The sequence below is a fragment of the Caballeronia sp. LZ016 genome, from assembly GCF_031450805.1.
Classification (GTDB): Bacteria; Pseudomonadota; Gammaproteobacteria; order Burkholderiales; family Burkholderiaceae; genus Caballeronia.
Map to the genome: position 1 here is coordinate 2684330 of NZ_JARTVY010000001.1, position 162956 is coordinate 2847285.

A 162956-nucleotide genomic window follows, 5' to 3' on the forward strand; every position below is an offset into this window, starting at 1 on the left:
CGACGGCTTCCTCGAACCACTTCCAGATGCGCGTCCATTGCAGGAATTCCGAGCGCTCGTCGACGAATTGCCGATGCGCCTGATCCGCCTGCTCCTGCGCTTCCACTGGCCGGTCGCGCGGGTCCTGCACCGACAACGCGGATGCGATCACGAGCACTTCGCTCAGCGCGTGATGATCGCGGGCGGCGAGAATCATGCGGCCGACGCGCGGATCGAGCGGCAGGCGCGCGAGTTCGCGGCCGAGACTCGTCAGCGCGTTGTCGTCATCGACGGCGCCGAGTTCGTTCAGCAGTTGATAGCCGTCCGCGATTGCGCGGCCCGGCGGCGGCTCGATGAACGGGAAGGTTTCGATCGCCGTCAGATGCAGCGATTTCATGCGCAGGATCACTGCCGCGAGCGACGAGCGCAGGATTCCCGGATCGGTGAAGCGCGGCCGCGACTGAAAATCCGCCTCGTCGTAGAGACGGATGCACACGCCGTCCGCGACGCGTCCGCAGCGTCCCGCGCGCTGATTCGCCGCCGCCTGCGACACCGGCTCGATCTGCAACTGTTCGACCTTGTTGCGATACGAATAGCGCTTCACGCGCGCCATGCCGGTATCGACGACATAGCGGATGCCCGGCACCGTCAGCGACGTCTCGGCGACGTTGGTCGCGAGCACGATGCGCCGCGCGTTGGACGGCCTGAACACGCGCTCCTGCTCCTGCGCCGAAAGGCGCGCGAAGAGCGGGAGAATTTCCGTGTGCGGCGGATGATGCTTGCGCAGCGCCTCGGCGGCGTCGCGGATTTCGCGCTCGCCCGGCAGGAACACGAGGACATCGCCGGGGCCGACGCGGCAGAGTTCATCGACGGCATCGACGATGCCTTCCATCAGATCGCGGTCGGTCTTGCGGTCGTTACGTTTGGGCGCGTTGCCTTGCGCGTTGCGGATCGCTTCGCTTTCCTCTTCGATCGGCCGATACCGCACTTCCACCGGATACAGCCGCCCGCTCACTTCGATCACCGGCGCCGGTCGTTCGTCGCTGCCGAAATGGCGCGCGAAGCGTTCGGCGTCGATCGTGGCCGAGGTGACGATGAGCTTCAGATCGGGGCGCTTCGGCAGGATCTCTTTCAGATAGCCGAGCAGAAAGTCGATGTTGAGGCTGCGTTCGTGCGCCTCGTCGATGATGATCGTGTCGTACGCGTTGAGGAGCGGGTCGGTCTGCGTCTCGGCGAGCAGGATGCCGTCGGTCATCAGCTTGACCGATGCGCCCGGCGCCAGATTGTCCGTGAAACGCACCTTGTAGCCGACGACTTCGCCGAACGGCGTGCCGAGTTCTTCCGCGATGCGCCGGCCTGTCGCCGAAGCCGCGATACGGCGCGGTTGCGTATGACCGATGAGCCCGCTGCCGCCCGCGCCGCGACCGCGCCCGAGCGCGAGGCAGATCTTCGGCAATTGCGTGGTCTTGCCCGAGCCGGTTTCGCCGCTGACGATCACGACCTGATTCGATGCGATCGCGCGGGCGATCTCCTCGCGCCGGCCGGAAACGGGCAGCGCTTCGGGGAAGGTGATCGGCGGAATGGGGTTGGGCGTGACGATGCGCGCCTCGCGGGGGCGGCGCGGTTCGCTCGCGTCGCGCGCTTCGGGGGCGGCGCGGTTGGACGCGCGGGGCGCTTGTCGCGGTGCGCGGCCTTCTTGCGCTTCCGGCGATGGCGTCCTTTCGTCAGCGCGCGGGCGGCGGTCGCCAGGATTCGCCGCACGCGCGACGTCTGCGCGGTCGCTGCGTCGTGCTTCGTCGGGCGTGCGCTCGATGCTGGCTGGCTCCCGCCGCGCTTCCGGCGATGGCGTTCGCTTGTTGCCTGCTGGTCGTTGCGCGGCGGCGTCGGCGCGTTGTGCGCGCGCGTCGCGATTCGAAGCGTCTTGCGGCTGAACCTTCTGCTCGCGGTTGCTGTGATCCTTGCGACCCGCGACGATCTCCGCGCGCCGCGCTTCGTTCGCCTGCTTCTGCCCGCCGCGCGCCACGCGGTCGGCCTCGCGCGGCGAGTCGTCGGTACGATGTTCGCGCCTGGTGCGCTTATCGTTCGAATCGGGGTTTTCCGCGGCTTTCGTGCCGCTCGCGGGCACAGACGGAGCATCCGCGTCCGGCTCGAGCGCGCCATGCGCGCGTTCCGACGATTCCGCCGCACGCGAACGCAGCGCCGAAGCATCTTCGGCTCGACCGGAAAACGGCCGGCGCGGCGTCTGTTCGCGCTCGCGCTTCGCGCCGGACTGACGCGCATCCGGCGACTTCGCGGGCGCCTCATGGGTCTCGCTCGCCCCGGCGAACCGCCGCGCCGCCAGTTCCTTCTTGCTGAGGCCTTCTTCCCCGCCCGGCTTCGCCTCGCGCAAGAGATTCTCCCGCAGCTTCTTCAACTGCTCCTGGGTATCGAGGGCTTTATCGGCGGATTGCGGCTTGCCCGGCTGCGCGGGGCGTTTGAAAACATTCGGCATAGCGTCGCATTATAATCCCGGCATGAATTCCCAAACCGACCTCACCCTCGCGTCGCAGCCGGCCGTAGCGGAAGCCGACGCGCCCAATCCGCTCGCCCAGTTCGTCGACTGGATGCGCTCCGTCGCGCCGTATATTCACGCGTTCCGCAACAAAACGTTCGTCGTCGCGTTCGGCGGAGAACTGGTGCAGGAAGGACGGCTCAACGCGCTGGTGCAGGACGTCGGCCTCCTGCATGCAATGGGCATCCATGTCGTGCTCGTTCACGGCTCGCGTCCGCAGCTCGACGAACAACTGAGCCTGCACGGCGTCGAATCGTCGTTCTCGCATGGGCTTCGCATAACGGATGCCCGCGCGCTGGAATCCGCGAAGGAAGCAGCCGGCGAAGTACGCCTCGACATCGAAGCCGCGATCAGCCAGGGCTTGCCGAATACGCCGATGGCGCACGCGCACATCAGCGTGGTGTCGGGCAACTTCGTGACGGCGCGGCCGGTCGGCATTCTGGACGGCGTCGATTTCCAGCACACGGGCGTCGTGCGCAAGATCGACGGCGAATCCATTCGTCAGTCGCTCGCGAGCAGCAAGATCGTGCTGCTCTCGTCGCTCGGCTTCTCGCCGACGGGCGAGGCGTTCAATCTGTCGATGGAAGACGTCGCGTCCGCCGCGGCAATCGCGTTGCGCGCCGACAAGATCATCTTCGTCACCGAGATTCCCGGCCTCGCCGATCAGCAAGGCGAGCTCGTGCGCGAAATGTCGCTCGACGACGCCTATCGCCTGCATGAATCGGGCGAACTGCAGGGCGACACCGCCTTCTACCTGAAGCATGCAATTCGCGCCTGCCGCGGCGGCGTGGCGCGGGCGCACATCATTCCGTACGCGCTCGATGGCAGCGTCCTGCTCGAACTCTTCCTGCACGACGGCGTCGGCACGATGATCTCCTACGAGAATCTCGAAAGCCTGCGCGAAGCCACGCCCGACGACGTCGGCGGCATTCTCACGCTGATCGAGCCGCTGGAAGCGGACGGCACGCTCGTGCGGCGCGGCCGACACCAGATCGAGCGCGATATCGACCATTTTTCGGTCATCGAGCACGACGGCGTGCTCTTCGGCTGCGCGGCGCTCTATCCGTACACGCAGGAGCGCATCGGCGAGATGGCGTGCCTGACCGTCGCGCCGGAAGCGCAAGGCTCGGGCGACGGCGAGCGCCTGTTGAAGCGCATCGAGCAGCGCGCCCGTGCGCGCGGCCTCACGCGCATCTTCGTGCTCACGACGCGCACGGAGCACTGGTTTCTCAAGCGCGGCTTCGTGAAGGTCACGGTGGACGATCTGCCCGAAGACCGCCGCCGCCTCTACAACTGGCAGCGTAAATCGCTCGTCCTCATGAAACAGCTCTGAGGACGCGTCACAAAGCGCGTCCCGCACCCCAAATACAGGAAGGAGAAAGAACACGATGGCCCGAATGGTTCAATGCGCCAAGCTCGGCAAGGAAGCCGAGGGACTGGATTTTCCGCCGCTGCCGGGCGAGCTCGGCAAGCGCATCTATGAAACGGTCTCGAAGGAAGCGTGGCAAGGCTGGCTCAAGCAGCAGACGATGCTCATCAACGAGAATCGCCTGAATATGGCCGACCCGCGCGCGCGCCAGTATCTGATCAAACAGACGGAGAAGTACTTCTTCGGCGAAGGCGCCGACACCGCTTCCGGCTACGTGCCGCCGCAAAGCTGAACCAACTCCCCGCTCGACCGAAAAAACCGACTCGCCGTGGTCGGTTTTTTGTTGTCCGCTGACTCTGAAATAGGCGCTCAAAACATGAGACGCGACTAGGCGCAATCCTAGGCTGGACAAGGGATGCGGCCATCCGCGAGCGCGCCGTGTCGCGGGTCGGTTTGCACATCGTCTGTCATCGTGTTATTATCTCGCTCGTTATCAACAGCAATTCACCATCATTCACGCGCAGCAGCCGGCCATATCGCATGATTCGGTACGAATCGGCCAATGCGTGGTAGTGACAGTTTTTATACAAAGAGGCTTGTCGGTTTTAGCGCTTCACGCGCACGCCGGCCTTTTTCGTTCCGAGCCTTGTAATTCGCCGACGTAGCGGTTCCACCCGCGGCAGCTTCCCGAGTTCGCCGTCCGCACGTCAAATTCGTTTGTTTCATCCCGAGTGCAATTTCGCGACTTTCGCCGCGAGGCATCGGCACCGTGTTTTCCATTCGAGCCTCAGCTTCGGTCCATCGCGTCCGGCGCTGCGGAAAGCCCCTGGCTTTCGTTCCGACGATCCGAATGCGCTGCGGCGCCGTCACGAAACTGCACTATCCGGCAATACGCGCTGCTTTCCGGCGCGCCCGACGCTTTTCGCGAGCCGTTTTCGCGCGCGCACCGGGCACTTGAACACGGAGCTTTTCAACGTATGACCGCCCTACACGACGGCCTTTGGCGCACTCACAAGACGTCCGACGCAACCAGCGACCTCACGCTCGACGACATCACCATCGTCGATCAATCCCTTCTCAAGCGCGCTGTCGGCGCAATGGCCATCGGCAATGCGATGGAATGGTTCGACTTCGGCGTGTATAGCTACATCGCCGTGACGCTCGGCAAGGTTTTCTTCCCGTCGAGCAGCCCGACCGCGCAGTTGCTCGCGACCTTCGGCACCTTCGCGGCCGCCTTTCTCGTGCGTCCGCTCGGCGGCATGGTGTTCGGCCCGCTCGGCGACCGCATCGGCCGCAAGCGCGTGCTCGCGATGACCATGATCATGATGGCCATCGGCACCTTCTGTATCGGCCTGATTCCGAGCTACGACAGCATCGGCGTGATGGCGCCCGTGCTGCTGCTCGTCGCGCGCCTCGTGCAAGGCTTCTCGACCGGCGGCGAGTACGGCGGCGCGGCGACGTTCATCGCCGAATTCTCGCCGGACAAGAAGCGCGGCTTCATGTCGAGCTTCCTCGAATGCGGCACGCTCGTCGGCTATGTGCTCGGCGCGGGCGTGGTGGCGGTGATGACCGCTGTCATGTCGCAGGAAACGCTGCTTGGCTGGGGCTGGCGCATTCCGTTCATGATCGCGGGTCCGCTCGGTCTGATCGGTCTTTATATCCGGATGAAGCTCGAAGAGACGCCGGCGTTCCAGCGCGAAGCGGACAAGATGGAAGCCGCCGCGCACCAGTCGACGAAGACGCAGTTCCGCGAAACGCTCGTGCAGCAATGGAAGCCGCTTCTGCAATGCGTCGGCCTCGTGCTGATCTTCAACGTGACGGACTACATGGCGCTGTCGTATCTGCCGAGCTATCTGTCGGCGACGCTCAAGTTCAACGAGACGCATGGCCTCTTCATCGTGCTGGTCGTGATGGTGCTGATGGTGCCGCTCACGCTGCTCGCGGGACGTCTCTCGGATACGATCGGCCGCAAGCCGGTGATGCTGGCGGGCTGCGTCGGCTTGCTGGTGCTGTCGATTCCGGCGCTTTCGCTGATCCGCGTCGGCTCGGTGGCTTCGGTGTTCGCGGGAATGATGATTCTTGGCGCGCTGCTGTCGACGTTTACGGGCGTGATGCCCTCGTCGCTGCCGGCGCTGTTCCCGACGAAGATTCGTTACGGCGCGCTCGCGATCGGCTTCAACGTGTCGGTGTCGCTGTTCGGCGGCACGACGCCGCTCGTGACGGCATGGCTCGTCGACAAGACCGGCATGCTGATGATGCCCGCGTACTATCTGATGGGCGCATCGGTGATCGGCATCGTGTCGGTGCTTGCGCTCCACGAGACGGCGAAGAAGCCGCTGAAGGGCTCGCCGCCCGCAGTGGCGTCGCATTCGGAAGCGCATGCGATCCTGCGCGGTCATCGCGAGGCAGCCGAGATGGACGACTCGATGTTCGATAACGCCGCTCGCGCATAAGCGATCGCGTTCATCCGAATGACGAAGGGCCGGCGTGTCACGCGCCGGCCCTTTTGCTATCTACGCGATGAGCGTGACGATGCGTGCGTCGATGGCTTCTGTGTCTGCGTCGATTTCCAGCAACGCGACAGTCACCGGCAACCTGAAGCGTCGCGGCCCCGCACTGCCGGGGTTGACGACCAGCACGCCGCCGCGGCGCGCAACGACCGGCTTGTGTGAATGCCCGGTCACGACGACATCGACTCCATGCAGTTCTTCGGGCACGTCGGCGATATCGTGGACGACGTGGATCGTCGCGCCGCCCAGTTCGATGCGCGCATGTTCGGGCAACGTCGCGACGGTCTCGCCGGTATCGTTATTGCCACGCACGACGGTGAGCGGCGCGAGAGCCGCGAGCGTATCGAGGACTTCGCGCCTGCAGATATCGCCCGCATGGATGATGTGCTCGCAGTCGCGCAATGCGTCGAGCGCTTCGGGACGCACGAGGTTGTGGGTGTCGGAGATGAGGCCGATGCGCATCGCGCGCTTACTGTTCTTCGGTGAGCAGCATGCGTTCGATGCGCCGATCCGGCACGAGCCAGACGGCCGCGACGAGCGCATAGATCGCGGCGGCGAGCCACGGCTGCCAGAACGATGCCGCGATGGCGGCGAGATACAGCAGCACGGAAACCTTGCCCTTGCGATCGGCGCCGAGCGCGCGTTCGAGCGGCGAATTCTCGCCGTGCATCGAAATGAGCGCGCGCGTCAGGATGTAGTACGCAACGGCCGTCATGAAGAGCACGAAGCCGTAGCAGGCAGTGGGGACGGCGGTGAGATGGTTCTCGCCCATCCAGTTCGTCGTGAACGGAAAGAGCGACAGCCAGAAAAGCAGATGCAGGTTGGCCCACAGCACGGTGCCGTTGACGCGCTTGATCGCGTGCAGCAGATGGTGATGGTTGCTCCAGTAGATGCCGACGTAAATGAAGCTGAGCACGTAGGCGGCGGACACCGGAAGGAGCGGCACGAGCGCGCCGAAGTCTTCGCCGTGCGGGACTTTGAGTTCCAGCACCATGATCGTGATGATGATGGCGATGACGCCATCGCTGAACGCTTCGAGCCGGGTCTTGCCCATTGCATGTCCTCTCGTGTTGGCTTCGATCGAGCGAAGGCGGAACAGTCGGCGATTATGCGGGAGGCGCGTGAGGTTGTCGAATGGCTTTCAATAAGCCCGCGCGGGCGATACAGCGGGCAATACAGCGGGCGTTCGCGGCGTTTTGGCACGGCCGGATGCGATGGTAGAATCGCGTCCGCTCTGCCGGGGTGATGAAATTGGTAAACATAGCGGACTTAAAATCCGCCGCCGCAAGGCTTGCCGGTTCGAGTCCGGTCCCCGGCACCAGCGCACGTCCCTGCACTCGTGACACGCGTGGCTACACGCCATGCCCCAACACCCGCGCCACATAATGCCGGCCCCACGCCTCGCCATGCGCCATCGCCTGCGCGACGGTTTCGAAGGGTCCGTGATCGCCCGTCATTTCCCCTGAATCGTCCGCGAGCGTCGAGCCGTGTACCGGTCGGCCATCGGCGCGCGTGATCCGCACCCGGATCACGTAACCTTCGACGCACGCCTCAGTCTCGCCATCACCCGGACGCGGCTTCGGGACCGCGCTCATGGCGAGCATGTAATCGCCCACTTCGATGTCCTTTTGCATGCCCGCCTCTGCATCGTCGAGAATCGCTTCCGCCGATTGTGCTACCGCGCCCGAGCGTCGAACAAGTGCGTGGCGCGTGTTATAAAGCTTCGCCGCCAATTCCTATCTCGCTCCGATGCCCGCCCCGCATCGGGCATCGACCGGTTCCATCGATGAACACTCGCTCCCGCCTGCTTCTGCTTCTCTCGGTTCCAATCGCGCTTCTGGCCGGCTGCACGTCCTACTATCGCAACATCGATGCGTGCAAGGACCGCATGCGCGCCGATTATCCGGACGCCGCAAGCGCGCCGCTGAAGCTCACCGGCTCGAGCGCGGCCATGCATGGCTCACGCGTCGTCGTGCACGGCACGATCGACACGCCGCCGAAGCCGCCCGCCACGAAAACCGCCGACACCCCCGCCGCCGCTGAATGCACGTTCAGCGACAACACGCTGACCACGTTCCAGTGGCTCGCCCCGGCGAAGCTCGCACCCAAGCCCCCGGCCGACGACGACCAGTAAGCACGCCCGCACGGTCAGCAAAGCGCTTCGGTCTCCAGTATGATCGGCGGCTTGCCGCACGCCGCCCTCCTGCCCGTCCGACGGAACGAACCATGTCCGCGTCATCGCATCAGCCGCAACACTCCTCTCACCACCCTACGCCCGAGCGCCATCCGCACTACTCGCGCGCGACGCTCTGGCTGCTCGCGACGATCGCGGGCGTATCGGTGGCCAACATCTACTTCAATCAGCCGCTGCTCGGCGATTTCCGGGCGTCGTTTCCGGGAAGCACCTACCTGATCGGCGCGGTGCCGGCCGCGACGCAACTCGGCTATGCGTTCGGCATGCTGATGCTCGCGCCGCTCGGTGACCGCTTCGACCGGCGCATGCTGATCCTCATGCAGCTCGCGGCGCTGGGCGTTGCGCTCATCGTGGCGAGCGCCGCGCCGACGCTCGCGGTGCTGGTCGCGGCGAGTCTCGCGATAGGCGTCGTATCGACGATTGCGCAGCAGGCGGTGCCCTTCTCCGCCGAGCTTGCGCCCGCCGCCGAGCGAGGCCACGCGGTCGGCACCGTGATGAGCGGGCTGCTTCTCGGCATCCTGCTCGCGCGCACGGTATCCGGTTTCGTCGCGGAGTATTTCGGCTGGCGCGCGGTGTTCGCGGCGTCGGTGGCGGCGACGATCGCGCTCGCGGCAGTCGTGATGATGCGGCTGCCCAAAAGCTGTCCGACCTCGACGCTCTCCTACGGCAAGCTGCTCGCGTCGATGTGGCATCTGACCGCCGAGAGCGCCGCGCTGCGCGAGGCCGCGCTGACGGGCGGCGCGCTTTTCGCCGGCTTCAGCGCGTTCTGGTCGCTGCTGACCTTGTTGCTCGCGGGAGAGCCGTTTCATATGGGACCGCAGGCGGCGGGACTGTTCGGCATCGTCGGTGCGGCGGGTGCATTAGCCGCGCCGCTTGCGGGCAAGTCGGCGGACAAGCGCGGGCCGCGGGCGGTCATCACGCTGTCGATCGTGCTCGTCGCGGTGTCGTTCGTCGTGTTCGCGCGGTCGGCGAGGAGCATCGCGGGGCTTGTCATCGGCGTGATCGTGCTCGATGTCGGCGTGCAGGCCGCGCAGATTTCCAACCAGTCGCGCATCTACGCGCTGAAGCCCGAGGCGCGCAGCCGCGTCAACACGGTTTATATGGTGGCGTACTTCATCGGCGGCGCGGCGGGATCGGCGCTGGCGTCGCTCGCCTGGCAGGCGATGGGATGGACCGGCGTGTGCGTCGTCGGGCTTGCGGCGACCGGGCTGGCGGGGTTCAGCCACTGGCGCGGGCGCGAGGGACGGCTGGATGCGCGCAGTGGAGCGGGACGGGTCAGCGAAGAATGATGCCTCGCGGTTCGGAAACGAGCCGCGCGTTAAAGGGCGCTCAAACCCTCTCCCTTCCCCATTCCTCCAGCGCATCGAGCACGCGATCGAACTCGAGCGATTTATCGAAGAAATGCCGCACGCCGTACTGCAGGCACCTTTCGCGATAAGCCGGCAGCGCATGATTCGTCAGCACGACCACGAACGCATCGTTCGCGAGTCGCGATGCGTTCGCTTCCTTGAGCCACGCAAGCACGTCGATGCCCGAGCCGCGCTTCAGTTGCAGATCGACGATCACCACATCGAAGGCCTGCGACGACAGCAACGCGATGGCCTCCTGCGGCGCATCGGCGAAAGCGGTCACGCGCCACGGGCCGAGCGCTTCGATCGCCTCCGTGAGACTGCGGCGGATCAGCGGCGAATCCTCGATCAGCAGCACCGCGAGCGGCCCGCCGCGCGGTCTGTGCTGCTCTGCCGAATCGTCGATGATGATGTGGCCCACGGCGGGCATCCTCCGCTTTACTGCATCCTCGTCGCAAACGAAACGCTGCGTTATTCGATCAATCCGTTCTTGATCGCGTAATACGTGAGATCGGCGTTGTTGGACAGCCGCATCTTCTCCAGCACGCGCGCCCGATACGTGCTCACCGTCTTCACCGACAGATGCAGCTCCTGCGCGATCTCCGTCGGAATGCGGCCGCCCGCGAGCTTGCAAAAGATCTGGAACTCGCGCTCCGACAGCGTCTCGTGCGGCCGGTCCGCCGCGGGCTTGTCGAGCTTGTCGGCGAGCGCATCGGCGATGAACTCCGACAAGTAACGATGCCCGCGCGCCACCGTGCGAATCGCCCGGACGATCTCGTCGGGCGCGGCGTCCTTGTTCAGATAGCCGTTCGCGCCCGCCTTCAGCAGGTTGATCGCGTACTGGCTCTCGGGAAAGCCCGACAGCATCAGCACGCCCTGCTGCGGCCGGATCTGCTTGATGACGCGCAACGTATCGACGCCGTTCTTGTCGGGCATCGCGATGTCGAGCAGCACCACATCGAAGGCCTGCTCGCGCACGAGCGCGATCGTTTCGTCGCCGGTCGATGCCTCGGCCGCCACTTCCATGTCGGGTTCGTCGGCGACGAACTGCCTGAACCCGCTGCGCACGATCGCATGATCGTCGGCTATCAAGACTCGAATCATTCAGGCCGTCCGCGCTGCTGTAATGAGTGAACGGTCATTTTACGCATGCATCGCAGAAGCGCGATGCGCGGTCTCGCTCGTGCCCGCATCGCGCCGACGCATCAGCCGTTACGGCCTTCGAGCAGATCGGCCATGTCGTCGGCGTGCTCCTCTTCGACCGCCAGAATCTCTTCGAAGATGCGGCGCGTGGTGACATCCTTGTCGCCGAGATAACGGATGATCTCGCGATAGGTATCGATCGCAATCCGCTCCGCAATGAGGTTCTCGCGGATCATGTCGATGAGGTCCGCGCCTTCCTTGTACTCCGAGTGCGCGCGCGACTTGAGGCTGTCCGGCGCGAAGTTCGGCTCGCCGCCCAACTGGACGATGCGTTCCGCGAGCATGTCGGCGTGTTCCTGCTCCTCGGTCGCGTGCTCGGCGAATTCCTGTGCGACGGCTTCCGAGTGAATGCCCTTCGCCATGAAATAGTGGCGCTTGTAGCGCAGCGTGCAGACCCATTCGGTCGCGAGCGCGTCGTTGAGCAGCTTCAGCACGGTCTCGCGATCGGCGCTATACGTCGACGTGACCGGGCCCTCGTCCATGTGCTGGCGCGCGTCGTTCCGGATCTTTTCGACATCGAGGACGAAGGCGTCCGAGGATTGGCCCGGCGCGGCGGTTACAGCAGACGAATTGGACATTTGATTGGCTCCTGTGGGATGGTAGTGGACGGTAGCGGTTACACAGGCCGCGCCTGCGGCTCATAGCGCGCCGCTATCCGATGAACGTCTTCGATGCACGCACCGTGCCCGCTCACAGAACTGTCGGAATGAAACCGCTCCATCGGAGCGGCGCGGCCGTCATGTCTTGAATACGCCGAGCAACAGCGTAACGACGAATACGACCAAAAAAATATAGAACAGGATCTTCGCGATTTCCGCCGCGCCCGCCGCGATGCCTGTAAATCCGAACACCGCGGCAATGATCGCGATCACGAAGAAAACGGCGGCGTAGTGCAGCATGAAACCTCCTCTTCGAGCGTGCCTGTCATCGCATGAGGCGGCGCTATGGCGTGACGCCACGGGCCGCCGTGAGCGAATCCAGGCCTGCTAATCGATCGCTTTCTTGGTGATGACGAAGCCCAGCACCAGAAACACGACGCACAGGATCAGGAACAGCACGAACAGAAATTTGGCGATGGTCGCCGCGCCCGCCGCGACGCCCGTGAAGCCGAGAAGACCGGCGATCACGGCGACGATCGCAAAGAACAGTGCCCACTTCAGCATGATCTTTCCCCGTAGGAATGGATGGTGAGCCCATCCTAACGATGCGCTGCGGCGCGCGCATTCGGGCTGGCTCCTTTTTTGCTGTGAGAATCCACCGACATCAGCTTTCAATTGGCTCGCGCGGACGGACCATCCGCCGCCCCGCGATGCCTGAAACCACTCTATGAGCCACGCTCCCCGCGCCGTGCTGCCGCGCATCTCCCACGACGAAGCGCCGACACCGCCGCTTCCCGGCCTTGCCCGCATCAACGACTGGATGCGCCGCTACAGCTGGCTCGTCGCGATGACGGTGGCGATCGTCATCACAGTCGGCGGCCTCGTGATACTGGAGTCGGGGCGCATGCGAATCGCGGCCGAATATGAGACGGCGCTGGATGCCAAGAGCGCAACCGCCGACCTCTCCGCGCTCGCCGCCGATATCGCGACGCTGTCCGCGCAAGGACGCGCGTTCGCACTGCAACCGGAACCGGCCTACAAGGCGCAATTCGAGCAAACGACGGCGCACGTGCGCCGCGCCCTCGCGACGCTCGATGCCTACTATCGACGCATCGGCGACGACACCGCGCTTGCCAGCTTCGCGCAGATCAGCGCTGCGGCGAACGAGGAGATCGAGCGAGGCGCCGCGCGGCTCGCGGCGCCCTCGCAGCCGGAAGCCCTGCCCGCATCCGACGACGCCACGCTCGGCGCGGCTCTCTCCCTGCTGCGTCTCAACGAGGAACAACGCGCCCAGCACGCACTCGATGCGAGCCGCGCCGATCAGCGCATCTCCACGCTTTGCGTCGGCGCGTTATGCGCGCTGAACATCGTGTTGTTCCTGCTGCTCTTTCGCAATCTCGGCATTCAGCTGGACAAGCAGGATCGCGTGCAGCGCGAGCTCATCACGCAGCAGGAAGAGCTGGATCAACTCGTCTTCGAGCGCACGCGGCAACTCGAAGCGCTCGCATGGCACCTGCAGTCCGTGAGCGAGAACGAGAAGACGGAACTGGCCCGCGAACTGCATGACGAGCTGGGTTCCATTCTCACCGCGAGCAAGATGGACGTCGCGTGGGTGCGCGGCAAGCTCCGCGAAACGGAACCGGCGATGGCCGAGAAACTCACGCGCGCCATCGGCAATCTCGATCAGGGCATCGCGCTCAAGCGGCGCATCATCGAAGACATGCGGCCGACCGTGCTCGCGAACTTCGGCCTTGTGACGGCGCTGCGTGCGCTCGTCGATGAAGCCGCGCAGCGCAACAACTGGACGGTGTCGTTCGACTTGCCCGATGAAGACCCGAAGCTCGGCGAAGCCATCGAGATTGCGCTCTTCCGGGTCGCGCAGGAAACGCTGACGAACGCGGCGAAGTATGCGCGCGCGAGCAACATCAGCGTGGCGCTGACGATGGATCAGGCGACCGTGTCGCTGCATATCGCCGATGACGGCGTCGGCATCCGGCCGCAGGATTTGAAGCGGACGCACACGCACGGACTCGTCGGCATGCGGCAACGCGTGTCGGCACGCGGCGGGCGCTTCGAGATCGAGCGGGCGAAGCCGCATGGCACGAGCATTCACGTGTCGATGCCGCGCGAACGCGTCCATGACGACGCCGCGTTACCGCCGGCGCGTTCCGCCGCGTAGGACGATGCCGACGAGAAGTACGGACGCCGCTGACGAGAAAAACGCATGTGTGCCTACAGCGGAGGCCGACCTGCATTTTTTATGATTGTTACCACCGGTGAGGCCCACGCAACGATCAGCGGCCAATCCAGACACGATCAACCACGCCATTTCACATCAAGGGGAATGAATATGACTCGAATCATCGCCATGCTGCTGATCGCCGGCACGGCCGCGCTCGCGGGCTGCAACACCATCTCGGGCGCGGGCCAGGATATTTCGAAGGGCGGCCAAGCTATCCACAACTCGGCCGAAGAGCATAAGTAAGCCGGTCGCGGTTACGAGCTTGTTCGGCCAGTAGCTTCTAAGTTCCCGCCGCCTTGCGCGGCGGGCATTGATTTTTTGCGCCGTTGGGCTCCAAACCAAGGCTGTCTAATTCGCTTCGACGACACGCCTTGAGGCGACCGAGCGAAGCCTGTGACACTGGTTGGTCACGGCACGACAACGGAGGTCAGGAACGACCGGCACGCTTCATAAAACTGCATGCCCAGCTTGTATTCCTTCGAGCTATCGGCTCCCCGAAGCATCGAGCCTATTTCAGTCAGATCGATTTGGTGATCGCCGGCAAAAAGCAAACGCCGTATCGCGTTGGCGAGCAGCAATTCTTTTTCATTACCGACAGAAGAAGCGAGCTTCTCATAAGGGATGGTCGAAGCGTTTAGAAATGGCGGAGTGGCTAAGAATGGAATGGTCACGTTTGCGACCAGTCTCCCACTCGCTATCCAATCCCGATAAAGAATGTCCACTGCCGTTCTGACGTCGCAGCTCTCCGCGAAGAGCTGACGCAACACTTGCTTCCCCTTCGGAGTCACAATGTAGCTGGCGGCGCAATATGCGTACACGCCGCGGGCATCGATGATACTCACGCTCCGAAATTGATGCCTGAGGTCAGCTGAAATATCGGTCCGCACCCGATCTCTCATCTGAGTTTCGCTTAACGAAAGTAGAAACGGGGCCTGCGGGCTGAACGAGACACAGTCCAGGAACAGAACGTCGCAGTTCGGGTGGTTCTGAACGAATGCGTCCAGGGTTAACTGATTGACAAGTTCCGGAAAGTGACGACTAAGCTCGACTTCATCCTCCAGTACGAGTAAGGCTGAAGCATCGCCGGACGTCGAAATGGCTTCGAAATGAGATTGCCTACACGCCCATACACTGTTCTCGGCGATGTTGGTGAACGGTCCTCTGGCACTAAAACCAGAGATTACCCATCGCTTAATTTTTGAAAGAATCGCTGAATTTTTCCGCGATCTTAAGCAGGGGCTTTCCTTATCTTCAACCCGCGTCCGGCGGGAGTCGTCCCCTTCCGGAGTCAAACCAGAACGACAAGCTCACGCTGATCAGAATGACGACGGTGGCAACGACCGTCCATTGCGTGATCACCTCGCCGAGCAGCACCGCCCCCAGCAGCACCGCGACGATCGGGTTCACATAGAGGCAACTCGTCGCGATGATCGTGCTCGTATGGCGGATCAGGAAGTTGTAAGCGACGTACGCGGCCATCGATCCGATCACGACGAGATACAGAAACGACACGCCCGCGCCGGGTCCCACATGCGTGACACGCTCGCCCGCCAGGAACGCGATGCCCGTCGCGATCAGACCGCCGAGGCCGATCTGCAGCGCAGTCGACATCAGCAGATCGGACGGCTGCCGCAGCCGCCCAGCGAGATGTGCGCCGCCCGCCCAGAAGATTGCGGCGCAGAGGATCGCGAGCGTGCCGTGCGTCGAACCGGGCGAAGGGTCGCCATGATTCAGCACGACGATGCCGACGAGCCCCAGCGCCACTGCGAACCACTCCCCTTTCGCCACGCCCCGGCCGGCGAGCGCGGTGAAGATCGTCGCAAAGAGCGGCACGGTCGCCACCATCACCGCCGCCGTGCCGGTGCCGACCGTGCGCATGCCGTAAGCCATCATCCCGCTCGACAGACCCTCGAGCAAGGTGCCGACGATCGCCGCGTTGCGCACTTCCTGCGCGTTCGGCAGCACCGCCTTGCGATGCATGCCGATGGCGAACAGCCCGATGCCCGCGAACAGATTGCGCAGCCCGCCGAGCATCAGCGGCGGAAACGATTCGAGCGCCAGATGTATCCCGAGATAGGTCGATCCCCAGACGAGATACACGACAGCGAGCGCGAGCACGACTTGTCCCCTGAAGGAGCGAGGCGCGCGAAACGGAAAGCGATCGGGAAACGAGAACGGCAGACGCGGCGTGGAAGTGGACATGCTCACTCCGCGAAAGCCGCGTTGCGCGTGGCGCATGCGGAAACGGCCGAAGAACGCGAAGTGCGACGCCCGCACGACGGTGCAGGACGATGAAGACACAGCGGCATGACGAAGCGAACGAAGTGCGGTCGAGAGGCGAACGAGGACAGGCAAACGGCGAGCGGCGGCGGTCGCGAAACCGCGCTTCGGGTAACTACCTAAAACGCGGCGCCCGCCATTATGCAGGAACGGCACCGCGCGAAGCGGGCTATTTCGGGATGGTTGTCAACGCACCACGGTGCGGTGTATCGTGGCGGCTGCTAACGCGGGGGTCCTGCGCTGCACATCGCGATTTCGAATTGGCGTCACCGGTCGAATCGCCCGTGCCACGTGGGTGAGAAATACCCTTTGAACCTGATCTGGATAATGCCAGCGCAGGGAAGCGTTCGGGCACTGCGGCTTTGACAAGACCTTCCGCCGCATCTTCAGCGCCCGCACCTTTCCATCTCGTTCCTCCCTGTTTAGCTCCTGAGTCAGCCGGGCTTCCTCATGCTCGCGCTGAAATTTTCGTCCCTGCAGGAGACATACAGCACATGAATGCCAATCCGAAGTTTCTGTCCGAAAACGCCGTCGTCGATGCGGCCGCCATCGCGCCGCTGCCCAACTCGCGCAAGGTCTACGTGAGCGGCTCGACGCCGGACATCCGCGTGCCGATGCGCGAAATCACGCAGTCGGACACGCCCGACGGCTTCGGCGGCGAGAAGAATCCGCCGGTGTACGTGTACGACACGTCGGGTCCGTACACCGATCCCGACGCGCGCATCGACATCCGCTCGGGCCTGCCCGCGCTGCGCGCCGGCTGGATCGACAAGCGCGGCGACACGGAGGAGCTCGCAGGCTTGTCGAGCGAATTCGGCCGCGAGCGCGCCGCCGATCCGAAGACCGCCGAGCTGCGCTTTCCCGGCCTGCATCGCAAGCCGCGCCGCGCACGCGACGGCAATAACGTCACGCAGATGCACTACGCACGCGCCGGCATCGTCACGCCGGAGATGGAGTTCATCGCGATCCGCGAGAACCAGCGCCGCGCCGAGTATCTCGAGAGCCTGAAGGCGAGCGGCCCGAACGGCGAGAAGCTCGCGCAGATGATGGGCCGCCAGCATCCCGGCCAGGCGTTCGGCGCGGCGGCGTTCGGCAAGGACGCGCTGAAGGCGATCACGCCCGAGTTCGTGCGCGAGGAAGTCGCGCGCGGCCGCGCGATCATCCCGGCGAACATCAATCACCCGGAGAGCGAGCCGATGATCATCGGCCGCAACTTCCTCGTGAAGATCAACGCGAACATCGGCAATTCGGCGGTGACGTCATCGATCGGCGAGGAAGTCGACAAGATGACGTGGGCCATCCGCTGGGGCGGCGACACGGTGATGGACCTGTCGACCGGCAAGCATATCCACGAGACGCGCGAGTGGATCATCCGCAATTCGCCGGTGCCGATCGGCACCGTGCCGATCTACCAGGCGCTGGAGAAGGTCAACGGCAAAGCCGAAGACCTCACGTGGGACATCTTCCGCGACACGCTGATCGAGCAGGCCGAGCAAGGCGTCGATTACTTCACGATCCACGCCGGCGTGCGGCTGCAGTACGTGCCGCTGACGGCGAACCGCATGACGGGCATCGTGTCGCGCGGCGGATCGATCATGGCGAAGTGGTGCCTCGCGCATCACAAGGAGAGCTTCATCTACGAGCACTTCGAAGACATCTGCGAAATCATGAAGCAATACGATGTCTCGTTCTCGCTCGGCGATGGCCTGCGTCCCGGCTCGATCTACGACGCCAACGACGAAGCCCAGCTCGGCGAACTGAAGACGCTCGGCGAGCTGACGCAGATCGCGTGGAAGCATGACGTGCAGGTGATGATCGAAGGTCCGGGCCATGTGCCGATGCAGCTCATCAAGGAGAACATGGACCTGCAGCTGCAATGGTGCGACGAGGCGCCCTTCTATACGCTCGGACCCTTGACGACGGACATCGCACCGGGCTACGACCACATCACGTCGGGCATCGGCGCTGCGATGATCGGCTGGTTCGGCACCGCGATGCTCTGCTATGTCACGCCGAAGGAGCACCTCGGCCTGCCGAACAAGGACGACGTGAAGGAAGGCATCATCACCTACAAGCTCGCGGCGCACGCGGCCGATCTGGCCAAGGGTCATCCGGGCGCCCAGGTGCGGGACAACGCGCTATCGAAGGCGCGCTTCGAATTCCGCTGGGAAGACCAGTTCAATCTGGGCCTCGATCCGGACAAGGCGCGCGAATTCCACGATGAAACGCTGCCCAAGGATTCGGCCAAGGTCGCGCATTTCTGCTCGATGTGCGGGCCGCATTTCTGCTCGATGAAGATCACGCAGGACGTGCGCGACTTCGCGGCGAAGCAAGGCGTCAGCGAAACCGATGCGCTTACGCACGGCATGCAGACGAAGGCGATCGAGTTCGTGAAGAAGGGCGCGGAGATTTATCAGCCGACTTGAGGCACTCATCTGGCGGCCCGTCGCATGTCCATTGCGGCGGGCCGTTTTGTCCCCTTTCATGCACCGCGCCACTATTGCCACTAATAGTTGCACGGATGCGATTGGGGCGTATCGATAGCGGTCAGCGAGCGCATTCGTTCCACGCACAAGAGCCAACGCACGGAAGGTCCCGGACAGCCCGCCCTCTCCTATGTCTCAAGAATCAAAAGCAGCCTTAAAGGCTTACATGACTAAGCGATTTCCGCTGCGCCAACGATTCCTTTCATGGCATACCACTTGTTATAACCCGTTCAGGCGAGGCTCCTGCTCGGTTGCGGACAACTATTGCACCGTAACAAGCATCATTATTTACCATAGGACCGCAAAAGAACGCTCGATTTTATTTCCGTTACTTGCGACAAGTCAGGCGCATGATAATAGTTCCGCGGCACGACAGCTTCTCTGTCTTCCGGAGTCCATCTAACATGCTAGCCCTGTCGATATCCTTCCAATTCCTTACCTCCGTTCGTAGATGGAAGCTACTAATACTGAAGAATAGAGGAATTGGCTACCATCTTGTCCAAGCGGCTCAATCGACCCTCCGAATTCAAGACCAGACTGCTTGTCTTGGTAGAAACGCCCCGGCTCACCATCTCCAGAGACGCAGGGTAAAAGGTTCCGCTCTTCGGCCAAATCATCCTTAGGTGCGCGGAAATACACTTTGACCATGTAATAATCCAGGCCCTCGATTCTGTAAATAGCGAGGGGATACTCGGACGCCTTGCATCCAGGCAGGAGCAACAGCAAGATGGTGAAGAAAAGACATCTAAGTCGCCTCATGCATCCTCTCTCTGATGAAACGTCCCATAATGGCCCATGCACTGTCGCCTTCTTTGAGACGCGTTTTAAGCGCTCTAAGGGTATCCGCGTGATTCACTGCAACGGTTTCGTTGATATCTGGAAAGCGTTGAACCGCAGTCCCATACGTTGGATCGGGGCCTCTGTCAGAGCTTGGTGTACGCATCACGTCCCATTGTCCGCTAGTTGCTTCCACGGCGACAGCGTCGAGTTTAATAACTGCAGTTCTTGAGGCTCCCCATTACCTCGCCTTTGAGCAGTAACTCTGCAAAATTAAGTGCTCATAGTCAGTTATCTCCGTCGACTTACTCAACCATGCGGACCTCCAGGCACCTTTCCTGCTCATCACCCTATGAACCGGCGAGCCTATGCGGCGCCGTTCCGTGCGAGCCGCAGCCGTTTCATCTCATCATCGTATTGGAGAGTCGACATGAAAAACATCAAACAAATCGGCGCCGCTGCAATGGTCGTAGCACTTCTGGCCGGCGTGACCGGCTGCGACAGCATGACCACCCGTCAGCGCGATACCGCGATCGGCGCGGGCGTCGGCGCAGCGGGCGGGGCGGTGATCGGCGGCAGCGCGCTTTCGACGCTCGGCGGCGCGGCGGTCGGCGGGATCATCGGCAATCAGGTCGGCAAGTAACGAGCCTTATACGAGCGGCGCGACGGGTCCTGACCGCGCCGCTGTTTCAGACCTGTTACAAGACGCGGTTCCAGCGATACTTTTTCACGTGCGCTCAGGCGCGTATCGCAAAACGATCGAGTAAGCTCCTCTGAAAGGACCCGCCTGAGTCAAGAGTCCGGCAAGCCGCACGCAAGGAGCAGCACCATGAGTCCCGCCCGCATCATCAACAGACACAAGGCCACCGTCGCCGCGATCGCTGCCGGAGCGTTCGTCAGCGGATGCTATTACCCGCCCTATCCGGATTATCCCGGCGCCTATTACTCGACCGTGCCCACGGCGTATGCGCAACGCGAATTCGCGTTGCCCGCACAGGGCGCGTCCGGCGCATCGGCGGCGACGGTGCCCGGAGCGACATACTCGACCGCGCAGGTGCCGATGACGGAGTACTACGCGGTGCCCGCTTACCCGTCGTATCCGTATTACGCGCCTTATCCTGCTTATGCGGCGTACCCCGCCTATTACGGCTATCGTTATCCGGCGATATCCATCGGGTTCGGATACTGGGGCGGCGGATGCTGCTGGGGCGGCGGGCACGGGTGGCACGGCGGCGGGCATGGCGGCGGTGGCTGGCATGGCGGCGACAGCGGGTGGCACGGCGGCCGCGGCGGCTACGGCGGCGGTCACGGCGGCGGCCGACACTGAATCGCAGCGGCCCCCGCTTTTCGCGAACGTTACAGAAACGGCCGCTTTCGCGCCGCTTATGGCTTGCGGCGTAACAGACCTGCAACATTTTCCGATAATTTCGCTCGCGCGCGCCTTCCTGGCGTTTCAATGCGAGCGCTCTCGTCCTTTTCCGACAAGCCTTCCGCCCGATTCGCCAGACAATTGGCACGGTTCTGGCTATTCAGGTCCCTCATTCGCGCAACGCGACGGTAAGACGCCGTCGCGAAACCATCGCTCTCGGGGACCTGACATGATGGCTTTTGTGTTCTTTCTGCTGTGGATGCTCGCTTCTCTCGCGCTCCTCACCGTATGGGTGTTCCGCCAGGCGCCTCTTGCGAGCCACGACGATACGGCTCCCGCCGCGGCCGTCGAAGGCTGAAGGCGTCTCTCGCTGAACGACAAAACGCGTAACGGCCGATAAGAACATTTCCCGCTTGACGGAGGCCATCGGTCACCTATTCTTAGGCTGCGCGTTACGCGGTCGCTTAAAGCCGCCGAAGCATCGAAGAAATCCCACGCGCCTCGCGGCTCGCCGCCGCCTGCCGACAAGGAGACCTCGATGTTCCATCAACTGCTTACGCCCGTCGCCAATTCGCTCGCGTTGTCGTTCATCGTCGCGGCGCTGCCGATCGCCGTCGTGCTCGTGCTGCTCGGCTGGGCGCGCCGCCCCGCCTGGCAGGCGTCGATGGCCGGGCTGATCGTCGCGCTCGTCATCGCGGTGGCCGCGTGGCACTTTCCGGTCAGGCTCGCGCTCAACTCGATCGCCGCCGGCGCGGTCTTCGCCCTATGGCCGGTGATGTGGATCGTGTTCGCCGCGATCCTGCTCTACAACGTCGCGCAACGCTCCGGGCGCTTCGAAGCCTTCCGCCTCTGGATGGTCGAAAACCTGCCGAACGACAGGCGCATCGTGCTGGTCGTCATCGGATTCTCGTTCGGCGCGCTGCTCGAAGGCATCTCGGGCTTCGGCACGCCGATCGCCATCACCAGTTCGCTCTTGATCCTGCTCGGCTTCCCCACGCTCGAAGCGCTCACCTTCACGCTGATCTTCAATACCGCGCCGGTGGCCTTCGGCGCCCTCGGCGTGCCGATCACCGTGCTCGGCGCGGTCACGCACCTTCCCACGGACGCCCTCGCCAAGATGGTCGGCCGCCAGTTGCCGTTCTTCGCGTTCTTCCTGCCGTTCTACGTGATCGGCATCTACGCCGGCTTTCGCAACATGCTGCGCGTGTGGCCCGTGCTGCTCGTATCGGGCGCGAGCTTCGCGCTCACGCAATACGTCACGTCGAACTACATCAGCTATGCGCTGACCGACGTGCTCTCCTCGCTCGTCTCGCTGATTCTGACGATCGCGTTCCTGCGCGTCTGGAAGCCCGCCGCCGATGAGCGTTTCGCCGTGAATGTCGGTCGTCTCGGCGAGACGCGCGCGGCGATTTCCGGCGGACAAGGCTGGTTGCCGTGGATCGTCGTGTCGCTGGTGGTGATCGTGTGGACGGTCGCCAAGATCTTCCTCATCGGCGATGTGAAGGTCGCCTGGCCCGGTCTAGACAAGGCCGTCTACATCACGCTGTACAACCAGCCATACGGCGCGATCTGGGACTTCCAGCCGCTCGCGACGGGCACTGCGATCCTGGTCGCGTCGATCATCACGGCGGCGCTCGTGCGGTTGCCCGCACGCGAATACGGCGCGGCGATCGTCGACACATGGGTGCAGACGCGCATCGCGATTCTCACGGTGGCGACGATCGTCGGCCTCGCCTATCTGATGAACTACTCGGGCATGAACTACACGCTCGGCCTAGGCGTCGCGTCGGTCGGACCGTTCTTTCCGCTCGTGTCCGCGTTTCTCGGCTGGGTGGCGGTCTTCCTCTCCGGCAGCGATACGTCGGGCAACGCGCTCTTCGGCAACCTCCAGGTGGTGGCGGCGCATCAGCTCAATCTCAATCCCGTGCTGATGGCCGCGACGAATTCCTCCGGCGGCGTGATGGGCAAGATGATCTCGCCACAAAATATCTCGACCGGCGTCGCGACGACCGACCTCAAGGGCAAGGAAGGGCTCGTGTTCGCGCGCACCTTCAAGCATTCGATTCTGCTGACGGTAATCCTCGGCGTGCTCGTCTGGCTGCAGCAAAACGTGCTGACGTGGATGATCCCGCCGCACTGATCCCGCATCTTGCGGCCTCATCGAAGGCGCGTTCTTCGGCGCGCGGCGCGGTGCTAACATGCGCGGACTTTTAATACGTAGTCTCGAAGTCCATCGTCATGTCCATCGCCAACTTGTTGCAATTGATCGTGCTCGCCGCGTTGTGGGGCGCATCCTTTCTGTTCATCCGCGTGGGCGTCGCCGAGTTCGGCGTCGCGCCGCTCATGGCCGTGCGCGTCGGCATCGGTGCGCTGTTTCTCATCGCGATGCTGCTTGCGCGCCGCAACGTGACCGCCACCCTCGGCGCGATGCGCCGGCGCGCGCTGCCGCTTTTCGTGGTCGGCATTCTCAATTCGGCCGCGCCGTTCTGCCTGTTCGCGTTCGCGGAATTGACGCTGTCGGCAGGCGCGACGTCCGTCATCAACGCGACGACGCCGCTCTGGGGCGCGCTCGTCGCCTACGTGTGGCTGAAGGACCGGCTGACCACCATGCGCAGCATCGGCATGGCCATCGGCTTCGCGGGCGTGCTGCTGCTCGTGTGGAACCAGATCGCGACGGACGGCACGGCCTCCGCCGGACTGCCCGTGCGCGGCATGCTGGCGGCCGCTGCGGCGCTCGCCGCATCGGCGCTGTATGGCGTGGCGGGCAATTTCGCGAAGAAGTATCTGATGGACGTCGACGCGACCACCAACGCCGCTGGCAGCATGATCGGTGCGACCGTCACGCTCGCGCCGATCGCCCTGCTGACATGGCCCGCGACGCCGGTCTCCGCGCACGCGTGGTCGGCGGTGATTGCGCTGGGCGTGTGCTGCACGGGCATCGCCTATTTTCTGTACTTCCGGCTCGTGGCCGCAGCGGGGCCTGCTCGCGCCATGACGGTCACGTTCGTCATTCCGCTGTTCGGCATTCTCTGGGGCGCGCTGTTCCTGAACGAGCACGTATCGCTCGTGATGCTGGAAGGGTGCGCTGTCGTGCTGGTCGGCACGGCGCTCGCGACGGGAATCGTCAAGCACGTGCCGTTTTTCGGGCGGCGCGGCATCGCTCGGTGATTGCGTCCTCCCATGACGGAACCGTGAAGCCGACGCGCTTTCCCACGCGGCAGCAATAGCGCGGTGAGTGAACAGCGACGCGCCGCTCGCCGCCTGATCGCCGCCTGATCGCCGCGTGATCGCCGCCTGATCGCCGCCTAATCGCCGCCTAATAGCCGCCCTATTCGCCGCGCACCGCGCCCCGCCCCGCCTTCACCGCTCCCCGCCTGACCTTCCCTTCGACGCGGCGCACCTGCGACGCCCGCGTCGGCTTGGTCGCGATGCGCTTGCGCCGGGTGACGCTCACGCTTCGGATCATCTCGTCGAGACGCGCGAGCGCCGCCGCGCGATTCATGTCCTGCGTGCGATGCTCCTGCGCCTTGATGACGATCACGCCTTCGCGCGTGACGCGGCTGTCGGACAGCGCGAGCAGCCGCGCCTTGATGTGCTCCGGCAGCGACGACGCGCGGATGTCGAAGCGCAAGTGAATCGCGCTCGATACCTTGTTGACGTTCTGACCGCCCGCGCCTTGCGCGCGCACGGCGGTCAGTTCGACTTCGCCTGGCGGCACCACGAGGCTATCGCTCATGGATGAAACTCCTTCGTTCAGGATCGATGGTGCATGTGCATCAGCCGCATCATTCGCGCGGCGAGACCGGAATCGCGGCGCGTCGGCGCATCGACGGCCTGCGCGAAGATCGCCGCCGATCCGATGACTTCGATACGGCGCTTCGCCCGCGTGATCGCCGTATAAACCAGTTCGCGCGACAACACGCGCACGAAGCTGCCCGGCAACACGAGCGCCGCGTGCTCGAACTCGGAGCCTTGCGATTTGTGAACGGTCAACGCGAACGCCGTATCGTGCGGCGGCAGCGCAGCCGGCGATACATGACGCAGCGAGCCGTCCGCCATGCGGAACGCGACGCGCAGCGCGCCGTTCGGCCCCGGCAGCGCAATGCCGATATCGCCGTTGAAAAGCCCCAGCGCATAGTCGTTGCGCGTGACGATCACCGGGCGCCCGGCGAACCACTGCGCTCCGATTGCAAGCGCGATGCCCGCCTGCTCGCGCACCTTCGACGCGATGCGCGCGTTCACTTCATCGACGCCGCGTGGCCCTTTGCGCGTGGCGCAGAGCACACGGAAGCGATTGAGCGCATCGAAAAGCCCGGCTTCGTCGGATGGCGGATGCTCGCCCTGCAGCATCGATGAGAGCGCGGCGGCATAAGGCGCGAATCCCTTCGCCAGATGCGCCAGCGTGCGGTCGGACAGCGTGGCGTGACCGTCGTCGAGGAGCACGGCGGCGGAGGCTTCCGGTGCGGCCGGCTGCGTTGCGTCGAGCGCATCGAGCGCGGCTTGCGCGTCGCCGTCGCGGATCGCGATGGACAAGCGGCCGATCGCTGAATCGAGTCCGAAGCGATAGTTGCGCGCGAGCCACACGACGCTGTCGGTGAGCGGCGCGTCGGCGGGCGTTTCGTTCGCTTCACTGGCGCCCGTTTCGAGCGTGGCGAAGAGGTCGGCATAGCCTTCGTCGTCGGCGTGCGGTGCATTGGCGAGCCGCGCGGGGGTAGACGCGTTCGCGGGCGCATCGGCACCTTCGTGGCGAGGGCGTGACGCGTCAAGGGACGGCGCGCCGGCCGGTTCCCTCTCGCGGGCGGCGGCGTTCGAGAACAGGTCGCCCTGCTCCGCACCGCTTTCGACGGGCGCGTCGATGAACGGCTCGCGCTCGCCATCGTCATCGCCCGGGAAGAAGTCGCCGTAGTCATCGTCGCGAGTTTCGATGCGAGCGCCCGGCCGCTCGAGGGCCGCTGCGTTCCTGCGCCCTTCCGCGCCGGAAGCAGGCAACGCCGCCCGCAACCGCGCCAGCGCCACGCCGAGCGCTCCTGCGATCCGCCTCGCGCCCGCCTCGCTGAACGTGGGTTGCGCGCTCAGTTCCGCGAACACCGCGCCCGCCTCGACGGCCGATAGCTGATCCTTGTCGCCCAGCATCACGAGCCGGCTCGACGGCGCAACCGCTTCGAGCAAATGCGCCGCGAGCGCGACGTCGATCATCGACGCCTCGTCGACCACGATCACGTCATACGGCAACGGGTTGTCGCGATGATGCCGGAAACCGCCGTCCGGCAGCACGCCGAGCAGCCGCTGCAACGTGAACGATGTGCGCGGCAGGCGCGCCGCCAGCTCGGGCGGCAGCTTGTCCGCGCGCTCGATCAACGCTTCCTGCATGCGCTGCGCGGCCTTGCCCGTCGGTGCGGCGAGCGCGATGCGCAAGGTCGGGTCGGCGTCGAGCAGACACGCGAGCACGCCGACGACCGTCGTCGTCTTGCCCGTTCCCGGACCGCCGCTCACGATGGTCAGCCGCCCCGCCAGCGCGACGAGCGCGGCGACGCGCTGCCAGTCGATATCGTCGTCATCGGCCGGGGCTTGCCCGAAGTACCGGGCGATCCGCCCGGCCTGCTGCGCGAGTTCCCGCTGCGACACGTCGATGCGCGCCCCGCGCGCCCGTTCGACCAGCGCGACCGCGAGCCGCCGCTCGTAATCGAAGTAGCGCGCGAGATAGAGCCGGCCGTCTTCATCGATGACGAGCGGCCGCAGAGCCGCGGCATCGATGCGCGCCTGCGTGCGCGCCAACGTCGCGACGCCGCTTGCAAGCAGCGCATCGCGTGCTTCGCGCACGCTCTCGCCATGACGCCGCGCGAGCGCGGCAAGCGGCATGCAGACGTGCCCGAGCGCCGTCGCCCGGCTGATGGCGAGCGCCGCGCGTTCGGCCCACGCGACGGCCCGCGCGTCCGCGCCCGACCATCGCGACAGTTCGCCGATGCGCCGCGCGAAACCCTCGGCGAGCGCGGCGCTTTCGTCGGCGAAAGCGGATGCGGCGGACGGCGCCCCGTTCATGGTTTCGACCGTGCTCATGCCGTCACCCCCGACATCGCCCGATCCAGCGCCTCGACCAGTTCCAGCGGCGGCCGCCCGCGATGCACGCCGCTCGCGGCATCGCCGTCGCGCCAGTCGGGACGCACGCCGCGCACGAACAGATACAGATAGCCGCCCACATGCGTCTCGTAGTCGTAATCGGCGAGCCGCGCGCGCAGGTAACGATGCAGCGCGACCACGTATACGAGCGCCTGCAGGTGATACGCGTGATGCGCCATCGCGCTGGCGAGCGACGCGGCGCCGTAGTCCTCGGCGGCATCGCCCAGATGGTTCGACTTCCAGTCGATGATCCAGTAACGCCCGCCGTGCAGCACGATCATGTCGATGAACCCCTTGATGAAGCCCCGCAGCGCGCCCGTCTCCAGCGCGACATCCGGATAACCATGCGCGGCCAGGAGCCGGCGCAGCGCCGGGAAATCCAGCGACGGCGCGGGGAACAGAAACTCCAGCTCGTTCATGCGCCGCCCGTTGGCGACGCCCGACAGCCGCATGCCCGGCGCGATCTCGCTTGCGAGCGTGTCGGCGATGAGCCGCAGCATCATCGGCCGAAGACGCTGCGCGAGCGGCGCGGGCGCGGGGACCGGATACTCGCGCAGCGCATCGTCCACGGCTCCGGGCCACGTCGACGGCTGTGTGAAATCCGCAAGCTCGTACATGCGATGCAGACATTCGCCCGCCGCCGCGCCGCGCGGGAACGCGAGGATGTCGTCGTCGGCGAGCGCGGCTTCGTCGCGGGAAGGCGGCGCTGGCAGGGGCGTCGCGCCGGCATCGGCGAGTTCGTCGTGATCGGGGCGCGCTTCGACCGGCTGCGACTGATTCGCCTCATCCCGCGCGCCCGCCGCCACCAGCGAACTGAAGCTCGCCATGCGCCAGCGGTCGCGCAAGAGTCGCCGGTTGGTGCGCGCGGTGATTTCGTGGGCGCCGGGCTTGTCGGCCGCAAGCGGATCGCGGCTATCGATGACCGGCAGCGGCGTCACGCCGATCGCGCCGTCCGATTGCGCTTCGAGCGCGCGCCACGCCGCGACGATGCCCGCTTCGTCGGGCGGTTCGTCGCAGAACGCGTCGAAGTTCTGACCCGAGCCCGCGGCGAGCCAGTTCAGCACGCTCCTGCGCGATTCCTTCGTCGACTTGTTCGAGACGTTCGAAATGTAGACGCCCGCGACCACGTAGCAGCGATACACCGCCCGCGTCAGCGCGACATAAACGAGCCGCGCCCGCTCGGCCGCCTGCTCCCGCGCGATGGCCGCGCCGATCGCTTTCGCTTCGTCGTCGTCGATTCCGTAGTGCAGCACCGCTTCGCCGGCATCGTCGTGATACTCGCGGGCATCGGGCAAGCCGGATTTCGACGCGTCGCGCGCGCCGCCGTCGTTCAGGAACGGACAGAACACGACCGCGTATTCCAGGCCCTTCGACTTGTGGATCGTCACGATCTGCACGAGATTGCGGTCCGATTCGAGGCGCAATTGCGCATCTTCCCCGCCGCCCCGCTGCGCGCGCTGCGCGGCGAGCCAGCGCAAGGTCGGCGCGATGCCCGGCTGCTCCGCCGAGCGCGCCTGCAGCAGTTCCGCGAGATGGTTGACGTTCGTGAGCCTGCGCTCGGCGTCCGCGCGCGCGACGAGCCGCGCCGCAATCGAGAGTTCGCGCGCGAGCGTGCGCCACATCACGGCGAAGCCGCGCTCGTGCCAGATCGTGCGATAGCGCGAGAAGCGCTCGACCCAGCTCGTCGAATCGCTCGCGCCGCTTTCTTCCGCCGATGCCGCATGTTCCAGACGCCACAGCGCGGCGGCGTCCAGCCCGAACCAGTCGGTCGCGAGCGCGGCGCGCAGACGTCGCAGGTCGCCGGGCGTGTCGATGGCGGCGAGCACGCGCTCGATCTGCTCGGCGTCGAGCGAGCCGAACACCGACGCCTGCGCGAGTTCAACGCTGCCGATGCCCCACGCCGCCAGCACGCGCTTGACGAGACTGCCCTGCCGGTGCGTCTGCACGAGCACGGCGATATCGCCCGCACTGAGCGCCTCGTCGCCGATGCGCACTTCGCCGCGCGCCGCGCCCTTCAAGAGCCGCGCGATTTCGGCGGCGCACGCTTCAGCCGCTTCACGCTGCGCGTTGGCCTTCGACAACGCGGCATCGCCGTGCGGCAGCATCCACACGCAGAAATCCGCGATATCGGAATAAGCGGCGGCGGGCGTCGCATCGACAAAGGGGCCGCGCGATCGCGTGCCCGCGCGCACCGGCTGATAGTCGAGGCCATCGAGAATGAACGCCGACGGATTCGCGCCGAACACGCGATTGCACGCCTCGATGATGCGCGGGGTCGACCGCTGGTTCACCGCGAGCGTGTAACGCGCGCTCGCGCCGTCGCGCGCGGCGAGATACGTGTGCAAATCAGCGGCGCGGAAGCTGTAGATGGCCTGCTTCGGATCGCCGACCAGAAACAGCGGCCCATGCGGCGCGAACACGCGGTTGAAGATCGCGTACTGCAAAGGATCGGTGTCCTGGAATTCGTCGATGAGCGCCGCCGGATAACGCTCGCGCAACGCCTGCGCGAGCCACGCATGTCTGACGAGCGCGTGGTGGAGGTTCGAGAGCAGGTCGTCGAACGACACGACGCGCCGCGCACGCTTTCTCGCCGACAGTTCGGCGGGCGCGTAGTCGAGCCATTCACGCACGATGTCGAGCCACATCGCGCGCTGCGCGGCTTCCGCTGCGGCGGCGGACGCCGCGAGCGTCTCCGCATGCTCGAAGAACGGATGCGCGGGCGGCGCGTGCTTGACCTTCGTGCCCTTCGCCAGCGCCGATGCGGTGATCTTCAGCGCGTCTTTCGGCGGCTCGGCGTGACAGTCGGCATCGGCGAAATATTCTCCCCAGGCGTCGAGCGCGGCCTCGATCATCGAACGCTTGTGCGAGGTCTGCTTCAGCATCGCCTCGGCGTCGAAAAGCAGTTTCGCGATTGCGCCCCGCTCCGCGTTCCACACGGCGCAGGCTTCGTCGAAGAGCGCGCGGGCATCGACGGCTTCGGCTGCAAGCTCGGCTTCGCTCTTGCCCCAGCGCAACGTCGCAAGCGGCTTCTTCAGACGCCGCGCCAACTGCGCATCGAGCGATGCCGGCCCCGCGCCCTTCGCAACGAGCCACGACGCGAACGACGGCGTGCGCGCCGCCGCAGGCTCCACACGCTCGCGCCAGAAATCGGCGGCAAGCTCAAAGCGCAGCGCGCTGTCGTCGGCTTCCATGTCGAACGCGAAGGGCATGGCGGCGGCGAACGGCGCTTCCTGCAGCGCGCGCTGACAGAACGCGTGGATCGTGTGAATCGCGGCCTGATCGAAGGTATGCAGCGCGATGCGGATGCGCTGCAGCGCTTCGCTCGGATCGATGCCCGCGAGCGTGGTTTCGAAAAGCTGCTCGATGAATGGATCGCCGGCGGCATCGCCGTTCTCGATCGCATGGGCGACGCCCGCGAGCCGCGTGCGGATGCGCTCGTGCAGCTCGGCGGTCGCGGCCTTCGTGAATGTGACGACGAGAATGCGTTCGACGCTCAACTGCTTCTCGAGCAGCAGGCGGACGTACAGCGCGCAGATGTTCCACGTCTTGCCGGTGCCGGCCGATGCTTCGATCTGGTTGACGCCGTCGAGCGGGCACGAAAAAACGTCGAGTTCCTGGATTGCCGTGGTCATCATGCGTCGCGTTGCAGGTGTTGCCGAAGCGGCTCGAAAACGATGCGCGCGAGCGCGGCGAAGCGGTCGTCGAGCGCGAGCGATTCACCGCGAAGCGCGATGCGATAAGCGGGATCGTCTGATTCCGCGCGCACGCGATCGGATTCCCACGCGGCGTGCGCCTTCGCATCGCCTTCGCTCATCCTGAGCCACGCGCTCTTCGGGAAGAAACGCAGCGGCATGCGCCGTCCCGCGCGATACAGCGCCGCGAGCGCACCGAGATGCGCGAGCGGATCGGCGACGGACGTCAGCTCGAAATCCGACGACTGCGCGCCGCGTCCGTGCCAGATGGTGCGGCGCGGGCCGTCCGGCAGCGCCGCGCAATACGCGAGATGCGCGAGCCACGCAGATAGGTAATCGCGGGCGCGCGGCTGGTCGTAGCGATAGATCACCTGGCCTTGCGGCGTCAGGCGGTTGAGCGTGCCGGAAAGCGTGAGCGGCCGTTCGTCGATGAGCGCGTCGTCGTGCGCGCCGAAGAGCGCGACGCCTTCCGTATCCGGCCAGCGCGGCGCAATGTCGAGCGAAAACGGCAAGCGCGCTGCACCGTCGGCCACCGAGACGCGGATGCGGTCCGCGAGCTGCGCGAGCGCGTGCATCTCGCGCGTCTGCCAGACGGCGCCCGTCGCGCCGCCGGGCATCTCGGGGCTCGTGCGCGCCACATGACGCGCTCGCTCGCGGGCGTCGTGCGCGACGTGATCTTCCGCTTCGAGCAGCGACGGCAGCACGCGTGCGGCAAGCGCATCGCGGCCCGCGAAGCCGAGTTCGAACGGCTCGGTGACATCGAGCTCGGCCTCGGCATCGACGAGCGCGATGCCCAGCCGATCCCGCAGCAGCGCCCGCGCCGGATGCCGCCAGAAGCGCACGAAATCGTCGAAAGCGACGGTATCCGCGTCCTCGTCCTCAGCCGGCAGCGGCGACGCGAAAAACGGCGCGCTTGCCTGCGCACGCCCCGCAGCCAGCGCACGCGCCAGTTCGGCGCGTTCCGGCTCGTAGGTGAAAAGACGCCCTTGCGGCTCGAAATACTCCGGCGCAAACGGCTGTAGCGGATGCTCGTGAACGAACAACGCCCGCGCCTTCGCCAGTTCATCCGGCGCAGCGTGCTTGCCCGCGACGGCTTCGGCGAGATGATCGAGCAGTTCGTCGATGAGCGCGGCGGGCGGCAGTACGGCGTTGTCGCGAATGCTGCGCCCGGTGTAGGCGATCATCAGCCGGTCGCGGGCCGCGAGCATCAGGTCGAGAAAGAGATTGCGCTCGTCGTCGCGGCGCTGGCGGTCGCCCAGCTTGCCGAAGCTCGCCATGAGATCGAATTCGTCGGCGCGCGTGAGGCTCGGCAACATGCCGTCGTCCATGCCGAGCAGACACACCACGCGATACGGCAGCCCGCGCAGGCTCGTCAGCGACGAGAACGTGACGCCGCCCCACGGCACGCCGCCGCGCGCGGGATCGTCGAGCGTGTCGGTGAGCGCGGTGCGGATCACGGCCGCCGATACCTCCGTGCCGCGCGCGCCTTCGTCCATTGCGACGATCAGCGCGTCGATCGCGTGGCGCACGTCGCCGATGGTGTCGTTGAACGCGACGCCTGCATCGAAGGAACGCGCGAGCGTATCGAGCAGCAAGTCGCCCCATGCGCGCGCGGTCTTCGGCGTTGCGATCTGCGCGGCGAAAGCGTCGATATCGTCGATGAAGCGCGTGAGGCGTCCGAGCAATTCGGCCTCGGACCCCTGCGCGCCCTCGACCGGCAGCCACTCCGCGACCGGCGCGCCGCCGCCCGGCAGCGCGTAGCCGAGATAGAGACGCGTGAGCGCATCGGCGAAGGTGTGACGCGCGGCGGGCACGTGCTCGCCCGCGGCTTCGGCCGGACGCAAACCGCGGCGCGCGCCCGCCGCCGCGAGCCATTCCTGCGCCGTTTCGAGCGATGGCGCATCGATGCCGTAGCGCGTCGCGATTGCGTCGACGCGCAGCCATTCGATCAGCTCCGGCGCGCCGACGCCGCGTTCGGCGAGCGCGAGCCAGTCGAGCATCGCGCGCGCGACCGGGTTCGCCTGCGACGGCGGCAAGCCGGTGATGCGATACGGAATGCGCCTGCGCTCGTTGCTCGCGCCGGCGGGCGCGGTGCCGAACACGCCGTCGATCAGCGGGCCGGCCACCGCGAGATCGGGAAACGCGACGAGCACATCCGACGGCTCGAGTCCTTCTATCGAGTCGAACCAGTCGAGCAGGCGGTCGTGCAGCACTTCCAGCTGACGCGAGAGGCTATGGCATACATGCACTTCCACGCCCGTCTCGACAATGTCTTCTGCTTGCGGCCCGGCGTTCTCTTCGTCGAGCGTGAGGATGCCGTTCTGCACGCGCGCGAGCCACGTCGGCGCGGTGTTTTCTTGGAAGAGTTCGCGCTCGCTCGATGCCGCGCTCTCGGTCAGCTCGTGCAGCATGTGAAGCTGCGCCTGCGTCTGACGGCCCCACTCCGCCAGCAGCGGATGCCCGACCTCCTGAAAATCGGCCTCGCCCTTCAGTTCGAGCTGCTCGACGCGCGCCTGGCTCACGATGTCGAACCAGAATTCGCGGCACGGATTGAGCGCATAGATGCGCACGTCGATCCACCTCGACAGCTCGCGCAGCAACGCGATATGCAGCGGCGGCATCGTCGGCAGCGCGAAAACGCTGATGCGGCTCGGCCATTCGGCGCGCATCGCGGTATCGAGATCGAAGCGCGGCGCTTCGGCCAGAAAGCGATACGCCGGCGGCGTCGGGTCGTGACCGGCGTCGGGCGCCGTCAGGTCTGCCAGCAACGCGCGCCAGAGCGCGGACTGCCATCGTTCGTCCTGACGCTGAATCTCGCTTGCGCCTGCGAGCCGCGGACCGCGAAGGTCCGTCTGCCTGCCATTGCCCGCGAGAATCGAGCCGCCCGCCTGCCAGTGCGTGAGCCATTCCGGGCGATACGTCAGATAGTGGTCGAATACCGTCGCGATGCGGCGCGCGAGTTCGTAGCGCATGGAATCGTCGGCGGCATCGAGATAGGTCGACAGGCGCGGCGCTTCGCTGAACGACGGCTCGTCGAACAGGCGATAGCAGCGCCACGCGAGCCGGTCCGGCGAGAACGGCGAACGCGCGGGCACCGGCAGCACGCGGCCGATCTGCGCCCACAGCCACTGCGCGAGATAGCAGAAATCGACGTTCGCGCAAATGCCGAAACGCTCCGCCATGTCCAGTTCGAGCCGGCGGCGCAGGGCTGCGCTCGGCACGATGACCGACTCGCGCGCGAAGGGATCGCCCTCGCGCATCGCGAATGCGTCGAGGTCCTCGAAAAGCGCGGCGGCGAGCGTTTCGTGACGGTTCGAATAGAAGAGTTCAAGCATGAAGGGCGGGATTGGATGCGCTGCCGGACGGACGAGCAAGGCGTAAAACGCAAAGCTTTGTCAAATCAAGCGTCAGCATAACAAAGCGACTTCGCGCCGAGAACCTGGCCGTTCGGCCAAGGTCCGAAGCCTCGTCGAGTTGCGTTAGACTCGACGTCGCCCTTGCCCGCCTTTGCCGTTTGCCCTTTGCCCGCTTACTCGCGCGTCCATACAGGAAGTCGATGCGTTACTCGTTCGAAATCAGAAAGTTCGTCTACAGCCAGTACTTCTTCGGCGGCTTGCGCAGCGCGCTCGGCATTTCGCTTCCGGCCGTGCTGATGCTCACGGTGTTTCACAACCGCGAGCTCGGCTTCACGATCGCCACGGGTGCGCTGGGCGCGTGCGTCGTCGACATGCCGGGGCCGCTCAAGCACAAGCACAACGAGATGCTCGCGTGCACGTTCATCGGCTTTTTCTCGGCGCTCGCCACCGGCATTGCGACGGCCCATCCGGTGACGCTCTGGCTGACCGTCGTGCCGCTCACGTTCGTGCTCTCGCTGATCGTCGTCTACGGCAACCGCTGGCCGCAGATCAGCTTCGCGACGCTCTTCATGATGATCGTCACGCTGGAAGAGCATTTCACGCCGATGCAGGCGCTCATCAACGCGTCGTGGATACTGCTCGGCGGCCTCTGGTACACGTACTGGGCGACGCTCGTCTCGCATCTGCTCGTGTATCGCATCGAGCGGCAGGCGCTCGCGCAGAGCATCTTCAGCTGCGCGGAGTATCTGCAGGCGCGCGCCGAGTTCTATGACGTCGACGCCGACCTCGACGAGTGCTATCGAAAGCTCATCGAAAAGCAGATCGCGGCGGTGGAGCAGCAGGAAGGCGCGCGGGAAATCGTGTTGCGCAATCTGCCGAAGGTCCAGACGCGCAGGCTCGATGCGCGGCGCGCCCGGCTCTTCAATCTCTTCATCAACATCGTGGACCTGCACGAGTTCTTCGTCGGCGCGCATACGGACTATCCGCTCGTGCGCAGGACGTTCGCCGGATCGGACGTGCTCGTGTTCTATCGCGACCTGATGCGCAAGGCCGGCGAGGACCTGGAGGAAATCGGCCTGGCGGTGCTGCAGAACCGGCCCGCGTCGAAGCACGTCAGCATGAAGGCCGAGTTGCGCGCGATCGAATACGAGCTCGAACTGATGCGCAAGCACGCGCTGCCCGAGAAGAATCCCGAGGCGTATGCGGCGGCGGCGGCCGTGTTCCGGCGCCTGTGGAGCGCCACGCGCCTGATCGACAAGATGCGCCGCCGCACGCACGACGACGCGAGCCTCAGCGAAACCGAACTGCAGATCGATCACGCGCTGTCGCGTTTCATATCGAGCCGCCGCGTGCCGTTCAGGCAGATTTTCTCGAATCTGACGATGTCTTCGCCGAGTTTTCGCCATGCGCTGCGCGTGACCATTGCGGTGGGCATCGGCTTCTGGCTCGGGCGGCTGCTGCCGCTGACGAACGCATACTGGATCGTCATGACCACCGTCATCATCCTGAAGCCGGGCTATTCGCTGACCAAGCAGCGCAATACGCAGCGGATCATCGGCACGGCGATCGGCTGCGCGGTGACCATCGCGCTGATACTCGTCGTCAAGGACCCGCATGTGCTGCTCGTCGCGATGTTCGCGTCGATGGTCATGAGCTACAGCCTGCTCCTCTTCAATTACGCGGGCAGCGTGGTCTTCACGTCGTCCTATGTGCTGCTGATGTTCCATCTGCTCGCGCCGGGCAGCTTGCGGCTGATCGGCGAGCGCGCCATCGACACGGTCGTCGGCTGCGCGATCGCCATTGCCGCCAGTCATCTGTTCCCGTACTGGGAGTATCGGCTGATGGGCAAGCTCGTGAAGGACCTGCTCGGCGCGACACGCAATTATCTGGAAGCGAGCTGGTCGTGGAAGACGAAGGCGGCAAGCGCTGCATCGCGTGCGCCCTCATCCGTGCCGAGCGCCGCTTTCGCCGATGCCAACGCGAGCGCCGCGCACGCGTTCGCGCCAGCCGTGGAAGCGAAAGCCGACGCCGTCAGCGACGCGCCCGCCATCAAGGCCGCGAGCGCGACGGCGGAGCGGCTGTCGTCGGTCAACATCGGGGAGAGCACGGCTGCCACCGCGAGCAAGGGCGGCTCGGCTGCGGCGACCGTCGCGGCGACGGCGCTGGACCGCGACTTCCGCTACCGGCTTGCGCGCAAGAACGTGCACGTCGCGTTCGCGAATTTGGCCCAGGCGTTTCAGCGCATGATGCTGGAGCCGAAGCCGCAGCAAAAGTACGTCGCCGAGCTGAACGATCTGCTCGTGCAAAGCCATGTGCTCGCATCGCAGATCACGGCGGCCGCGCCGCTGCTGCAAGCGATCGACAATGCCGATCCGAAGCCCTTCGAGCCGGTGCAGCGTGCGTTCGGCATCGTGCGGGACAACCTGTCGGACGCGCAGGCCGTGATATCCGACGATGACGGCGCGCCGCCCCCCGATGCGATCAAGGAATTGCGCCGCGATCTCGATACGATGGTCGCGAGCGCCGAACGCGCGCAGTCGCTACCCGCCGATGCCATTCAGGATCTCAAGCTGCTTGCGCATCAGTGCAAGCAGATGCTCACGGCGTCGACGCTGATTCGCAAGGACGCGGCGCAAATCCATCTGCCGTCCTGAGCGCAGTGTTATTGCGATGCGCCCGTCGCGGGAAGCGCGGACCGCGCATCGCTTGCGGCGGCGGGCGGTGCGGTCTGCTCGTCGAATTCGCGCTTTTCGCGGATCGCGTTGAAGAGCAGCGTGAAGATAACGAGCAGCAACACCACGACGATGAACACGCTGATCCCCAAAGTCGGATTCTTCTTTTTCTGCGGCGCGTTCGGGCGCTGATTGCGTGGGTCGTCGGTCATGGGGCGCGGCGGCTCGTTCAGAGTTTTCGAGATGAAACCGACATCGTACCCGGCTTCGATTTCAGTTGGGTTGCGAGCGCCGTTTCACTACGCGAACGACACTCGCGAAATTCTGTGCTGCACCATCCCGCTTGAACGAACCTCGCCCTGTTGACCATACTCGAGCGGATTCCATGCGCGTCCGATCCCTCAAGCGCCAGGGGCTCGAAGGGATACCTCGTGACCGGACGTGTTCGGCCGCCCTCCCCGGGCGGCTTTTCTTTCGCCGCGCGCTCAGGCGTCCGCTGCGGGCCGCACCGGCAGCGCCGTCGAGTACTTGATCTGCTCCATCGCGAAGCTCGAACTCACGTCGTAAAGCGGCACCGCGCGGATGAGCTGCTTGTAGACGCGGTCGTAATCGTCGATATCGGATACCACCACGCGCAGCAGATAATCCGTCTCGCCGCTCATCCGATACACCTCGACCACTTCCGGTATGTCGCGCACGGCGCGCGTGAATTCGTCCGCCCAGCTTTGCGTGTGCTGATTCGTCCGCACCGCGACGAACACGGTCGTGCCGACGCCCAGCTTCTTCGGATCGCACAGCGCCACCTGTGCGCGGATCACGCCGGTCTCCTTCAGGCGCTGCACGCGCTTCCAGCAAGGCGTCTGCGAAAGATTGACACGCTGGGCCAGCTCCGCGACGGGCATCGTCACGTCGCTCTGAAGCAATTCAAGCAACTTGCGGTCGATGAGGTCCATTCCCATACTGCATCCCCGATAGATTAATTTTCTCTTTTTCGAAGCATCGGCGGAATTATATGAAAACAAATTCCAGATGCAAGCCGATATAAATGGAGGCTCGAATCCTGATCCCAGATTTCCCATGAAGCTGCCAACTTCCGATCGCCCGGCGCTGCAAAACGGCGACATGCGCGCCGCACTGCACGCCTGGCGCCACGCCAATCCGGCGTTGCAACGGCTCTGCAGTGACATCGATGCCGCGTTCGAAGCCGGCGACGCATCGTTCGGGGCGCGAGTGCGCGCGGCGCTGGCGCAGGCGATCGCCGATCCCGGCCTGCTCGACGCGCAGCAGCGCATTGGCGACGCGCGCGGCTATCGCCGTCATCTGCTCGCCGCCGATCCGCTCGACCGCTACGCGATCGCCGCGCTCGTCTGGGAGCCGGGGCAAGCGAGTCCGGTGCATGGCCACCGGACGTGGTGCGGCTATGCGGTCATCGACGGCACGCTTGCCGAAACGCTCTATCGCTGGGATGCCGATACGCATTGCGCGCTGGAAACGCGCCGTCATCCGCGTGCGCCGGGCGCGGTATCGTTCGTCGATGCGGGACGCGGCGCGATCCATCGACTCGGCAATCCCGCCGATGCCGGCACGCGCGCCGTGTCGATTCACGTCTATGGCGTCGCCGGCGAGCATATCGCCACGCACGTCAACGATCTGCTCGCCGCCTGACCTTCGGCGCTCAGCCCTTGCCGGGTTCCGGCGCCGTCGGTATCTGCGGCGGAATCTGCACCGAATGATCGGTGGCGGGCGGCGCGGGCCGCGGTTCGTGCGATACGTCGAGCGCCGCTGCCCGCACGCCTTCGGCGGCATCGTCCGCTGCTTCCTCGTCGATCCAGATGCGTCTCGGCTGCGTGTCGCGTTCGCCTGAAGCGGCAGCATCACGCGACATCTGCACGTGCATTTGCGGCACCGGAATCTGCATGCCGGCTTCGTCCATCTTGCGCTTGATGCGCAGATTGAACGCCCGCGCGACGCTCCATTGCTGCAGCGGCCGCGTCTTGATCTGGCCTTTCACGACCATCCAGTTCGGATCGAAACGATCCAGTCCCCACACTTCGACCGGCCCGAGCATTTCGCGCCGGTAGCGCAGATCGTCCATCAGCTCCGCGCCGACTTCGCGGATCATTTCGGTGACGGCGTCGACATCGGCGGAGAACGGCAGGCGCACTTCGAACACCGCATAGGCGAAATCGCGCGACAGGTTCTTCACCGTCTTGATCTGCGAAAACGGAATGGCGTGAATCGCGCCCTGCCCGTCGCGCAGGCGCACGGTGCGGATCGTCAGACTCTCCACGATGCCCGCGTGCCCGCCTTCGACTTCGATCGAATCGCCGACGGAAATGGTGTCCTCGATGATGATGAAAAGCCCCGTGATCAGATCGGCGACGAGCGATTGCGCGCCGAAACCGACCGCGAGACCGATCACGCCTGCGCCAGCGAGCAGCGGCGTCACGTTGAGGCCGAGGTTCGCCGCCGTGACGATCGCCGCGATCATCAGCAGCACGACGAAGACGACGTTGCGCAGGAGCGGCAGCATCGTGCGCGCGCGCATGCTCGGGCCGCGCCCGCCGCGCCGCGAGGATTCGGGCTTGAGCGTTTCCTGAATGCCGGTATCGATCAGAATCCACACGAGCCACACCACGAAGAACGTCAGCACGATCATGCCGACGGCGTGCGTGATGCCGCGCGCCGCGACGCTGCGCTCGGCCATGTCCGCGAGCGAGAAGCCCCAGAAGCGCGACGACACTTCGAGGAACGCGAGCCACACGCCGACGACGATGAGCGTGCCGAAGAACTTGACGAGCCGTCGCACGTACGCCGACTGGCGGCGCGGCCGGCGCGACTTCGGCCGCGTGATGCGGATCACGATAGCCGACAGGAAGAACGCGACGACCAGCAGGCCCGCGGTCGCGATCGCCATCTGCAGCACGTTCTCGGATGTGCCGATGCCCGCGAGCGTCGCCACCACCGACGCGGACGCGAGCAGCAAGAGCGGCAGCTGCCACAGCGAGGCGACCACATCGAACGTTTCGGTCGCGGCCTTGCGCGTGTGCCGCTGCTCGTACGTGCGGCTGCGGATCAGATGCGCGACCGGCCGCTGAAAGGCGAGCGCGAAGCAGGCGGTGAGCGCGGCGGCGGCCATGTTCGCGAAGGTCGAAATCAGCGCGGAGAGATTGGTGCCGAGCTGCTGCGCGACGTCGTAGTTCGCGGCGGCGTCTCCAAGCGCGCCGAGCGTGCCGATCAGAAACAGGAGCCGCCGCGCGTGGATGATGAGCACGTTGACCGCGACGCGCCGGTGCGCGGAGCCGAACAGCGAGAACATGATGAGACAGATAGCCGAGAACACCGCGCCGGCGACCATCGCGTAGGCGGTGACCATCGCGAGCGTGCGGCCGAGCGATTGCGGCATCAGATGCGCGAAGGTCAGCGCCGCGAGAAACGCGATCAGATACGGCGCGACCCGGCGCATCGCGAAAAGCAGCAGTTCGCGCGTCGTCGGATTCGAATGCAGCGACACTTCGACGCCGTAGCGGCTCGACACGCGCCGCTGCGCATACACGAGCACGAAGGCGCACGCGCCCCAGCCGGCGAGCGTCGCGAAGAAGTTGAACAACGTGCGGCCGAACGGCTCCCGGCTCTGGCTGGAGACGATCGTGAACAGTTCGTTGCCCGCCGCGTTGAAGCGTCCGCCCCAGTAGGCGAGCGGCGTCTTGCCGCGCTTCACGTCGGCTTCGATGCTCGTGACCGCCGATGCGATCGCGCCGAGCAAGCCCGCGTTCTGCGCGATGCTCGCCACCACCGAGGGCGTCGGCGCACTCGCCGGGGCGCTGGCGGCGGCACCGGCGGCGGGAGGCGCGGTATCGGCGGACGATGCGGGGGATGCGGCGGCGGCGGCGTGCTTCGCATCGCGAAGGCGCTTGAGTTGCGCGACGAGCGCGGTGCGTTGGCGGTCGTTGTCGAGCGTCGCGATGACGGTGTCGAGCGAGTGCAGCATGTCGGCATCCGACACGACCGGCGCCGATGCACCGACCGCCTGCGTCGACGACGACGGCGCGGGCGGCGCGATGAGTTCCTGAAAAGTGGGCAGATCGAGCGCGGGAGCGGCGTGCGCGGGGGTGATCGTCAGCAGGACCAGCACGGCAAGAACAAGCGACGACAACACGCGCGCCACGGCGAAAGCCGGCATCCGGGATCTCGCGACGAACGCCAGCGCGCCGCCATGCGCGAGCTTGCGTGACTTCATAACGGTCTCGATTTCCGAAAGCTCGCCAGTTTACCGGCTGACCCCGGCGCGGCGCGCATCGCGGACGTAACGGAATGTTAGCCCGGGCCTACTTGTCCATGTCCGTGCGCGTACCGGACGAATCGGCGGAGGGACTCGCCCCCGATGCGCCGCCATCCTTCGCCGACCACTCCTGCAGCTTGCGTCCTGCCGACTGCAGACCCGCGCCCGTCGCGCTGGCGGCATCGGCGATGGCGGCGTTGGTGGCGCTCGCCGCACCCTGAAGGTTGGCCCGTGCCGATGCCGCGACGCCGCTCGCCGACAGGTCGGGCATCGCGCCCGCCTTGTCCATGCCCTGTTGCGCGGACTGCTTTGCGGCATCCACTTTCTGGCCGACGTAGCTCGCCGCCTGATCGAACTTCTGGTTGGTCTGGCTCGCGAGGTTATTGAGCGCACTCGCGGCCTGGCCCGCGGTGGCGTCGTGCTTCTCGCACGCGGCCAGCACGCCGAGCGCCATAAGCGCCATCGCGACGCGAGCGAAAGGGGTCGTCTGCATGGTCTTGCTCCTACGTGAAAACGCGCGCTCATCATACGCTGTCCGGATTGCCGCGAACCGCGAAGCTTGCATGACGAGGGAACTCGCTTGACGCGCGCCGTCGGCGGAATCTGATGAGCAGTAGAGTCTTCCCTCTACATTTAGGAGACTTCTGGTTTTGGTCGGCGATGCATCGGCATATATTCCGCTGCAGTCCACGCCCTCCCCATCATCGTCAACACCATGCTTTATATGAACGTCTCCATCGCCCTCGTCGCCGGGCTGATGCTTTTCGAACCATTCACCCGCGCACCCGTCTCCCGTTTCACCACCCATCGCATGCGGCGCATCCTCGCGAAGCGCTCCTACTATCAGGCCGGCGGCGCCTTGTTCGCCGCGCTGCTCGTCGCCACGAGCCAGCCCTCGCCGGAACGCATCCATCCCCTGGTGCCGCTCGGCGTCGCCGTGCTGCTGCTCGTCGCGAGCGTTTATTGGCTGGTTCGCGGCAAGCTGCTACTCCGCCAGCGCCGCGTGTTCACCGAACTGCACTAAGCGCGCATTTGCCGGGGCGATCAGTCGCTACCGGCGAACCGTCACGCGCTATACGCCGGCGCATTTACAGGCCTCCCGCTTTCACCGGCGCAACGGTAAGCGCCTCATGCGCTTTGAGCGTATATTCAGGGCCAGCTCAACTCCAAGTCGAGTCCGGCATTCAAAAACCGCGGGCGAAAAAAAAAAGGCGCTACGTTGCCGTAGCGCCTTAAAAGTTCTAGCCATTCCGAGGGCCGTGCTAGAACCTGAGAGCCGGTAATCGAAGCCCGAGGCGGTAAGCGACTGTGCACGTCACCCCGGTTTCGAAATCGGATTCCATTTTTTACGGGATCACTGCTCAAGTCAAGCAAAATTTCGGCGTCCGGGCATCTGCCCGACAGCGGTGTTGCGGGGACGTATCATCGAAAAGTAACGTGATCGATACCACTTATCATCGGTACTTGCATGGCTTGCAAGTTTGAAGCCGCGCAACAGCTGACTTTCGCGAAACCTCGCGTTCGAAACGATGTTTCATTATGCAAATGCACACGATGAGCAGCCGGTCGTCGAGCCGGGAAAAAGCAAAAGAAAAGGATGGCGATGAGGTCACTGCGCTCGCCCGTGGCCTCGATGTGCTGCGCCGGATCGCCGCCGCCGACGCGCCCGTCAGCAATCGCGAGCTGACCGACTGGACCGGCATCCCGAAACCGACGGTCTCGCGCATCACCGCGACGCTCGTAGGCGCCGGCTTGCTCCTTCGCTTGCCCGACAGCGAGCGTTTCGTGCTGACGGCGTCGGTGCTCGAACTCAGCAACGGCTTCCTGCGCAACTTCGACATTCGCGCAAGGGCGCGGCCCTTTCTCATCGCGCTCGCGGAGCGCACCGGCCTGAGCGTGCATCTCGCCGTGCGCGATCGGCTGGAGATGGTGGTCATCGACGCAATCCGCCCGCGTTCCGCCGTGCTCGTTTCACGGCTCGATGTCGGCGGCAGGATGGACCTGAGCCGCACGGCGATCGGGCGGGCGTATCTGTCGGTGCTCGACGATCACGACCGGCAGGCGCTGATCGGCAGCCTGCAGACCGCATCGGGCGATGACTGGCCGGCCATCGCGGGCGGCCTGCAACGCGGTCTCGACGATGCGCGCCGTCACGGCTTCGCGATATCGCTCGGCGAATGGCATCTGGGCCTCAACGCGGTGGCCGCGGGTTTCGTCGGGCCGTCGGAGGAGCGGTACTCGGTCAACTGCGGGGGAGCGGCGCATCAGTGTCCGCATGAAACGCTCGTCGAAAGCGTCGCGCCCGCACTGCTCGAATGCGTCGAATACATCGCGCGCGAAATCGGCGGCACGCCGGGCGCGAGAGCGTCCACTCGCGAGACCAAGTAGACTTACGCGCCTGACGACGATGGCCCCTGCCGTCGCACGCCGTCTCGCGGCCGCGCTTCGGCCCATTCAGGGCCGCGTGTTACACCCGTAATCAACAGAAAGAATGCCCGGTGGACGGGCATGGGCGCGAGACGTAGCATCATGCTTCGCGCGCACCGGGGCCGCGCCGGGACCCTTGGCCGAAGCCCTGCTTACATCGGCTTTTCCTGAACGGACGGGCGTGGCGCCCGCCGCCGACCTTCCCGGACCCCGCCCCGACCGCATCGCGAGATGCCGCCCATCCGCGCCCCGTACGACAGACTTGGAAAGACCCAGCCACCAAACGATGGACGACCAAAAGACCACTCCCGCGCAATCACGCCAGAAGCCCACGCGCCCCGCCGATCCCGCCCCGCCCGTCACTGCTGCGCCGCCGCGCCGTCGCCGGCTCGTGCCGCTCGTCGTCGCGGTGCTGATCGTCGCGGGTGCGGTGGCGTGGTGGCATCCGTGGAATCGCGGCGGCACGTCCGGCCAGCCGCAGGAGGCGCGTCAGGGCGCACGGCGCGGCGCGAACCCGATGAACCAGCCGCAGCCGGTGCATGTCGCGACCGTCTCGCAAGGCGAGATGCCCGTGGTCATCAACTCGCTCGGCACGGTCACGCCGCTCGCGAACGTCACGGTCAAGACCCAGTTGAACGGCACGCTGATGAACGTCGCGTTCACCGAAGGTCAGATGGTCAGGAAGGGCGACCTTCTCGCGCAGATCGACCCCCGCCCGTACGAGATTTCATTGCGCAACGCCGAAGGCACGCTCGCCCGCGATCAGGCGTTGCTGCAGACCGCGCGCCTCGATTTGCAGCGCTATCAGACGCTGCTTTCGCAGGACTCCATCGCGAAGCAGCAGGTGGACACGCAGGCATCGCTCGTCAAGCAGTACGAAGGCGCGGTGAAGTCCGATCAGGCCAACGTCGATACCTACAAGCTCGATCTGACTTACGCGCGCATCACCGCGCCGGTATCGGGGCGCGTGGGTCTGCGGCAGGTCGATCCGGGCAATTACGTCACGACGGGCGATACCAACGGCGTGGTCGTCATCACGCAGTTGCAGCCGATCAGCGTGATCTTCACGACCTCCGAAGACAATCTCGCCGCGATCCTGAAGCCGCTGCACGCAGGCACGAAGATGTCGGTGACGGCCTATGACCGCGCGAACACCACCGCGCTCGAAGCCGGCTATCTGGAGACCGTCGACAATCAGATCGACACGACGACGGGCACGGTCAAGCTGCGCGCTACGTTCCAGAACAAGGAAGGCATGCTGTTCCCGAACCAGTTCGTGAACACGAAGCTCCTCGTCGATGTGATCAGGAACGCGACCATCGTGCCGACTTCGGCGGTGCTCAACGGTTCGTCGGGCGCGTTCGTGTACGTCGTGAAGGCGGACAACACCGTGACCGTTCGCAACGTGAAGACCGGCCCCGTCGATGGCGAGCGCACCAGCGTCAAGTCCGGGCTGCAAGTGGGCGAGCGCGTGGTGATCGACGGTTCGGACCGCCTGAAGGAAGGCGCGAAAATCACGATTCCAGCGGAGCGGGCAGCGGGGGCGTCGGGCGCCTCGGGCGCCTCGGGCGCTTCCGCCGCCGCGCCGGCGTCGGCGGCGTCCGGCACGCGTCATCATCGGCGTCAGCAGCAGCCGCAGTAACGGTCAGGCCAACGCATGAATCCCTCCCGCATTTTTATCCTGCGTCCGGTCGGCACGGCGCTCCTGATGGCGGCGATCATGCTGGTCGGCCTCGTCGCGCTGCGCTTTCTGCCGCTTTCCGCGCTGCCCGCCGTCGACTACCCGACCATCCAGGTCCAGACGTTCTATCCGGGCGCGTCGCCCGACGTGATGACGTCGAGCGTTACCGCGCCGCTCGAGAAGCAGTTCGGGCAGATGGCGAGTCTCAACCAGATGTCGTCGCAGAGTTCGGCGGGGGCATCGGTCATCACGCTGCAGTTCAGCCTCGACCTGCCGCTCGATATCGCCGAGCAGGAAGTGCAGGCCGCAATCAACGCGGCGGGCAATCTGCTGCCGTCCGACCTGCCCGCGCCGCCGATCTACGCGAAGGTGAATCCCGCCGACGCGCCGATCATGACGCTCGCGATCAGCTCGGACACGCTGCCGCTCACGCAAGTGCAGGATCTCGCCGATACCCGCCTCGCGCAGAAAATCTCGCAAGTGGCGGGCGTCGGGCTCGTGTCGATCAGCGGCGGCAATCGCCCGGCGGTGCGCATCCAGGCGAACACGCGCGCGCTCGCGTCGTATGGCCTGAACATCGACGACCTGCGCACGACCATTTCGAATCTCAACGTCAACACGCCGAAGGGCAACTTCGACGGCCCGACGCGCGCCTACACCATCAACGCGAACGATCAGCTGACCGATGCGAACGCGTACAAGAGCGCGGTCGTCGCGTATCGCAACGGCCGGCCGGTGATGCTGACCGACGTCGCGACCATCGTGCAGGGTCCGGAAAACACGAAGCTCGGCGCGTGGGTCGATGCCACGCCCGCGATCATTCTCAACGTGCAGCGCCAGCCGGGCGCAAACGTCATCCAGGTGGTGGACGGCATCAAGAAGCTGCTGCCGAATCTGCAGCAATCGCTGCCGGCCGCGCTCGACGTGCGCGTCGTAACCGACCGCACCACGACCATCCGCGCGTCGGTGCGCGATGTGCAGTTCGAGCTCGCGCTGTCCGTCGTGCTGGTCGTGATGGTCATCTATCTCTTCCTCGCCAACGTCTACGCGACCATCATTCCGAGTCTGTCGGTGCCGCTGTCGCTCGTCGGCACGCTCGCCGTCATGTACCTCTGCGGCTTTTCGCTCGACAACCTCTCGCTGATGGCGCTGACCATCGCGACCGGCTTCGTCGTCGACGACGCCATCGTGATGATCGAGAACATCGCGCGTTACGTCGAAGAAGGCGATCCGCCGCTCGAAGCCGCGCTGAAGGGCAGCCGGCAGATCGGCTTCACCATCATCTCGCTCACGGTTTCCCTGATCGCCGTGCTGATTCCGCTGCTCTTCATGGGCGATGTCGTCGGCCGGCTGTTCCACGAATTCGCGATCACGCTCGCCGTGACCATCGTGATTTCGGCGATCGTCTCGCTCACGCTCGTCCCGATGATGTGCGCGAAGCTCCTGCGCCACACGCCGCCGCGCGACAGCAAGCGTTTCGAGGCGCGCGCGCACCGGTTCATCGAATACGTGATCGGCCGTTATGCGGTCGCGCTCGAATGGGTGCTGGAACGTCAGCGCGCGACGCTGGTTGTGGCCGTGCTCACGCTCGTGCTGACCGGCGTGCTCTACGTGTTCATTCCGAAGGGCTTCTTCCCGACGCAGGACACGGGCGTCATCCAGGCGATCACGCAAGCGCCGCAGGCCGCTTCGTATCAGGCGGTCGCGGAGCAGCAGCAGGCGCTCGCGAAAAAGATTCTTGAGAACGCGGATGTCGAAAGTCTCACGTCGTTCGTCGGCGTCGATGGCACGAACATCACGCTCAACAGCGGGCGCATGCTCATCAACCTCAAGCCGCGCGACGACCGCAGCAATACGTCGAGCGAAATCATCCGCACCATTCAGAGCGAAGTCGCGGATATCCCCGGCATCAAGCTGTACATGCAGCCGGTGCAAGACCTGACGATCGACTCCACCGTCAGCCCGACGCAATATCAGTTCATGCTGACGGACCCGAACGCGACCGAGTTCGCGGAGTGGGTGCCGAAGCTCGTCGAGAAGCTGCAACATACGTCGATCCTGACGGATGTCGCCACGGACCTGCAGCAGAACGGCCAGTCCGTGTACGTTGAAATCGACCGGGCGACGGCCGCGCGCTTCGGCATCACGCCGGCAACCGTCGACAACGCGCTCTACGACGCCTTCGGCCAGCGCATCATCTCGACCATCTTCACGCAATCGAACCAGTACCGCGTGATTCTCGAAGCCGAACCGAGCGACGCGCACTACAGCGAAACGCTCAACGGCATCTATCTGCCCTCTTCCACCGCGACGAACGGACAAGTGCCGCTCTCGAGCATCGCGAAGTTCCATGAGCGCGCAGCGCCCTTGCTCGTCACGCATCTCGGCCAGTTCCCGGCGACGACCGTATCGTTCAACCTCGCGAAGGGCGCATCGCTCGGCGCGGCGGTGAAGGCGATCGAGCAGGCGAAGAACGAAATCGGCCTGCCCGCTTCGTTCCAGATTCGCTATCAGGGCGCGGCGCTCGCGTTCCAGGCGTCGCTGTCGAACGAACTGTTCCTGATCCTCGCGGCCATCCTCACGATGTATATCGTGCTCGGCGTGCTGTACGAGAGTTTCATCCATCCGATCACCATTCTTTCGACGCTGCCGTCGGCCGGCGTCGGCGCGCTCCTCTCGCTGATGATCACCGGGCACGATCTGGACATCATCGGGATCATCGGCATCGTGCTCTTGATCGGCATCGTGAAGAAAAACGCGATCATGATGATCGACTTCGCGCTCGAAGCGGAGCGCGATCAGGGCAAGGCGCCGCGCGAGGCGATCTTCCAGGCGTGCCTGCTGCGCTTCCGCCCCATTCTCATGACGACGATGGCCGCGCTCCTCGGCGCGCTGCCGCTGATGCTCGGCTGGGGCGCGGGTTCGGAGCTCAGGCATCCGCTGGGCATTGCAATCGTCGGCGGCCTGATCGTGTCCCAGTTGCTCACGCTCTTCACGACGCCGGTGATCTATCTCGCGTTCGATTCGCTCGGCCAGCGCCTGCGCGCACGCTTCGGACGCGGCCTGCCCGACGCCCGGCCCGCGAGCGACGTGGAGTAAGCCATGAACCTGTCGCGCCTCTTCATCGACCGGCCCGTCGCGACGACGCTGCTCGCCATCGGCATCGCGCTCGCCGGCATGTTCGCATTCGTGAAGCTGCCGGTCGCGCCCTTGCCGCAAGTCGACTTCCCGACCATCTCCGTGCAGGCGTCGCTGCCCGGCGCGAGCCCGGAGACGGTGGCGACGAGCGTCGCGAGTCCGCTCGAGCGGCATCTCGGCAGCATCGCCGATGTGAGCGAAATGACGTCGATGAGCTCCGTCGGCAGCACGCGCATCACGCTGCAATTCGGCCTCAACCGCGACATCGACGGCGCCGCGCGCGACGTGCAGGCCGCGATCAACGCGGCGCGCGCCGACCTGCCGACTTCCTTGCGCAGCAATCCGACGTACCACAAGGTCAATCCCGCGGATGCGCCGATTCTCGTGCTCGCGCTTTCATCGCCGACACGCACGGCAGGCTCCCTCTACGACTCCGCCGCGACCGTGCTGCAGCAGACGCTATCGACGGTGCCGGGCGTCGGCGAAGTGGACGTGAGCGGCTCGGCCAATCCGGCCGTGCGTGTGGAACTGGAGCCGGGCGCGCTGTTTCACTATGGCATCGGGCTGGAGGACGTGCGCGCGGCGCTCGCGTCGGCGAACGCGAACAGCCCCAAAGGCGCGATCGAGTTCAAGGGCACGCGCGTTCAGCTCTACACCAACGATCAGGCGAGCAAGGCGTCGCAGTACAAAGACCTCGTGGTGGCGTATCGCAACGGGTCGGCGGTCAGGCTGTCGGACGTGGGCGAAGTCGTCGATTCGGTCGAAGACCTGCGCAACCTCGGCCTCATCAACAACAAGCGCGCGGTGCTCGTCATTCTGTATCGCCAGCCGGGCGCGAACATCATCGAGACGATCGACCGCGTGAAGTCCATGCTGCCGCAGTTGCAGGCCGCCCTTCCCGCCGATGTCCAGATCACGCCCACGGCCGACCGTTCGACCACCATCCGCGCATCGCTGCACGACACCGAACTGACGCTCGTGATCGCGGTGGCGCTCGTCGTGATGGTCGTGTTCCTCTTCCTGCGCAACTGGCGCGCGACGCTGATACCGAGCGTCGCCGTGCCGATATCCATCATCGGCACCTTCGCAGCGATGTACCTGCTCGGCTTCTCGCTCGACAATCTCTCGCTGATGGCGCTGACCATCGCGACGGGCTTCGTGGTCGACGACGCCATCGTCGTGCTGGAAAACATCGCGCGTCACGTGGAGAACGGCGTGCCGCGCAGGCGGGCGGCGATCATCGGCGCGCGCGAAGTCGGCTTCACCGTGCTGTCGATCAGCGTGTCGCTCGTCGCGGTGTTCCTGCCGATTCTGCTGATGGGCGGCATCGTCGGCCGGCTGTTTCGCGAATTCGCGCTCACGCTGTCGCTGGCGATTGCCGTATCGCTCGTCGTGTCGCTGACGGTCACGCCGATGATGTGCTCGCGCCTCTTGCAGGAAGCGCATGAAAAGCGCGAGGAAGGACGGATCGCGCGCTGGCTCGAACGGCAATTCGACCGGCTGCAGCGCGGCTATGCGCGCACGCTCGGCTGGGCGCTCGGGCATCCGCTGCTCATTCTGGTCGTGCTGCTCCTGACCATCGCGCTGAACGTCTATCTGTATGTGATCGTGCCGAAGGGCTTCTTCCCGCAGCAGGACACGGGGCGCATCGTCGGCGGCATTCAGGCGGACCAGAGCACGTCGTTTCAGGCGATGAAGACGAAGTTCTCGGAAATGATGCGCATCGTGGAAGCGGACCCGGCCGTCGATAGCGTCGCCGGTTTCACGGGCGGCCGTTCCACGAATTCGGGCTTCATGTTCATCTCGCTCAAGCCGAAAAACGAGCGCAAGGTCTCGGCCGATCAGGTGATCAGCCGGCTGCGCAAGCCGCTCGCCGATGTCGCCGGCGCGCGCACCTTCCTGCAGGCGGTGCAGGACATTCGCGTGGGCGGGCGGCAGTCGAACGCGCAGTATCAGTTCACGCTGCTTTCCGACACCACGTCCGACCTCTATACGTGGGGACCGAAGCTGACCGAGGCGCTGCAGCATCGCCCCGAACTCACGGACGTCAACTCGGACCAGCAGCAAGGCGGCCTCGAAGCGATGGTCACGTTCGACCGCGCGACCGCCGCGCGCCTGAACATCAAGCCCGCGCAGATCGACAATACGCTCTACGACGCGTTCGGCCAGCGGCAGGTATCCACGATCTACAACGCGTTGTCGCAGTATCACGTGGTGATGGAAGTCGCGCCGAAGTACTGGCAAGACCCGGAAATGCTGAAGCAGATCTACATCAGCACGTCGGGCGGCACGGCGAGCGGCGCGGCCTCGACGAATTCGACAACGACCTCGAGCACGACGAGCACGGCGTCCAGTTCGGCAACCGGTTCGACCGGCGCGGGCGGGGCATCCACGAGCACGTCGGACACGACCGCCGCGCTCGCGCTCGAATCCGTGCGCAATTCGGCCACCAACGCAATTGCGGCGAGCGGCAAGTCGGGTTCGTCGTCGGGGGCGGCGGTATCGACATCGAAGGAAACGATGGTGCCGCTATCGGCCATCGCCAAGTTCGGGCCGGGGAACACGCCGCTGTCGGTGAATCACCAGAGCCAGTTCGTCGCGTCGACCATTTCGTTCAATCTTCCGCCGGGCAAGTCGCTGTCGGAGGCGACCGCCGCCATCTACGAGACGATGGCGCAGATCGGCGTGCCGCAGACCATCCACGGCAATTTCCAGGGCACCGCGCAGGCGTTCCAGCAATCGATGAACGACCAGCCGCTGCTCATTCTCGCGGCGCTCGCGGCGGTGTATATCGTCCTCGGCATTCTGTACGAGAGCTATATCCATCCGATCACCATTCTCTCGACGCTGCCGTCCGCGGGCGTCGGCGCGCTGCTCGCGCTGCTGCTCTTCAAGACGGAGTTCAGCATCATCGCGCTGATCGCGGTCATCTTGCTCATTGGCATCGTCAAGAAGAACGCGATCATGATGGTCGACTTCGCGATCGAGGCGACGCGCAACGGCGCGAAGACATCGCGCGATGCGATCGAGGAAGCGTGCCTCCTGCGCTTTCGCCCGATCATGATGACGACCGCCGCCGCGCTGCTCGGCGCGCTGCCGCTCGCGTTCGGCACCGGCGAAGGCTCGGAGATGCGCGCGCCGCTCGGCATTGCAATCGTCGGCGGGCTGATCGTCAGTCAGATGCTGACGCTCTATACGACGCCGGTCGTGTATCTGTACATGGACCGCATCCGGCTGCGCTCGGAAGCGCGGCGCGCGCGGCGCAAGGGCGGCGCGCAGGCGGCCGGAGCCGCCGAGTAGCAACGCGACGTGGCGCGCGCCCCGAAAATCGCGTACGTTGTTCAGGATGGCAAGCCGCAACGGAGCGACCACGAATGAAAGCGATGAAAGTTCTGCTGATCGGCGCGCACGGCCGCACGGGCCGTCCTGTCGCGCGGCGGCTGCATGAGCAGCGCATCCCTTTTTGCGCGCTGTTGCGCAAGTCGGCGCAAAAGAGCGAGTTCGCGGCGCTCGGCGCGCAGATCGTGCTGGGCGACCTGACCCACGACTTCTCCCACGCGCTGGACGACATCACTCACGTCATTTATGCCGCCGGATCGGCGGAAACGGAAGGCGTGCACGAGGAACGCGCGATCGATCGCGACGCTGTCATGCGCACCGCCGATTACGCGAAGCGCCGCCGCGTGCGGCAACTCATCGTGGTGAGCGCGTTGTCGGCGTTCGATCCCGACAGTAACCCGCTCTCGCTTCGCCACTATTCGCGCATGAAACGCGAAGCCGATGACTACGTCGCGCAGCGCGGCGTGCCCTATGTCATTTTGCGGCCCGGCCCGCTGTCGGATGCGCCGGCGCGCGGCGCAATTGCACTGGCCGGCGAGCGGACGCGCAGCATGCCCGCCGTATCGCGCGAAGATGTCGCCGAACTGGCGGTGCGATGCATGTTGCGTGGCGTGAAGAATCTGACGATCGGCTTCGTCGGCGGGAACGAGCCGCTCGATGACGCGCTCGATGCGCTCATCGCGCGAGACCCGCTGGCTCCGATGCTCGCGCGTCAGAACCAGCGCGTCTAGTTCGCGCGACGCACGTGCTCAAGGCAGCAGAACGGTCGACCCCGTCGTTCTGCGCGCTTCCAGGTCTTCGTGCGCGCGCGCCGCTTCCGCGATCGGATAACGCTGCCGCACATTCGTCTTGACCTTCCCCGACGACACGACATCGAACAATTCGGCCGCCATCGTGTCGAGGTCGCTGCGCTTCGCGATATAGCTGAAAAGCGTCGGGCGCGTGAAGTACAGGGAGCCGCGTCCCGCGAGTTCCGACGAATCGATCGGCGGCAGCGGCCCCGACGAATTGCCGAAGCTCACGAAGAGGCCGAGCGGCGCGAGGCAATCGAGCGACGCAATGTAGGTGTCCTTGCCGATCGAATCGTAGACGACCGGCACGCCCGCGCCGTTCGTGATCTCGCGCACGCGCTGAGTGAAGTTGTCGCGCGTATAGACGATCGGATGATCGCAGCCGTGCGCCTTCGCAATCTCCGCCTTCTCGTCCGAGCCGACCGTGCCGATCACCGTCGCGCCGAGCGCCTTCGCCCACTGGCACGCGAGCATGCCCACACCGCCCGCCGCCGCGTGGATGAGCACCGTGTCGCCCGCCTTGACCTGATACGTGCGGCGCAGCAGATACTGCGCGGTCAGACCCTGCAGCATGATCGATGCGGCATCCTCATAGCCGATCGCATCCGGCAGCTTCACGACGTAGTCGGCCGCCATGACACGCTCTTCGGCATAAGCACCCGGCGGACGCGACGCATACGCGACGCGATCGCCCGGCTTGAATTGCGTGACGCCCTCGCCCACCGCCGTCACTTCGCCCGCGCCTTCCATGCCGAGTCCGCCTGGCAGCGGCATCGGATAAAGGCCGGTGCGAAAATACACGTCGATGAAGTTGAGCCCCACCGCGTGATGCTTCACGCGGATTTCGCCCTTGCCCGGCTCGCCCACGTCCACATCGACCCACTTCATCACTTCCGGGCCGCCTGTCTTGTCGAATCGGATTGCCTTGGTCATCGCTCGATCGTCTCCGTGGTTTCGTGATGCTTCAGCGCGCCTGCAGAAGGCGTGCGCGCAGTTCGTCCAGAATCATGCGCGCCGTCGCGACGTTGGTCGCACACGGCACGTTCTGCACGTCGCAGGCGCGCACGAGCGCGTTGATGTCCGGCTCGTGCGGCTGCGGCGTCATCGGGTCGCGCAGGAAGATCACCACGTCGACGCGGCCCTCCGCCAGTTCTCCGCCGATCTGCAAGTCGCCGCCGTGCGGGCCGGACAGCTTGCGCTCGACCTCGAGCCCGTGCGCCGCCGCGATGCGCGCGCCCGTCGTTCCGGTCGCGACGAGCCGGCACTGCGCGAGCGTCTCGGCATACTGGCCCGCGAGCGCCACGATGTCGTCCTTTCTCATGTCGTGCGCGATCAGCGCGACGCGCGTGCTCATGCTCAGTACGTCCCCGGATAAGCGCCGCCATCGATCAGGACGTTCTGCCCGATGATGTAGCCCGCATGCACGCTGCACAGGAACGCGCACGTTCTGCCGAACTCGTCGGCGTGGCCGAAGCGCCCCGCCGGCAGCGCCTGCGCCCGCTGTGCGCGCGCCTCTTCGACGGTGATGTTCTGCGCCTTCGCCTGCGCCTCGAACGTGACGGCGACGCGGTCGGTGTCGAAGGTGCCCGGCAGCAGGTTGTTGATGGTGACGCCGGTGGACGCGACCTTGCGCGCCACGCCCGCGACGAAGCCGGTCAGCCCCGAGCGCGCGCCGTTCGAGAGACCGAGCACATCGATCGGCGCCTTCACCGACGAACTCGTGATGTTTACGATGCGCCCGAAACCGCGATCGATCATGCCGTCGATGGTCCGCCTGATCAGCTCGATCGGCGTCAGCATGTTTGCTTCGAGCGCCTTGATCCACATTTCATGCGTGAAGTTGCGGAAGTCGCCCGGCGGCGGGCCGCCCGCGTTGTTCACGAGGATGTCCGGCTGCGGGCAGGCGGCGAGCGCCGCGGCATGACCGGCGGGCGTGGTGATGTCGCACGCGACGGCCTGCACATCCACGCCGTACTTCGAACGGATGCTCTCGGCAGTGGCTTCGAGCGTTTCGGCCGTGCGCGCCGTGATCACCAGATTCACGCCCTCGGCGGCGAGCGCTTCCGCGCAGCCGCGCCCGAGTCCCTTGCTTGCTGCGCATACGAGCGCGGTGCGCCCCGCGATTCCCAGATCCATCGTCCATCCTCCATGTCGTCGTTGCGTGTTCGAATAATTGGCTCGAAGCGAAGCGCGATGCGAATCTGTTGCGCGCTTCGAAACGTCTCACGCGCATTCTAGAAGAATCGGGGCGGCAACGTCGGCGGTCGCGATGCACAGAGCCGCGGACAGCCAGCGGACGATTATTCCTAAACGATGCCGGCCTTTTCGGTAAACTGTCGCCACTGCCTTGTCCGGCGCTCGCTCCGTGCGCGCCGCGCTCATCGCCTGAGGCAGGACCATCACCCGAGCAGGACGCGCACCGCGCGAGACCCATGAAACAAGACAGCCGCTTCCCGAATCTCTTCATCCTCAATCACCCGCTGATCCAGCACAAGCTCACGCACATGCGCGACAAGGACACGTCGACGCGCACGTTCCGCGAACTGCTGCGGGAAATCACGCTGCTGATGGGCTATGAGATCACGCGCAACCTGCAACTGACGACGAAGCGCGTCGCCACGCCGCTCGTCGAAATCGACGCGCCGGTCATCGCCGGCAAGAAGCTCGCGATCGTGCCGGTGCTGCGCGCGGGCATCGGCATGTCGGACGGCCTGCTCGACCTGATTCCGTCGGCGCGCGTCGGGCATATCGGCGTGTATCGCGCGGACGATCATCGTCCGGTCGAGTATCTCGTGCGCCTGCCGCCCGATCTGGAAGAGCGCGTGTTCATCCTGTGCGATCCGATGGTCGCGACCGGTTACTCGGCCGTACACGCCGTCGACGTGATGAAGCGCCGCAACGTGCAGGACGAGAACATCATCTTCGTGGCGCTCGTGGCCGCGCCGGAGGGCGTGAAGGTGTTCCAGGACGCGCATCCGGACGTCAAGCTCTACGTGGCGTCGCTGGACTCGCATCTGAACGAGCATGCGTATATCATCCCCGGCCTCGGCGATGCCGGCGACCGCCTGTTCGGCACGCGCAACTGACGCGCTTTCGCGCTTCGCTGCTCCGCCCGCGCCGCCGCACGCCCGTGCGGCGGTTTCGTTTTCATCGTCCGTTCGGCCAGGCGGGTGCTGCCGCCGCTTGGGGCCATGATAAAATTTCGGTCTGTTCCTAATCGGTCGATCGGGCGCTGCGTCCCCGGTAGCGCGTGCGAAAGACGCTTCAAGCGAAACGCGCTTGACCGACGGAATCCAGCTTGCCGCTCGACCACGCAACCACGCGCGAACCCAGGCGGCGCGGACATTTTCAGCACGCATCACAGCACATTTGGCGCTCGGTTTCTCGCCGCGCGCGACGGAGAAAGGTAATGGCGGGTCATTCGAAATGGGCCAACATCAAGCATAAGAAGGCCGCGGCCGACGCGAAGAAAGGCAAGGTCTGGACGCGCCTCATCAAGGAAATCCAGGTCGCGGCGCGCATGGGTGGCGGCGACATCGATTCGAACCCGCGCCTGCGGCTCGCCGTCGACAAGGCCTACGACGCCAACATGCCGAAGGACAACGTCAACCGCGCGATCCAGCGCGGCGTCGGCGGCGTCGATGGTGCGAACTACGAAGAAATCCGCTACGAGGGCTATGGCATCGGCGGCGCGGCGATCATCGTCGACACCATGACGGACAACCGCACCCGCACCGTCGCGGAAGTGCGCCACGCGTTCTCGAAGTTCGGCGGCAACATGGGCACGGACGGCTCGGTGTCGTTCATGTTCGATCACGTCGGCCAGTTCCTGTTCGCGCCCGGCACGTCCGAAGACACGCTCATGGACGCGGCGCTCGAAGCCGGCGCGGACGACGTCGTGACGAACGAGGACGGCAGCATCGAAGTGATCTGCCCGGCGAACGACTTCCAGAAGGTGAAGGACGCGCTCGAAGCCGCGGGCTTCAAGGCCGAACTCGCCGAAGTGACGATGAAACCGCAGACGGAAGTCGAATTCAGCGGCGACGACGCGGTGAAGATGCAAAAGCTGCTCGACGCGCTGGAAAATCTCGACGACGTGCAGGAAGTCTATACAAACGCCGCGATCAACGACGCGTGACGTCGGGCTGCGGCCGTTGCGGCGATTGCGGCGATTGCGGCGATTGTGGGAACGCGTTTCGCTTGAGTTCGACGGTTGGGAAGGCGCGTGACGCAGCCGATGTCCGCGCGAGCCGCCTTCGTTTTGCCGTGTCTTAGCCAGCGCTCGCGCTCGATGCGCGCCGTCCGGTGCGCCGCCACTGCTTTAACACCAGTTTTTCGGGGATTCAAATGAAGTTACTCGTCGTCGGTTCCGGCGGTCGCGAACATGCGCTGGCATGGAAGCTCGCGCAGTCGCCGCGCGTGCAGATCGTCTATGTGGCGCCCGGCAACGGCGGCACCGCGCAAGACGAGCGCCTGCGCAACATCGACATCACCGATCCGGCGGCGCTCGCCGATTTCGTCGAGAACGAGCACGTGTCGCTGACGGTCGTCGGACCGGAAGCGCCGCTCGCGGCGGGCATCGTCAATCTGTTCCGCTCGCGCGGTCTCAGGATTTTCGGGCCGACGAAAGAAGCCGCGCAGCTGGAAAGCTCGAAGGACTTCGCCAAGGCGTTCATGAAACGCCACAACATCCCGACCGCCGAATACGAAACGTTCACCGACGCGGCCGCCGCGCACGCCTACATCGACGCGAAAGGCACGCCGATCGTCGTGAAGGCGGACGGTCTCGCCGCCGGCAAGGGCGTCGTCGTCGCGATGAACGCGGAGGAAGCCCACGCCGCCGTCGATTCCATGCTCGCCGACAACCAGTTCGGCGATGCCGGCGCGCGCGTCGTGATCGAGGAATTCCTGACCGGCGAGGAAGCGAGCTTCATCGTGATGGTGGACGGCAAGCATGTGCTGCCGCTCGCCTCCAGCCAGGATCACAAGCGCCTGCTCGACGGCGACCGCGGCCCGAACACGGGCGGCATGGGCGCGTATTCGCCCGCGCCGATCGTCACGCCGCAACTGCACGCCCGCGTGATGCGCGAAATCATCCTGCCGACGGTGCGCGGCATGGAGAACGAAGGCATCCGCTATACCGGTTTTCTGTACGCCGGCCTGATGATCGACGCGAACGGCAATCCGAAGACGCTCGAATTCAACTGCCGCATGGGCGACCCCGAAACGCAGCCGATCATGGCGCGTCTCAAGGGCGATTTCTCGAAGGTCGTGGAAATGGCCATCGACGGCAAGCTCGACGGCGCCGAACTCGACTGGGATCGCCGCACGGCGCTGGGCGTGGTTCTCGCCGCGTACAACTATCCGGAAACGCCGCGCAAGGGCGACCGGATCAACGGCATTCCGGCCGAAACCGACAATTCGGTGACCTTTCACGCGGGCACGACGCTCGCTGACGGCAAGTTGACGACGTCCGGCGGACGCGTGCTGTGCGTCGTGGGCCTGGCGGATTCCGTGCGCGGCGCGCAATCCGTGGTCTACGATACAGTCAACCAGATCTCGTTCGATGGCATGCAGTATCGCCGCGACATCGGCTATCGCGCGGTCAACCGCAAGCAGGCCGACCGTCACGGCTGACACGCGAACGCAGCGCCACGCGACACCGTGCTGCCGGACCTCGTGTCCGGCAGTCTGTTTCAAGCGCATCTCTTACCTGAGCGCCACCGGCTGGCGCAGTGCATCGATCGATGAGTGAACCGAACCGCAGCGCGGACAATCAGGCACGACTGGACGCATCGCCCGACATCGTGGCTGTGCGCGACTACCTGACGAGCCTTCAGGCTTCCATTGCCGATGCGCTCGGCGCGTTCGACGGCACGCCCTTCGCCACCGACGCCTGGACTCGCGAGCCCGGTGCGCATCTGCGCGGCGGCGGCGTGACGCGCATTCTCGAAGGCGGCGGATTTTTCGAGCGCGGCGGCATCGGTTTCTCGGACGTTCAGGGCGGCGCGCTCCCGCCGTCCGCGAGCGCGGCGCGTCCGCAGCTTGGCGGGCGCGGCTTCGAGGCGATGGGGGTATCGCTCGTGCTGCATCCGCGCAATCCGCACTGCCCGACCGTGCACATGAACGTGCGGATGCTGATCGCGCTCAAGGACGGTGAAACACCCGTTTTCTGGTTCGGCGGCGGGATGGATCTCACGCCCGTTTATGGGTACGAGGAAGACGCGGTGCATTTTCACCGCGTGTGCCGCGATGCCCTGAGTCCGTTCGGCGCGGACCTGTACCCGCGTTTCAAGACCTGGTGCGACGAGTATTTTTATTTGAAGCACCGAAACGAACCGCGCGGCATCGGCGGAATCTTCTTCGATGACTTCTCCGAGCCGGGTTTCGGGCGTTCGTTCGCGATGCTGCAAAGCGTCGGCGATGCGTTTCTGAAGGCGTATATGCCGATCATCGAACGCCGGCGTGATACGCCCTGGACCGAGCGCGAACGCGAATTTCAGGCGTACCGGCGAGGCCGCTACGTCGAATTCAATCTCGTTTTCGACCGCGGCACGCATTTCGGGCTGCAAAGCGGCGGACGCACGGAGTCCATTCTCATGTCGATGCCGCCCGTCGCCAACTGGCGCTACGACTGGCAACCGGAACCCGGCACGCCGGAAGCGCGGCTTTACCGCGACTTCCTGGTGCGCAGGGAATGGCTGTGACCGGGCCTTCCAGTTACGCCGGCGCGAACGCTCTCTGCGCGAAGCGCATCGGCTTGCTCGGCGGCACTTTCGATCCCATCCACGCAGGCCATCTCGCACTCGCCCGGCGCTTCGCCGGCTTGCTGCAGCTGACGGAACTGGTGCTGCTGCCGGCGGGCCAGCCGTGGCAGAAGGAAGGCGTGTCGGCGCCGCGTCATCGGCTGGCCATGACGCGTGCGGCGGCGGCATCGCTCGATCTCAACGGCGTGACGATCACCGTCGCCACCGATGAAATCGAGCGCGAAGGCGCCACGTACACGGTCGATACGCTCGCCCACTGGCGCGAGCGCGAAGGCGGAGCGGCCTCGATGGCGCTTCTGATCGGCGCCGATCAGCTCGTCAAGCTCGATTCGTGGCACGACTGGAAGCGCCTCTTCGATTTCGCGCACGTGTGCGTCGAAACGCGGCCCGGCTTCGATACCGGCACATTGCCGCCTGCCGTCGCGGCCGAAGTGGCCGAGCGCCGGGCGCCAGCCGACGTGCTGCAGAGAACCACGCACGGTCATGTGCTGATCGACGAGACGCTGCTTCTGGATGTATCCGCAACGGCGATTCGCCACGCAGCGAGCACGACGGCAGGCGCGGGCGCCCATGACGCGCGCGCCCAGGTCCCATCGGCCGTATGGGACTATATTGTTCAACATCACCTGTATCAACGGTAACTATGGAACTTCAAAAGCTTCAACGCGCGATCATCGACGGTCTCGAAGACGTCAAGGCGCAAGACATCAAGGTGTTCAACACGAGCCATCTGACGTCGCTGTTCGACCGCGTGGTCGTGGCGAGCGGGACGTCGAACCGGCAGACCAAGGCGCTCGCCAACAGCGTGCGCGAGAAGGTCCGGTCAGCGGGTGGCGACATCATCAGCACGGAAGGCGAAGACATCGGCGAATGGGTGCTGGTCGATTGCGGCGACGCGGTCGTGCACATCCTTCAGCCGGCGCTGCGCCAGTACTACAACCTCGAGGAAGTCTGGGGCGACAAGCCCGTGCGCGTGAAGCTGCAGAAGCCGAGCATGTTCGGCGGCGCGCGCGTCACCGCGGACGAAGACGAGGATGAAGACGAAGACGACGCGCCGGCAGTCAAACGCCCCGCACGCAAGACTGCGCGCAAGCAGGCGTAAATCGCGTCTTCATGAAGCTGGTCATCCTTGCCGTCGGACACAAGATGCCCGACTGGATCACGAATGGCTTCGAGGAATACGCGAAGCGCATGCCGCCCGAGTTGCGCATCGAGCTGAAGGAGATCAAGCCCGAGCAACGATCGTCGGGGCGCAACGCAGAGAGCGTGATGGCTGCGGAGAAGCAGCGTATCGAAGCCGCCTTGCCGAAGAACGCGCGCGTCGTCGCACTCGATGAACGCGGCCGCGACTGGACCACGATGCAACTGGCGGGCGCCCTGCCGGGCTGGCAGCAGGACGGGCGCGATGTCGCCTTCGTGATCGGCGGCGCGGATGGGCTCGCGCCCGAAGTGAAGGCCCGCGCCGAAATCATGCTGCGCGTGTCGAGTTTGACGCTGCCGCACGGCATGGTGCGCGTGCTGCTCGCCGAGCAGCTTTACCGGGCGTGGAGCATCACGCAGAATCATCCTTATCACCGCGCGTGAGTCTTTCTCATCGTTCGCCCTGGTTGGACGTCGAAAGCCGCGCGCTTCGAACTTCAACTATCCGATGTCCGCTCATCCCTACGTTTATCTCGCCTCACAAAGTCCGCGTCGACAGGAGTTGCTCAGGCAACTCGGCGTGCGCTATGAACTGCTGCTGCCGCGCGCCGACGAAGACGCCGAAGCGCTCGAAGCCGAACTGCCCGGCGAATCCGCCGATGCGTATGTCATGCGCGTATGTGCGCTCAAGGCACATGCCGCGCGTGATCGCCTGCTCGCGGGCAGTCACGCCGTCGCACCGATCCTCGTCGCCGATACGACCGTGACCATCGACGGTCATATTCTCGGCAAGCCCCTGCACGAAGAAGACGCTATCGCGATGCTCAAACGCCTCGCCGGGCGCGAGCACGAAGTGCTGACCGCCATCGCCGTCGTGGATGCGCAAGGCGCGCTGCTCGAGCCGGTGTTGTCGCGTTCGGCCGTGCGCTTCGCGCCTGTGGACCGTGCTGCGCTGCAACGCTATGCGGCCACGGGCGAGCCGCTCGGCAAGGCCGGCGCGTATGGCATACAGGGCCGCGCTGCGGAGTTCATCGAGCGAATCGACGGGTCCTATTCGGGTATCATGGGTCTGCCCCTTTTCGAAACGGCAGCACTCTTGCGCGTGGCGCGCGTCGAATTCTAAACAGGCCATGAACGAAGAAATCCTGATCAACGTCACACCGCAGGAAACCCGCGTCGCACTGGTTCAGCAAGGCGCTGTTCAGGAGCTTCATGTCGAGCGTACGCTGTCGCGCGGACGCGTCGGCAATGTGTATCTCGGCAAGGTCGTGCGTGTGCTGCCGGGCATGCAATCGGCGTTCATCGATATCGGCCTGGAGCGCGCGGCGTTTCTTCATGTCGCCGATATCTGGCATCCGCGCATTGCGGGGGAGCCGCATGGATCGGGCGCGCATGTGCCGATCGAGAAGATCGTGTTCGAAGGACAGGCGCTGATGGTGCAGGTCGTGAAGGACCCGATCGGCACCAAGGGCGCGCGGCTTTCGACGCAAGTGAGCATTGCGGGACGCACCCTGGTGTATCTGCCGCAGGAGCCGCATATCGGCATCTCGCAGAAGATCGAAAGCGAAGCGGATCGCGAGGCGGTGCGTGCGCGGCTGACCGCCGTGCTGCCGGCCGACGAGAAAGGCGGCTATATCGTGCGTACGATTGCGGAAGACGCGACGAGCGAGGAGCTTGCCGCCGATGTCGCGTACTTGCGCAAGACGTGGGCGACCATCGTGACGCAGGCGCAGCGCGTGCCGCCGACGACGCTGCTCTATCAGGATTTGAATCTCGCGCAACGCGTGCTGCGCGATTTCGTCAACGACGAGACCACGCGCATCCAGGTGGATTCACGCGAGACGTATCAGATGCTCGCGGATTTCGCGGCGGAGTTCACGCCGGCGGTGGCGTCGCGGCTGCATCACTACACTGGCGAGCGGCCGCTTTTCGATTTGTACAACATCGAGGCGGAGATATTGCGGGCGCTGTCGCGGCGCGTCGATCTCAAGTCGGGCGGCTATCTGATGATCGACCAGACCGAAGCGATGACGACCATCGACGTGAACACCGGCGGCTACGTCGGCGCGCGCAATTTCGACGATACGATCTTCAAGACCAACCTCGAAGCGGCGCATACGATCGCGCGGCAACTGCGGTTGAGGAATCTCGGCGGGATCATCATCATCGATTTCATCGACATGGAGAATGTCGAGCATCGCGATCAGGTTCTGGGGGAGCTGAAGAAGGCGTTGTCGCGGGATCGGACGCGCGTGACCGTCAATGGCTTTTCACAGCTCGGGCTCGTGGAGATGACGCGCAAGCGCACGCGGGAATCGCTTGCGCATGTGTTGTGCGAGCCGTGTCCGACTTGTCAGGGCAAGGGGCAAGTGAAGACGCCGCGGACCGTTTGCTACGACGTGCTGCGCGAGATCATGCGCGAATCGCGGCAGTTCAATCCGCGCGAATTTCGCGTGGTGGCTTCGCAGCAGGTCATCGATCTTTTTCTCGAAGAAGAGTCTCAGCATCTGGCGATGCTGATGGACTTCATCGGGAAGCCGGTTTCGCTGCAGGTGGAGTCGAATTTGAGTCAGGAGCAGTATGACATTGTGTTGATGTGAGGGAGGCCTCGCATCGCCCGTCTACACTGCCCGGCTGTGCCCGCCTGACTTCGGCGCGGCGCTGATCAGTATCCCGATCAGGAACACGAACAGGTTGCCCTCGGTGAAATTCAGCAGCAACGAGTTCGCGAGACAGCCCAGCGCGAACGCAAAGAGATAGCCCTGCGCGATGCCCCGCGCAGGCTCGGCGAGGCGCTGACACGCTTTTCCCACGGCGACCAGGAACCAGACAAAGAGCGCAACGCCGATGAGCCCGAGTTGCACGCCCATCAGGAAGAACTCGTTGTGCGGATTGCCCGCCATCGCCGCGCGCCCGCCCGTCTGCGTGCTCGCGAGCCGCTCGAACTGCGTGCGCACGCTCCCGACGCCGAAACCGGCGATCGGCCGCTCCGCCATCAGCGCGATGCTGCGCCGGTAGAACTCGATACGCACGCCCATCGACGTGTTCTTGTTCTGCGTTTCGAACTGGGTGATTTCCTGGGCGGTATCGGCGAGGCGCGAATCCTTCCCGTACATGACGAATGCTCCGACGCACATGCATACGATGATCGCGCCGACGGCCGCGATCCAGCGGGCGCGCTGGTCGTACCGGCGAAACTGTGCCGCGTGCATGACGAGATAGATGGCGATGTACGCAATCGCGACCACCTGCCCCGTGCGTCCCTGCAGCACGAACAGCACGTTGACCATTGCCAGCACTGCGACCACATAGAGCGCCCTGCTCGCGCCCGCGTGTTTCGCCGCCTTCGCGAGCGATGACGCGAGGCAGACGAGGAACGCCATCATCAGGCCGCCGGAAATGTGATCCTTGAAGACCCACGGCCTCGTCACCGCGTCGGTGCCATGCACCGGTCCCACGGCGGTCCAGCCGAAATAGTTCGTGTAGGTCAGGACCATCGTCAACACGAGCGACGCGAAAAGCCCCCACACGGCAAGGCTTGCCCATGCGGCGGATTCATCGTCGGAAAAGACCAGAAAAAGCAGCGGTATGAAGAGCAGCTTTCGATACTTCATCAGAAAGTCGACCGCCTCGTTCATTCCCGGCGACGTGTACGCGAGACTCAATGCGAGCGCCAGGAACAATACGAGCGCCGCCAGCGCCGCCGGCGACCGCAGGCGCAGCGTACGCGCACGCCGCCATACTTCGGGCGATATCAGCGCCAGGATGGCGAACACGGCAGAGCCGAGATTCACGCCGGCCGTCGAAATCGGCACAAGACAAAGCGTCAGGATGGCGAACCATCTTGCCAGCAGCAATTGATAGGACTCGGTACCCGACCGGCCCAGCTTTTTGATCTGTGTGACTTGCATTATGTGTTTCCGCTGCCCCGTTGCTTCATTGCGCGCCACGCAGATAGAAATCGGCACGGCTTCGCAGCGCGTCGTCCGAATAGATCGACTCGACCGTGCGGCGGGCTCGCTCTCCGATCGATTCGCGCAGCGCCCGATCCTTCAGCAACGTGCTGACGAGACCGCGCGCCTCCTTCGTCGTATCGAACAGGAAGCCGTTCTCGCCATGGCGAATCCATTCGGCGTAGCCGCCGCGCCGGTGACAAACGACCGGCAGGCCGCACGCCATCGCTTCGAGCACGACCCGTCCGAATGTCTCCACGTGCGCGCCCGTCCGATAATAAAAGACATCGAGGCTCTGGAGGAAAGTCACGGCGGGCATCGCGCCTTCGGGCAGCATCTGAACGAGCGGAGAATCGGCGAGCGCGCCCTCGGCGGCATCGCGCAGAGCGGTCGCGCCTTGCAGGCGTATCGCGGCGCCCTCGTCGGCCCATGCCTGATAGAGCGCGATGTCTTCGAGATCGTGCTTGTCGAGCGTATCGCGGCTCAGGCGTCCGATGACCGGGCGTGCGTCGTCCCGATGCCGTTGCGCGGCGGGCGAGAACTGCACGATATCGATGGGAGAGGGCTGCACTTCCCCGTCGACGCCCAGCAGTCTCCTTTGAAACTCCGAAATGAACACGTATTCGGTGCGCGGCCAGCGCAGCATCGGAGGATGCGTCGAGGTTAGCGAGAGGATCTTCGGATGGAACGTGTTGTACACGTAGATCAGACGCTGCGGCGCGCGGCACAGATACGGCCACAGCTTGTTGCGCCAGTGCGAGCCGATGAACACGTACGTCCCGCCGTTCGGACGATGCCCCGCCCCGAGCCCGATCCGCCGAATGCCGTGGCGACGCGCAAGGTCGGGCGAACAACGCGACGACGGCGACCACAGCGTGAGATCGCTGCGATCGCGTAACAGACGGGCGAGATGCAGGGCTTCCTGCTCGCTGCCGCCGTTCTCATTCATGAAACCGTTGATGAGGTGAATGGTCGGCTCGGGCACTGCGTTAGGCATTTGGCTTAGTGACCAATGGAGAGAGTCTTGTCGCGACGCATGCCGTCACCGATGCGAAGCGGATGCGACACGCCGATAAACCGCCTCGGTCGCGCAACTCGACGACCCGGCGCCTTACCACTGCGTAGAAATCCGTAACCAGTATCTTCAAAAACGCTCAATTACGGAACCAATGGCCGCAAGGGCCTGTTCGACGGACGGCGGATTGTCTTTATCGCCGATCGAGACGCACAAGCCGGGAATATCTACACCGAAGTGCGGCCGCGACGTCGCGCTGAAAATCATCACCGTCGGACGCCGCAATTCGCTCGCGAGATGCACGAGACCCGTGTCCGTTCCGACGACCAGCGCGGCCAGCGCGATATGCTGAGCCATCGCTTCGAGCGTCAGACGGGGCAGCACGCGCGCGCCCGCCACGCTCTGCGCGATCGCTTCGGCGTCGCGCCGCTCGGCGTCGGAGCCCCACGGAAGGAGCGGCGTCACGCCCCGCGCGACGAGCGCCTGCGCGACCGCAATCCACCTGTCGAGCGGCCACTTCTTCTCCGCCTTCGACGTCGCGTGAAAGAGCAACGCGTACGGCATGTCCTTCGTCACTGGAAGCGGCGCGGCGGGCTTCGGAATTGCGAATACGCTGGGCGGGGCCGCTTCGATCGCATAACCGAGCGTGTCGGCCAGTGTCTGGCGCATGCCTCGCCATGCGTTCGCGTCATGGCGAGGCGCGAACCGGTGCGTGTACGCGAACGCCGCGCCACGCTCGCCGAGGTTCACGTTCGAGTAACCGAACCGGCGCTTCGAGCGGGCCAGAAACGAGATGATCGCGCTCTTGTACACGCCGTGCAGGTCGAACACGGCGTCGTAACGCTCGCGCCGCAAATCGGCAATCGACGCCCAGATGGCCTTCAGATCCTGCAGGTTCCGCGCCTTCTTGAAGCGACGCAGCGGCGCGCACAACACCCGGGCGACGCCCGCATTCCAGCGCGGTATGTCGGCGAAATTCTCGTCGGTCGCCCAGTCGACCTTCAGCCCCGGAAACGCGCGATGCAGATCACCGACCACCGCCTGTGCCTGGATCACATCGCCCAACGAACTGACCTTCACTATCAGAACCCGCTTCATTCTGCGATCGCTTGCATGTTGGAAACTGCTCGTTCGACAAAGGCGAGTTGTGGAATGGAACGCAGCAGAACGGCTTCACGCCGCCTGTTGCTGATACTGGATGCGATGCAGATGCGCGTACAGACCACCGAGCCGCAGCAGCTCCGCATGACTGCCCTGCTCCGCGATCCTGCCCGCTTCCAGCACGAGAATGCGGTCGGCGCGCTCGATCGTCGACAGCCGGTGCGCGATCACGAGCGTCGTGCGGCCTTTCATCAGCGTTTCCAGTGCGGACTGCACGTGCCGCTCCGACTCTGAATCGAGCGCGGACGTCGCTTCGTCGAGAATCAGAATCGGCGCGTCCTTGTAGATGGCGCGCGCAATGGCCAGCCGTTGCCGCTGTCCACCCGACAGCCGCATACCGTTGCCGCCGATTAGCGTGTCCATGCCGTCGGGCAGCGACGCGATCACGTCCGCCAGATTCGCTGCAGCCAGCGCGGCGAGCACCCGGTCGCGGTCCGGAACGGTGCCGTATGCGACGTTCGCGGCGATCGTGTCGTTGAAAAGGACGACGTCCTGACTGACCATCGCAATCTGCGCGCGCAGATCGTGCAGCGCGTATTCGGTGATGGGTACGCCGTCGACGAGCACCTGGCCGCCCGCCGGATCGAAGAAGCGCGGCAGCAGGTTGACGAGCGTGGTTTTGCCGCTCCCCGACGGTCCCGCCAGCGCGACCATTTCACCGGGCGCGACCTTGAACGAGACGTCGTCGAGCGTGGCGCGGTCCTGCGTGCCGTAATTAAACGACACGTGCCGGAATTCGATGCTGCCCTCGGCGCGCGCAAGCGGCCGCCCGCCGCCCGCAGGCTCCGGCGGTTCATCGATGAGCCCGAAGATCAGCTCGGCCGCCGTCACGCCGCGCTGAAGCGGCTGGTTCACGTCGATCAGATGTTTCAGCGGCGAAATGACGAGCAGCATCGACGTGACGAACGCGACGAAGCCGCCGACCGTGGTCTGGTCGCTCGCCGATTGCAACACCGCGATGGTAATGACGATGGCGAGCGCAATGGAAGCGAGGAACTGCGTGAGCGGCTGTGCGAGACCGCCGGACACCTGCATGCGCATCGCGTAGCCGCGCAAGCGCCCGCTCATTTCCGAGAAGCGCCCCATCTCGTACGGTTCGCCGTTGTGCACCTTCACGACCTTATAACCGCCCACCGTCTCTTCGACGATATACGACAGCTCGTTCGTCAGCATCTGATGTTCGCGATTCAGCCGACGCAAGCGCCGGTTGATCTTCGACACGAGCCAGCCGATGGCGGGCAAAATCACCGCGACGATCAGCGTGAGACGCCAGTTCAGGATGAATAGATAGCCAAGCAGGAAGACGACAGTGAGCGAATCCCGCACGAGCGTCACCACGACGCCGGACAACACCTGAAGGATCTGATTGACTTCGAAGACGATCGCGTTGATGACCGTGCTTGCCGTCTCGCGCTGGAAGAAGCCCGCGCTCGTGTGGATCATGCGATCGAACATCTGCAGACGCAACTGCAGCAGAATCTTGTTCGACACATACGAAAGGAAGTAGCCGGAAGCATACTGCGCGGCGCCGCGTACCAGCGCGAGGCCGATCACCGCAACCGGCACGACCCACCGCGCCTTGTCGCTGCCCTTGGTGCCGAAGCCGTGATCGAGCAAGGGCTTCAGCAGCATCGGGATGCCGGCCTCGCTCGCGGCGACGAAGCCCATCGCGAGAAGACCGAGGAGCACGAAGCCCATGAGCGGCCGCAGATACGGCCAGAGCCGCCGCATGACGGCGGTGGACGATGAATTCTCGCCCTCGCCGATGGTCTTCCTAAGTGTCTGCTTCTCGCTCAAATGATCCTCTGCCGTTGCGTTGTCCCGGCTCGCGAATGCGTCAGCCGGACGAAGAACCGCGCCGGGCGACATAAGCCCCGCGCCACAACAATCCGCCATTGTAAACCGTCGGCCACCCGCGACTCATCAAGCCTCGAAGCGTAAATCGCAACCGATGGTCTTAAAATACGCGCCACGGTCAACTCCGCTTCACCTCATGACGCACGCAAGCCTCGGCATCGCCATCATCACGCACAACGCGGCCGCACGGCTCGCGCAATGCCTCGACTCGGTTTCCTTCGCCGACGACATCGTCGTGATCGACGGCGGCAGCACCGATGCGACGGTGGACATCGCGAAGGCACACGGCGCGCGCGTGCTGGTCCGGCGCGAATGGCCGGGTTTCGGGCCGCAGAAGAACCGCGCACTCGACGCGCTCTCTACAGACTGGGTGCTTTCGATCGACGCAGATGAAATCGTGACGCCGGAACTGGCGACGGCCATCCGGGCCGCGATGGCGAATCCCCGCGCCGACGTGTATGCGGTCGATCGCCTGTCGAGCTTCTGCGGCCAGTGGATCAGGCATAGCGGCTGGTACCCCGACTGGATTCCGCGCCTCTTCAGACGCGGTTGCGCGCGCTTCTCGGATGATCTCGTGCACGAGCGCCTCGTCGTGCAGAGCGGCACGCCCGCCGCGCGGCTCGAAGGCAAGCTGATGCACTACTCTTATGAAGACTTCGAAACGGTCTTGCGCAAGCTCAACGCGTACTCGACGGCCGGGGCGCTGCAGCGCCATGCCGCCGGCAAGCGGGGAAGCCTCGGCACGGCGATCACGCGAGGACTCTGGGCCTTCCTGAGGACCTACGTGCTGCGGCGCGGTTTCCTCGACGGGCGATCGGGCTTCATGATCGCCGTCTTCAACGCTCAGACCGTGTATTACCGCTTCCTCAAGCTCGCGCACCTGAACGAAGCGGCCGATCAATAAACAATCTCGATCTCACTCCCCGCGAACTCCCCGCGCAACGCGGTAATCAGTTCGTCGGTGGGTTTCACGCGCCATGCATCCCCGAGCCGCACTTCGCCTTCCGCGTGCTCACTGCGATACATGATGCTCACATTGAGCCCGTTCGGAATCGGCGCCGGCTGACGCGCGCGCCCGTTCTCGCGCGACGGCGCCGCAACGGGAGCCGCAGGCGCCTCCGCCCCCGCCGTATGCGCTTCCAGCACGCGCTTCAGACGCAGCGCATCGGCGTTGCCGTTCATCTCGACTTTCACCGACTGCGCGTACCGGCTGCGCGCGCGTTCGAGGTCCATCGCCGTATCGACGGTAAAGCGAATGCCGCCCGTGAACGCATCGTTGCGCGCCTGCCCCTGCACCACGAGCAACTCATCTTCCTTGAACAGCGCCTTGTTCGCTTCGAACTGCTCGTTGAACACGGTCACTTCGCACTGGCCGGTGCCGTCGTCGAGATTGACGATCAGCATCTTCCCGCGCTGGGTCATCTGCGTGCGCAACGACGAAATTACGCCCGCCACGAGTTTGTCGCGCCCTTCCTTCAGCTCGCCGATCTTCTGCCGCACGAAGCGCCGCACTTCGCTCTTGTAGGCATCGAAAAGATGGCCTGACAGGTAGAAGCCGAGCGCCGTCTTCTCTTCCTGCAGACGCTTCTTGTCCGACCACGCGGGTTCATCGACGTATTCGTGCTTCGCGAGCGGCGCGTCGCCCATGTCGAACAGGCCGGCCTGCATTGCATTGGCGGCGGCTTGCTCCGCGGCTTCCATCGCCATCGGCACCGAGGCGAGCAGTTGCGCGCGATTCGCGTGGACGGTGTCGAACGCGCCGGCGCGAATCAGGGCCTCCACCGTGCGACGATTCACGACGCGACGGTCGATGCGCTCGCAGAAATCGAACAAATCGACGAACGGGCCGTCCTCGCGCGCGCGCAGAATTTCCTCGATCGCGTTCTGACCGCTGCCCTTCACCGCGCCGAGACCGTAGCGGATGGTCCTCGAACGCTTGCCGTCGGCTTCCGCGACCGGCTCGAAGCGGTACGCCGAACGGTTGATGTCCGGCGGCAGCACGCTCATGCCGTTCGTGATGCAATCCTCGAAGAGGATCTTCACCTTGTCGGTGTCGTCCATGGCGAGCGACATGTTGGCCGCCATGAATTCCGCCGGATGATGCGCCTTGAGCCACGCCGTGTAGTACGCGAGCAGCGCATACGCCGCCGCGTGCGACTTGTTGAAGCCGTAGCCCGCGAACTTCTCCATCAGGTCGAAGATTTCGTCGGACTTCTCGCGCGACAGGCCGTTCTTCGCCGCACCCTCGGCAAACAGCTCGCGATGCTGCGCCATCTCTTCCGGCTTCTTCTTGCCCATCGCGCGACGCAGCAGGTCCGCGCCGCCGAGCGAGTACCCGCCGATGATCTGCGCCATCTGCATCACCTGCTCCTGGTAGACCATGATGCCGTAGGTCTCTTTCAGAACAGGTTCGACGCGCGGGTCCGGATACTCGACGATCTCGCGCCCGTGCTTGCGCGCGCAGAAGCTCGGTATCAGGTCCATCGGACCGGGACGATACAGCGCCACCAGCGCGATGATGTCCTCGAAGCGGTCCGGCTGCGCGTCCTTCAGCATGCCCTGCATGCCGCGGCTTTCCAGCTGGAACACAGCGACGGTGTTCGCTTTCTTCAGGATCGTGAACGAAGCGGGATCGTCCAGCGGCACCTGCGCGAGGCTCCAGTCCTTCTTCGACGGGTCGAGCCGGCGAATATAACGCTCCGCCCAATCCAGAATGGTGAGCGTGGTGAGGCCGAGAAAGTCGAACTTGACGAGGCCGACGGCTTCCACATCGTCCTTGTCGTACTGGCTGACGACGCCGCCGTCCTCGCCCTGCGTATAGAGCGGGCAAAAATCCGTGAGCTTGCCGGGCGCGATCAGCACGCCGCCTGCGTGCATGCCGACGTTACGCGTCAGCCCTTCCACGCGCTGCGCCAGTTCCAGCAACTGATGCACTTCGTCTTCGGAATCGAAGCGCTCCTGCAGCGTCGGCTCTTCCTTCATCGCATCCGCGATGGTGACGTGCTTGCCCGGCTTGAACGGAATCAGCTTGGCGACGCCGTCGGTGAACATGTAGCCGAGGTCGAGCACGCGGCCGATGTCGCGCACCGCCGCCTTTGCCGCCATCGTGCCGAAGGTCGCGATCTGCGAGACGGCGTCCGCGCCGTACTTTCCCTTCACGTACTGGATGACGCGGTCGCGGCCTTCCTGACAAAAGTCGATGTCGAAGTCGGGCATCGACACGCGCTCCGGGTTCAGGAACCGCTCGAACAGCAGGTTATAGCGCAGCGGGTCCAGATCCGTGATGCCGAGCGCGTAGGCCACGAGCGAACCCGCGCCCGAGCCGCGGCCCGGTCCAACGGGCACGCCATTGTTCTTCGCCCACATGATGAAGTCGGCCACGATCAGGAAGTAGCCCGGAAAGCCCATCTTGATGATCGTGCCGCACTCGAAATCGAGCCGCTGGTAGTACGTCTCGCGCTGCGCTTCGCGCTCGGCTTCATCGGGATAAAGCTGCGCGAGCCGCACCTCGAGCCCTTCCTTCGACAACTGCACGAGGTAGTCGTCGAGCGACATGCCATCGGGCGTCGGGAAAAGCGGCAGCTTCGGCTTGCCGAGCTCGAGCGTGAGATTGCAGCGCTTCGCGATTTCGACGGTGTTCGCCAGCGCCGACGGAATATCCGCGAACAGCGCGCACATCTCGTCCTGCGTGCGGAAATACTGGTCCGTCGTAAAGCGCTTCTGACGGCGCGGATTCGCGAGGATATCGCCTTCGGAGATACAGACGCGCGCTTCGTGCGCGGTGTAGTCGTCCGGGGTCATGAACTGCAGCGGATGCGTCGCGACCACGGGCAAGCGGAGCTTCGCCGCCAAGGCGACGGCTTCCTGAATATAGGGCTGTTCGCCCGGCTGGCCGGCGCGCTGCAATTCGATGTAAAACGCGTTCGGAAACAGTTTCGCCCAGCGTTCGGCGTGTCGCTCCGCGCTCGCCTCGTTGCCCGCCGCGAGCGCCAGGCCGATGTCGCCGCCCTGCGCGCCCGAAAGCGCGAGCAGACCTTCGGCGAGCCCTTCTTCGAGCCATTCGAACATCACTTCCGCGCGCCCGCGATACTGATTCGTCAGCCAGGCGCGGCTCAGCAATTCGCACAAATTCAGATAGCCGGTCTTGTCGCGCACGAGCAAGAGCAGGCGCGAAGGCTTGTCGCGATCGGCGGGATTCGTGATCCAGACATCGCAGCCGGCAATCGGCTTGATGCCCTTGCCGCGCGCTTCCTTGTAGAAGCGCACGAGACCGAAAGCGTTGGCGAGATCGGTAAGCGCGAGCGCACCCTGGCCGTCCTTCGACGCGGCCTTGACGACGTCGTCCAGCCGCACGATGCCGTCGGCAATCGAGAATTCGGAGTGGACGCGGAGATGAACGAAGCGGGGATCTGACATGGCCGACATTGTACATCCGGGCTATCGCGAAAACCCTCGCGCAAGCCACGTTAGCCGAACGGACGAGGGAGCCGGCGCGGTCGAAATTGCGCATGCTCAAGGCTTCGTGCGAAGCGGCGCACGGCGCGCCGAAGCGACCGCGCGGTTTGCGGGATAATACGGCTTTTGCGCGGCTCTACACTGCCGCGTCTGTCTCGTTTTCACGCGTTTCGTCGTCTTTCATCATGAACATTCTGAATCTCTCCGCCTACAAATTCGTCAGCATCGAGGACGGCGCCGCGTGGCGGCCGCTCGTCACCGAGCGCTGCAACGCGCTCGGTCTGAAGGGCACCATCCTGCTGGCGCCGGAGGGCATCAACCTGTTCATTTCAGGGCCGATCGCGCAGGTGCGCGAGTTCATCGACTACATCCGGACGGATGCGCTCTTCGGCGGCCGCTTCGCCGATCTGCAGTTCAAGGAGAGCCTGTCGGACACGCAGCCGTTCCGGCGCATGCTGGTCAGGCTCAAGCGCGAAATCATCACGATGAAGAAGCCCGCGATCAAGCCCGAACTCGGCCGCGCGCCCGCCGTCGATGCGCCCACGCTCAAGGCGTGGCTCGACCGCGGCCACGACGACGCGGGCCGCCCGGTCGTCATGCTCGACACGCGCAATGCGTTCGAAGTCGATGTCGGCACCTTCGACAACGCGCTCGACTACCGCATCAGCAAGTTCAGCGAATTCCCCGAAGTGATCGAGCAGAATCGGGCCGACCTGGAAGGCAAGACGGTCGTCTCCTTCTGCACCGGCGGAATTCGCTGCGAAAAGGCTGCGATACACATGAAGGAAGTGGGCATCGAGCACGTGTATCAGCTCGAAGGCGGCATTCTGAAATACTTCGAGGAAGTGGGCGGCGCGCATTACAACGGCGACTGCTTCGTGTTCGATTACCGCACGGCGCTCAACCCGAAACTCGAACCGACGGAGACGGCGCAATGTTTCGCGTGCCGCGCGGTCGTGAGCGCGGAAGACCAGCAATCGCCGTTTTACAAGCCGGGCGAAGCCTGCCCGGCGTGCCATCCCGAAGCGAAGGCGGCTTAAGCGCCCGTACATGACTTATCGCGGCCGCTTCGCGCCCTCGCCGACCGGCCCGCTGCACGCGGGATCGCTCGTGAGTGCGCTCGCGAGTTATCTCGATGCACGCGCCCACGGCGGAAGGTGGATCGTGCGGATCGAGGATGTCGACGCACCGCGAACCGTGCCCGGCGCCGCCGCCGATATCCTCGCGACGCTCGGCGCTTTCGGCATGCATTCCGACGAGCCGCCCGTGTGGCAGAGCCAGCGTGATACGGCCTACGCCCACGCGTTCGACGCATTGCAGGCGGCCGGTCACGTTTATCCCTGCGGCTGTACGCGTCGCGAGATCGCCGATTCCCTCGTGCATGCTCATGCGCGCCATGCGACGCTGGCCTATCCGGGAACGTGCCGTGCCGGTTTGCACGGCCGCCCCGCGCGCGCGTGGCGCTTGCGCGTTCCGGACGGAGACGCCGCGTGCATTGCCTTCGCGGATCGCTGGCAAGGGCCGCAAGCGCAGAATCTGGCGACGGAAGTCGGCGATTTCGCGCTGAAGCGCGCGGACGGCTTGTGGGCGTATCAACTTGCCGTCGTCGTCGACGATGCGGAGGCGGGCATCACGCACATCGTGCGCGGCGCGGACCTGCTCGATTCGACCGCGCGCCAGATCTATCTTCAGCGATGCCTCGGCGTGCCGACGCCGTCGTACCTGCATGTGCCGGTGCTCAACAACGAGGCCGGCGAAAAGCTCAGCAAGCAGACCGGCGCGACGCCGCTGAATCGCGACGCCCCGCTCGATGCGCTCTTGCAGGCGGCGTGCCATCTGGGCATCGACGCGTCGTCGGCCTCTTCCCTCGATGCTTTCTACGCCGCCGCGACAGATCAATGGGCGCGCCGCTTCGGGCGGTAAAAGAAAAACGGCAGCCGTAAAAGGCTGCCGTTTTCGCTTCGATCAGGACGTCTTTCGCGGCATCCCGAGACCCCCGAGCAACGCCGCGAGCGACTGCTTCGACGCGCTCTTGCGCTCGGGTTCGGGCGATTCTTCCTGCCGCTTCATCGCCGACGGCGACGGCTCATACGGCTTCAGGAAGAATTCGTCGATGGGCTGCTGACGCCCGCGCGGCCGGTCGTACGAACCGGATCCGGACGAAGTGCGCCGGCGCGATCCCGCCTCCTCCCGCCCGCCATGACGATGCTCCGTGCGCTCGCCGCGCGGCGGACGCTCGTCGCGCCGTGCGCCCTCGCGCCGCACCGGTGCGGTCACATGAAGCGTCTGCACCTCGAGCGGACGCTTGATGAGCTTTTCGATGTCCGCGAGTTGCTTGCGCTCGTTGGCGCTGCACAGCGACAGCGCATCGCCCGATGCGCCCGCGCGCCCCGTGCGGCCGATGCGGTGCACGTAGTCCTCGGCGTTGAACGGCAGATCGAAGTTGATCACCGCCGGCAGTTCGGCGATATCGAGGCCGCGCGCCGCGACATCGGTGGCGACGAGCGCCTCGACCTCACCGCGCTTGAAGGCGTCGAGCGCCTGCATCCGTTCGCTTTGCGAGCGGTCGCCGTGGATGGCGGTCGCCACGATGCCGTCGCGCTCCAGCACGCGCGCAAGCCGGCTCGCGCCGATCTTGCTGTTGCAGAACACGATGACCTGCTTCAGTTCCCGCTCGCGGATGATCTGGGCCACCGCGCCGGATTTATCACTCTCGTGCACCTCGTAGACGATCTGGCGCACGTTGGCGTTGGTCGAATTGCTGCGCGCGACTTCGATCGTCTGCGGGTTGCGCAGATACGTCGAAGCGAGCTTCTTGATTTCCGGCGAAAAGGTCGCCGAGAAGAGCAGCGTCTGACGTTCCTTCGGCAGCAAATTCAGGATGCGCTGCAGGTCGGGCAGAAAGCCCATGTCGAGCATGCGGTCGGCTTCGTCGAGCACGAGCATCTGGACCTGGCCGAGATTCAGCGTCTTTTGCTGTACGTGGTCGAGCAGGCGGCCCGGCGTCGCGATCAGGATTTCGACGCCGCGCCGCAACGCCTCCGACTGCGGGTTCATGTCGACGCCGCCGAAAACGACCGTGCTGCGCAGCGGCGTGTGCTTCGAGTACGTCTGCACGTTGGCGGCCACCTGATCGGCGAGCTCGCGGGTCGGCGTCAGCATCAGCGCGCGGACCGGATGGCGAGCCGGCGAAGCGCTCGTGTTCGCCATCGGCAAGAGGCGCTGGATGATGGGCAGCGAGAAGCTCGCGGTCTTGCCGGTGCCGGTCTGAGCCGCGCCCATCACGTCTCGGCCCGCGAGGACGACGGGGATGGCTTTAGCCTGGATCGGCGTGGGCGTGGTATAGCCGGACTCGCTCACCGCCCTGAGAATGTCGGCGGACAGGCCGAACTGGTCGAACGTGAGCGCGGCCGCGGCTTCTTCGGTGGGCGTGTTTGTGGCGACGGAATCAGACATGGTGACTATCTTGGCTTTCGCTAAAGGTCCGCTCGATGCGGCGCGCGTAACGGATGGCTCGGGTGCTTCGGATGATTCGAATGGTCCAGCCGGTCACGCGTGAATGTTTCGATGACGCGGAAAAGGTCCGCGACGTAATGGGCAAGAGATTAGGCGCCCGGTGTGCGCTTGTCGCAATCGGCAGGCCGCCGGTGCGTCGCGCGTCGCGCCTTCGCTGCCGCGCGACGAATCCTTCGATGGAACACCGCTTCGACCACCGCTTACACCACCCTCTCGCGACGACGGATGGATGCCCGCCATAGCGGTCTTCGGGCGCTCTTTGCCCGCCCGGCGCTGCACGCGATCCACCCGCCATCGCTGCGGCCCGGTCATTGCCGGAAAACCGTGCATTGTAGCACCGCCCCGGGGAGCGCTCCGCCGCGGGGCGTTCCGCCTATCTTGGCCGCGCGTGGCAATCCGCGAGCAGCGGAGGCGAGTCTTTCGGGGCGGTTTCGTCGTAGAGATTCGCTTGCGGACCCTTGGTCCACCAGACGAACCGGTCGGCGACGTACCTTGCCCCTGAACCCGCCATGACGCTCACGAACAACAGCTTGCGACCATCGACGGTCAGCGCGGCGAAGCTCTGCCGGTTGCGCGTGTTCGTGTACTGCACGGACACGGTCTTGCCGTCCTTGCAGTCATAGCGCGTGGCTTGCGTCGATTCCGCCTGGATCTGCGGGACCGTCAGCGGCATCGCGAACGCGGATTGCATGGCCATGGCGGCCATCGTGAATGCGAGAAACGTTTTCATGCTAATCATGGATCGATGACTTCCGCGCAAACGTCGGTCGGCGCAGCTGCGACATGGCCGACCACCGGCACGATCTTCAGCCCCGCCGATACGATCCTGCACGGCGCGGCCGCGAGTCCGCAGCCCGACAGTCCCACGCACGCCGCGACGAGCGCGGCCAGCCCCAAGCGTTTCACCCTGGCCTCCTGTCGACGGACGATGCCGTCACTTCGTTGAAACCGGCCGCACCTTCGATGCCGCCAGTTTCGCCCGCTCACGCGCCTCGCCGATGTCGACGCCGGTCGCGACCGCCACGCCCATGCGGCGCTTCGCGAAGCTCTCGGGCTTGCCGAAGAGGCGCAAGTCCGCGCCCGGCACCGCCAGCGCGTCGCGCACGCCCTCGAACGCGATGCCCGCTTCGTCGATGCCGCCATAGATCACCGCCGACGCGCCGGGCGCGCTCAGCGACGTATCGACGGGCAAGCCGAGAATGGCGCGCGCATGCAATTCGAACTCGGAAAAGCGCTGCGTCGCGAGCGTGACGAGGCCGGTATCGTGCGGGCGCGGGCTGACTTCGGAGAACCAGACGTCGTCCCCGCGCACGAAAAGTTCGACGCCGAAAAGCCCGCGGCCGCCAAGCGCCGTCGTGACCTTCGCGGCGACGTCGCGCGCCTTCGCAAGCGCGGCGGGACTCATGGGCTGCGGCTGCCACGATTCGACGTAATCGCCCGCTACCTGCACGTGCCCGATCGGCTCGCAGAAGAAGGTCTGCGTCTCGCCGCTCGCGGGATCGGCGGCGCGCACGGTGAGTTGCGTGATCTCGTACTCGAAGTCGATGAAACCCTCGACGATGACCCGCCCGTGGTTCACACGTCCGCCCGCCATCGCATGATTCCAGGCCGGTTCGATGTCCGCCTCGCTCCGAAGCACGGACTGTCCCTTGCCCGACGACGACATCACCGGCTTCACGACGCACGGATAGCCGATTGTCGCGATCGCCGCCTTCATTTCGTCGAGCGATTGCGCGAACGCATACGGCGAAGTCGGCAGGCCGAGCGTTTCGGCGGCAAGACGGCGAATGCCTTCGCGGTTCATCGTGAGCTGCGTGGCGCGCGCCGTCGGGATGACGGCCGCGGCGCCCGAGGCTTCGATTTCAGCGAGCGCGTCGGTAGCAATCGCCTCGATCTCCGGCACGATCAGATGCGGCCGCTCCTTGTCGACGAGCGCGCGCAAGGCGGCGGGATCGGTCATGTCGATCACGTGCGCGCGATGCGCGACCTGATGACCCGGTGCATTCGGGTATCGGTCTACCGCGATCACTTCGACGCCCAGGCGCTGCAGCGCGATGATCACTTCCTTGCCCAGCTCGCCGGCGCCGAGCAGCATCACACGCGTGGCGCGGGAAGAAAGCGGCGTGCCGATCGACGATGCAAAATCTCTTGCTACGTTCTGTCCGGCCTGGTCCGTCTGCATGCGTGCTCCAATGGAATCGGGTTGTGCGTCGGTATTCGAAGGCGTGCGCGAGCCCATCGAGAACCGGTTGGCGGCGATGTTAACACGCACCGTCCGCGCGCTCCCTTCTGCCGTCCGGCATATTGACAAGCCGTATTGACTCGCGCCCGTAGCCGGAATTCCCGGGTGCGTCGCCGAGAATCGGGCCATTGATCGTTTTCTTGCACGTCGACGCTGGACAAACCACAGGACGCGTGCGGTACCCTTACGCTTTCGCCAGCCTCAGGATCATCGATGTCCTCGCATTTGCCCCGCGCACCGCTTTCGCTCTCCTCATGGTCGTCGACGAAACTCCTGTCGCGCTGCACCGGCGCGGCGCTCGTCGTGGCGAGCCTCCTCGGCGGATGCGCCATGCCGAATCATCCCGACGCGAGCGCGCCGCCCACCGATCCCTACAATCCCGCCGCAACCCAGTTGCTCGACGACACGCAATGGGAACTCACCGCCTGGACCGACGCGAACGGCCAGCCGCGCACGCTTCCTAACGCCGGGCCAGGCGGGCAGCCGATCACGCTTTCCTTCTCGACCGAAAGCGGCCGCCGGCGCGCGAGCGGGTTCTCCGGCTGCAATCGCTACACCGGCGCGTACGATCTGAAAGACGGCAAGCTGAGCTTCGGCCCGCTTGCCGCCACGCGCATGGCCTGCCCGTCGCAGGCTATCGGCGCGCTGGAGCAGCCTTATCTCGACGGCCTCGCGCACGTCGCGAAGAGCGGCGTCCAGATGAACCCGCCGCCATCGCTGCAGTTGACGTTCGAGAACGGCCAGGTGCTCACCTTCGCACGACGCGCCCCATGAGCGCGGCCTGCCCCAATGCTGTTGCGCGCTCACGCCATCGCGCGTCGCGTTTAGTCGCGACCCGTTAAACTGCTCGATCGATACGCCTGGCCCGCTCGCACGACGCGTGCTGCCGGGCAGCAGTTCCATCCGTCTCACCCAACCTTGGTTCATCCTTAGCATGCACACGGTAGTTCTCGGCTGGTTCGGTGCATCAGTCGTCTGGTTCCTTGCGCTTCTCTGGCGCGTCGTCAAATCGGTGATGCCGGGCGGTGCGGGCCTGCGTGGTCCCGGCACGATCCGGCTGTGGCTCGGCTTCTTCTGCGTGCTGCTGTCGAGCGCGACGCTCGAGGGGGCGCTCGCCGGCGCGATGGAAGCGCAGGAGAACGTCAATCGCGGCGGGCGGGCGCTTGCAAGCGGGCTGGCTGGCATCGCGCAGCCTGCGGGGGCTATCGCCGTGGCCGCGCTGGTGCTTCTCGTCAGTCTTCCGTGGCTCGTCGACTTCAGCTGGCGTTCGGTGCTCCGCTGGGTCGAAGAGGCGTTCGGCTTCGGCCTGCCGCAGAGCTGGACCACGCCGTCCGAGGAACCCGAGCGCGAGACGCGTCCGCGCGATCAGGCGGGCGCGAAGTCGAAGTCGAAGTCGAAGCTCGGGAAGATGCGCTGGCGGGAACGCCGCACGCGCGAACCGGCGGGCGGGAGATACGCCGTGCGGGGTATCGGCGGAGAACATTTCGATGCGATGAGCCTGCGCACGGCGCACGACGAGTCGACGCTCGGCATGTCGTCGGGGAACCGCAGCGGGCGTTATCAGCGGCCGACCGTGTGGCGTCCGCCTTCGACCGGCAAGCGCACGACGAGGCGCGCGGAAATTGCTGCGGGGAACATCGCCGCGACGGCGGAAGCGTACTCGAAGCGCCCTGCGTTCGAACGCGCGGGCGCGGCGGCGCCGGCGGCCTTCGTCGAACCGGTCGCGCCGGACGGATGGCTCAATTCGCTGTCGACGTCGGCGGCCGCGCTCGGGTCGTCGAAGTCGGCTGACAAGGCGACGGCGCGTGGCGCCGTGGGACCTTCGCTCTCGGCTGCATCGGCTCGTTCGGCTGCTTCGGCCGCTTCGGTTGCTCCGGCTGCTGCGGTCGATCGAACGTCATTCGCGCCTGCTCGCGCGCCGTTGCCGTCGAAAGCCTCGCTGTCGACGAGCACGAGCGCCGTGGCTCCGCCGCGGACCGCCGCCGCGCCCTCGCCGTCGCCGATGTCGCGCGGCATTGCGAAGCGCGCGTCGCCGGCCGACGTGACGCGAAGCACCGCTGCCCGCGACGTGCGTGTGCAGCCTTTCGCCGCGCCGGCTTTTTCTCGCGCTCCGGCGCCGTCGAAGCCGCCGCCGCCGCCCGAAGCGATTCAGGCGACCTTGCGTTCCATCGAAGAAAACGCGGCGCTCTGGACATCGCTTGCCGGGGCGAGTCTCGCTCGCGATCATGAAGCGCAAACGCTGCCCGAGAACGGAACGGCTGCAGGCGGCTTTCCTGCATCCGCCCTGCCCTCTTCGCTTCGTCGAGACGACGCGGAGCAAGATGCGTCGGCCGCTGCGCCTCAGTCGATCGCGACCGTTGTCCCGGAAGCGGTTCGCGCGCCGGCGGTTGACCGTTTGTCGGAGCCTTCGGTGCAGGTGCTCGCGGGTTCGGTCTCGGATAACGATCATTCCTGGATTGCGGCTCCGAGCGCCGCCAACGACGACGGACGAGCGTTGAATATCGACGCATCGCCGGTGCAGGATTCGCGGCAAGCGTCGAACTCGGCAGCGGATGCCGTTTCCAATGCCACCGCGGCGAGTGCAGTCCAGGCGCGGCCGTTCGAGGCGGCCACGAGTGCGACAGAGCCGTCGTCTGACGACGATGCAACACCCACCGCTGACGAAGCATCGATGACCGCGCGCATCGAAGCGGATGCAGCAGCATCCACGTCCGCGCCCGACGCCGCCGAAATGGAAGCGCAACCGGCAGCGACCGAAGTCCCGCACGGCCCGGCCTCGCAGCGGCCCTCGGATGCTTCCGCGCCTGCGCTTTCCCACCTGCCATCGGCAGCGGGTACGAACGAGCACGATTCGATGCTCGACCCGGCCGAACTTCAGCAGCAGCCGGCGACGACCGCGCAGGCTGCGCGACCGCCCGCGTTCGAATCGCCGATCAGCGCGGCGCAGCGGCCAACTGAAATCGACGCGCCCGTCGCGCGAGCAATCCCGGTCGCAAGAGCCGCCGATGACGAGCCGATGCAACCCGAAGCGCCCGGCACGGCACGAGATTCCATCGCCCCGCCGCTTTCGGCCGCCGCACCTTTCGCGCCGGTTGCCATCGCGGTATCCGCGAACGACCACCCGCGCGAACCCGCATGGCCGCCAGCGCTCCCGCCCGCGTCGCCGCTGCTGCGGGCCGAACCGTCGGCATTCGAACCTGCGGACTATTCCCACGACGCCGCCGCCCCGGTTCTCCCGCCTCCGTTCCCCGAGTCGCTGCCGGATCGGACGCCGACGCCGCCCTGGTCCGACGACACTCCGTTCGTCCCGCCAGCGGCTGCGACTTCGACGGCACGCGCCGAGTCGCCGCAAGCGCCGCAGCAGTCAGCCCGCGAAACGCCCCCCATCGCCATCGAACGCCCCGCGCCTGCCGCCGAACCGCGTCAGCCCGTGCGCGGCTTCGCCGGCGCCGCGTTCGAGTTTCACGCGCCGCAAGCATCGGCAGTGGAATTGCCGACGCTCGACCTGCTCGAACCCGCGTCCGACGAAGTCGAGCCCGTCTCCGAGGAGCGCCTCGCCGATACGGGCCAGCTGATCGAGCAGCGCCTGCAGGAGTTCAAGGTGCCGGTGACGGTCGTCGGCGCGTCGGCGGGCCCGGTCATCACGCGCTTCGAAGTCGAACCGGCGCTCGGCGTGCGCGGCAGCCAGATCGTCGGCCTGATGAAAGACCTGTCGCGCGGGCTCGGCCTCACGTCCATCCGCGTCGTCGAAACCATTCCCGGCAAGACCTGCATGGGCCTCGAGTTGCCGAACGGGAAACGCCAGATGATCCGCCTGTCGGAGATTCTCGAGCAGGACGTGTATCGCTCGTCGAAGTCCAATCTGACGATTGCGATGGGCAAGGACATCGTCGGCAATCCGGTCGTCACCGATCTCGCGAAAGCGCCGCACATGCTGGTCGCCGGCACGACGGGTTCGGGCAAGTCGGTCGCGATCAACGCGATGATCCTCTCGCTGCTCTACAAGGCGAAGCCCGAGGACGTGCGCCTCATCATGATCGATCCGAAGATGCTGGAGCTCTCCGTCTACGAGGGCATTCCGCATCTGCTCGCGCCCGTCGTCACCGACATGAAGCTCGCCTCCAACGCGCTCAACTGGTGCGTCAGCGAGATGGAAAAGCGCTACCGGCTGATGTCGGCGGTCGGCGTGCGCAATCTGCAGGGCTTCAATCAGAAGGTGCGCAATACGGAGGCCGCGGGCAAGAAGCTCACGAATCCGTTCTCGCTGACGCCCGATGCGCCCGAGCCGCTGTCGACGCTGCCGCTGATCGTCGTCGTCATCGACGAGCTCGCCGATCTGATGATGGTCGCCGGCAAGCAGATCGAGCAGTTGATCGCGCGGCTCGCGCAGAAGGCGCGCGCGGCGGGCATCCACCTGATTCTCGCGACGCAGCGTCCTTCGGTGGATGTCATCACCGGCCTCATCAAGGCGAACATTCCGACGCGCGTGGCCTTTCAGGTGTCGTCGAAAATCGATTCGCGCACGATCCTCGACCAGATGGGCGCCGAATCGCTGCTCGGCGCGGGCGACATGTTGTTCCTGCCGCCCGGCACCGGCTATCCGCAGCGCGTGCACGGCGCGTTCGTCGCGGACGACGAAGTGCATCGCGTGGTCGAGTATCTGAAGCAGTTCGGCGAGCCGGAATACGAGGAAGGCATCCTGTCCGGGCCGACGGCGGAAGGCGGGTCGCAGGACCTGTTCGGCGAATCGCCGGACGCCGAAGCCGATCCGCTCTACGACGAAGCCGTCGCGTTCGTCGTGCGCACGCGGCGCGCATCGATTTCGTCGGTGCAGCGTCAGTTGCGCATCGGTTATAACCGCGCCGCGCGGCTCGTGGAACAGATGGAAGCCGCCGGACTGGTCTCGCCGATGGGCACGAACGGCAATCGCGAAGTGCTCGCGCCGCCCGGCCCCGGCGAGTGAGCGTCAGGCCGTCGTCACCATAGGCGGAGCTTGCGCAACAGCAGGATCGTGATGGCGGCGCACCCCGCCATCACACCGATCACGATCCAGAACGAATGGGGATCGTGCGTGCCGGGCAAGCCGGCCACGTTCATGCCGAAGATGCCCGTCACGAGCGTGGCGGGCAGCAGCAACGCCGACATGATCGCGAGCCACAGCAGCTTGCGGTTGATGTCCTCGGAAAGCTGCGCCGCGATCTCATCCTGCAGCAGCTTCGCGCGTTCATAGAGCCCTTCGAGTCCGCCGCCCAGTCCGTTGAGCACCTGAATGGCTTGCACGAGCGCTTCCATCGAACGCGGTTCGGCCCATTCGAGGCGGCGCGTGACCAGCTGCGTGAGGGCGTTGCGCTCCGGGTCGATAAAGCGCTTCACCTCCACCAGACGCCGCCGCACGTCGCCCAGCTGCGCGCGCCAGTTCGCGTGACTGTTTTCCAGCACGCCCTCTTCGACGTCGTCGAGACGATCGCCGATTTCGTCGATGCGGTCCACGAAAGTCTCGTTCAGCGCGCGAATCAGCCCGGCGAACAGATCGACGGTATCGCGGAACGTCGCGCCTTCGAGGACCGCGTGACGCAGCCGGTCGGTCGATTGCAGCGGACGGGCACGCACGGTGATCATCCGATGGCGATCGACGTAGAAGCGCAGCGCGCCGGTCGCGCGATTGTCCTCGCGCGCGCCGGGCGTCGCCGCTTGCGGCGCGGCGGCGACCAGTTCGAGATCCGCGACCACGCCGTACATGAAGTTCGCGCCCATATGCACGCGCGGCCGCCGGTCCTCGCCGTTCAGGAATTCGCGCGCCACGTCGGGCATCGCGGTGACGCCTTCGAGCCAGCTCTCGACGGTATCGTCGTTGGCTGAGAGATGCAGCCACGTGAGACCGTCGCCGGCGACGGCACGACGCGCTTCGTCCCACGAAAGCCGGATCGCATCGCCGCCCGCGAAGTCGAACGCGCTGATGAAGCCGGGCGGAGCCGGATCGTTTCGGCCGGTGCTCGTGCTCGTGCTCGCGCGGGTGCGCAGGGTCCCGTCGGGGTTGCGGATGGTATCCAATCTTGCTTCTGCCTTTCAATGCGATTGACGATGGCGGCACCAGATCGCGCGCCGCTGCGGCATCGTACTAAAACTCGTAGCGGCCGAAGAAGAACGCGACATCGCCATCATTGAGTCCGGGAATGCGCGGAATGAACGTTCCCATGAACGATGTCCGCCGATAGCGCAGCGACGCCACCGGAAACGCGAGCGGCAGTGGCAGGTAGTGCGCGACATCGCTGCGCGCGGTGAAGCCCGCGAAGAAACCGCCGCCGACCTGCAATCCACCGAGCACGGGGTTGGTGTACCACTGACGCGCGTAGCCGACGATCGGCTCGAAGTTGTGGTGCGAGTCGGAGAACGCCATCGCGAAGAGCAGGTCTTCGTTGCCGTTCGCATCGACCCAATGCTTGCCCGCGCCGCCGCCCCATGACCACGGATTGAGCTCGTTGCGATTCGTGTAGCCGTCGATATGCCAGCCATAACCCGTCACGTACAGATCCCAGGTGCCGTCGCGCGCGACGCGCATCACGCGCTCGCATGCCGACGACAACCAGTCGCGCTTGTAGTCGCACTGAGCTTCGCCGGCATGCGCCGCGCATGACAGACTCAGCAAGGAAACCGTGACCGCCTTGACCGCTGTTTTTGTCATCGTGAGTGGGCTGCCTGGCTAGTCGAAATCCGGCGCTGCTGAATCCGGTACGGCGCTTCGCGTCACGACGGCGAGACGAACTTGAAATCCACCGGAGAGCCGATCGACAGCCGCTTCGGGTCCGACGCGAGTTCGCCCGTCGCCGGATCGCGCCGGAAAAAGAACGCGTTGTCGCTCTCCTGATTGCCGACGACGAGCCAGCGCCCGCCCGGCTCGATCGCGAATTCGCGCGGCGTCTTGCCGAGCGTCGGGTAACGCTTCAGCAGCTTCAGACGCCCGTTCGCCGGATTGACCGCGAACGCGACGAGCTCGTTGGCGTCACCCCGGTTCGTCGCGTAGAGGAAGCGCCCGTCTGGCGACAGATGCAGCGCGCCGCCGCCGACCTTGCCCTTGAAACCCGGCGCGGTCATCGGCAGCGATTGCGTTTCCGTCAGTTTGCCGTCGGCGTAATCGAAGACGAGGACCGACGCGTTCATCTCGGTCGTCAGATAGGCGTGCTTGCCGCTCGCATCGAAGATCAAATGGCGCGGACCGGCGCCGGCCTTCACCGGCGTGTAGCGCGAACCGGTCGGCCCGAACAGGCCACGGCTGCCATCAGGGGTGTAGCGATAACCGTAGACCTTGTCGACGCCGAGGTCCTGCGCGAAGAGATATTTGCCATCGGGCGAGAACACGGTCGAATGGACGTGCGAGTTGTCCTGCCGGCCCTTCACCGGCCCGCTGCCTTCGTGATGCACCGTCAGCACGGACGCGCCGACGTGCCCGTCCGAGGCCAGCGGAAAGACGGCGAAGCTGCCGCCGGGATTGGCCGCAACCGAATAGTTCGCGGTGAGGAGATACTTGCCGTCGGGCGAGATCGCGAGATAGCACGGATCGTTGCCATCCGCCGACACGCGATTGAGGAAGCTCAGCTGCCCGCTCGCGCGATCGAAACGGAACGCGCTGACGCCGCCGCGCTGCGACGCGGGACCGTTGTCGCCGGGAAGCTCGTTGACCGCATAGACATAGTTGTTGTCGCGGCTGACGACGAGGTACGAGGGATTCACCGTCTGCGCCGATGCGATGCGCGTCAGTTCGCCGTTGCCCGCATCGAACCGATAGACGTAAATGCCTTCGCTCTTGCCTGAGCCGGTGTACGTGCCGATAAGCAGGTCATAGACTTCGCTCGTCGCCGCATTCGACGCGCCACTGCCCGCCGAGGCCGGCGCGGGTGCACCGGGCGTCTGTGCGAAGGCGTGCGCGGCGGCGAGCGAGAGCATCAACGCGACGCCTTTGCACCAGCGCAGCTTCGGCGCGGGCTGGCGCGCAGCTTGCAAAGACGCGTTCGTCGCGGCGCGGGAATGGATCGGTTGCATGGAACCTCCTCGTCGTCTATTTGCTGCTTGTTATCAAGGGCGGGTGCCGGCCGGAAAGCTCGGCGCAACGGGCACGGCGGGCGCTTGGGGCCTGCGGGCGCTGTCCGGCAGCAAGTTGCGGACCGCACGCGCCGACCGCGAGCGACACACCGAGAGACCGAGAGACCGCACCACTCGAACGAACAAAAAGGAGCTGACGCGATGAACATCCACCTGAGCCTCGGGCCGCTCGTTTCGCTGATCGCCGGCATTCTCATCCTCGTGATGCCGCGGCTGCTCAATTTCATCGTGGCGATCTATCTGATCGTCATCGGGCTGATCGGCTTGTTCGGTTCGGGTTCGGCCCATCTATAGCACACGTTGCCTTGTGACGCCGATTCACGCCGACGGTTCCGCGCGCACGTCTTTCCTTCGGACTGAAAGCGAAAACGCACGCGTGCGGAATCGACCCGCACGCGTGCGTTGTTCTGAGGAGCCGCCTGTCTCCGACAGCGGCCAGACGTTCAATCAGCCGTTCGCGAGCTGATCGAGCCGCAAGCGGCCTTGCAGCGACAACGCGCCGACCGCCACGCCGCTTGCGCCGAAGCTATAGCGGTTGAAGCATCCTCGCTCGGTGAGAAAAATCGCGGTGGTGTCCATCGCGTTGCGGGACAGGCCGAGCCGTTTGTGATCGAGCGCAAGCAGGGCGTCGCTGTCGCGCACGCCGCTTGCGGCGGAAAGAATGGCGATGCAGTCAGCTTTCGACGGATTGAGCATGGGTGTCTGTTCCTCGAAACGCGTGCAACGATGAAGAGAAGGCGCTACGCGCCTTACATGAACTTTCATTCAAACATCAGGCGATTTTTTTATCAACGGCGGCATCGGCGCAGCGCTAGTGTTTATCCGCCAACGGGGCGCGGCACGCGGTCGCAGCCGGTGTCGCGGCGGCGCGCGCCCGCGCCGCGTTTTCTGCTCGCCACGAACGATTGCGGCAGAATGCGGCCACATGCACACGCGCTTCTCGCCGCGCCAGTGGATTCGCGCGGCGTGCCCATCAACCCGGCGCATCGCGCGCCGCTCGAGAGAAGACGTTCGCTTATGCCAGCACTCATCGAAGACTACGCCATGGTCGGCGACGGCCACACCGCTGCTCTCATCGCCCGCGACGGCTCCGTCGACTGGCTCTGCTGGCCCCGCTTCGACTCGGGCGCTTGCTTCGCCGCCCTTCTGGGCACCTCCGATCACGGTCGATGGCTGCTCGCCCCTTCGATGCCCGACGGCGAATCCCCCGTCACGCGCCGCCGTTACCGCGACGACACGCTGATTCTCGAAACGGACTTCGAGACGCCGCAGGGCGCCGTCACGGTGGTCGATTTCATGCCGTCGCGCAACGGCCATTCGGAACTCGTGCGGATCGTCATCGGCAAGCGCGGCACCGTGCGCATGAAGATGGAACTGGTGCTTCGTTTCGATTATGGATCGGTCGTGCCGTGGGTCTGCCGGCTGCCGGACGACAGCGGCATCCGCGCCATCGCCGGACCGGACCTCGCGGTGCTGCGCACGCCGGTCGATCTCGTCGGCGAGAACATGCGCACGACCGCCTGCTTCGATGTCAGCGCCGGCGAGCGCGTGCCGTTCTCGCTCTGCTATTCGCAGTCGCACTTGCGTGTGCCGCCCGCGCACGATCCGCACACGCAGCTCGCGCGCACCGAAAACCACTGGCGCGAATGGTCCGCGCAGAGCGAACTCAAGGGCCGCTGGGCCGGCGCGATCCGCCGCTCGCTCATCACGCTCAAGGCGCTCGCGTATGAGCCGACCGGCGGCATCGTCGCCGCGCCGACGACCTCGCTGCCCGAGCAGCTCAGCGGCACGCGCAACTGGGACTATCGCTATTGCTGGCTGCGCGACGCGACCATCACCCTGCTCGCGCTGATGCGCGGCGGCTACTACGACGAAGCCCGCGCCTGGCGCGCATGGCTCGGACGTGCGATGGCCGGCTCGCCCTCGCAGGTGCAGATCATGTACGGCATCGCGGGCGAGCGGCGGCTGCCGGAATGGGAGATACCGTGGCTGCCGGGTTATGAAGGCGCGCAGCCAGTGCGCATCGGCAATGGCGCGGTCGAGCAGTTGCAACTGGACGTCTACGGCGAAGTGATGAACGCGCTGCATCTCGCGCGCGTCGGCGGCCTGCAGAGCGACGACACCGCATGGTCGATCCAGTGCACGATGCTTCAGCATCTCGACACCGTCTGGAACGAACCGGACGAAGGCATCTGGGAAGTGCGCGGCGGACGCCAGCACTTCACGTTTTCAAAGGTCATGGCATGGGTCGCGTACGACCGCGCGATCCGCTCGGCGCAGAAGTTTCACTTGCGCGGCCCCGTCGACCACTGGCGCGAGATGCGCGACCGGATTCACGCCGACGTGTGCGAGAAAAGCTGGAACGCGCAGATGAACTCGTTCGTGCAGACTTATCACGGCAATGCGCTCGACGCCAGCCTCCTGCTCATCCCGTTGCTGGGCTTTTTGCCGCCCGATGATCCGCGTGTGACCGGCACCGTACATGCGATCGAGACCGACCTGACGCACGATGGCCTCGTGAAGCGCTATCACACCACCGAGGTGGCGGATGGTCTTCCGCCGGGGGAAGGCACGTTTCTGGCTTGTAGCTTCTGGCTGGTCGACAACCTGGCGCTGCAGGGAAGGCTCGAGGAAGCGTACGCGATGTTCGAACGCCTCGTCGGCCTCGCCAACGATGTGGGCCTGCTGGCGGAGGAATACGACACGGTGGCCAAACGCATGGTTGGCAACTTTCCGCAGGCGTTCACGCATGTCGCCCTCGTGCACACCGGGATGAATCTGATGCGTCACGAGGAGGAAATGGCGAAGGCGACCGGGTGGCCATCGACTTCGGAGCGTGCGGAAACGGAGCTTGCCGTCGATACCGCCGCGAAGCGCTAGCTATCACTCAAGCGCCCGTGTTCATTGGTAAAGTCCGCGTTTGCCGTTAAGATTGATGCACTGCACAATAAAGTGTTGTCCAGAAGCTAGCAATATCGACCGAATGTTGTCCTGCCCGGTGAATGAGCGGAAAATCTTTCGTTCGTCGAGTTCCCGCCTGCCGGGCGGTACGGCGACAGCACCTTTGCACCTGGCAGCGCGGTCCAGCCGCCGCGCCGCGAGGATTTTTGATTGCCGTCGAATCCGGATCGAGCAACAGCCGGTTCGACGGGCAGACCGGTACGTACCGAAGTCATTGGGGCCAACATGCTCTACCAAATCCACGAATTTCAGCGGGCCATGCTGTCTCCCCTCACCGCATGGGCCCAGGCCGCGTCGAAGTCGTTCGTGAATCCGGCCAGCCCCCTCGCCTACGTCCCCGGCTCCACGCGCTTCGCCGCGGGTTACGAACTGCTCTACCGGCTCGGCAAGGACTACGAGAAACCGGAGTTCGACATCCATCAGATCGTCAAGGACGGCCACAACATTCCGATCGTCGAGCAGACGGTCGTCGAAAAGCCGTTTTGCCGCCTGTTGCGCTTCAAGCGCTTCGCCGATGACAGCGCCACCGTCACCAAGCTGAAGAACGAGCCGATCGTGCTGGTGTGCGCGCCGCTGTCCGGCCATCACTCGACGCTGCTGCGCGACACCGTGCGCACACTGTTGCAGGACCACAAGGTCTACATCACCGACTGGCTCGACGCACGCATGGTGCCGATCGAAAACGGCGCGTTCCATCTGGACGATTACGTCGAATATATCCAGGAGTTCATCCGTCACATCGGCGCCAAGGATCTGCACGTCATCTCGGTGTGTCAGCCGACCGTGCCGGTGCTGGCCGCCATCTCGCTGATGGCGAGCCGCGGCGAGGCCACGCCCCGCACGATGACGATGATGGGCGGCCCGATCGATGCGCGCCGCAGCCCGACATCGGTCAACTCGCTCGCGAGCGAGCACTCCTATGAATGGTTCGAGAACAACGTCATCTACACGGTGCCGGCGAACTATCCGGGCGTGGGCCGCAAGGTGTATCCCGGCTTCCTGCAGCATGCGGGCTTCGTCGCGATGAATCCGGAGCGCCATCTGACCGCGCACTGGGACTTCTATCAGAACCTGCTGCGCGGCGACGATGACGACGCCGAGCAGCATCGACGGTTCTACGACGAATACAACGCCGTGCTCGACATGGCCGCCGAGTATTACCTGGAGACGATCCGCATCGTGTTCCAGGAATTCCGTCTGGCCGAAGGCACTTGGGAAGTCAACGGCGAACCCGTGCGCCCGCAGGACATCAGGAATACGGCGCTCTTCACGATCGAGGGCGAACTCGACGACATCTCCGGCAGCGGCCAGACGCGCGCCGCGCACGACCTGTGCACCGGCATTCCGCAAAAGCATCAGCGACATTTCACCGCTGAAAAAGCCGGCCACTACGGCATCTTCTCGGGCCGGCGCTGGCGCACGATGGTGTATCCGCAACTGCGCGAGTTCATTCTCGAACACGACAAATCGCCGAAAACAGAAGCGGTTCCTGCGTGATCACGCTTTAGGTACCGATTCCATTTCCACAAACAAAAACGTCGCGCCTTTTGCAAGGCGCGACGTTTTTTTGTGCCGGCCGACGCGGCGGATTCAGCGGCGCGTCAAATAGGCGAGCAGCAATTCCGTATTCATCTTCACCATCTGTTCGCGCTGCGCGGGCTCGCTGAAATCCAGCCCAAAGCTCGCCTCCAGCGTGAATCGATTCGACACGATGTAATACCCGAGCCCCGACAGCGTGATATAGAACTTCAGAGGATCGACATCGGTACGGAACAGCCCCGCCTTTTGTCCGCGATCGAGAATGTTCGTGAGCGTTTCGACGAGAGGGGAAATCAGCTCGCGTGTCCGATTCGATGCTTTGATATATCTCGCTTCGTGCAGGTTTTCATTGTTGACCAAGCGCAGCAGTTCGGGATGATCGCGATAGTAATCCCAAACAAAATGCGCGAGCCGCGTCATCGCCTCGATGGGGGCGACGCCTTCGAGATCGAGCGATCGCTCCGCCTCGACGAGCGCGCTGAACGCATGTTCGAGCACGGCCGTGAACAGCTGTTCCTTGCTACCGAAGTAGTAATACAGCATGCGCTCGTTGGTCTCCGCCCGCCGGGCGATTTGATCCACACGCGCGCCAAACAGGCCGCCGGCTGCGAACTCCTCCGCAGCGGCAAGCAGGATACGGCGGCGGGTTCCTTCAGGATCTCTTTTGATTTTCGGCTGATTCATGATTGCATGAGTCGGGAGCCGCGTTGTCCGGATATGCGTCACGCGGCCCGCATTGGGTACATGACGTGAACGGGCGCGCCAAGTTATTGGGGAACACCGTCCTGCGGTCAAACGATAAAGCGGTTCGATTATGCGCACATCGCAACGGCATTGGCAATTGGGATAAAGGGCCACCTGCGCAGACAGTTGCGGACTTCGGCGATAATGCTGTCTGAAGCATTAAACCGCGCGTGCCGTGCCGCCGGACATGCCCTGCAAAAAGGCCGCCGTCGCCCCGATGTGTTTCGCCTCGAGTCCTCTGCTTTATTCGCCATCGCGCAATTCTACGTGACCGCCATCCATTCCAAGACGCTCGCAGAGCGCATCGAAGACCTGCTGCCGCAGACGCAATGCACCAAGTGCGGCTATCCGGCCTGCCGGCCATACGCCGATGCCATCGCCGCCGGCGACGCGGGCTACAACCAGTGCCCGCCGGGCGGCGAAGAAGGCGTCGCGCGCCTCGCCGCCTTGCTCGGCCTGCCAGTCATCCCGCTCGATACCACGCACGGCGTCGAGCGCGCGCGGCCGCTTGCCGTCATCGACGAGAACATCTGCATCGGCTGCACGCTGTGCATGCAGGCCTGTCCCGTGGATGCCATCGCGGGCGCCGCCAAGCAGATGCACACCGTCATCGCGGAACTGTGCACGGGCTGCGATCTGTGCGTGCCGCCCTGCCCCGTCGATTGCATCGCGATGATCCCCGTCACCGGCGATGCGACCGGCTGGGACGCGTGGACGCAGGAACAGGCCGATGCGGCGCGCACACGTCACGACCGGCGCATCGCGCGCATCGAGCGGGAGCGCGTGGAGGCGGAAGCGCGGGCGTCGGCGAAGCAGGCCTCGCGCTCGGCGCAGACTGCCGCCGAAGCGGCGCCCGCTGCGTCGCCCAGCGCTTCATCGAGCGATGACGCCGAAGCCAGGAAGCGCGCGATCATCCAGGCCGCGATGGAACGCGCGCGCAAAAAGAAAGCGGAACTGGCGAAGCTCGGCGACGGGCCGAAGAACACCGAGCAGGTGAGCGCGGCCGTGCAGGCGCAGATCGACGCGGCGGAGGAACGCCGCCGCCGCCTCGGCCTTTCCGATGATCCGGGCAACAGCGACCCCGTCGAACCGCGATGAACGCCAACAAGCGACGCGCCATCTTCGAGACGCTGCAAAGCCTCGATCCGCATCCCAAGACCGAGCTCGAATACACGACTCCGTTCGAACTGCTGATCGCCGTGATGCTGTCGGCGCAAGCCACCGATGTGTCCGTCAACAAGGCGATGCGCAAGATGTTTCCGGCGGCGAACACGCCCGATGCCATCCTCGCGCTCGGCGAAGCAGGCGTGACGGAATACATCCGCACCATCGGGCTTTATCGCACGAAGGCGAAGAACGTGATCGCCGCGTGCCGCATGCTCGTCGATCAGTACGGCGGCGAGGTGCCCGACAACCGCGAGGCGCTCGAAGGGCTGCCCGGCGTCGGAAGAAAGACAGCGAATGTCGTGCTGAACATCGCGTTCGGGCAACCGACGATCGCCGTCGATACGCATATCTTTCGCGTCGCGAATCGCACCGGGCTTGCGCCCGGCAAGGACGTGCGCGCGGTCGAAACGGCGCTCGAAAAGAACGTGCCGAAAGAGTTCATTCAGGACGCACATCACTGGCTGATCCTGCATGGCCGATACATCTGCAAGGCGCGCGTGCCGGAGTGCTGGCACTGCGCGATCGAGCCGCTTTGCGAGTATCGGCCGAAGACGCCCGCCCCGGTCGAATAAGCCTGGTCCCGCTACAATATCGGCATGGATGCCGCCATGGAATCAATACCTTATGTTCAACCCTAGCCGCGACGAAGTTCGCCAGTTCTTCACCGAAACGTGGCGGAAGGAGCGCGCCGGCGAAATCCTCACGCCGCTCGAAAGCATGGCTGCGGACTGGATGCGCGAGCATCCCGAGTATCAGACCGAACTCGCCGATCCCGACGCCCGCGAAGCGGACTACTCGCCGGACCGCGGCCGCACGAATCCGTTCCTGCATCTGTCGATGCATCTCGCGATCAGCGAACAGTTGTCGATCGATCAGCCGCCGGGCATCCGCCGCGCGCACGACAAGCTGGTCGCGCGGCTCGGCTCCACGCACGATGCCCAGCACGCCATCATGGAATGTCTCGGACAGGTGATCTGGGAGGCACAACGGAGCAACACGCCGCCGGATACCGATGCGTATCTCGCGCTCATCGAGCGCCGTGCTTCGAGGGACTAAGCGTCGCCTGAAACGAAAACACCCCGCTCGATGCGGGGTGTTGTCGTTTTTGCGTGCTGCCTGACGGCGCTTATTTCTTCAGCACGAGGCTGCCGTCGAGCGATTCAATATAAGCGGCGAGATCCTTCAGATCGCTCTGCGACAGGTTCTGCACCTGCGCCGCCATGATGGCGTTGTTGCGACCGAAGTTCGGATTGCCGTTGCCCATCTGATACTGGCGCAATGCCCAGTAGATGTAGCTTGCATGCTGGCCCGCGAGCTTCGGATATTCGCCGCTCACCGGCTTGTTCAGATTCGGCCCGTGGCAGGCCGCGCAGTTGTGGCTGTCTGAGAGCACCTTGCCGTTGCCGGCGTCGGCCGCGTGCGCCGTGTTCAACGCGGCCATGCCGATGAACGCCGCCGCCGCGCATGCTGCCTTGAAGCTGGATTGAAGTGCCTGAGAGGGCTTCATGAATTCTCCTGTCGGCCGGGTTCGCTTGAACGCATGACCCTGCCCGATGCAATGTAGTCGCTGCCCGCGCTGCCGGATGCCGCCGAACGGCGTATCCCTGCAACGAGGATCACTTGTCGGGGTTGTTCTTCGATTCGGGCGTTTGCGCGGCGTAGTACGCGGCGATGTCCGCGATGTCTTGGTCCGACAGCGTCACCGCGATGGCGCGCATCGTGTCGAAATGGCGGTCGCCCTTCTTGTACGCGTGCAGCGCATTGGCGATGTACTGCGCGTTCTGGCCGCCCAGCATCGGCACTTCGTAGGTTTCGGGGTATGCCGTGCGATAGCCGGGAATGCCGTGGCAGCCGATGCACATCGCCACCTTGCCCTGCGCGGCCTTTGCGTTGCCCACGACGTCCGCCGACGCCTGGGTCGCGAAGCCGGCGAGACCGGACAGCGCTGCAATCACGGCACATTTGCCGACGAAATTGTTCATAGCTTCTAACCTAGCATGAGGGGAAATCCGGCGCTCCGAAGGCGCGGCCCGCGCCGAGCGCACTGCCTTCTACGCTGCTTCTTGAGCGGCCGATCGTGTGTCCGACTCTGTCCGACCGTGACCGATGGCCGCGGGCTGGCCGCGCAGGCCAAAAAAATCGGGCTAATTGTACCGCGCGACCTCCGCACCGTCCATTATCCGAGACCGCCCGAGAGCCGCCATGGCAATGGGAAACGGCTGAAAGATGAGCGACCGCCCTGCGACAATTCGCCTCTTCACACGCTCGGCTATGTCTATCGGTCCTAAGCGTCAGCAAGCGGCGTGCATCGTTCGGAACGAGGCTGCAACGATAGCCGTGAGGCGTCCGTCGGAAAAGGGCTTCTGACTTATACTGGGATTTTTTTCCTCACCGGATCTTCGTCATGCGCTTCGAAGGCTCATCGCAGTACGTCGCAACCGACGACCTCAAACTCGCGGTGAACGCCGCGATGACGCTCAAGCGCCCTCTGCTCATCAAGGGCGAACCCGGCACCGGCAAGACCATGCTCGCCGAGGAAGTGGCCGGCGCGGTCGGCATGCCGCTTCTGCAGTGGCACATCAAGTCGACGACCAAAGCCCAGCAAGGCCTGTACGAATACGACGCCGTCTCGCGTCTGCGCGATTCCCAGCTCGGCGACGAACGCGTGAAGGACATCCGCAATTACATCGTCAAGGGCGTGCTGTGGCAGGCGTTCGAGTCGGAAGCGCAGTCGGTCTTGCTGATCGATGAAATCGACAAGGCCGACATCGAATTCCCGAACGACTTGCTGCGCGAACTCGACCGCATGGAGTTTTATGTCTATGAGACGCGCGAGCTCGTGAAGGCGAAGCATCGGCCGCTCGTCATCATCACGTCGAACAACGAGAAGGAGTTGCCCGACGCGTTCCTGCGACGCTGCTTCTTCCACTACATCAAGTTCCCCGACGCCGCGACGATGAAGACGATCGTCGACGTGCATTTTCCCGGCATCAAGCAGGACCTGCTCGCCGCCGCGATGCAGAGTTTCTTCGAACTGCGCAACGTGTCGGGCCTGAAGAAGAAGCCGTCCACGTCCGAGTTGCTCGACTGGCTCAAGCTGTTGCTCGCCGAAGACATCCCGCCAGAAGCGCTGCGTTCGACGGATCAGAAGCAGATCGTTCCGCCGCTGCACGGCGCGCTGCTCAAGAACGAGCAGGACGTCGCGCTCTTCGAGCGGCTGCTCTTCATGAACCGCAATAACCGCTGACCGATCATCGATAACACAAAGGAACCGCGAAGCATGAGCCGCTGGATCGAACCCGTCACGCTCGAAGGCGAGCACGTCAAACTGGTGCCGCTGACCGTCGAGCACGAAGCGGCGCTGGCAAGCGCCGCCGCCGATGGCGAATTGTGGAAGCTCTGGTACACGAGCGTGCCCTCGCCCGACACGGCGCGCGCCTACATCGACGCGGCCATCGAGATGCGCGAGCGGCTCGGCGCGCATCCCTTCGCGGTCATCGATGCGAAGACCGGCGACGTCGTCGGCTCGACGCGTTACTTCAATGTCGAAGCGGCGCATCGCCGGCTGGAAATCGGGCATACGTGGTACGCGAAGCGTGTGCAGCGCACGGCGCTCAACACCGAAGCGAAGCTGCTGCTGCTCGGTCATGCGTTCGAGCAACTGAAGGCCATCGCGGTCGAGTTCCGCACGCATTTCATGAATCATCAGTCGCGCACGGCGATCGCGCGGCTCGGCGCGAAGCAGGACGGCATTCTGCGCAATCACCAGATCGGCAAGGACGGCGCGTATCGCGATACCGTCGTGTTCTCGATCATCGAGTCGGAATGGCCGGCGGTGCGTGCGCATCTGAAGCATCGACTCGACCGCTGATTCACACCACGAAGGGAAGCGCGCCATGCTGATCGACTTCTTCTATTCGTTGCGCGACGCGAAGCTGCCCGTGTCGGTAAAGGAGTACCTGACGCTGCTCGAAGCGTTGAAGGCGCAGGTGATCTCCCCTTCGCTCGACGAGTTCTACTTCCTCGCGCGCATGACGCTCGTGAAGGACGAGAAGTACTTCGACAAGTTCGATCGCGCGTTCGGCGCGTACTTTCACGGCGTGACGCAGTTGCCCGACGAAGCGTTCGACATTCCGCTCGACTGGCTGAAGAAGCGGCTCGAACGCGAATTCACGGCGGAAGAGAAGAAGCGCATCGAGGCGCTCGGCGGCATCGACAAGCTGATGGAGCGCCTCAAGGAACTGATGGACGAGCAGAAGGAGCGTCACGAAGGCGGCAACAAGTGGATCGGCACCGGCGGTACGTCGCCGTTCGGGCATGGCGGCTACAACCCGGAGGGCATCCGCATCGGCGGGGAATCGGCGGGCAATCGCACGGCGGTGAAAGTGTGGGACGAGCGGGCGTATCGCGATTACGACGATCAGGTCGAAATCGGCACACGCAATGTCAAGGTGGCGCTGCGTCGCTTGCGGCGCTTCGCGCGCGAAGGCGCTGCCAAAGAGCTGGATCTGCCCGACACCATCCGCAGTACGGCTGCGAACGCGGGCTGGCTCGATCTCAGGATGGTGCCCGAGCGTCACAACAACGTGAAAGTGCTGATGCTGCTGGACGTCGGCGGCTCGATGGACGATCACATCAAGCGTGTCGAAGAGCTGTTTTCCGCCGCGAAAGCCGAGTTCAAGCACCTCGAGTTCTATTACTTCCACAACTGCGTCTACGACTATCTATGGAAGAACAACCGGCGCCGCCACACCGAGCGCACGCCGACTTTCGACGTGCTGCACAAGTTCACGCCGGACTACAAGCTGATCTTCGTCGGCGATGCGACCATGAGCCCGTACGAAGTCCTGCAGCCGGGCGGCTCCGTCGAATACAACAATGCGGAAGCGGGCGCGGTGTGGCTGCGCCGCTTCGCGGACCAGTTCCCGCATCATGCGTGGCTCAATCCGGAGCCCGAGCGGCTGTGGGAATACCGCCAGTCGATATCGGCCATCCGTCACATACTCGGCAACCGCATGTACGCCCTCACGATGGCCGGCCTCGAAAGCGCGATGCGCGCGCTGTCCAAGTAATCAACCACCACGACCCTGCATGAAAGCAATGCCCTCCGGCGCGCCGGACGCGACCGCCGCGCGCACCCCGCTTCGCCCTTTCTCCGATACGTCCGTCTCAGCCATCGTCGCCGGCTTCGTCGCGACGATGACCGGCTACACCAGTTCGCTCGTGCTGATGTTCCAGGCGGGCGAAGCCGCGCATCTCACCAACGCGCAGATTTCTTCGTGGATCTGGTCGTTGTCGATCGGCATGGCGCTTTGCACGATCGGACTCTCGCTGCGGTTTCGCGCGCCGATCGTCGTCGCGTGGTCGACGCCCGGCGCGGCGCTGCTCGTCTCGTCGCTGCCGAACGTGCCGTACGCGGATGCGATCGGCGCGTTCATCGTGTGCGCGGCGCTGCTGACCGCCGTCGGCCTGACCGGCTGGTTCGATGCGCTGATGAAGCGCGTTCCCGCCGGGATCGCCGCGGCGCTGCTGGCGGGCATCCTGTTCGAGATCGGCATCGAGATTTTTCGCGCGGCCGAGCACCAGACCGCGCTCGTGCTGGCGATGTTCTTCGCGTATCTCGCGGCCAAGCGCGCCGCCCCGCGCTACGCGATCCCGGCGACGCTGCTCGCGGGCGTGGCCGTCGCGGGCGCGCTCGGCTTGCTCGATTTTTCGCACTTTCACGTGGCGCTCGCGCATCCCGTCTTCACGATGCCCACGTTCTCGCTCGCGGCCATCGTCAGTATCGGCGTGCCGCTTTTCGTCGTCGCGATGGCCTCGCAGAACGTGCCCGGCATCGCCGTGCTGCGCGCGGACGGCTACACGACGCCTTCGGCGCCGCTCGTGTCGAGCACCGGCATCGCGTCGCTGCTGCTCGCGCCGTTCGGCTCGCATGGAGTGAATCTCGCGGCGATCACGGCAGCCATCTGCACGGGCCGCGAAGCCCACGACGATCCCGGCAAGCGCTATACGGCCGCCGTCTGGTGCGGCGTCTTCTATCTGGTCGCGGGCACCTTCGGCGCGACCATCGCCGCGCTGTTCGCGGCCTTTCCGAAGGCGCTCGTCGTCGCCGTCGCCGCGCTCGCGCTGTTCGGCTCGATCATGAGCGGTCTCGCCAACGCGATGCACGACCCCCGCCAGCGCGAACCGGCGCTCGTCACTTTCATGGTGACGGCGTCCGGACTCACGCTGCTGTCCATCGGTTCGGCGTTCTGGGGGCTGGTCGCGGGCGTCGTCACCCATGTCGTGCTGAACGCCCGGCGACGCTGACGCAGCCTACAATGCGAAAGCCGGCCCGGCTCCCGTCGGCCGGTTCACGCAACCGCTTCTGGCATTTCATCATGGCTTTGATCGACAAACTGCTGGCGCGCACCGCGCCGTCCGGCGCCCCGAAACGCAAGACGATCGTGCGCGTTCTTCTCGACGACGCCGGGCACGTTCAGGACGTCGTCCTGAAACTGAGCTGCGGCGATGCCGCGAAGGACGAGCACGCGCTCGAAGAAGTCCGCAAGATGCGTTTTGCGCGCGGGACGCTGGGCTCGGGCACGGTGCGCCGCTGGCATGAGCTCGCGTACGCGGTCGATTGACCGAGTGGCCGACCGGCGCGGCGCGCAACCGGGAACGCGCAGCCGCGCGCCCGGTCGAATCAGCGCACCGAGCGCAGTTCCCCTGCCCGGGACTAGAATAATGGAATCGCATCAAGGGCGAGCCGCGCGTTGCAGCACCCCGCGCGGCATCGCGATCCAGGACCAACCGCGGGCTACCGCACTCTGACAAGGCGCACTGCGCCGACGAATCGACATGACATCCGCTCTCGAGCAGCTCAAGCAATACACGACGGTCGTCGCCGATACGGGCGACTTCCAGCAATTCATCCAGTTCAAGCCGCAGGACGCGACGACCAATCCGTCGCTGATCCTGAAGGCCGTTCAGAAGGACGACTACAAGCCGCTGCTCGAGAAGACCGTGAAAGAGCACGCGGGCAAGCCGATGGGGCAGATCATCGATCACCTGCTCGTCGCGTTCGGCACCGAAATTCTGAAGATCGTGCCGGGGCGCGTATCCACGGAAGTGGACGCACGTCTTTCGTTCGACACGAAGGGTTCGATCGACAAGGGCCGCGAAATCATCAAGCTGTACGAGAACGCGGGCATCAGCCGCGAGCGCGTGCTCATCAAGCTGGCGTCGACGTGGGAAGGCATCCGCGCGGCTGAAGTGCTGCAGAAGGAAGGCATCCGCTGCAACATGACGCTGCTGTTCTCGCTCGCTCAGGCCGCCGCCTGCGCGGAAGCGGGCGCGCAACTCATTTCGCCGTTCGTCGGCCGCATCTACGACTGGTACAAGAAATCCGCGGGCGCGGAATGGGACGAAGTGAAGAACGGCGGCGCCAACGACCCGGGCGTGCAGTCGGTGCGCCGCATCTACACGTACTACAAGAAGTTCGGCTACAAGACAGAAGTGATGGGCGCGAGCTTCCGCACCGTCAGCCAGATCACCGAACTGGCCGGCTGCGACCTGCTGACCATCAGCCCCGACCTGTTGAAGAAGCTCGCCGACAGCGACGAGAAGGTCGAGCGCAAGCTCTCGGCGGATGCAGTCGCGGGCGAGAACATCGAGAAGGTCGGCGTCGACGAGCCGACTTTCCGCTTCCTCGTCAACGAAGATGCGATGGCAACCGAGAAGCTCGCGGAAGGCATCCGCGCCTTTGCCGCCGATGCGATCAAGCTCGAGAAGCTGATCACGGCGCTGCAGTGATGACCGAGGGCGGGCGCGCCCCGCGCCCGCTCTTTCCTCACAGCGCGAAAACGGTGTCTTTCGGTGGCTTATGACCTAAATTGACGTTTCCGGGGTTTTTGCGGCAGGCGCTTGCAATAGACTTTCGGGTTTGGCGGGACTTCCGCCAGCTTCCGAAAAGTCAGTCATGCAACTGGATACCTATGTTTTCTTCAGCGGTGATTGCGCGGACGCACTCGCCCTCTATCAAGCTGCGTTCGGCGCTCAGATCGATACGCTGATCCGCTTCCGCGACACCCCGGACGCCGCGAACGTGCCGGCTGAATGGCATGACAAGGTAATGCACGCGGTGTTTAGCGTTGGCTCCAGCCAGGTGATGGTCTCGGACGGGCAGTTCGGACAGCCGCCGAAGGAGTATCACGGCTTCACGTTCTCCATCGCCGCCAATGATGTCGAATCGGGCGAGCGCTCGTTCAACATGCTGAGCGAAGGCGGCACGATCATCACGCCGTGGCAGTCCACGTTTTTCACGGCCGGCTTCGGCATGCTGAAGGACCGTTTCGGCGTGCCTTGGCTCATCAACGTGGTGAGCGCTGTGGAAATTCCCAAAACCACTGAAGAAGCGCCGGCCGCGGGCGAGCAGCCGTAAGCGTGAAAGTCGGCGGGAAGGCGCGTCAGCCGTTATACGGGCGCGCGCCTTCAATATTCCACTGACGCTCGATTTCACTTAACCGCAGCCGCAATCGATCCACCTGCTCGTCGAAACGCATCGCGAGCCAATGCATGCCGTGCTGCGTCGATTCCCCTTCCCCACTCTCTTCTTTCGCGCTCTCATCGGCGCGCACGTAAAGCAGGCCGACGCGCCCGAAGCGAAGCGCCCGTGCCATCTGCAGCAGCTTGTGCCGCGTTCGCTGCTCACGCGGCGAGCCACCGAGCGCCAGCCCGGTCGTGTCGTTTCCATCGTTCGCAGTGCGCGACGTTTCCGGCATCGACGTTGCGAGCATTTCGAGCGCCGCGAGTATCGAACGATGCAGCCGCTGTATTTCCTCCAGCCGCGCGAGCGGCACGCGGGTTTCCTTCGCGACGGAATCCATCAATGCCCGCGCCTGCACGAGCCGCTGGCTCATCACGAGAAACCGGCGCGTGGTTTCCTCCGCGATCAGCGGCTTGCCATCCAGTAGCGCGCCGTAGAGACGCGCGCATTCACGCAGATTGTCGGCCAGTCGATAGCGCCACGAGTACGTCGCGTATTGCGGCAGGACGAAGGAAAACGCGAGCGCAATCGCAATGCCGATCAGCACGTTCGCCGTGCGCCACAGGCCGACATCGAACGGGGAATCGCCGTGGCCGGCGACGATGACCATCGTGATGGCGGTGAGCAGCGCCACATAGCCCGCCTTGCCGATCGCGTAATAGGCGCAAGCGCCCGCAATCGCCGACATCAGCAGGAAGAACAGCGTGAGCGAGCCGAACAGAATATGCACGAGGATCAGCGCGAGTCCGATCGCCGCCCCGAGCGCGGTGCCGATTGCCCGTTCGGCCGCCTTCTTGCGGATATTGCCGTAATGCTGCAGTCCGCCGATCACGACGATCAGCGATACGGACGCCCACACGCCGTGCGGCACGTCGATGCCGGTCGTGACGAGAAACGACGTCGCCATGCCGAGCGCGACGCGCACCGCATGAATCGTCTTTGCGTGCCGGTAACGGAAGAATGGCGACGTGAGTCCGTGCCAGAGCCGCTTCGCGCGGCCTTTGCGCAATGACGCCGATGTCGATGAAGCCATGATTCGCCCGCGTCGATGAGTGCGTGTCCGATGGATCGCGTGAAGCAAAACGCCCGCAACGGCCGATGACCATTACGGGCGCAGGGTCCGCTCGTCTAAGAAACGTGCATGCGCTGCCCCGCGAAGGGCTGCTCGCAAGGAACGCGACGAAGCGAATACTCGACGTATCGCAAGGGCATGACGCGGCGAGCGGCCCTTTACGGCGCAACCCCTGGTTTGACGATACGTTCAAGGGAACGCGCGAAATCGGCTGGATTGCGGCGTCGCGCGCCGCTCGTTCGGGGCGGTCGAACGACGCGCCGCACTCCTCGCACCCTCAGCCGGTTTCGCGCGTTTTCATGCGCGTTTCATGGGTGAGCAGACCCTAGCGTAGCAGACGCAATGCCGCGCCATGCTTCAGTGCACCCGATCAGTTCTCCACGACGTCCAGATAATCCTCCGGCCGCGTGCGGTCTTCGGACCGCTTGAGACCGAGCGCCCGCACGAGCAGGCTGACCGCGACCGACACGATGAGGTTGATGATGAGCGCCCACACGGCCGCGTAGCCCGGCACCGCGTAGCCGAACAGATGCACCGTGAAGATCGAGCCCTTGAGCTGCAGCGACACCGCCATCCAAGTGCCGGCGCCGATGCCCACTGCCCAGCCGATCAGCAGCCCGCGATGGTCCAGCACGCGCGTGTAGAGGCCGAGCACGAGCGCGGGCAGCGTCTGGATGATCCAGATGCCGCCGAGCAGTTGCAGCTGGATTGCGTAGGTGAGCGGCAGCGCGAGAATGAACACGACCGCGCCGACCTTCACGATCAACGACACTAGCTTGGCGACGTTGGTTTCCTGCTCGGGCGTCATCGAACGATTGACGAACTCGCGATGCACGTTGCGCGTGTAGAGATTCGCCGCCGCGATCGACATGATCGCCGCCGGCACCAGCGCGCCGATGCCGATAGCCGCGAACGCCACGCCCACGAACCACGACGGAAAGTAGTGGAGGAAGAGCGCCGGCACCGCGAAGTTCGCACCATACGCCTTGAAGTACGACGCGTATTCCGGCATGTCCTTCACGCCCGAAGCGAGCGCCATGTACCCGAGCAGCGCGAGCAGGCCGAGCACCAGCGAATACGCGGGCAACAGCGACATGTTGCGGCGGATCGTGTTGCCCGAATTCGACGAAAGGATCGCCGTCACCGAATGCGGATACAGGAACAGCGCGAGCGCCGACCCGACCGCGAGCGTCGCGTAGGCGCTGTAGCCGTTAAGGCTCGCCGCGTCCGGCGCTTTGAGCAGCAGCTTCGCGGGCGGAACGGCAGCGAAGATGTGACCGAAGCCGCCGAGCTGCGCCGGAATCACGATCATCGCGCCGATGATGGTGATGTAGATCAGCACGTCCTTGACCACGGCGATCATCGCGGGCGCGCGCAGCCCCGACGTGTACGTGTACGCGGCGAGAATCGCAAACGCGATGATGAGCGGCAGATCGCCGACGAAGCCCTGGGTGCTGAAGCCGAGCGCCCCGATCACGACTTCGATGCCGACGAGCTGCAGCGCGATGTAAGGCATCGTCGCGACGATGCCCGTCAGCGCGACGGCCAGCGCCAGCATGCGGCTGTTGTATCGCGCGTGCACGAAGTCGGCGGCGGTCACATAGCCATGACGCTTCGCGATGCTCCACAGCTTCGGAAACACGACGAACGCGAACGGATAGATGAGGATGGTGTACGGCAGCGCGAAGAAACCGGTCGCGCCCGCGCCGAACACGAGCGCCGGCACCGCGACGAACGTATAGGCCGTGTACAGATCGCCGCCGAGCAGGAACCACGTGACAATCGTGCCGAAGCGCCGGCCGCCGAGGCCCCATTCGTCGAGCTGGGCGAGGTCGCCCTTGCGCCAGTGAGCGGCGATGAAGCCGAGTATCGTCACGCCGACGAAGAACAGAACGAAGACGAAGGTAGCAGTGGCGTTCATCATCGCGCACCTCCCTGGGGCGCACGGCCCGAAGGCAGCGCCTTGGTCTTCTTGTACACGACGGCCGTGATGACCGCGCTGATCAGCACCCACAGGAGCTGATACCAGTAGAAGAACGGGAAGCCCCAGAGCACGGGCTCGATCTTGTTGTAGAACGGCACCCAGACGACGCCGATCCACGGAAGGATCAGCAGCCAGAGCCAGTGCTTGTTACGCGGTTGTCCTGTGCGGCTTGGATCGGAAGCCATGACCGTTCTCCCCTGGCGGGCCAGAGCGGGCGTGACCCGTTACTCCGGTCCCATGCAAGTTGTTTGATTCGTTTTGAGCATGCGCTTGTCGAGCCGTGGCCGGCGAGACCAGCGGCGAGCGGGCAGTCACGCCGCAGAAAGCGCTCCGAAATAACAGGAGGAGTATAGGGACCGCCAAAACACGGTCAAGCAGGGGGAATCCCGACCATTCTCCCGACGTGAAAGGCCTTTGTAACGGGATGCGCGCCCTGCCCGTCCGCGATGGACGCAGCCGCGTTCAGATGGAGAACGAGCCCTTCGCCGGAACGCCGGCGCTTTCAATGAGGCCTTTGACCCACTTGCGCGCGGGCAGGCCGAGTTGCGCTTCGAGCAGCTTCGCGCGTTCCTGCAACGCGGAGAACGGCACATCGAGCGCGGGACCGGCGAACGCGAGCGCGACGCGATTGCCGTCGTGCACTTCCGGCAATGCGATCACGCGATGATCGAACGCCTCGTTCAGATGACGCATGTTGCGCACGAAGCTCGGATGATCGCCGAACAGGTTGATGGTCACCACGCCCGCTTCCGGCGTGAGACACGCCCGGCATGCGCGATAGAACGAGACGCTGTCGAGCACCGGACCGCGCGCGGTGGCATCGTAGATGTCGATCTGCAATGCGCCGATGGTGCCGTGATTCGCGCGGTCGTTGACGAACTCCCAGGCATCGCGTTCGGTGACGGTGAGGCGTGCGTCGTCGTAAGGCAGTTCGAACATCGCGCGCGCCGCGATGACGACGGCCGGGTTCAGTTCGACCGCTTCCACTTTCGCGCGCTTCAGGAACCGATAGCAGAACTTCGTGAGCGCCGCCGCGCCGAGCCCCAGTTGCACGATGCGTTCGGGTGTCTCGATGAAGAGCAGCCACGCCATCATCTGCTGCGCGTATTCGAGTTCGATGTGATCGGGCTTTCTGAGGCGCATCGCGCCCTGGACCCATTCGGTGCCGAAGTGCAGGAAGCGCACGCCGCCTTCTTCGGAGAACGTCACGGGCGCGAAGCGCGGCTTGCGCGGCGCGTCGATGCGCGGTGCGTTGGCGAGGTCGTCGTCATCTTGCTTGTTACGGCGGGCTTGCTTGCCGCTTTCTTTCTTGCGGCCGAACGCGCGGGCTTCAGCCGACGCGCGCTTGATCAGATTCGTCATGGGTGAGGATGTCGCGCCAGATGCGCAATTTTTGGTCGAACGAGAGGATAGCATTGGCCGGACTCGACGACGGCAGGACGAGCGTCGCGTACCCGGCTGCGGCGATCACGGGCGCGAACTTACCCGATGTCTTGCCGTTGAAGCACACCTTGCGCAGCATCGGAAAGCGCTCGCGGAACGCGGCGAAGTCGTTCGGCGATGCGTTGCGGATCGCGCTGTCGAGGCTGCCCTCGCGGTCGCAAGCGGCGAGCACGTCCCACAGGCCGATTCCATGTTTCATCAGGCGTACTAGTCTTTCTTCGTACGCGAGTTCATGCAGCGGTTCGTCGATGACCGCGCCGACGAGCCGCCAGAACTGGTTGCGCGGATGCGCGTAATACTGCGTCGCCGCGAGCGATGCGACGCCGGGAAAGCTGCCGAGAATGAGTGTGTGCGTCGCGTGGCCGCCGATCGGCGGAAAGCCGGTGAGTCTCATGTGGCCTCGCCGCGCACGGCGTGCTTCGCATGCGAAGCGAGATGGTCATAAGCGCGCGCATGTTCGCGATAATGCCGCTCGCCATGCGATGCGGCGAGCTTGCGCCAAAGCGCATCGAGCATGCATTCGGTGACCATCAGCGGTGCGCCGTAACGCACGAAGACGGATCGGCGCGCGACGAGCGCGTGACCTGCCTGCGCTTGCCGGACCGCCAGCCGATAGAGCGGATGCCGCGCCGTCAGCACGCGGCTCGCGAGCATCGAGCGGGACACGCTGGTGTCGCTATAGAGCAGTTCGGCGAGCGGGCGCGTGCGCAGCCGCCGCATCGATTGCCAGATGCCATTGCCATGCGACAACGCGACGATGCTGTGCGCGGCGACGAACGGCACGCCATCGACTTTGAGCACGACTTCGCGGGTCCAGACCGGCGTGCGCGGCGTGACGCCGAGTGCGCGCCATTCGTCCTGCCAGGGGATATCCACTGCTTCCCGCGTTACTTCCACGGTGACTTGGCCGAGGGTGCGCAAGTGGGCGGTGAGCGAGCCGGGGCGGGTGAGCCAGTCTTTTTGGTGCGCGCTCAGCGACGCGTGGGGCGTGACGCGCCAGTGGATGTCGACAAGCGAAAAAGGAATGGGCATGGCGATGATTATAAAAGTCCACGCGCTTCGGACGATTCGTATGGAATCGACAGCTACCTCGCCTGACACTCGCTGATGCATCACGGCGAATGCGCGTGGTTCATGGATGGCCTTCGCGGCTTGGGAGCAACAAAGAAAGGGACCGGACATGCCTGTCAATTGCACTTTCCTGCTCAACCGGAGACCCACTTCCACGCTTTCCTGTCCGGGATTCGGGGACGTGGAAGCATACTCCGGAACTAACGGAGGCCGCGACAATCCTGACGCCGTCAAATTGGTGAACATGGGACCAATACCGCCCGGCACTTACTATCTCGTCGATCGGCAGTCCGGAGGAACGATGGGCTGGGTACGCGACTGGTGGAGCCAGCACGGATATGGGGCAACGGACGAAACGGGGTGGTTCATGCTGTGGAACGTCCGCCCGGGCGACTACACCATGATCGACGGTGTGAGGCGCGGCGCATTTCGTCTACACCCGGAAGGACCGGCTCGCCTGAGCGAGGGTTGCATAACGGTGCCGGACCTGCCCGGCTTCGAACGATTGCAGCGCTACATCCGCAGTGGACCGCCGCGCATTCCCGTGCCGGGAACTACGCTCAAAGCTTACGGAACGGTGGAAGTCAAATGACGAGAGTTCTCCAGTTCACGGCGCTCGTCGTCGCACTGCTCGTCGTGACGTACTTCGGTGGTTTCTTCCTGGCCCATTGGATCAACGACGTGCTGATTGCGCCTGGTGCGTTCGCATGGCTAGTAGACGCGGTTTATTGGCTCCGCGATCACTTCATGCCTTCCCTTCGAGAAGCGGATGATATCGAGGCCCTGTATCTCCTTGGTTTGCTTCTGGTGTGCTGGCTCGGCGTCTTTGTTGTCGCGCTTGCGTTGTTGCTTTCTGCTCGTCGACGCTTCGCCCGCGCAAGGCGCTTTCCCGACGGCTCCTGAGGATATGCTGCAATGACTTCCGATATTTTCATTCAGATTCAGGGAATCGACGGCGAATCCCAAGACGCGGATTTTCCGAAAGCCATTGATGTGCTGCACTGGGAATTCGCCATCGAACAAAAGACACGCATGCACTCGGGTTCGGGCAACGGCAGAAACAAGGCCTTCGTCTCCGACCTGATTTTCCGGCATGAACTCGATCGCGCCTCGCCCAACCTTGCTGCGTACTGCTTTCAGGGAAAACATATCCCCGAAGCGAAACTTACGATGCGCAAGGCCGGCGGCGCGCCTTTTCATTACTATCGGCTCACGATGTCCGACGTCATCATCACCAGGGTATGGCCGTCGGTCGATGGTCCGAATCCGATTGAAACGGTCATGCTGTGCTTCTCGCGAGTGAAACAGGAATACCTTGTGCAGAATGCGAAGGGCGGCAACATGGGTGCGGTGACCGCGCTCATCGATCTCAAGCCCGATCGCGCTGCGTAGCTCCGCACAAAAAAAAATACGCGCCGCCGGTCCCCCGGCGGCGCGCGCTCACCTCAACTCCCGGCTTACCGCGCCAGCAACAACGCATTCGTCCGCTTCACAAAACTCGCCGGATCCTCGAGCACCCCGCCTTCCGCCAGCATCGCCTGATCGAACAGCAGATGGCACCAGTCACCGAAGTTGGCGTCATCGGCATTGAGCGCCTTCACCAGCGGATGATCCGGGTTTACTTCGAGGATCGGCTCCGACTGCGGCGCCTTCTGCCCCGCCGCCTTCAGCATGCGCTGCAAGTAACCGCTCATGTCGCCCTCGTCCGCGACGAGACAGCTCGGCGAATCCGTCAAACGGAACGTCAGCCGCACATCCTTCGCCTTGCCTTCGAGCGCTTCCTTCATCTTCTCGACGAGCGGCTTCATGTCCTCGCCGATCTTCTCCTGCTGCTGCTTCTCTTCATCGTTCAGCGCGCCGAGATCGAGATCGCCGCGCGCCACGCTCGCAAGCGGCTTGCCGTCGAACTCGTTCAGGAACGACAGCATCCACTCGTCGACACGATCCGTCATCAGCAGCACTTCGACGCCCTTCTTGCGGAACACTTCGAGATGCGGGCTGTTCTTCGCGGCCTGCCAGTTGTCGGCGGTGACGTAATAGATCTTCGTCTGCTCCGGCTTCATGCGCGCGACGTAATCCGCAAGCGATACGTTCTGCGCATCGCTGTCGTTATGCGTCGATGCAAAGCGCACCAGCTTCGCGATGCGGTCGCGATTGCCGAAGTCCTCGCCGATGCCTTCCTTCAGCACCTGGCCGAACTCGTTCCAGAAGGTCTGATACTTCTGCTTGTCAGCGTCTTCCGTCGCTTCCGCGGACGACGTCGCGATTTCCTCCAGCATCGAAAGCACGCGCTTTGTCACGCCTTCGCGAATCGCCTTCACGTCGCGGCTTTCCTGCAGGATTTCACGCGATACGTTGAGCGGCAGGTCGGCGGAATCGACCACGCCCTTCACGAAACGCAGATACGCCGGCAGCAACTGCTCGGCATCGTCCATGATGAAGACGCGCTTCACGTACAGCTTCAGCCCGCCGCGATGCTCTCGATTCCACAAATCGAACGGCGCATGCTTCGGCACGTACAGCAACTGTGTGTACTCGCTGCGGCCCTCGACGCGGTTATGCGTCCACGTAAGCGGATCGTCGTGATCGTGCGAAATGTGCTGATAGAACTGCTTGTACTGCTCGTCCGTGATGTCGTTCTTCGGGCGCGTCCACAGCGCGCTCGCCTGGTTGACGGTCTCGTCCTCGTCCTTCTCGACCATCTCGCTCTTCTCGGCGTCCCATTCTTCCTTCTTCATCAGGATGGGCAGCGCGACGTGATCCGAATACTTCTGGATGATCGACTTCAGGCGATACGACGACAGCAGTTCGTCCTCGTCCGCGCGCAGATGCAGCGTGATGGTCGTGCCGCGCTGCGCGCGCTCGATGTCCTCGATCTCGAAGTCGCCCTCGCCCGCGCTCGTCCAGCGCACGCCTTGCGACGGCGGCAAACCCGCACGGCGCGTCTCGACCGTGATCTTGTCCGCGACGATGAAGCCCGAATAGAAGCCCACGCCGAACTGGCCGATCAGCGCGGCGTCCTTCTGCTGGTCGCCCGAGAGCTTCGAGAAAAATTCCTTCGTGCCTGAACGCGCGATGGTGCCGAGGTGCGAAATGGCTTCGTCGCGGCTCATGCCGATGCCGTTGTCATCGATGGTGACAGTGCGCGCGGCCTTGTCGAACGAAATGCGGATGCGCAGGTCGGGATCGTTCTCGTACAGCGCGCTATTCTCGATGGCTTCGAAGCGCAGCTTGTCCGCGGCGTCCGATGCGTTGGAAACCAGCTCGCGCAGAAAAATTTCCTTGTTGCTGTACAGCGAATGGATCATCAGGTGCAGAAGCTGCTTCACTTCCGCCTGAAAGCTCATGGTTTCTTGCGCCATGGTCGGGTCCTCTAAGTTGGGTTCATCGATAGCTATTCGGCCGCCGGGCGCGCTGCCCCGCGAATTCGTCCGATATGAGGGCGACCCGCGCCGTTTCAAGAGCCGACGCCATGCGCTTCGCTAAGATGCGCAGCCCGATACATCGACACGACCGCCATGCTCACGCTGCACCGCTCCGATCGACGCGCCCGTCCGCTCACGGCGGGCGAAATCGCGATCGCGCGTCTTGTCTTCCGCGATGCCATCGACTATTCGACGGTCCGCGTCCACGCCCGGCCGTATCTGCCGTTCGGGCTGCAGCCGCCGCACACCGCGATGGCGCCGAACGGGCACCTCTATTTCCCGCCCGCCTGCCATCAGAACGATTTCGCCGCTTGCGGCATCTCCGACCAGATGTGGTTCATCCACGAGATGACGCACGTCTGGCAATTCCAGCTCGGCTACTGGGTCCGCACGCGCGGGGCGATCCGCATCGGCCTGGATTATGGCTATACGCTCAGCGCGGACAAACGCCTGTCCGACTACAACATGGAAGCGCAAGGCAACGTGCTCGCGGATTACTTCGCGCTGCGCTTTCGCGGCTCCCCGGCGCGGTTGTACGAAGGGCGCTACCGGCACGCGCCCGATGCGCTCGCGCTCTACGAAGCCGTGCTCGCGGAATTCATCGCCGCGCCGTCCGATCGCCGTCATCTGCCGAAACGCCGCGCCGCGCGACTTTCTCCAGATGGCTCGCGATGAGCGCGGGCAGCGCCGGATCGCCGCAATTGGCGATGTTGAAGCGCATCCACGTCGTCGGCGACTGCTGCGGTGAAAAGAGGCTGCCGGGCGTGAGCAGGAAGCCGGCCTCGTGGCCCGCCGCGGCGAGGCCATCGGAATCGACGCCCGCATCGGCCCATAGAAACATGCCCGCATCGGGCGTCGTGAAAAGCCGGAGGCCGGTCTTTTCCAGCATCCGCGCGGTCTTGTCCCGCACGCCGTCGAGCCGCGTGCGCAGCCGCTCGACGTGCCGCCGGTAGTGCCCTTCCGTCAGCACCTTGTAGACGACGCGCTCGTTCAATTCGGGACTCGTCATGCCGACGAGCATTTTCTGATCGGCGAGCGCCTTCGCCACCTCCGCCGATGCCGCGATATAGCCCACGCGCAGGTTCGCCGCGAGCGTCTTCGAGAAGCTGCCGAGAAATATCACGCGCTTCAGTTGGTCGAGCGATGCAAGGCGCGTCGCCGGATAACCCGTCGGGCAGAGATCGCCGTAGACGTCATCCTCGACGACGATGAAATCGTATTGCTGCGCGAGCTGAAGAATGCGGAACGCCTGCGCGGCCGTCAGCGACGTGCCGGTCGGGTTGTGCAGCACCGAGTTGATGATGAGCATCTTCGGCCGCCACGTCGCGACGAGCGTCTCGAGGGCGTCGAGATCGGGGCCATCGGGCGTGTACGGCATGCCGACGAGCCGCGCGCCCTGCGACGCGAAGCGCCCGAACATCTGGAACCAGGCGGGATCGCCGACGATCACCGCATCGCCGGGCTTCACGTAAAGGCGCGCGATCAGATCGATCGCCTGCGTGATGCCCGACACGAGCACGAGCTGCTGTTCCGACGCGCCGATTTCCAGTTCTGCGAGCCGCGTCTGCAATTGCTGGCGCAGCGGCAGGAAACCCTGCGGCGTCCCGAAGCCGAGCATCTGCGCGCCGGACAGACGGCTCATCGAGCGCAGCGCGTTCGTAATCAGTTCGCCGTCCAGCCAGCGGCCCGGCAGATAGCCGAGGCCCGGCCCCTTCTCCGGACTCGCCGTGTGCAACATGTTGCGCAGAAGCCAGACGACGTCGATGGCGCTCGTCACCGGCTCGCTCTGCGCCGACACGCCCGCCGCCGGCGACGCCGACACGACCCGGTCGCGCACGTAAAAGCCCGAACCGCGCCGCGAATCAAGATAGCCGTGCGCGACGAGGCGCTCGTAAGCCTCGACGACGGTGAAGCGCGATACGCCCTTGTCGATCGCGAGCTTGCGAATGGACGGCATGCGCATGCCGGGGCGGAATACGCGCTCGTCGATGCGTCGCCGGCCCCACTGGACCAGTTGATCGACGAGCGTGAGTTGCGTGGCGTCGTGCGGGGCGGGGATTTGATCGAGCGGGACGGACATTGCGGTTCCTCGTCGGCGGTGAGGCGCGATCGGATGATAACTGTACCGAATCCAATCTGGCCGATTGTACCGTTACTGTTCTGGTCATTGCGGCTACATTTTCTGTTCCGGCGGTTCGGCCGCGGCGCTTTCCCACCCCGCTCGCCAACGGTTATGCTAACGCCCCGCTTCCGCTCCATCCTTTCTCCATGACCGCTCATCCGCTGAAACTCGACCATCTGGTGATCGCCGCCCGCACGCTGGAGGAAGGCGCGCATTTCGTCGCCGCGAAGTTCGGCGTCGAGCCGTTAGCCGGCGGCGCGCATCCGCTGATGGGCACGCACAATCGGCTCCTGAATCTGTGGGGCGGCGCGTATCTTGAAGTGATCGCCGTCGATCCGGCAGCCGCACCGCGCGAAGCGCCTCGTCCTCGCCTGTTCGCTCTCGACGATCCCGCGATGCACGAGCGCCTCGCGAGCGGCCCGCAACTCGTGCACTGGGTCGCGCGCGTGGACCGGCCGAAGTCGCTCACGCGCTGGCGGGCGCAGTATCCGGAACGCATCGCGCCGGTCGTGGCGATGTCGCGCGGCGGCAATACGTGGAACCTGACCGTTCCCGACGATGGCGCCTTCCCCGCATGGCAGGCCGCTGGCGATGGCGTGCTGCCCTCGCTGATCCAGTGGGACACGCCGCGCCATCCGAGCGATGCGCTTCCCGCGACGGGCATCCTGCTGCGCGCGCTGACGGGCTTCCATCCGAACGCGGAGGCGATCGCGGAGCAGCTCGCGTGGCTCGGAGCGTCGCATCTTTTGCGCGTCGAATCGACGGCCGGCGCGCCCGTGCTCGTCGCCGAATTCGAATTGCCGGACGGCTCGACGCTCGTCCTGGGCGAAGCGGCGGAAACCGCCCAAAGCGCACGACGCGCGCAGCCGGCAGCCAAGCGCCGTCGCGGCAAGACAACGATTGAGACGGAGCCCGAACTTCCGCTCTCGCACGACACACCCGATGGCGCGCCGGACGCGCTGCACTAAAGAAAGGAGACGCCGCATCATGAAGACCCGCGAAACCGAAGGCATGCTGCTCGGCCTGATCGGCGTCGTCATATTCAGCCTGACGCTGCCGATGACGCGCATCGTCGTGCAGGAAGTGCATCCGCTATTGAACGGTCTCGGACGTGCGCTGGTCGCCGCGATACCGGCCGCGCTGCTGCTCGTCTGGCGTCGCGAAAAGCTGCCGACGTGGCCGCAGGTGAAGAGCCTCGGCGTGGTCGCGCTGGGCGTCATCATCGCGTTTCCGGTGTTCTCCGCGTGGGCCATGAAAACCGTGCCCGCCTCGCACGGCGCGGTGGTCAACGGGCTGCAACCGCTGTGCGTCGCGATCTATGCGGCGTGGCTTTCGCACGAACGGCCGTCCAAGGCCTTCTGGGCGAGCGCGGTGGCGGGCAGCGCGATCGTCGTCGCGTTCGCGTTGCAGGCGGGCGGCGGCGGTCTTCAGGCGGGCGACCTGCTGATGCTCGTCGCGGTCGGCATCGGCGCGCTCGGTTATGCGGAAGGCGCGCGGCTCGCGCGTCAGATGGGCGGCTGGCAGGTCATCTGCTGGGCGCTCGTGCTGTCCGCGCCGTTCCTGCTGCTGCCGGTCGGCTGGCTCGCGTGGGCGCATCATGCGGCGCACCCGGAGCCGCTCGCGCTGCGCACGTGGCTCGCGTTCGGCTATGTGACGCTCTTCTCGCAGTTCATCGGGTTCTTCGCGTGGTATGCCGGACTCGCGATGGGCGGCATCGCGCGCGTCGGGCAAGTCCAATTGCTGCAGATCTTCTTCACGATGGCCCTGTCCGCGCTCTTCTTCGGCGAGCATGTGAGCGCATCGACCTGGGTCTATGCGGCGGCCGTCATCGTGACGGTGGTGCTGGGCCGCAAGGCGGCGGTGCGCGCCGCGCCCGCGGCGGTTGCGACGCCGGCTGCGCATCCGGTGGCCGCAGCCCGCCACGCCAAGTGACGCGGTGACGCGCCCGCGCGATAATCGCGGCTTGCGCGTCATCCTCTTTCACGCGATACCCAGACACAAACACAGAGACAACCGAGGCACTTCATGAATCAAGCCGATCTCCGCGCCACGCCGTGGCAACTTTCCGAACGCGCCCGCAAGCTCACCAGTTCGGCGATTCGCGAAATCCTCAAGGTCACGGAACGGCCGGAAGTCATTTCGTTCGCAGGCGGCCTGCCTTCGCCGGCGACGTTTCCCGTCGAGCAGATGCGCCACGCGTCGGAGCGCATCCTTCACGATCAACCGGCAGCCGCGCTCCAGTACAGCGCGACCGAGGGCTTCATGCCGCTGCGCGAATGGGTAGCCGCGCGGTATTCGGTGAACGGCGCGACCATCCGCCCGACGCAAGTGCTGATCACGACCGGCTCGCAGCAGGCGCTCGATCTGCTCGGCAAGGTGCTCGTCGATCCGGGCAGCCGCGTGCTGGTCGAAACGCCCACGTATCTCGGCGCGCTGCAGTCGTTCTCGATGTTCGAGCCCGCTTACGTGCAGGTGCCGACGGACGAATCCGGCCTGATTCCCGAAAGGCTCGATGCCGCGCTCGTCGCGAATGCGCGTCTCCTGTACGCGCAGCCGAACTTCCAGAATCCGACGGGCCGCCGCCTGCCGCTCGAACGCCGCCGCGCGCTCGCCGCATTCGCCAAACAAGCCGCGTTCCCCGTCATTGAAGACGATCCCTACGGCGCGCTCGACTACGCCGGCGCCCCGCTGCCGACGCTGCTTTCGATGGCGCCCGACCACATCGTGCATCTCGGCTCGTTCTCCAAGGTGCTCGCGCCGGGCTTGCGCGTGGGCTACATCATCGCGCCCGAAGCGTTGCACTTCAAGCTCGTGCAGGCGAAGCAGGCCACCGACCTTCACACGCCGAGTCTCACGCAGCGCATCGTGCATGAAGTCGTGAAGGACGGCTTTCTCGATCACCATGTGCCGACCATCCGCGCGCTGTATCGCGATCAATGCGCGGCGATGCTCGCCGCGCTGGAACGTCACATGCCCGCGGGCGTCGAATGGAACCGGCCGGAAGGCGGCATGTTCGTGTGGGTGAAGCTGCCGCAGCACATCGATTCGATGAAGCTGCTCGAACAGGCGCTCGCGCAGAATGTGGCCTTCGTGCCGGGCGGCCCTTTCTTCGCGAATCAGGCCGAACACAACACGATGCGCCTTTCCTTCGTCACGGTGCCGCCCGCGACGATCGACGAAGGCGTCGCGAAGCTCGGCGCGCTGATTCGCGCGAGCGTCTGAATCTCTGCAACGCAATCAAGGAGCAACGATGGCATCGAACGTGTATGACAAGCTGAAGGAACTCGGCATCGAACTGCCCGTGGCGGGCGCGCCCGCCGCCGCCTATGTGATGAGCGCGCAAAGCGGCAACACGGTGTATCTGTCGGGGCATATCGCGAAGAAGGACGGCGAGGTGCACGCGGGCAAGCTCGGCGCGGACATCGCGACGGAAGAAGGCAAGGCCGCCGCGCGCAGCGTGGCCATCGACCTGATCGCGACGCTGCATGCACACACGGGCGACCTGAACCGCGTGAAGCGCATCGTGAAGGTGATGAGCCTCGTGAACTCCACGCCGGATTTCACGGAGCAGCACATCGTGACCAATGGCGCATCGGAACTGATCGCGGAAGTGTTCGGCGATGCCGGCAAGCACGCGCGCTCCGCGTTCGGCGTCGCGCAGATTCCGCTTGGCGCATGCGTCGAGATCGAGCTGATCGCGGAAGTAGGCTGAGCGCATCGGCATCGACGTGTGGTAACCCGACGTGTCCGCGCGTCGGGCTTTTCATTGACCCGTACCGTCCTGGCGCATGACCATGTCCACTCGCACCGTCCGCTTCAAACAGGTCGATGTCTTCACTTCGGTTCCGTTCAGGGGCAACCCGCTCGCCGTGATCTTCGATGCCGACGATCTCACGACCGGGCAAATGCAGGCGATCGCGCGCTGGACGAATCTCTCGGAGACGACCTTCATCCTGCGGCCGACCGATCCCCGCGCCGACTATCGCGTCCGCATCTTCACGACGGCGACGGAGCTTCCGTTCGCCGGGCATCCGACGCTCGGCACGGCACACGCGCTGCGCGAAAGCGGCCATGCGCCCAAGACGCCGGGCAAGCTCGTGCAGGAATGCGGCGTCGGGCTCGTGACGCTCGAAGCGCGCACCGGCGGGCAATGGGCGTTCGCCGCGCCGCCCGCGCGCATCACGCCGCTCGACGATGCGCAGCAGAAGCGTCTCGCCGATGCGCTGGCGCCGCTCGCCATCGACTTCGCCGCGACGCCGTGCGCGGTCGACAACGGCGTGCCGTGGCTCGTCATTCGCCTAGCCGACGCGGCGCAATGCCTCGCGATGACGCTGTCGCCCGCGGCACGGGAGACGCTTACCGCACTCGTCGCGGAGGCGGGCACGCACGGGATCGTCGTCTATGGCCCGCACGAAGGCGGTGTTCCCGCGACGTTCGAATTGCGCACGGTGCTGCTCGGCGCGGAGAACATCGAGGACCCGGTGACGGGCAGCGCGAACGCGGCGCTGGCCATGCTGCTGACGGCGCAAGGCAAACGCCCCGGCGATGCCTACACGGTGCGTCAGGGCACGGCGCTCGACCGCGACGGGCGCGTGAGCATCGCCTACGACGATCGCGCGGATGGGTCCCCGGTGTGGATCGGCGGGGATTCGGTGACGGTCATCGACGGCACTTTCCGCTTCTGAAACAATGACCTGCGCGCCACAGGGCGTAAACCCCGACGCCGCGCCGTTCCGCTTTCTTAATTCCTGTACCTTCAGTACTATCCGAACATTGGGGACCGGAGTGACAAGCGCGGCGCGTGGCGATCGGTAAGATTCGCCGCCGACAATGAAGGCGTCCTCACCCAAACGCATCCTCGCGAGCGCGCCAGTTCCACGGGCGCCGCATCAGATTTCCCGGTCCCAAGGCGCGCAGACTACGCTTGATTGACTCGTTTCGGGGAACGCCCCAGCACATGCAACGCCCTTTTCATCCCGCGCGCTTGCCGGCCCTGCGCGCGGCGAGCGGTCTTTCCATTTCAGGCGCTTTATGAAGCGTGCGCGCTTCCAGACTGCATCCGATTCCCTCGCAAGCGCCCCGGCCATCCGGCGGCGCCGCGCATTGCTGGCGATTCCCGTCCTCGGCACGCTCGTGCTCGCCTTGCTGTGGGCGGTGATCTTCGCGCGCCTGTCCGTCGAGCGGGAAGCGACGACGCACGAATCGATGGCCTCCGCCGCGATTCTCTCGTCCGCGCTCGAACAGCACACGATCAAGGCCATCCATCAGGTCGATCAGATCACGCGTTTCGTCAAGTACGAATACGAAAAATCGCCGCGTGATTTCAATCTCGCCGCGACCGTCGACAAGGGCGTCGTGCAGAGCGATACCCTCGTGCAGGTCTCGCTGATCGACGAAAACGGCACGCTCGTCGCGAACACATCGGACCCGCGGCCAAAGCCCATCGATCTGTCGGATCGCGAGCACTTCAGGGTGCACGTGCATTCCAACGACGACCTGCTCTACATCAGCCGCCCGGTGCGCGGACGTCTCTCGGGAAAGTGGACGCTGCAGATCACGCGGCGGCTGAATCATCCGGACGGCTCGTTCGCGGGCGTCGTGGTGGTCTCCGAAGACCCGACTTACTTCACCAACGACTTCTACAACGTCGCGTCGATCGGGCGCGAAGGCGTGATCGCCGTCGTCTCGGACAACGGCGCGGTGCTCGCGCGCAGCACGGGCGGCACGCTTGCCGAACGCCCGCCGAAGACGGCCGTCACGAAAGGCAGCGCGCGCAACGACACCGCGCCGGCTCAGGCGGAATTCAGCGCGAGCGGTGTCTATCCGACTTCCGGTCATGCGTCGGGCATTTATGTGGATCCGATCGACCGCGTGAAGCGCATCGTGTCGTACCGGCATATCGACGGCTATCCGCTCGGCGTGCTCGTCGGGTTGTCGGAGCGCGAGGAGTTCGCCGACTATCACCACACACGCAACGTCTATCTGCTGATGGCGAGCTTCATTTCGCTCGCGATGCTCGGCTTCTTCGCGGTCGCGACGGGCCTGATCGGCAAGCTGCTCGGCCGCGAGCGCGAGATGACGCATCTCGTCGAATACGATCTGCTCACCGGCCTGCGCAACCGTTATTCGACGCTGCGCGCGCTGCGGCAGGACGTGGCGCAGACCGAGAATATCGGGCGGCTCGCGCTGCTGTTCATCGATCTCGACAACTTCAAGACGGTCAACGACACGCTCGGCCACAACGCCGGGGACATCGTGCTGCAGATGACCGCCTCGCGGCTCGCGCAGACCGTGGGCAACAGCGGGACCCTGTCGCGCATCGGCGGCGACGAGTTCGTGGTCGTCGTGAAGGGCGACGATGTCGAGCAGCGCGCGGTCGCGCTCGCCGACGACATCGCGACGATGTTCGCGACGCCTTTCGACGTGCGCGGCAGCGCGTTCGTGCTGCATGCGAGCATCGGCATTGCGCTGTTCTCGGTATCGAACGAAAGCGAGATCGACCTGTTGAAGAAAGCCGATCTGGCGATGTACAGCGCGAAGGACGCGGGCAAGAACTGCTATCAGTTCTATTCGCCGCAGTTGTCGCATCGCGCGGATCATTTGATGAAGTGGGAGCAGCAACTGCGCGTCGCGCTGACGGAGGAGCAACTGTTCCTCGTCTATCAGCCGAAGATCGATCTGTCGCGCCGCTGCATTACGGGCTTCGAGGCGCTCGTACGCTGGAATCATCCGCAGCACGGACTGATTCCGGCGAACGAGTTCATTCCGGTGGCGGAATCGACGGGGCTGATCGTGGCGGTCGGCGATTTCGTGATTCACACCGCCTGCTCGCAGCTTGCGCGCTGGCAGCGCGAGGGCTATACGGGGCTGTCGCTTGCGGTGAACATATCGGCGGTGCAGTTCTGGCGCGGCGATCTGCTGGAGACGGTCGCGCGCGCGATCATGTCGAGCGGCATTCCGGCTGGCAAGCTCGAACTCGAGATTACCGAGACCGTGATGGTCGAATATCCCGAACTGGTGGAGGAGAAGATCGTTGCGCTGAAGAAGCTGGGCGTGCGCATCGCGCTCGACGATTTCGGCACGGGGTATTCATCGCTGTCGTACCTGAACCGCTTCTCGGTGGATACGCTGAAGGTCGATCGCTCGTTCATCCAGGCGATACCCGAAGACCGCAGCGTCTGCGTGATGGTATCGGCGATCGTGAATCTTGCGCGCTCGCTGGGGCTGACGGTCGTCGTGGAGGGCACGGAGCGCGAGGAACAGATCGCGTGGCTGGCCGCGCTCGGTCCGGTGGAAGCACAAGGCTTCCTGTTTTCGCGCCCTGTTCCCGCCGATGGCGTGCAGGCGCTGCTCGACCGCTTCGGCGTCTGCGGCTGGCCGATGGGCCGGGCGGCGCGCGGACGAAAGGACCCTGCGCTCAGCGACGAGCGCGGCGGTTGATGCGCTTCTCCTTCCGGTCAGAAGCCGCGCGATAACACCGCTGTCCCGATCGTCACGACACCCAGCACGAGATTGACGACTACCAGCCGGCGGACGGTGCCGACGGCGCGTGCGCCATCGGGCCAGTTCTGCGCCTGCACCGCGCGGCGGATGCGCGGGAACACGCCGAAGCGGATGTGTCCGAAGATCAGCATCATCACGATGCCGAGGCCGGCCATCGCGTGAAGCGGCCATGCGGCGTGACCGCCGCCGAATTGGGAGAGCAGGAAGCCGCCGGTAAGCAGGATGACGATGACCGCGCCGGCGACCCAGTTGAAGAAGCGCGCGAAGACGGCTTCCCATAGCGGCAGACGCAGTTGCGGCGCGAGATCGCCGAGCGCGGGACGCAGGCAGAAATGCGCGAAGACCATGCCGCCTATCCACACGGCGACGCCGAGCAGGTGGAGGAAAAGCGCGGCTTCGATGGCTTTGGTCATGGGGGGGCTCGAGTCGTTGAACGGCGGATGAAGGTTCGGCGTTCGACTTGGGGGCGGGGCGTCAGTTCCTCTGCAATGCGACTGCTGCCGCAAAGGCGGGCAGCGTCGGCGAGGCGCGGGTCTGATGGATACCTTGTCTCGACGTGCGGTTGCGTGCAGGAAGCGGACAAGGAACCTGCCCTATGCGCTGCACCCCGACACGAGCCGAGCAGACCGAGGCACGCCCTTCTTTTGAGTCTTTTCCGATGGAAAGCAGCAGAGCCGATAGTTCTAATCGCAGGTCACACCATCCACCAATCAATAAGGAAACCAAAGGATGAAAGACGTGACAGGGCGCGACGTAGCCCGCCTCGGGGACAAGACCGACCACGGCGGCCGGATCATCGAGGCCGCTTCCGAGCTCAAGCATATGGGCATTCCCACGGCGCTGAACGGACACCTGACCGAGTGTCCCAAGTGCGGCGGGACGCACCCCATCATTGCGACCGGCGCCCGTCAGCACATGGGCGTGAAAGTCGCGTTGATCGGTGACAAAACCGCCTGCGGCGCGACCATCATTGCCGCGTGAGCGTTGCCGCATGATTGAGCTAACGCAAACCCGCACGCTCGGTTTTCACTGCGCGGCGCTTCCCGGCGCGGACTACTACGGCACACCCTTTCTCGTTCCCACGCGCCTGCATGGAACCGAGGCCATCGGCGAAATCTTCGAGTACACGGTCACTGCCAAGACCGTGGCTGGCCGCTATTACTCGCAGGAGCAAGACGCCAATCTCGACCTCGACAAACTGCTCGGCAAGCTCGCCACCGTCACCATAGAAGTAACCGGAAAAGGAACCTTCGTTCCAGGGATGCCCGGCGACACCGGCGCCGGAAATGTCGGCGGCTATACGCGCGAAATCACCGGCATGATCACGGCGACGCGCTTCATCGGCGGCGAAGGCCGTTCGATGGTGTACGAGTTCACGCTGCGCCCGCCGCTTCATCTGGCGACGTTGAATCAGGAGTCGCGAGCGTTCTTCGGCAAGGACGTCATCGAGATCACGCGCGAAGTGCTGCGCCGTTATCCGATGCAGGTCGATTATCGGCTGGGCGTCTGGGGCTTTTCCAATCGCGTCTTCCCGAAGCGCGACTATCAGCGCCAGGCCTGGGGAAGTGATTACCAATTTATGCGTAGGCTGTGGGAAGAATGGGGACTGTGGTTCTGGTTCGAACATTCGGACGGCCACTGCCGCATGGTGCTCACTGACTTGATGAGTGCCCATAAATCGCATGGTCCCGCGCATAAGACGCTGCGCTATCACCCGGCGCGCGGCGATCGGCTCGACGAGGAATGCATCGATACGCTATCGGTCAGAAACGTCCTCGGCACCGGTCAGGTCACGCTGCGCGACTACGATTACACGAACCCGCATCTCGCGCGACCGGTGACAACGCCCGAAGGCACATCCGCTCAGCCGCGCGATGACAAGCATCCGCAACCCGAACATTACGGCTGGGGCGACTTCGCGCAGCCCCTCGAAGGTGGCCTGGATGGAGCGCCCAACGACAAGCGGGACGAGGCTCGCTATCTGTCGGACGTACGCATGGGCGCATTGCGCTGTCAGACCTTGCGCGCCAAAGGGCACGGGCACCTGACCGGCCTGTTGCCCGGCTATCGGTTCAGTCTGGTCGGCTATCCGCAGCAGAAGGCCAACACCAATTATCTCGTTGTCTCTTGCACGCTCGATATTCAGGAAGTCGATGTCGAAGCGGCCGGCGCGCCGCTTGCCCGCTGCGACGCGGACTTCGAAGTTCAACCGACGGGCGAGTATCACCGGCTCGAGCAGAAGACGCCCAAGCCGTGCATTGGCGGCCCCGAGAATGCGATTGTCGTAGGCTACGGCGACTACGAGCACTGGCTCGACCCGATGAATCGCGTTCTGATCCAGTTCGCGTGGGATCGCGAGGGCGCATTCGACGGCGATCGCTGCGCATGGGTACGGGTTGCGATGCCGTGGCAAGGCTACGCGCGCGGCATGGCGCTGCCGTTGCGCGTCGGCGATGAGGTGATCGTCGAGCACGTCAATGGCGACCCCGATCTGCCGATTATCGTGGGCAGTGCAGTCAATCACGACAAGGTGCCGGCCTGGGATTTGCCGCGCAATCAAAGCCTGTCCGGCATCAGGAGCCTGTCGCTCGGGGATGGCCTGAAGTCGAATCATCTTGCGCTGGACGATACGAAGGATCAGTTGCAGGCGCAGCTTGCGAGCGACCAGAGTTCGTCGATTCTCAGCCTTGGGTTCATCCGCCGCATCTTCGGCAAGGAAGGCCGCAAGGAAGCACGCGGCGAAGGGTTCGAATTGCGCACCGACGGGCACGGCGTCGCGCGTGCGGCCAAGGGCTTGCTGGTGACCACCGAGGCGCGCACCGGAGCGCAAGCGCACGCGACCGACATGGGCGAGACGATCGCGCGGCTCACGCAGGCTCGCGATGTTCACGAAAGCATGGCCGGGCTCGCGCAACAGCATGGCGCGCAAACGTCGCCGAGTGGGCAATCGGAAGTGGTCAAGTCGATGAAGGCCACCAACGACGCCCTTCGAGGCACGGGCAAAGGCAGTCCTCATTCGGGCGGCTTTCCTGAGTTCACAGAGCCGCATCTCACCCTGGCGAGTCCCGCAGGCATCGAGACGACAACGGCAGGCAGCACGCACCTTGCAAGCGACAAGGATCTCGCGGTGACGACCGGCCGGCATATCAGCCTGGCGGCGGCGCGTTCACTCTTCGCGAGTGTGCTGGAGTCGGTCGCCGTGTTCGCGCAGAAAGCCGGCATCGCGCTCACGGCGGCAGCGGGCAAGGTTCGCATCGAGGCTCAGAGCGATAGCGTGCAGGTCATCGCGAAGAAAGACGCCGAAGTCGTCAGCACGGATGGGTGGATCAATCTGACGGCGGCGAAGGGAGTGCGGATCAACGGCGGCGGGACGGTGCTGGAGATCAGTCCGAGCGGGTTGGTCGGCTTCACCTCAGGGCAGTTCCTCGTACATGCCGCGGATCATGGAACGGCGGGGGCGCAAAGCAAGCCCGTCAAGATGCCACTAAGTAATCTCGCCGACGCCAAAGTAGCGGAACATTTCGTATTGGTTGAGCACGGTTCGGGCTTTCTTCTTCCCGATCAGCCTTATCGAGTCACACTTGATGACGGCACTGTGCTTGAAGGTGTTAGCAATGAGCTCGGCGAGACGAAGCTTGTCCTATCGGAGTCCATCCAATTCGGCACTGTAGAAATTCTGAACAGCGATGGTTCCGGCAACGCTCTTTCCATTACTCGCGTCGCACTGACGCGTGACTCGGACATCAAAACTCCGCCCCCGTTGAGCATGCAGAAGCGTCTGAACACCATAGGTTCAAAAGTGGTTGAAAGAAATAATGCAAAACCAACGAGTGAGAATAAATATGCTAATTTGGCCAAGTGCAGCCCAAATAACTGGGGGATGCGCTATTCGACGAACCGTGACGCAGCTTCCGGCAAGCTGGGTTATCCGGTGGCGAGCGAATACGCCACGGCAATATACCGATGCCTTATCGACACAGTAAAGTGGGGCGATGGTTACTTCGGCAAGGATGAGAAGAACGCAACGCTCGCGCTCTCGTGGCCGATTGATCCAGCCGCAGCTCGCAAGCTTACGAAACTGATTGCTCCCGTGCTGCGAACTGCACTCGCAAGCTCTCTTGGTGACTTCAGCTTGCCAGAAGCCGCCTTCCCCACGTTTTCGTTCGAGTCGTTTCGGAACTCCGATAATAACAAGGACATTGCAGTAGCCGATGGTGGTTTCACGGCGGCGCGCTGGGAGCTTTGCATCAAACCGACAAGTTGGCGAACATCTTTACGGGGAATATGGCCGAGGTCGGTGAACGTTGGCTGCGACTCAAGGAAATACGCAAGCTTGCAATGACGCTCTTTCACGAAAGCCGACATTGCCAACAGACGTTCTGGATGTATGCGATGGTGCAGCAGCAATCGAACGGATTCCGTGGTCAGGTGGACAAAGACGGCAAAGTACTGCCTGACCTTGTGCATATCGGAGAGTGGCCGGAGGCAGAAGCAAGAAACGACCTGGCTCGAGCAATCGTTGCGCTTGCATGCACACAAAGTATTCCTGAAAACACTGCGGCACTCATTAGCATCAAGCGCATGGCCGTGCCGTATTACTTGTGGCATCTAACTTTTCAGGAGCGGCATGGGGCACGTCCTTCCTATCTGTCAGACGCGAACGCTGCGGCGGTAGAGATCGGGAAGGTCAGAAGGTTTGCACTTGATTTATTGCACGATACCGGACTAGGAGGAACTGCGATTGATATCGACGATCTGGCAACCGAGCCGCCACAACGAAATGTTAATTACTCAGGCCGACCGTGGGAGAACGATGCATTCTTCACAGAAGAAGTTGCTGGCTGTTACTGGGATCATCTTGGCGGCGGTGAACTTGTCCTCCCCGAACCGGACGTTTGCAGCCCCAAACTCGACGGCGACAGTCGCTCCAGCGAACGACTCGCTATCATTCTCAAGGGAAGCCGGCAAGGCGAACAGGCAAAATGACATGAGAAAAATACGCATGGCTAGTCCAGAACAACAGCACACGATTATTGAATGGTTCAGGTTGGCCCTAGACTGGATAAACGGTCGGACCGGATCAGAAGCGATACGTCGCTCCTTCGGTCAACCGGAGCAAGATGACGTTTTTGGGATTACTCGGTCTCAGGATTATTTTCCCGATTTCGCATCTATCTCGTTCGAATCGACTGTCACGAGTGATACGCCGACTTCTTTCACACTCAAGGTCGAACCGGCGCTTGATACGAACATACCCAAAGAGAGCTTCGAAAGCTATTTAGGACTTCGCAGAGCGGTGCGAGGGGAGATTATCGACGGCCGGCGTGAAGAGAAGAACCAATTCTTCAATCCTAACGTGGTTCCCAATGGAAATCCGGATCTGGTGACCCTGATTTACCGCGTTCCGCAATCTCCTGATTCACATTTCGAGGTGTACGTCAGCATCGACTATCTCGGGCTAAACGCCCACGATGGCCCGGATTTCAAGAACCTGCAAAGTGCCGTCAATCTGCGACAGATCGCAATACATCGTAGACCGCTGACCCCGGACGAACTCGAGCAACGTAATCAGGCCAAGCGTCAGAAATACGGCTACATGAACTTGCGCAGTGGCATGCTGTGCCCGGAAACGGGATGGTGGGAAGGTTGGACGACGCTTAACGAGATCGACAAGCAAGTCGTACGCGCAGGTTCTAATTTTCCGCAAGCAGTGTTGGGCGCGGGAAGATCCGGTCCTGACGGCGCGAGATTTGCCGACGCACAGTGGATGTGGCGCGGTCTCTATCGCGAGACGTCCTGAGCCACTGCTTGTTAATCGCGCCCTCTCCCATTCGGGTCGATAAGTGCCTTCCATCTAGCCGCCATAACGCGGTGCGCGTCGTTCCACAATCGCGACCGAGATGCAAGCACGCCCCGCAGACTGTCACTGCGGGGCGCCTCGTCACTACCCCTCAAACACCGGCCGCATCTCACTTACCTTCAACGACGTATCCGGCGCGCGCCCCTTCCTCGCCCGCTTGCCAAGATGCAGTTGCAACTGCGCCCCCGCGAGCTTCTCGTCCCTCACCTTCCCGCCGCGCCCCGCCCCCGTCAGCACGACGCCGCGCGCATCGATCGCCAACGCCTGTCGCAAAGTCTCCTTCGGATCCAGCGCCATCAGCGTGACGCCACGCCCGCCGCCCGACAGCGTCTTCATCTCGTCCATGCCGAACACGAGCAGGCGGCCCATGCTCGACAGGCACGCGACATGACTCGCGCCCGGCACGACCGGCATCGGCGCAAGCGGCGTCGCGCCCTCGTCGATAGTCATGAACGCCTTGCCCGCCTTCACGCGGCTCACCATATCGCCGATCTTCGCGATAAAGCCGAAGCCATTGCTCGACGCCAGCAGCAACTGCTGATCCGCCGATGCCGCGAAATAATGCAGCAAGTGCGTGCCCGATCCCAGCTCGATCAGCGACGTCACCGGCACGCCATCACCGCGCCCACCCGGCAGCGCCGCGACCGGCACCGAATACACGCGCCCATTGCTGCCCCACGCGACGAGCGTATCCGGCGTGCGCGCCTGGAACGCCGCATAGAGACTGTCGCCGGCCTTGAACGTGAAGCCCGCGGGGTCCAGCCCGTGTCCCTTCAGCGCGCGCACCCAGCCCCGCTGTGACACGACGACCGTCACCGGCTCATCGACGACACGCGCTTCGAAGGTGGCGCGGGTGGCCTGCTGAATCAGCGTGCGCCGATCGTCGCCATACTGCTTCGCATCCGCCTCGATCTCCTTGATGAGCAGGCGCTTCATCGCCGCGTCGCTGTTGAGCAGTTCCTCGAGCTTCGTCTTCTCGTCGCGCAGATCGGACAGTTCCTGCTCGATCTTGATTGCCTCCAGCCGCGCCAGCTGACGCAAGCGGATCTCGAGAATATCCTCGGCCTGCCGGTCCGAGAGCTTGAACCGCGCAATCAGCGCCTGCTTCGGCTCCTCGGCCTCGCGAATGATGCGAATGACTTCATCAATATTCAGGAAGACGATCATTCGCCCTTCGAGAATATGGATGCGGTCGTTCACCTTGTTCAACCGATGCTGCGTGCGGCGCGTCACCGTCACGAATCGGAAGCCGATCCACTCGTGCAGGATCTCGACGATGCCCTTCTGACGCGGCCGGCCATCCGCGCCGATCATCACGAGATTGATCGCCGCGTTCGACTCCAGGCTCGTATGCGCGAGCAGCGAATTGACGAACTCCGTCTGGTCGATACGGCTCGACTTCGGCTCGAACACGAGGCGCACCGGCGCATCCTTGCCGGACTCGTCGCGCACCGTATCCAGCAGGCCGAGCAGCGTCTGCTTCGTCTGCAACTGGTCGGGCGTGAGCGTCTTCTTGCCGAGCTTGATCTTGGGATTCGTCAGTTCCTCGATCTCTTCGAGCACCTTCTGGCCCGAAGTATTCGGCGGCAATTCGGTGATGACGAGTTGCCACTGACCGCGCGCGAGGTCCTCGATCTTCCAGCGCGCGCGCACCTTGAGACTGCCCCGCCCGCTTTCATACGCAGCGGAGATTTCCGCCTGCGACGAGATGATCTGCCCGCCGCCCGGAAAGTCGGGACCGTTGAGCTTTTCCATGACCGCCGCATGACCGAGCTTCGGATCGCGAATCATGGCGACGGCAGCCGTCGCGACTTCGCGCAGGTTGTGCGACGGAATCTCCGTCGCGAGACCGACCGCAATCCCCGATGCGCCGTTGAGCAGCAGAAACGGCAAGCGCGCGGGCAGGAGCTTCGGCTCTTCGAACGAACCGTCGTAGTTCGGCATGAAGTCGACCGTGCCCTGATCGATTTCGTCGAGCAAAAGGCGCGCGATCGGCGTGAGGCGCGCCTCGGTGTATCGCATGGCCGCGGCGCCGTCGCCGTCGCGCGAGCCGAAGTTGCCCTGCCCGTCGATGAGCGGATAGCGCATCGAGAAGTCCTGCGCGAGACGCACGAGCGCGTCGTACGCCGATTGATCGCCGTGCGGGTGATACTTGCCGAGCACGTCGCCGACCACGCGCGCCGATTTCACCGGCTTGGCCGTACTCGCGAGGCCCATTTCGCTCATCGCGTAGAGAATGCGGCGCTGCACGGGCTTTTGCCCGTCCGATACGTCGGGCAGCGCGCGGCCCTTGACCACGCTCACCGCATAGTCGAGATACGCGCGTTCGGCGTAATCGCCGAGCGTCAGTTGTTCGCCGTCCGGTGCGGTCTGCTCGGCGAAGAGATCGTCTGTGATTCCCATCGAATTTCCGTTCTTGAAGCGTTGCGTCGTTTAAGCGTCAGATATCCGCTTCGACTTCGTTGCCCTTCTCTTCGAGCCAGCTTCGGCGCGAGGCCGCTTCGCCCTTGCCCATCAGCATCGTCATGCGCGACACCGTGAGATCGAAGCCGAGATCGCCCAGGCCGACAGGCATCAGACGCCGCGTGTCGGGGTTCATCGTCGTGTCCCAGAGCTGTTCCGCGCTCATTTCACCCAGGCCCTTGAAGCGGCTGATGCTCCATTGCGTCTCGCGCACGTTGTCCTTGCGCAGCTTGTCGAGGATCGCTTCGAGTTCGCCTTCGTCGAGCGCATAGAGCTTCTGCGCGGGCTTCTTGCCGCGCGCGGGAGCATCGACGCGAAAGAGCGGCGGGCGCGCAACGCAGACATGGCCGCGTTCGATCAATTGCGGGAAATGCTTGAAGAACAGCGTGAGCAGGAGCACCTGAATGTGCGCGCCGTCGACGTCCGCGTCCGACAGGATGCAGATCTTCCCGTAACGCAGATTCGACAAGTCGATCTGATCGTCGGGACCGTGCGGATCGACGCCGATCGCCACCGCAATGTCATGCACTTCGTTGTTCGCGAAGAGCCGGTCGCGCTCGGTTTCCCACGTGTTCAGCACCTTGCCGCGCAACGGGAGAATGGCCTGGAACTCCTTGTCGCGGCCCATCTTCGCGGACCCGCCCGCCGAATCGCCCTCGACGAGGAAGAGTTCGTTGCGCGAAATATCCGTCGATTCGCAATCGGTCAGCTTGCCGGGCAGCACCGCCACGCCCGAGCTCTTGCGCTTCTCGACCTTCTGGCCGGCACGCGTGCGCGCCTGCGCCTGGCGGATGACGAGTTCCGCGAGCTTCTTGCCGTACTCGACGTGCTGATTGAGCCACAATTCCAGCGCCGGCCGCGAGAACGACGACACGAGCTTCACCGCATCGCGGCTATTGAGGCGTTCCTTGATCTGCCCTTGAAACTGCGGATCGAGCACCTTCGCCGACAGCACGAACGACACGCGCGCGAACACGTCTTCCGCGAGCAGCTTCACGCCCTTCGGCTGCAGATTGTGAATCTCGACGAAGTTCTTCACCGCCTGAAAGAGGCCGTCGCGCAAGCCGGATTCGTGCGTGCCGCCCGCGGGCGTCGGGATGAGGTTCACATACGATTCGCGCAAGAGCGGCCCTTCCTCGCTCCACGCGACAACCCACGACGCGCCTTCGCCTTCCGCGAAGGTTTCCTCGGTGTTCTTCGAGCTTTCGGCGTAGCGTTCGCCCTCGAAAAGCGGAATCAGCAGTTCGCCGCCGCCCATGCCTTCGAGCAGATAGCCGCGCAGGCCGTCTTCGTACTTCCACGTCTGACGCTCGCCGCTTTTCTCGATGACGAGCGCCACTTCGACGCCCGGCAGCAGCACCGCCTTCGAGCGAAGCAGGCGCTGCAGTTCGCCGAGCGGCAGGTTCGGGGAGTCGAAATATTTCGCGTTCGGCCAGGCGCGCACGCGCGTGCCGGTCTTCTTCGCGCCGCGTTCGGCCGGGCGCACGGTGAGCGGCTCGATGACATCGCCGTTGGCGAACGCGAGTTGCGCGCACTTGTTGTCGCGCCAGACGGTGACTTCGAGGCGCGTGGCGAGCGCGTTCGTCACCGATACGCCGACGCCATGCAGGCCGCCCGAAAACGTATAGGCGCCGCCAGCGGCCTTGTCGAACTTGCCGCCCGCATGCAGGCGCGTGTACACGATCTCGACGACGGGCACGCCTTCCTCGGGATGCAGGCCGAACGGAATGCCGCGGCCATCGTCCTCGACGGACACGGAGTTGTCCGCATGCAGCGTGACGGTGATCTGCTTGCCGTAGCCGCCGAGCGCTTCGTCGGAGGCGTTGTCGATCACTTCCTGAATGATGTGCAGCGGGTTCTCGGTGCGCGTGTACATGCCCGGCCGCTGCTTGACCGGCTCGAGCCCTTTGAGCACCTTGATCGATGCTTCGCTGTAACCGGCCGCCTTCGCGCTCATCGCGCGCTTGCTGGAAACTGCTTCGGCCGCACTGGATTTTTTCGTGGACATAGCTGAACGTTGGTCCCGGCACCGAACCGACGCGCGGGAACGTTCACTGCGCGTCTGCCCGGATGCCGGGGAATGCTTGATCGAATGCTCGGGAAGTGCCTGGCGAAGCCGGCGCCACGCGGACATTGCCGCGAACGCTTGCCGCGCCGCGCTAGGAGAATAGCGGTTTTCGCGGGCCGCGCCCATCTTGACGGCGGCCCCGAAGCCGTGCAAGCCCGCTCAAGTGCGCTTCGCTTCCAGCTCTTCCCAGCGCTCCAGCGCGACGAGCAGTTCCTCTTCGATGGCCGCATGCCGCTCCGAAAGCCGCGCGCCTTCCTTCGCGTCCTTCGCGAAGATGGAGCCGTCTTCGAGCTGCGCGCCGATGCGCTTCTGCTCCTCTTCCAGTTCCGCGATGCGGCCGGGCAGCGCCTCGAGCTCGCGCTGTTCCTTGAACGACAGCTTGACCGTGCGCTGCGCGTTGCGGCCCGCTGCGCTTTCCTTGGGCGCATCGTCCCTCGGGGCTTCCTTCGCGCTTTGCCGCGCCGCTTCTTCGGCGATGCGATCCGAACGTTCGCGCTGGATTTGCCAGTCCGAGAAGCCGCCGACATACTCGCGCCACTTCCCGCCGCCCTCCGCCGCGAACACCGAGGTCACCACGTTGTCGAGAAACGCGCGGTCGTGGCTCACGAGCAGCACGGTGCCGTCGTAGTCCGCGAGCAGTTCTTCGAGCAGCTCGAGCGTGGGGATATCGAGGTCGTTGGTCGGCTCGTCGAGCACGAGCACGTTCGCGGGACGCGCAAAAAGCCGCGCGAGCAACAGGCGATTGCGCTCGCCGCCCGACAGCGACCGCACCGGCGAACGCGCGCGTTCCGGCGCGAACAGGAAGTCGCCGAGATAGCTCATCACATGCTTCTTCACGCCGTTCACCTCGACCCATTCGCTGCCCGGGCTGATGGTGTCCGCGAGCGATTTGTCGAGATCGAGCTGGGCGCGCATCTGATCGAAATACGCCGTCTGGATGTTCGTGCCGATGCGAACACCGCCTGCGTCGGGCTGAAGTTCGCCGAGAATGAGCTTGAGCAGCGTGGTCTTGCCCGCACCGTTCGGCCCGACGAGGCCGATCTTGTCGCCGCGCATGACAGTGGCCGTGAAGCTGTCGACGATGCTCCGCCCGCCGTAGCGCTTGGTGACATCGGTGAGTTCGGCGACGATCTTGCCGGACTTCTCGCCCTGCCCGACGTCGAGCTTCACGTTGCCCTGCACGCTGCGGCGATCGGCGCGTTCCTTGCGCATTTCGACGAGCCGCGCGATGCGCCCGACGCTGCGCGTGCGCCGCGCCTCCACGCCCTTGCGAATCCACACTTCTTCCTGCGCGAGCAGCTTGTCGAACTTGGCCTGCTCCACCTGTTCGACTTCGAGCTGCTGCGCCTTGCGAATCTGATACGCGCTGAAATTGCCCGGATACGACAGGAGACGCCCGCGATCCAGTTCGACGATGCGCGTCGCCACACGATCCAGGAATGCGCGATCGTGCGTGATGAAAAGCAGGCCCGTGCGCAAGGTCACGAGCAGTTCTTCCAGCCAGCGGATGCCTTCGAAGTCGAGATGGTTGGTCGGCTCGTCCAGCAGCAACACGTCGGGCTGCACGACGAGCGCCCGCGCCAGCGCGACGCGCTTTCTCATGCCGCCGGAGAGCGAGCCCGCACGCGCCTCGCCGTCGAGGCCGATCTGCGCGAGCGTCGTCGAGACGCGCGTGCGCCAGTTCCACGCGTCGCGCGTATCGAGTGCGGACTGCAGCGCGTTCATGCGTGCAAGCAGCGCATCGTGCTCCGCGCCTTCGGGCGTATCCGCGAGACGATGCGCGACGCTGTCGTATTCGTCGAGCAGCGAACGCGCATCGGTGAGGCCGGAGGCGACGACATCGAACACGGAGGCATCGAGATCGAATTCCGGCTCCTGGGGCACATAGACGGTCGTCAGTTCGTTCTGGCGCGTGACGAGGCCATCGTCGGGCGCGGCGAGCCCCGCGACGATCTTGAGCAGCGACGACTTGCCCGCGCCGTTGCGGCCGATCAACCCGACGCGCTCGCCCGCTTCGAGCGAGAAGTCCGCGTGATCCAGCAATGCGACGTGGCCGAACGCAAGCTGTGCGTCCGAGATGGAATAAAGCGACATGGGGATGAATGCGAACGGACGGTGAACTAGCAGTGAACGATAGGCCAGCAATGGCGATACCGTGGAAGCGGCCATTGTACCGATGTTGACCGGCGCGTTCGGCCGGTCCTCCGCGCGTTGGCCGAACGGCCGATGCTCCGCTCGCTACTTCACGTGAACCTTGATCGTCTGCGCCATCTCCGGTCCATACGAGCGATGCGCGCCGTCGCCGAACTGCATCGTCAGCGTGTGGTCGCCGGGCGGCAGCCTGACATCGGCCTCGGTCTGGCCCTTGCCGTAGTGCAGGGAGGTGTCGCTGGCGGGAATCACCGTGCCCTTGGGCAGCGGGCCGCTATCGATGAGCAGGTGATGGTGGCCGGTGCCGTCGGTCATCGTGCCGGCCGGCTCGATTTTCATGCCCTCGACGGCGAACCTCACATGCACCGGGCTGGTGACGGTCGCGCCGTCCTTCGGCTCGACGAAACCGACGTGCGATTGCGCGTGAGCCGCGTGAGAGAAAGCGCCGAGCGCGAGCGCGCCCGACAGCGCGGCGGCGGAAAGCGTGTTCTTGAGCATCGTATTCTCCTGGTCGATGGCAGGCACAAACCGCGACCAAGGATACACCGCCCGGCGGGTGACGCATCGGGAACGCGTCCGCCGATTCGGGTAAGATGCCGGGTCGCCGGATGCCGCGCCGATGCAAGGCGCGGGCGGCCTGTTTCCATTTCAGATCAAGAGTTTGTCGTGAGCGAAGTCATCGAATACAAAAGCTGGGTGTGCCTGATTTGCGGCTGGGTCTATAGCGAGCAAGACGGCCTGCCGAACGAAGGCATCGCGCCGGGCACGCGTTTCGCCGATATCCCCGCCGACTGGCGCTGTCCGGAATGCGACGTCGGCAAGGAAGATTTCGTCGTCGTCGAGTTCTGACGTCACGGGCGTCGCCCATGCGCGACGCCTCCCCTAGCGCGCCACCGCGATCAACTCGCGGCTCGTTGCCTCCACCGGCGCGCGATTCCAGTCCCCGTACCACTCGATGTGTGCGAATCCCGCCTGCGTCAGCAAGCGCGCGAGTTCGTCCCGGGCGCGCAACCGCAGTTCGCTGTCGGCGCGCAAGGTCTCGCCGTCCGCGCAAAAGCGATAGTGCGTCGTGAAGGCGACGCGGCCTGTCGCGTCCGGGTCCGGAGCCGCATGCCGCTCCTGCCACACGTCGACGATGCGCCCATCGGCTGCGGCGATGCGCCTTCGCGAGCGATCAGGCGTCCAGTCCTCCCACGCCCTCGCAGCAGGATTGCGGCTCTCGAACGCAATGCGCCCGCCCGGCCGCAGTGCGCGCCGCGCGGCCATGAGCGTCGCGAGCAGCGAGGCATCGTCGAGAAAAATCTGCGCGACGTGGCCCGTCATCACGAGCAGGTCCGCCGCGCCGGCGAACGGCAGCGCGCCGGCATCGCCTTCGATCCAGTTCACGCGATCGCCGCCCGCCCTTCGACGCGCGATACGCAGCATCTCCCGCGACGGATCGATGCCCGTCACGCGATAGCCGCGCTCCGCCAGTTCACATGCGAGCAGCCCCGTGCCGCAGCCGAGATCGACGACATGCCGCGCCGATCCGGCGAGCGCGAGATAGAACGCGGTATCGGGACCCGCGGGGTTGAGCGCGTCGTAGAGCGCGACGATGCGCGGGTCGGAGTAAGGCATGGAGGACGTCACCGGCTTTGATAAGCGAACGCTTCGCGCATCGGCTGGCTGTGGACCATGATCGGCCCGGAGAATGGCGTATCGAGATCGAGGATCACGAGCACGGCGGACGCGATCGACAGCGCGCCGAGCGTGATCGTCACGAGGGACAGCGCGTTGCGCGGCGCGATCAGTCCGAAGCACAGAAAGATGATGAGCAGCCAGCCGACGAGAATGCGATCGAACGGATACGAGATCGAGCCGTGCGCTTCCTCGATCAGCTTCCAGCGCAGCGCGATCAGTTGATCGAAGCGCGTGGCGGCCTCGTCGGCGAGCTTGCGATGATACGCATCGGCGGGTTCGAGCAGCCGCACCTGACGTTGCCCGCGCGAGAGCATGTCGCCGAGCGCGCGGCTCGCGAGCTTGCCGCTCGCATGCGGCGAGGATTCCACTTTCGGATAGTCATCGCCCGCCGGCGGCGTTTCGCCGGGCCACGTGCTCGCGACCGCCGCCGCGGTGTACGCGCGCAGCAGCGCGCGGGTCTCGGCGAGTTCCGCGCCGTAGTCGCGCATCGTGTGATCGAGTTCGATGATCGCGGCGGCATAGCTGCGCACGTCGTTATCGGTAGTATCGAAAACCGTTTTCGCCGATGCCGTCAGAAGTCCGAGCACGAGCGCCGCGAACGTCACGAGCATGCCGACGAGCAACTGGACCAGTTGCACCGTCTCCTGCGCCTTGTGCTCCTCGGGCAGGAGCGGCCGCACCATCGCGCCGATGCCGGTGCTGGCGAGCAGCAGGACGAACACGAGCACCGCGGATTCGATTTCGGTCATCGAGGCATGAGCCGGCAGGCGCGATGAGGAGTCGTCGCATTATGGAGGGAATCGGGTCGGAGCGTGCAAGGACGCGGCGCGCACAGCAAGCGCCGGAAGGAGGGTCAACAGCTTGTGGGAGTTGCTGCGTTGCTTGCCTGGTGGTCCCCCCGGCAGGAATCGAACCTGCATCTAGCGCTTAGGAGGCACTCGTTCTATCCATTGAACTACGGGGAGCGGACCGTGCGACTCGCCAGAACTGGCGAGAGCGCAGAGTATAGCAAACGCTCCCGGCAATCGGCATCGGTCTGCCGCACGCGGATTAAGGGTTTCTTCCTATCAAGTCTTGCCGCGCGATGCCGCCATCGGAGTAATGGACTCCATTCCCCACATGAAGCCGCACGGCGCATTCTCCGCGTTGCTGGCAGACCAGGACCTGGCGCACCTTCAGAGGGTGATGCGCCGTTCGTTGTCCTGCGATCTCGGCGGTCCGTTGCTGCCGCTCTCGTACTGGCGCGACCGGCTCGCCGCCATCACGCGCCGGACACACCTTTCGCCGACGCAGATTCAGACCGTGCATCGGCTTTATCTTTATATCGATGTGTTCGAGGCCGCGTCCGCGGTGCGCGACGATGAGCCCGTCGCCATGGAAGCGGCTCAGGTCAATGCCGATGCCTGAGCCACCAGTCGCGCAGCGGATGACGCCGCGCCCGTGCGTGCATCGGCTCGCGCCGCCGGTCGTCCATCCGCCAGTCCTGCGCGAACAGCACGATGCCGAGCGCGGCCAGTCCCGCAATGCCGACGAGGATGCTGGTCAAATCCGTCATGGCGGCCTCCCGCTATCGATTGCCCCATGACTTCATGATAGTCACGCGCGCCGCGCACGACCGTCCGGAATCGCCCTGATCGCCGCCATCGCCGCCATCCCCCTAGACGGCCGCCTCCTGGCGCGCGCGCTGCTGCTGCGCATGCGCCGCAAGACGCACCGCCGCGTTCGCCGCGCCGTAGCCGTCATAACCGCCGCGCCGCTCGATCACTTCAAGAAAGAAGCGCTGATCGAGTTGCTCCGTGTAAGCATGGAAGAACTCGCCGCCGCGCTCGTCGCGGTCATAGAGGATGTTGTGCTCGCGCATCGCGTCGATCTGCTCGTCGGGCAGGCCGTAACGCGCGGCGAGATCGTCGTAGTAGTTGCGCGGAATGCGCAGGAAGGCGACGCCATCGGCGACGAGGCGCGGGATCGCATCGAAGATATCGGGCGTGCTGAACGCAACGTGATTCAGCCCCGAGCCGCGATACATCGACAGCGATTCGCCCACCGCCGTATATCGATCGACCGATGCGTTCAGCGCGATGCGCACCGAACCGTCGCGGCTGCGCACCGCACGGCTGCGCACGAGGCCATACGGGTCCGGTACGAGCACGCCCGGCTCCGTTTCGAACCCGAATGCACTCCGGAAAAACAGCACCCACGTATCGAGCGCTTCGGCAGGCAGCGACAGGCACACATGGTCGATGCGCGATAGCGGCCCCACTTCGTACGGGCCGTCGATATCGGTCAGGACGAAATCGGATTCCCATAGCGTCGGCGCGCCGGGGGCTTCATCGACGAAATAATCGAGACTGCCGTCCGGCGACTGCACACCCGGCACGACGCGCTCGTTCGGCCCGACCTGCCCCGAGAACGGCTTCGAGCCGTAGGCGGCGGCGCGTTCGAAGGCAAGCTTCGCATCGTCGACATGAAACGCCGACGCGCACAGCGACAAGCCATGCTGCTGATAGAACGCGCTCGCGAACGAATCGGCTTCGGCGTTCAGCACGATCGACCCCGCGCCGTGGCGATACAGCGTCACATCCTTCGAGCGATGCCGGCCCGCGAGTCTGAAGCCGAGCTTGCCGAGCCAGCCGGCGACATGCTCGCGCGTCGTATCGTCGACGGCGAATTCGAGAAACTGGAAGCCGATATGCTCGGGCGGCGCGGGGGGATCGAAAAGCGCGGCGGGCGCGTTGTCGCCCATGAGGGCGCGCGTCTGTTCCTCGAGAAAGCGCAGCGAGCGATGCCCGTCCGCCGCCGTGATCGCCGTCGGCGCGGCGCGAAAGCCGTCGTTGAAGATTTCGAGCGACAGCGGGCCGGTGTAGCCCGCTTCGAGCACGCGCGCGGTGAAACCCGCGACATCGAAGGCGCCCTGCCCCGGAAAGCACCGATAGTGGCGGCTCCATTCGAGCACGTCCATCGCGAGGACGGGCGCATCCGCGATCTGCACGAACGCGATGCGATCGCCCGGAATCGCAGCGATTTCATCGACGGAATCGCGGATGCAAAGCGTATGGAAGCTGTCGAGCACGAGGCCCAGGCTCGGATGATTCACGGCATCGACGAGACGCCACGCATGCTTGTACGAATTGACGTGCCGCCCCCACGCCAGCGCCTCATAGCCGACGACGACGCCCGCTTGCTCGGCGAGCCGCGCGAGCGCGCCGAGCTGATCGACGATCAGCGCATCGTCAGCGATCGTCTCCGGCGACACGTTGCTGCACGCAAGCATGCGGTCCGCGCCGAGCTCGTGCATCAGGTCGAATTTGCGCTTCACGCGCTCGACGTTCCTGGCGAAGCGGTCGGGATTCACGCCCTCGAAATCGCGAAACGGCTGGAACAGGTAGATGCCGAGGCCGAGGTCGCCGCAAATGCGCCGGACATCGGCGGGCGTGCCGTCGAAGTAGAGAAGATCGTTCTCGAATATCTCGACGCCATCGAAGCCCGCCGCGCGAATCGCCTTCAGTTTTTCGACGAGCGTCCCGCTGATGGACACGGTCGCGATGGATGTGGGAATTGAACGCAGCATGCTGCCTCCTCGTTGCATTCGGTGTGATGCGGGATCAATCGATTCAGTGTAGGCGCTGCGCACGCATTCCACGTCATTGTGCGGCAGAATAACAAACTAACTAGACCGTACAAAATCGGTACAAGTACGGACGGACAGCAATTGCTCCAGCGGTCACACTGCGTTCTTCCGTTCTGTCGCGATGCAGCATCGCGCCTTCAATTTCTGCTGTACGCTAGGCGCTGTCGCCTGGCTTCTTTCGCGGGAGCAGCTCGCATGACCAGCAAAACTTCATACCTCATCGGACTGATCGGCTCGGGCATCGGCGGTTCGCTCACGCCCGCGATGCACGAGGAGGAAGGCCGCCTCCTCGGGCTGAACTACGTGTATCGACGCATCGATCTGCAGGCGCTCGAGCTCGAACCATCGGCGCTGCCCGATCTCCTTCAAACAGCCGAACGCATGGGTTACGACGGCCTGAACATCACGTATCCGTGCAAGCAAAGTGTGATCCCCCTGCTCGACGATCTCGACCCCGACGCGCGCGCGCTCGGCGCGGTGAACACGGTCGTGCTGAAGGACGGCAAGCGCATCGGCTACAACACGGACTGGTCGGGCTTTGCGCGCGCGTTCCAGCGCGGTCTGCCCGATGCCCCGCTCGATCGCGTGGTGCAGCTCGGCGCGGGCGGCGCGGGCGCGGCCGTGGCGCATGCCGCGCTGACGATGGGCGCACGCGCGCTCACGCTGTTCGATTCCGACGAGGCGCGGGCATCGTCGCTGGCGCAGGAACTGGCGGCGCGCTTTCCTGATCGTGAAGTGACGAGCGGCGGCGATCTGCGCGAGACGCTGCGCGCCGGGAACGGCCTCATTCACGCGACGCCGACTGGCATGGCGAAGCTGCCCGGCCTGCCGTTGCCGGCCGAGTTTCTGCACGAGGACCTGTGGGTCGCGGAAATCGTCTATTTCCCGCTGGAGACCGAACTCCTCAAGGCGGCGAAGGCGCTCGGCTGCAAAACGGTCAGTGGCGGCGGCATGGCGGTGTGTCAGGCTGTCGATGCGCTGCGCATCTTCACCGGCCGCGAACCGGATGCCGAGCGCATGTTCGCGCATTTTCAGCGCTTGCTCGAAGCCTGATCCGCTGCGTTCATCGACGCCATGAAAAAACGGCGGTCTCGCAAGAGAGCCGCCGTTTTTTTAGTCGTCGCGACGCATGAAGCACAGCACGGCGTCGATGATCATCTCGCGATGCCGCGCCCGTGAGCGCGGACCGGACGGATCGCGCCCGAACGCCGCGCTCCACGTATGCCGGTTCGCCACGCGATGAAAACAGAACGAGCTGATCATCAGATGCAGATCGATGGGATCGACGTCATCGCGAAAGCGCCCCGCTTCGACGCCCCGCGCGATGAGATCCTCGATGGTCTTCACCACGGTCGAATTGCGCGCCTTGAAGGTCTTCGACTGCTCGATGTACTTCGCCGAATGCACGTTCTCGATGGTCACGAGGCGCACGAAATCGCGGTGCCTGTCGTGGTAATCGAACGTGAAGCCGATGAATTCGCGCAACGCTTCTTCGGGGTCCATCTCCGCCAGATGAAGCTCCTGTTCGAGCGCGCGGATGTCGCCGTAGACCTGTTCCAGCACCGCTTCGTACAGCCCTTCCTTGCTGCCGAAGTAGTAGTACAGCATGCGCTTGGTGGTGTTCGTGCGCTCCGCGATGGCATCGACGCGCGCGCCCGTCAGGCCCATCGCCGAAAATTCCTGCGTGGCGATGTCGAGGATATTGCGTTTGGTTTCCAGAGGATCGTACTTGCGCCGCCCTTCCGACCCGGTCGACGAGGGCGCAGCACTGGCGGGCGTCGCGGCCTTGCTTCCTTTTTTCATTGTTGTGTCTGAGAACGGCGGTGGGGAACGATTCTAGCATGGGGGTCCCGAGCTTCCGGGCCCATGCGCACGAGGGTTTTCAGGGGCTTCATCTATACTTTTTCGATCCCCTCAACGTCACGGTTCATCGCATGCCGCACGCCAAAGTCATCGCCGTATCGCTCGTGTTTTCCGCCCTCGCCGCTTCCGCGCTGCCCGTTGCGGCACAGACGCAACTGCCGCCCGGCCATCCATCGTCGCCGCAACTTCTGGCCGCCGAAGGCGTGATGACGAGCGCGAACATCGCGCGTGGCGCGGCGGATGTCTGTCATATCGATGCAGCGAAGATCGCTCACTTCAAGGACGCCGCGCGCGCGAATTTCCGCGACGCGCCCGATTTCGACGCGGAATGGGCGCTCGGATACAAGCAGGCACAGGCGACCGTCGATCGCTTCGACAAGCTGAAGACGAGCAATCCGGCCGAGTACAAGAAGGAAATCGACGAGGCGTGCCCCGCGCTGGATCGCGGCATCGACGAAGTGACGCGCTAGGGAATAAGCGCCCACGCGTGCGTGCTCGAATTGAGGGGCGGATGCTACACTCGACCGGCTATTGCGGTCCCTTGCGTACTCGTCGTCAGCCGTGCTGACTTTGTTCGCGCGCCGGGTTGGCAGAGACCGCATCGCTCATTCGAAGCTCATAAGGAGGCATGACTCTCATGGCTGATTTCCGCATCTGGTCCGACGAATTTCCGGCGAATGGCTTCCTGACCCGCGCACATGAATTCGATCAGCAAGCCTTCGGCGCGTCGGGCGAAAACATCTCCCCGGCGCTGCAGTGGTCCGATCCGCCCGCCGAAACGAAAAGCTTCGCGCTCACCGTCTACGATCCCGACGCGCCTACGGGCAGCGGCTTCTGGCACTGGATCGTCGTCAACATCCCCGCCGATGTCCGCTCGCTGCCGCGCAACGCGGGCAAGGGCGACGGCAGCCTGCTGCCCGCCGGCGCGCTGCAGCTTCGCAACGATTACGGCACGGTCGGCTTCGGCGGCGCGGCGCCTCCGCGTGGCGACAAGCCGCATCGCTACATCTTCCGCATCCACGCGCTCGAAGCCGAGAACCTCCCGCTCGATCCCAACGCGACGAACGCGGTGGCGCGCTTCATGACGCATCTGAACGAGATCGATTCGGCGACCTACACCGGTCTCTACGAATTGAAGTGAAGTGAACCGAGGCGCGCGCCACGGCAGAATCCGTGGCCGCGCCGATCGCGTCACAAGCGATTTGAAAACGGCGCGTCATAGAATGCGCCGCCCGCCACTCACCGCCCTCCGATGGATTCCGACCAAGGCCTTCCCGTCCCCCAACGATATTGGGCGATCGCCGTCGTCGCGCTCGGCATCACGCTCGCGGTGCTCGACGGCGCCATCGCCAACGTCGCGCTGCCGACCATCGCGCGCAATCTCTCGGCCTCCCCCGCCGATTCCATCTGGGTCGTCAACGCATATCAGCTCGCGATCACGATCTCGCTGCTGCCGCTCGCATCGCTCGGCGATCGCATCGGCTATCGGCGCGTGTACATGGCGGGGCTTGCGCTTTTCACGGTGTCGTCGCTGGCGTGTGCGCTGTCGGGATCGCTCGTCGCGCTGACGGTCGCGCGCGTCGTCCAGGGCTTCGGCGCGGCAGGCATCATGAGCGTGAACACCGCGATCGTCCGCATGATCTATCCGCAAAAGCTGCTCGGGCGCGGCGTGAGCATCAACGCGTCGGTGGTCGCCATCTCATCGGTGATCGGACCGACGGTCGCATCCGGCGTGCTCGCCATCGCGCCGTGGCCGTGGCTCTTTGCGATCAACGTGCCGATCGGCATTGCCGCGCTCGTCATCGGCGCAAAGGCGCTGCCGCGCACGCCGGGACATCGCCAGCCCTACGACTACGTGAGCGCGGTGATGAATGCGCTTTTCTTCGGCATCGCGATCGTGGCCATCGACGGACTCGGGCACGGCGAGCATCGGCCCTATGTGATCGCCGAATTCGTCGCCACAGTGGTCATCGGCTACTTCTTCGTGCGCCGGCAACTCACGCAGAGCGCGCCGCTGCTGCCGGTCGATCTCTTGCGCATTCCGGTGTTCGCGCTGTCGGTCGGCACGTCGGTCTGTTCGTTCTGCGCGCAAATGCTGGCGTTCGTTTCGCTGCCTTTCCTGCTGCAGAACGGCTTCGGCATGAGCCAGGTCGAGACCGGCTTTCTGATGACGCCGTGGCCGCTCGTGATCGTCTTCGTCGCGCCGATAGCCGGCATGCTCGCCGACCGTTACTCCGCCGGATTGCTCGGCGGCATCGGCCTCGCGATCCTGACCGTTGGACTCGTTCTGCTCGCGACCGTCGGCGCGCATCCGACACCGCTCGACGTGGGATGGCGCATGGCGATCTGCGGGCTCGGCTTCGGCCTCTTCCAGTCGCCGAACAACCGGCAGATGCTTTCCTCGGCGCCGCGTCATCGCAGCGGCGGCGCGAGCGGCATGCTCGGCACCGCGCGCCTCACCGGTCAGACGGTGGGCGCGGCGCTCGTCGCGCTGATCTTCGGCGTGGAGCCGCAACGCGGCGCAGTCATCGCGCTGTCGCTCGCGGCCGTGTTCGCGGCGGCGGCGGCCGTGGTGAGCTTGTTGAGGCTGACGGGCAAGCGACGCGTCGAGCCTGCCTGACATCCCGGTTCGGCGACTGGCCGTCTGCCTCGCGCGCGACGCTGCGGACACGCGCGCCCGTCGGGCCGCATCTGCATCGCCGAAGTCCCGGCCATCGCTGGGCACACACCTTGCTGCCGTTCGGACATCGATCCGCAGGCGATCTTCTCGCCGCGCGGAAGTCCGAACGTGCATCGAAAAGGAGGTGTGTTCATGGCAAGTTCCCTCAACGGCCGCAAGGTAGCGATTCTCGCCGTCGATGGATTCGAGCAGGCGGAACTCGTGGAACCGCAGCGTGCGCTGAAGGAAGCCGGCGCGCAAGTCGACGTCATCTCGCAGAAGCCGGGACAGATTCAGGGCTTCAGGCATGTCGACAAGGGCGATGCCGTGCCGGTCGACCGCACGTTCGATGAAGCCACCGCCGCCGAATACGATGCGGTCGTGCTGCCGGGCGGCGTCGTCAATGGCGATGCAATCCGCCTCGACGCGAAAGCGCAAGCCTTCGTGAAGGAAGCCGATCAGGCGCAAAAGCCCATCGCGGTGATCTGTCATGGCGGCTGGCTGCCGATCTCGGCGGGGATCATCGCCGGGCGCACCATCACGAGCTGGCCGAGCCTGCAAGACGATGTGCGCAACGCGGGCGGCACGTGGGTGGATCAGGAAGTGCAGATCGACGGCAATCTTATCACGAGCCGCAAGCCCGACGATCTGCCAGCATTCAACAACGCGCTGATCGAGGCGCTCGGCAAGGCGAACGCCGCCTGATCGCGCCGATCGAACCGACACGACCACCGGAGCCCGCCGATGCCACGCGTTTCATCGTGCTTCATCGCCCTCGCATTTGCCGCGTTCGCCACGCTCCCGGCGCTCGCACCTGCGCAGGCTCAGAACGGCGCGGGCAAGATGCAGACGCAGAAGGTCTCGACCGTCGATCAGCAGTTCATTCAGGACGCCGGCGCCGCGAGCGCGACGGAAATCGCCGCGAGCAAGCTCGCGCTCGCGCGATCGGCCGACAAGCAGGTGAAGGACTTCGCACAGCGAATGATCGCCGATCATACGAAGCTCGCACGCAACCTCGATGTGATCGCGAAGCGCCACGGCATCACGACGCCGCCGGCTTCGGACTCGTCGGTCGTCGGCAGCCTGCAAAATCTCGAGGGCGCGGACTTCGACAAGGCCTATATTGAAAAGGTCGCGCTGGCCGCGCATCAGAAGGCCGTCGAACTTTTCGCGAAGGAAAGCGAAAGCGGCAACGATGCCGCGCTGAAGGCCGCCGCCGCGAAGGCGCTGCCGATCATCCGCCATCACTATGCGATGGCGCAGCAGCTCGCCAGGACCAAGTCCGCGCCATGACCGCCCGGCTCAACACCGATTGCGCGGGCGGCCTGCCCGTTCGCGCGCCCGCCGGTCCCCGACCGGCTTATGAGGACTCGACCATGCACATCACGTTTTCGGAAGAACGCCCCGTGTTCGACGGCGACGACCTCGCAGTTCATTTCACCGCGCTCGTCGACGGCGAGGCAGTCGTCTGTTCGATCAGCGCGGAAGCGCTCGAAGATCACTTCGGCGCGGCATCGCCACGTGAAGAAGATCTGATGCCTGCGTTCGAAAACGGCGCGGCGCGCATTCGCGCAGTCTGCGCAGAAGCGCTCGACGACAACGGCGGCCAGCCCGTCGTGCTGCGCAGCGGACTCTTCCGCGTCGCGGGACTGGAACCCGAATGATGCCGTTCACACAGCGAGCAACGCTCGCCGATTCCACGCCATTCACATCTCAAAAGGAGGGAACATGTCCCTGATCATCGCCGGCCGATTCGAGACTTTTCCCGCCGCCGAAACGGCCGCGCAACGGCTCTTCGCAGACGGCTTCGTGGAAGAAGACGTGACGCTCTTCTTCGTCAATCCGAGCGGACAGCATGCGCGGTTTCCCATCGGCGGCGACGTGCATACGGACAAGGGCGCGGGCGCCGCACCGAAAGGCGCTGGCAAGGGCGTGACGATCGGCGCGGTCATCGGCGCGATCATCGGCGCGGCGATTTTCGCCGTCTTCAAGGCGCCGCTGTTCGTGTCGGTGGTGGCGGCCGGTGTCGGCGCGTATATCGGCTCGCTCGCGGGCGCGATGTCGCATACGAAGAAGAAGCCGGACGCCCCGATGCAGGCGGAAGAACCGACGCGCACGTCGGGCGTGCTCGTCGCCGTGCATGTGTCGCCGGAAACGCACGACCGCGCGGCGTCGATTTTGCGCGAAGCGGGCGGGCTCGATATCGAACGCGCGTCCGGCCGCTGGAAGCAAGGACGCTGGAGCGACTTCGACCCGCTGAAGCCGCCGCAACCCGTGAAGGAATTCGCGCAGCCGCGCGCGTGAGGCCCATCGGATAGGCAATCCCAGATCGAGCCCCGAACCGCCAAGGTTCGGGGCTCTTTTATCGCGTCACACCCAGGGACGCTCGGCGCCGGGCGGATGCGCGCCGGCCGGCACGTCGCATTCCGCGGATTGCAGCTTCGCTTTCTTCGTCGGCGGCGCGGAAGGTTCGCACATGAGCGTGTAGTTCGCGTGCGCCACGGCTGGACGGTCGACGACCTGCTCGCGGACATGCAACGTCAGCGCCGATACGACGATCGCCACCAGCACAAGAAACTCGCGATTCGCGAGCGCATTCAGCACTTTCATTCGATTCTCCTGTTGCCTTGTCCTTGCGCCGTCCTGCGTGGACGGGCGTCTGGTGCGCGGAACCAGCAAGTCACATGCCGCGCGCAAGGCCGTGATCCGGGCACGCGTCGTGCGACAGGAAGCGCAGGCGCATCCCCGAGGGGACGCAGCGCTCGAACCAATTCGCTAACAAAAGGAGGTATCCCTATGAGCACGAACGTCGTATCGGTACTCAACGATCTCATCGAAACCTCGAAGGACGGAGAGAAGGGTTTCCTCAAGGCCGCCGAAGATACGCGCGATCCGAGTCTCAAGCTGTTGTTCCAGAACCGCGCGGAAGCGTGCGCGCAAGGCGCGATCGAACTGCAAGACCTCGTGCAGCGTCTGGGCGGCAAGCCCGAAACCGGCGGTTCGGTTTCCGGCGCGTTGCATCGCGGCTGGGTCGATGTAAAGTCCGCCGTCAGCGGCCACAGCGATCACGCGGTCCTCGCCGAATGCGAGCGCGGTGAAGACGCTGCGAAGAAGAACTATCGCCAGGCGCTCGAAAAGGACCTGCCGGCCGATGTCCGCGCGGTCGTCGAACGCCAGTATCAGGGTGTCATCGAGAACCACGATCGCATCCGCGATCTGCGCGATCAGTACGCAGCCGCGAAGTCGTAAGTCATCGCGACGCATGCCGGCCCCGCGCCGGCATGACGCGTTGCGAGCATCGCTGCGCCGCCTTCGGGCGGCGTTTTTGTTGGGCGACGATGCGCCGCGTCATCGAATAAAAACGGCCACTTGCGTGGCCGTTCGTCGGACGCCGCTGCAACCGATATCAGTGCGGCTGTCCCTTGTCGTTGGTGCCGAGCGCGGATGCAGCCGCAGCCGCCGATGCGCCCTTGAGCTTGTGCGCCTTGTTCTGCTGATGCAGAGTCGTGCCCTTGCTCTTCTTCGTCTGCGCGCCGGAAGCCGGAGCAGCCGCGCCCGCCGCATCCGATGCTGCCTGTGCGAACGCCGTCGTCGAGAATGCGAGCGCCAGCGCGCCGATCAATGCCATCTTTTTCGTCTTCATGAAGAGCTCCTTTTGCCGGGGCCTTCGAGCGCCGTATGCACGACGCGTCGTGAGCCGCCTGTGAGTAACGACCTGAGGCCGTCCTTCGTTTTTAGGGTTTCGAACATGCTGCGAGGTGATGCACGTGCCAGTTGATGCAAGCAAGGGCGATACAAAAAACGCCGCCCGATGCGATGAACCCGCGCCAAAGTCCGATGTCTCGCCGCGACGAGGAATCATCGGACCCCGCGCGGGTTCCGGTCCAGCTGTTTCGAGCGCGGCCCGCCTTCAGCGAGCCGGGCATACGAACTATGCCATCACTTCCGTGTTACTTGGCAGAGATTTTGAGATGGTTCTTCACGGATGCAACACCCGACACTTCCTTCGCCACTTCGGCTGCGGCGGTCTTGTCTTCCGCCGACGGCACCGTGCCGGTCAGCGAGACGACGCCCCCGCGCGTCTTGACGTGGATGTGCGTCGACTGGACGTTCTTCGCGCTAAGCAGCTCGGCCTTGACCTTTGCGGTCACCGCGCTGTCGTCGACCTTCTGGCCGACCGAGGTATCGGTTGCGCCCGACGAGGACGCCGCCGAGTTGGTCTGCGCGCCCGCGTTCAGCGCGAACACCACACATGCGATACCGCCGGCTGCTTTGAGGAATTGAGTCGTCTTCATGGCAATGCTCCTTCTTTTCAGTTTTAGTGTTGCGCGCCCCTGTCACGCTGACTTGTCCCGCGTGTTCGCCGTAGGTCTTACGGCCCACACGCGCACGAGGCGCCCCGCTTTCTTTGTGACGATCGTTGTTGCCTCGATTGGTCCGCGCGTCGCCGCACGAACGCATCGATTCTTATGCAACTAGCGTGCCGGATCGCTTGGTTGTCGCGCTCGTCGAGCGTTCGTTGCGCCTCGTCGCCCTTGTCGGGCGGTCTCCAGCCGGCCCGGTGACAAATCGTCGACAAGCTCCAACGCACGTTCGGCGAGTTCGGGCAGCACCGTGCGCAACCCGCGTTCCTTTTGTCTGAACCCGTGTAAAAAAGGCGTGGAAAGCGCGCGTCCGCACGGTTCACGGTGAGTTGTGCCGAAGCGAAAACGTAGTCGAAGCATGGCTTTAGCCGCCGATGGCATGGACGTTGCTCTGAGTGTGGTCGCGAACATATCGATCACGTACGAACACTCGAGGATTAGCAAGCAATGCCGCCTTCACTCGAACTCCGCACCAAGCAAAGCCTGGCCCTGACGCCACGGCTCCAGCAGTCCGTCCGGCTGTTGCAACTCTCGTCGCTGGAATTTCAGCAGGAACTGCGGAACGCCCTCGACACGAATCCTTTCCTCGAATACGACGAATCGCAGACCGAGGACAACGCGCTCGGCGCGGATAACGGCAACTCGATGAGCGACAGCTCGCTTTCGACTTCCACCGATACCGCGACGGAAGCGCCGCTTGCCGCCGAATCCAGCATGGACGGCGAAGCCAGCGCCGACTCCAGTTCACGCGAGGACTCCATGAGCGAGTTCTCGTCCGACCCGTTCGGCCGCAGCGCATCGCGCAACAACGGCGACGGCGAAGGCTCCGATCCCGCCGACTGGGTCCGCATCGAGCCGTCGCTGCATGAAACGCTGCACGATTCGCTGCGCATGTATCAGCTGAACCACCGCGATCGCGCGGTCGCGCAACTCATCATCGAAGCGCTCGATGACGACGGCTATCTGCGCCAGGAACTGAGCGAACTCGCGGACGTCGTCGACATCGAGCCCGCCATCAGCGAAGACGAACTCAGCATCGCGCTGAAGCTCGTGCAGTCGCTCGACAGGCCGGGCGTCGGCGCGCGCAATCTTTCGGAATGCCTGACGCTCCAGCTCGACGCGATGCCCGCCGACACGCCGGGCCGCGATGTGGCGCGCGAGATCGTCGCGCATCATCTGGAACGTCTCGCACGCCGCGAACAGGCGGAGCTGCAGAAGAAGATCGGCTGCACCGCGGAAGAACTGCGCATCGCGTGTGCGCTCGTGCGCCGTCTCGATCCGAAGCCGGGCGAGAACTACGGCCAGAGCGAGGACAACTACGTGGTGCCCGATGTCATCGTGCGCCAGGTGAAGAAGCAGTGGGTCGTGACGATCAACCCGGCGGTGCTGCCGCGTGCGCGCATCCATCGCATGTACGCGGAACTGTTCGCGCAATCGGCCGGGGCGAGCCGCTCGCCGCTCGCGCAGCAGTTGCAGGAAGCGCGCTGGCTGATCCGCAACGCGCAGCAGCGTTTCACGACGATTCAGCGCGTGGCCGAATGCATCGTCTCGCATCAGAAAGCGTTCTTCGATTACGGCGAAATCGCGCTGAAGCCGCTCGTGCTGCGCGATGTCGCCGACGAACTCGGTCTGCACGAATCGACCATCTCGCGCGCGACGGGCAACAAATATATGGCGACGCCGCGCGGCATCTTCGAGTTCAAGCACTTCTTCCCGCGCGAACTGTCGACGGAAAGCGGCGGCACGTGCTCGGCCGCAGCGGTGCGCGCGCTGCTCAAGGAGATGATCTCGAAGGAAAACTCGCGCGACCCGCTGTCGGATGTGAGCCTCGCGAAGATGCTCGCCGATCAGGGCGTGATCGTCGCGCGCCGCACGGTGGCGAAGTATCGGCATCTGATGAAGGTGCCGCCCGCCGAACTGCGCAGGCAGGCTTGAAGCACCGTGAAGCGTTTTGGCGCTCCGGCGTTCAGCGACGACCCGGTCAACTGAGTCGCATGAGCGGGATCAACGGAGCGTAGCTGCAGGGCCGCCTTTTCACAGGCGGCCTTTTTTTCAGCGGGCACGGCTGCCCTGTCGTTCTATCGCCAGCCCGACTCTCGATGCGTGCGCCTGCGCGCCGCCGTGGCGGACAGTTCCGCGCCCAGCAGAAACACCGCCGCCGAGTAATAGAGCCACATGAGGATGATCGCGAGCGAGCCCGCCGCGCCGAACATGTTCGCCGTCCCGGCGTGCTGCAAATAGAACGCGAAGAGCCGCTTGCCGCCCTCGAACAGCAGCGCGGCCGCAGCGGCGCCGAGCGCGGCATCGCGCCAGCGCATGCGCGTCGTCGGCAGGAATTTGAGCAGCACCGAGAACGCGAGCATCAGCATCGCGAGCGATATCGCGCGGCGCGTCAGCGTCGACAGGACCACGAACGGATTGCCGTCGCCGAGCGCCCAGTGACCGAGCACTTCGACGAGCGCATCGAGCACGAGCAACACGACCACGAGCAATCCCGCGCCGACGACCAGGCCGAACGACACGAGCCGCACGCGCAGCATCGCGAAGATGCTGTCGCGCGTGCTGACCGCCGGCGTCGGCCAGATGACGTTCAGCGCGCTATGCAGCGATGAGAATGTCGCCGACGCGCCGATCAGCACGCCTGCGATGGACAAGACCGCCGTGCGCCGCGCCATGTCGGCCTGCCATGCGTTGGCGACGATCGCCTCGAGCGCGTGAGCGGCATCCGCGCCCACCACGCCGCTGATCTCGTCGAAGAGGCGGCCCTGCACGGCATCCGCGCCGAAAAAGACGCTCGCCACCGAGATCACGATGACGAGCGTCGGCGCGAGCGAGAACGCGGCGAAGAATGAGATCGACGCCGAGAACATCAGGCAATGGTCCTGAATCCACTGCGTAACGGGATCGGCGACCCACGATAGCCAGCCGAGCCGCGACGTGCGGCCTTCGGCGAGCGGAGCGGACGGATTCGGGACTTCGCGGGTCATCGGCAGAAAGCGGGCGAGTGGTGCGTCAAGCGCCGATGTTAACGTCCCCGCGTGCGATGCGTGTAAAAAAGGCGCGGGCGGAAATCGTCCGCACGCGCCTCGACTCCGTTATCGAGCAAGCGACTTCAGATGCGTTCGTCGTCGCCGGCCGGGTCCGCGCCGTCGTCGCTCAGCGACTCCACGTCTTCGTCCTCGACCTGATCGGGCAGGATATCGCCGTAGACTTCGAGGTTGTTGTCGCCGTCGGCGGAGGCGTCCTCGCCGGTGCCGGCGCGGTCGGTGTCGCTGTCGAGCTGGGCGTCGGACAGGCCGAGCGCATGGGCGTCCAGTTCGTCTTCGATGTCGCCCGGACGGCGCATTTCGCCTTGCACGTCCGAACCGCTATCGGATGAATCGCTCGGTCCGAGCGCGCCCGTGCCGTGACCCTTGCCCCATTCAACGCCGCCCTCATCCGGCGGATTCAGTGTGCTTCCCGTCATGATGACCTCCTTCGATTGTGTCGATGAGGGGAACGCAAGACCCGTTCCGCGTTCCATGCGCGAAAAAATGCCCCGCGTTCTTGCGATACGCGGGGCATCGGCGAACGACGAGCTTCACGCGCGGGCGGCGCGCTTCGCCGTCGCTGCGCCCTGCTTCACCGTCTTCACGGTCTTTTCCGTGACGGACGTCGCCGTGGCGACACTGCGCAAGTCGGACAGGAACGAGTCACGCCACACGGAGAGATTGTTCTCGCGCAACGGCGCCATCATGTCGGCGTGGCGGGCCTGCCGCTCGGGAAGCGGCATCGACAACGCGCGCTCCAGCGCTTCGGACATCTGCGACAGATCGAACGGATTGACGACGAGCGCCCCCGGCAGCTGATCCGCCGCGCCCGCGAACTGCGACAGCACGAGCGCGCCCGGATCGGCCGGATCCTGCGACGCGACGTACTCCTTCGCGACGAGATTCATGCCGTCGCGCAACGGCGTCACATAGCCGACCTGCGAGAGACGGAACAACGCCATCAGCAGATTGCGTTCGTACTTGCGGTTCAGGTACTGGATCGGCGTCCAGTCGAGTTGCGCAAACCGCCCGTTGATGCGCCCCGCCTCGCCTTCCAGGTTCTGGCGAATGCGCTGGTACGTCTGCACGTCGGAGCGCGTCGGCGGGGCGATCTGCACGAGCGACACGCGCCCATGCCAGCCCGGCGCGTTCAGCAGCAGCCGCTCGAACGCCTGGAACCGCTCGACGAGGCCCTTCGAATAATCGAGGCGATCCACGCTCATGATGAGCTTGCGGCCCCGCATGCTGTCGCGCAGGCTCTTGACCTGCTTGCGGCTGGAGAATTGCTCGGCGGCCTTGGCGATCGCATCCGGATAGATGCCGATCGGATACGCGCCGACTTTCAGCATGCGGCCGAATGCCTGCAGCATGCCGTCCTCGCTCGCATGGCCGCGGCCGCTGCGCTCGATGTAATCGACGAACGACTGCTTGTCGCTGTCCGTCTGGAAGCCGACGACATCGTATTGGCACATCGCGGTCATCAGTTCTTCGTGCGGCGGCACGGTGCGCATGACTTCGGGCACCGGAAACGGAATATGCAGGAAGAAGCCGACAGGGTTCGTCACGCCGATCTTGCGCAGCTCCTGCGCGAACGGCAGCATGTGATAGTCGTGAACCCAGATGATGTCGTCGGGCTGCAGCAGCGTCTTCAGCTTCGCGGCGAGCGTCGCGTTGACGCGCATGTAGCCGGCGAATTCCTCGCGATCGAAGCGCGACAGGTCGTTGCGATAGTGGAAGGTCGGCCACAGCGTGGCGTTCGAGAAGCCGCGGTAGTACTGGTCATAATCGCGGCGCGTTAGTCCGACGGTCGCATACGTGACATTGCCGTTCTTTTCGACGACCGGCGCAGCCGCTTCGCCGACGATTTCCCCGCTCCAGCCAAACCATACGCCGCCCGTCTCCTTGAGCGCATCCAGCACGCCGATAGCGAGACCGCCCGCGCTGGGCTTGCCCTCCTGAACCGGCGCGACGCGATTCGATACCACGATCAATCTGCTCATTACAGGCTCACCTCTCAGTTGTCGTTGCATGCCCGAATGGACGCCTTGGGGAATGCAAATCCTATGCCGTTTTGCGCATGATCCGATTCATAAATTCGTATCGGGATGTTACGGACGAACGGAAACGCGCGGCGCGAGGCCGCGGCGTCGAACTTTCTTGCTGTGCCGGATGCGCCGCGCAGACGCGGCATTCAGGCGTCCTGCTCGGAGCCGAGATCGCGCTGATAGTCGATGCCCTCGCGACGCACGCCGCCCTGGTTGTGCTCGCCATCGGGAGGAGCGCCAGGCGCGGGGCGGTTCTGGCCGGCGGGGTCGTGTTCGGCGGGCGGCGGCGACGCGCTCTGCGCCGTGCCGTTCTTGGCCGCTTCGGCGCGTGCTTCGCGTTTGGACGAGTGACGCGCGGAGCGTCGAAGTGCGGGATGCCTCATGGTGCCTCCAGAAAGAAGGCCGTCGTGAATGGACCTCGGCGGCGTCAGACCGATGCGCCTGCCCGCTGCCTGCGAAAGCAGTGGACCCAGGCGCGCTCTCAGAAAAAAGAACCGGCGGCGACAGCGCCGCCGGTCATTCTTGCGTCATTCGTTGTAATCCCTACCTTCGGAATTGAAAACTTATTCAGGCTTGCACGAATTTCGGTGAATCGGTCCGGAAGACGCCGGTGCGCTCAGGCCACGGGAGGCGCGTCGCCCGGTCCCGGCGGCGGGTCGCCGATCGGCTGCATCGGCTGCTCGGGGGGATCGCGCGTCGGGTCCGGATTCGTATCGGGCGGGATCGGAGTCGGCGGCGGCTGATCGGGCGGCGTCACCGGCGGGTCCGGCGGCTGGGGCGTCTGCGCACTAATGGGCGCGCGGTCGAAATCGGACATGGCGGGCTCCTTGCGGTCTTGTGTCGTGGATGCATCCGTCAGCGACGCATGCACGTACGGTCACGCAAGGCGCGTTCCGCTTTTCCTGATTCGCTCCGCGTCCATCGACCCCATTATGGTTGCTGAAAGCGCGCCTGCCAACAAAAACGCCCGCGCTTTTGCAAGCAGCGGGCGTTATTTTCGTGTGAAGATAACCGAAGATCAGGTATTTTCGCTGTCCGAGTCGCTCGGGTCGACGCCTTCGCCGACAGCCGCCTTGTTCGCGTCCTCGCCGTATTCCACGAGCCGGTTATAGAGCGTCTTGAGGCTGATGCCGAGAATTTCCGCCGCGCGCGTCTTGACGCCGCCGCACTGCTCGAGCGTCGCGAGAATCAGTTGCCGGTCGGCTTGCGCGAGCGACGTGCCGAACGGAATCGTCACCGCCGTGCCCGCCGATGGCTTCGACAGCGAAATTTGCAGCGGCACGGTCGCGGTGCTGTCCGAGTCGGACCCCGACATGATGTATGCGCGCTGAACGTAGTTCTTCAGTTCGCGCACGTTGCCCGGCCAGTTGTACGACGCGAGCATGTCCCGCACGGCCGGCGGAAAGTCCTTGCGCGTGTTGTAACGGGCGTTCAGTTCGTCGAGGAACGCCTGCCCCAGCAGTTCGACGTCCTTGCCGCGCTCGCGAAGCGGCGGCAGGTTGATCGGAAACACGTTCAGCCGGTGGTACAGGTCGAGGCGCAGCTTGCCTTCCAGCACAGCCTGCTCCGGATCGCGGTTGGTCGCGGCGATCAGGCGTACGTCCGTTTCGAGTTCCTTCGTCGTGCCGACGCGCATGAACATGCCGGTTTCCAGCACGCGGAGCAGCTTGACCTGCAGCTCGATCGGCATTTCGGTGATTTCGTCGAGGAACAGCGTGCCGCCGTTCGCGCGTTCGAAATAGCCCTTGTGCTGACGATCCGCGCCGGTGAACGACCCGCGCTCGTGCCCGAACATTTCGGATTCGATCAGGTTCGGCGAGATCGCGCCGCAGTTCACCGCGATGAACGAATGCTTGCGACGCAGGCTCAGCTCGTGCAGCGTCTGCGCCGCGACTTCCTTGCCGGTACCCGATTCGCCGATCAGCAGCACCGATGCCGCCGTCGGCGCGACACGGCCAACCTGGTCGTAGACGGTCTGCATCGCCGGCGAATTGCCGAGCATCAGGCCGAAGCGGCCCATGCGGCGCAACTCGCCGCGCAAGGTGCCGATTTCCGCCTTGAGGTCGCCGGCGCGCGGCAGGCGCGACAGGATGGCCTTGACGCGCTGCATGTTGATCGGCTTGACCAGATAGTCGGTCGCGCCCATCTTGAGCGCGCTCACAGCCGACTCGACGGTCGCGTGTCCGGTGATGACGATCACTTCCACGCCCGAGCGCGGATCGAGATCCTCGAAAAGGTCGACGCCCGTGCCGTCAGGCAGCTTGAGGTCCGTGAACACGACGTCCGGCGTCTGCCTCACGAGCTGGATGCGCGCCTCGCGCAAATCGCTGGCGGTGGCTGTCGTCAGTCCATCTTCGCCGATGATCGCGGCTAGCGCCTCGCGGGTACTGGGATCGTCATCGACAATCAATACGTGTGGCATTGCGTCTCGAATTCTTCCAAAGCGTTTCAGGGTCACACACCGCGTGGCGGCGTGGTCGTCTCCGGGCGGCGGGACGCCGTCCGGGCCGGTGCGTCTTGCGGCCGGGCGTCAGGGCTGACGAACCGGTTAAGGCGCAGAAAATAAAATAATTTCCGAAACTTCCGCACGCTTGGGGGCTGCCGCCGTAAGTATTGCCAATCAGGCCGCTTATAGGCCACTGATAGGGCACTTATGGCAGAGGTTTCTCGATTATAAGGGTTTATTAAGATAAAAACGCACGCCGGGCGGCGTGCGTCTGCATCGTGGTGCGTCGTATCGTTGCGGTCGAGCCGTTCAACGGCCCGGCGGCGATCAGCTGCGCGGGAAGTGCCAGGCGTCAGCCGTGCCGCCGACGACTTCGTCGCCCTTCACCGCCGAGCGCCGCCGCGACGAGGACACGGTGCGACCCCCATCGCGTCCCAGACGGCGCGCCGTGCCGTCCTGCGACTGCATCCACTTCCAGGCGAGCACGCTGCCGACAGCGAACAGCGCCCCGAACACTCCGATTGAAGAACGTGCCATTTCGTGTTTCTCCTGTCGTTATTGAGATTCGATGTCAGGTCAGCGCGAGATCAGGACGGCGAGCAGGAAGCCGGCAGCGGCTGCCATACCCAGCGAGTTCCACGGGTTCTCGCGCACGTACTTCTCGGTGCAGTCGATCCCCGCGCGATAGCGGCTTTGCGCGTTCGCCTGGGCATCCTCCAGCGCGGCGCGAGCGGTGTCGGTGTGATCGCGCAGGCGCGAGCGCAGCGCTTCGACGCCCTCGCCCGGCAGCGTCGCCGACAGCCGCAGCAACTCTTCCGAGTCGTTGAGCAGCACCTTGATGTCCTCGATGATCTTCTGCTTGCCCAACGCAAGCTGGACAGTCGTATGACTCATGGAATCAGTCCTCCACATTGGGTTTGCCACTCCGGGTTGATTCAGCGGTTATTGCGGTTATTGCGGTCATTGCGGTCATTGCGGTTACCGAGTTTCGGCAACGGACACCGTCAACGGTTCGTGCGCGCCGGTCGCCGTCAGCCGGGCGCGCAGGCGGCGCACGATGCCGCTCGCCGTCAACATGCCGCCCGCCACGCCGAACACGAGGCTCGTCACGTTCGCCGCGCGCGCCAGCGCCGGCGTGCCCGCCGCGTAGCCGAGCACCGCGCACATCAGCGCCGTCACCAGCGCGACCGCGGCCCAGTGATAGATGTCGATCGCCTCGCCCGCCGCGAGTTCCTTCCCATCGCCGGGCGGGCGAGTGCGGCCGCCTCGCGCGGAGCGTGCGGCGCCAGCTGAAACGCGGCTGTCGCGTACGGCGATATCGAATTCGAAAATGTCTTCCATGATGTGTCGGCCTCTCGCGCTGCCCTGTGTTTCGCCACGGTCCCGGGCATTCGAATAAGGATGCACAGCAAAGAGCAGCAATCGTGCCAGGCAGCATGAGCAGCCGCACGCCGTCGGACAACGCGTTCGCGGGTAAGTCTTACGCCGTCGGCTTGTAATTTCGCGGCGCAGAGGGCGAACCTTTCCGGAAGCGCCCGCCGCCGTCGCGGGCAATCAGACAATTTGCCCTCGGGCCTTCAAGAGCGGATTGCCGCAATATCGTTGCGAATGGTTAAATAGCGTTTATGAGATAGAGTCGCCGACGGCGAAGCACGAGGAACGCGGCAATTTAACGTGCGATGCGCGCCGCGCGGCTCTGGACCGACGCATAGAGAGGAACCGGCTCACCGCCATCGCGAGCAGGACAGCAGCGCCAGCGCGTCATCGCTGAAGCGGACGGTCACCACGGCGCGTGCGTCATGCCGCGCGAGGAAGTCACAGCACGATTTGCGGCCCGAGGCCCGCGTGCACCGCGTTTTGCGCCCCTGCCCGCTTCGGCGGCGCGCCTCTATCGACCGTATGGACCGATGCTGCGCGGCCGCCCGCCCAACCACATTCGCAGAACTCAGGAACCATCAGGACCTATGGCGTCAACCGATCTTGACCCGCCGCTCGTCGCAGGCGATACACCCGCGCAGAAGAAGCGCACTGCGGGCGATGTGCCGGGTTTGAAGTCTTACGGACTGCTGTACGGCTCGTCGCCCGTGATGCTCGAGCTGTACTCGCAGATCGAGCGCGTCGCGGGGACGGATGCCACGGCGCTCATCATCGGCGAGTCCGGCACCGGCAAGGAACTCGTCGCGCGCACGATTCACGATCAGAGCGCGCGCAAGGACGCGCCCTTCATCGCAGTGAACTGCGGTGCGATTCCCGACAACCTGATCGAAGCCGAACTGTTCGGCCACGAGAAAGGCAGCTTCACGGGCGCGGTGCAGGGGCGCGTCGGTTACTTCGAGCACGCGAATGGCGGCACGCTCTTTCTCGACGAAGTGACCGAGATGTCGCCGGTCCGGCAGGTCAAGCTGCTGCGGGCGCTCGAAACCGGCACGTTCTTTCGCGTCGGCGGCAACGATCTCATCAGTTCCGATGTGCGCGTGATCGCCGCCACCAATCGGGACCCGGTCGCCGCCGTGAAGGAGAACGGGCTGCGCGAGGACCTGATGTATCGCCTCGCCGTCTTTCCGCTGCGCGCGCCGCCGCTGCGCGAACGCGACGCCGACCGCGAACTGCTCGCGCAGCACTTTCTGGCCGAGATGAACGCGCAGGAAGGCACGAACAAGGCGTTCAGCAAGCGCGCGCTCGACGTGCTGCGCACGTATTCGTGGCCCGGCAACGTCCGCGAGCTGAAGAACACGGTGTATCGCGCGTTCATTCTCGCGGAGAAGACCGTGGAGATCGCGCATCCGCATCTGGCATCGCGCGTGAAGAAGCCCATCACGCAGGGCGACGCGATGAACGTCTGGGTCGGCACGCCGCTCGCCGATGCGCAAAAGCAGATCATCCTCGGCACGCTCAAGCATTGCGGCGGCGACAAGCGACGCGCGGCAAAGGCGCTCGGCGTCAGCCTCAAGACCTTGTACAACCGCCTCGGCGCCTATGAGAACGAGGACAGCGAGGGCGGCGACACGCCCTCTTCGTCCAGCGAAAGCTGATCCGCGGCGGCTCGGGACCGGACGTTCGCGTCGCCGCCGGTCCTGGCTGACACGGTCGACGTTACGCGGCGTGCAACGCGTTCCGCCCGCTTGCAATTTCTTGCAATTTTCCGGCACCGGTTATTAGAAGCTTGCTTCAAAATGCGCGATGCCTGCGGTGCGCCGCGCCTTCGCGTCGTCACGGCATTCGCGGGCGTTGAATCGCAAGAAGAATTTAGCCGCGTGCGTTCGATCGCAGCGCCAAGAAACGGCAGACGAAGGAACAAGCAACATGCAGATCTGTGTCCCCCGGCGCGGCCGACGCGTCGCCGCGCTCACCGCGATCGTGTCCGGCGCCATTGCGTGTCTGACCTTGAGCGGGTGCAACTCGCTCTACAGTGAAGGCGCGACGGCGGGCGCGGGTATCGCGGGCGCGGCTGTCGCCGCGAAGGTGACGGACAACGCGGCAGTGGCCACGGGCATCGGCCTCGGCGCGGTCGCGGCGGCGCGCGCGGGCGTGCAGTACACGCAACGCGTCATTCACACCGACACCCAGGACAAGATCGCCGCCGCTGCCGGCCCGCTCGCCGTCGGCGCGGTTGCGCCGTGGGTCGCGGTTCACTCGGTGCCGCTCGAAGCAGACGAGAAAGGCCGCGTGACGGTCAGCCGCGCCATCAGCAGCGGCGCGCTCGACTGCAAGGAAATCGTCTTCTCCGTGGATCGCGACGCGACGACCGATCGCGCCGCCGACAGCGCGTTCTATGTGGCGTCCGTCTGCCGCGACGGCAACAAGTGGAAGTGGGCGTCGGCAGAACCGGCTACGCCGCGCTGGGGCTCGTTGCAATGACGGTCCGGCTGACGAATCCGGCGGCGCTGCGCCTCGCGCTGCTGACCGCCGTGGCGGCGGCGTGCGCGACCGTGAGCGGGTGCGCATCGATCGGCGCGGCGACCGGTGCGCTCGCCGGCGTGGCGACGGGCGCGGTGACGACGAATCCCGCGATCGGCATCGGCGTCGGCATTGCGGTGCAGGCCGCGACCGACGAAGCCGTCAAGCGCGTGTCGAAGTCGCTCCACACCGATCAGCAAGTGGCGATCGCGGCGGCGGCGGGCGGTTCGGCGGTCGGCGAGACGCGGCCGTGGAAAGTGAAGCACACGCTGCCGATTGAAAACGGCCACGGCGAAGTCCGCGTGTTGCGCACGTTCGACAACGCGCTCGCGAGTTGCAAGGAATTCGCGTTCTCGGTCGCGGACGGCGACGAGCCGAACGCGCACGCCGACTGGTTCATCGCCACTGCCTGCAAGCAGACCGAAGGATGGAAATGGGCGTCCGCGGAGCCTGCCGTCGAGCGCTGGGGAAATCTGCAGTAGCGACGAAAGGCGCGCAAACGAAGCGCCATCCGCGGCGAAGGCCAATGCAAAAAGCGCGGCGCCGTTCCCGGTCACCGCGCTTTTTCGTCGAGTCGAAGCGAGACGTCAACCTTCCACGTCCTCCAGACTCAGCATCTCCGTCTGATCGTTGTACGAGAAAATCTCCCCGTACCGTCCCCAGTCGATAACCGCGTCGAGCGTCTCCTGCGCGGCCTTGTCGGAGAGAAAGTCCTCCAGTTCCTGCTCGAAACGCACGCGCGGCGCCCGATGCCCCGGCCGCTCGTTGAGCACCTTCTTGATTCGCGCGGCAAGCGGCACATGCCGCAGCAGATGCTCCGCGAACATCATCTTGCGTTCCTGCGTGCCGAATTCCGCGAAGACGCGCGCCTGCGGCGTCAGGTAAATGTCGCCCTCGCGCACGTCCGCGAAGCCGAGATGCTGGAGCACTTCGGCAATCGGGAACAGATCGTCCACTTCGAGATGCAGCGACCGCGCGATTTCCGGCATGTCCGCGCGCCCGTGATACGGCTCCGCAGCCAGCGTTTCGATGAGACCCGCCATCAGGTTGGTCGATACCGACGGCAGCCAGCTTCCCAGCTCCAGCCCCTTCCGCTTCGATTCGTCGAGCTGGCGCGCCGTCATCTTCGCGTAGATGTCGTCGACGAGCCGCCGGAACGCCGGATCGAGCCGGTTGCGCGGATGCTTGAACGGCACCTTGATTTCGGCCATCACGCGGCCCGGATTGGACGACAGCACCAGAATGCGATCGCACATGAACACCGCTTCCTCGATGTTGTGCGTGACGATCAGCACCGATTTGATCGGCAGCCGGCCCTGCGTCCACAGGTCGAGCAGATCCGTGCGCAGGTTTTCGGCGGTCAGCACGTCGAGCGCGGAGAACGGCTCGTCCATCAGCAGCAGCGTCGGATCGACGACGAGCGCGCGCGCAAACCCCACGCGCTGGCGCATGCCGCCCGACAGTTCGCGCGGATAGGCGTTTTCGAAGCCGTCGAGACCGATCAGATCGATCGCGGCCAGCGCGCGTTCGCGGCGCTCGCGCGCGCCCACGCCCTGCGCTTCCAGCCCCGCTTCGACGTTCTGCAGCACGGTCAGCCACGGAAAGAGCGCGAAGGTCTGGAACACCATCGCGACACCCTTCGCGGGGCCGCGCAACGGCTCGTTCAGGTAGGTCACTTCGCCGGCGGTCGGCTCGATCAGTCCGGCGATGATCCGCAGCAAGGTCGATTTCCCCGAGCCTGAACGCCCCAGCAGTCCGACGATTTCGCCTTCGCGCAGGGCCAGGTTCGCGTCGTCGAGCACGAGCAGTTCGCCCTGCGTCTTGTTGAAGCCGCGGCTCACGTTCTGCACGCGCAGGATTTCCGCGCCGGGACGCGGCGGCTTCGCAGGCGCAGCGGCCGCGCCCGTGCGCGAAACGGTCTGCGCGCCGGGCGTCTGCGTGTTCTTGAGGTTCTGCATCGGAACTCGTCCTTAATCCAGTCGAAGCCTGGCTTCGGCGTAGGCGTACAGCGGACGCCACAACAATCGGTTGAACAACGTCACGAAGAGCGACATCACGGCGATGCCGAGAATGATCTTCGGGTAATCGCCATTGGCGGTGGTCTGCGCGATGTACGCGCCAAGGCCGTGCGCGACGACGCGGGTATCGCCCCACGACACCGCCTCCGCGACGATGCTCGCGTTCCACGCGCCGCCCGACGCGGTGATCGCGCCGGTGATGTAGTAAGGGAAGATGCCGGGCAGCATGGCCTTCTTCCACCACTGCCAGCCGCGAATCTGGAAGTTGGTCGCGGCTTCTCGATAATCGTTCGGATAGGCCGACGCGCCCGCGATCACGTTGAACAGGATATACCACTGCGTCCCGAGCACGATCAGCGGCGACAGCCAGATGTCCGGATTCAGATGCCAGCGCACGATCGCCACGACGAATACCGGAAACAGCAGGTTCGCCGGAAACGCCGCGAGGAACTGCGCGAGCGGCTGGAACTTCTCGGCGAGCGCGGGACGCAGCCCGATCAGCACGCCCACCGGCACCCACACGATCGAAGCAATCGCGATCAGCACGACGACGCGGATCAGCGTGAGAAAGCCGAGCAGGAACACATGGCCCACTTCGCCCCACGTGACGCCCGTCGCGACGAACGAGACCACTTTCCACACGACGAACACGGTCAGCAGCAGCACGACCGCGCCCCACGCGATGTCGCCCGCGCGCGTGGACGGCACGGGCGCGCGCAACGGCAGCCGCACGCGCTGGATCGACGGCAGGCGGATCGGCACGCGCGCCGCCTTCGAGAGCAGCCATCCGGCCGGCACGAGCAGGCGGTGAATCAGCCGCGTGCGGCGAATGAGGTCGAGCAGCCACGATGCCGGCGCGTTGCCCGAACTCGTGTTTTCCATGCGGAACTTGTCCGCCCACGCGACGAGCGGGCGGAACATCAACTGGTCATACGCGAGAATCACGATGGTCATCGCAAGGATCACCCAGCCGATCGCGCCGAGATTGCGCTCGCCGATGGCCGCCGCCAGGTACGCGCCGATGCCCGGCAGCACCACCGTGCGGTTGCCGACCGTGATCGCCTCGGACGCGACGACGAAAAACCAGCCGCCCGACATCGACATCATCATGTTCCAGATGAGGCCCGGCATCGAAAACGGCACTTCGAGCTTCCAGAAGCGTTGCCAGTTGGTGAGATGAAAGCCGCGCGACACTTCGTCCAGGTCGCGCGGCACCGTGCGCAGCGACTGATAGAAGCTGAACGTCATGTTCCACGCCTGGCTCGTGAAGATCGCGAAGATCGCCGCGCATTCCGCGCCGATCACGCGGCCGGGGAACAGCGCGAGAAAGAAGGTGACGGTAAACGAGATATAGCCGAGCACCGGCACCGACTGGAGGATGTCGAGAATCGGCACGAGCACGATGGACGCGCGCCGGCTCTTCGCGGCGAGCGTGCCATAGACGAGCGTGAAGACGAGCGAGGCGACCATTGCGGCCAGCATCCGCAAGGTCGTGCGCAACGCGTATTCGGGAAGATTCGCGGGGTCGAGGGAGATGGCCTGCGTCTCGAGCGTCGAGATCGGCGCGAGGGTCTCATGAAAACCGACGGCGGCGAGCGCGATGATGCAGATGATCATCGGGAAGGCGACGAAGTCCCACCGGTTGGGCAGGAGCCGCCACGCCGACGCATTCGCCGTGCGATTCAGATTGAAACCAAATTCCATTCAAGGCCCTCCCCGTAAGGCTTTGTTCCAGCCGCGCGTGGCGCGGGTCATGCTCGAGACGGCCAGCGCCGTCGCGCGGGTCGGAGGCCTCCCGTTGGCCGCTGCTCCGCGCCCTGACATTCAACGCGGCTCGCCGCCGAATCGACTACAGATGCGGCGCGCCGAACCGAGCGACACTACACCATGCACGATGACAGGCACAACCTCTCCTCCCGTACTTCGCCCATTCGTGCGATGCTTCTGTTGCTCTTCGGCACGACGAAGGCAAAAATGAAGGTGCGGCTCTCCCGGGCGTCGGTGTCCGTGCAACGGCGATCCGGCGCACCCGAAGACCGCCAGCCAGGGCAAGACGCCCGGCGCGGGCACGGCGGCGCGGCATGGCGTTGTGTTGGACAGACGTCGCCCACGACGAGAAGGCGCTTGATAGACGACAAAAAACATCGTCCAATCTTGGCTTACCACAAACAATAAATTGAGCGCCGATGCAATGCGTGACGCCAAATTCGAGTCGGAAGGCCGTCCGACAGACCCGAGAGACTGCTTCAGCCGCATCGCCCGGCCCGGTGCGTATGCAAGAACGGCGGCCGCGGCCCTGACGCGACGCAATGAATGCGCCCGCCGCGCACCGCTGAGCGGCGCGGCCAGGCCGGCGATTATCCCGTTTTCGGCCGACGCAGGCGAGTCTGGGCGCGCGTCCCGCATGTCCGCCGCGCGCGGCGCCGTTCACCCCCGCCCGACGCGTGCGGCGTGACCGTCCGCACCCGCATGATGAACAGGCTCAATCTGCACCGCGCGATCGCGACGCTCTGCCTCGCGCTGGTCGTGTTCGCGTGCTGGATCGCCGCGGGCCTGCTGTCGGACCGAATGGTACAACAGGAGATGACCGCGACGGTGCGCACCGAGCGGCAGATGGCTGC

At 64.8% G+C, this 162956-nt stretch carries 147 protein-coding genes, 2 tRNA genes and 1 riboswitch (1 of these 150 cut by a window edge); of the genes, 78 read left to right on the forward strand and 71 right to left on the reverse strand.

Going from position 1 to position 162956, the window contains the following annotated elements; all coding sequences use genetic code 11:
• Window positions 1-2470, reverse strand: the 5' portion of a protein-coding gene (gene hrpA, locus P9220_RS12770; protein ID WP_309765181.1) for an ATP-dependent RNA helicase HrpA. 2279 nt of this gene lie to the left of the window's left edge; the window shows 2470 of its 4749 coding nt (coding positions 1-2470); the start codon lies at window positions 2468-2470; its stop codon lies beyond the left edge, outside the window.
• Window positions 2471-2492: 22 nt separating this feature from the next.
• Between hrpA and argA the strand changes: the two genes are divergently transcribed.
• The 3 genes from argA (at window position 2493) to proP (ending at window position 6352) form a co-directional block, all read left to right on the forward strand.
• On the forward strand, window positions 2493-3863 hold the full coding sequence (gene argA, locus P9220_RS12775; protein ID WP_309765182.1) for an amino-acid N-acetyltransferase: 1371 nt from the start codon (window positions 2493-2495) through the stop codon (window positions 3861-3863).
• 55 nt (window positions 3864-3918) lie between these two features.
• Entirely contained in the window at window positions 3919-4191 is a 273-nt protein-coding gene (locus tag P9220_RS12780; RefSeq protein WP_061134749.1) for an oxidative damage protection protein, read from the forward strand.
• A gap of 685 nt (window positions 4192-4876) precedes the next feature.
• A complete protein-coding gene (gene proP / locus P9220_RS12785; RefSeq protein WP_309765183.1) occupies window positions 4877-6352 on the forward strand; it encodes a glycine betaine/L-proline transporter ProP in 1476 nt (491 codons plus the stop codon).
• 60 nt (window positions 6353-6412) lie between these two features.
• On the opposite strand, the gene P9220_RS12790 is transcribed toward proP, so the two are convergent.
• Together P9220_RS12790 and P9220_RS12795 are read right to left on the reverse strand one after the other, a co-directional pair.
• A complete protein-coding gene (locus P9220_RS12790) occupies window positions 6413-6871 on the reverse strand; it encodes a metallophosphoesterase family protein (protein ID WP_309765184.1) in 459 nt (152 codons plus the stop codon).
• Between the two features lie 7 nt (window positions 6872-6878).
• Complete coding sequence (locus tag P9220_RS12795) at window positions 6879-7463, reverse strand: TMEM175 family protein (RefSeq protein ID WP_309765185.1); 585 nt, start codon at window positions 7461-7463, stop codon at window positions 6879-6881.
• A gap of 182 nt (window positions 7464-7645) precedes the next feature.
• On the opposite strand from P9220_RS12795, the gene P9220_RS12800 reads away from it, so the two are divergent.
• A tRNA-Leu gene (locus P9220_RS12800) sits at window positions 7646-7730 on the forward strand.
• 31 nt (window positions 7731-7761) lie between these two features.
• Here P9220_RS12800 and P9220_RS12805 read toward each other — a convergent pair.
• Complete coding sequence (locus P9220_RS12805) at window positions 7762-8142, reverse strand: hypothetical protein (protein WP_309765186.1); 381 nt, start codon at window positions 8140-8142, stop codon at window positions 7762-7764.
• Between the two features lie 53 nt (window positions 8143-8195).
• Here P9220_RS12805 and P9220_RS12810 point away from each other — a divergent pair, with 53 nt between their 5' ends.
• Window positions 8196-8543, forward strand: a complete 348-nt coding sequence (locus P9220_RS12810; RefSeq protein WP_309765187.1) for a hypothetical protein — start codon at window positions 8196-8198, stop codon at window positions 8541-8543.
• Window positions 8544-8635: 92 nt separating this feature from the next.
• Window positions 8636-9892: an MFS transporter gene (locus P9220_RS12815; RefSeq protein ID WP_309765188.1), complete on the forward strand. Its 1257-nt coding sequence runs from the start codon at window positions 8636-8638 to the stop codon at window positions 9890-9892.
• 40 nt (window positions 9893-9932) lie between these two features.
• On the opposite strand, the gene P9220_RS12820 is transcribed toward P9220_RS12815, so the two are convergent.
• From P9220_RS12820 to P9220_RS12840, 5 genes are all read right to left on the reverse strand, one after another.
• A complete protein-coding gene (locus P9220_RS12820) occupies window positions 9933-10373 on the reverse strand; it encodes a response regulator (protein ID WP_404989541.1) in 441 nt (146 codons plus the stop codon).
• 50 nt (window positions 10374-10423) lie between these two features.
• Window positions 10424-11056 (reverse strand): response regulator transcription factor, encoded by a 633-nt coding sequence (locus P9220_RS12825; protein ID WP_309765189.1) that lies wholly within the window; start codon window positions 11054-11056, stop codon window positions 10424-10426.
• Window positions 11057-11157: 101 nt separating this feature from the next.
• The gene (locus P9220_RS12830) at window positions 11158-11733 is read right to left on the reverse strand and encodes a ferritin-like domain-containing protein (RefSeq protein ID WP_309765190.1); all 576 of its coding nucleotides are present in this window, start codon (window positions 11731-11733) and stop codon (window positions 11158-11160) included.
• 159 nt (window positions 11734-11892) lie between these two features.
• Entirely contained in the window at window positions 11893-12054 is a 162-nt protein-coding gene (locus P9220_RS12835; RefSeq protein ID WP_309765191.1) for a DUF1328 family protein, read from the reverse strand.
• A gap of 87 nt (window positions 12055-12141) precedes the next feature.
• Complete coding sequence (locus P9220_RS12840; protein WP_035960959.1) at window positions 12142-12318, reverse strand: DUF1328 domain-containing protein; 177 nt, start codon at window positions 12316-12318, stop codon at window positions 12142-12144.
• Between the two features lie 163 nt (window positions 12319-12481).
• Here P9220_RS12840 and P9220_RS12845 point away from each other — a divergent pair, with 163 nt between their 5' ends.
• The gene (locus P9220_RS12845; protein WP_309765192.1) at window positions 12482-13933 is read left to right on the forward strand and encodes a sensor histidine kinase; all 1452 of its coding nucleotides are present in this window, start codon (window positions 12482-12484) and stop codon (window positions 13931-13933) included.
• Between the two features lie 171 nt (window positions 13934-14104).
• Window positions 14105-14239: an entericidin A/B family lipoprotein gene (locus P9220_RS12850; RefSeq protein WP_309765193.1), complete on the forward strand. Its 135-nt coding sequence runs from the start codon at window positions 14105-14107 to the stop codon at window positions 14237-14239.
• Window positions 14240-14403: 164 nt separating this feature from the next.
• Here the strand turns inward: P9220_RS12850 and P9220_RS12855 are convergent, their stop codons facing one another.
• Window positions 14404-14838 (reverse strand): hypothetical protein, encoded by a 435-nt coding sequence (locus P9220_RS12855; protein ID WP_309765194.1) that lies wholly within the window; start codon window positions 14836-14838, stop codon window positions 14404-14406.
• Window positions 14839-15247: 409 nt separating this feature from the next.
• On the reverse strand, window positions 15248-16198 hold the full coding sequence (locus tag P9220_RS12860) for an EamA family transporter (RefSeq protein WP_309765195.1): 951 nt from the start codon (window positions 16196-16198) through the stop codon (window positions 15248-15250).
• 296 nt (window positions 16199-16494) lie between these two features.
• Window positions 16495-16636, forward strand: a riboswitch (TPP riboswitch).
• A gap of 134 nt (window positions 16637-16770) precedes the next feature.
• Here P9220_RS12860 and thiC point away from each other — a divergent pair.
• From thiC to P9220_RS12890, 6 genes are all read left to right on the forward strand, one after another.
• A complete protein-coding gene (gene thiC, locus P9220_RS12865) occupies window positions 16771-18702 on the forward strand; it encodes a phosphomethylpyrimidine synthase ThiC (protein WP_309765196.1) in 1932 nt (643 codons plus the stop codon).
• A 1267-nt stretch (window positions 18703-19969) separates the two neighbouring features.
• Window positions 19970-20182 (forward strand): glycine zipper 2TM domain-containing protein, encoded by a 213-nt coding sequence (locus P9220_RS12870; RefSeq protein ID WP_309765197.1) that lies wholly within the window; start codon window positions 19970-19972, stop codon window positions 20180-20182.
• A gap of 186 nt (window positions 20183-20368) precedes the next feature.
• Entirely contained in the window at window positions 20369-20866 is a 498-nt protein-coding gene (locus P9220_RS12875; protein ID WP_309765198.1) for a hypothetical protein, read from the forward strand.
• A 271-nt stretch (window positions 20867-21137) separates the two neighbouring features.
• Window positions 21138-21266 (forward strand): hypothetical protein, encoded by a 129-nt coding sequence (locus tag P9220_RS12880; RefSeq protein ID WP_309765199.1) that lies wholly within the window; start codon window positions 21138-21140, stop codon window positions 21264-21266.
• Window positions 21267-21446: 180 nt separating this feature from the next.
• Window positions 21447-23048 carry an L-lactate permease gene (locus P9220_RS12885; protein WP_309765200.1) on the forward strand — a complete coding sequence of 534 codons (1602 nt, stop codon included), beginning with the start codon at window positions 21447-21449 and terminating at the stop codon, window positions 23046-23048.
• A gap of 98 nt (window positions 23049-23146) precedes the next feature.
• Window positions 23147-24076: a DMT family transporter gene (locus P9220_RS12890; RefSeq protein ID WP_309765201.1), complete on the forward strand. Its 930-nt coding sequence runs from the start codon at window positions 23147-23149 to the stop codon at window positions 24074-24076.
• 160 nt (window positions 24077-24236) lie between these two features.
• Here P9220_RS12890 and arfB read toward each other — a convergent pair whose 3' ends face one another.
• The 4 genes from arfB to recC are packed head-to-tail and all read right to left on the reverse strand — an operon-like array spanning window position 24237 to window position 34052.
• Window positions 24237-24644 carry an alternative ribosome rescue aminoacyl-tRNA hydrolase ArfB gene (gene arfB / locus P9220_RS12895; RefSeq protein ID WP_309765202.1) on the reverse strand — a complete coding sequence of 136 codons (408 nt, stop codon included), beginning with the start codon at window positions 24642-24644 and terminating at the stop codon, window positions 24237-24239.
• A gap of 17 nt (window positions 24645-24661) precedes the next feature.
• Window positions 24662-26965 (reverse strand): AAA family ATPase, encoded by a 2304-nt coding sequence (locus P9220_RS12900; RefSeq protein ID WP_309765203.1) that lies wholly within the window; start codon window positions 26963-26965, stop codon window positions 24662-24664.
• Window positions 26962-30660, reverse strand: coding sequence for an exodeoxyribonuclease V subunit beta (recB, locus tag P9220_RS12905; protein WP_309765204.1), 3699 nt, complete (start codon window positions 30658-30660; stop codon window positions 26962-26964). The genes P9220_RS12900 and recB overlap by 4 nt, the downstream gene beginning before the upstream one ends.
• The gene (gene recC, locus P9220_RS12910) at window positions 30657-34052 is read right to left on the reverse strand and encodes an exodeoxyribonuclease V subunit gamma (RefSeq protein ID WP_309765205.1); all 3396 of its coding nucleotides are present in this window, start codon (window positions 34050-34052) and stop codon (window positions 30657-30659) included. The genes recB and recC overlap by 4 nt, the downstream gene beginning before the upstream one ends.
• A 221-nt stretch (window positions 34053-34273) precedes the next feature.
• Here recC and P9220_RS12915 point away from each other — a divergent pair, with 221 nt between their 5' ends.
• Complete coding sequence (locus P9220_RS12915) at window positions 34274-36727, forward strand: FUSC family membrane protein (RefSeq protein WP_309765206.1); 2454 nt, start codon at window positions 34274-34276, stop codon at window positions 36725-36727.
• 8 nt (window positions 36728-36735) lie between these two features.
• On the opposite strand, the gene P9220_RS12920 is transcribed toward P9220_RS12915, so the two are convergent.
• Together P9220_RS12920 and P9220_RS12925 are read right to left on the reverse strand one after the other, a co-directional pair.
• On the reverse strand, window positions 36736-36957 hold the full coding sequence (locus P9220_RS12920; protein WP_309765207.1) for a hypothetical protein: 222 nt from the start codon (window positions 36955-36957) through the stop codon (window positions 36736-36738).
• 273 nt (window positions 36958-37230) lie between these two features.
• On the reverse strand, window positions 37231-37704 hold the full coding sequence (locus P9220_RS12925) for an Lrp/AsnC family transcriptional regulator (protein ID WP_309765208.1): 474 nt from the start codon (window positions 37702-37704) through the stop codon (window positions 37231-37233).
• Between the two features lie 163 nt (window positions 37705-37867).
• Between P9220_RS12925 and P9220_RS12930 the strand changes: the two genes are divergently transcribed.
• On the forward strand, window positions 37868-38410 hold the full coding sequence (locus P9220_RS12930) for a cysteine dioxygenase family protein (RefSeq protein ID WP_309765490.1): 543 nt from the start codon (window positions 37868-37870) through the stop codon (window positions 38408-38410).
• Window positions 38411-38420: 10 nt separating this feature from the next.
• On the opposite strand, the gene P9220_RS12935 is transcribed toward P9220_RS12930, so the two are convergent.
• Together P9220_RS12935 and P9220_RS12940 are read right to left on the reverse strand one after the other, a co-directional pair.
• Entirely contained in the window at window positions 38421-40985 is a 2565-nt protein-coding gene (locus tag P9220_RS12935; protein ID WP_309765209.1) for a mechanosensitive ion channel family protein, read from the reverse strand.
• Between the two features lie 88 nt (window positions 40986-41073).
• Window positions 41074-41520 carry a hypothetical protein gene (locus P9220_RS12940; protein ID WP_309765210.1) on the reverse strand — a complete coding sequence of 149 codons (447 nt, stop codon included), beginning with the start codon at window positions 41518-41520 and terminating at the stop codon, window positions 41074-41076.
• 231 nt (window positions 41521-41751) lie between these two features.
• Between P9220_RS12940 and P9220_RS12945 the strand changes: the two genes are divergently transcribed.
• From P9220_RS12945 to P9220_RS12970, 6 genes are all read left to right on the forward strand, one after another.
• Window positions 41752-42051 carry a hypothetical protein gene (locus P9220_RS12945; protein ID WP_309765211.1) on the forward strand — a complete coding sequence of 100 codons (300 nt, stop codon included), beginning with the start codon at window positions 41752-41754 and terminating at the stop codon, window positions 42049-42051.
• Between the two features lie 521 nt (window positions 42052-42572).
• A complete protein-coding gene (locus P9220_RS12950; RefSeq protein ID WP_309765491.1) occupies window positions 42573-43415 on the forward strand; it encodes an IclR family transcriptional regulator in 843 nt (280 codons plus the stop codon).
• Window positions 43416-43740: 325 nt separating this feature from the next.
• On the forward strand, window positions 43741-45096 hold the full coding sequence (locus P9220_RS12955; protein ID WP_309765212.1) for an MdtA/MuxA family multidrug efflux RND transporter periplasmic adaptor subunit: 1356 nt from the start codon (window positions 43741-43743) through the stop codon (window positions 45094-45096).
• A 15-nt stretch (window positions 45097-45111) separates the two neighbouring features.
• Entirely contained in the window at window positions 45112-48234 is a 3123-nt protein-coding gene (locus P9220_RS12960; protein ID WP_309765213.1) for an MdtB/MuxB family multidrug efflux RND transporter permease subunit, read from the forward strand.
• Window positions 48235-48237: 3 nt separating this feature from the next.
• On the forward strand, window positions 48238-51573 hold the full coding sequence (locus P9220_RS12965; RefSeq protein ID WP_309765214.1) for an efflux RND transporter permease subunit: 3336 nt from the start codon (window positions 48238-48240) through the stop codon (window positions 51571-51573).
• 74 nt (window positions 51574-51647) lie between these two features.
• A complete protein-coding gene (locus P9220_RS12970; protein WP_309765215.1) occupies window positions 51648-52343 on the forward strand; it encodes an SDR family oxidoreductase in 696 nt (231 codons plus the stop codon).
• Window positions 52344-52361: 18 nt separating this feature from the next.
• On the opposite strand, the gene P9220_RS12975 is transcribed toward P9220_RS12970, so the two are convergent.
• The 3 genes from P9220_RS12975 to P9220_RS12985 are packed head-to-tail and all read right to left on the reverse strand — an operon-like array spanning window position 52362 to window position 54539.
• A complete protein-coding gene (locus P9220_RS12975) occupies window positions 52362-53336 on the reverse strand; it encodes a quinone oxidoreductase (protein WP_309765216.1) in 975 nt (324 codons plus the stop codon).
• A gap of 31 nt (window positions 53337-53367) precedes the next feature.
• Window positions 53368-53757, reverse strand: coding sequence for a methylglyoxal synthase (locus P9220_RS12980; RefSeq protein ID WP_309765217.1), 390 nt, complete (start codon window positions 53755-53757; stop codon window positions 53368-53370).
• Window positions 53758-53759: 2 nt separating this feature from the next.
• On the reverse strand, window positions 53760-54539 hold the full coding sequence (locus P9220_RS12985) for an SDR family oxidoreductase (protein WP_309765218.1): 780 nt from the start codon (window positions 54537-54539) through the stop codon (window positions 53760-53762).
• A 296-nt stretch (window positions 54540-54835) separates the two neighbouring features.
• On the opposite strand from P9220_RS12985, the gene upp reads away from it, so the two are divergent.
• The 9 genes from upp to rng all read left to right on the forward strand — a co-directional run bounded on the left by upp (window position 54836) and on the right by rng (window position 62910).
• Window positions 54836-55489, forward strand: coding sequence for a uracil phosphoribosyltransferase (gene upp / locus P9220_RS12990; RefSeq protein ID WP_309765219.1), 654 nt, complete (start codon window positions 54836-54838; stop codon window positions 55487-55489).
• Window positions 55490-55812: 323 nt separating this feature from the next.
• On the forward strand, window positions 55813-56541 hold the full coding sequence (locus tag P9220_RS12995) for a YebC/PmpR family DNA-binding transcriptional regulator (protein ID WP_309765220.1): 729 nt from the start codon (window positions 55813-55815) through the stop codon (window positions 56539-56541).
• Window positions 56542-56750: 209 nt separating this feature from the next.
• Window positions 56751-58040 carry a phosphoribosylamine--glycine ligase gene (purD, locus tag P9220_RS13000; protein WP_309765221.1) on the forward strand — a complete coding sequence of 430 codons (1290 nt, stop codon included), beginning with the start codon at window positions 56751-56753 and terminating at the stop codon, window positions 58038-58040.
• A gap of 110 nt (window positions 58041-58150) precedes the next feature.
• On the forward strand, window positions 58151-59110 hold the full coding sequence (gene hemF, locus P9220_RS13005) for an oxygen-dependent coproporphyrinogen oxidase (protein WP_309765222.1): 960 nt from the start codon (window positions 58151-58153) through the stop codon (window positions 59108-59110).
• Complete coding sequence (locus P9220_RS13010) at window positions 59101-59811, forward strand: nicotinate-nucleotide adenylyltransferase (protein WP_309765223.1); 711 nt, start codon at window positions 59101-59103, stop codon at window positions 59809-59811. The genes hemF and P9220_RS13010 overlap by 10 nt, the downstream gene beginning before the upstream one ends.
• A gap of 2 nt (window positions 59812-59813) precedes the next feature.
• Entirely contained in the window at window positions 59814-60272 is a 459-nt protein-coding gene (gene rsfS / locus P9220_RS13015) for a ribosome silencing factor (RefSeq protein ID WP_309765224.1), read from the forward strand.
• An 11-nt stretch (window positions 60273-60283) separates the two neighbouring features.
• A complete protein-coding gene (gene rlmH / locus P9220_RS13020; RefSeq protein ID WP_309765225.1) occupies window positions 60284-60754 on the forward strand; it encodes a 23S rRNA (pseudouridine(1915)-N(3))-methyltransferase RlmH in 471 nt (156 codons plus the stop codon).
• Between the two features lie 64 nt (window positions 60755-60818).
• Window positions 60819-61433 (forward strand): Maf family protein, encoded by a 615-nt coding sequence (locus tag P9220_RS13025; protein WP_309765226.1) that lies wholly within the window; start codon window positions 60819-60821, stop codon window positions 61431-61433.
• Between the two features lie 7 nt (window positions 61434-61440).
• Complete coding sequence (gene rng, locus P9220_RS13030) at window positions 61441-62910, forward strand: ribonuclease G (RefSeq protein WP_309765227.1); 1470 nt, start codon at window positions 61441-61443, stop codon at window positions 62908-62910.
• Window positions 62911-62931: 21 nt separating this feature from the next.
• Here the strand turns inward: rng and P9220_RS13035 are convergent, their stop codons facing one another.
• The 4 genes from P9220_RS13035 to msbA form a co-directional block, all read right to left on the reverse strand.
• Window positions 62932-64221 carry an O-antigen ligase family protein gene (locus P9220_RS13035; protein WP_309765228.1) on the reverse strand — a complete coding sequence of 430 codons (1290 nt, stop codon included), beginning with the start codon at window positions 64219-64221 and terminating at the stop codon, window positions 62932-62934.
• A gap of 25 nt (window positions 64222-64246) precedes the next feature.
• A complete protein-coding gene (locus P9220_RS13040; RefSeq protein WP_309765229.1) occupies window positions 64247-65260 on the reverse strand; it encodes a glycosyltransferase family 4 protein in 1014 nt (337 codons plus the stop codon).
• A gap of 147 nt (window positions 65261-65407) precedes the next feature.
• The gene (gene waaC / locus P9220_RS13045; protein ID WP_309765230.1) at window positions 65408-66376 is read right to left on the reverse strand and encodes a lipopolysaccharide heptosyltransferase I; all 969 of its coding nucleotides are present in this window, start codon (window positions 66374-66376) and stop codon (window positions 65408-65410) included.
• 75 nt (window positions 66377-66451) lie between these two features.
• On the reverse strand, window positions 66452-68170 hold the full coding sequence (msbA, locus tag P9220_RS13050; protein ID WP_404980452.1) for a lipid A export permease/ATP-binding protein MsbA: 1719 nt from the start codon (window positions 68168-68170) through the stop codon (window positions 66452-66454).
• Between the two features lie 262 nt (window positions 68171-68432).
• On the opposite strand from msbA, the gene P9220_RS13055 reads away from it, so the two are divergent.
• Window positions 68433-69200 (forward strand): glycosyltransferase family 2 protein, encoded by a 768-nt coding sequence (locus tag P9220_RS13055; protein WP_309765232.1) that lies wholly within the window; start codon window positions 68433-68435, stop codon window positions 69198-69200.
• On the opposite strand, the gene dnaE is transcribed toward P9220_RS13055, so the two are convergent.
• A complete protein-coding gene (dnaE, locus tag P9220_RS13060) occupies window positions 69194-72721 on the reverse strand; it encodes a DNA polymerase III subunit alpha (RefSeq protein ID WP_309765233.1) in 3528 nt (1175 codons plus the stop codon). The genes P9220_RS13055 and dnaE overlap by 7 nt on opposite strands.
• Window positions 72722-72936: 215 nt before the next feature.
• Between dnaE and P9220_RS13065 the strand changes: the two genes are divergently transcribed.
• Window positions 72937-73791 (forward strand): sulfurtransferase, encoded by an 855-nt coding sequence (locus tag P9220_RS13065; RefSeq protein WP_309765234.1) that lies wholly within the window; start codon window positions 72937-72939, stop codon window positions 73789-73791.
• Window positions 73792-73801: 10 nt separating this feature from the next.
• Complete coding sequence (gluQRS, locus tag P9220_RS13070) at window positions 73802-74674, forward strand: tRNA glutamyl-Q(34) synthetase GluQRS (protein WP_309765235.1); 873 nt, start codon at window positions 73802-73804, stop codon at window positions 74672-74674.
• A gap of 42 nt (window positions 74675-74716) precedes the next feature.
• Here gluQRS and P9220_RS13075 read toward each other — a convergent pair whose 3' ends face one another.
• The 4 genes from P9220_RS13075 to purT all read right to left on the reverse strand — a co-directional run bounded on the left by P9220_RS13075 (window position 74717) and on the right by purT (window position 78449).
• Window positions 74717-76207: a DEAD/DEAH box helicase gene (locus tag P9220_RS13075; protein WP_309765236.1), complete on the reverse strand. Its 1491-nt coding sequence runs from the start codon at window positions 76205-76207 to the stop codon at window positions 74717-74719.
• A 433-nt stretch (window positions 76208-76640) separates the two neighbouring features.
• On the reverse strand, window positions 76641-77006 hold the full coding sequence (locus P9220_RS13080) for an MliC family protein (RefSeq protein WP_309765237.1): 366 nt from the start codon (window positions 77004-77006) through the stop codon (window positions 76641-76643).
• Window positions 77003-77173 (reverse strand): DUF6726 family protein, encoded by a 171-nt coding sequence (locus tag P9220_RS13085; RefSeq protein WP_309765238.1) that lies wholly within the window; start codon window positions 77171-77173, stop codon window positions 77003-77005. Before P9220_RS13085 ends, P9220_RS13080 begins: the two co-directional genes overlap by 4 nt.
• A 28-nt stretch (window positions 77174-77201) precedes the next feature.
• A complete protein-coding gene (gene purT / locus P9220_RS13090) occupies window positions 77202-78449 on the reverse strand; it encodes a formate-dependent phosphoribosylglycinamide formyltransferase (RefSeq protein WP_309765239.1) in 1248 nt (415 codons plus the stop codon).
• A 273-nt stretch (window positions 78450-78722) separates the two neighbouring features.
• Between purT and P9220_RS13095 the strand changes: the two genes are divergently transcribed.
• Window positions 78723-79283, forward strand: coding sequence for an META domain-containing protein (locus P9220_RS13095; protein WP_309765240.1), 561 nt, complete (start codon window positions 78723-78725; stop codon window positions 79281-79283).
• Window positions 79284-79443: 160 nt separating this feature from the next.
• A complete protein-coding gene (locus P9220_RS13100; RefSeq protein ID WP_309765241.1) occupies window positions 79444-83472 on the forward strand; it encodes a DNA translocase FtsK in 4029 nt (1342 codons plus the stop codon).
• Between the two features lie 14 nt (window positions 83473-83486).
• Here the strand turns inward: P9220_RS13100 and P9220_RS13105 are convergent, their stop codons facing one another.
• The 3 genes from P9220_RS13105 to P9220_RS13115 all read right to left on the reverse strand — a co-directional run bounded on the left by P9220_RS13105 (window position 83487) and on the right by P9220_RS13115 (window position 86546).
• The gene (locus P9220_RS13105; protein ID WP_309765242.1) at window positions 83487-84560 is read right to left on the reverse strand and encodes a transporter; all 1074 of its coding nucleotides are present in this window, start codon (window positions 84558-84560) and stop codon (window positions 83487-83489) included.
• A 67-nt stretch (window positions 84561-84627) separates the two neighbouring features.
• The gene (locus tag P9220_RS13110; protein ID WP_309765243.1) at window positions 84628-85191 is read right to left on the reverse strand and encodes an antimicrobial peptide resistance and lipid A acylation PagP; all 564 of its coding nucleotides are present in this window, start codon (window positions 85189-85191) and stop codon (window positions 84628-84630) included.
• A gap of 62 nt (window positions 85192-85253) precedes the next feature.
• Window positions 85254-86546, reverse strand: a complete 1293-nt coding sequence (locus P9220_RS13115) for a lactonase family protein (protein ID WP_404980404.1) — start codon at window positions 86544-86546, stop codon at window positions 85254-85256.
• A 201-nt stretch (window positions 86547-86747) separates the two neighbouring features.
• Between P9220_RS13115 and P9220_RS13120 the strand changes: the two genes are divergently transcribed.
• The gene (locus tag P9220_RS13120; RefSeq protein WP_309765244.1) at window positions 86748-86900 is read left to right on the forward strand and encodes a DUF3096 domain-containing protein; all 153 of its coding nucleotides are present in this window, start codon (window positions 86748-86750) and stop codon (window positions 86898-86900) included.
• A 153-nt stretch (window positions 86901-87053) separates the two neighbouring features.
• Here P9220_RS13120 and P9220_RS13125 read toward each other — a convergent pair whose 3' ends face one another.
• The gene (locus P9220_RS13125) at window positions 87054-87302 is read right to left on the reverse strand and encodes a hypothetical protein (RefSeq protein WP_309765245.1); all 249 of its coding nucleotides are present in this window, start codon (window positions 87300-87302) and stop codon (window positions 87054-87056) included.
• Between the two features lie 321 nt (window positions 87303-87623).
• On the opposite strand from P9220_RS13125, the gene P9220_RS13130 reads away from it, so the two are divergent.
• Together P9220_RS13130 and P9220_RS13135 are read left to right on the forward strand one after the other, a co-directional pair.
• The gene (locus P9220_RS13130) at window positions 87624-89486 is read left to right on the forward strand and encodes a glycoside hydrolase family 15 protein (protein ID WP_309765246.1); all 1863 of its coding nucleotides are present in this window, start codon (window positions 87624-87626) and stop codon (window positions 89484-89486) included.
• A 306-nt stretch (window positions 89487-89792) separates the two neighbouring features.
• Window positions 89793-91064: a polyhydroxyalkanoate depolymerase gene (locus P9220_RS13135; RefSeq protein ID WP_309765247.1), complete on the forward strand. Its 1272-nt coding sequence runs from the start codon at window positions 89793-89795 to the stop codon at window positions 91062-91064.
• Between the two features lie 93 nt (window positions 91065-91157).
• Here P9220_RS13135 and P9220_RS13140 read toward each other — a convergent pair whose 3' ends face one another.
• Window positions 91158-91790, reverse strand: a complete 633-nt coding sequence (locus tag P9220_RS13140; RefSeq protein WP_309765248.1) for a TetR family transcriptional regulator — start codon at window positions 91788-91790, stop codon at window positions 91158-91160.
• Window positions 91791-92117: 327 nt separating this feature from the next.
• Between P9220_RS13140 and rsxB the strand changes: the two genes are divergently transcribed.
• The 3 genes from rsxB to P9220_RS13155 are packed head-to-tail and all read left to right on the forward strand — an operon-like array spanning window position 92118 to window position 94073.
• The gene (gene rsxB, locus P9220_RS13145) at window positions 92118-92948 is read left to right on the forward strand and encodes an electron transport complex subunit RsxB (RefSeq protein ID WP_309765249.1); all 831 of its coding nucleotides are present in this window, start codon (window positions 92118-92120) and stop codon (window positions 92946-92948) included.
• Complete coding sequence (gene nth, locus P9220_RS13150) at window positions 92945-93589, forward strand: endonuclease III (protein WP_309765250.1); 645 nt, start codon at window positions 92945-92947, stop codon at window positions 93587-93589. The genes rsxB and nth overlap by 4 nt, the downstream gene beginning before the upstream one ends.
• Window positions 93590-93641: 52 nt before the next feature.
• A complete protein-coding gene (locus P9220_RS13155; RefSeq protein WP_309765251.1) occupies window positions 93642-94073 on the forward strand; it encodes a DUF1841 family protein in 432 nt (143 codons plus the stop codon).
• A 70-nt stretch (window positions 94074-94143) separates the two neighbouring features.
• On the opposite strand, the gene P9220_RS13160 is transcribed toward P9220_RS13155, so the two are convergent.
• Window positions 94144-94524, reverse strand: a complete 381-nt coding sequence (locus P9220_RS13160) for a c-type cytochrome (RefSeq protein ID WP_309765252.1) — start codon at window positions 94522-94524, stop codon at window positions 94144-94146.
• Between the two features lie 109 nt (window positions 94525-94633).
• Window positions 94634-94999, reverse strand: a complete 366-nt coding sequence (locus P9220_RS13165; RefSeq protein ID WP_035960766.1) for a c-type cytochrome — start codon at window positions 94997-94999, stop codon at window positions 94634-94636.
• A gap of 422 nt (window positions 95000-95421) precedes the next feature.
• On the opposite strand from P9220_RS13165, the gene P9220_RS13170 reads away from it, so the two are divergent.
• The 7 genes from P9220_RS13170 to P9220_RS13200 all read left to right on the forward strand — a co-directional run bounded on the left by P9220_RS13170 (window position 95422) and on the right by P9220_RS13200 (window position 101439).
• The gene (locus P9220_RS13170) at window positions 95422-96264 is read left to right on the forward strand and encodes a MoxR family ATPase (protein ID WP_309765253.1); all 843 of its coding nucleotides are present in this window, start codon (window positions 95422-95424) and stop codon (window positions 96262-96264) included.
• Window positions 96265-96297: 33 nt separating this feature from the next.
• Window positions 96298-96888: a GNAT family protein gene (locus P9220_RS13175; protein WP_309765254.1), complete on the forward strand. Its 591-nt coding sequence runs from the start codon at window positions 96298-96300 to the stop codon at window positions 96886-96888.
• A 25-nt stretch (window positions 96889-96913) separates the two neighbouring features.
• The gene (locus P9220_RS13180; protein WP_309765255.1) at window positions 96914-98089 is read left to right on the forward strand and encodes a VWA domain-containing protein; all 1176 of its coding nucleotides are present in this window, start codon (window positions 96914-96916) and stop codon (window positions 98087-98089) included.
• 28 nt (window positions 98090-98117) lie between these two features.
• Window positions 98118-99326, forward strand: a complete 1209-nt coding sequence (locus P9220_RS13185; protein ID WP_404980451.1) for a benzoate/H(+) symporter BenE family transporter — start codon at window positions 98118-98120, stop codon at window positions 99324-99326.
• Between the two features lie 71 nt (window positions 99327-99397).
• The gene (locus tag P9220_RS13190) at window positions 99398-99643 is read left to right on the forward strand and encodes an energy transducer TonB (protein ID WP_309765257.1); all 246 of its coding nucleotides are present in this window, start codon (window positions 99398-99400) and stop codon (window positions 99641-99643) included.
• 214 nt (window positions 99644-99857) lie between these two features.
• Entirely contained in the window at window positions 99858-100811 is a 954-nt protein-coding gene (gene tal / locus P9220_RS13195) for a transaldolase (protein ID WP_309765258.1), read from the forward strand.
• 130 nt (window positions 100812-100941) lie between these two features.
• Window positions 100942-101439: a VOC family protein gene (locus tag P9220_RS13200; protein ID WP_309765259.1), complete on the forward strand. Its 498-nt coding sequence runs from the start codon at window positions 100942-100944 to the stop codon at window positions 101437-101439.
• 25 nt (window positions 101440-101464) lie between these two features.
• Here P9220_RS13200 and P9220_RS13205 read toward each other — a convergent pair whose 3' ends face one another.
• The 6 genes from P9220_RS13205 to P9220_RS13230 form a co-directional block, all read right to left on the reverse strand.
• On the reverse strand, window positions 101465-102577 hold the full coding sequence (locus tag P9220_RS13205; protein ID WP_309765260.1) for an FUSC family protein: 1113 nt from the start codon (window positions 102575-102577) through the stop codon (window positions 101465-101467).
• A 409-nt stretch (window positions 102578-102986) separates the two neighbouring features.
• Window positions 102987-104537, reverse strand: coding sequence for a monocarboxylate uptake permease MctP (gene mctP / locus P9220_RS13210; protein ID WP_309765493.1), 1551 nt, complete (start codon window positions 104535-104537; stop codon window positions 102987-102989).
• Window positions 104537-104785 carry a DUF3311 domain-containing protein gene (locus P9220_RS13215; protein WP_309765261.1) on the reverse strand — a complete coding sequence of 83 codons (249 nt, stop codon included), beginning with the start codon at window positions 104783-104785 and terminating at the stop codon, window positions 104537-104539. The genes mctP and P9220_RS13215 overlap by 1 nt, the downstream gene beginning before the upstream one ends.
• Window positions 104786-105062: 277 nt before the next feature.
• The gene (locus P9220_RS13220) at window positions 105063-105962 is read right to left on the reverse strand and encodes a spermidine synthase (protein WP_309765262.1); all 900 of its coding nucleotides are present in this window, start codon (window positions 105960-105962) and stop codon (window positions 105063-105065) included.
• Window positions 105931-106437 carry a DNA-deoxyinosine glycosylase gene (locus P9220_RS13225; protein ID WP_309765263.1) on the reverse strand — a complete coding sequence of 169 codons (507 nt, stop codon included), beginning with the start codon at window positions 106435-106437 and terminating at the stop codon, window positions 105931-105933. The genes P9220_RS13220 and P9220_RS13225 overlap by 32 nt, the downstream gene beginning before the upstream one ends.
• A complete protein-coding gene (locus P9220_RS13230; RefSeq protein WP_309765264.1) occupies window positions 106434-107075 on the reverse strand; it encodes a chorismate lyase in 642 nt (213 codons plus the stop codon). Before P9220_RS13230 ends, P9220_RS13225 begins: the two co-directional genes overlap by 4 nt.
• 148 nt (window positions 107076-107223) lie before the next feature.
• On the opposite strand from P9220_RS13230, the gene P9220_RS13235 reads away from it, so the two are divergent.
• The 3 genes from P9220_RS13235 to P9220_RS13245 are packed head-to-tail and all read left to right on the forward strand — an operon-like array spanning window position 107224 to window position 108506.
• Window positions 107224-107706, forward strand: coding sequence for a DUF2778 domain-containing protein (locus P9220_RS13235; RefSeq protein ID WP_309765265.1), 483 nt, complete (start codon window positions 107224-107226; stop codon window positions 107704-107706).
• Window positions 107703-108017: a hypothetical protein gene (locus P9220_RS13240; RefSeq protein ID WP_309765266.1), complete on the forward strand. Its 315-nt coding sequence runs from the start codon at window positions 107703-107705 to the stop codon at window positions 108015-108017. Before P9220_RS13235 ends, P9220_RS13240 begins: the two co-directional genes overlap by 4 nt.
• 12 nt (window positions 108018-108029) lie before the next feature.
• Window positions 108030-108506: a type VI secretion system tube protein Hcp gene (locus P9220_RS13245; RefSeq protein ID WP_309765267.1), complete on the forward strand. Its 477-nt coding sequence runs from the start codon at window positions 108030-108032 to the stop codon at window positions 108504-108506.
• A 65-nt stretch (window positions 108507-108571) separates the two neighbouring features.
• Here the strand turns inward: P9220_RS13245 and htpG are convergent, their stop codons facing one another.
• Window positions 108572-110476 carry a molecular chaperone HtpG gene (htpG, locus tag P9220_RS13250; protein ID WP_309765268.1) on the reverse strand — a complete coding sequence of 635 codons (1905 nt, stop codon included), beginning with the start codon at window positions 110474-110476 and terminating at the stop codon, window positions 108572-108574.
• A gap of 156 nt (window positions 110477-110632) precedes the next feature.
• Between htpG and P9220_RS13255 the strand changes: the two genes are divergently transcribed.
• Window positions 110633-111214 carry a Rhs element Vgr protein gene (locus tag P9220_RS13255; RefSeq protein WP_309765269.1) on the forward strand — a complete coding sequence of 194 codons (582 nt, stop codon included), beginning with the start codon at window positions 110633-110635 and terminating at the stop codon, window positions 111212-111214.
• On the opposite strand, the gene P9220_RS13260 is transcribed toward P9220_RS13255, so the two are convergent.
• Window positions 111138-112619 carry a PLP-dependent aminotransferase family protein gene (locus tag P9220_RS13260; RefSeq protein WP_309765270.1) on the reverse strand — a complete coding sequence of 494 codons (1482 nt, stop codon included), beginning with the start codon at window positions 112617-112619 and terminating at the stop codon, window positions 111138-111140. The genes P9220_RS13255 and P9220_RS13260 overlap by 77 nt on opposite strands.
• Window positions 112620-112807: 188 nt before the next feature.
• Here P9220_RS13260 and P9220_RS13265 point away from each other — a divergent pair, with 188 nt between their 5' ends.
• From P9220_RS13265 to P9220_RS13290, 6 genes are all read left to right on the forward strand, one after another.
• Window positions 112808-113629: a VOC family protein gene (locus tag P9220_RS13265; RefSeq protein WP_309765271.1), complete on the forward strand. Its 822-nt coding sequence runs from the start codon at window positions 112808-112810 to the stop codon at window positions 113627-113629.
• A gap of 19 nt (window positions 113630-113648) precedes the next feature.
• Complete coding sequence (locus P9220_RS13270; protein WP_309765272.1) at window positions 113649-114593, forward strand: DMT family transporter; 945 nt, start codon at window positions 113649-113651, stop codon at window positions 114591-114593.
• Window positions 114594-114686: 93 nt separating this feature from the next.
• A complete protein-coding gene (locus tag P9220_RS13275) occupies window positions 114687-115883 on the forward strand; it encodes a PLP-dependent aminotransferase family protein (RefSeq protein WP_309765273.1) in 1197 nt (398 codons plus the stop codon).
• A 28-nt stretch (window positions 115884-115911) separates the two neighbouring features.
• Window positions 115912-116373, forward strand: a complete 462-nt coding sequence (locus tag P9220_RS13280) for a RidA family protein (RefSeq protein ID WP_309765274.1) — start codon at window positions 115912-115914, stop codon at window positions 116371-116373.
• Between the two features lie 82 nt (window positions 116374-116455).
• Window positions 116456-117346, forward strand: a complete 891-nt coding sequence (locus P9220_RS13285; protein ID WP_309765275.1) for a PhzF family phenazine biosynthesis protein — start codon at window positions 116456-116458, stop codon at window positions 117344-117346.
• Between the two features lie 346 nt (window positions 117347-117692).
• Window positions 117693-120101 (forward strand): EAL domain-containing protein, encoded by a 2409-nt coding sequence (locus tag P9220_RS13290; protein ID WP_309765276.1) that lies wholly within the window; start codon window positions 117693-117695, stop codon window positions 120099-120101.
• 17 nt (window positions 120102-120118) lie between these two features.
• Here P9220_RS13290 and P9220_RS13295 read toward each other — a convergent pair whose 3' ends face one another.
• Window positions 120119-120577 (reverse strand): CopD family protein, encoded by a 459-nt coding sequence (locus P9220_RS13295; RefSeq protein ID WP_309765277.1) that lies wholly within the window; start codon window positions 120575-120577, stop codon window positions 120119-120121.
• Window positions 120578-120893: 316 nt separating this feature from the next.
• On the opposite strand from P9220_RS13295, the gene P9220_RS13300 reads away from it, so the two are divergent.
• From P9220_RS13300 to P9220_RS13315, 4 genes are read left to right on the forward strand one after another with little or no spacing between them, the layout of a single operon-like run.
• A complete protein-coding gene (locus tag P9220_RS13300) occupies window positions 120894-121145 on the forward strand; it encodes a PAAR domain-containing protein (RefSeq protein ID WP_309765278.1) in 252 nt (83 codons plus the stop codon).
• A gap of 10 nt (window positions 121146-121155) precedes the next feature.
• Complete coding sequence (locus P9220_RS13305) at window positions 121156-124506, forward strand: type VI secretion system tip protein TssI/VgrG (RefSeq protein WP_309765279.1); 3351 nt, start codon at window positions 121156-121158, stop codon at window positions 124504-124506.
• The gene (locus P9220_RS13310; protein ID WP_309765280.1) at window positions 124503-125150 is read left to right on the forward strand and encodes a hypothetical protein; all 648 of its coding nucleotides are present in this window, start codon (window positions 124503-124505) and stop codon (window positions 125148-125150) included. Before P9220_RS13305 ends, P9220_RS13310 begins: the two co-directional genes overlap by 4 nt.
• Window positions 125151-125166: 16 nt before the next feature.
• Complete coding sequence (locus tag P9220_RS13315; RefSeq protein WP_309765281.1) at window positions 125167-125964, forward strand: hypothetical protein; 798 nt, start codon at window positions 125167-125169, stop codon at window positions 125962-125964.
• Between the two features lie 144 nt (window positions 125965-126108).
• On the opposite strand, the gene parC is transcribed toward P9220_RS13315, so the two are convergent.
• The 4 genes from parC to P9220_RS13335 all read right to left on the reverse strand — a co-directional run bounded on the left by parC (window position 126109) and on the right by P9220_RS13335 (window position 133204).
• Window positions 126109-128427, reverse strand: coding sequence for a DNA topoisomerase IV subunit A (parC, locus tag P9220_RS13320; RefSeq protein WP_309765282.1), 2319 nt, complete (start codon window positions 128425-128427; stop codon window positions 126109-126111).
• Between the two features lie 37 nt (window positions 128428-128464).
• The gene (locus P9220_RS13325) at window positions 128465-130444 is read right to left on the reverse strand and encodes a DNA topoisomerase IV subunit B (RefSeq protein ID WP_309765494.1); all 1980 of its coding nucleotides are present in this window, start codon (window positions 130442-130444) and stop codon (window positions 128465-128467) included.
• Between the two features lie 270 nt (window positions 130445-130714).
• Complete coding sequence (locus P9220_RS13330) at window positions 130715-132649, reverse strand: ATP-binding cassette domain-containing protein (RefSeq protein ID WP_309765283.1); 1935 nt, start codon at window positions 132647-132649, stop codon at window positions 130715-130717.
• Window positions 132650-132793: 144 nt separating this feature from the next.
• Entirely contained in the window at window positions 132794-133204 is a 411-nt protein-coding gene (locus P9220_RS13335) for a DUF4399 domain-containing protein (RefSeq protein WP_309765284.1), read from the reverse strand.
• 168 nt (window positions 133205-133372) lie between these two features.
• On the opposite strand from P9220_RS13335, the gene P9220_RS13340 reads away from it, so the two are divergent.
• A complete protein-coding gene (locus tag P9220_RS13340; RefSeq protein WP_309765285.1) occupies window positions 133373-133555 on the forward strand; it encodes a rubredoxin in 183 nt (60 codons plus the stop codon).
• Window positions 133556-133588: 33 nt separating this feature from the next.
• Here P9220_RS13340 and P9220_RS13345 read toward each other — a convergent pair whose 3' ends face one another.
• The 3 genes from P9220_RS13345 to P9220_RS13355 all read right to left on the reverse strand — a co-directional run bounded on the left by P9220_RS13345 (window position 133589) and on the right by P9220_RS13355 (window position 135351).
• Window positions 133589-134323: a methyltransferase domain-containing protein gene (locus P9220_RS13345; protein WP_309765286.1), complete on the reverse strand. Its 735-nt coding sequence runs from the start codon at window positions 134321-134323 to the stop codon at window positions 133589-133591.
• Window positions 134324-134331: 8 nt separating this feature from the next.
• On the reverse strand, window positions 134332-135135 hold the full coding sequence (locus tag P9220_RS13350; RefSeq protein WP_309765287.1) for a hypothetical protein: 804 nt from the start codon (window positions 135133-135135) through the stop codon (window positions 134332-134334).
• A 141-nt stretch (window positions 135136-135276) separates the two neighbouring features.
• A tRNA-Arg gene (locus P9220_RS13355) sits at window positions 135277-135351 on the reverse strand.
• Between the two features lie 136 nt (window positions 135352-135487).
• On the opposite strand from P9220_RS13355, the gene P9220_RS13360 reads away from it, so the two are divergent.
• Entirely contained in the window at window positions 135488-135793 is a 306-nt protein-coding gene (locus tag P9220_RS13360; protein ID WP_309765288.1) for a hypothetical protein, read from the forward strand.
• Here P9220_RS13360 and P9220_RS13365 read toward each other — a convergent pair.
• Together P9220_RS13365 and P9220_RS13370 are read right to left on the reverse strand one after the other, a co-directional pair.
• Window positions 135777-135941: a hypothetical protein gene (locus P9220_RS13365; RefSeq protein ID WP_309765289.1), complete on the reverse strand. Its 165-nt coding sequence runs from the start codon at window positions 135939-135941 to the stop codon at window positions 135777-135779. The genes P9220_RS13360 and P9220_RS13365 overlap by 17 nt on opposite strands.
• 102 nt (window positions 135942-136043) lie before the next feature.
• Window positions 136044-137942, reverse strand: coding sequence for a TIM barrel protein (locus P9220_RS13370; RefSeq protein WP_309765495.1), 1899 nt, complete (start codon window positions 137940-137942; stop codon window positions 136044-136046).
• 267 nt (window positions 137943-138209) lie between these two features.
• Here P9220_RS13370 and P9220_RS13375 point away from each other — a divergent pair, with 267 nt between their 5' ends.
• Window positions 138210-139067 carry a shikimate dehydrogenase gene (locus tag P9220_RS13375; protein ID WP_309765290.1) on the forward strand — a complete coding sequence of 286 codons (858 nt, stop codon included), beginning with the start codon at window positions 138210-138212 and terminating at the stop codon, window positions 139065-139067.
• A 60-nt stretch (window positions 139068-139127) separates the two neighbouring features.
• Here the strand turns inward: P9220_RS13375 and P9220_RS13380 are convergent, their stop codons facing one another.
• Entirely contained in the window at window positions 139128-139817 is a 690-nt protein-coding gene (locus P9220_RS13380) for a TetR/AcrR family transcriptional regulator (protein WP_309765291.1), read from the reverse strand.
• 131 nt (window positions 139818-139948) lie between these two features.
• Here P9220_RS13380 and P9220_RS13385 point away from each other — a divergent pair, with 131 nt between their 5' ends.
• From P9220_RS13385 to P9220_RS13415, 7 genes are all read left to right on the forward strand, one after another.
• Window positions 139949-140347, forward strand: coding sequence for a hypothetical protein (locus P9220_RS13385; RefSeq protein ID WP_309765292.1), 399 nt, complete (start codon window positions 139949-139951; stop codon window positions 140345-140347).
• 167 nt (window positions 140348-140514) lie between these two features.
• The gene (locus tag P9220_RS13390; RefSeq protein WP_309765293.1) at window positions 140515-141018 is read left to right on the forward strand and encodes a YbhB/YbcL family Raf kinase inhibitor-like protein; all 504 of its coding nucleotides are present in this window, start codon (window positions 140515-140517) and stop codon (window positions 141016-141018) included.
• Window positions 141019-141129: 111 nt separating this feature from the next.
• On the forward strand, window positions 141130-142497 hold the full coding sequence (locus P9220_RS13395) for an MFS transporter (RefSeq protein WP_309765294.1): 1368 nt from the start codon (window positions 141130-141132) through the stop codon (window positions 142495-142497).
• Between the two features lie 192 nt (window positions 142498-142689).
• Window positions 142690-143241 (forward strand): type 1 glutamine amidotransferase domain-containing protein, encoded by a 552-nt coding sequence (locus P9220_RS13400; RefSeq protein WP_309765295.1) that lies wholly within the window; start codon window positions 142690-142692, stop codon window positions 143239-143241.
• A gap of 39 nt (window positions 143242-143280) precedes the next feature.
• Window positions 143281-143829, forward strand: a complete 549-nt coding sequence (locus P9220_RS13405) for a DUF4142 domain-containing protein (RefSeq protein WP_309765296.1) — start codon at window positions 143281-143283, stop codon at window positions 143827-143829.
• Window positions 143826-144200, forward strand: coding sequence for a DUF1488 domain-containing protein (locus P9220_RS13410; protein WP_309765297.1), 375 nt, complete (start codon window positions 143826-143828; stop codon window positions 144198-144200). The genes P9220_RS13405 and P9220_RS13410 overlap by 4 nt, the downstream gene beginning before the upstream one ends.
• A gap of 64 nt (window positions 144201-144264) precedes the next feature.
• Complete coding sequence (locus P9220_RS13415; protein WP_309765298.1) at window positions 144265-144840, forward strand: hypothetical protein; 576 nt, start codon at window positions 144265-144267, stop codon at window positions 144838-144840.
• Between the two features lie 66 nt (window positions 144841-144906).
• On the opposite strand, the gene P9220_RS13420 is transcribed toward P9220_RS13415, so the two are convergent.
• Entirely contained in the window at window positions 144907-145146 is a 240-nt protein-coding gene (locus P9220_RS13420) for a hypothetical protein (protein ID WP_309765299.1), read from the reverse strand.
• A 186-nt stretch (window positions 145147-145332) separates the two neighbouring features.
• On the opposite strand from P9220_RS13420, the gene P9220_RS13425 reads away from it, so the two are divergent.
• Window positions 145333-145785: a PA2169 family four-helix-bundle protein gene (locus P9220_RS13425; protein WP_309765300.1), complete on the forward strand. Its 453-nt coding sequence runs from the start codon at window positions 145333-145335 to the stop codon at window positions 145783-145785.
• Between the two features lie 157 nt (window positions 145786-145942).
• Here P9220_RS13425 and P9220_RS13430 read toward each other — a convergent pair whose 3' ends face one another.
• Together P9220_RS13430 and P9220_RS13435 are read right to left on the reverse strand one after the other, a co-directional pair.
• Entirely contained in the window at window positions 145943-146179 is a 237-nt protein-coding gene (locus P9220_RS13430; protein WP_309765301.1) for a hypothetical protein, read from the reverse strand.
• A 307-nt stretch (window positions 146180-146486) separates the two neighbouring features.
• Window positions 146487-146831, reverse strand: a complete 345-nt coding sequence (locus P9220_RS13435) for a BON domain-containing protein (protein WP_309765302.1) — start codon at window positions 146829-146831, stop codon at window positions 146487-146489.
• Window positions 146832-147347: 516 nt separating this feature from the next.
• Here P9220_RS13435 and P9220_RS13440 point away from each other — a divergent pair.
• Window positions 147348-148835, forward strand: a complete 1488-nt coding sequence (locus P9220_RS13440) for an RNA polymerase factor sigma-54 (protein WP_309765303.1) — start codon at window positions 147348-147350, stop codon at window positions 148833-148835.
• A gap of 143 nt (window positions 148836-148978) precedes the next feature.
• On the opposite strand, the gene P9220_RS13445 is transcribed toward P9220_RS13440, so the two are convergent.
• From P9220_RS13445 to P9220_RS13485, 9 genes are all read right to left on the reverse strand, one after another.
• On the reverse strand, window positions 148979-149887 hold the full coding sequence (locus tag P9220_RS13445; protein WP_309765304.1) for a YihY/virulence factor BrkB family protein: 909 nt from the start codon (window positions 149885-149887) through the stop codon (window positions 148979-148981).
• A gap of 125 nt (window positions 149888-150012) precedes the next feature.
• A complete protein-coding gene (locus P9220_RS13450) occupies window positions 150013-150366 on the reverse strand; it encodes a chemotaxis protein (protein ID WP_404980402.1) in 354 nt (117 codons plus the stop codon).
• Window positions 150367-150480: 114 nt separating this feature from the next.
• Window positions 150481-151929, reverse strand: a complete 1449-nt coding sequence (otsA, locus tag P9220_RS13455) for an alpha,alpha-trehalose-phosphate synthase (UDP-forming) (protein WP_309765305.1) — start codon at window positions 151927-151929, stop codon at window positions 150481-150483.
• 191 nt (window positions 151930-152120) lie between these two features.
• Window positions 152121-152357, reverse strand: a complete 237-nt coding sequence (locus P9220_RS13460; protein WP_309765306.1) for a hypothetical protein — start codon at window positions 152355-152357, stop codon at window positions 152121-152123.
• 233 nt (window positions 152358-152590) lie between these two features.
• Entirely contained in the window at window positions 152591-152791 is a 201-nt protein-coding gene (locus tag P9220_RS13465) for a hypothetical protein (protein ID WP_309765307.1), read from the reverse strand.
• A 201-nt stretch (window positions 152792-152992) separates the two neighbouring features.
• Window positions 152993-154396, reverse strand: coding sequence for a sigma-54 dependent transcriptional regulator (locus tag P9220_RS13470; protein ID WP_309765308.1), 1404 nt, complete (start codon window positions 154394-154396; stop codon window positions 152993-152995).
• Window positions 154397-154747: 351 nt separating this feature from the next.
• Window positions 154748-154957 carry a hypothetical protein gene (locus P9220_RS13475; RefSeq protein WP_309765309.1) on the reverse strand — a complete coding sequence of 70 codons (210 nt, stop codon included), beginning with the start codon at window positions 154955-154957 and terminating at the stop codon, window positions 154748-154750.
• A gap of 39 nt (window positions 154958-154996) precedes the next feature.
• Window positions 154997-155314: a DUF883 family protein gene (locus tag P9220_RS13480; protein ID WP_309765310.1), complete on the reverse strand. Its 318-nt coding sequence runs from the start codon at window positions 155312-155314 to the stop codon at window positions 154997-154999.
• A gap of 84 nt (window positions 155315-155398) precedes the next feature.
• On the reverse strand, window positions 155399-155761 hold the full coding sequence (locus tag P9220_RS13485; RefSeq protein ID WP_309765311.1) for a hypothetical protein: 363 nt from the start codon (window positions 155759-155761) through the stop codon (window positions 155399-155401).
• Window positions 155762-156384: 623 nt separating this feature from the next.
• On the opposite strand from P9220_RS13485, the gene P9220_RS13490 reads away from it, so the two are divergent.
• From P9220_RS13490 to P9220_RS13500, 3 genes are all read left to right on the forward strand, one after another.
• The gene (locus tag P9220_RS13490) at window positions 156385-157452 is read left to right on the forward strand and encodes a sigma-54 dependent transcriptional regulator (protein ID WP_309765312.1); all 1068 of its coding nucleotides are present in this window, start codon (window positions 156385-156387) and stop codon (window positions 157450-157452) included.
• 271 nt (window positions 157453-157723) lie between these two features.
• The gene (locus P9220_RS13495) at window positions 157724-158278 is read left to right on the forward strand and encodes a hypothetical protein (RefSeq protein WP_309765313.1); all 555 of its coding nucleotides are present in this window, start codon (window positions 157724-157726) and stop codon (window positions 158276-158278) included.
• On the forward strand, window positions 158275-158799 hold the full coding sequence (locus tag P9220_RS13500; RefSeq protein ID WP_309765497.1) for a hypothetical protein: 525 nt from the start codon (window positions 158275-158277) through the stop codon (window positions 158797-158799). The genes P9220_RS13495 and P9220_RS13500 overlap by 4 nt, the downstream gene beginning before the upstream one ends.
• A gap of 105 nt (window positions 158800-158904) precedes the next feature.
• On the opposite strand, the gene P9220_RS13505 is transcribed toward P9220_RS13500, so the two are convergent.
• Window positions 158905-160275, reverse strand: a complete 1371-nt coding sequence (locus tag P9220_RS13505; protein ID WP_309765314.1) for a nitrate/sulfonate/bicarbonate ABC transporter ATP-binding protein — start codon at window positions 160273-160275, stop codon at window positions 158905-158907.
• Window positions 160276-160287: 12 nt separating this feature from the next.
• Window positions 160288-162039: an ABC transporter permease subunit gene (locus P9220_RS13510; RefSeq protein ID WP_309765315.1), complete on the reverse strand. Its 1752-nt coding sequence runs from the start codon at window positions 162037-162039 to the stop codon at window positions 160288-160290.
• Window positions 162040-162956: the final 917 nt, after the last annotated feature.

What these genes read in the sequence shown, in the direction of transcription:
- argA (WP_309765182.1), top strand. Translation starts at nt 2,493, where the DNA reads ATGAATTCCCAAACCGACCTCACCCTCGCGTCGCAGCCGGCCGTAGCG.
- P9220_RS12780 (WP_061134749.1), top strand. Translation starts at nt 3,919, where the DNA reads ATGGCCCGAATGGTTCAATGCGCCAAGCTCGGCAAGGAAGCCGAGGGA.
- proP (WP_309765183.1), top strand. Translation starts at nt 4,877, where the DNA reads ATGACCGCCCTACACGACGGCCTTTGGCGCACTCACAAGACGTCCGAC.
- P9220_RS12790 (WP_309765184.1), bottom strand. Translation starts at nt 6,871, where the DNA reads ATGCGCATCGGCCTCATCTCCGACACCCACAACCTCGTGCGTCCCGAA.
- P9220_RS12795 (WP_309765185.1), bottom strand. Translation starts at nt 7,463, where the DNA reads ATGGGCAAGACCCGGCTCGAAGCGTTCAGCGATGGCGTCATCGCCATC.
- P9220_RS12810 (WP_309765187.1), top strand. Translation starts at nt 8,196, where the DNA reads ATGAACACTCGCTCCCGCCTGCTTCTGCTTCTCTCGGTTCCAATCGCG.
- P9220_RS12815 (WP_309765188.1), top strand. Translation starts at nt 8,636, where the DNA reads ATGTCCGCGTCATCGCATCAGCCGCAACACTCCTCTCACCACCCTACG.
- P9220_RS12825 (WP_309765189.1), bottom strand. Translation starts at nt 11,056, where the DNA reads ATGATTCGAGTCTTGATAGCCGACGATCATGCGATCGTGCGCAGCGGG.
- P9220_RS12830 (WP_309765190.1), bottom strand. Translation starts at nt 11,733, where the DNA reads ATGTCCAATTCGTCTGCTGTAACCGCCGCGCCGGGCCAATCCTCGGAC.
- P9220_RS12835 (WP_309765191.1), bottom strand. Translation starts at nt 12,054, where the DNA reads ATGCTGCACTACGCCGCCGTTTTCTTCGTGATCGCGATCATTGCCGCG.
- P9220_RS12840 (WP_035960959.1), bottom strand. Translation starts at nt 12,318, where the DNA reads ATGCTGAAGTGGGCACTGTTCTTTGCGATCGTCGCCGTGATCGCCGGT.
- P9220_RS12845 (WP_309765192.1), top strand. Translation starts at nt 12,482, where the DNA reads ATGAGCCACGCTCCCCGCGCCGTGCTGCCGCGCATCTCCCACGACGAA.
- P9220_RS12850 (WP_309765193.1), top strand. Translation starts at nt 14,105, where the DNA reads ATGACTCGAATCATCGCCATGCTGCTGATCGCCGGCACGGCCGCGCTC.
- P9220_RS12860 (WP_309765195.1), bottom strand. Translation starts at nt 16,198, where the DNA reads ATGTCCACTTCCACGCCGCGTCTGCCGTTCTCGTTTCCCGATCGCTTT.
- thiC (WP_309765196.1), top strand. Translation starts at nt 16,771, where the DNA reads ATGAATGCCAATCCGAAGTTTCTGTCCGAAAACGCCGTCGTCGATGCG.
- P9220_RS12870 (WP_309765197.1), top strand. Translation starts at nt 19,970, where the DNA reads ATGAAAAACATCAAACAAATCGGCGCCGCTGCAATGGTCGTAGCACTT.
- P9220_RS12875 (WP_309765198.1), top strand. Translation starts at nt 20,369, where the DNA reads ATGAGTCCCGCCCGCATCATCAACAGACACAAGGCCACCGTCGCCGCG.
- P9220_RS12880 (WP_309765199.1), top strand. Translation starts at nt 21,138, where the DNA reads ATGATGGCTTTTGTGTTCTTTCTGCTGTGGATGCTCGCTTCTCTCGCG.
- P9220_RS12885 (WP_309765200.1), top strand. Translation starts at nt 21,447, where the DNA reads ATGTTCCATCAACTGCTTACGCCCGTCGCCAATTCGCTCGCGTTGTCG.
- P9220_RS12890 (WP_309765201.1), top strand. Translation starts at nt 23,147, where the DNA reads ATGTCCATCGCCAACTTGTTGCAATTGATCGTGCTCGCCGCGTTGTGG.
- arfB (WP_309765202.1), bottom strand. Translation starts at nt 24,644, where the DNA reads ATGAGCGATAGCCTCGTGGTGCCGCCAGGCGAAGTCGAACTGACCGCC.
- P9220_RS12900 (WP_309765203.1), bottom strand. Translation starts at nt 26,965, where the DNA reads ATGAGCACGGTCGAAACCATGAACGGGGCGCCGTCCGCCGCATCCGCT.
- recB (WP_309765204.1), bottom strand. Translation starts at nt 30,660, where the DNA reads ATGATGACCACGGCAATCCAGGAACTCGACGTTTTTTCGTGCCCGCTC.
- recC (WP_309765205.1), bottom strand. Translation starts at nt 34,052, where the DNA reads ATGCTTGAACTCTTCTATTCGAACCGTCACGAAACGCTCGCCGCCGCG.
- P9220_RS12915 (WP_309765206.1), top strand. Translation starts at nt 34,274, where the DNA reads ATGCGTTACTCGTTCGAAATCAGAAAGTTCGTCTACAGCCAGTACTTC.
- P9220_RS12920 (WP_309765207.1), bottom strand. Translation starts at nt 36,957, where the DNA reads ATGACCGACGACCCACGCAATCAGCGCCCGAACGCGCCGCAGAAAAAG.
- P9220_RS12925 (WP_309765208.1), bottom strand. Translation starts at nt 37,704, where the DNA reads ATGGGAATGGACCTCATCGACCGCAAGTTGCTTGAATTGCTTCAGAGC.
- P9220_RS12930 (WP_309765490.1), top strand. Translation starts at nt 37,868, where the DNA reads ATGCGCGCCGCACTGCACGCCTGGCGCCACGCCAATCCGGCGTTGCAA.
- P9220_RS12935 (WP_309765209.1), bottom strand. Translation starts at nt 40,985, where the DNA reads ATGAAGTCACGCAAGCTCGCGCATGGCGGCGCGCTGGCGTTCGTCGCG.
- P9220_RS12940 (WP_309765210.1), bottom strand. Translation starts at nt 41,520, where the DNA reads ATGCAGACGACCCCTTTCGCTCGCGTCGCGATGGCGCTTATGGCGCTC.
- P9220_RS12945 (WP_309765211.1), top strand. Translation starts at nt 41,752, where the DNA reads ATGAACGTCTCCATCGCCCTCGTCGCCGGGCTGATGCTTTTCGAACCA.
- P9220_RS12950 (WP_309765491.1), top strand. Translation starts at nt 42,573, where the DNA reads ATGCACACGATGAGCAGCCGGTCGTCGAGCCGGGAAAAAGCAAAAGAA.
- P9220_RS12955 (WP_309765212.1), top strand. Translation starts at nt 43,741, where the DNA reads ATGGACGACCAAAAGACCACTCCCGCGCAATCACGCCAGAAGCCCACG.
- P9220_RS12960 (WP_309765213.1), top strand. Translation starts at nt 45,112, where the DNA reads ATGAATCCCTCCCGCATTTTTATCCTGCGTCCGGTCGGCACGGCGCTC.
- P9220_RS12965 (WP_309765214.1), top strand. Translation starts at nt 48,238, where the DNA reads ATGAACCTGTCGCGCCTCTTCATCGACCGGCCCGTCGCGACGACGCTG.
- P9220_RS12970 (WP_309765215.1), top strand. Translation starts at nt 51,648, where the DNA reads ATGAAAGCGATGAAAGTTCTGCTGATCGGCGCGCACGGCCGCACGGGC.
- P9220_RS12975 (WP_309765216.1), bottom strand. Translation starts at nt 53,336, where the DNA reads ATGACCAAGGCAATCCGATTCGACAAGACAGGCGGCCCGGAAGTGATG.
- P9220_RS12980 (WP_309765217.1), bottom strand. Translation starts at nt 53,757, where the DNA reads ATGAGCACGCGCGTCGCGCTGATCGCGCACGACATGAGAAAGGACGAC.
- P9220_RS12985 (WP_309765218.1), bottom strand. Translation starts at nt 54,539, where the DNA reads ATGGATCTGGGAATCGCGGGGCGCACCGCGCTCGTATGCGCAGCAAGC.
- upp (WP_309765219.1), top strand. Translation starts at nt 54,836, where the DNA reads ATGAAACAAGACAGCCGCTTCCCGAATCTCTTCATCCTCAATCACCCG.
- P9220_RS12995 (WP_309765220.1), top strand. Translation starts at nt 55,813, where the DNA reads ATGGCGGGTCATTCGAAATGGGCCAACATCAAGCATAAGAAGGCCGCG.
- purD (WP_309765221.1), top strand. Translation starts at nt 56,751, where the DNA reads ATGAAGTTACTCGTCGTCGGTTCCGGCGGTCGCGAACATGCGCTGGCA.
- hemF (WP_309765222.1), top strand. Translation starts at nt 58,151, where the DNA reads ATGAGTGAACCGAACCGCAGCGCGGACAATCAGGCACGACTGGACGCA.
- P9220_RS13010 (WP_309765223.1), top strand. Translation starts at nt 59,101, where the DNA reads ATGGCTGTGACCGGGCCTTCCAGTTACGCCGGCGCGAACGCTCTCTGC.
- rsfS (WP_309765224.1), top strand. Translation starts at nt 59,814, where the DNA reads ATGGAACTTCAAAAGCTTCAACGCGCGATCATCGACGGTCTCGAAGAC.
- rlmH (WP_309765225.1), top strand. Translation starts at nt 60,284, where the DNA reads ATGAAGCTGGTCATCCTTGCCGTCGGACACAAGATGCCCGACTGGATC.
- P9220_RS13025 (WP_309765226.1), top strand. Translation starts at nt 60,819, where the DNA reads ATGTCCGCTCATCCCTACGTTTATCTCGCCTCACAAAGTCCGCGTCGA.
- rng (WP_309765227.1), top strand. Translation starts at nt 61,441, where the DNA reads ATGAACGAAGAAATCCTGATCAACGTCACACCGCAGGAAACCCGCGTC.
- P9220_RS13035 (WP_309765228.1), bottom strand. Translation starts at nt 64,221, where the DNA reads ATGCAAGTCACACAGATCAAAAAGCTGGGCCGGTCGGGTACCGAGTCC.
- P9220_RS13040 (WP_309765229.1), bottom strand. Translation starts at nt 65,260, where the DNA reads ATGCCTAACGCAGTGCCCGAGCCGACCATTCACCTCATCAACGGTTTC.
- waaC (WP_309765230.1), bottom strand. Translation starts at nt 66,376, where the DNA reads ATGAAGCGGGTTCTGATAGTGAAGGTCAGTTCGTTGGGCGATGTGATC.
- msbA (WP_404980452.1), bottom strand. Translation starts at nt 68,170, where the DNA reads ATGCGGCGGCTCTGGCCGTATCTGCGGCCGCTCATGGGCTTCGTGCTC.
- P9220_RS13055 (WP_309765232.1), top strand. Translation starts at nt 68,433, where the DNA reads ATGACGCACGCAAGCCTCGGCATCGCCATCATCACGCACAACGCGGCC.
- dnaE (WP_309765233.1), bottom strand. Translation starts at nt 72,721, where the DNA reads ATGTCGGCCATGTCAGATCCCCGCTTCGTTCATCTCCGCGTCCACTCC.
- P9220_RS13065 (WP_309765234.1), top strand. Translation starts at nt 72,937, where the DNA reads ATGAACATTCTGAATCTCTCCGCCTACAAATTCGTCAGCATCGAGGAC.
- gluQRS (WP_309765235.1), top strand. Translation starts at nt 73,802, where the DNA reads ATGACTTATCGCGGCCGCTTCGCGCCCTCGCCGACCGGCCCGCTGCAC.
- P9220_RS13075 (WP_309765236.1), bottom strand. Translation starts at nt 76,207, where the DNA reads ATGTCTGATTCCGTCGCCACAAACACGCCCACCGAAGAAGCCGCGGCC.
- P9220_RS13080 (WP_309765237.1), bottom strand. Translation starts at nt 77,006, where the DNA reads ATGATTAGCATGAAAACGTTTCTCGCATTCACGATGGCCGCCATGGCC.
- purT (WP_309765239.1), bottom strand. Translation starts at nt 78,449, where the DNA reads ATGCAGACGGACCAGGCCGGACAGAACGTAGCAAGAGATTTTGCATCG.
- P9220_RS13095 (WP_309765240.1), top strand. Translation starts at nt 78,723, where the DNA reads ATGTCCTCGCATTTGCCCCGCGCACCGCTTTCGCTCTCCTCATGGTCG.
- P9220_RS13100 (WP_309765241.1), top strand. Translation starts at nt 79,444, where the DNA reads ATGCACACGGTAGTTCTCGGCTGGTTCGGTGCATCAGTCGTCTGGTTC.
- P9220_RS13110 (WP_309765243.1), bottom strand. Translation starts at nt 85,191, where the DNA reads ATGACAAAAACAGCGGTCAAGGCGGTCACGGTTTCCTTGCTGAGTCTG.
- P9220_RS13115 (WP_404980404.1), bottom strand. Translation starts at nt 86,546, where the DNA reads ATGCAACCGATCCATTCCCGCGCCGCGACGAACGCGTCTTTGCAAGCT.
- P9220_RS13120 (WP_309765244.1), top strand. Translation starts at nt 86,748, where the DNA reads ATGAACATCCACCTGAGCCTCGGGCCGCTCGTTTCGCTGATCGCCGGC.
- P9220_RS13125 (WP_309765245.1), bottom strand. Translation starts at nt 87,302, where the DNA reads ATGCTCAATCCGTCGAAAGCTGACTGCATCGCCATTCTTTCCGCCGCA.
- P9220_RS13130 (WP_309765246.1), top strand. Translation starts at nt 87,624, where the DNA reads ATGCCAGCACTCATCGAAGACTACGCCATGGTCGGCGACGGCCACACC.
- P9220_RS13135 (WP_309765247.1), top strand. Translation starts at nt 89,793, where the DNA reads ATGCTCTACCAAATCCACGAATTTCAGCGGGCCATGCTGTCTCCCCTC.
- P9220_RS13140 (WP_309765248.1), bottom strand. Translation starts at nt 91,790, where the DNA reads ATGAATCAGCCGAAAATCAAAAGAGATCCTGAAGGAACCCGCCGCCGT.
- nth (WP_309765250.1), top strand. Translation starts at nt 92,945, where the DNA reads ATGAACGCCAACAAGCGACGCGCCATCTTCGAGACGCTGCAAAGCCTC.
- P9220_RS13155 (WP_309765251.1), top strand. Translation starts at nt 93,642, where the DNA reads ATGTTCAACCCTAGCCGCGACGAAGTTCGCCAGTTCTTCACCGAAACG.
- P9220_RS13160 (WP_309765252.1), bottom strand. Translation starts at nt 94,524, where the DNA reads ATGAAGCCCTCTCAGGCACTTCAATCCAGCTTCAAGGCAGCATGCGCG.
- P9220_RS13165 (WP_035960766.1), bottom strand. Translation starts at nt 94,999, where the DNA reads ATGAACAATTTCGTCGGCAAATGTGCCGTGATTGCAGCGCTGTCCGGT.
- P9220_RS13170 (WP_309765253.1), top strand. Translation starts at nt 95,422, where the DNA reads ATGCGCTTCGAAGGCTCATCGCAGTACGTCGCAACCGACGACCTCAAA.
- P9220_RS13175 (WP_309765254.1), top strand. Translation starts at nt 96,298, where the DNA reads ATGAGCCGCTGGATCGAACCCGTCACGCTCGAAGGCGAGCACGTCAAA.
- P9220_RS13180 (WP_309765255.1), top strand. Translation starts at nt 96,914, where the DNA reads ATGCTGATCGACTTCTTCTATTCGTTGCGCGACGCGAAGCTGCCCGTG.
- P9220_RS13185 (WP_404980451.1), top strand. Translation starts at nt 98,118, where the DNA reads ATGCCCTCCGGCGCGCCGGACGCGACCGCCGCGCGCACCCCGCTTCGC.
- P9220_RS13190 (WP_309765257.1), top strand. Translation starts at nt 99,398, where the DNA reads ATGGCTTTGATCGACAAACTGCTGGCGCGCACCGCGCCGTCCGGCGCC.
- tal (WP_309765258.1), top strand. Translation starts at nt 99,858, where the DNA reads ATGACATCCGCTCTCGAGCAGCTCAAGCAATACACGACGGTCGTCGCC.
- P9220_RS13205 (WP_309765260.1), bottom strand. Translation starts at nt 102,577, where the DNA reads ATGGCTTCATCGACATCGGCGTCATTGCGCAAAGGCCGCGCGAAGCGG.
- mctP (WP_309765493.1), bottom strand. Translation starts at nt 104,537, where the DNA reads ATGAACGCCACTGCTACCTTCGTCTTCGTTCTGTTCTTCGTCGGCGTG.
- P9220_RS13215 (WP_309765261.1), bottom strand. Translation starts at nt 104,785, where the DNA reads ATGGCTTCCGATCCAAGCCGCACAGGACAACCGCGTAACAAGCACTGG.
- P9220_RS13220 (WP_309765262.1), bottom strand. Translation starts at nt 105,962, where the DNA reads ATGACGAATCTGATCAAGCGCGCGTCGGCTGAAGCCCGCGCGTTCGGC.
- P9220_RS13225 (WP_309765263.1), bottom strand. Translation starts at nt 106,437, where the DNA reads ATGAGACTCACCGGCTTTCCGCCGATCGGCGGCCACGCGACGCACACA.
- P9220_RS13230 (WP_309765264.1), bottom strand. Translation starts at nt 107,075, where the DNA reads ATGCCCATTCCTTTTTCGCTTGTCGACATCCACTGGCGCGTCACGCCC.
- P9220_RS13235 (WP_309765265.1), top strand. Translation starts at nt 107,224, where the DNA reads ATGCCTGTCAATTGCACTTTCCTGCTCAACCGGAGACCCACTTCCACG.
- P9220_RS13240 (WP_309765266.1), top strand. Translation starts at nt 107,703, where the DNA reads ATGACGAGAGTTCTCCAGTTCACGGCGCTCGTCGTCGCACTGCTCGTC.
- P9220_RS13245 (WP_309765267.1), top strand. Translation starts at nt 108,030, where the DNA reads ATGACTTCCGATATTTTCATTCAGATTCAGGGAATCGACGGCGAATCC.
- htpG (WP_309765268.1), bottom strand. Translation starts at nt 110,476, where the DNA reads ATGGCGCAAGAAACCATGAGCTTTCAGGCGGAAGTGAAGCAGCTTCTG.
- P9220_RS13255 (WP_309765269.1), top strand. Translation starts at nt 110,633, where the DNA reads ATGCTCACGCTGCACCGCTCCGATCGACGCGCCCGTCCGCTCACGGCG.
- P9220_RS13260 (WP_309765270.1), bottom strand. Translation starts at nt 112,619, where the DNA reads ATGTCCGTCCCGCTCGATCAAATCCCCGCCCCGCACGACGCCACGCAA.
- P9220_RS13265 (WP_309765271.1), top strand. Translation starts at nt 112,808, where the DNA reads ATGACCGCTCATCCGCTGAAACTCGACCATCTGGTGATCGCCGCCCGC.
- P9220_RS13270 (WP_309765272.1), top strand. Translation starts at nt 113,649, where the DNA reads ATGAAGACCCGCGAAACCGAAGGCATGCTGCTCGGCCTGATCGGCGTC.
- P9220_RS13275 (WP_309765273.1), top strand. Translation starts at nt 114,687, where the DNA reads ATGAATCAAGCCGATCTCCGCGCCACGCCGTGGCAACTTTCCGAACGC.
- P9220_RS13280 (WP_309765274.1), top strand. Translation starts at nt 115,912, where the DNA reads ATGGCATCGAACGTGTATGACAAGCTGAAGGAACTCGGCATCGAACTG.
- P9220_RS13285 (WP_309765275.1), top strand. Translation starts at nt 116,456, where the DNA reads ATGTCCACTCGCACCGTCCGCTTCAAACAGGTCGATGTCTTCACTTCG.
- P9220_RS13290 (WP_309765276.1), top strand. Translation starts at nt 117,693, where the DNA reads ATGAAGCGTGCGCGCTTCCAGACTGCATCCGATTCCCTCGCAAGCGCC.
- P9220_RS13295 (WP_309765277.1), bottom strand. Translation starts at nt 120,577, where the DNA reads ATGACCAAAGCCATCGAAGCCGCGCTTTTCCTCCACCTGCTCGGCGTC.
- P9220_RS13300 (WP_309765278.1), top strand. Translation starts at nt 120,894, where the DNA reads ATGAAAGACGTGACAGGGCGCGACGTAGCCCGCCTCGGGGACAAGACC.
- P9220_RS13305 (WP_309765279.1), top strand. Translation starts at nt 121,156, where the DNA reads ATGATTGAGCTAACGCAAACCCGCACGCTCGGTTTTCACTGCGCGGCG.
- P9220_RS13310 (WP_309765280.1), top strand. Translation starts at nt 124,503, where the DNA reads ATGACGCTCTTTCACGAAAGCCGACATTGCCAACAGACGTTCTGGATG.
- P9220_RS13315 (WP_309765281.1), top strand. Translation starts at nt 125,167, where the DNA reads ATGGCTAGTCCAGAACAACAGCACACGATTATTGAATGGTTCAGGTTG.
- parC (WP_309765282.1), bottom strand. Translation starts at nt 128,427, where the DNA reads ATGGGAATCACAGACGATCTCTTCGCCGAGCAGACCGCACCGGACGGC.
- P9220_RS13325 (WP_309765494.1), bottom strand. Translation starts at nt 130,444, where the DNA reads ATGAGCGCGAAGGCGGCCGGTTACAGCGAAGCATCGATCAAGGTGCTC.
- P9220_RS13330 (WP_309765283.1), bottom strand. Translation starts at nt 132,649, where the DNA reads ATGTCGCTTTATTCCATCTCGGACGCACAGCTTGCGTTCGGCCACGTC.
- P9220_RS13335 (WP_309765284.1), bottom strand. Translation starts at nt 133,204, where the DNA reads ATGCTCAAGAACACGCTTTCCGCCGCCGCGCTGTCGGGCGCGCTCGCG.
- P9220_RS13345 (WP_309765286.1), bottom strand. Translation starts at nt 134,323, where the DNA reads ATGCCTTACTCCGACCCGCGCATCGTCGCGCTCTACGACGCGCTCAAC.
- P9220_RS13350 (WP_309765287.1), bottom strand. Translation starts at nt 135,135, where the DNA reads ATGACCGAAATCGAATCCGCGGTGCTCGTGTTCGTCCTGCTGCTCGCC.
- P9220_RS13360 (WP_309765288.1), top strand. Translation starts at nt 135,488, where the DNA reads ATGGACTCCATTCCCCACATGAAGCCGCACGGCGCATTCTCCGCGTTG.
- P9220_RS13365 (WP_309765289.1), bottom strand. Translation starts at nt 135,941, where the DNA reads ATGACGGATTTGACCAGCATCCTCGTCGGCATTGCGGGACTGGCCGCG.
- P9220_RS13375 (WP_309765290.1), top strand. Translation starts at nt 138,210, where the DNA reads ATGACCAGCAAAACTTCATACCTCATCGGACTGATCGGCTCGGGCATC.
- P9220_RS13380 (WP_309765291.1), bottom strand. Translation starts at nt 139,817, where the DNA reads ATGAAAAAAGGAAGCAAGGCCGCGACGCCCGCCAGTGCTGCGCCCTCG.
- P9220_RS13385 (WP_309765292.1), top strand. Translation starts at nt 139,949, where the DNA reads ATGCCGCACGCCAAAGTCATCGCCGTATCGCTCGTGTTTTCCGCCCTC.
- P9220_RS13390 (WP_309765293.1), top strand. Translation starts at nt 140,515, where the DNA reads ATGGCTGATTTCCGCATCTGGTCCGACGAATTTCCGGCGAATGGCTTC.
- P9220_RS13395 (WP_309765294.1), top strand. Translation starts at nt 141,130, where the DNA reads ATGGATTCCGACCAAGGCCTTCCCGTCCCCCAACGATATTGGGCGATC.
- P9220_RS13400 (WP_309765295.1), top strand. Translation starts at nt 142,690, where the DNA reads ATGGCAAGTTCCCTCAACGGCCGCAAGGTAGCGATTCTCGCCGTCGAT.
- P9220_RS13405 (WP_309765296.1), top strand. Translation starts at nt 143,281, where the DNA reads ATGCCACGCGTTTCATCGTGCTTCATCGCCCTCGCATTTGCCGCGTTC.
- P9220_RS13410 (WP_309765297.1), top strand. Translation starts at nt 143,826, where the DNA reads ATGACCGCCCGGCTCAACACCGATTGCGCGGGCGGCCTGCCCGTTCGC.
- P9220_RS13415 (WP_309765298.1), top strand. Translation starts at nt 144,265, where the DNA reads ATGTCCCTGATCATCGCCGGCCGATTCGAGACTTTTCCCGCCGCCGAA.
- P9220_RS13420 (WP_309765299.1), bottom strand. Translation starts at nt 145,146, where the DNA reads ATGAAAGTGCTGAATGCGCTCGCGAATCGCGAGTTTCTTGTGCTGGTG.
- P9220_RS13425 (WP_309765300.1), top strand. Translation starts at nt 145,333, where the DNA reads ATGAGCACGAACGTCGTATCGGTACTCAACGATCTCATCGAAACCTCG.
- P9220_RS13430 (WP_309765301.1), bottom strand. Translation starts at nt 146,179, where the DNA reads ATGAAGACGAAAAAGATGGCATTGATCGGCGCGCTGGCGCTCGCATTC.
- P9220_RS13435 (WP_309765302.1), bottom strand. Translation starts at nt 146,831, where the DNA reads ATGAAGACGACTCAATTCCTCAAAGCAGCCGGCGGTATCGCATGTGTG.
- P9220_RS13440 (WP_309765303.1), top strand. Translation starts at nt 147,348, where the DNA reads ATGCCGCCTTCACTCGAACTCCGCACCAAGCAAAGCCTGGCCCTGACG.
- P9220_RS13445 (WP_309765304.1), bottom strand. Translation starts at nt 149,887, where the DNA reads ATGACCCGCGAAGTCCCGAATCCGTCCGCTCCGCTCGCCGAAGGCCGC.
- P9220_RS13450 (WP_404980402.1), bottom strand. Translation starts at nt 150,366, where the DNA reads ATGACGGGAAGCACACTGAATCCGCCGGATGAGGGCGGCGTTGAATGG.
- otsA (WP_309765305.1), bottom strand. Translation starts at nt 151,929, where the DNA reads ATGAGCAGATTGATCGTGGTATCGAATCGCGTCGCGCCGGTTCAGGAG.
- P9220_RS13460 (WP_309765306.1), bottom strand. Translation starts at nt 152,357, where the DNA reads ATGAGGCATCCCGCACTTCGACGCTCCGCGCGTCACTCGTCCAAACGC.
- P9220_RS13465 (WP_309765307.1), bottom strand. Translation starts at nt 152,791, where the DNA reads ATGTCCGATTTCGACCGCGCGCCCATTAGTGCGCAGACGCCCCAGCCG.
- P9220_RS13470 (WP_309765308.1), bottom strand. Translation starts at nt 154,396, where the DNA reads ATGCCACACGTATTGATTGTCGATGACGATCCCAGTACCCGCGAGGCG.
- P9220_RS13475 (WP_309765309.1), bottom strand. Translation starts at nt 154,957, where the DNA reads ATGGCACGTTCTTCAATCGGAGTGTTCGGGGCGCTGTTCGCTGTCGGC.
- P9220_RS13480 (WP_309765310.1), bottom strand. Translation starts at nt 155,314, where the DNA reads ATGAGTCATACGACTGTCCAGCTTGCGTTGGGCAAGCAGAAGATCATC.
- P9220_RS13485 (WP_309765311.1), bottom strand. Translation starts at nt 155,761, where the DNA reads ATGGAAGACATTTTCGAATTCGATATCGCCGTACGCGACAGCCGCGTT.
- P9220_RS13490 (WP_309765312.1), top strand. Translation starts at nt 156,385, where the DNA reads ATGGCGTCAACCGATCTTGACCCGCCGCTCGTCGCAGGCGATACACCC.
- P9220_RS13495 (WP_309765313.1), top strand. Translation starts at nt 157,724, where the DNA reads ATGCAGATCTGTGTCCCCCGGCGCGGCCGACGCGTCGCCGCGCTCACC.
- P9220_RS13500 (WP_309765497.1), top strand. Translation starts at nt 158,275, where the DNA reads ATGACGGTCCGGCTGACGAATCCGGCGGCGCTGCGCCTCGCGCTGCTG.
- P9220_RS13505 (WP_309765314.1), bottom strand. Translation starts at nt 160,275, where the DNA reads ATGCAGAACCTCAAGAACACGCAGACGCCCGGCGCGCAGACCGTTTCG.
- P9220_RS13510 (WP_309765315.1), bottom strand. Translation starts at nt 162,039, where the DNA reads ATGGAATTTGGTTTCAATCTGAATCGCACGGCGAATGCGTCGGCGTGG.